Annotated in this window: 218 protein-coding genes, 3 tRNA genes and 3 rRNA genes (2 of these 224 running past the window's edge); 130 read left to right on the forward strand and 94 right to left on the reverse strand. The window is 67.4% G+C overall.

Features of this window, described 5'->3' with window-relative positions:
* Positions 1-842, forward strand: partial view of a hypothetical protein gene (locus ACYQ26_RS00620; RefSeq protein ID WP_459806357.1) — the 3' portion only. 406 nt of this gene lie to the left of the window's left edge; 842 of the gene's 1,248 nt are visible here — the last part of the coding sequence; the start codon falls outside the window, past its left edge; its stop codon occupies positions 840-842.
* A gap of 41 nt (positions 843-883) precedes the next feature.
* Here the strand turns inward: ACYQ26_RS00620 and ACYQ26_RS00625 are convergent, their stop codons facing one another.
* The 6 genes from ACYQ26_RS00625 to ACYQ26_RS00650 form a co-directional block, all read right to left on the reverse strand.
* Positions 884-2,332 (reverse strand): HNH endonuclease, encoded by a 1,449-nt coding sequence (locus ACYQ26_RS00625; protein WP_459806358.1) that lies wholly within the window; start codon positions 2,330-2,332, stop codon positions 884-886.
* Positions 2,333-2,740: 408 nt separating this feature from the next.
* Positions 2,741-3,967 carry an orc1/cdc6 family replication initiation protein gene (locus ACYQ26_RS00630; protein WP_459806359.1) on the reverse strand — a complete coding sequence of 409 codons (1,227 nt, stop codon included), beginning with the start codon at positions 3,965-3,967 and terminating at the stop codon, positions 2,741-2,743.
* A 388-nt stretch (positions 3,968-4,355) separates the two neighbouring features.
* Positions 4,356-5,255 (reverse strand): phosphogluconate dehydrogenase (NAD(+)-dependent, decarboxylating), encoded by a 900-nt coding sequence (gene gnd, locus ACYQ26_RS00635; RefSeq protein WP_459806360.1) that lies wholly within the window; start codon positions 5,253-5,255, stop codon positions 4,356-4,358.
* 224 nt (positions 5,256-5,479) lie between these two features.
* Complete coding sequence (locus tag ACYQ26_RS00640; RefSeq protein WP_459806361.1) at positions 5,480-5,914, reverse strand: hypothetical protein; 435 nt, start codon at positions 5,912-5,914, stop codon at positions 5,480-5,482.
* Between the two features lie 140 nt (positions 5,915-6,054).
* Positions 6,055-6,519 carry a CopD family protein gene (locus ACYQ26_RS00645; protein WP_459806362.1) on the reverse strand — a complete coding sequence of 155 codons (465 nt, stop codon included), beginning with the start codon at positions 6,517-6,519 and terminating at the stop codon, positions 6,055-6,057.
* A 402-nt stretch (positions 6,520-6,921) separates the two neighbouring features.
* Positions 6,922-7,404 carry a deoxyuridine 5'-triphosphate nucleotidohydrolase gene (locus ACYQ26_RS00650; RefSeq protein WP_459806363.1) on the reverse strand — a complete coding sequence of 161 codons (483 nt, stop codon included), beginning with the start codon at positions 7,402-7,404 and terminating at the stop codon, positions 6,922-6,924.
* Between the two features lie 322 nt (positions 7,405-7,726).
* Between ACYQ26_RS00650 and ACYQ26_RS00655 the strand changes: the two genes are divergently transcribed.
* Complete coding sequence (locus ACYQ26_RS00655) at positions 7,727-9,703, forward strand: aconitate hydratase (protein WP_459806364.1); 1,977 nt, start codon at positions 7,727-7,729, stop codon at positions 9,701-9,703.
* A gap of 263 nt (positions 9,704-9,966) precedes the next feature.
* Positions 9,967-10,890 carry a TIGR03571 family LLM class oxidoreductase gene (locus ACYQ26_RS00660; RefSeq protein ID WP_459806720.1) on the forward strand — a complete coding sequence of 308 codons (924 nt, stop codon included), beginning with the start codon at positions 9,967-9,969 and terminating at the stop codon, positions 10,888-10,890.
* A gap of 50 nt (positions 10,891-10,940) precedes the next feature.
* Here the strand turns inward: ACYQ26_RS00660 and ACYQ26_RS00665 are convergent, their stop codons facing one another.
* Together ACYQ26_RS00665 and ACYQ26_RS00670 are read right to left on the reverse strand one after the other, a co-directional pair.
* Positions 10,941-12,041 (reverse strand): hypothetical protein, encoded by a 1,101-nt coding sequence (locus ACYQ26_RS00665; RefSeq protein ID WP_459806365.1) that lies wholly within the window; start codon positions 12,039-12,041, stop codon positions 10,941-10,943.
* A gap of 127 nt (positions 12,042-12,168) precedes the next feature.
* Complete coding sequence (locus ACYQ26_RS00670; RefSeq protein ID WP_459806366.1) at positions 12,169-12,882, reverse strand: DUF7344 domain-containing protein; 714 nt, start codon at positions 12,880-12,882, stop codon at positions 12,169-12,171.
* Positions 12,883-13,450: 568 nt separating this feature from the next.
* On the opposite strand from ACYQ26_RS00670, the gene ACYQ26_RS00675 reads away from it, so the two are divergent.
* The 6 genes from ACYQ26_RS00675 (at position 13,451) to ACYQ26_RS00700 (ending at position 19,872) form a co-directional block, all read left to right on the forward strand.
* On the forward strand, positions 13,451-13,894 hold the full coding sequence (locus ACYQ26_RS00675; RefSeq protein ID WP_459806367.1) for a DUF1102 domain-containing protein: 444 nt from the start codon (positions 13,451-13,453) through the stop codon (positions 13,892-13,894).
* Between the two features lie 2 nt (positions 13,895-13,896).
* The gene (locus ACYQ26_RS00680; protein ID WP_459806368.1) at positions 13,897-14,466 is read left to right on the forward strand and encodes a DUF1102 domain-containing protein; all 570 of its coding nucleotides are present in this window, start codon (positions 13,897-13,899) and stop codon (positions 14,464-14,466) included.
* A 780-nt stretch (positions 14,467-15,246) separates the two neighbouring features.
* A complete protein-coding gene (locus ACYQ26_RS00685; RefSeq protein WP_459806369.1) occupies positions 15,247-15,630 on the forward strand; it encodes a hypothetical protein in 384 nt (127 codons plus the stop codon).
* A 93-nt stretch (positions 15,631-15,723) separates the two neighbouring features.
* The gene (locus tag ACYQ26_RS00690) at positions 15,724-17,064 is read left to right on the forward strand and encodes a hypothetical protein (protein WP_459806370.1); all 1,341 of its coding nucleotides are present in this window, start codon (positions 15,724-15,726) and stop codon (positions 17,062-17,064) included.
* Positions 17,065-17,189: 125 nt separating this feature from the next.
* Positions 17,190-18,368 (forward strand): S26 family signal peptidase, encoded by a 1,179-nt coding sequence (locus ACYQ26_RS00695; protein WP_459806371.1) that lies wholly within the window; start codon positions 17,190-17,192, stop codon positions 18,366-18,368.
* Between the two features lies 1 nt (position 18,369).
* Positions 18,370-19,872: a DUF5305 domain-containing protein gene (locus ACYQ26_RS00700; RefSeq protein WP_459806372.1), complete on the forward strand. Its 1,503-nt coding sequence runs from the start codon at positions 18,370-18,372 to the stop codon at positions 19,870-19,872.
* Between the two features lie 19 nt (positions 19,873-19,891).
* Here ACYQ26_RS00700 and solA read toward each other — a convergent pair whose 3' ends face one another.
* The 8 genes from solA to ACYQ26_RS00740 form a co-directional block, all read right to left on the reverse strand.
* Positions 19,892-21,019 (reverse strand): N-methyl-L-tryptophan oxidase, encoded by a 1,128-nt coding sequence (gene solA / locus ACYQ26_RS00705; RefSeq protein WP_459806373.1) that lies wholly within the window; start codon positions 21,017-21,019, stop codon positions 19,892-19,894.
* Positions 21,020-21,115: 96 nt separating this feature from the next.
* Complete coding sequence (locus ACYQ26_RS00710; protein WP_459806374.1) at positions 21,116-21,565, reverse strand: hypothetical protein; 450 nt, start codon at positions 21,563-21,565, stop codon at positions 21,116-21,118.
* Positions 21,566-21,619: 54 nt separating this feature from the next.
* Complete coding sequence (locus ACYQ26_RS00715; protein ID WP_459806375.1) at positions 21,620-22,858, reverse strand: MBL fold metallo-hydrolase; 1,239 nt, start codon at positions 22,856-22,858, stop codon at positions 21,620-21,622.
* Positions 22,859-22,944: 86 nt separating this feature from the next.
* On the reverse strand, positions 22,945-23,373 hold the full coding sequence (locus ACYQ26_RS00720) for an SHOCT domain-containing protein (RefSeq protein WP_459806376.1): 429 nt from the start codon (positions 23,371-23,373) through the stop codon (positions 22,945-22,947).
* A 141-nt stretch (positions 23,374-23,514) separates the two neighbouring features.
* On the reverse strand, positions 23,515-23,853 hold the full coding sequence (locus ACYQ26_RS00725) for a hypothetical protein (protein ID WP_459806377.1): 339 nt from the start codon (positions 23,851-23,853) through the stop codon (positions 23,515-23,517).
* 6 nt (positions 23,854-23,859) lie between these two features.
* A complete protein-coding gene (locus ACYQ26_RS00730; RefSeq protein WP_459806378.1) occupies positions 23,860-24,969 on the reverse strand; it encodes a hypothetical protein in 1,110 nt (369 codons plus the stop codon).
* 67 nt (positions 24,970-25,036) lie between these two features.
* Positions 25,037-25,777 carry a TetR/AcrR family transcriptional regulator gene (locus tag ACYQ26_RS00735; RefSeq protein ID WP_459806379.1) on the reverse strand — a complete coding sequence of 247 codons (741 nt, stop codon included), beginning with the start codon at positions 25,775-25,777 and terminating at the stop codon, positions 25,037-25,039.
* 53 nt (positions 25,778-25,830) lie between these two features.
* On the reverse strand, positions 25,831-26,109 hold the full coding sequence (locus ACYQ26_RS00740) for a WNWW family protein (RefSeq protein WP_459806380.1): 279 nt from the start codon (positions 26,107-26,109) through the stop codon (positions 25,831-25,833).
* 386 nt (positions 26,110-26,495) lie between these two features.
* On the opposite strand from ACYQ26_RS00740, the gene ACYQ26_RS00745 reads away from it, so the two are divergent.
* Positions 26,496-26,894, forward strand: coding sequence for a 30S ribosomal protein S6e (locus ACYQ26_RS00745; RefSeq protein ID WP_459806381.1), 399 nt, complete (start codon positions 26,496-26,498; stop codon positions 26,892-26,894).
* Between the two features lie 33 nt (positions 26,895-26,927).
* The gene (locus ACYQ26_RS00750; protein WP_459806382.1) at positions 26,928-27,365 is read left to right on the forward strand and encodes a DUF7112 family protein; all 438 of its coding nucleotides are present in this window, start codon (positions 26,928-26,930) and stop codon (positions 27,363-27,365) included.
* Positions 27,366-27,517: 152 nt separating this feature from the next.
* Here ACYQ26_RS00750 and ACYQ26_RS00755 read toward each other — a convergent pair whose 3' ends face one another.
* Complete coding sequence (locus ACYQ26_RS00755; RefSeq protein ID WP_459806383.1) at positions 27,518-28,033, reverse strand: helix-turn-helix transcriptional regulator; 516 nt, start codon at positions 28,031-28,033, stop codon at positions 27,518-27,520.
* A 436-nt stretch (positions 28,034-28,469) separates the two neighbouring features.
* Between ACYQ26_RS00755 and ACYQ26_RS00760 the strand changes: the two genes are divergently transcribed.
* Positions 28,470-28,715, forward strand: a complete 246-nt coding sequence (locus ACYQ26_RS00760; RefSeq protein ID WP_459806384.1) for a DUF7385 family protein — start codon at positions 28,470-28,472, stop codon at positions 28,713-28,715.
* A gap of 112 nt (positions 28,716-28,827) precedes the next feature.
* Here the strand turns inward: ACYQ26_RS00760 and ACYQ26_RS00765 are convergent, their stop codons facing one another.
* Positions 28,828-31,563 carry a CARDB domain-containing protein gene (locus ACYQ26_RS00765; RefSeq protein WP_459806385.1) on the reverse strand — a complete coding sequence of 912 codons (2,736 nt, stop codon included), beginning with the start codon at positions 31,561-31,563 and terminating at the stop codon, positions 28,828-28,830.
* A 328-nt stretch (positions 31,564-31,891) separates the two neighbouring features.
* Between ACYQ26_RS00765 and ACYQ26_RS00770 the strand changes: the two genes are divergently transcribed.
* The 3 genes from ACYQ26_RS00770 to ACYQ26_RS00780 all read left to right on the forward strand — a co-directional run bounded on the left by ACYQ26_RS00770 (position 31,892) and on the right by ACYQ26_RS00780 (position 34,810).
* Positions 31,892-32,533, forward strand: a complete 642-nt coding sequence (locus ACYQ26_RS00770; RefSeq protein WP_459806386.1) for a DUF8159 domain-containing protein — start codon at positions 31,892-31,894, stop codon at positions 32,531-32,533.
* A 154-nt stretch (positions 32,534-32,687) separates the two neighbouring features.
* The gene (locus tag ACYQ26_RS00775) at positions 32,688-33,950 is read left to right on the forward strand and encodes a HEAT repeat domain-containing protein (RefSeq protein WP_459806387.1); all 1,263 of its coding nucleotides are present in this window, start codon (positions 32,688-32,690) and stop codon (positions 33,948-33,950) included.
* Positions 33,947-34,810, forward strand: coding sequence for a CheF family chemotaxis protein (locus ACYQ26_RS00780; RefSeq protein WP_459806388.1), 864 nt, complete (start codon positions 33,947-33,949; stop codon positions 34,808-34,810). Before ACYQ26_RS00775 ends, ACYQ26_RS00780 begins: the two co-directional genes overlap by 4 nt.
* A gap of 183 nt (positions 34,811-34,993) precedes the next feature.
* Here the strand turns inward: ACYQ26_RS00780 and ACYQ26_RS00785 are convergent, their stop codons facing one another.
* Positions 34,994-35,188 (reverse strand): hypothetical protein, encoded by a 195-nt coding sequence (locus ACYQ26_RS00785; protein WP_459806389.1) that lies wholly within the window; start codon positions 35,186-35,188, stop codon positions 34,994-34,996.
* 241 nt (positions 35,189-35,429) lie between these two features.
* Between ACYQ26_RS00785 and ACYQ26_RS00790 the strand changes: the two genes are divergently transcribed.
* From ACYQ26_RS00790 to ACYQ26_RS00820, 7 genes are all read left to right on the forward strand, one after another.
* Entirely contained in the window at positions 35,430-36,029 is a 600-nt protein-coding gene (locus ACYQ26_RS00790) for a flagellin (RefSeq protein ID WP_459806390.1), read from the forward strand.
* A 2-nt stretch (positions 36,030-36,031) separates the two neighbouring features.
* Positions 36,032-36,661, forward strand: a complete 630-nt coding sequence (locus ACYQ26_RS00795; protein WP_459806391.1) for a flagellin — start codon at positions 36,032-36,034, stop codon at positions 36,659-36,661.
* A gap of 183 nt (positions 36,662-36,844) precedes the next feature.
* Entirely contained in the window at positions 36,845-37,345 is a 501-nt protein-coding gene (locus ACYQ26_RS00800) for a flagellin (RefSeq protein ID WP_459806392.1), read from the forward strand.
* Between the two features lie 3 nt (positions 37,346-37,348).
* Positions 37,349-37,810: an archaellum stator protein ArlG gene (gene arlG / locus ACYQ26_RS00805; RefSeq protein ID WP_459806393.1), complete on the forward strand. Its 462-nt coding sequence runs from the start codon at positions 37,349-37,351 to the stop codon at positions 37,808-37,810.
* A 66-nt stretch (positions 37,811-37,876) separates the two neighbouring features.
* Positions 37,877-39,037 (forward strand): FlaD/FlaE family flagellar protein, encoded by a 1,161-nt coding sequence (locus tag ACYQ26_RS00810; RefSeq protein ID WP_459806394.1) that lies wholly within the window; start codon positions 37,877-37,879, stop codon positions 39,035-39,037.
* A gap of 123 nt (positions 39,038-39,160) precedes the next feature.
* The gene (flaJ, locus tag ACYQ26_RS00815) at positions 39,161-40,882 is read left to right on the forward strand and encodes an archaellar assembly protein FlaJ (RefSeq protein WP_459806395.1); all 1,722 of its coding nucleotides are present in this window, start codon (positions 39,161-39,163) and stop codon (positions 40,880-40,882) included.
* Positions 40,879-41,070 carry a hypothetical protein gene (locus tag ACYQ26_RS00820; RefSeq protein ID WP_459806396.1) on the forward strand — a complete coding sequence of 64 codons (192 nt, stop codon included), beginning with the start codon at positions 40,879-40,881 and terminating at the stop codon, positions 41,068-41,070. Before flaJ ends, ACYQ26_RS00820 begins: the two co-directional genes overlap by 4 nt.
* A gap of 39 nt (positions 41,071-41,109) precedes the next feature.
* Here the strand turns inward: ACYQ26_RS00820 and ACYQ26_RS00825 are convergent, their stop codons facing one another.
* Positions 41,110-41,823, reverse strand: a complete 714-nt coding sequence (locus ACYQ26_RS00825; protein ID WP_459806397.1) for a DUF7500 family protein — start codon at positions 41,821-41,823, stop codon at positions 41,110-41,112.
* A 240-nt stretch (positions 41,824-42,063) separates the two neighbouring features.
* Between ACYQ26_RS00825 and ACYQ26_RS00830 the strand changes: the two genes are divergently transcribed.
* The 4 genes from ACYQ26_RS00830 (at position 42,064) to ACYQ26_RS00845 (ending at position 47,879) form a co-directional block, all read left to right on the forward strand.
* Positions 42,064-44,430 (forward strand): FlaD/FlaE family flagellar protein, encoded by a 2,367-nt coding sequence (locus ACYQ26_RS00830; protein WP_459806398.1) that lies wholly within the window; start codon positions 42,064-42,066, stop codon positions 44,428-44,430.
* A 6-nt stretch (positions 44,431-44,436) separates the two neighbouring features.
* Positions 44,437-45,195 carry an archaellum protein ArlH gene (gene arlH / locus ACYQ26_RS00835; protein WP_459806399.1) on the forward strand — a complete coding sequence of 253 codons (759 nt, stop codon included), beginning with the start codon at positions 44,437-44,439 and terminating at the stop codon, positions 45,193-45,195.
* Between the two features lie 15 nt (positions 45,196-45,210).
* On the forward strand, positions 45,211-46,884 hold the full coding sequence (locus tag ACYQ26_RS00840) for a type II/IV secretion system ATPase subunit (RefSeq protein WP_459806400.1): 1,674 nt from the start codon (positions 45,211-45,213) through the stop codon (positions 46,882-46,884).
* Between the two features lie 86 nt (positions 46,885-46,970).
* Positions 46,971-47,879 carry a CheF family chemotaxis protein gene (locus ACYQ26_RS00845; RefSeq protein ID WP_459806401.1) on the forward strand — a complete coding sequence of 303 codons (909 nt, stop codon included), beginning with the start codon at positions 46,971-46,973 and terminating at the stop codon, positions 47,877-47,879.
* Between the two features lie 76 nt (positions 47,880-47,955).
* Here ACYQ26_RS00845 and ACYQ26_RS00850 read toward each other — a convergent pair whose 3' ends face one another.
* The 5 genes from ACYQ26_RS00850 to ACYQ26_RS00870 form a co-directional block, all read right to left on the reverse strand.
* Positions 47,956-49,170, reverse strand: coding sequence for a chemotaxis protein CheC (locus ACYQ26_RS00850; RefSeq protein ID WP_459806402.1), 1,215 nt, complete (start codon positions 49,168-49,170; stop codon positions 47,956-47,958).
* 6 nt (positions 49,171-49,176) lie between these two features.
* A complete protein-coding gene (gene cheY / locus ACYQ26_RS00855) occupies positions 49,177-49,533 on the reverse strand; it encodes a chemotaxis protein CheY (protein WP_459806403.1) in 357 nt (118 codons plus the stop codon).
* 283 nt (positions 49,534-49,816) lie between these two features.
* Positions 49,817-51,838, reverse strand: a complete 2,022-nt coding sequence (gene cheA / locus ACYQ26_RS00860) for a chemotaxis protein CheA (RefSeq protein WP_459806404.1) — start codon at positions 51,836-51,838, stop codon at positions 49,817-49,819.
* Positions 51,826-52,908, reverse strand: coding sequence for a chemotaxis-specific protein-glutamate methyltransferase CheB (gene cheB, locus ACYQ26_RS00865; protein WP_459806405.1), 1,083 nt, complete (start codon positions 52,906-52,908; stop codon positions 51,826-51,828). Before cheB ends, cheA begins: the two co-directional genes overlap by 13 nt.
* Positions 52,908-53,429, reverse strand: a complete 522-nt coding sequence (locus tag ACYQ26_RS00870; protein ID WP_459806406.1) for a hypothetical protein — start codon at positions 53,427-53,429, stop codon at positions 52,908-52,910. Before ACYQ26_RS00870 ends, cheB begins: the two co-directional genes overlap by 1 nt.
* Positions 53,430-53,614: 185 nt before the next feature.
* On the opposite strand from ACYQ26_RS00870, the gene ACYQ26_RS00875 reads away from it, so the two are divergent.
* The 3 genes from ACYQ26_RS00875 (at position 53,615) to ACYQ26_RS00885 (ending at position 57,429) form a co-directional block, all read left to right on the forward strand.
* Positions 53,615-54,409, forward strand: a complete 795-nt coding sequence (locus ACYQ26_RS00875) for a ParA family protein (protein ID WP_459806407.1) — start codon at positions 53,615-53,617, stop codon at positions 54,407-54,409.
* Complete coding sequence (locus ACYQ26_RS00880; RefSeq protein WP_459806408.1) at positions 54,406-55,566, forward strand: chemotaxis protein CheW; 1,161 nt, start codon at positions 54,406-54,408, stop codon at positions 55,564-55,566. Before ACYQ26_RS00875 ends, ACYQ26_RS00880 begins: the two co-directional genes overlap by 4 nt.
* Positions 55,567-55,749: 183 nt before the next feature.
* Complete coding sequence (locus ACYQ26_RS00885; RefSeq protein ID WP_459806409.1) at positions 55,750-57,429, forward strand: methyl-accepting chemotaxis protein; 1,680 nt, start codon at positions 55,750-55,752, stop codon at positions 57,427-57,429.
* A gap of 169 nt (positions 57,430-57,598) precedes the next feature.
* Here the strand turns inward: ACYQ26_RS00885 and ACYQ26_RS00890 are convergent, their stop codons facing one another.
* Entirely contained in the window at positions 57,599-58,054 is a 456-nt protein-coding gene (locus ACYQ26_RS00890) for a chemotaxis protein CheW (protein ID WP_459806410.1), read from the reverse strand.
* Between the two features lie 335 nt (positions 58,055-58,389).
* On the opposite strand from ACYQ26_RS00890, the gene ACYQ26_RS00895 reads away from it, so the two are divergent.
* A complete protein-coding gene (locus ACYQ26_RS00895) occupies positions 58,390-58,851 on the forward strand; it encodes a DUF5807 family protein (protein WP_459806411.1) in 462 nt (153 codons plus the stop codon).
* A 127-nt stretch (positions 58,852-58,978) separates the two neighbouring features.
* Positions 58,979-59,680, forward strand: a complete 702-nt coding sequence (locus tag ACYQ26_RS00900) for a hypothetical protein (protein WP_459806412.1) — start codon at positions 58,979-58,981, stop codon at positions 59,678-59,680.
* A gap of 83 nt (positions 59,681-59,763) precedes the next feature.
* Here the strand turns inward: ACYQ26_RS00900 and ACYQ26_RS00905 are convergent, their stop codons facing one another.
* The 3 genes from ACYQ26_RS00905 to ACYQ26_RS00915 all read right to left on the reverse strand — a co-directional run bounded on the left by ACYQ26_RS00905 (position 59,764) and on the right by ACYQ26_RS00915 (position 62,722).
* Positions 59,764-60,738, reverse strand: coding sequence for a transcription initiation factor IIB (locus tag ACYQ26_RS00905; RefSeq protein ID WP_459806413.1), 975 nt, complete (start codon positions 60,736-60,738; stop codon positions 59,764-59,766).
* A gap of 148 nt (positions 60,739-60,886) precedes the next feature.
* Positions 60,887-62,170 (reverse strand): DHH family phosphoesterase, encoded by a 1,284-nt coding sequence (locus ACYQ26_RS00910; RefSeq protein ID WP_459806414.1) that lies wholly within the window; start codon positions 62,168-62,170, stop codon positions 60,887-60,889.
* A 72-nt stretch (positions 62,171-62,242) separates the two neighbouring features.
* Positions 62,243-62,722: a universal stress protein gene (locus ACYQ26_RS00915; RefSeq protein ID WP_459806415.1), complete on the reverse strand. Its 480-nt coding sequence runs from the start codon at positions 62,720-62,722 to the stop codon at positions 62,243-62,245.
* Positions 62,723-62,903: 181 nt separating this feature from the next.
* Here ACYQ26_RS00915 and ACYQ26_RS00920 point away from each other — a divergent pair, with 181 nt between their 5' ends.
* Positions 62,904-63,371, forward strand: coding sequence for a universal stress protein (locus ACYQ26_RS00920; protein WP_459806416.1), 468 nt, complete (start codon positions 62,904-62,906; stop codon positions 63,369-63,371).
* Positions 63,372-63,387: 16 nt separating this feature from the next.
* Here ACYQ26_RS00920 and ACYQ26_RS00925 read toward each other — a convergent pair whose 3' ends face one another.
* Together ACYQ26_RS00925 and ACYQ26_RS00930 are read right to left on the reverse strand one after the other, a co-directional pair.
* The gene (locus tag ACYQ26_RS00925; RefSeq protein WP_459806417.1) at positions 63,388-63,951 is read right to left on the reverse strand and encodes a GNAT family N-acetyltransferase; all 564 of its coding nucleotides are present in this window, start codon (positions 63,949-63,951) and stop codon (positions 63,388-63,390) included.
* A 2-nt stretch (positions 63,952-63,953) separates the two neighbouring features.
* Positions 63,954-64,322 carry a universal stress protein gene (locus ACYQ26_RS00930; protein WP_459806418.1) on the reverse strand — a complete coding sequence of 123 codons (369 nt, stop codon included), beginning with the start codon at positions 64,320-64,322 and terminating at the stop codon, positions 63,954-63,956.
* A gap of 151 nt (positions 64,323-64,473) precedes the next feature.
* Here ACYQ26_RS00930 and ACYQ26_RS00935 point away from each other — a divergent pair, with 151 nt between their 5' ends.
* The 4 genes from ACYQ26_RS00935 to ACYQ26_RS00950 all read left to right on the forward strand — a co-directional run bounded on the left by ACYQ26_RS00935 (position 64,474) and on the right by ACYQ26_RS00950 (position 67,729).
* Complete coding sequence (locus tag ACYQ26_RS00935; protein WP_459806419.1) at positions 64,474-65,907, forward strand: ATP-binding protein; 1,434 nt, start codon at positions 64,474-64,476, stop codon at positions 65,905-65,907.
* A 161-nt stretch (positions 65,908-66,068) separates the two neighbouring features.
* Positions 66,069-66,428, forward strand: a complete 360-nt coding sequence (locus ACYQ26_RS00940; RefSeq protein WP_459806420.1) for a hypothetical protein — start codon at positions 66,069-66,071, stop codon at positions 66,426-66,428.
* A 36-nt stretch (positions 66,429-66,464) separates the two neighbouring features.
* Complete coding sequence (locus ACYQ26_RS00945; protein WP_459806421.1) at positions 66,465-67,292, forward strand: MBL fold metallo-hydrolase; 828 nt, start codon at positions 66,465-66,467, stop codon at positions 67,290-67,292.
* A gap of 176 nt (positions 67,293-67,468) precedes the next feature.
* Positions 67,469-67,729 carry a glutathione S-transferase N-terminal domain-containing protein gene (locus tag ACYQ26_RS00950; protein WP_459806422.1) on the forward strand — a complete coding sequence of 87 codons (261 nt, stop codon included), beginning with the start codon at positions 67,469-67,471 and terminating at the stop codon, positions 67,727-67,729.
* A gap of 142 nt (positions 67,730-67,871) precedes the next feature.
* Here the strand turns inward: ACYQ26_RS00950 and ACYQ26_RS00955 are convergent, their stop codons facing one another.
* Together ACYQ26_RS00955 and ACYQ26_RS00960 are read right to left on the reverse strand one after the other, a co-directional pair.
* Positions 67,872-68,762 carry a VOC family protein gene (locus ACYQ26_RS00955; protein ID WP_459806423.1) on the reverse strand — a complete coding sequence of 297 codons (891 nt, stop codon included), beginning with the start codon at positions 68,760-68,762 and terminating at the stop codon, positions 67,872-67,874.
* Between the two features lie 92 nt (positions 68,763-68,854).
* On the reverse strand, positions 68,855-69,859 hold the full coding sequence (locus ACYQ26_RS00960) for a DUF5787 family protein (protein ID WP_459806424.1): 1,005 nt from the start codon (positions 69,857-69,859) through the stop codon (positions 68,855-68,857).
* Positions 69,860-70,078: 219 nt separating this feature from the next.
* On the opposite strand from ACYQ26_RS00960, the gene ACYQ26_RS00965 reads away from it, so the two are divergent.
* From ACYQ26_RS00965 to ACYQ26_RS00990, 6 genes are all read left to right on the forward strand, one after another.
* Positions 70,079-71,311 carry a translation initiation factor IF-2 subunit gamma gene (locus ACYQ26_RS00965; protein WP_459806425.1) on the forward strand — a complete coding sequence of 411 codons (1,233 nt, stop codon included), beginning with the start codon at positions 70,079-70,081 and terminating at the stop codon, positions 71,309-71,311.
* A 34-nt stretch (positions 71,312-71,345) separates the two neighbouring features.
* Positions 71,346-71,762 carry a type II toxin-antitoxin system VapC family toxin gene (locus ACYQ26_RS00970; protein ID WP_459806426.1) on the forward strand — a complete coding sequence of 139 codons (417 nt, stop codon included), beginning with the start codon at positions 71,346-71,348 and terminating at the stop codon, positions 71,760-71,762.
* Positions 71,763-72,341 (forward strand): DNA-directed RNA polymerase, encoded by a 579-nt coding sequence (locus ACYQ26_RS00975; protein WP_459806427.1) that lies wholly within the window; start codon positions 71,763-71,765, stop codon positions 72,339-72,341.
* 2 nt (positions 72,342-72,343) lie between these two features.
* Positions 72,344-72,541, forward strand: coding sequence for a transcription elongation factor subunit Spt4 (gene spt4 / locus ACYQ26_RS00980; RefSeq protein ID WP_459806428.1), 198 nt, complete (start codon positions 72,344-72,346; stop codon positions 72,539-72,541).
* 67 nt (positions 72,542-72,608) lie between these two features.
* Positions 72,609-73,211, forward strand: coding sequence for a GTP-dependent dephospho-CoA kinase family protein (locus ACYQ26_RS00985; RefSeq protein ID WP_459806429.1), 603 nt, complete (start codon positions 72,609-72,611; stop codon positions 73,209-73,211).
* A gap of 77 nt (positions 73,212-73,288) precedes the next feature.
* Complete coding sequence (locus tag ACYQ26_RS00990; protein WP_459806430.1) at positions 73,289-74,380, forward strand: geranylgeranyl reductase family protein; 1,092 nt, start codon at positions 73,289-73,291, stop codon at positions 74,378-74,380.
* Positions 74,381-74,427: 47 nt separating this feature from the next.
* Here the strand turns inward: ACYQ26_RS00990 and ACYQ26_RS00995 are convergent, their stop codons facing one another.
* On the reverse strand, positions 74,428-75,909 hold the full coding sequence (locus ACYQ26_RS00995; RefSeq protein WP_459806431.1) for an FAD-binding oxidoreductase: 1,482 nt from the start codon (positions 75,907-75,909) through the stop codon (positions 74,428-74,430).
* A gap of 220 nt (positions 75,910-76,129) precedes the next feature.
* Here ACYQ26_RS00995 and ACYQ26_RS01000 point away from each other — a divergent pair, with 220 nt between their 5' ends.
* Both ACYQ26_RS01000 and ACYQ26_RS01005 read left to right on the forward strand, forming a co-directional pair.
* Positions 76,130-77,527: an FAD-binding oxidoreductase gene (locus ACYQ26_RS01000; protein WP_459806432.1), complete on the forward strand. Its 1,398-nt coding sequence runs from the start codon at positions 76,130-76,132 to the stop codon at positions 77,525-77,527.
* 103 nt (positions 77,528-77,630) lie between these two features.
* A complete protein-coding gene (locus ACYQ26_RS01005; RefSeq protein WP_459806433.1) occupies positions 77,631-77,828 on the forward strand; it encodes a glycine zipper domain-containing protein in 198 nt (65 codons plus the stop codon).
* 17 nt (positions 77,829-77,845) lie between these two features.
* Here ACYQ26_RS01005 and ACYQ26_RS01010 read toward each other — a convergent pair whose 3' ends face one another.
* The 4 genes from ACYQ26_RS01010 to ACYQ26_RS01025 all read right to left on the reverse strand — a co-directional run bounded on the left by ACYQ26_RS01010 (position 77,846) and on the right by ACYQ26_RS01025 (position 81,341).
* Positions 77,846-79,201, reverse strand: a complete 1,356-nt coding sequence (locus ACYQ26_RS01010; RefSeq protein WP_459806434.1) for a TIGR00341 family protein — start codon at positions 79,199-79,201, stop codon at positions 77,846-77,848.
* 144 nt (positions 79,202-79,345) lie between these two features.
* Entirely contained in the window at positions 79,346-79,771 is a 426-nt protein-coding gene (locus tag ACYQ26_RS01015; RefSeq protein ID WP_459806435.1) for a hypothetical protein, read from the reverse strand.
* A 90-nt stretch (positions 79,772-79,861) separates the two neighbouring features.
* Complete coding sequence (gene ygfZ, locus ACYQ26_RS01020) at positions 79,862-80,995, reverse strand: CAF17-like 4Fe-4S cluster assembly/insertion protein YgfZ (RefSeq protein ID WP_459806436.1); 1,134 nt, start codon at positions 80,993-80,995, stop codon at positions 79,862-79,864.
* 46 nt (positions 80,996-81,041) lie between these two features.
* A complete protein-coding gene (locus tag ACYQ26_RS01025; RefSeq protein WP_459806437.1) occupies positions 81,042-81,341 on the reverse strand; it encodes a DUF6432 family protein in 300 nt (99 codons plus the stop codon).
* Between the two features lie 218 nt (positions 81,342-81,559).
* Between ACYQ26_RS01025 and ACYQ26_RS01030 the strand changes: the two genes are divergently transcribed.
* The 3 genes from ACYQ26_RS01030 to ACYQ26_RS01040 all read left to right on the forward strand — a co-directional run bounded on the left by ACYQ26_RS01030 (position 81,560) and on the right by ACYQ26_RS01040 (position 83,366).
* Positions 81,560-82,540: a DUF7093 family protein gene (locus tag ACYQ26_RS01030; RefSeq protein ID WP_459806438.1), complete on the forward strand. Its 981-nt coding sequence runs from the start codon at positions 81,560-81,562 to the stop codon at positions 82,538-82,540.
* An 89-nt stretch (positions 82,541-82,629) separates the two neighbouring features.
* On the forward strand, positions 82,630-83,019 hold the full coding sequence (locus ACYQ26_RS01035) for a DUF5611 family protein (RefSeq protein WP_459806439.1): 390 nt from the start codon (positions 82,630-82,632) through the stop codon (positions 83,017-83,019).
* A 158-nt stretch (positions 83,020-83,177) separates the two neighbouring features.
* Positions 83,178-83,366 (forward strand): hypothetical protein, encoded by a 189-nt coding sequence (locus ACYQ26_RS01040; RefSeq protein ID WP_459806440.1) that lies wholly within the window; start codon positions 83,178-83,180, stop codon positions 83,364-83,366.
* Between the two features lie 60 nt (positions 83,367-83,426).
* On the opposite strand, the gene ACYQ26_RS01045 is transcribed toward ACYQ26_RS01040, so the two are convergent.
* Positions 83,427-84,962: a heme-binding protein gene (locus tag ACYQ26_RS01045; RefSeq protein ID WP_459806441.1), complete on the reverse strand. Its 1,536-nt coding sequence runs from the start codon at positions 84,960-84,962 to the stop codon at positions 83,427-83,429.
* 154 nt (positions 84,963-85,116) lie between these two features.
* Here ACYQ26_RS01045 and ACYQ26_RS01050 point away from each other — a divergent pair, with 154 nt between their 5' ends.
* Entirely contained in the window at positions 85,117-85,641 is a 525-nt protein-coding gene (locus ACYQ26_RS01050) for a PadR family transcriptional regulator (protein ID WP_459806442.1), read from the forward strand.
* A gap of 121 nt (positions 85,642-85,762) precedes the next feature.
* Here the strand turns inward: ACYQ26_RS01050 and ACYQ26_RS01055 are convergent, their stop codons facing one another.
* The 4 genes from ACYQ26_RS01055 to ACYQ26_RS01070 all read right to left on the reverse strand — a co-directional run bounded on the left by ACYQ26_RS01055 (position 85,763) and on the right by ACYQ26_RS01070 (position 91,427).
* A complete protein-coding gene (locus tag ACYQ26_RS01055; RefSeq protein ID WP_459806443.1) occupies positions 85,763-87,610 on the reverse strand; it encodes a site-2 protease family protein in 1,848 nt (615 codons plus the stop codon).
* A 98-nt stretch (positions 87,611-87,708) separates the two neighbouring features.
* Positions 87,709-89,439 (reverse strand): lysine--tRNA ligase, encoded by a 1,731-nt coding sequence (lysS, locus tag ACYQ26_RS01060; protein ID WP_459806444.1) that lies wholly within the window; start codon positions 89,437-89,439, stop codon positions 87,709-87,711.
* Positions 89,436-90,173 (reverse strand): UMP kinase, encoded by a 738-nt coding sequence (pyrH, locus tag ACYQ26_RS01065; protein ID WP_459806445.1) that lies wholly within the window; start codon positions 90,171-90,173, stop codon positions 89,436-89,438. Before pyrH ends, lysS begins: the two co-directional genes overlap by 4 nt.
* Before the next feature lie 126 nt (positions 90,174-90,299).
* Complete coding sequence (locus ACYQ26_RS01070) at positions 90,300-91,427, reverse strand: CapA family protein (RefSeq protein WP_459806446.1); 1,128 nt, start codon at positions 91,425-91,427, stop codon at positions 90,300-90,302.
* Positions 91,428-91,557: 130 nt separating this feature from the next.
* Between ACYQ26_RS01070 and ACYQ26_RS01075 the strand changes: the two genes are divergently transcribed.
* From ACYQ26_RS01075 to ACYQ26_RS01085, 3 genes are all read left to right on the forward strand, one after another.
* Positions 91,558-92,385: a molybdopterin synthase gene (locus ACYQ26_RS01075; protein ID WP_459806447.1), complete on the forward strand. Its 828-nt coding sequence runs from the start codon at positions 91,558-91,560 to the stop codon at positions 92,383-92,385.
* A 250-nt stretch (positions 92,386-92,635) separates the two neighbouring features.
* Positions 92,636-92,881, forward strand: a complete 246-nt coding sequence (locus ACYQ26_RS01080) for a DUF7123 family protein (protein WP_459806448.1) — start codon at positions 92,636-92,638, stop codon at positions 92,879-92,881.
* 307 nt (positions 92,882-93,188) lie between these two features.
* The gene (locus tag ACYQ26_RS01085; RefSeq protein WP_459806449.1) at positions 93,189-94,343 is read left to right on the forward strand and encodes a site-2 protease family protein; all 1,155 of its coding nucleotides are present in this window, start codon (positions 93,189-93,191) and stop codon (positions 94,341-94,343) included.
* Positions 94,344-94,351: 8 nt separating this feature from the next.
* On the opposite strand, the gene thiL is transcribed toward ACYQ26_RS01085, so the two are convergent.
* The gene (gene thiL, locus ACYQ26_RS01090) at positions 94,352-95,254 is read right to left on the reverse strand and encodes a thiamine-phosphate kinase (protein ID WP_459806450.1); all 903 of its coding nucleotides are present in this window, start codon (positions 95,252-95,254) and stop codon (positions 94,352-94,354) included.
* A 120-nt stretch (positions 95,255-95,374) separates the two neighbouring features.
* Between thiL and ACYQ26_RS01095 the strand changes: the two genes are divergently transcribed.
* The 5 genes from ACYQ26_RS01095 (at position 95,375) to ACYQ26_RS01115 (ending at position 99,014) form a co-directional block, all read left to right on the forward strand.
* Positions 95,375-95,830: a 30S ribosomal protein S19e gene (locus tag ACYQ26_RS01095; RefSeq protein WP_459806451.1), complete on the forward strand. Its 456-nt coding sequence runs from the start codon at positions 95,375-95,377 to the stop codon at positions 95,828-95,830.
* A gap of 97 nt (positions 95,831-95,927) precedes the next feature.
* On the forward strand, positions 95,928-96,278 hold the full coding sequence (locus ACYQ26_RS01100) for a DNA-binding protein (protein WP_459806452.1): 351 nt from the start codon (positions 95,928-95,930) through the stop codon (positions 96,276-96,278).
* Positions 96,278-96,877: a DUF7411 family protein gene (locus ACYQ26_RS01105; protein ID WP_459806453.1), complete on the forward strand. Its 600-nt coding sequence runs from the start codon at positions 96,278-96,280 to the stop codon at positions 96,875-96,877. The genes ACYQ26_RS01100 and ACYQ26_RS01105 overlap by 1 nt, the downstream gene beginning before the upstream one ends.
* A gap of 74 nt (positions 96,878-96,951) precedes the next feature.
* Positions 96,952-98,250, forward strand: a complete 1,299-nt coding sequence (gene hisS, locus ACYQ26_RS01110) for a histidine--tRNA ligase (protein WP_459806454.1) — start codon at positions 96,952-96,954, stop codon at positions 98,248-98,250.
* Positions 98,251-98,480: 230 nt separating this feature from the next.
* A complete protein-coding gene (locus ACYQ26_RS01115) occupies positions 98,481-99,014 on the forward strand; it encodes a DoxX family protein (protein ID WP_459806455.1) in 534 nt (177 codons plus the stop codon).
* A gap of 129 nt (positions 99,015-99,143) precedes the next feature.
* Here the strand turns inward: ACYQ26_RS01115 and ACYQ26_RS01120 are convergent, their stop codons facing one another.
* Positions 99,144-99,371: a hypothetical protein gene (locus ACYQ26_RS01120; RefSeq protein ID WP_459806456.1), complete on the reverse strand. Its 228-nt coding sequence runs from the start codon at positions 99,369-99,371 to the stop codon at positions 99,144-99,146.
* A 204-nt stretch (positions 99,372-99,575) separates the two neighbouring features.
* Between ACYQ26_RS01120 and ACYQ26_RS01125 the strand changes: the two genes are divergently transcribed.
* From ACYQ26_RS01125 to ACYQ26_RS01135, 3 genes are all read left to right on the forward strand, one after another.
* Positions 99,576-101,093, forward strand: coding sequence for a sulfatase family protein (locus ACYQ26_RS01125; protein WP_459806457.1), 1,518 nt, complete (start codon positions 99,576-99,578; stop codon positions 101,091-101,093).
* A gap of 133 nt (positions 101,094-101,226) precedes the next feature.
* Positions 101,227-101,745 carry a hypothetical protein gene (locus tag ACYQ26_RS01130; protein ID WP_459806458.1) on the forward strand — a complete coding sequence of 173 codons (519 nt, stop codon included), beginning with the start codon at positions 101,227-101,229 and terminating at the stop codon, positions 101,743-101,745.
* A 119-nt stretch (positions 101,746-101,864) separates the two neighbouring features.
* The gene (locus ACYQ26_RS01135; RefSeq protein ID WP_459806459.1) at positions 101,865-102,071 is read left to right on the forward strand and encodes a hypothetical protein; all 207 of its coding nucleotides are present in this window, start codon (positions 101,865-101,867) and stop codon (positions 102,069-102,071) included.
* 97 nt (positions 102,072-102,168) lie between these two features.
* On the opposite strand, the gene ACYQ26_RS01140 is transcribed toward ACYQ26_RS01135, so the two are convergent.
* The 5 genes from ACYQ26_RS01140 to ACYQ26_RS01160 all read right to left on the reverse strand — a co-directional run bounded on the left by ACYQ26_RS01140 (position 102,169) and on the right by ACYQ26_RS01160 (position 105,648).
* On the reverse strand, positions 102,169-102,675 hold the full coding sequence (locus tag ACYQ26_RS01140; RefSeq protein ID WP_459806721.1) for a desampylase: 507 nt from the start codon (positions 102,673-102,675) through the stop codon (positions 102,169-102,171).
* Between the two features lie 41 nt (positions 102,676-102,716).
* Positions 102,717-103,694, reverse strand: coding sequence for an ABC transporter substrate-binding protein (locus ACYQ26_RS01145; protein WP_459806460.1), 978 nt, complete (start codon positions 103,692-103,694; stop codon positions 102,717-102,719).
* A gap of 178 nt (positions 103,695-103,872) precedes the next feature.
* Entirely contained in the window at positions 103,873-104,067 is a 195-nt protein-coding gene (locus ACYQ26_RS01150) for a cold-shock protein (protein WP_459806461.1), read from the reverse strand.
* A 77-nt stretch (positions 104,068-104,144) separates the two neighbouring features.
* The gene (locus ACYQ26_RS01155) at positions 104,145-104,762 is read right to left on the reverse strand and encodes a hypothetical protein (RefSeq protein WP_459806462.1); all 618 of its coding nucleotides are present in this window, start codon (positions 104,760-104,762) and stop codon (positions 104,145-104,147) included.
* 133 nt (positions 104,763-104,895) lie between these two features.
* Complete coding sequence (locus ACYQ26_RS01160; protein WP_459806463.1) at positions 104,896-105,648, reverse strand: SDR family oxidoreductase; 753 nt, start codon at positions 105,646-105,648, stop codon at positions 104,896-104,898.
* A 118-nt stretch (positions 105,649-105,766) separates the two neighbouring features.
* Here ACYQ26_RS01160 and ACYQ26_RS01165 point away from each other — a divergent pair, with 118 nt between their 5' ends.
* Positions 105,767-106,045 carry a hypothetical protein gene (locus tag ACYQ26_RS01165; RefSeq protein ID WP_459806464.1) on the forward strand — a complete coding sequence of 93 codons (279 nt, stop codon included), beginning with the start codon at positions 105,767-105,769 and terminating at the stop codon, positions 106,043-106,045.
* A gap of 96 nt (positions 106,046-106,141) precedes the next feature.
* Here the strand turns inward: ACYQ26_RS01165 and ACYQ26_RS01170 are convergent, their stop codons facing one another.
* Positions 106,142-107,674 (reverse strand): carboxypeptidase M32, encoded by a 1,533-nt coding sequence (locus ACYQ26_RS01170; RefSeq protein WP_459806465.1) that lies wholly within the window; start codon positions 107,672-107,674, stop codon positions 106,142-106,144.
* A 161-nt stretch (positions 107,675-107,835) separates the two neighbouring features.
* Here ACYQ26_RS01170 and ACYQ26_RS01175 point away from each other — a divergent pair, with 161 nt between their 5' ends.
* Positions 107,836-108,192: a hypothetical protein gene (locus ACYQ26_RS01175; RefSeq protein WP_459806466.1), complete on the forward strand. Its 357-nt coding sequence runs from the start codon at positions 107,836-107,838 to the stop codon at positions 108,190-108,192.
* Between the two features lie 147 nt (positions 108,193-108,339).
* Entirely contained in the window at positions 108,340-108,627 is a 288-nt protein-coding gene (locus tag ACYQ26_RS01180; protein WP_459806467.1) for a zinc ribbon domain-containing protein, read from the forward strand.
* A 15-nt stretch (positions 108,628-108,642) separates the two neighbouring features.
* Here the strand turns inward: ACYQ26_RS01180 and ACYQ26_RS01185 are convergent, their stop codons facing one another.
* Complete coding sequence (locus ACYQ26_RS01185) at positions 108,643-109,722, reverse strand: M20 family metallopeptidase (RefSeq protein ID WP_459806468.1); 1,080 nt, start codon at positions 109,720-109,722, stop codon at positions 108,643-108,645.
* A gap of 575 nt (positions 109,723-110,297) precedes the next feature.
* Between ACYQ26_RS01185 and ACYQ26_RS01190 the strand changes: the two genes are divergently transcribed.
* From ACYQ26_RS01190 to ACYQ26_RS01205, 4 genes are all read left to right on the forward strand, one after another.
* Positions 110,298-111,137 carry a helix-turn-helix transcriptional regulator gene (locus ACYQ26_RS01190; protein ID WP_459806469.1) on the forward strand — a complete coding sequence of 280 codons (840 nt, stop codon included), beginning with the start codon at positions 110,298-110,300 and terminating at the stop codon, positions 111,135-111,137.
* A gap of 66 nt (positions 111,138-111,203) precedes the next feature.
* Positions 111,204-113,081: a PINc/VapC family ATPase gene (locus tag ACYQ26_RS01195; protein WP_459806470.1), complete on the forward strand. Its 1,878-nt coding sequence runs from the start codon at positions 111,204-111,206 to the stop codon at positions 113,079-113,081.
* Positions 113,082-113,217: 136 nt separating this feature from the next.
* A complete protein-coding gene (locus tag ACYQ26_RS01200; protein ID WP_459806471.1) occupies positions 113,218-114,426 on the forward strand; it encodes an aminotransferase class V-fold PLP-dependent enzyme in 1,209 nt (402 codons plus the stop codon).
* A gap of 257 nt (positions 114,427-114,683) precedes the next feature.
* Positions 114,684-115,601: an NAD+ synthase gene (locus ACYQ26_RS01205; protein ID WP_459806472.1), complete on the forward strand. Its 918-nt coding sequence runs from the start codon at positions 114,684-114,686 to the stop codon at positions 115,599-115,601.
* 21 nt (positions 115,602-115,622) lie between these two features.
* Here ACYQ26_RS01205 and ACYQ26_RS01210 read toward each other — a convergent pair whose 3' ends face one another.
* The 3 genes from ACYQ26_RS01210 to ACYQ26_RS01220 form a co-directional block, all read right to left on the reverse strand.
* Positions 115,623-116,030 (reverse strand): hypothetical protein, encoded by a 408-nt coding sequence (locus ACYQ26_RS01210; protein ID WP_459806473.1) that lies wholly within the window; start codon positions 116,028-116,030, stop codon positions 115,623-115,625.
* Positions 116,031-116,101: 71 nt separating this feature from the next.
* On the reverse strand, positions 116,102-116,395 hold the full coding sequence (locus tag ACYQ26_RS01215) for a MarR family transcriptional regulator (protein ID WP_120245155.1): 294 nt from the start codon (positions 116,393-116,395) through the stop codon (positions 116,102-116,104).
* Positions 116,396-116,566: 171 nt separating this feature from the next.
* Positions 116,567-118,174: a long-chain-fatty-acid--CoA ligase gene (locus tag ACYQ26_RS01220; RefSeq protein ID WP_459806474.1), complete on the reverse strand. Its 1,608-nt coding sequence runs from the start codon at positions 118,172-118,174 to the stop codon at positions 116,567-116,569.
* 206 nt (positions 118,175-118,380) lie between these two features.
* On the opposite strand from ACYQ26_RS01220, the gene ACYQ26_RS01225 reads away from it, so the two are divergent.
* Together ACYQ26_RS01225 and ACYQ26_RS01230 are read left to right on the forward strand one after the other, a co-directional pair.
* A complete protein-coding gene (locus ACYQ26_RS01225) occupies positions 118,381-118,704 on the forward strand; it encodes an EMC6-like membrane protein (RefSeq protein WP_459806475.1) in 324 nt (107 codons plus the stop codon).
* 3 nt (positions 118,705-118,707) lie between these two features.
* Complete coding sequence (locus ACYQ26_RS01230) at positions 118,708-120,522, forward strand: ribosome biogenesis/translation initiation ATPase RLI (protein ID WP_459806476.1); 1,815 nt, start codon at positions 118,708-118,710, stop codon at positions 120,520-120,522.
* A gap of 148 nt (positions 120,523-120,670) precedes the next feature.
* Here the strand turns inward: ACYQ26_RS01230 and ACYQ26_RS01235 are convergent, their stop codons facing one another.
* Positions 120,671-121,192 (reverse strand): archaemetzincin family Zn-dependent metalloprotease, encoded by a 522-nt coding sequence (locus ACYQ26_RS01235; RefSeq protein ID WP_120245159.1) that lies wholly within the window; start codon positions 121,190-121,192, stop codon positions 120,671-120,673.
* Between the two features lie 39 nt (positions 121,193-121,231).
* On the opposite strand from ACYQ26_RS01235, the gene ACYQ26_RS01240 reads away from it, so the two are divergent.
* Both ACYQ26_RS01240 and ACYQ26_RS01245 read left to right on the forward strand, forming a co-directional pair.
* Positions 121,232-121,657, forward strand: coding sequence for a UPF0146 family protein (locus ACYQ26_RS01240; protein WP_459806477.1), 426 nt, complete (start codon positions 121,232-121,234; stop codon positions 121,655-121,657).
* 64 nt (positions 121,658-121,721) lie between these two features.
* Positions 121,722-122,597 carry a TIGR01548 family HAD-type hydrolase gene (locus ACYQ26_RS01245; protein WP_459806478.1) on the forward strand — a complete coding sequence of 292 codons (876 nt, stop codon included), beginning with the start codon at positions 121,722-121,724 and terminating at the stop codon, positions 122,595-122,597.
* Positions 122,598-122,606: 9 nt separating this feature from the next.
* Here the strand turns inward: ACYQ26_RS01245 and ACYQ26_RS01250 are convergent, their stop codons facing one another.
* Positions 122,607-123,167 (reverse strand): response regulator, encoded by a 561-nt coding sequence (locus tag ACYQ26_RS01250; RefSeq protein ID WP_459806479.1) that lies wholly within the window; start codon positions 123,165-123,167, stop codon positions 122,607-122,609.
* Positions 123,168-123,327: 160 nt separating this feature from the next.
* Here ACYQ26_RS01250 and ACYQ26_RS01255 point away from each other — a divergent pair, with 160 nt between their 5' ends.
* The gene (locus ACYQ26_RS01255; RefSeq protein WP_459806480.1) at positions 123,328-124,008 is read left to right on the forward strand and encodes a hypothetical protein; all 681 of its coding nucleotides are present in this window, start codon (positions 123,328-123,330) and stop codon (positions 124,006-124,008) included.
* Positions 124,009-124,054: 46 nt separating this feature from the next.
* On the opposite strand, the gene ACYQ26_RS01260 is transcribed toward ACYQ26_RS01255, so the two are convergent.
* The gene (locus tag ACYQ26_RS01260) at positions 124,055-124,894 is read right to left on the reverse strand and encodes a glycerophosphodiester phosphodiesterase (protein WP_459806481.1); all 840 of its coding nucleotides are present in this window, start codon (positions 124,892-124,894) and stop codon (positions 124,055-124,057) included.
* 144 nt (positions 124,895-125,038) lie between these two features.
* Here ACYQ26_RS01260 and ACYQ26_RS01265 point away from each other — a divergent pair, with 144 nt between their 5' ends.
* The 3 genes from ACYQ26_RS01265 (at position 125,039) to npdG (ending at position 127,668) form a co-directional block, all read left to right on the forward strand.
* Positions 125,039-125,296 carry a hypothetical protein gene (locus ACYQ26_RS01265; protein ID WP_459806722.1) on the forward strand — a complete coding sequence of 86 codons (258 nt, stop codon included), beginning with the start codon at positions 125,039-125,041 and terminating at the stop codon, positions 125,294-125,296.
* 197 nt (positions 125,297-125,493) lie between these two features.
* Positions 125,494-126,930 carry a hypothetical protein gene (locus ACYQ26_RS01270; protein WP_459806482.1) on the forward strand — a complete coding sequence of 479 codons (1,437 nt, stop codon included), beginning with the start codon at positions 125,494-125,496 and terminating at the stop codon, positions 126,928-126,930.
* 69 nt (positions 126,931-126,999) lie between these two features.
* Complete coding sequence (gene npdG / locus ACYQ26_RS01275) at positions 127,000-127,668, forward strand: NADPH-dependent F420 reductase (protein WP_459806483.1); 669 nt, start codon at positions 127,000-127,002, stop codon at positions 127,666-127,668.
* Between the two features lie 147 nt (positions 127,669-127,815).
* Here the strand turns inward: npdG and ACYQ26_RS01280 are convergent, their stop codons facing one another.
* A complete protein-coding gene (locus ACYQ26_RS01280; RefSeq protein WP_459806484.1) occupies positions 127,816-128,118 on the reverse strand; it encodes a thioredoxin family protein in 303 nt (100 codons plus the stop codon).
* Positions 128,119-128,257: 139 nt separating this feature from the next.
* Between ACYQ26_RS01280 and ACYQ26_RS01285 the strand changes: the two genes are divergently transcribed.
* From ACYQ26_RS01285 to ACYQ26_RS01305, 5 genes are all read left to right on the forward strand, one after another.
* Complete coding sequence (locus ACYQ26_RS01285; RefSeq protein ID WP_459806485.1) at positions 128,258-128,419, forward strand: preprotein translocase subunit Sec61beta; 162 nt, start codon at positions 128,258-128,260, stop codon at positions 128,417-128,419.
* Positions 128,420-128,602: 183 nt separating this feature from the next.
* The gene (gene pdxT / locus ACYQ26_RS01290) at positions 128,603-129,274 is read left to right on the forward strand and encodes a pyridoxal 5'-phosphate synthase glutaminase subunit PdxT (RefSeq protein ID WP_459806486.1); all 672 of its coding nucleotides are present in this window, start codon (positions 128,603-128,605) and stop codon (positions 129,272-129,274) included.
* A gap of 113 nt (positions 129,275-129,387) precedes the next feature.
* Entirely contained in the window at positions 129,388-129,855 is a 468-nt protein-coding gene (locus ACYQ26_RS01295) for a bifunctional nuclease family protein (RefSeq protein WP_459806487.1), read from the forward strand.
* A complete protein-coding gene (gene hisE / locus ACYQ26_RS01300; RefSeq protein ID WP_459806488.1) occupies positions 129,856-130,140 on the forward strand; it encodes a phosphoribosyl-ATP diphosphatase in 285 nt (94 codons plus the stop codon).
* 152 nt (positions 130,141-130,292) lie between these two features.
* Positions 130,293-130,640 carry a four-helix bundle copper-binding protein gene (locus tag ACYQ26_RS01305; RefSeq protein ID WP_459806489.1) on the forward strand — a complete coding sequence of 116 codons (348 nt, stop codon included), beginning with the start codon at positions 130,293-130,295 and terminating at the stop codon, positions 130,638-130,640.
* A gap of 99 nt (positions 130,641-130,739) precedes the next feature.
* On the opposite strand, the gene ACYQ26_RS01310 is transcribed toward ACYQ26_RS01305, so the two are convergent.
* The gene (locus tag ACYQ26_RS01310; RefSeq protein ID WP_459806490.1) at positions 130,740-130,961 is read right to left on the reverse strand and encodes a DUF7130 family rubredoxin-like protein; all 222 of its coding nucleotides are present in this window, start codon (positions 130,959-130,961) and stop codon (positions 130,740-130,742) included.
* 96 nt (positions 130,962-131,057) lie between these two features.
* Positions 131,058-131,468 (reverse strand): DUF5518 domain-containing protein, encoded by a 411-nt coding sequence (locus ACYQ26_RS01315; protein WP_459806491.1) that lies wholly within the window; start codon positions 131,466-131,468, stop codon positions 131,058-131,060.
* A gap of 82 nt (positions 131,469-131,550) precedes the next feature.
* Here ACYQ26_RS01315 and ACYQ26_RS01320 point away from each other — a divergent pair, with 82 nt between their 5' ends.
* Both ACYQ26_RS01320 and ACYQ26_RS01325 read left to right on the forward strand, forming a co-directional pair.
* Positions 131,551-132,540, forward strand: a complete 990-nt coding sequence (locus ACYQ26_RS01320) for an NOG1 family protein (protein ID WP_459806492.1) — start codon at positions 131,551-131,553, stop codon at positions 132,538-132,540.
* 37 nt (positions 132,541-132,577) lie between these two features.
* Complete coding sequence (locus tag ACYQ26_RS01325) at positions 132,578-132,895, forward strand: DUF7533 family protein (RefSeq protein WP_459806493.1); 318 nt, start codon at positions 132,578-132,580, stop codon at positions 132,893-132,895.
* Between the two features lie 30 nt (positions 132,896-132,925).
* On the opposite strand, the gene ACYQ26_RS01330 is transcribed toward ACYQ26_RS01325, so the two are convergent.
* A complete protein-coding gene (locus tag ACYQ26_RS01330; RefSeq protein WP_459806494.1) occupies positions 132,926-134,218 on the reverse strand; it encodes a TIGR00341 family protein in 1,293 nt (430 codons plus the stop codon).
* A gap of 174 nt (positions 134,219-134,392) precedes the next feature.
* Here ACYQ26_RS01330 and engB point away from each other — a divergent pair, with 174 nt between their 5' ends.
* Together engB and ACYQ26_RS01340 are read left to right on the forward strand one after the other, a co-directional pair.
* Positions 134,393-135,010, forward strand: a complete 618-nt coding sequence (gene engB / locus ACYQ26_RS01335) for a GTP-binding protein EngB (RefSeq protein ID WP_459806495.1) — start codon at positions 134,393-134,395, stop codon at positions 135,008-135,010.
* Between the two features lie 338 nt (positions 135,011-135,348).
* On the forward strand, positions 135,349-135,732 hold the full coding sequence (locus ACYQ26_RS01340; protein WP_459806496.1) for a putative zinc-binding protein: 384 nt from the start codon (positions 135,349-135,351) through the stop codon (positions 135,730-135,732).
* Positions 135,733-135,756: 24 nt separating this feature from the next.
* On the opposite strand, the gene ACYQ26_RS01345 is transcribed toward ACYQ26_RS01340, so the two are convergent.
* The 3 genes from ACYQ26_RS01345 to ACYQ26_RS01355 all read right to left on the reverse strand — a co-directional run bounded on the left by ACYQ26_RS01345 (position 135,757) and on the right by ACYQ26_RS01355 (position 138,879).
* A complete protein-coding gene (locus tag ACYQ26_RS01345) occupies positions 135,757-136,314 on the reverse strand; it encodes a GNAT family N-acetyltransferase (protein ID WP_459806497.1) in 558 nt (185 codons plus the stop codon).
* Positions 136,315-137,250: a D-2-hydroxyacid dehydrogenase gene (gene ddh, locus ACYQ26_RS01350; protein ID WP_459806498.1), complete on the reverse strand. Its 936-nt coding sequence runs from the start codon at positions 137,248-137,250 to the stop codon at positions 136,315-136,317.
* A gap of 195 nt (positions 137,251-137,445) precedes the next feature.
* Positions 137,446-138,879 (reverse strand): eIF2B alpha/beta/delta subunit family protein, encoded by a 1,434-nt coding sequence (locus ACYQ26_RS01355; RefSeq protein ID WP_459806499.1) that lies wholly within the window; start codon positions 138,877-138,879, stop codon positions 137,446-137,448.
* Positions 138,880-138,940: 61 nt separating this feature from the next.
* Between ACYQ26_RS01355 and ACYQ26_RS01360 the strand changes: the two genes are divergently transcribed.
* From ACYQ26_RS01360 to ACYQ26_RS01400, 9 genes are all read left to right on the forward strand, one after another.
* Entirely contained in the window at positions 138,941-139,450 is a 510-nt protein-coding gene (locus ACYQ26_RS01360; RefSeq protein ID WP_459806500.1) for a metallophosphoesterase family protein, read from the forward strand.
* Between the two features lie 144 nt (positions 139,451-139,594).
* On the forward strand, positions 139,595-140,140 hold the full coding sequence (locus ACYQ26_RS01365) for a ribbon-helix-helix protein, CopG family (protein ID WP_459806501.1): 546 nt from the start codon (positions 139,595-139,597) through the stop codon (positions 140,138-140,140).
* Between the two features lie 193 nt (positions 140,141-140,333).
* Positions 140,334-141,539 carry an Nramp family divalent metal transporter gene (locus ACYQ26_RS01370; protein ID WP_459806723.1) on the forward strand — a complete coding sequence of 402 codons (1,206 nt, stop codon included), beginning with the start codon at positions 140,334-140,336 and terminating at the stop codon, positions 141,537-141,539.
* A 7-nt stretch (positions 141,540-141,546) separates the two neighbouring features.
* Positions 141,547-143,655 (forward strand): hydantoinase/oxoprolinase family protein, encoded by a 2,109-nt coding sequence (locus ACYQ26_RS01375; protein WP_459806502.1) that lies wholly within the window; start codon positions 141,547-141,549, stop codon positions 143,653-143,655.
* Positions 143,652-145,307, forward strand: a complete 1,656-nt coding sequence (locus tag ACYQ26_RS01380) for a hydantoinase B/oxoprolinase family protein (RefSeq protein WP_459806503.1) — start codon at positions 143,652-143,654, stop codon at positions 145,305-145,307. The genes ACYQ26_RS01375 and ACYQ26_RS01380 overlap by 4 nt, the downstream gene beginning before the upstream one ends.
* A gap of 4 nt (positions 145,308-145,311) precedes the next feature.
* Positions 145,312-146,094, forward strand: a complete 783-nt coding sequence (locus tag ACYQ26_RS01385) for a maleate cis-trans isomerase family protein (protein ID WP_459806504.1) — start codon at positions 145,312-145,314, stop codon at positions 146,092-146,094.
* 73 nt (positions 146,095-146,167) lie between these two features.
* A complete protein-coding gene (locus ACYQ26_RS01390) occupies positions 146,168-146,944 on the forward strand; it encodes a coenzyme F420-0:L-glutamate ligase (protein ID WP_459806505.1) in 777 nt (258 codons plus the stop codon).
* A 47-nt stretch (positions 146,945-146,991) separates the two neighbouring features.
* Positions 146,992-147,810, forward strand: a complete 819-nt coding sequence (locus ACYQ26_RS01395) for a class I SAM-dependent methyltransferase (protein WP_459806506.1) — start codon at positions 146,992-146,994, stop codon at positions 147,808-147,810.
* A gap of 186 nt (positions 147,811-147,996) precedes the next feature.
* Positions 147,997-149,019, forward strand: a complete 1,023-nt coding sequence (locus tag ACYQ26_RS01400) for a 5,10-methylenetetrahydromethanopterin reductase (protein ID WP_459806507.1) — start codon at positions 147,997-147,999, stop codon at positions 149,017-149,019.
* Between the two features lie 58 nt (positions 149,020-149,077).
* On the opposite strand, the gene ACYQ26_RS01405 is transcribed toward ACYQ26_RS01400, so the two are convergent.
* A complete protein-coding gene (locus ACYQ26_RS01405; RefSeq protein ID WP_459806508.1) occupies positions 149,078-149,278 on the reverse strand; it encodes a DUF8024 family protein in 201 nt (66 codons plus the stop codon).
* Between the two features lie 178 nt (positions 149,279-149,456).
* On the opposite strand from ACYQ26_RS01405, the gene ACYQ26_RS01410 reads away from it, so the two are divergent.
* Positions 149,457-149,738 carry a DUF7573 domain-containing protein gene (locus tag ACYQ26_RS01410; RefSeq protein ID WP_459806509.1) on the forward strand — a complete coding sequence of 94 codons (282 nt, stop codon included), beginning with the start codon at positions 149,457-149,459 and terminating at the stop codon, positions 149,736-149,738.
* Between the two features lie 105 nt (positions 149,739-149,843).
* Here ACYQ26_RS01410 and ACYQ26_RS01415 read toward each other — a convergent pair whose 3' ends face one another.
* A complete protein-coding gene (locus ACYQ26_RS01415; protein WP_459806510.1) occupies positions 149,844-150,815 on the reverse strand; it encodes a mannonate dehydratase in 972 nt (323 codons plus the stop codon).
* 271 nt (positions 150,816-151,086) lie between these two features.
* Between ACYQ26_RS01415 and ACYQ26_RS01420 the strand changes: the two genes are divergently transcribed.
* The 5 genes from ACYQ26_RS01420 to yciH all read left to right on the forward strand — a co-directional run bounded on the left by ACYQ26_RS01420 (position 151,087) and on the right by yciH (position 156,490).
* Positions 151,087-151,281, forward strand: coding sequence for a cold-shock protein (locus tag ACYQ26_RS01420; RefSeq protein WP_459806511.1), 195 nt, complete (start codon positions 151,087-151,089; stop codon positions 151,279-151,281).
* 328 nt (positions 151,282-151,609) lie between these two features.
* A complete protein-coding gene (locus ACYQ26_RS01425) occupies positions 151,610-152,653 on the forward strand; it encodes an AAA family ATPase (protein WP_459806512.1) in 1,044 nt (347 codons plus the stop codon).
* A gap of 20 nt (positions 152,654-152,673) precedes the next feature.
* The gene (locus ACYQ26_RS01430) at positions 152,674-153,726 is read left to right on the forward strand and encodes a DUF58 domain-containing protein (RefSeq protein WP_459806513.1); all 1,053 of its coding nucleotides are present in this window, start codon (positions 152,674-152,676) and stop codon (positions 153,724-153,726) included.
* Complete coding sequence (locus ACYQ26_RS01435) at positions 153,723-156,098, forward strand: transglutaminase TgpA family protein (RefSeq protein ID WP_459806514.1); 2,376 nt, start codon at positions 153,723-153,725, stop codon at positions 156,096-156,098. The genes ACYQ26_RS01430 and ACYQ26_RS01435 overlap by 4 nt, the downstream gene beginning before the upstream one ends.
* Positions 156,099-156,196: 98 nt before the next feature.
* The gene (gene yciH / locus ACYQ26_RS01440) at positions 156,197-156,490 is read left to right on the forward strand and encodes a stress response translation initiation inhibitor YciH (protein WP_049922100.1); all 294 of its coding nucleotides are present in this window, start codon (positions 156,197-156,199) and stop codon (positions 156,488-156,490) included.
* Between the two features lie 184 nt (positions 156,491-156,674).
* On the opposite strand, the gene ACYQ26_RS01445 is transcribed toward yciH, so the two are convergent.
* The 8 genes from ACYQ26_RS01445 to ACYQ26_RS01480 all read right to left on the reverse strand — a co-directional run bounded on the left by ACYQ26_RS01445 (position 156,675) and on the right by ACYQ26_RS01480 (position 161,627).
* Positions 156,675-157,778 carry a glycolaldehyde reductase gene (locus ACYQ26_RS01445; protein ID WP_459806515.1) on the reverse strand — a complete coding sequence of 368 codons (1,104 nt, stop codon included), beginning with the start codon at positions 157,776-157,778 and terminating at the stop codon, positions 156,675-156,677.
* 81 nt (positions 157,779-157,859) lie between these two features.
* Positions 157,860-158,228: a rhodanese-like domain-containing protein gene (locus tag ACYQ26_RS01450; protein ID WP_459806516.1), complete on the reverse strand. Its 369-nt coding sequence runs from the start codon at positions 158,226-158,228 to the stop codon at positions 157,860-157,862.
* Positions 158,229-158,639: 411 nt separating this feature from the next.
* On the reverse strand, positions 158,640-159,251 hold the full coding sequence (locus ACYQ26_RS01455) for an NUDIX hydrolase (RefSeq protein ID WP_459806517.1): 612 nt from the start codon (positions 159,249-159,251) through the stop codon (positions 158,640-158,642).
* Between the two features lie 110 nt (positions 159,252-159,361).
* Positions 159,362-159,784: a DUF5809 family protein gene (locus ACYQ26_RS01460; protein WP_459806518.1), complete on the reverse strand. Its 423-nt coding sequence runs from the start codon at positions 159,782-159,784 to the stop codon at positions 159,362-159,364.
* A 25-nt stretch (positions 159,785-159,809) separates the two neighbouring features.
* Positions 159,810-160,265, reverse strand: coding sequence for a DUF5810 domain-containing protein (locus tag ACYQ26_RS01465; RefSeq protein WP_459806519.1), 456 nt, complete (start codon positions 160,263-160,265; stop codon positions 159,810-159,812).
* A 69-nt stretch (positions 160,266-160,334) separates the two neighbouring features.
* A complete protein-coding gene (gene rimI / locus ACYQ26_RS01470) occupies positions 160,335-160,814 on the reverse strand; it encodes a ribosomal protein S18-alanine N-acetyltransferase (protein ID WP_459806520.1) in 480 nt (159 codons plus the stop codon).
* Between the two features lie 143 nt (positions 160,815-160,957).
* A complete protein-coding gene (locus tag ACYQ26_RS01475) occupies positions 160,958-161,122 on the reverse strand; it encodes a hypothetical protein (RefSeq protein ID WP_459806521.1) in 165 nt (54 codons plus the stop codon).
* Positions 161,123-161,132: 10 nt separating this feature from the next.
* Positions 161,133-161,627, reverse strand: coding sequence for a ferritin-like domain-containing protein (locus tag ACYQ26_RS01480; RefSeq protein ID WP_459806522.1), 495 nt, complete (start codon positions 161,625-161,627; stop codon positions 161,133-161,135).
* 682 nt (positions 161,628-162,309) lie between these two features.
* Here ACYQ26_RS01480 and ACYQ26_RS01485 point away from each other — a divergent pair.
* The 3 genes from ACYQ26_RS01485 to ACYQ26_RS01495 all read left to right on the forward strand — a co-directional run bounded on the left by ACYQ26_RS01485 (position 162,310) and on the right by ACYQ26_RS01495 (position 163,438).
* Entirely contained in the window at positions 162,310-162,468 is a 159-nt protein-coding gene (locus tag ACYQ26_RS01485) for a hypothetical protein (protein WP_459806523.1), read from the forward strand.
* 119 nt (positions 162,469-162,587) lie between these two features.
* Positions 162,588-163,289: a DUF7119 family protein gene (locus tag ACYQ26_RS01490; protein WP_459806524.1), complete on the forward strand. Its 702-nt coding sequence runs from the start codon at positions 162,588-162,590 to the stop codon at positions 163,287-163,289.
* A 75-nt stretch (positions 163,290-163,364) separates the two neighbouring features.
* Positions 163,365-163,438 (forward strand) — tRNA-Lys (locus ACYQ26_RS01495).
* A gap of 360 nt (positions 163,439-163,798) precedes the next feature.
* Here the strand turns inward: ACYQ26_RS01495 and ACYQ26_RS01500 are convergent.
* The 5 genes from ACYQ26_RS01500 to ACYQ26_RS01520 all read right to left on the reverse strand — a co-directional run bounded on the left by ACYQ26_RS01500 (position 163,799) and on the right by ACYQ26_RS01520 (position 169,086).
* Positions 163,799-163,874, reverse strand: a tRNA-Cys gene (locus tag ACYQ26_RS01500).
* A gap of 137 nt (positions 163,875-164,011) precedes the next feature.
* Positions 164,012-164,133: ribosomal RNA gene (rrf, locus tag ACYQ26_RS01505) — 5S ribosomal RNA — on the reverse strand.
* A gap of 130 nt (positions 164,134-164,263) precedes the next feature.
* A 23S ribosomal RNA gene (locus tag ACYQ26_RS01510) occupies positions 164,264-167,183 on the reverse strand.
* Positions 167,184-167,405: 222 nt separating this feature from the next.
* Positions 167,406-167,477, reverse strand: a tRNA-Ala gene (locus ACYQ26_RS01515).
* 139 nt (positions 167,478-167,616) lie between these two features.
* Positions 167,617-169,086: ribosomal RNA gene (locus ACYQ26_RS01520) — 16S ribosomal RNA — on the reverse strand.
* Together the 16S, 23S and 5S rRNA genes with 2 tRNA genes alongside form the textbook arrangement of a ribosomal RNA operon.
* Before the next feature lie 876 nt (positions 169,087-169,962).
* Between ACYQ26_RS01520 and ACYQ26_RS01525 the strand changes: the two genes are divergently transcribed.
* Positions 169,963-170,340, forward strand: a complete 378-nt coding sequence (locus tag ACYQ26_RS01525; protein WP_013878649.1) for a winged helix-turn-helix domain-containing protein — start codon at positions 169,963-169,965, stop codon at positions 170,338-170,340.
* Positions 170,337-170,627, forward strand: a complete 291-nt coding sequence (locus ACYQ26_RS01530; protein WP_459806525.1) for a DUF7521 family protein — start codon at positions 170,337-170,339, stop codon at positions 170,625-170,627. The genes ACYQ26_RS01525 and ACYQ26_RS01530 overlap by 4 nt, the downstream gene beginning before the upstream one ends.
* A gap of 103 nt (positions 170,628-170,730) precedes the next feature.
* Here ACYQ26_RS01530 and lpdA read toward each other — a convergent pair whose 3' ends face one another.
* The 5 genes from lpdA to lipA all read right to left on the reverse strand — a co-directional run bounded on the left by lpdA (position 170,731) and on the right by lipA (position 177,235).
* Positions 170,731-172,215 carry a dihydrolipoyl dehydrogenase gene (gene lpdA, locus ACYQ26_RS01535; protein ID WP_459806526.1) on the reverse strand — a complete coding sequence of 495 codons (1,485 nt, stop codon included), beginning with the start codon at positions 172,213-172,215 and terminating at the stop codon, positions 170,731-170,733.
* A gap of 78 nt (positions 172,216-172,293) precedes the next feature.
* A complete protein-coding gene (locus ACYQ26_RS01540) occupies positions 172,294-173,931 on the reverse strand; it encodes a dihydrolipoamide acetyltransferase family protein (protein ID WP_459806527.1) in 1,638 nt (545 codons plus the stop codon).
* Position 173,932: 1 nt separating this feature from the next.
* Positions 173,933-174,958: an alpha-ketoacid dehydrogenase subunit beta gene (locus tag ACYQ26_RS01545; protein WP_459806528.1), complete on the reverse strand. Its 1,026-nt coding sequence runs from the start codon at positions 174,956-174,958 to the stop codon at positions 173,933-173,935.
* A 1-nt stretch (position 174,959) separates the two neighbouring features.
* A complete protein-coding gene (pdhA, locus tag ACYQ26_RS01550; RefSeq protein ID WP_459806529.1) occupies positions 174,960-176,069 on the reverse strand; it encodes a pyruvate dehydrogenase (acetyl-transferring) E1 component subunit alpha in 1,110 nt (369 codons plus the stop codon).
* 203 nt (positions 176,070-176,272) lie between these two features.
* Positions 176,273-177,235 carry a lipoyl synthase gene (gene lipA, locus ACYQ26_RS01555; RefSeq protein WP_459806530.1) on the reverse strand — a complete coding sequence of 321 codons (963 nt, stop codon included), beginning with the start codon at positions 177,233-177,235 and terminating at the stop codon, positions 176,273-176,275.
* A gap of 213 nt (positions 177,236-177,448) precedes the next feature.
* Between lipA and ACYQ26_RS01560 the strand changes: the two genes are divergently transcribed.
* From ACYQ26_RS01560 to ACYQ26_RS01570, 3 genes are all read left to right on the forward strand, one after another.
* Positions 177,449-178,198, forward strand: a complete 750-nt coding sequence (locus ACYQ26_RS01560) for a class I SAM-dependent methyltransferase (protein ID WP_459806531.1) — start codon at positions 177,449-177,451, stop codon at positions 178,196-178,198.
* Between the two features lie 88 nt (positions 178,199-178,286).
* Positions 178,287-178,820, forward strand: coding sequence for a PH domain-containing protein (locus ACYQ26_RS01565; RefSeq protein WP_459806532.1), 534 nt, complete (start codon positions 178,287-178,289; stop codon positions 178,818-178,820).
* 105 nt (positions 178,821-178,925) lie between these two features.
* Positions 178,926-181,280 (forward strand): DEAD/DEAH box helicase, encoded by a 2,355-nt coding sequence (locus ACYQ26_RS01570; RefSeq protein WP_459806533.1) that lies wholly within the window; start codon positions 178,926-178,928, stop codon positions 181,278-181,280.
* Positions 181,281-181,329: 49 nt separating this feature from the next.
* Here the strand turns inward: ACYQ26_RS01570 and ACYQ26_RS01575 are convergent, their stop codons facing one another.
* Positions 181,330-181,980, reverse strand: coding sequence for an HAD family hydrolase (locus tag ACYQ26_RS01575; RefSeq protein WP_459806724.1), 651 nt, complete (start codon positions 181,978-181,980; stop codon positions 181,330-181,332).
* 116 nt (positions 181,981-182,096) lie between these two features.
* Positions 182,097-182,777: a methyltransferase domain-containing protein gene (locus ACYQ26_RS01580; RefSeq protein ID WP_459806534.1), complete on the reverse strand. Its 681-nt coding sequence runs from the start codon at positions 182,775-182,777 to the stop codon at positions 182,097-182,099.
* Between the two features lie 273 nt (positions 182,778-183,050).
* Between ACYQ26_RS01580 and ACYQ26_RS01585 the strand changes: the two genes are divergently transcribed.
* Positions 183,051-183,245 (forward strand): cold-shock protein, encoded by a 195-nt coding sequence (locus ACYQ26_RS01585; RefSeq protein WP_222913375.1) that lies wholly within the window; start codon positions 183,051-183,053, stop codon positions 183,243-183,245.
* Between the two features lie 139 nt (positions 183,246-183,384).
* Here the strand turns inward: ACYQ26_RS01585 and ACYQ26_RS01590 are convergent, their stop codons facing one another.
* Complete coding sequence (locus ACYQ26_RS01590; protein ID WP_459806535.1) at positions 183,385-183,981, reverse strand: DJ-1/PfpI family protein; 597 nt, start codon at positions 183,979-183,981, stop codon at positions 183,385-183,387.
* 297 nt (positions 183,982-184,278) lie between these two features.
* On the opposite strand from ACYQ26_RS01590, the gene ACYQ26_RS01595 reads away from it, so the two are divergent.
* The 10 genes from ACYQ26_RS01595 to ACYQ26_RS01640 all read left to right on the forward strand — a co-directional run bounded on the left by ACYQ26_RS01595 (position 184,279) and on the right by ACYQ26_RS01640 (position 197,210).
* Positions 184,279-184,794: a hypothetical protein gene (locus tag ACYQ26_RS01595; protein ID WP_459806725.1), complete on the forward strand. Its 516-nt coding sequence runs from the start codon at positions 184,279-184,281 to the stop codon at positions 184,792-184,794.
* Between the two features lie 257 nt (positions 184,795-185,051).
* Positions 185,052-186,251, forward strand: a complete 1,200-nt coding sequence (locus tag ACYQ26_RS01600; protein WP_459806536.1) for a DUF7345 domain-containing protein — start codon at positions 185,052-185,054, stop codon at positions 186,249-186,251.
* 129 nt (positions 186,252-186,380) lie between these two features.
* A complete protein-coding gene (locus ACYQ26_RS01605) occupies positions 186,381-187,118 on the forward strand; it encodes a hypothetical protein (protein WP_459806537.1) in 738 nt (245 codons plus the stop codon).
* 84 nt (positions 187,119-187,202) lie between these two features.
* Complete coding sequence (locus tag ACYQ26_RS01610; protein WP_459806538.1) at positions 187,203-188,015, forward strand: DUF91 domain-containing protein; 813 nt, start codon at positions 187,203-187,205, stop codon at positions 188,013-188,015.
* Positions 188,016-188,078: 63 nt separating this feature from the next.
* Positions 188,079-189,143, forward strand: a complete 1,065-nt coding sequence (gene endA / locus ACYQ26_RS01615) for a tRNA-intron lyase (protein WP_459806539.1) — start codon at positions 188,079-188,081, stop codon at positions 189,141-189,143.
* Positions 189,144-189,273: 130 nt separating this feature from the next.
* On the forward strand, positions 189,274-190,563 hold the full coding sequence (locus ACYQ26_RS01620) for an FtsZ/tubulin family protein (protein ID WP_459806540.1): 1,290 nt from the start codon (positions 189,274-189,276) through the stop codon (positions 190,561-190,563).
* 123 nt (positions 190,564-190,686) lie between these two features.
* Positions 190,687-193,308, forward strand: a complete 2,622-nt coding sequence (locus tag ACYQ26_RS01625) for a DUF4129 domain-containing protein (protein WP_459806541.1) — start codon at positions 190,687-190,689, stop codon at positions 193,306-193,308.
* A complete protein-coding gene (locus tag ACYQ26_RS01630; protein ID WP_459806542.1) occupies positions 193,305-194,099 on the forward strand; it encodes a DUF7269 family protein in 795 nt (264 codons plus the stop codon). The genes ACYQ26_RS01625 and ACYQ26_RS01630 overlap by 4 nt, the downstream gene beginning before the upstream one ends.
* Positions 194,092-195,507 (forward strand): DUF58 domain-containing protein, encoded by a 1,416-nt coding sequence (locus tag ACYQ26_RS01635; protein WP_459806543.1) that lies wholly within the window; start codon positions 194,092-194,094, stop codon positions 195,505-195,507. The genes ACYQ26_RS01630 and ACYQ26_RS01635 overlap by 8 nt, the downstream gene beginning before the upstream one ends.
* Entirely contained in the window at positions 195,507-197,210 is a 1,704-nt protein-coding gene (locus ACYQ26_RS01640) for a DUF7519 family protein (RefSeq protein ID WP_459806544.1), read from the forward strand. Before ACYQ26_RS01635 ends, ACYQ26_RS01640 begins: the two co-directional genes overlap by 1 nt.
* A 28-nt stretch (positions 197,211-197,238) precedes the next feature.
* Here the strand turns inward: ACYQ26_RS01640 and ACYQ26_RS01645 are convergent, their stop codons facing one another.
* The gene (locus ACYQ26_RS01645) at positions 197,239-198,225 is read right to left on the reverse strand and encodes an AAA family ATPase (protein ID WP_459806545.1); all 987 of its coding nucleotides are present in this window, start codon (positions 198,223-198,225) and stop codon (positions 197,239-197,241) included.
* Positions 198,226-198,360: 135 nt separating this feature from the next.
* Between ACYQ26_RS01645 and ACYQ26_RS01650 the strand changes: the two genes are divergently transcribed.
* The 4 genes from ACYQ26_RS01650 (at position 198,361) to pheT (ending at position 205,073) form a co-directional block, all read left to right on the forward strand.
* The gene (locus ACYQ26_RS01650) at positions 198,361-199,956 is read left to right on the forward strand and encodes a tryptophan--tRNA ligase (protein ID WP_459806546.1); all 1,596 of its coding nucleotides are present in this window, start codon (positions 198,361-198,363) and stop codon (positions 199,954-199,956) included.
* Positions 199,957-200,063: 107 nt separating this feature from the next.
* Entirely contained in the window at positions 200,064-201,500 is a 1,437-nt protein-coding gene (locus ACYQ26_RS01655) for a hypothetical protein (protein ID WP_459806547.1), read from the forward strand.
* Between the two features lie 334 nt (positions 201,501-201,834).
* Positions 201,835-203,361: a phenylalanine--tRNA ligase subunit alpha gene (pheS, locus tag ACYQ26_RS01660; protein ID WP_459806548.1), complete on the forward strand. Its 1,527-nt coding sequence runs from the start codon at positions 201,835-201,837 to the stop codon at positions 203,359-203,361.
* Complete coding sequence (gene pheT / locus ACYQ26_RS01665; RefSeq protein WP_459806549.1) at positions 203,361-205,073, forward strand: phenylalanine--tRNA ligase subunit beta; 1,713 nt, start codon at positions 203,361-203,363, stop codon at positions 205,071-205,073. Before pheS ends, pheT begins: the two co-directional genes overlap by 1 nt.
* 254 nt (positions 205,074-205,327) lie before the next feature.
* On the opposite strand, the gene ACYQ26_RS01670 is transcribed toward pheT, so the two are convergent.
* A complete protein-coding gene (locus tag ACYQ26_RS01670; RefSeq protein ID WP_006111025.1) occupies positions 205,328-205,525 on the reverse strand; it encodes a hypothetical protein in 198 nt (65 codons plus the stop codon).
* A gap of 238 nt (positions 205,526-205,763) precedes the next feature.
* Between ACYQ26_RS01670 and ACYQ26_RS01675 the strand changes: the two genes are divergently transcribed.
* Both ACYQ26_RS01675 and ACYQ26_RS01680 read left to right on the forward strand, forming a co-directional pair.
* Positions 205,764-206,072: a non-histone chromosomal MC1 family protein gene (locus ACYQ26_RS01675; RefSeq protein WP_459806550.1), complete on the forward strand. Its 309-nt coding sequence runs from the start codon at positions 205,764-205,766 to the stop codon at positions 206,070-206,072.
* A 380-nt stretch (positions 206,073-206,452) separates the two neighbouring features.
* The gene (locus ACYQ26_RS01680; protein ID WP_459806551.1) at positions 206,453-207,778 is read left to right on the forward strand and encodes an MFS transporter; all 1,326 of its coding nucleotides are present in this window, start codon (positions 206,453-206,455) and stop codon (positions 207,776-207,778) included.
* Between the two features lie 44 nt (positions 207,779-207,822).
* Here ACYQ26_RS01680 and ACYQ26_RS01685 read toward each other — a convergent pair whose 3' ends face one another.
* Positions 207,823-209,517: a sensor histidine kinase gene (locus ACYQ26_RS01685; protein ID WP_459806552.1), complete on the reverse strand. Its 1,695-nt coding sequence runs from the start codon at positions 209,515-209,517 to the stop codon at positions 207,823-207,825.
* A 169-nt stretch (positions 209,518-209,686) separates the two neighbouring features.
* Between ACYQ26_RS01685 and pheA the strand changes: the two genes are divergently transcribed.
* Positions 209,687-210,505, forward strand: a complete 819-nt coding sequence (gene pheA / locus ACYQ26_RS01690) for a prephenate dehydratase (protein ID WP_459806553.1) — start codon at positions 209,687-209,689, stop codon at positions 210,503-210,505.
* A 36-nt stretch (positions 210,506-210,541) separates the two neighbouring features.
* Here the strand turns inward: pheA and ACYQ26_RS01695 are convergent, their stop codons facing one another.
* On the reverse strand, positions 210,542-211,276 hold the full coding sequence (locus tag ACYQ26_RS01695; RefSeq protein ID WP_459806554.1) for a G protein-coupled receptor family protein: 735 nt from the start codon (positions 211,274-211,276) through the stop codon (positions 210,542-210,544).
* Positions 211,276-212,922 (reverse strand): methyl-accepting chemotaxis protein, encoded by a 1,647-nt coding sequence (locus ACYQ26_RS01700; RefSeq protein WP_459806555.1) that lies wholly within the window; start codon positions 212,920-212,922, stop codon positions 211,276-211,278. The genes ACYQ26_RS01695 and ACYQ26_RS01700 overlap by 1 nt, the downstream gene beginning before the upstream one ends.
* Before the next feature lie 256 nt (positions 212,923-213,178).
* Here ACYQ26_RS01700 and ACYQ26_RS01705 point away from each other — a divergent pair, with 256 nt between their 5' ends.
* The 6 genes from ACYQ26_RS01705 (at position 213,179) to ACYQ26_RS01730 (ending at position 219,692) form a co-directional block, all read left to right on the forward strand.
* A complete protein-coding gene (locus ACYQ26_RS01705; RefSeq protein ID WP_459806556.1) occupies positions 213,179-213,634 on the forward strand; it encodes a peroxiredoxin in 456 nt (151 codons plus the stop codon).
* An 86-nt stretch (positions 213,635-213,720) separates the two neighbouring features.
* Positions 213,721-214,140, forward strand: coding sequence for an Hsp20/alpha crystallin family protein (locus ACYQ26_RS01710; protein WP_459806557.1), 420 nt, complete (start codon positions 213,721-213,723; stop codon positions 214,138-214,140).
* A 185-nt stretch (positions 214,141-214,325) separates the two neighbouring features.
* Positions 214,326-215,141, forward strand: a complete 816-nt coding sequence (locus ACYQ26_RS01715; protein WP_459806558.1) for a hypothetical protein — start codon at positions 214,326-214,328, stop codon at positions 215,139-215,141.
* 113 nt (positions 215,142-215,254) lie between these two features.
* The gene (gene leuS, locus ACYQ26_RS01720) at positions 215,255-217,915 is read left to right on the forward strand and encodes a leucine--tRNA ligase (protein WP_459806559.1); all 2,661 of its coding nucleotides are present in this window, start codon (positions 215,255-215,257) and stop codon (positions 217,913-217,915) included.
* 141 nt (positions 217,916-218,056) lie between these two features.
* Positions 218,057-219,247: a sodium:calcium antiporter gene (locus tag ACYQ26_RS01725; RefSeq protein WP_459806560.1), complete on the forward strand. Its 1,191-nt coding sequence runs from the start codon at positions 218,057-218,059 to the stop codon at positions 219,245-219,247.
* Positions 219,248-219,428: 181 nt separating this feature from the next.
* Positions 219,429-219,692: a glutathione S-transferase N-terminal domain-containing protein gene (locus ACYQ26_RS01730; RefSeq protein ID WP_459806561.1), complete on the forward strand. Its 264-nt coding sequence runs from the start codon at positions 219,429-219,431 to the stop codon at positions 219,690-219,692.
* 30 nt (positions 219,693-219,722) lie between these two features.
* Here ACYQ26_RS01730 and ACYQ26_RS01735 read toward each other — a convergent pair whose 3' ends face one another.
* Positions 219,723-220,819: the 3' portion of a heterodisulfide reductase-related iron-sulfur binding cluster gene (locus tag ACYQ26_RS01735; RefSeq protein ID WP_459806562.1), read on the reverse strand. The gene runs 1,090 nt beyond the window's last position; only the last 1,097 of its 2,187 coding nucleotides appear in the window; its start codon lies beyond the right edge, outside the window; the stop codon is at positions 219,723-219,725.

Genomic DNA, 220,819 nt, shown 5'->3' on the forward strand with positions numbered 1-220,819 from the left:
CCGTCGCGGAGACGGACCGCGCGCTCGCGCGGGAACTGAACGTCGGCGTGCTGGGCGTCGACGCGGGCGGCGAGGTCGAGGTGCTCGAGGCCGCGCGGGTGGTCGGCAACCGGACGTCGACCGAGGCGACGGCGCTGCGCTTCCAGGCCGGCGCGCAGGGCGTGGCCGACGCCTCGTTCGGGCTGAACCACCCGAAGAACTACCTCGGCTATCCGCTGGCGCACTACGCCGACGGCGATACGGCGTCGCTGCTGTCGGAGTACAAGGTCGTCGGCGCGGTGGAGGACGCTCGGCGGGGCGCGGCGTTCCTCGGGCTGATCGAGGACGGGCCGCGCGTCGAATTGACCTCACTCGGGCAGGAGGTCGTCCGGTTCGCGACGGCCCGCTGTGGCTCCGTCGAGGCGGCCCTCGCGGAGTTCGAGGACTGGTACCGCTCGCGGAAGCGGTTCGTCGACCTCGCGCCGCAGTGGGGACAGCTCGCTCGGCGCGTCGTGTTCGAGTATCCTGCCACGGAGCTGCTGGTGACGGAACTCCAGCACATGCACGAGGACGGACTCCGAGAGCCGTCGCTCGTGGACGTCGTCGAGTACCTCCACGAGTTGCACCCGACCTTCACGGTCGAGTTGTTCGTCCGCGGCGACGATGACGTCCGGCGCCGCGTGCTAACCGAGGACGGGCGGTTGCGGCGGGCGCCGCTCGAGGACGGTGCAGTCTACCACTCGCCGACGGTGTTCCAGTTGAAGGCGATGCTGTATCACGCCGGCATTCTGACCGAGCGCGGGAAGGAGCCGAGTCGGCTCGAGCCGCTCGAAGACGTGTGGGCGCTTCGGGAGCCGGTGTAGTCCGGTCCGGTTCGGTCCAGCATCCGACGAGAGACCGGCGGCTACTCGAATCCGTGTCGTTCTCGGTGCGCGGCGAGGAACGCTGCGTGCGGACGTTTATCCTCGTCGGCGGGGAGTTGTAGCGGCTCGTCCTCGAGGGCGGCGAACTCCTCGTAGCCCTCGAGGTCCGGCCGGTCAGCGACCAGGACGCGATAGTCGTCCGCAATCGCCAGCCAGCCGGCGTCGAACGCCCAGTGGTGGAGCCGGCAGAGGGCGAGTCCGTTTCGGACGGTGTCGCGGCCATTCTCGCGCTTCGGGTAGATGTGCGCTGCCTCGATATCGCGCGTACCGTCCGGGGCTTCGCGCGACGCGCCGCAGATCGCACAGCGGTGCTCGTACGCGGATTTGACTTCCGTTCGGAAGGCGCTCGAGCGGACGCGCCGTTGAACGGTCGTATAGTCCTCGTCGTCGTCGGTCAGCGCCGGTTCATCGCTATCGTCATCCACTTCTTCGGTGACCGATTCCGCGAGCGTCTCGAACGACGACGGGTGCTCGAGGTCGAGCCGTTCCATCGTGAACTCGTAGACCATGCGGCCGTCTCGAGAGACGTACTTGGTGTCGACGACGTCGACCAGGCCCTCGTATCTGAGTTCGTCGCGGTCCGCCGGATGATAGAAGAAGTAGACGGGGACGGTCGATCGATCGGCCTGCTCGATGAGCGCGTTGTTCGCAGCCGTGCGGCGCTGATCGCCCTTTTCCGGCAGTCCCTCGCCGATGTAGGTGAACCGCTCGTCCGCGAGGTCGTCGCCGTACGGGCCGTCCTCGCGCGCTTTGACGACGATGAACTCGAGGTCGCCGTCTTTGTCCGTTCGGGGATTGATCCCCTTGATGTACGCACCGAAGCTGGTATCCAGTTCCGCCTCGAGTTCGGACTGCGTGTAGAATTCGCCGCGCTCGAGATTCGGAGCGTCGGCCGTGCGACAGCGGGCCAGTTTCTGCCCAGACTCGGTGAGCGAGTTCACGCCGTCGGATCGCTCGACGTAACCGAGGCTCTGTAGCCAGCCCCGATGTTGTGCGGGCCCGGAGGAATCGTTCCAGTCGACCCCGGAATGCTCGGATTCGATCGCGGCGCCCAACTCGGCGTCCGTCTTCGGTCCCTCGAGCAGCGCCTCGAGTATCGTATCGAATCCGCGAACGTGCTCCGCGAGGAGTTCGTAGAGCACCGCCGACTCCGTCTCCGAGAGCCACGCCATGCCGCGCCGGGTGAGTCGAACGCGGTTCGGCTCGGGCTCGGACTCGATCTCGAGCAACCCGATGCGGTCGAGAAAGGAAAGCCGGCGCCGGATTCCGTCGTCGCTCGTGGCTCGGGTGTTTGACTTGAGCCAGTCGACCGCCGCCGCCTCGGACGGGGATTCCGCGAGGACGTACTTGCAGAAGCGCTCGAGGACGTCGGTGTAGTTCCCCGCACCGCCGAAGAATCGAACCGCGATCGTGAGTTTCCCTCCTCCCATCCGTTACTGATACTCGCGCTGTTAGTCTGACGTTCGTATAAAATACGTGGTAGCCAGTAGGACGGGACTAGTTCAAAGTGAGAACCGGTCAAATCACTATCCAACCGTCCGATATCGCCGCTCGCGAGACCCACCACCGTTTCAAGTGAACTGTGAGACACACCACGGGTGCACGTGAAGGCGACACACCACCAGTTCATGTGAACGTCCCACACCACCGATGCACGTGAAGTTCGAGTCGAATCCGCGAGCGGTAACGCGGTCCGTTTGCGAGTCGCCGTCCTCGAGACGATGAAATTCGGTTCATCGAGCCCGCTTCGGGGACACCACTGTTGCAAGTGAAGACCGAAGACAGCGGGGCAGTACGCCCCGTTCACTCGAAAGGGTGGTGTGCCAACGGGGGACGGCTCAGGCGACGCCGTTCATCCGGGCGATGTCGCGGATCGTCTCGATCTCGTCGTCGAGGTAGAGCACGTCCGACATCGCGTCGACGGCGCTCGAGAAGGGGACGTCGAGTTCGTAGCTGTAGTAGTTGCCCCGGGAGCCGCTGCGGTTTTCCTTCGCGGAGAGGATGCCGAGCATCCGGAGGTCCGAGAGGTGGTTGTGCACTGAGCGCTGAGCGAGCGAGTCGGTACCCGAGGACTCGCAGAGCGTCTCGTACTCCTGGTATAGTTCCCGCGTCCGGCAGGGCGTCGACTCCTTGGCCGCCTTCGAGACGACCGCCAGCAGAGCGAGGCGGCCGTGGGTCGTCAGTTCCCGCATCCCCTCCTCGACGCGCTCCTGCTCGAGTTTGGAGCGGGCCTGATCGACGTGGTCCTCGCGGATCGTCTCGTCGTCGTTGTTCTCCGCGACTTCGCCGGCGAGGCGCAGCAGATCCAAGGCCTGCCGCGCACTGCCGCTGTCGCGGGCCGCGAGGGCGGCACAAAGATTGAGGACGCCGGTCTCGCAGGCGTCCTCGGCGATGGCGACCTCGGCTCGAGACTCGAGGATGTTGGTCAGTTCGTCGGCCTCGTACGGTGGAAACTGGAGTTCGCGCTCGCAGAGCGTGTCCTGCACCCGCGGATCGAGCTGTTCGCGGAACTTGAAGTCGTTGCTGATGCCGATGAGACCGACCTTCGTCGACTCGAGGTAGCCGTTCGAGCGGGCGCGGGGGAGTTCATAGAGCAGTTCGTCGCGGTCGCCGATCGAATCGATTTCGTCGAGAACGATGACGACCGTGCCGCCGAGCGCCTCGAGTTCGCTGTAGAGTTTTTTGAAGACGGTCTGTTGGGGATAGCCGGTGGTACTGATTTCGGCGCCGTCGGGGCGGAGGGTGTTGACGAGTTCGATCGCGACCTGGTAGGAAGAGTTCAGGGTCTTGCAGTTGACGCTGAGCACGGAGAGATCGACGTCGTCGTACTCGGTGACGTCTTCCTGCAGGACGTCGAGGAGGTACTCGGTGACGGCGGTCTTGCCGACGCCGGTGTTCCCGTAGAGAAAGATGTTGTTCGGTTCCCAGCCGTCGATGATGGGCTGGAGCGCGTCCATGTAGGCCTCGATCTCCTCGTCCCGTTCTTCGATCCGCTCGGGCTGATACGACTCCCCCAGGGCGTCCTTGTTTCGAAAGATGTTCTGCTTCCGCTCGAACCGAGGCATACCCCTACCAAGAGAGAAGTACTATTTAAAACCACTTTTTCATCTGATGCAAGTGAACTCAGACACACCACTGTTTCACGTGAAGCTAGTATTCTAGGAGGTGCTAGAGAGAACAGTCCACAGTTTCATCTAAAGCGCTGACAATTATCCCGATCGGCTCTATCTATCGAATCTACCGGTCTAAGCCCTCCGAAGCCGATTTAATCGATTTCGAACGATCGCCAGTTTCCCGACGACACTGCTTACCACTCCACCCCCTCCCCCGCCTTTTCCAGCTTCACTTGCAACAGTGGTGTGTCTCTCCCGACGGTCGAGCGCTCGAGCAGCGGTCGCAGAACGGATCGACCAGCGAACGGCACCGAGAACGAATCAATCAGGAACCCGAACCTTACTCCCGCCGCGGGACCTCGTGGCGGCCGAAGCCGTATCGGAGCCGGCTGGCCAGGCGCCGCGAGAACCGACCATCGTCGGCCCGCGAGCCAAACCGCTCGGCGAGGGCGGTGTAGATCAGCGGCAGCGGCACCTCCTGCGCTAAGGCTTCCTGGACGGTCCAGGTGCCGGTCGAGCCGCCCTCGACGCGGTCGGCGACGGTGCCGAGGTCGTTGCCCTCCTCGCGGAACGCCTCCTCGCAGAGCTCCAGCAGCCACGAGCGGATGACCGCGCCGTTGTTCCAGACCGACGCCACGGACTCGAGGTCCAGGTCGTACCGCCCCTCGTGCAGCAGTTCGAACCCTTCGCCGTAGGCCTGCATCAGCGCGTACTCGACGCCGTTGTGGATCATCTTGACGTAGTGACCCGAGCCCGCAGGCCCCATGCGCTCGTGGCCGTCCGGTCCCGTCGCGACGGCGTCGAAGACCGGCTCGAGCTCCTCGTAGGCCCACTCGGGGCCGCCGACCATCAGCGAGAAGCCCAGTTCCGCGCCCGCGGGGCCGCCCGAGGTTCCGCAGTCGAGGTAGGCCGCGGGGCAGGACTCGGCGCGCCGGACGGAATCCTCGAAGTAGGAGTTGCCGCCGTCGACGACCACGTCCTCGGCATCGAGGTGGGGCTCGAGTTCCTCGAGAGTCGCGTCGACGGCCTCGCCGGCGGGGACCATCAGCCAGATGCGCTTGTCCTCGCCCAGTCGGTCCGTGAGGTCCTCGATGGAGTCCGCCGGCTCCGCGCCCGCGTCGGCCGCCGTCGCGACGGCCTCCGCGTCGAGGTCGAAGGCGACGACGTCGTGGCCCGCCTCGAGGGTGCGGTCGACGACGATCTGTCCCATGCGTCCGAGTCCGATTACGCCCAGTTGCATGGGAACGACTCCGCGGGGGTGAGTGGTAGTGGTTGTGATTCCGCGTTCGCGAGTCGCGAGTCGCGACTCACGAGCCGCGAACCGGCGGTCGAGAACCGAACGGGGAGAAGCTACGGACCGAACGGAGAGCGACCGGAGAAAGCGAAAAGCTACGAACGGAAGGCGAACGAATCCACCGAGACGGTCGCCGAACGCGGGCGGCTCCCAAGTATCGGGCTACTGCGCTACTGAAGCGGTTCCTCCAGTCGCGCCCAGCCGATCGCGTCGAGGACGACGATCTGATCCTTGTAGTGAACGTAGACCCCGTTGTACGCGTCGCCGTTCCCGTCGTAGTACGGCAGCGAGCCCCGGATCCTGTCGACGACGGACCAGGCGCCGTCGCGCTCGAGGGTCACGTGCTCCCACTCGTCGGCGGCGTCGTTGCGAACGGCCCGCTGGAGTGCCTGCCGGGCGCCCGGAATCTCGTCGAGTTGGCGGGAGGACGCGTCGACGATGGTTGCGCCGTCGGGAACCTCGCTCGGTCCGACGAGCCGCACGCCGAGGTCGGCCTTCGACCGCGCGGTGCCCGTCTGTGATCGCTCGGACTGGAGCACGTAGCCGGCGACCGCGGCCGTCCCGACCGCGAGCAGCGACAGTGCGATATCTTTGCCCCTGAACATCATGCGAGTACGTTACAGTACCCGACTAAGTATCTTTCGTAAGAATGTCCGACATTGATCGAACAGACCGTGAGGAACTTCCGATCGGGAACTTGTGACGACAGGTGGACGAAGGCGACGGCGGGTCGTCGGGGCGGCGATTAGACGGCTGCCGCGACGCCCGACGTGATCGCGCCCGCGACCACGAGGAGCGCGATTCCGACGACGGCCGCGGCGCGGTAGAGTCCCAGGGCGTTGGCGGCCGGCTCGCGCAGTTTCTTCCCGTTGAGCCCCGACTCGAGGCGCTTGCCGCCGATCTCGACGAGCGCGGTCAGGACCAGCCAGAGGGCGACCATGACGAGCACGAGCCGGCCGTTCGTCGTCCCGAGGAGACTCTCAAACGTGTACCCTCGGCCCGCGAGGTGGCCGCCGGAGAGCAGTAAAGCGAGCGAACTCACGCGCGAGATGGTCGTGAGTTTCCCCGAGATCGCCTCGAGCGGTCGCGTCGTGTTGAACTCGCCGTCGCGGGCGAGTGGCAGCACGACGAACGCGACGTAGAAGACGCTGCCGGCCCAGAGCGCGGCGAACACCAGGTGTGCCGTCCGTGCGAGAAACGTATCGATCATATCGGTGGCTCGAACAGCGATGGTATCAGCGTTCCGACTTGCGCCGACGGCGGTGCCGGCGACGGTCGAGGTGCGTGCGTTGCGCTCTCGGTCCGCTCGAGACCGGAGCTTATTCGAGCCAGTTCCGGTCGGCGGTCCAGTCGACCAGCCGGCGACGAACGAGCGCGTACGCGATCGAGAGGGCGATTCCGACGAGAAGAACGGCGGTCACCAGCCGTCGTAGACGGCGAGCGCGACGAAGACGTGCGTGGTCGCCATCAGAGTCGTACGGTCGGCGGTGAGAATCAAAACGGTACGCACGCGTTCGCCGGCCGCGTGCCGACTCGAGCGGCAGTCGCGATGTCGAGTTGCGGTGCGCGACGGGTATTTCTAATAGCGAAACCGGGGCCGTCGGCGGCTGCGTTACTCGAGGTTCTCGCCCTGATAGCTGCCGTCGTAGACGTCCTCGTGGTCGGCTTCGGCGAACACGAGTTGGGCGATGCGCGCACCGCGCGCGATTTCGATGTCGTGGTGAACCTGCAACAGCCCCTCGCCGCGGCCCTCGTAGCCGGCGTCCCAGACGGCCGTGTTGAGCATGCAGGAGTTACGCATCAGCGACGAGCGCGGGTAGACGAAGCCGACGTGGCCCTCGGGAATCTCGATCCGCTCGCCGTAGCGAGCCACGTAGACCCCCTGCGGGAGGTAGTACGTGTCGGGGTCTTTCTGCTCGAGTTCCTCGAGCGGGCGGGCGACGCGGTCGCCGATCTGCTTGCCGTCGCGACCGATGCGGCCCGGCTCCAACTGCTCGAAGACGATATCGAGCGTGAGATCGACGCCGTTTGGTTGGACTTGCTCGTCGGTCGTCGGCGAGACGTGCTCGGCGACGAACGCACCGGAACGGAACATGCCCGTAGTAGCGGCGAGAGTCTAGAAAAGCGTGTCCGTTCGCGTCGCCCCCGTGAGCGGACGACACGCAGCGTGATGACCAGACACGTATCGGTTGGTACCGGAACGCATCACCAACTCCCGGACCGGAGCGGTAGCCGGCGGAATGACGCGCCCACCGCCGAAAACGGGTCAAATGACGGGACAATAGAATTCGGTTGACGGACGTGCAGCTATGCGGCAATACTTACTCGAAAATTGCCGCGACGCACGGGATTAACACGGTCGTTCCTCATGGAAACACGCTGGATTTATCAGGACGGGCAGCCGAGTTTCGGGTGCTATGGGACAGACTCTCACCGAAAAGGTTCTCGACGACCACCTCGTCGACGGCGAACTCGAGACCGGCGAGGAGATCGGGATCGAGATCGACCAGGTGCTCACTCAGGACACGACCGGCACGATGGTCTGGCTCCAGTTCGAAGCGATGGGACTGGACGAAGTCCAGACCGAAATCGCCGCTCAGTACTGCGACCACCAGACTTACCAGTTCGACTTCAAGAACACCGACGACCACCGCTTCCTGCGCTCTGCGGCCGGCACCTACGGCGCGTACTTCTCTCGCCCCGGTAACGGCATCTGCCACAACGTCCACCGCGAGAACTTCGCGGCGCCCGGCAAGACGCTGCTGGGTTCGGACAGCCACACGCCGACCCCCGGCGGCCTCGGCCAGCTGGCGATCGGCGCCGGCGGGATCGACGTCACCGTCGCCATGGGCGGCGCGCCCTACTACATCGAGATGCCCGAGATCGTCAACGTCCGCCTCGAGGGCGAGCTCCCCGAGTGGGCCACGGCGAAGGACGTCATCCTCGAGCTCCTCCGCCGTCTCAGCGTCAAGGGCGGCGTCGGCAAGATCCTCGAATACACCGGCCCCGGCGTCGAGTCGCTCACCGCGCCCGAGCGCATGACCATCACCAACATGGGCACCGAGCTCGGCGCGACCTCGTCGATCTTCCCGACCGACGAGCAGACCAAAGACTACCTCGAGCGCGTCGGCCGCGCCGACGACTACGAGGAGCTCCAGCCCGACGAGGACGCCGAGTACGACGACGAGATCGTCGTCGACCTCTCGGATCTGGAGCCGCTGATCGCCCAGCCGTCGATGCCCGACAACGTCGTCCCCGTCCGCGAGGTCGCGGGCCAGGATGTCGACCAGGTCATCGTCGGATCCTGTACCAACGGCGGCTACGAGGACATCCTCCCGGCCGCGAAGATGCTCGAGGGCCGCGAGGTCAACTCCACCACGGAGATGATCGTCGCGCCCGGTAGCAAGCAGGCCTCCGAGATGCTCGCCCGCGAGGGCTGGGTCGCGGAGATGATGGCCGCCGGCGTCAACTTCTCCGAGGCCACCTGCGGTGCCTGTATCGGCATCGGTCACGTGCCCGCCTCCGACTCGGTCTCGCTGCGGACCTTCAACCGCAACTTCGAGGGTCGCTCCGGCATCGAGGACGACAACGTCTTCCTCTGCTCGCCGGAGGTCGCCGCCGCCGCGGCGATCAAGGGCGAGATCGTCGACCCCCGAGACCTCGCCGACGAACTCGGCGACCTCGAGGCGCCCGGCATCGAGCTGCCCGACGAGTACGACGGCTCGAAGACGGACCTCATCACGCCCGAGGAGGCCCCCGACGACGAGCTCGTCAAGGGCCCGAACATCGGCGACGTCCCGCTGCGGGACGAGCTCGACGCCGACATCGAGGGTGAGGCCCTCCTGAAGATGGAGGACAACATCACGACCGACCACATCATCCCGGCGACGCAGGACATCCTGATGTATCGGTCGAACATCGAGAAGCTCTCCGAGTTCACCCTCTCCCGCGTCGACGACACCTTCGCCGAGCGCGCCAAGGAGGCCGACGGCGGCTTCCTCGTGGCCGGCGAGAACTACGGGCAGGGCTCCTCGCGCGAGCACGCCGCGATGTGTCCGATGTACCTCGGCATCGAGGCCGTCCTCGCACAGAGCTTCGCGCGCATCCACCGCGCGAACCTCTTTAACTTCGGCATCGTGCCGCTGACGATCGACGAGGACACCTACGAGAACATCGACCAGGGCGACGAGATCGAGATCGTCGACGACGTCTACGACGCCGTCACCTCCGGTCAGGAGGAGTTCACCGTCCGCGTCAACGGCGAGGACGAGTACACGGCGGTTCTCGACGCCTCCGAGCGCGAGCGCGACATCCTCGCGGCCGGCGGCAAGCTCGCCTGGACGAAGGAACAGGCCGAGGACAGCGGCAGCGGCGCCGCGCCGGCCGACGACTAAGCCGTAAGTCGTCCGCTTCCGCGTCGGCGACGCCGGTCGCCGACTCCTGACGACTCAGCCGTCTTTTTTGTGCGTTACCGCCGATCAGCGCGTCCCCTCTCAGAAGGATCCTCGAAGTAGCGGCGTACTCGTCGTTGCGTCGCCGTCTCGAGTAGCGAGGAACTCGAGCTCGCGGTCGCGACGGCGGCGGACGGCGATGGACGACGACGTCGCCGCCACCGTCACGGTCATAGGCGCGGCGTCGATAGCTCGAGTGAATGGGAATGGAAGACGCGCACGCGAACGCCGGCTACCGACGACTGTTCGACGGCGACGGACTGACCTTCGGTGCCGGCTTTCCGATCACGGGCGCGAACCGATCGACGCCGGACGTCGACGCGGAGGTCCACCTCGCGAAACGCGCCGAGGAGTTGGGCTTCGACGGCCTCTGGGCGCGCGACGTCCCCACCTACTGGCCGAAGTTCGGCGACGCGGGCCAGACGTTCGACACGTGGCCGTGGCTCTCCCACGTCGCCGCTCACACCGAGGCGGCGGCGCTTGGCACCGCGAGCATCGTCCTGACGCTTCGCCATCCGATTCACGTCGCGAAGTCGGCTGCGACGGTCGACCGACTCTCGGAGGGCCGACTCGTCCTCGGCGTCGCCTCGGGCGACCGCGACCCCGAGTTCGCCGCGTTCGACGTCGACCGCGAGGAACGCGGCGCGGTGTTCCGCGAGCGCTTCGAGGCCGTCCGAACCCTCTGGCGCGAGGAGTTTCCCGACGTCGAGGGCGAGTGGGGGTCGCTCGACGGGCAACTCGAGGTCGTCCCGAAGCCGACGACCGAGACGATCCCCATGTTACCCACGGGGAACGCCCGCCAGACGCGCGAGTGGATCGCCGAGCGCGGCGACGGCTGGCTGTTCTACCACCTGCCCGAGCGGACGCTCGAGGACTATCTCGAAGACTGGCGGGACAGGGCCGGCGACAAGCCCTACGCGATGGCCGTCCGCGTCGAGTTAGCCGACGATCCCGACGCGCAGCCGCAGCAGTTACACCTCGGGTACCGGGCCGGCGTTGAGTGGTTCCGCGACTACTTCCGGCGCCTCGAGGATCTCGGCGTCGACCACGTCATCGTCGGCCTCGAGAACGAGGACAGCGAGCGGGCGCTCGAGACCTTTGCGAACGACGTCATCGAGCCCCTGTCGTAGGCGTAGGACGGCGGTAGCGGCGGTGACGTCGAAACGTCGGACCGCCGGTCCTACTCACTTCCCTCCTCGTCCCCTCCGGCAACCGAATCGAGCGAGAGGTCGACCGTTTCGACTCGTCTCGAGTCGGACTCCGTGGCGGCGGACGGATCGGGATCGATCTCGACGGCGAAGTCGGACGAGCCGTCGAGATCGGATTCAGTTCCTGATCGGTTGCCGTCACCGGCACCGGTACCGCCACCGGCGGCGGCGCTATCCGCCACCGAGTGCATCCGAGACGTCGACCGGGGCCCCGTCCTCCCGCGATCGACATCGACGGTGATGTCATCCGCGGCGATGACGGTCGGTTCGGTCCCGGTCTTCGATTGCGGGCGTTTCTCGCTTCCGGCTGCCTGCAGACCGGCGGTGGAGCCGCTCGCTTGCGGCGAGCGATCGCTGCAAAGCGATACCTGGAGTTTCGGCGGCGAAAGCGACGTGATATCGTGGAGAACGGTCGACGTCCCGTCCGCGCAGTCGATCCACTCCACGACCAGCGACGGCCCGCCCTCGAGCCGGCGGTTCCTGACGACGACCAGTCCGTCGGGATACCCGCGGGCGGCGCAGCAATCGATCGCGACCCACACGTCGGCGACGAGCGTCAGCGTCCGCTCGGCCTCGATGCTGGTCGCCGCGCCGTCGGCGTCGATCTCGAGCGTCGTCGTGATCGAGTCGAGATCGATCACCGTCGCGCGTTCGGACCGAAGTGCCAGATCGATCGCGACCGTGATCCCGTCGCCGGGCTCGAGATCGGCGTCGAGCCGCTGCCCGTGATCGGCGCCGATCCGGCCGTCGGCGTCCAGCTCGACGAATCGTAGCCGATCGTCCCCGAAGGCAAGCGAGAGCGCGATCGGCTCGGTCAGCTGGTTGACGACCTCGAACGAGGCGGGCGGATAGCGGTCGCCGTTCGCGGTCGCCTCGAACAGGACGCCGCCCGTCTCGACGCCGTCGTCGTTCGAGTCGCGATCGACCAGTCCGAGGTACGCGTTCGCGTCGCTGACGACCTCGACGTCGACGGGACGCTCGGCGCGACCGCTCGAGAAGCCCAACGTGTCGACGGCGAGGAGGCCGCTCGAGCCGGCGATCATCGCCAGCGCGGCGCGGCGCGTCCGCCTCATGGCTGTCGTCGCCGCTCTCGGCGTCGATATCGCGTTGCCATCGGCGCGTCGATCACCCGTCGTCTCGGCTTATCAGTCGCCCACATGCGTTCGCGATTGGACACCCCGACTCAGCGATCTCCCCGACTTATCGATCGGTCCCGTCGTCGGTCGGATCCCGATATTCGAACTCGAGATCCGACGACGGCGGTTCATCGGCGATCCCCAGCCGATTCCGACGAGCGTAGTACCGGTGTGCGACCGCCGAGACGCCGAAGGCCACGACGACGAAGACACCCCACGCCGACTGCGAGACTGCGCTGAACGGACCCAAGCCCGTCGAGACGGCCGCGAGCAACAGGCCGGACAACCCGGTCAGTCCCAGATAGTAATCGCTCCAGGGAATCTCGCGCCCACGCACGATGTCCATGTAGATCTCGACGTCCTCGAGCGCCGGCGTCGGCGACACGGTCCCCCGATCCTGGTTGAAGTCGACGACGCCCGCTTCGTCCATCTTCGGCAGGTGCGACTGGTGCAAGGCGGTGTAGACGCGCTTGCGGTCGCTGCTGGTCACCTCGTGGAGCTCGAGGCCGTCCTCCCAGGCGGCGATCTGCTGGGAGAGCGTCCCGATGTCGAGCGTGTCCTGTTCCCGCATGAGCTCGTGCAGGATGTGGCGCCGCCGTCGGTTCGAGAGGATCTCGAAGAGTTCGTCCTCGGTGAGTACGTGATCGGCTTCGACCGGCTCCGATCGGTCGTCCGGCCCGTCACCCGAGTCCGTACCCAGTTCCGCGTTCGTTTTCACCTTCGCGTTCGCATTCGACGAGTCAGTTCCCCCGGACGGTTTCGCGTGAGTCGCCCCCATTACGGGTAGGCGGTATCATATCCTTAGGTAAAAGTATTGGCCTTCCAATAAGTGATTGAGTCGAACCAATACGGATATTATTGGAATTGCCGCTCGGTTGGAATCCTATTGATTATCTCAATACGTCGAATATCATCTCGGCGCAGCGCTCAACCGACGCTATACCTGTTCATATACGTCCATCAACCGCGGTTGACCGCGGTCAATCGCGAGTATACAGGGGCCACGCAGGCCGCACGAGGCGGTTGACGCGAGTCAACGCCGTCGGGACGGCAGTCTACGATCGGCTGAGAGCACGGGACTCGAGTCAACCGACTGCCCACTCCCGTCCCGGTTCAGTCGAGCGAGGGTTGACTTACTGCCACCGATTCCTGAATTCAACTCCACGAGCGTATTACAATAGCCCTTGCTGAGCACCGATGAGATGCGATCCCCGAAGCGGGGATCGGCGACGAGACGGCGTGCGACGCGACGTGCGGTCGCTTGCGGTAATCAGTCGAACGCAGACAACAACGGAAATCCAGCCATGCAACGGAGAAAATTCGTCATCGCACTGGTAGCACTGTCAATGGCAACGGCTGCGGCCGTCGGCACGGGCGCGTTCGATAGCGTCCAGGCCGACCGAACCGTGCAGGTCTCCACGGCCGGCGACGCCGACGCGTATCTCGGTATCACGGGCGACGGCGAGTACGTGAAGGACGACTCCGCCAATAGCCAGCTCACGATCGACCTCGGCGGTGCGGCGCAGACCAATGCAGGCGGCCAAGGCTTCAACGAGAACGCGGTGACCAACGTCAGTGACGTCGTCACGATCACGAACCAGGGCACCGAGAACGTCACCGTTTCGATCAACGAGAGCGGCGTCCAGAGCGCCGTCGACTTCCAGCTGAGTCACCAGAACACACTCACGCCCGGTGAGTCGGTCAACCTCAGCGTGACGGTCGACGACCTCAACGACAACGTCGACGAGAACGCCAGCGATACCCTCGTCATCGAGGCCAACTCTAACTGACGATGAACCGTCGGAAATTCGTCATCGGCGTCGGTTCCCTCGCCGCCGGTAGCGCCGCTGCGATCGGCACGGGCGCGTTCGACAGCGTCCAAGCCGAACGGACCGTCACCGCCGAGATGGCCGACGACGCCGACGCCTATCTGGCGCTCAAGTCGGGCAGTCCCCACTCGGAACTCCAGAACTCCGGCCAGTTGAAAATCATCGACATCAACGGGATCGGTAACGATGACTACGGCGGTGGCTCCGGCGTCGGCGGCAATTCGGAGTACTACTTCGACGGCGTCTTCCAGGTCACCAACCAGGGCACCGACACGGTGTACTTCTACGTCGACGGTCTCCAGGACGTGTTCGTCGACGGTAACGACGAGCTCGAGGACATCTACGTGTACGCGAACGCCGCCCGCGATACGCGGCTGGACGGTGACGTGGGTGCCCTCGAGATCGGATCTGGAACGACGGAATCCATCGGCGTCTACGTCAAAACGGGCGACGTCGACACCGCTGGCTCCAGTACTAACTCGTACGACGGCACTGCGACGGTCTACGCGGAAGTCGACGATCCGACCAACTAAATAGACCGGGCCATCGGTCGAAAACATTCGATTCGATTTTTCGATAGCTGGTCAGTTTATTCGACGCCGTCGGCATACTATTCTCGCGCTCGATAGGAGGGGACGTACGCTCACCGTCGTCTAATCGAGGGTATTGGTCCTCCTCGAGATCGGAACTGCTCCCGATCACTCGTCGTTTCTGCTGGTCAATAATAGACGGACCGACCTGATGAGCTTGATATCACTCGTTGACTGGCCTTGAGAATACGGTCAATAACCGTATTACAATGACCGTAGCCCCGCACCGCCTATTCGGGTAGCGACGATGTCGAAACACCCGACCCGACCACAGCCTCGAGCGACCAGGGGGATGTCTCGAGGCGGGACCTGCGGAACGGCTGCACCCCCGTTCCGCGGGACGCTCCGATGCACCCGGACACGCACCCGAACCCGAATCCGACTGCACCATCGGCATCGCAGCTACCCCGTACCGTGCACCCCGATCACCAGGGCGGCATCGGCGTCGGTCGCAGGCGGATCGCCGTGTCCGACGGGGGTGGGACGTGGCGAGCCCGAGCCGACGCCGATCGCACGCAGTTCTGACCGCCGCCAGCCGAACGGCGTTCGCGGTTCGCAGTCAGCGCGGGGAGCAACGGCACTGCCACCTGTTTCGATACCGGAACCAGCCGCCGACGCGACCGCACGCGGTCGCCGTCGGGGCGAACGAAACCAACGCGACCGCGTCGCAGACGGCGCACGGTCGTTCGCAGAGTAACGATTTCGCGGGAGGACGATTTCAATATGGGAACACGACAGACCGACGATTCCGAAACCGACGACGAGGATGGCGGTCGCGACCGCGATCCGACGATCGAAGCGACGTACGACCATCTTTCGCTGTACGTCTACGAGGCGGGCACGAACGAACTCCTCGAGGCGGTCTACGAGGCCGACACGCTGGCGATTCCGGCCGTGGGCGACCGGCTTTCGTTTACCGACGCGCGCGCGGAGGGCGACCTCGAGGGCCGGGCCATCAGCTACCAGGAGGAGCGGGAGCCGCCGACGTACGTCGTCGAGGAACGGGAGGTCACCTACCTGCACGTCGACTGCGACATCGACGGCGTCGACGAGGACCGCCGGCTCGTCTCGGAGGTTCGCGTCTGGGTGACCGAACGCGACGGGTGATCGCCGGCCGACCGAGCCGGCGACCGAAAACGGACGACGGGACCGATCGACCATGCGCACGCGGGTACCGCGATCGAACGGGGGAGGAGGTCGATGAGCGGCGCGACGAGCCGGTGGCTCGTTCTCGGATTACTCGCGATCGGCCTCGTCGGGACGGGCGTCGTCGCCACCGACGCAGGACTTCTATCGGCCAACGAACGAACAACTCTCGACGAGCGGCCCGACCACGACGATCTCGGGAACGAAACCGGCGTCGTCGCCGAACCGGCTGACGGGCCGAACGGCGCCTACGCGTACCTCGACGCCGACGGCGAGCTCGTGATCGATCTCACGGTCGACAACGACGCCCTCGAGGGCGACGGCGTCCCCGAGTCGGCGGTGACCGGTATCGGCGACGTGTTCACGCTCACGAACACCGGCGACGAGCGGGCGCGCGTCTGGCTCGAGCACGACGCGGACCACGTCGCCTTCCGAACCGGCGAGGGCGAGTCGATCGAGGGGGCGAACGAGGCCGCCGTCCTCGAGCCGGCGGAATCGATCCGCGTCGGGTTCGTCGTCGACGCCCGCGACCTCGAGAGCGAGGGGGGCGTCGTCGAGTCGCTCCGGTTTCGGACGGCGACCCTCGAGAGCGAGGACGGTCGGGACTCGGCGGATTCTCACGGCGGGACGGACTCGTCGACGGTGGATCCGTCACCGTCGGTGGAAGTCGTCGAACCCGACGCGAAGACCCGAACGATTACCGTCAGCGACGTTCGCGGACGGACGGTTCCGATCGACCTCGGATCGCTCCGGGTCGGCGAGGGGGTCGTCCTCGAGGGGGTGACGATCCGGTTCGACGACGTCGAAGATGCGACATTCGAGGTTCGAGCCGACGGCGGCCGCGAGACGGGAGACGGGCAACCGCAGCCGCTGCCGGCCGGCGTTTCGACCATCGGTGCCGTCGACGTCGAGGACGCGCCGCCAGGTGGGGCGATCGAGTCGGTCGAGTACCGGTTCGCTATCGATCGGAGCCGGATCGAGGGCCGCGAGTCGGCGACTACGGCCGAATCCGAACCCGCGGTCGCGTTCTATCGATCCGCCGGCGACGGGTGGAAGCACCGCCGGCTCAAGCCGGACGACGAGACGGGGATCGCAGGCGGCGACGTGAACGGGGACGACGGATCGACCACTGCAACCCGATACACCGCGACCGTAACGGCCGACTCCCTCGCGAGCGGCATCGTCGGCGCCCCCGGTACGGACGACGGGGCTTCCACTTCCGCTCGCACGGTCCCCGTCGATTCCGACGGTGGCTCCGACGACGGTGCCGCGACCGAAACCGGCGGCGCCGACGCCGATTCCGGATCCGTCGACGGCAGCGGCGGTCCCGTCCCCGCGGCGTTCGTCGGCGTGGTGGTGCTCATGGTGTGGCTCCGCAAACTGACTCGAGGCTAACGTCGATCCATGCGAGACGAGACCGACGCGACGACGGTGACGGGACGGGCGCCGCGAATAGTGGCGAAACTGCTCAGCTACCCTAACGTACAAATAAAACGACAGTATTGGCTCAGGTGCACACGATGATTCGGCGGGGGGTCGTCCGGGGGGCGCAAGCGCTGGTGCTCGTCACCGTCGTCGCGCTGGTCGCCGGCCAGCTGCTCGGGCAGCCGATCCTCCTGGGGTTCGTCGAGACCGGGAGCATGGAGCCGACGATCGAGACGGGCGACGGATTCGTCGCGATCCCGGCGGAACTGACCGGGGAACCGCAGCGTGGCGACGTCGTCGTTTTCGACGCCCAGGAGCTTCACGGCGGCGGCCTGACGACCCACCGGATCGTCGAGGAAACCGACCGGGGGTACATTACGCGGAGCGACGCGAACCCCTTCACCGATCAGGACGGCGACGAGCCGCCGGTACAGGAGGGCCAGATCGTCGCGACCGCCCTGCAGGTAAACGGCGAGGTCGTCACGATTCCGAACCTCGGGACCGCCGTTATGTCGGCCAGCGGCGCCCTCGAGCGGACCCAGCGCTGGCTCGCGGTCACGTTCGGGATCCGCGCGTTCGTCGGTACGAGCGGACTGGCGTACCTGCTGCTGGGCGCCTCGCTCGTCCTCTACGTGATCGAAACGATTCGAGAGCGCCGCGAGGCGCCGGTCAGATCGTCGCTCGAGCGCGCGGACGACGAGGGCGAAGGCGACGAACTCGATCCGCGGCTGATCGCGGGCGCGTTAGCGCTGCTCGTCGTCGCCGCGGCCGTCGCGGCGATGGTCGTCCCGGCCGGCACCCAGTCCTACGACGTCATCAGCGCCGAGTTCGACTCCGAGCGGCCGCTGGTGATCGAGCGGGGAACGACCGACGAGATCACCTACCCGATCGGGAATCGGGGGTTCGTCCCCGTCGTCTCGTACGTCGAACCCGGCAGCGACAGCGTCGCCGTCGACGGTGGGCCCTGGGTCGTCGGCCCACGCGACGAGACGACGGTTACGGTGTCGATCACGGCGCCCGCGGAGACCGGCTACTATCCGGCGTACGTCACCGAGTACCGGTACCTGACCGTCCTCCCGCCGTCGGTCATCGACGCGCTGTACGCCGTCCACCTGTGGGTCCCGTACGCCGCGATCGTCTCGCTGCTCGGCGGCGGGTTCTACGGACTGGGGCGGCTCCTGCTCGGGCCGGGCGATCCGCGCTCGAGGCGGAACCGCGCCCGTCGGCGGGGCGGGCGCGGGCGACTGCGATCGATCGTTCGGAGGTGGTACTGACATGACCGGGCCTACTGACGCGAACGACGGATCGGAAGCGATGGGGGATCGGAAACCGAACGGACCGGAACCGACGGAACGGCGGCTCCGGCTCCGCGCGCTGTTCACGGAGTACGGAACGCTCCTGCTGGTCGGCTTCGTGCTCGTGGCCGCCGTCGGCGGGTGGATGACCTACGGCGCCTACGCCGACTCCGGAACGGAAACCGAACAACGACTCGAGCACCGCTGGATCGCGACGGGCTCGTTCTCCCACGGCGCGACCGTCCACGAGTCGACCGCGATCTACGACGCCGGGACGGTACTCGAGAACGAATCGCTTTACTACACGAGCGTCACGCCGACGGTCGACGGGGAGTTCGTCGGGGGGTACGACGCCGATTCGGGCGAGAACGTCAGCGTCCATCTCACCGCGGACGTCCGCTATCGCGCGGTCGACCCCGACGGTGGGACCGTCTATTGGAGCGAACGGCGGCGCCTCGCGTCGGCGAGCGCGAACCGCGTCGCGCCCGGCGAATCCGTCGCTGCGTCGTTCTCCCTCAACGTCTCCGACGTCGCCGCCCGGATCGACGAGATCGAGTCCGATCTCGGCGCGAGCCCGGGCGAAACCGAAATCGCGATCGAGGTGCGCCGGGAGATCCAAGGGACCATCGACGGCGACCGCCGGACCGCGAGCGATCGGTACCGGATCCCGATCGCGTACGACGGCGCCACGTACCGACTCGAGGCGGCGGGGGCGTATAACGAACGGTACGACACGTACGAGACGATCACCGTATCCGGAGGCGGTTCCGACCCGCCCCTCGCCGGCCTGGGACTCCTCGGACTCGGGCTCGTCGGGACGATCATCGCCGGAATCGCAGCGGTCCGGGTTCCCGAGCCGACGGCCGCCGAACGCGAGTGGCTCGACTACCGCGACGACCGGGCCCAGTTCGAGGAAGTCGTCGCGACGGCCGCGCTCCCCGACTCGGCGCTCGAGGGCGAGCGCGCGCACGTGGAGACGCTCGCGGATCTCGCGGAGTTCGGGATCGACGTCGACGAACCGATCGTCTTCGACCGGCGGACGGGACAGTACGTCGTCCGCCACGACGGGATCGTGTACGCGTTCGAGCCGCCGGCGCTCGAGGGGGAGACGGACGCAGGCGCGGCCGACGGCGACGTCGAATCCGACGCGGAGTTCGTCTTCGATCGGGCGCAAGCGGGGGGAGAGAGCGAAGCCTCGAGCACGGCTTCGACCGCGACCGACGAATCCGGACTGTGGGACGCCATCGCTGCGCGACTCTCCTCGGCGCTCGGCCTCGAGCGAGACGGCCGTCCGCTCGCCGACGGGGACGCCGAACCCGCGCCCGGCTCGGCTTCCGATTCCGCGGTCGGAGGCGGAGCGGACCGCGAATCGGCAGCCGCACCGGCGGCACCGGCGACGGACCGGGCGACTGACCGATCCGACCGAGACTCGAGCGACGAGGAAAACGCAAAGCGGGAGCAGAGCAGGTCGGACGGCGGCTAAAGCAGAGTCGTGATTCCGTTTAGAACCGATCGATCGAGAACGGCCCGATCTCGCGGTCGGTTTCGCCGTCGACGGCGAGGTCGGCCAGAATCTCACCGACGACGGGGGCGAACTCGAACTCGCGACCGGAGAAGCCGGCGCCCACGACGACCCGGGGATGGTCGGGGTGGGTATCGAGGACGAACTGCTCGTCGGGCGTATTCGTAAAGAGACACGTCTGCAGGCGCATCGTCGGGCCGGCGCCGTCGGGGAAGTACCGTTCGGCGAACTCCCGGAGCAACCGTTCGTCCGTCTGGGTCGGTTCGCGCTCGACGGCGTCGGGGTCGACGGCCTCCTCGCGGTGGTGGTACTGGCCGACCTTGAAGCCGGGGACGGCGTGGACGGGACAGCCGTAGAACCGTCCCTCGGGACCCTGCAGGTTCCAGACCGGAAAGCGGTCAGGCTCGAAGCGGGCCGGCTCCTCGGGCCGAAACCACGCGAGCACCTGCCGCTCGGGGACGAGCACGTCCGCGAGCGGCTCGACGAACCGCGCGGTCCACGCGCCCGCGGTGACGACCAGTCGGTCGCCCTCGTAGATATCGCGGTCGGTCTCGACGCGGACGCCGTCCTCGAGCGGCCGCCAGTCGACGACGCGTTCGCGGGCGCGGATCGTCGCCCCGGCGCGGTGGGCCCGGTCGACGTGGGCGACGATACACTCCTCGGGAACGAGGTAGCCGCCGTCGGGCTGGTAGATCGCCTCGTAGTCGTCGGGCAGCCGGTAGCCGGGATACCGTTCCGAGAGCGCCGCGCTCGAGAGCCGTTCGTACTCGAGGTCGTGTTCCTCGCAGGTGCGCGCGGCGCCCTCGACGAGCGGATCGCCCGCCGGCCCGGCGTCGATCGAGCCGGTTCGATAGAACAGTCGCCGGTCGTGGTCGGCTTCCAGCTCCGTCCACAGCTCCTCGGCCCGCCGCAGGAGCGGGACGTACGTCGGATCCTCGGCGGAGGCGAGCCGGAAGCTGCGCGTGAGCCCGCGGGAGGACCCGTAGCCGTGCGGGACGTCGTAGCGCTCGAGGCCGAGGACGTCGACGCCCCGCTCGGCGAGGTGGGCGACGGTCGCGCTGCCCGTCGCGCCGACCCCGAGGACGATGGCGTCGTACCGTTCGCTCATGCCCGATCGTACGAGGAACCCGGCGAAAATACTTCTCACTCGCCGCTTGCCGCTTTCTGCTCGCCGCTCGCCGTAAGGCCGGGCCGAGCCGCGCGACTAGTCCGGCTTGCCGTCCGAGTCCGAGCCGCGAGCCCGGTCCCGCAGCGCGCGTTTCTGCCGCCGTTCCGTCACGTGGTCGATCCCGTCGGCCAACTCCTCCCTGACCGCCCCCTCGAACTCGTCGACGTCCTCAAGGAACTCGGTCGAGAACTCCTCGACGAGTTCGAAGGTCCACTGGTCGCTGATCGCGCCCGCGGGGAGGTGCTCGTCTCGGAGCCGGTCGGCCCACTCGTCGTGGCCGGCCTCGCGCAGGGCGTTTTCGGCGTCGGCCATCCGATCCATGGCGTGACCGAGCTGGTGGTGGAACTCGAGGAGGGTGCCGTAGGCGCGGTGGACGTGTTCGATGCCGAGTTGCAGGTCGTGCAGGGCATCTTCCTCGGCGTCGGTCAGATCGAGGTTCTCGAGGTCGGCGGTGTCGGGTCCGGCGTCGGCGTTCGTATCGGACATGCGCGCCGGGTCGACGGGACGACGGAAAACCGTCCGCGTTGCGGTTGCCGGATCTTAGACTGCAAGGGGCTGGCCGAGTTCGGGCGCGCGGGCGTCGAACCCGTCCGCCCGCAGTTCCTCGGCGAACGCCTCGCAGCGGTCGCCGTGATTGACGAGCACCTCGCTCCCGCGGTAGGACTCGAGGAAGTCGAGCAGTCCCTGCCGGTCGGCGTGGGCCGAGAAGTCGTACTGCTCCGTCTGGGCGCTGACGCGCATCACGCGACCGTCGATCTCGGCGCTGCCGGTCTCGAGCAGTTCGCGGCCGGGGGTACCCTCGACCTGGTAGCCGGTCATGGCGATCTTGTTCGTCGGGTGCGAGCGGACGGCGGGGACGTAGGTCATCGCCGGCCCGCCGTGGAGCATCCCGCTGGTGGTGACGATGACCGTGTTTTGCTCGGCGATGCGACGGCGTTGCCCGTCGCGGCCGTCGACGAACCGAGCGTTGCCCTTGGCGCGGCGCAGGAGGTCGGGATCGCGCAGGAACCCGCGGTTTTCCTCGCACAAAAAGAGCTCCGTGACGCGCTTGCCCATCCCGTCGACGTAACACTCGAGGTCGTATTCCTCGCAGAGACAGAGCACCTCCTGCGTGCGGCCGATCGCGAACGCGGGGACGACGACGGTGCCGCCCTCCCAGATCGTCGTCCGGAGGCTCTCGGCGAACGCGCGTTCGATCTCCTCGCGGGGCGGCCGCGTCGTGTCCGCGTACGTGCTCTCGGCGATCACGACGTCGGCGTCGGGCCGGGCGGTCGTCCCCGAGAGGAGGCGTTGCCCTTCGGTGTGGAAGTCGCCGGTGTAGAGCAGCCGGGTCTCGCCGTCGTCGACCAAGACGTGGGCGCTGCCGGGGACGTGGCCGGCGTCGAAGAACGTGATCTCGTAGCCCGCGGCCTCGAAGGGCTCGCGGTAGCCGTGGGTTTCCGAAACTTGGGTCACGCGGGCGAGCTCCGCCTCCGTGAACGGACAGTCGTAGGTTCCGCCGTGAAGGTCGAGCGTGTCTCGGGCCAGCACCATCGCGAGGTCGTACGTCGGCGGTGTCCAGTGGATCGACGGGCGCGCATCGCCCGACAGCAGCGCGGGGATCGAGCCGACGTGGTCGAGGTGGCCGTGGCTGACGACGACGGCCTCGGGATCGGCGTTGCCGACGGGAAACGACGGCGGATTGCCGGAGTCCATGCCATAGTCGAGCAAGAGCGTTCCGTCGATCAGGACCGCGCTCCGTCCGATCTCGCCGGCCCCGCCGAGAAACTCGACGTCCATGAGAATCGATTACTGCCTCGAGCCGTTTGCGTTCGTCGGTTCCGTGGCGACAGCGCCGTGCGGAACGAGCCGTACGATTTCGGCCGCTATCGCCGCGAGTTCGTCCGGTCGTAGTCCCTCGTCCGCGAGCGATCGGATTCGGACCGCGTTCGACTGCCAGCGGGGCTTCCGTCGTCGGCCTCGAACAGCCGATCGAGTTCTCGTTCGAACTCGGCGTCGCTCAGTTCGCCCGCGACGTAGCGCTCCTGAAGCCGAGATTTCGGATCGCGCGTGCGGGAGGTCGACGGTGTACCGGCGCTCGAGTCGGACGACGCCGACCGGTCGCGAAGCATCGAAAACAGTCCGAGGGCGCCGAGCACGAGCAGTCCGAGCACGGCGACGGAGACGACTAGCGAGACGACCGTCGCGACGACGGAAAGGAGGATCCCCACGATCGTCGCGATCACGCTCAGTGCGACGAACGCGAGGACGAGAACACCGGTCCCTTTCAACAGGAGGGTTCCGAGGCGGCCCATACGAGTTCTTCGACTCGCGACTACAAAAGTGACGCGTCGTGTTACGTGTCTGTCAAATTCGCGCGGATTCGACCGATCGGCGGCGCGGATCGGGCGATCCGACCGGGCGCCGGGGAACGCGCGACCGCGATCGGGAGTCGCTCAGGAATCGTTCGAACGGGACCTCGTCGACGGCCGCGATCCGGTCCGGCGCGCCAGTCCGAGGAGATAGACGTCGAGCAGGCAGACCGAGAGCACCGCCAGCGGAACCGCAACGTCGACGTAGTCGACCGTCTCGAACTGCAACGCCGTCACGACGAACGGATGGCCGGGCTCGAGCGCACCGGAGAGCGTCCGCGCGCTGAGGAACGCGAGCGCGAGCACGTACAGCCCAAACCAGATCGCGCCGCGCTTCCAGTAGCCGAGGTAGCAGTGACCGAGCCCGGCGACGAACGCCGAGAGCGGGTACGCGGGCCAGGTGGGTCGCAAACGGTCGGTCATCGGTTCTCACCTTTCGTTCTCGAACGGAATACGCGTTGCCCGCTCGAGACGGGCGAGCGGGGACGGGGTTGGCGTTTCGGTCTCGTCCTCGGTCTCGTCGGTCCCGGCTTCAGCTTCGGACCGACTCACGAGCGGCGAAAGCGCCTCGCGAGCGCGCTCGACGTGGCGAGCGGCCGCCGGCGAGGAGCGGGTCGCACCGTCCGAACTGGGCGACGCGCGCGCTCGGCCGGACAGCACGCGCGCGGCCGTTTCGCGCGGATCGCCGTCGGTATCGATCGCGTCGGCGGTCATCTTCGACGCCGATCCGGACCCAGGTTCGGATCCGGTCCCGGACCGCGACGCCGATCTCGACTCCACCGTTCGCCACAGCGCCGCCGACAGCGACCGCGCGTAGGCGTTCATCGCCGCTCGCGTCTCGTCGGCGGCGCCGACGGCCGTCGTCCCGAGCGTCGCCGCCGTCTCCGCCAGCACCGTGCAGGGACGGGCGAGTTCGTCGTCCAACTCCGACGGCCGCTCTCGAGGGGCGGATCCGGACGCAGCGCGGTTCTCGGGCGCCACCTCTCTCCCGGTCTCCGTTTCGGCTTCGGCCGGCGTCCGCTCCGCGAATCCCGCCGCCAGCGCAGACGAACCCGCGGCCAGTTGTCGGTACAGCTCGAGGGATCGGCGGTCGGGAACCGGGACGTCGGTGATCGTCGCGTACGCGGCCGCGTGGAGGTGATCACTCGCAAGCACCGCCGCGTCCCGCCGCTCCCGGTCGTCGTAGCGATCCGAGTCGCAGAGATCGGACCGGAGCCGTACGTAGCCCTCGAGGAGGGTGACGGCGTCCGCGACCGAGGTGAGGATCTCGTCGGCGGGCCCCTCGCGCTCGTCGAACGTGAGCGCGGTATTGGGATCGGTATTGCCGTCACCGTCGCCGTCGCCCCCGGTCGCGGTCGGGGGATCGGTTCCGACGGCGGTCGTCGCGGCGACCTCGCCCGCGATCGTACAGAGCGCTGCGGGGAACGATCGGTCGCGAGGCGACACGACCTCGGAAACGATCGCCCGGACCGTCGAGGAGAGGCCCGAAAACGATCGATCGAACGACGTCGGATCGCGCGGGGAGAGATGTTCGCTCATTGTAATTTCGAACTGACGGTGGCTACGAATCCCTTACGGTAGGACGGGTGGCCGACGCGCGGACTGGTTACGCATTGTTCTCGTTCGGCGTCTCGGAGGCATCGTCTCCGTCGGCTCCATCGGCTCCGTCGTCCCCGTCGTCGGGCGGTTCGTCGGCCGTCGGTGCATCCTCGGGAACCGATCCGAACAGTTCCCCCTCGGTTTCGGCCGGAAACGACGCGTCGGCGGCGAGGAGGTCGTCGATGAGCTGCGCGACGACCCCCGACCGGACCTGCCCCAGGTACTCGTCGCGGTCGAACGCCAGCTGTCGGGTGCGTGCCCCGTCGAGCGCGGCCAGCAGCAGCGCGGCCGTCTCCTCGGTGTCGTGGTCGACGAACTCCCCGGCGTCGATCCCGTCCTGCAGGATCTCCTCGAGCGTCGTCCGGAGTTGCTCGTCGCTTCGCTGGAGTTGCTCGCGGTACCGCTCGTTGTGCGGCGCCTGCGTCCGCAACTCGAGCAAGGCCGTGTGGAACGATCGGCGCTCGTCCTCGCCGCTCGAGCCGTAGAGATACCAGTCGATGAACATCGCCAGTCGCACGGTCGGCGCCACCGACCGGGTCGCCTCGATTCCCTCGTCGAACTGCTCGCGGAGGTACGCGAGGAGGTCGGCGACGAGGTCGTCCTTGGAGTCGTAGTGGTAGAACAGCAGCGACTTGCTCTTGTCCGTCCTGTCGGCGATATCCTGCGCGGTCAGATCGGTGTAGCCGTGCTCGCACAGGGCCTCGTAGGTTGCTTCCATGATCGCCTCGCGGACGTCGGGATCGGTCACTACCTGACTACTTGGTCAGGTGAGCGTAAAAGTCGTTTCGTTCGCGGCGACTGTCACTTCCGATACTGTCGGATTCCGAACCGCTCGTACCCGCCGTAGGCGACCTCGAGCGATCCGATCCACCAGTTCCACCGCTCGGACGGGGTCCCGTCGGGCGCGTCGGCGAGTTCCTCGAGGACGGCGTCGGTCGTCAGCGGCGTGCCGATGTCCCCCTCGTACTTCCCGGAGTCGGCGAGATCGACCGCCTGCCGGACGACGACGCGGGATTCGCCCGCCGTGCCGTCGAACTCCTCGCGCAGGCGCGTCTCGAGGCGGTCGGGATCGATGAACACGCGCGGAGTTACGCGAGCGACCCACTTGAGTCTTCGAGCCGAGGCGGTCCGCTCGAGCCGAACAGATTCGGCGATGTGCGAAATCGAACGGCCGGGAGCGCGTTCGCCGCCCTCGGCGAGCGCGTGACCCGGGGGAGGGCAGGCTCTCACACCGCTCCCGACCGCGAGCGACTACAGGGAGCGAGCGGGCCGACGACTGATGTGAGCGAGCGTGCGGCGCCACGCGCCGCAAGCGAGCGAACGGAGGGAGGAGTGCTTTTGATCGACCTTTTACCGAAGGACATCGCGCTCGCGACAGCAATCGCTGTCGCGAGCGCGTCAGACTGCAGGGTAAAAGGTCGGTGTGAAACGATGTTCTTTTGAGCGGCGACCGTCTTCCGTCGGGCATGGCAAGTTTCACTGTCGTCGTCGGCGACCCCGACACCGGGTCGTCCTACCAGCTCGAGGCGGAGGATCAGGACGCGAACCGATTCATCGGCAAGGAGATCGGCGAGGAAGTCGATGGCAGCGCCGTCGGCCTCGACGGCTACACGCTCGAGATCACGGGCGGCTCCGACGACGCGGGTCGACCGCTCAACCCCGACGTATCGGGCGCGAACCTGACGGAGGTCCTGATGGAGGGACGCCAGACCGGCTACAAGCCGTCCCGCGACGGCGAGCGCCGCCGGGTCACCGTCCGCGGCCGCGAGGTCTCCGACGCCGTCGCCCAGATCAACGCCTCGATCGTCGACCGCGGCAGCACGGACGTCGACGAGCTGCTGGGCGAGGGCGAGGACGGCGAATAACGTTCCGACCGCCGCTACTGATCACGTACTTCTATGGCAGATACAGTCTCGAGCGATCACCCGTCGGTGCAGACGGTGCGAGCGACGCGTACCGAAACTGCGACCGGCGCGTACGTTGCGATTCCCGACGACGACAGCGACGCGTTTCCGGTCGGCGAGGTCGTTCGGGTCGTCCTCGACGGCGACGAACTGTTCGCGAAGATCGACCGACCGCTGACCGGAGACGGGGTGTCGATCCCCGGCGTCTACGAGACGCCCGACGGCGCACGCGATCCCGGCAGCGGCACCGACCGGCTCCCGGCGTGGATCGACGACCACGGGATTCCGGCCGGCGGCTCGGTGCTGGTCGACGTCGTCGAACCCGACTTTCTGTACGGCTTCCGCGAACCCGGCGAGACGGCCTACTACGACGCCCACGAACCGCCGAGCGATAGCCTGAGCGAGATCGCGAAGAACCTCGAGGACGGGTAGACTGGTAGCCGGGTAACTGAGCCGCCGGATCGTTCGGCGAGGACGTCGGCGTCGCGAGGCGGTACGCTATAAGTTCGGTTTTCGAAGAGAGGAGAAAGACGGAGAGCGACAGCGAGCGCGGCGACCGACGGAGGGGACGGCGGTCGCCGGCGCTAGTGGCGGGCGAGGAAGGCGTACAGCAGGAGCCCGAACGCCAGATGCTGGCGCATCGTCTGTTCGACGGCCTCGCGGACGTACGCCTCGTCGTCGATCGAGTACTCCTTCGTCCGAACCTTCGTGTGCATCGCCAGCACCTCCTCCTCCTTGAGATCGTGGAGCGCCGGATAGACGGTTCCCGGGCTGAGCGTCGCGTCGAAGAGGTGCGTCAGATCCGAGAGCAGCTCCTTCCCGTGGGTCTCCTCGCGAAGCGCGATGAGCATCAGGAGGATCTCGTCGAGATTCTCCTTGATGAGCGCCTCGTCGAACCGGACGTCGTCGGTCGACAACGCGCCCCGTACCTGCTCGAGCAAGCCGTCGAGTTCGCGTTCGACCGCGTCGCCAGCGTCCGCTCCCGCGGCCGCCTCGCGCGTTCGGTCGTACGATTCTGATTCCGATTCCGACTGCCTGTTCACGGCCGCGTTCGAGAGTTCGTCGAACACGGACCGCGTGTTTGTTGAGTCCTCACGCATTGTTCCGATCACCGAATGGGGGTGTTCGTGGCTGGGACCACCTCACGCACCATCGGCCACACACTGCCGACGCGCACTCGAGTTGCGGTGTCCCTCACGACGACTTAACCGCTGGAACTGGCAGATATTAAACCCACGTGGAAGTGACCGTCACGAAACACGATATTTCAACATCTGCGAAATGATATAATAACGGTGGCGCGTTGCGATCCGTCCGATTACCGGCTCGAGCGCACCGATGAAGCCAGTTTGTCTTCTACGCGCTCCGGTTTCGAATCATCCGTTCGTTTTCGTCGCGCCCCGACGAACGTACAATAAGGTTGCGGCCGGAACGGAGACGATACCGTCACGGCGGGCGCCGGGAGCGATCGCACGCGCCCGTCGTTCGACCCGCGCGGCCGATGGCTATGAAACCCCGCCGGCGAATGCGACTCGTATGGACCGCATCGATCTCGAGGGCGGGTTCAGCATCCACGATTACCGGGCGAAGTTGAAGCTCCTGAACGACACCGGTGAGACGCGGACGCTCGAGAACCGACGGGAGCTGCAGTGTCCCGCGTGCGATCGCGCCTTCGACCGGCTGTTCGTCACCGAGCGGGAGACGGCGACGTTCGAGACGGCGCCGGAGCGGCCGTTCTGTCTCGCGCGGACGGACGAGAAACTGCTCCTTTTGACCCACTAACGGCGTTGCTACGGATCCCGTCGGTCACGGAGACGACAGCCGTCTGAAACCCGGACGAAAACAGGTACAACGCCGGAATCAGACGCAGGTCGGCTCGAGCCGGACGCCGCGCTCACAGCTCCGTGATCGCGATCCCGTCCGGCTGGAGGACGATGCCGACCTCGTCGGTGCCGCGCTGGAACGTCTCCTCGTGGGCCGCGATATCGTCGACGCCGGCCCCGACCTCGAACCGATCGGCGTCGGGCAGACATTCGAGCGTCCGCCGCTCCTCCTCGCCGAGTTCGAAGTCCTCGAGGAAGAGGATCTCCTCGTCCGAGCGGACGCGGACCCGGACGAGCGCCGCACGCGGCAGGTCATTCTGGACGACGACGGACCCGCTGCCGCCGTTGGAGACGAGGTTGCGCGCGTTTTGCGCGGCCCGTTGGAGCTTTCGTGCGGCCGGCTGGAGGGCCGTCATCCCGGTCATCCGGTCCTGCAGTTTCTGGAGGTCGTCCGAATCCGATCGGTACCCGACGACGGCCGCGCCGACCAGCGCGACGCCGAGCAGCGACACTGCGAGCAGCGCCACCGGAGAACCGCCCGGGGAGACGACGTTCAGGGCCGATCCGACGAGTCCGGACTGCGAACTCTCAGTCGGCTCGACCGTCGTCGTGTCCCTGACGGAATCGTCGTCCGTCGTCACGCCGTAGGAGTAGGTCCCCGTTTCCGCCGGCTCGACCGTTTTCGACACCGTCCGTTCCTCGTCGGGTTCGAGGGAGACCGCCTCGGTCGCAATCGGTTCGTCGTCGAAGGTGAGCGTCACGCCCTGCGTTCCGGCTGCGCCGCCCGTATTTCGAATCGTCGCGGTAACGGCGGACTTCGCGCCATCAGTTCCCGCGTCGACCGACACGTTCCGAATCTCGAACCGCGATTCGTTGTCGCGAATCTCGACCGTCCGCACCTCGCGCGCGTGAGTCGTCGACGCCACGAGATCGAGGTTCGGCGGCGCGTCCTCGGTCACGTCGAACGTGATCGTTTCCGTGAATGACTCCGACGGTTCCAACGGCGCCGAAGCGGTGTACGTGCCGTCCGACTCGACGGCGTAGGGGTTCGTGTCGACCGTCAGCGTCTCCTGCCCGGGCGTCTCGCCCCGGTTTTCGACGGTGACTGTTGCCGTCAGCTGTCCGTTTCGCGCGGCGGGATCGGTTACCTCGTCGAAGGTGATGACGGTCTCCTGGTCGAGTCCGACCGGTTCGGCCCCCGCCGGCGTTTCGATGGTCGCGTTCGCGATCGGCGGCGCAGACTCGCTGAGTTCGTGCGTGAACGTCGCGTTCGTCGCCGAGGAGCCGGCGAGCGTGATGTTCCGCCGGTCGACCACCGTTCCGTCGGCCGTGAGATTCGCGGTGAACTGCGTCTCGCCGCCGGGGATCTTGCCGCTGTACCAGAAGATCGCCGACACCTCGAGCGGTTCGGAGAGGGCGCCGACCGTCGTGTCCGTGACCTCCGTCCGAATGTTGTGATCGCGCTCCAACCGGGAGACGACCGGGACGGTCGTCGACGCCGAATCGGTCGGACTCGAGACGCGAACGTCGACCTGCGGAACGTCGTCGCCGTCGGTCTCGTAGGTGAACGTCTCCGTCGCCGTCGCATCGGGGGCGAGCGTGACGACGTTCGTGCGGACGTCGGTGCCGTTGATCGACAGGGTGATCGGATACTCCTGCGTGCCCTCCGGAACGGTTCCGAACCGATCGAGGTGGGCGGTTACCTCCAGGGCGTCCCCCTCGACCGTTCCGGCCGTCTCGAGATCGACGACCGCGGCGCCCGCGGCCCCGACCTCGACGTCCGCGGCGTCCGAGTTACCGTCGATGGCGAGTTCGACCTCGTCGATCGCGTGATCGCCGCGCTTGGTTTCGTACTCGAGGACCTCGCTGATCCGCTCGCCGCCGCCGATGTCGATCGTCCGGGTGACCGTTTCGTGCGGCGCCTCCGCGTCGAGCAATCGGAGGGTCACGTCCCGTTCGCCGCTGCCCCACGCTCGGTTCTCGAAGGCGGCCGCGATTTCGATGGTTTCGCCCTCGTCGGCGTCGGTAACGTTCTGGATCGTCGGGTGGATCTCCGTTTTCCTGTAGTCGGGGTACTTGATCGGCGTCCCGTTGACCACGACGTTCGTCCCACCCGCTTTCGTTTTGACGTAGCCGTCGGACCGGTCGACGACGATCGTGTCCTCGATCGAGCCGCTGTCGCTGAGGACGACGAGGTCCGTCCCGTTGTTGATTCGCGCGATCGGCGGCCCGTCGTCGCCGACGGTCGCGACGGTTCCGTCTGTCGTCTGGACGACCGGATAGTCGTAGTCGCTGTCCTTGCCGACGACGAGTCGCTTCCCCTCGCCCGCGGTCTCGACGTACGGATCCGACGGCATTCGATCCGCGACCGCGGCCGTGACGACGTGATCGTCCTCGAGGCGGACGACGACGTCGTCCTCGTCGGGCGTGTCAGCGTTCGGCTGACTGAAGGCGACGGAAGCGGGCGCCCGCTCCCCGCGCGTATCGAATCTCGAGGACGGCTGGGACGATGACGGGGGCGCGGAGAGTTGCACCGAACCGTCGGCGTCGACGGCGGCGGTACTCGAGAGGGCAGCCGGATCGGAGACGCCGTCGGTTCCGGCACCGCCGCCGGCGACGCCGCAAAGAAGAACGCCGCCGCCGAGCACGAGGGCGACGAGGACGAGCGACGGGACGTGCGGTCCGGACGCGGACGAAGACGGGAGTCGATCGCGAAGGTGCCGACCACGGAGGCGCGGAGCGGGAACACCCAGTTCGGCCAGAAACGAAAGTGAGGAGCCGATCAGCGCGCGGATAATCGAGGTCATGTACATTAGGGCGGCACCAGTCTGTGGGAAGGGTTCGGAGAGGAGCATAATATACTCTCTGGCAGAACTTTCTCCGCCAGCGGAATGTCGCGTCCCCTTTCGCGGACCGTTAGCCGGGACGGCCGACGCGCTTTTCACCTATTGGTGTGACGGTATCGTAAAGATGCCAACGGGTTCCGAGCGTGCGCGTAGTAAGTCGGAAACCGAGCGCCGGTGTCGTCGCGACCGCGGATCGACGACACCGAAGACGGGCGCTCGGTCGGTGCTGAATCGACGACAGGCCCTCGCCGGTATCGGAGCGCTCGCACTCGGTACCACCGCGGGTTGTGTGAGTTCGGCGAAACGTCTCGCGGGTGCTCGCGTCTCCGTCGAACCGGAGGCGCCGGCGAACTGGGACGACGAACGAGGGACGATCGCCGACGCTGGCGATGAGTCGGCCGACCCGTCGGCGACGGCCGGCGAGTTCTATTTCCTGCTCGAGGAGAACGGTATCACCGTCGACGAACTGTACGAGGACACCGGATCGAACGATCTAATTCTGTTCTACGAATCGGACGCCGAAACGCCCGGGGAGTCCGACCAGGAGATCGGGATGATCTATCGGATCTTCAAGGACGGGTTCGTCGCTCGGGGCGGGAATGTCAACTACCTGTACACCGAGATCGTTCCCGAGAGCCGCTTCGACGGACAGGTCGGCGGCTGGGCCGTGAACTCGCAGTGGGCCGAGAAACACGCGGCCGACGAGGCGAGCGCGATCGCGGTGTGGAACAAGATCGCGGACACGAAAGTCTACGAGGACGAAGGGAAGGAGTTCTCGTCGGGGACGAACGCGACCGAACCAAACGATGAGTCCGGAACGGCCGATCGGAACGCGAGCGACGGATCGACATCCGAGGCCGAATCGTCCGGCGGAGACGACGGCGACGGCGGGAGCGACAACGAGAGCGACGGCAGACCTAACGAGGAGTGATATGGCAGGACAATCCCTCGAGACGAGTCGGGGACGAACGAACCGCTACGTATCGACGGCCGAACGGACGGGTGCCGAGTCGGCGAATCGCACGGCCGGGCCGAATCCGACCGCGGCCGGGCGGCGGCCCGCTTCGAACGGGTGATTCAGCACGATGACGTTATTCGAACTCGAGCGCAACGCCGAATTCGAGCAGCTCATTACGCATTTGACCGAGAGCTCGAATCCGAACATTCGGCGTCGGTCCGCAGAGATACTCGGTAGTCTGGAGTCCGAAGCGGGCGGGAATCGGTACCCGCGAGACGAGGTCATCGACGCGCTCGTCGACGTCTCCCAAACCGACGACGCCGACGAGGTCCGGGCGGCGGCCATCGACGCGCTGGACCAGTACGGCCAGGACGCCCTCGAGCAGTTCATCGGGGAGATATCCGGCCAGGACCTCGACGAGATCGCGGAGTGGAAGAAGGCGAAAGTGCTGGCTCGCGGCCTGCAGGCCGACCGGCCCGAGTTGCGGATGGCCGCGGCGACCGGTCTCGGACGGATCGGCGAGGACAACGTGGTCAGGGCGCTGGTCAACCAGTTGGACGATCAGGATCCGCGGGTTCGAAAGCGGGTCGCACGCGCGCTCGGGCGAATCGAATCCCCGGAACCCGTTCCGGCGCTCTCGAAAAAGCTCCACGAGGACCAGTACGGCGTCCGGGTCGAAATCGCGTACGCACTCGCGGACATCGGGACGGACAACGCCCTGCGGGAGCTGATCGACGTCGCCGACGACGAGGACGAGACGGTCCGCCGGATCGCCGTCGACGCGTTAGGTCGGCTCGGCAGCGTCGAGGCGGTCGAGATCATCGCGGGCGCGCTGCGCGACGAATCGGACGCCGTTCGACGGACGGCCATGTTCTCGCTCGTGCAGTTGCTCTCGGAGGCGCCCGCGTCGGCCAGCCACAAGGTCCGCGAGAAGATCGTCGGCGAACTCGAGCAGGCCAACGCCAGCGAGGCGATCGAGCCGCTGATCGAGATCCTCGATCGGAGTTCGGAGACCGCACAGCGGCGCAACGCCGCGTGGCTGCTCGGTCGGATCGCCAACGAGGAGTACCGGCAGGCGGCACAGGACGCGCTGATCGAGACGCTGGCCGACGAGGACGAGATGACCTCCAAGTTCGCCGCCACGAGCCTGTCGCTGCTCGAGGGCGGCGAACTCGAGCAGCGGTTGCTCGAACTGGTCGAGGACGACACCAAGGACGAGGAGATGCGCGTGAAGGCGCTGTTCGTCCTGGGGAAAATCGGCGGCGAGCAGTCCCGAAACCGACTGTCGTCGTTCGTCGACCGCACCGAAAGCGACCGACTCCGGAAACGGGGGTTCTCCGCACTGTCGAAACTGGGCGGTGCGGGCGCGATGAGTGGTGACTTCGCATGAGCCGATCCGAACAGAAACTCGCGGACGTCACCGGCAAGTTCACCCAGGTGATGCGCGACGGGCGCAAAATGTCCGACACCAACTGGTCGAACGGTCGGATCGTCCTCTCGAACAAGCGGCTGGTGATCGCGAGCAACGACGGGAAGACGACGGTACCGCTCTCGGAGATCAAGTCGATCAAGGGCCGCTACGACGTCAACCAGACGGTCGCGAAGGTCTCGGACTACATCAGCATCAACACCGGCGCGGATGTCCACCTGATCTCGATGGCCGAGGTCAACGAGTTCGAACTCCAGATCCAGAAAGCGATTCTGGACGGCGAGATCGTCCTCATCAAGCATCCGGCGGTCAAGGGCGGCGTCGTCCAGGACACCGACTGGAGCAAGGCCCGCGTCAAGGTCGACACCGGCGTCGCGAACTTCGCCGTCGAGAACGGCTCGTTCGTCCAGATCGAGGTCGACGACGTCGGCACGGTCGAAAGCGAGGAGCGGACGATCCTCTCGAAGGAGCGGCCGGTCATCGAAGCCGAACACACCGAGGACGGCTCGAGCGTCCAGACGTACCTCTCGGGCGGCTCGCAGAACTGCGCGGTCCTCAAGTCGGTGCTGGACAAGGGCGCCGAGAAGAACGCCTCGCAGATCGACCTCTCCGGAAAGGAGGAGGAGGTGCTGATGGCGATCTACTCCGGCGTCTCGCCGTTCGAAGTGCCGGAGTTTCTGGACATCGACACGGACGAGGTCGAGGAGATCTACGAGCGACTGATCGAACTCGACGTGCTCGAGGAAGTCCGGGTACGACGGGAGGTCGCGTTGAAACCGCGCGGCCGGAACATCGCGAGCGAAGCGATGAACAGCAAGTAGTGGGTTTCGTTTCCGGCAGTGGTGGTGTCTCGGTTCTCCTACTCTCGAGCGGCCAGCTCGAGCACAGCGATTTCGGTGTGCTCGAGCCGTGTAGGCAGAAACTGTGAAAAGGAAGGCATCGGCCGACCGCTACGCTGAGCGCGTCCGTTTCCGAGATAGATCGATCGGTCGACCGCGCGTACGTTATTCTTCTTTGAGATAGCTGACGTCGCGCTCGAGCTCGTACCCCTGAGGCACGCCGACGGTCTGGAGGCAGTCGTCGCAGAGCGGTTTCGCGTACGATTTGTTGTGGGTCTTGCCGAGGACGTTCGCGTCGTCAAGCGAGATGAGTTCGTCACAGCGGCTGCATTCGACTTTGGTGCCGTCGACGATATTCATGCGGAGAGTATCGTCGGAGGGGGCAGATAAGTATCCCGGCCGACGGTGAGAGGAGAAACCGAACGACGGTCGTTCGGCCAACAAACCTAAATACACGATATCGATATCGGCCACTAAGTTTAAATTGTGTTCTGATCGGCGAGTAGAGTTAAGTAATGTCAATTTCGGCAAGTAGACTTAATAACAGGTAGTCAGAACGTGTCCTCACTGCCCCGGCATCCGCCGGGTGCAAGACCAATACATGTTCGAACACACAGACGGAGACCGCGGTCAAGTGGGGATCGGTACCCTCATCGTGTTCATCGCGATGGTGCTGGTCGCTGCGATCGCCGCAGGCGTCCTTATCAACACGGCCGGCATGCTGCAGACGCAGGCAGAAGCCACCGGTGAAGAATCGACAAGTCAAGTGAGCGATCGACTCGAGATCGTTAGTACGTCAGGGACTGTTACTGATAATAATGTCACTGACATCGAGTTCGTGATGGCAATGGCGCCCGGATCGAACCCGATTGATCTTAATAAGACTACAGTCCAATTTATTGGAGCAGGTGGTGAAGAGAGCCTCGCAACGAAACACGACAAGAATGGCATCAATATATCAAACATTCAGGGTGTGTCGGAGCCTGCAGTTAATCCTGTTCTGACAGACAGCAGTGACCGACTTAAGCTGAATGTTTCCTTAGTGGATGCTGACAGTACTAGGGAAGAGATAGACTATCCTGAATTAGAGGAAGGAGACCGTGTATCGGTCACCTTCACGACGGACTCTGGCGCAACGACGCAGGAGGAAATCCGCGTCCCGACGACGATTACGAACGACGATAGCTCGGTGAGGCTCTAACGATGTTCAGTAACGAACCAACAGATCGAGGTCAGGTCGGTATCGGGACGCTCATCGTGTTCATCGCGATGGTGCTGGTCGCTGCGATCGCCGCAGGCGTGCTGATTAACACTGCCGGCATGCTGCAGACGCAGGCCGAAGCGACGGGTCAAGAAAGTACAGATCTCGTTTCCGAACGAATTGATGTGACCAGTGAGGTCGGTATTGTCAATGACACAGAAGATCCATCCAACCTCTCGTCGATCAATATCACCGTAACCGGTGCGGCCGGTGCTGGCGAGATTGACCTGAACGAAACGATCATTCAAGCCGTCGGTCCAAATGGACAGGAAACACTTACGATGAATCGCTCGGATAGGGCCAACGTAAGTAAGTTGCAGAGCGGTGAGTTTGCAGTTCTTGATGAGGACGGTACCTTTATGTCCTCTGACCAGGCTGTCCTCACCGAAGAGAATGATGACTTTACATTAGTCATGAACCCAGACACGTCACCGTTTGGTGATGGCGATGCGACGTTCGGCGAAGGCGATGAGTCGTCGTTGAGCATCGTTTCGCCATCTGGTGCAACCACGGAGGTCGAACTCCGAGCACCTGATCTGTTCACCGACCGTGGCGGAGCGGTCCAGCTCTAATTCGGCGGCATCGATTAACTATATTTTTCGGATACGATTGACTCGGTAGCCGATTGTTCTCAAAGGGTTCCGTCGAGCAACGGTAGTGGCAACCACTAACTCGACCGGTTCGAACCTCTGATCAGCAACTCTACGGTAAATGGCCAGAGCGCTTTTAAGAATCTGTTACATCAAGAGAATACAATGGGGTTCAGTACGAGCGGCGCTATCATCGTCATACTCATCGGCGTTCTCGTCGCCTTCAGCGCCATCGTCCCCACCGTCTTCGGTATCACCAGTACGACCGGTGATGCGTTTTCGACGAAGAGCGAACACTTTCGCGATCAGACGAACACGGAGATCACCGTCGAGTCGTTCGAGGCGATCAACGAGTCGGGATCGGTGACGGGTGCACTCCTCAACGTTACCAACGACGGTGCGACGTCGTTGTCCGTCGAACGGACCAATATCGTCGTCAACGGCGAGTATTATCCGACCAACGCTTCCGACGCGGAGACGACGATCATCGCCAACGACAGCACTCGCTCGAGCAGTAATATCTGGTCTCCGGGGACAGTATTGCAGGTCGAGATCGACAACGCGAAACTCGAGAGCGACGCCGAAATCACCGGCGACGGGGATCGCGTCAAGATAACGACCGAGCACGGAGTCGCTGCGACGGCCGAGATCAACGGAGGGGCCTGAGAGATGTCGAGCGTCACGGCGACCCACCTGATCATGTTCATCGGGAGCCTCGTGATCGCCTCGGCGGTCGCAGGGACGGTAGTCATGGAGGTCAATCAGGTGAGCGACTCGATCGAGACGCGCGGCTCGGCGGTCGCCGAGGAGATCGAGACCGACATCGCGATCATCAGCGACGAGTCGCAGTCAGACGCGATCGTCAACCAGACGAACGAGACTGCGACGGTCCTGGTGAAGAACATCGGCGACCGGGACGTCCCAGCCCACCCGAGTTACGTCGACGTCCTCGTCGACGGCTCCTACGATCCCGTGACGAGCGTCGAGCGCGTCGACGCCGACAGTAACCGCTGGGCGCCCGGCGGGGTCGTCGAGGTGACCGCATCGTTCGGGGACCAAACCGTCCACAACGATACGGAGATCACCGTCATCGTCAACGGGAACGAGGACAGCATCGACATCTACGTGTAGTGAACTAAATGCACACGAGTACCCTGGCAGCCGCGACGGCGACTCAAACACAGACTGGAGGAGACAATGAGTATACTCGATGACGACGACGAACTAGAGGACGACAGCGCCGACGATGACCTGCTGGGCGGTGCCGACGACGATCTGATGGGCGGCGAAATGGGATTCGCCGACGATAACGAAGGCGGCTCCGACGACGAGGAGCTGTCCTACCGCCTCGACGAGATCGAGAAGGAGATCGACTCCCTCGAGGGGAAGGTCGAGACCGTCCGCGGCGAAAACGAGAAGATCAGCGACTCGATCCAGACGGTCGAGCGGAACGTCGATCGGCTCGTCGATATGTACGAGATCGTCACGCAGGGAATTAACCCCTTCGTGGGTGATCAGGAGATCGGCGACGCGTTCGAGACTGCGACCGGAGACGGCGGCGTCTTCGGGGGCGACGATCCCGCCGACGACATCGACGACGATATCACGGACGCCGAAGCGGAGGATTTCCTCGACGATGACATCGAGGACGACGACGAGGACGACTTCGCGGCCGACGAGTTCGACGACGGCGAAGTGATCGACGACCCGCTCGAGGAGGACGGCGACGGAGACGACGACGGCGACGATGACCCGCTCGAGGACGATCCGTTTGCGGAGGAGTTCGACGAGGGGGACGACGATGACCTCGGGTTCGATGATGACGATGACGACGACGAGACCGAAGCGGACGAGGCCGATGTCGCCGGGCTCGAGGAGCCAGCTGATCCCGAACCCGAGCCGGTAGCGACCGAGGACACGATCGATCAGCCCGCGGACGACCCGGACGCAACCCAGTCAGCATCGGAGACGGTCGCCCCCGGCGAGAACGGTGAGATGGGCGACCCGCCGTATCTGGTGCGCCATCCCTCGCGAACCGACGCGGAACTCGTGACGATCGAGTGGCTGCAGTACCTCATCGAGACCGCCGGGATGGACGGCGCGGCCCGGACGATCGCCTACTACGAGTCGATCGACTGGATCTCCGACCCCGTCGAAACGTACCTCCAGTCGCTGTTGAACGGGTTCAGCGACGGACCCGTTGCGGACGACGAGATCGAACCGCGGTCGGTGCTGACCACCGACGAGCACAAGCGGAGCCTGCAGTACATCGCGAACATCGCGACCCCCGAGAAATCGACGGCGCTGTCCGTCGACTCGCCGAACGACGCCGGCGCGGCCGATCGGTCGTCGGAGTGACGACTGGTCGGGAGGCCAGAAGTTTTGTATGGAGTGCATAAGTACGTAGCGCGTACCCGGCGGTCCGCGTCCGCGGCGAAGAGCCGGCAGCGAAGACCGACGAGAACGGAGATCTAAACCTCTATGGGGATTACCGACCGTACTGCGGGGGCAGCAGACCTCACGAAGTCCATCATTCAGGCGTACGACGAGATGGAGCTTCCGACGAAGGTCTACCTCCCCGCGATCCTGCTGCCCGCGGTACTGATCTTCCTCGGAACGATCGTCGCGGCGGTCGTCGTCGATCTGTTCCTGTTAGCCAGGCTGCTGCTCCCGGTGCTCGGACTGCTGATCGTCCTGGCCGCGATCGGGTATCCGCGACTCGCCGTCGACAGACGCCGCGTCGAGATGGAAAACCGGTTCCACCTCTTCGTGATTCACATGACGGTGCTGTCGACGACCAACATCGACCGGATGGAGGTCCTCCGCCAGCTCGCCAAGGAGGAGGAGTACGGGGAACTGGCGGACGAGATGCAACGCATCGTCGATCTGGTCGACGTCTGGCACCTGAGCCTCGACGACGCGTGTCGCCGGCGGGCGAAGGCGGTTCCGAGCGAATCCGTCGCGGACCTCTTAGAGCGGATGGCCTACACCCTGAGCGCCGGTCAGGAGTTGGCCGAGTTCCTCCAGCAGGAGCAGGACGTCCTCGTCGAGAAGTACTCGACCGTCTATAGACAGTCGCTCAGCAACCTCGACGTCCTGAAGGACCTGTACCTCTCCCTGATCATCTCGACGACGTTCGCGCTGGTGTTCGCGATCGTTCTCCCGCTACTGACCGGCAATAACCCGACGATCACGGTGAGCATCGTCATCGTCATGTTCACGTTCGTCCAGATCGGCTTTTTCTTCGTTATCAAGGCGATCGTCCCGGACGATCCGATCTGGTACCTCGAGGAGGGGTACCGGACGCTGACCAAGAAACTGCTGCTCGGCTCGACGGTCGTCGGCGTCGGGGGGAGCGTCCTGCTGATCGGCGTGCTGGCGTTGATGGTCTTCGGCGTGCTCCCCGGTGCGGGGTTCGTGAAGTCGCTCCCGATGTTGCTGTATATGCCGATCTCGACGACGCCGCTGCTGATTCCGGGCGTCGTCTTCTGGCACGCGGAGCGAAAGACGTTCAACCGCGACCGGGAGTTTCCGAACTTCATCCGGGCGCTGGGGACCAGCGAGAGCGCGAAGCAGAGCACGACGTCGGAGGTGCTGGCGACGCTTCGCGAGCAGGATTTCGGGCCGCTGACGGAGAACGTCGACGACCTGTACCGCCGGTTGAACATGCGCCTGAGCACCGAGAAGTCCTGGCGGTACTTCACCGGCGACGCCCACTCCTTCCTGGTCCAGAAGTTCAGCGAGATGTACCTGATCGGTCGGGAGATGGGCGGCGGCCCCAAGCGACTCGGCGAACTCATCAGCCAGAACATGAGCGCGATCGTCAACCTGCGCGAGGAGCGGAAACAGCAGACGACGACGCTCGTCGGCGTCATCTACGGGATCACGGCGGCGGCGTCGTTCGCCTTCTTCATCGGGCTGGAGCTGGCGGCGATGCTCTCGAGTTTCGATATCGACACGCAGGGACAGGTCATGGCCGGATCGCTGATCCACACCGACCAGTACAACATCTACGTCCTGCGGTATCTCATCATCCTCGTACTGATCTTCAACGCGTTCATCTCGTCGCTGCTGCTCCGGGTGGCCGACGGCGGCCACTTCGGCAACTCCTACATCCACTTCACGGCGCTGCTCTGGATGGGGGCGGTCACCGGCACGATTACGGAACGGCTGATCGACGTGATCATCACCGTCGACCTGTGACGCGGGGCGGCCGCAAGAACGATCAGGCCGCCGGCGGAACGAACGATGCAATGCTCCCCGACCCGCACGCACACGTCAGCCGTGCCCGCGGCATCGAATCGATCCAGAGCGGCCTGTTGCTGTTCGGGTTTACGCTCCTGCTTGCGCTGTTTATGGGAGCCGTGGTCTTCCTGAACGGATCCGGCTGATACCGCGAAAACGCGAAAAAACGAAGCGGCCGCGACGCCTCACTCGAGCGCCTCGAGCAACTCCCCGAGGCTGTTCGACTCGTCGAGTCCGTGTTTGGCCATCGCGGTTCGAACCTGCGCTTCGGTGAGTGCCGGCGTGAAGTCGGACTTCGAGAGCAGCAGCGACGCCGCGCGGTTCGTCGGCGTGTTCCGGGAGACGTGGCGCGCGTACCAGAAGACGAGGCTGTTGAACGTACCGACGACGTCGTCGGAGGTCATCCGGTGTCTGACCGTGTCGTCGCCGAACCGCGAGACGATGTCGATCGCAAAGCGGGTGTCGACGCGCTCGAGTTCGTCCGCGAGCAGCGACCGGGCGGCCTCGGGGCTCCGGACGCCGTCCGCGGGTGCGGAACCGCGGCGGTCGGCCGCCCGAGCGGCGGATTCGTCCGGGCCCGCGTCCGCCGCGGGAGCCGGTTGCTCGCCGCCGTTCGACGGGGACGCGGGGGCCTGGGACTGCGACTGGGATTGGGTCTTGGACTGCGGAAGCGACTGCGACGACGCCTCCCGCTCGTCGGGAACGTTCGGCGGCCGCCGATCGGCGGAGACCACGTATCGCCCGTCGTCGATCTCGTCCACGTACGGGCTCTCGGTGAAGTCGAGATCGTCGGGCGAGAGGGCACCGCTCGCGTCCGCCGACGACTGTCGTTCGTTCGGGAGCACGGGCGGAACGTCGGCCTTCTCTTTTGGATCGCCACCCTCGTTACCTGTTGTCATTGGCTGCCAACTCTAGGCGGCTTTCGCGCCGAACAGAAAGAAACCTTTGTTGGATTCCGACAGCGTCTTCCGTGAACGAAAGTACAGATAGCCATAATTACTTAATAGGTTGGTTCATATAGCTTTCATCGATGACTACTCGTCGCAGCCCGCATCGAGACGGTAATTTCTGGTCTGGAGCGTTCGCCAGCCTCGACGGGCTGCGAGCAAACGAGCGGCGGGGCCGGTGGTGAGTACACCATGTTATTGTCCATAATCGGGAATCTACTCGGCGACGGTGACGAGCAGAGTACCGACGGAAACGACGGCGGTGGAAACGACCTGATGGGCGGCGACCTGTCCGGAAGCACGAGCGACGAAGGGCTGATGCCCGGCGCGAACGACTCGAGTTCGGACGGCGGTGACGACATCCTCGCCGACGGCAGTAACGGCGGAATGGGCGGTATGGACGACATGGACGACATGGGCGGCGACGACGACCTGCTGGGCGACGACGGCGGAATGGGCGGCATGGACGACATGAACGGCGAGATGTCGCTCGACGGGATGGACGGCAGTGGGGGCGATGACGGCCCCTCCAGCGAACTCGAGTCCCGCGTCGAGGAGATCGAAAACGACGTCGGCTCGCTCTCCTCGACGGTCAACACCGTCCAGAGCGAGAACGAGAAGATCAGCGACTCGCTCGAGGAGATCGAGGAGGACATCCGCAAACTCCTCGAGGTCTACGAGATGGTCACCCAGGGCGTGAACCCGTTCGTCGAGGGCGACTCGCTGAGCGACTCCTTCGAGCACGGCAGCGGCGGGGGCGGCGGCGGGGGCGCCCAGGGGTCGGGCAACTTCGGCGGCGAAAGCCTGTTCGACAGTGACGTCGAGGAGGAGGAAGACGAGGAGATCGACGAGGACATCGCGAACGCCGAAGCCGAGGACTTCCTCGACGACGGCATGGACGAGATGGACGACGGCGGAGACGACGTCGAGTTCGACGACGTCGGGATGGACGACGAGTTCGACGAGATGGACGACGGCGGAGACGATCTCGAGTTCGACGCGGCGGAGGAGGACTCGAGTTCGAACTCGAGTTCCGACGCGGCCGAGGGGGACCTCTCCTTCGACGAACTGAAATCCGAGTACGAGTCCGGCGACGCCGACTGGGACGAGGGCGCCGCGAGCGACGACGGTGCCGACGAGTCCGAGGACCCGTTCGCGGAGGCGGACGAAGGTGGCGACGCGCTCGAACTCGACGACGGAGCCGACGAGGAAGGCGAGGACGATCTGTTCGCCGAGGACGCCGCAGCTACCGGCACCGATGCCGGGGATACCGGCGATGCCGAAACGGCCGCGACGATCGACGACCTCGAGGGCGACTCGACCGGCCCCGAACCCGCCGGCGACATCGCCTGGGACGACGGCGGCCGACCGTACCTCGAGTCGATCCCCTCGGAGTACGACACGCAGTTCGTGGTGATGGACTGGCTGGACTACCTCGTGAGCGAAGCGGGGCTCAACGGCGCCGCCCGAACCATCAAGTTCTACGAGTCGATCCGGTGGGTGAGTTCGCCGGTCGAGGAGCACCTCCAGACGACGCTGAACGGGTTCGGCGGCGGGCCGGACGTCGAGGAGCCGGAGCCGCGGTCGGCGCTGGGCGTCAACCACAAGCGGAGCCTCTGGCGGATCAGCCAGATCAAAACGCCGGAGAAGGAGCGGACGCCGTTCGACGAGTGGTTGGCCCAGGAGGGGCTTGACGGCCTCGAAGGAGACGTTGCGGACGCCGACGGAGACGCCGCCGACGAGGACGGCGAACTCTCGATCGACATCGACGGTCCCGAAGACGCTACCGACGACCTCGAGGTCGACGCGGTCGACGACGAGGACGGCGACGAAGACGCCGACGTCGAAGCCGATGCTGATGCGGCCGACATCGCCGACCCCGGTACCGCCTCTGACTCAGTCACTGACACCGACACCGACGGCGGTTCGGGCGAGGAACTCGTCTACACCGCCGTCGACGACGTCGACGGCTCAGGGTCCGACCGAATCGAGACCGAGGCGGATGCGAGCACGGACGCAACCGCGGACGTGCACACGAACGACCCGCAGCGAGCGGCCGACGACGAGTCCGGCGATGCGACCCTCGAGGACGGCGAGGGTGAGACGGAGACGAACGGCGCCCAGAAGATCCTCATCGACGAGTCAGGGTCGGAGTCGACGTCCGAGGGCGACGCCGGCGCGCCCTCGAGCGCCGACGCCGGTCGCGGCCGAGAGACGGCGCCGGAGGCCGTCACCGAGACCGGGACAGGGGCCGGGACCGACGCCGTCTGGACGGACGACACCAATGCGACCGTCCTCCGCGAGAACCGCGCCGTCGACGACGAGTTCAACGCCGACAACGGCCAGATGATCTGGGTCGACTCGGACGTCGTCCTCTCGGAGGCCGGCGCCGACCGCTACAACGCGGGCGGCTACGCTCGCGCGGCGGATGGGGAGACGGCGGACCGAGACGGCGACGACTCCCTCAAACCGCTTTTCATCCCGGACGAGGAGGGGAACCTGACGATCGAACCCCTCCAGTTGCTCCTCGTCCACGACGACGAGACCGAGCGGAACTGATACACTATGAGCAAGATCAACAATATCTTCTCTATCGGATTGGACGACCGCGACCGGCTCAACAAGGAGCTCGGGGGCGGTATTCCGACTGGCAGCATCGTTCTCATGGAAGGCGACTACGGGGCCGGCAAGAGCGCGATCTCCCAGCGGTTCGCCTACGGGCTGTGCGAGACGGGCAAGTCGGTCACGTTCCTCTCGACGGAACTCGAGGTACAGGGCTTTATCGACCAGATGGACTCGCTGAACTACAACGTCGAGGAACACCTCCTGTTCGAGAACATGCTGTTCCTCCACGGCGACTTAGACAGCGGGGGCGTCCTCTCCTCGAACACCGACGAGGACAACCGCCAGGATCTGCTGACAGATCTGATGGAGGAGGAGACGCTGTGGTCGGCCGACATCATCATCATCGACACCTTCGACGCGATCCTCCGTAACGATCCGAAGTTCGAGGCGCTGGTCCGGCAAAACGAGGAGCGCCAGGCCGCCCTCGAGATCATCTCCTTTCTCCGCGACATCATCTCGCAGGGGAAGGTCGTCGTGCTGACGGTCGACCCCTCGACGGTCGGCGAGGAGGCGATCGGGCCGTTCCGATCGATCGCCGACGTGTTCATCGAACTCGAGATGATCGAGGTGGGCAACGACATCCGGCGGCAGCTGTTCATCAAGCGGTTTGCGGGCATGGGCGAACAGGTCGGCGACCGGGTCGGCTACTCGGTCCGGTCGGGAACGGGAATCGTCATCGAGAACCGGAGCGTCGCCTAAGACGGTGGTCGCCGCATGACGGAAATGGGGACGCCGAAGCCGTCCGACGAGCTTCAGGAGATCGCCGCGCGCCGCCCGCACCTCCGCGAGCACCTCAAGAAGTTCCGGCAGATCACCGGCGAGTTCCCGATGTTGATCGACGAGCCGACGGCCGAACACGAGGTCGCGCACCCGAACGTCATCTATCCGGTCGGCGGTCCGATTTTCAGTCACGTCTACGGCGACGTCGGGACGAAGATGCAGTACTTCGCCGTCGAGCCAACGCTCTCCGAGGAGGAACAGGAGGTCTTCGAGAACGTCAAGGACTCCCTGCTTCGCCGCAGTGCGACCAAGAAGGCCCCCGAGAAGGACGCCGAGTACGACGACCGGATCGAGGAACTGCTCCGGGAGACGACCCACATCAAGGGCGAGGAGACGGACAACCTCCTCGAGGAGCTGAAAGTCCGGTTCCACCCCGGCATCGAGGAGGTCCCTCAGGAGACCTACGAGAACATCCGCTACCGCCTGAATAGGGACATCGTCGGCCTGGGCCCGCTCGAGCCGATCATGCGGGACCCGGAGAACGAGGACATTCACGTGATCGGCCCCAACGAGTGTTACGTCGATCACGGCGTGTTCGGGATGGTCGAGACGTCGGTCGATTTCGGGTCCCAGGAGGAGTTCGACCGCTGGCTCTCGAACATGGGCGAGCGGATCGGCAACCCGATGACCGACGCGGAGCCGATCGTCGACTCGACCCTGCCCGACGGGTCGCGTCTGAACGTCATCTACAGCGACGACGTGAGCGTGAAGGGGCCTTCGCTGACGATCCGTCAGGGCGACGAGGTGCCCCTTTCGGTCACTCAGATTACCAACTGGGGGACCCTTTCGCCCGAACTGGCCGCGTACCTCTGGCTCTGTCTCGAGAACGAGCAGACGGTGTTCGTCGTCGGGGAGACGGCGTCGGGGAAGACGACGACGCTGAACTCCATCATGTCGTTCATCCCCCGCGACTCGAAGATCTACACCGCGGAGGACACCGCCGAGGTGCTGCCGCCCCACGACACCTGGCAGCAGCTGTTGACTCGAGAGAGCCAGAGCGAGGACAGCGTCGACGTCGACATGTTCAAACTGGTCGAGGCCGCCCTGCGTTCCCGCCCCGAGTACATCGTCGTGGGTGAGGTTCGTGGCGAGGAGGGTCGGATGGCGTTCCAGGCGGCCCAGACCGGCCACCCGGTCATGCTGACCTTCCACGCGAGCGACATCGTCTCGATGATCCAGCGCTTTACCGGGGACCCGATCAACGTCCCCGAGACGTTCATGGACAACGCCGACGTGGCGCTGTTCCAGAACCGCGTCAAGCAGGGCGACGACGTCCTGCGCCGGGTCACCTCGGTCCAGGAGATCGAGGGCTACTCCGAGCAGATGGACGGTGTCGTCACCCGCCAGGTGTTCTACTGGGACCCCGTCGAGGACGAGATCGTCTTCCAGGGGATGAACAACTCCTACGTGCTCGAGGACCAGATCGCGACGCTGCTGGGGTACGCCGAGACCCGGGACATCTACGACGACCTGCGGTTCCGCGCCGACATCATCGAGCGGATGATCCAAGAGAATATCCTCGAGTACCACGAGGTCAACTCGGCGATCGAGTCGTTCCAGCGCGACGGCGTCGAGGGGCTGCCGTTCCACATCACGCGGCCGGACTAGCGACCTGAACGAGCTCCGACGGACGCGCGGAGACGGGCCGTCGGTAATACCTAAATGCTAAGATAATTCACGAGAGAGGGAAGGGTATGACCGAGGACGTCGTCGCCGATTTCACGGGGCGGTTCTTTTTCAATCGCGGCGGAGGGGGAGACGGGACGCCGTTTAACGGCCGGATCATCACGACCGAAAAGCGAGTCGTGCTCGTGACCGAGGACGAGAAGAAGACGATTCCGCTCTCGCGGGTCGTCGACGTCAACGTCGGCTCCGTCCCGAACCACGTCAGGCAGTTCTTCGACGATACGGTGACGATCGGATACAAGACCGACGAGGGAACCCGCAGCGCGGTCATCGAGAGCCGCGGCGAGTCCGTCGAGGAGTTCGTCTCGCTGCTGTTTCGCTGCCTGCTTGACGGCCGCAAAGCCGCCGTCCGCCATCCGGCCCGCGTCGGCGGCCGCGTCAAGGACACCTCGGTCGTCCCGGGGAAGATCGGCATCGACGACCGCCGGATCGAGGTCCGCTCGAAGGCCGGCACCTTCAGCTTCGACGTCGAGACCGTCATGGAGATCGACCGGACCAATCGGATCGGCGAGAGCGACGACCGCGTGACGCTGGTCGTCAAACACATCGACCGCGACTCGGGGCTGACCCAGACCTCGCTGATCGCCCCCTCGAGGAGCCAGTACGTGAACCTGCTCGCCCGGTTCCTCCGCCTCGAGTTCGACGAACTGCGCGAGGAGGTCGCGGACCTCGAACTCTCGAACCCCGAAAAGCGGGTGCTGGTCGGCGTCCACGCGACCGGCGGCGACATCGACTTCACCAACATGTTGGACGGGGATCCGACCTACGTGACGAACGTCTTGAACTCGGTTCAGAACAAGGGGCTGATCGTCGAGAACGGCAACGAGCTGTCGCTGACGGCGAAGGGGCGGATCATCGTCAGCGAGCGCATCGAGGACGTCAACGCGGGCGGGACGCTCGATCAGCTGGATCGGTAACGTCGCGGTTTCTATATTCTCGCACCGAGCGATACGCGAGTACCGCGCGAATCAGCGGTAGAAAAACGAGGGCCGGCTACCGGTCGAACAGTTCGTCCGGATCGATGCGCGTGTTCTCGGAGTTCTCGACGAGCAGATCCGCGAGCGCCTGCTCGAGTTCGTCCCGCCGCGGCAAGGCGAGCATCTGGCAGGTGAACACCTGGTCGCTGTCGGTCTGGATGCTCGAGTCGAGCATGAACGCGTGATCGTCGGTCTCGGCGATCTTCGAGGTGATCGGGCTCATGATCGACGAGCCGGTGTCGGCGACGAACTCCGGGGGCTGGTGTTTGATCTCGGCGTCTAAGACGTTCGCCCAGCCGTCGATGAAGCCGCTGGTCATGATGTTGCCCAGTTCCTTGAGCGCCTCCTGCTCCATGCTGCCCCACTGTTCGTCGGTCTCCATGGGCACCAGCGAGTCGACGACCGCCCGTCCGGAGGGCTGGTCGAACAGGATGATAAGGAAGCCGCCGAGTTTCCCCTCGAATTCCATGACGTTGCCGACGTAGCGCTTGTTGCCGACCTCGTGGGGGATGTCCTCGATCGGCACGAGCGTCAGCCGACTGACGTTAACGTTCGTGTCGATGCCGGTCATCGAGGTGATGTTCGCTGCGGCCTTCTCGGCCCCCTCCTTGGTCATGTCCGTAAAGACCTCGAGTTTCTCGAAGGAGATGCCGTCCTCGGCGCGGGGCGTGAGCGCGCGCTCGAGGGAGGTCGAGTCCGGTACGAGAAGGATGCGGAAGTCGACGGGTTCGTTGACCGAGCCCTGCGAGGCTTCGACGCGACTGCGGAACACGAGCAGGTGAGTGTCCTCTTCCGTCGCCGACTGGGGCAAGACGTCGACGCCGGTGCCCTCGATGTAGTCCGGCGGCGAGTTCTTGATCTTGGCGTTCAGGTAGTTCGCCCAGCCGTCGACGAACCCGCTGGACATGATGTTGCCGACCTCCTTGATGCTGCTCTTTTTCTTCTCGGGGTCGTCGGCCGGGACGAGTTCGTCGGTGATCGCGCGTCGGCCCCGTTCGTCGAACGCGAGGACGACCTCACCCGCGATTTCGCCGCTCAGATCGATGTTGACGCCGGCGAACTCCGTGCCGATGAACTCGTACTGCAGGTCCGACGCGGACATCAGCGACACGTTTGTCACCTGGACGTTCGTGCTGATTCCCGTCAGCTGCGAGAGGGATTCGGCGGCCGACTGCGCACCGTCGTGGGCGAGCTCCTGAAAGGTCTCGAGTTCTCGAATGTCGATTTCCATGGCGACTTACCCGGCCACGATGCTGTTGAGTTCCTCGAGCACGCTCTCCTTCTGGAAGGGTTTCGTGATGTAGCCCTCGGCGCCGGCCTTGATCGAGTCTTTCATCTGCTCGGCCTGCTCGACGCTGGTGCACATGACGACCTTCGCGTCCGAATCCATGTCCGTGATCTCGTCGGTCGCCTCGATTCCGTCCTTGATCGGCATGACGATGTCCATAAAGACGATGTCCGGCGATTCTTCCTGGTAGAGTTCGACGGCTTCGACGCCGTTCTCGGCTTCCCCGACGATGTTGTGATCCTCCTCGAGGATTTCGCGGAGGAGATCCCGCATGAACCCAGAATCGTCTGTAATCAGCACGTCCATGAACGGTCCAATACACCAAGATGACTTAACAATACTGCCCGAATGAACAACTTCGTTACTGGTACGAGTGCAGAGAAAATAGGGAGTTTCGTGGTTTAGGAGAGGGCGTGTGGCTGGTCGGTCGAGCTGAATTCAAGGAGTTCGCGTACGCGCGTACGAAGGACCATATTTGTATCGGCCGTTAGCCGCCGATCGGCGCTGCGGCCGGACGCAAACCGACGGCTGTCGACCGAGGACGATCCGAGTTCGACTCGAGAAGGATGGAATCGAACGATGACGGAGATTACAACGTTTCGACGTCGAGGACCATCACGACCTCGCCCTCGCCGAGGACGGAGGCGCCGCTGATTCCGGGCGCGCCGCTCAGGAGTCCCTCGAACGGTTTGATGACGACCTCCTCCTGGCCGACGACGTCGGAACACCGGAGGTAGACCTGCCTGACGGTGTCCTTGATCCGGATGACCATATCGTCGTCCGACGGTTCGGCCTCGGGCACGTCGAGGTGATCGCGAAGCGACAGCAGCGGGTAGACGCGCTCGTCGTGGGTGATCGTCGGCCGACCCTCGACGGACTCGACGGTCACGTCCTCGAACTCGGAGATCTCGTCGATGTTCTTGATCGGCACGCCGTACTGCTCGTCGCCGACGGTGACGAACAGCACCCGGACGATGGCGACGCTGACCGGCAGCGTGAGCGTGATGGCCGTGCCCTCGTCGGGTTCGCTCTCGACGTTGATCGAGCCGTCGACGCCGCGGACGACCTGATTGACCACGTCCATCCCGACGCCGCGGCCGCTGACCTCGGTGACCTCCTCGGTGGTCGAGAAGCCCGGGTGGAAGATGAGGTCGTACACCTCGGAGTCGTCCAGCACCTTCACCTCCTCCTCGGTCTTGATGCCCTGCTCGACCGCCTTCTCGCGGATTCGTTCGACGTCGAGCCCGGCGCCGTCGTCCTCGACGGTGATCGAGACGCGGTCGCGCTCGCGCTCCCCGACGAGTTTGATCGATCCCTCGCGGGGTTTGCCCTTCTTCTCGCGCTCCTCGGGCGATTCGATCCCGTGGTCGACCGCGTTCCGGATGAGGTGCATCAGCGGATCGCTCAGTTCGTTGAGGATCGAGCGATCCATCTCGATGTCGACGCCCTCCATCTCGAAGTCGATCTCCTTGCCCTGATCGCGGGAGATGTCCCGGACCACGCGCGGGAAGTTGCCGACGATCTTCTTCAGGGGAACGAGGCGGATCTGCAGCACCGTATCCTGCAGGCTCGAGGTGATCTTGCCGTGTTCCTCGAGTTCGTCCTCGGCCTCGACGAGGTCGTGTTCCTCGATGATCTTCCGGAGCTTGATCCGGCTGGTGACCATCTCCTCGACCTGATTGTAGAGCTGGTCGATCTGCTCGACGTCGACGCGGATGGACTCGACTTCCTGGGTGCCGTGGGAGACGCCGGAGCCGGAACCGGAACTGCCCTCGTCACTGTCGTCGGCGTCCTCGCTCGCCGCGTTGTCCGCATCGGCATCGGCGTCGAGATCATCGGTAAGCTGCCCGACGGCGACGCCGTCGACGTACCGGTTCTCGTCGTAGAAGCCGGCGATGTCGTCGCTCCCGACCGCATCGCCCGTGCGCAGGTACGCGTCGAACACGCCGCCGAACTCCTCGGACTCGAGCACGTCGTCGTCGGGGACGATCCGGACGACGTCGTACTCGTCTTCGGTCGCGTCGAGGACGAACATCGCGTCGACGTGGGGCGCGTCGTCGTTGTCGATGCTGACGGACGCCCGGTAGAGGTCCTCGTCGTCCGCGAGGTCGACGGCGTCGGCCAGGTCCTCCAGCGGAACGTCGTGGACCGCAGCCAGGTCCGAACTCGAGTCGGTACCGTCGTCGCTCGCGCTTTCCACCTCGTCTCCGCTCGCGTCCGCTTGCTCGCCGTCTTCGAGCGACGCGCGAATCTCCTCGATCGTCGCCTCCGGGTTCGTGTGGGTCTCCCCGTCGTCGGAGATCTCGTTGACCATCGCCTCGAGGTGGTCGACGCCCTCGAAGATGAGGTCCATCCGTTCGGGGGTGACCGCGAGTTCGCCGTCCCGGATGCAGTCGAGCAGGTCCTCGATCGCGTGGGCCATGTTGCTCGCCTTGGTGTAGCCCATCACGCCGAAGTTGCCCTTGAGGTTGTGCGCGACCCGGAACACCGTCTCGATGGCGTCGGCGCTCTCCGGGTCGTCCTCGAGATCCAGCAGGGCGTTGTTCAACTTCCGGATGTCCTCCTGGCTCTCTTGGACGAAGGTGCTGGTCGCGTCGCTCACGCGGACCACCCCCGGAAGGCGTTGACGACGCCTTCAGCGAGCCGCTCCTTGGGGAGGACCATGTCGACGTCGACCCGGTCGGCGGCGACCTTCGGCATCCCGTAGACGCGGGAGGTCGCCTCGTCCTGGACGATCGCCTTGCCGCCGGCCGCCTTGATCGCGGCCAGTCCCTCGGCGCCGTCGGCGCCCATGCCGGTCATGATGACGCCCGCGAGGTTGCCACGTACCGTCTCGGCCGCGGTCTCCATGGTGACGTCGATGGCCGGCTTGACGTTGTGGCGCTCGGGGCCGTCGTCGTGTTCGACGGTGAGCCGGCCGTTGCGCCAGCCGGTGACGGCCATGTGCTTGCCGCCTTTCGCCAGTACGGCCTCGCCGGGCCCGATCGTGTCGCTCCCGGTCGCTTCTCGAATGTCGTACGCTGTTCGGTCATTGAGGCGTTTCGCAAAACGCTCCGTGTAGTGATCTGCCATATGTTGGACTACCAGAATTCGTAACCCTGCTCGCTCGGGAAGTTCGGAGAGGACCCGCTCGACGACGCGCGGGCCGCCGGTCGATGCGCCGATGACCAGCGTCGGGTCGTTCGGAAACTCCGCGGCGACGTCGATCGTCGACCCGGCGGTGCCAGCGCTGGCGCCGCCGCCGGAGCCGGTACTCGGGTCGCGGTTCGACGCCGTCGATTTCGACACGTCCGCGCTCGCAACCGCTTCGACCTGTTCGATGATCTCGTCCTGCTTCGACCAGATGTCGACCGAGTTGTCGCCCGACGGCTTCGCGATGAAGTCGACCGCACCGGCCTCGAGCGCATCGAACGTCGCGTCGGCGTTTTTCGTCGTCTGCGAGCTGATGACCAGCATCGGCGTCGGGTTCTCGGCCATCACCCGCTCGATCACCTCGTGGCCCGTCAGCCCGGGCATCTGAATGTCGATCGTCGCCACGTCGGGCTCGAGACGATCGATCATCGCGACCGCCTCGGTGCCGTTCTTGGCGCGGCCGACGACCTCGACGCCGCCGTCCTCGAGGATCTTCCCGAGGGTTTCGCGCATGACCGCGGAGTCGTCGGCGATGACGGCTCGGACCATCAGTGGGCGAAACTGTGGCTCGGTCGGCGGGTCGCGGTCGTCCCTGCCCCGTCCCCGGTCGCGGTTTCGGTCTCGGTATCGGTCCCGGTCACGGCCACGGCCAGCGTCGACGCGCCACCGTCAGCCCCGGGGGCCGTAGTACTGCCGCCAGTCCCGTCGTGGGCTGCGGTGTCGCTGGTGGTGTGGGTAGTACTGCTGGTGTCGGTGCCGGCGCCGGTAGCCGTCGCGGCGCCGACCGCGAGTAGCGGTCGATCCTGCCGTGAGACGCTGGGGGAAAAAGCGGTTATCATAGCTGGTCGTCGGGAGCGGTTGCCCATCCTGGCAGCTGGATCGACGCCGTCGACGGCCCGATCGTGCTCGAGCGTGGAGCGGCGATCGGACCCGGAATCGAACCCGATCTCGTCCTCGTCCGCGAGCCCGACGGTCTCCAAACCGCCGGCACGGACGCCGTCGGAACCGTCCGCTCGAGCGTCCACGCACGCGCGTGTGGTATTGTCGACGGTCGATACGTTCACTGCCATGGAACTGGGTTGTGATGTTCGCCGCATAAAGAATTCGGCCGATCGAGGTTATTTTCCGGAGAGATTCGGGCCTCGGAATCCGAGCGAATCGTCTGGAGTCCGTTTCCGAACAGTCTCCGAACGCTGACAGGTCGGTCGAGTTGGCCGTGTAAGTTATGTAGGCAGCGTTGAAACGACCCAAGCGAATGGCGGGATCCGCTCGGCTGTGTGTGACAAATCAGAAAGGAGGCGTCGGAAAGACGACCGTTGCGATCAACCTCGCCGGTGCGTTGAACGAACGCGGACGAGACGTGCTCTTCGTCGATCTCGATCCGCAGGGCAACGCGACCGAGGGGCTGGGACTGCTCGACGCCTACGACGCCGAGCCGCCGACGCTGCTCGACGCGCTCGTGGACCCGTCCGGCGTCCCGCTCGAGGAGATCGTCTACGAGCACGCCGAGATGGACGTGCTCGCGAGCAACGTCGACATGAACGCGGCCCAGTCGACGCTGGCCGAGCAGCCGGACGGCGACGGCCGACTCGACGCGTTGCTGACCGCCCTCGAGCGCGAGGGCGACTACGACGTCGTCGTCGTCGACTGCCCGCCGCAGCTCGGACTGATCACCGACAACGCCCTCTGTGCGACCGAGAACCTCGTGATTCCGGCGCTGGCCGAATCGACGAGCAAGCGCTCGCTCGAGTTGCTGTTCGACTACGTCGGCTCCCTCGAGATGGACTACGACGTCGAGATCGAGCCGCGCGCGCTGGTCGCGAACCGCGTCGAGTACACGAACCAGGCCGACGAGATGCTCGAGTGGTTCGACGAGGCGCTGCCGGACGTGCCGCTGTTCGAGGTGCGCAAGCGCGTGGCGCTCCAGCGGGCGTTCGAGGCCGGCACCTCGATCTTCGAGGTCGAGGAGGAGGTCGACATGGAGTCGGTGTTCGAGTCGATGGCCGAGACGCTCGACGAGCGGGTCGCCCGCCGGGAGGTGTCGGCATGACCGACGACAGAGCGCGGCGGATTCGGGACATTCGTAATCGGTCGAAGGGTGAGTCGGACGAATCGGACGAGAACGCGGCTACGGACGACGCCGAGAGCGAGGTCGAGGCCGAGACAGGGACCGAGACCGACGCGGCGTCGGCGACCGAATCGTCGTCCGATTCCGAAGTCGACGAGTCGTCCGCAGGGACGGAAGGGGACGAGCGGAACGGAGCGGACGGAGAGGAACGGGAACAGGGACGGAATGGGAGCGACACGGAGCAGCCGACGGCGGAGTCGGCAACCGACGATGCCGACGGGGAGACGCTCTCCTACGACGAAACCGAAATCTCGGGGACCGCGGACTCGCTCGCCGAAGCAGCCGCGGAGCGGACCGAACCGGAACCGGCGACCGACGCCGGCGACGCCCCGATCGCGAATCAGAACGCAGCGACGACGACAGGGACCGGCGCCGGAACAGGGACCGGCGCCGAGACGACCGACGGCGTGAGCGAAGCGTCGCTGCAGGGAGCGATCGCAGGGATGTCCGACACGATGACCGTCGACGAGCGCGTCGGCGAGGCGACCGTCGACTCGACGGCCGTCATGGAGGCCGACACGTACGGCGAAGCGGCCGGCCGCGAGGAGGTGTTCGACCGGGGCGACTCGCTGATCGCGTCGACGCACAACGAGGCGGACACCGTCCAGATGCTCGAGTTCTACCTCAACGACAACCGGTACGCGATCGAGATCGGACGGGTCAGCGCGATCGTCGAGATGAAAGACATCACTCGGTTCCCCCGCGGACCGGAGGCGATCGACGGCGTCACCGACCTCCGCGGCGAGATCACTGGCGTCCTCGATCCGACCGTCATGCTCGATGTCGACCGCAACGAGCCCTCCGAGGACCACTACATCGTCGTCCTCGAGCGCGAGGGGGACGCGCAGAAACTCGGCATCCGCGTGACGGACGTCTCGCAGGCGGTCACCTACCGCGAATCTCAGATCGACGAGACGGGCGCGGTGATGGCCGCCGCGGACGCCCAACACGAGTTCGTCGAGGGAATCATCAAGAAGAACGTCGACGACGAAACGACGCTGGTCGCGTGGCTCGACATCGACGCCCTCATCGAGACCACGGAGGCGGAGTACACGCCGAGCGAGTTCGTCCGGAACTGACCGGCTGTCGATTTCATACCGCATTCGATATTTTCACTTTGAGTCGCCGAGGCGCCGGTAGCGGAGCCGCTCGAGTCGAAAGCCGCCGAGCGAGTCGATCCGCCGGGAACGTGAACGGAGAAGTGACAGTACGTCTGCCATTTATTTTAAATAGTGAAGGTTCGACCGTGAGAGTAGTGAACAATGGACCGAAAGGGTAGTGACGACCGATCCGAACCGCGGGAGCGAATCGACGCCGCCGAGAGGGGGAGCGACGATCGCGACGCTCGTTCGACCGACCGACGACGGACCGACGGCGGCAATCGACCGGCGACGACGACCGCGGCCGACCGATCGGCGGCGGTCGAGAGGGAGGAAGACGTCGACGCGGCCGGCGCGATCGACGCCGATGCCGACAGCGCCGACGCGGCCGGCGGCGAGAACGCGACGCTTCTGCGCGCCGGCTACCAGCAACTGTTCGACGGCACCGGCGTCCCGACGTTCGTGCTGGACGCCGACGGCACCATCGTCGAGTGGAACGCGGCCCTGGCCGAACTGACCGGCGTCGATCGGAGCGAAGCAGTCGGCCACGAGCACGCCTCGGAGCACTTCTATCCGGACGGCCGGCGCGCCGACACGCTCGCCGACAAGGTATTGCAGGCGCCCGAGCGCGCCCACCGCGAGTTCGGCGTCGAACGCCGCGATCCCGAGCGCAACCGGTTCGGCGACACCAGCACGATGGTCGACCGCCACGGCGAGGAGAAGCACATCGACTTCTCGGCGACGCCGCTGTACGACGACGACGGCGACGAGCTGATCGGCGTCATCGAGGTCGTCATCGACCGCACCGACATCGTCAACGAGCGGGACGCGACGGTCGATCTGGTCCAGGAGATCCGCACGACGGCCAACGAGATCAGCAGCGGGGACCTCACCGCCCGCGCCGAACGCAGCGACGACTTCGACGCGCTCGACGACGACCTGGTCGACGTCGTCGACGCCGTCAACGAGATGGCCGACAACTTAGAGACGCTCACCGGGCGGGTCACCGAGCAGGCCACGGAAATGCGCTCGGCCGTCGACGAGGCCAACGAGGCGGCCGACGAGATCGCCGGCAACGTCACCGAGCAGCACGGCCTGCTCGAGGACTCGGTCGACGAGATGCAGTCGTTCGCGGCGGGCATGGAGGAGGTCGCGGCCCAGGCCGACGAGGTCGACTCCGCGGCGCGGACGGCCCGAGAAGCCGTCGAACAGGGGCTGGACGCGGGCGAGGACGCGCGTCAGGCGACCGAGGACGTCGTCGCGATCGGGGACGAACTCGCCGAGAGCGTCGACGCTCTGGCCGAGAAGATGAACGAGATCGGCGACGTCGTCGAGGTCATCTCCGACGTCGCCGATCAGACGAACCTGTTGGCGCTGAACGCGAACATCGAAGCGGCGCGGGCCGGCGAGAGCGGCAACGGGTTCGCCGTCGTCGCCGACCAGGTCAAGAAACTCGCCGACGAGACCCAGGAGCACACCGAGGAGATCACCAAGAGCCTCGACGAGTTGCAGGCCCAGTCGGAAGACACGACCGAGGCCGTCGAGCGCTCCCACGAGCGGATCGAACACGCCGACGAGCAGATCGAGGCCGTGCTCACCTCGCTCGAGGACATCGCCGACTCGGTCGACGAGGCGGCCAACGGCATCTCGGAGGTCGCGCGGGTGATCGACGACCAGACGGCCAGCATCGAGGAGCTCACGTCGACGATGGAGACGGTCCGCGACCGCTCGGACGAGAGCGAGGCGGCCGCCGAGCGGATCGTCGCGGCGACCGACCACCAGAATCAGACGATCGAGACGCTCATGGATCGGGTCGACGAGTTACAGACCGAAGACGTCTGAGACGGGCGCTCGCGGTCTGTTTTCCGTTCTCGTACTACGTGCGCGCTTCTGCGACGGTATCGAACCGAACGACCGCTCGCCGTCGGAAGCGCATCGAGTCCGCTCGAGAAGCTACGGCGGCGGCGAAAATACCCAAAATCGCTCCAGACCCCGGTCCGCCCAAGCCGAATCAGATTCGGACGCTGGTCGGATCGATCCAGAACACGAACTCGTCGTTCCGTCGGATGACGCCGGCGATCCCTTCCCCGTCGACCGACGTGTCGACCGCGTCCGTCCAGACCTCCTGCACCTGATAGACCTCGTCGGCGAGCCAGCCGACGCGCTCGTCGGAGCCGCGCTTGCGTTTGAAGACGATGATCCGGTTGCCGATCACGGAATCGTCGTCGGTCTCGCCGAAGATCCGCCGGAGATTGACGATCTTCGTCGTCTCGCCGCGCAGATCCATGACGCCCTCGACGTGGTCCGGCGTGTTCGGCACCGCCGTCAGCTGGTCGGTGTCGACGATCTCCGCGACGTAGCCGATGTCGACGCAGTAGCGGTTCTCGCCCAGGCTAAACTCGAGCACGTGGGTGCTCGTTCTGTCCTCCTCGTCCGCAGTCGGTCGGTTCGATTTCGTCGTTGACATGTCGTTCACTTCCGGTCGATCCGGGGTCGCGTCCGTCCCCGTCGCGCCGACGGTCCGCTCGCGACCGCTCCCGGTATCGGCCCGAATCCGGTCGCCCGCGCGTTCGATGTCGTCGGTTCGTCTCGGAATTTCTCGGCGGGGTTCTTGACTTCACCGGCCACCCGTCGCCGTCCTCCCGGGGTCGCGGCCTCGATCGAGGCGGGACTTGCCGGCCGATCTAGACACAGCGATAACAGTGACTGTCGGGAAGATAAGTGTTGTTGCAGATCGAACGGGTTCGGACGCCGTATCGCCGGTGCGCGACTTTTATCCGCGTCCGGTGCCGATTTCGGGGCATGAGTGACCCACGGACGGAGTTTCTGGCCGGCGAACGGCCGGACGACGTCGCGCTCTACCTGGCCGATTCGTTCGTCGACGACGACCGCCTCGAGGAGTTCGGCGAGCGCGTCGACGGCGGCACGCTGATCGTCGTCGACGGCGAGCGCGGCCGCAGCGCGTTCCAGGCGGCGACCGGCATGGGGGCGATGCAGTTCGCCAAGACGGCGATGGAGCACGAGGGCATCGTCGACGCCGACCTCACCGGCGGCACCTGCCCGGAGACGCCCGGCGACAGCGAGGGCGACCACGAACCGGAGTTCGTCTTCGCCTTCGCGGAGGAGCGAAACGAGGACGTCGGCGGTATCTACGCCGAGGGCGACGTCATCCACGCGTACGTCCAGTGCGAGTGCGGCACCGCCTACTCCGACAAGTGGAACCCCGAACCCGAACGCGATCCGGCCGAACTCGAGGAGCTGTAAGGCCGCCGCGACCAGTTTTCGGCCGCATTCTCGAACTCGAGCGACCGCCGCCGGCTGGCGAGACCGCCGCCGACGGCAAGGTCGATTCTTTTCCGCGTCGACGCCGTAGCTACTAACACGAACCACCATGAGCTCCGTCGACACGGCCGGGCGAACCGAGCGCGGCTTCGGCCTCTCGAGTCGCGACGGCCGCGTGATCGGCGGCGCGAGCCTGCTGATGGCGATCAACGTGGCGGTGATGTACGCCTTCGTAGGGACGCCGCTGGCGGCGATCAACGACTTCCTGTTCGGGACCGCGCCGATCCTCGGCGTGATCGTCTACGGCGCAGCGATCATGGGCGGCCAGTTACTCGCCGAGCGCGGCGTCACGGGCGGCGACATGGGGATCGCCTTCGTCGGCGTCGTCGTGCTGCAACTCGCGTTCGGGATCTTCGGTGCGGGCGTCCTGCGGTTCGCCCCGCCCGAGAGCTACGTGACGATCCTCGGCGTGACGGCGATCGTCACCGCCCTCCTGACGGCGCTGATCGCCGGCTACGTCTACGCGCGGTCGACGACGTTCGAGCACTGGGGGAAGTTCGCCAACTTCGCGTTCCTCGGCGGGATCGCCGTCATCGCCGTCGGCTCGTTCGTCCTCTCGGAGTTGCTGCTCGTCGGCTTCGTGCTCGTCTTCCTCGGGTTCTTGCTGCGGCTGGGCTACGAAATCTGGCAGGTTCGGGACAACCGCAACGCCTCGGTCGGTCTCCAGACGATCGGCGTCTACGTCGCCGTCGCCGGCGTCTTCGTCCACGTGCTGCAACTGGTGATGCGGTACGTCCTCTCGAGGGAGTGAGCGAGTCGCCGGCGACGGATGATCGAGCGGCTATACGGATAGAAACGGCGACCGCCGAACGGCCGCAACGGCGGAAGCGGCGGTCAGTGAATGCCCATCGCTTCGATCTGCTCCTGATACCGGTTCCGGATGGTGACCTCCGTCACCTGGGCGACCTCCGCGACCTCGCGCTGGGTCTTCTTCTCGTTGCACAGCAGCGACGCGGCGTAGATCGCGGCGGCGGCGTACCCCGTCGGCGACTTCCCGGAGAGGAGGCCCTGCTCGGCGGTCACCTGGATGATTTCCCGGGTTTTCGCCGTGACTTCCTCGCTCAGATCGAGCTCCGAGCAGAACCGCGGCACGTACTCCTGGGGATCGACCGGCTTCAGTTCCAGACTTAGTTCCTGGGCGACGTACCGGTACGTGCGGCCGATCTCCTTGCGCTCGACGCGGGACACTTCGGCGACCTCCTCTAAGCTCCGCGGGATCCCCTCCTGGCGGCAGGCGGCGTAGAGACAGCCGGTGGCGACGCCCTCGATCGAGCGCCCGCGGATCAGGTCCTCGGCGAGCGCCCGCCGGTAGACGACACTTGCGACCTCGCGGACCGATCGCGGGATGCCAAGCGCGCTCGACATGCGGTCGATCTCGCTCAGCGCGGACTGGAGGTTCCGCTCCCCGGCGTCTTTCGTGCGGATGCGCTCCTGCCACTTGCGGAGTCGGCGCATCTGGTTGCGCTTGTCCGCCGACAGCGAGCGCCCGTAGGCGTCCGTGTTCTTCCAGTCGATCTGGGTGGTCAGCCCCTTGTCGTGCATCGCCTGGGTGGTCGGCGCGCCGACCCGGGACTTGCTCTGTCGCTCGGAGTGGTTGAACGCGCGCCACTCCGGCCCGCGGTCGATGTTGGACTCCTCGACGACCAGCCCGCAGTCCTCGCAGACGAGCTCTCGCTGGTCCCCGCTCCTGACGAGATTGTCCGAGTTACACTCTGAGCACACCCGTTCGTCCCCCGCCTGCTCCTGCTGTGCCTCGCGATCCTGCGTCGTTTCGGAGTCGTGCGTGCGCTGCCGGGTGAGCCTATCCATTACCCGATACAACCGGCCCAGTGGCTTAAGGGACGTGCTATGACAACTGGCTGTTAATAGTCGGCGATCGCGTTAGTTCTCGAGTGAGAACTGCCCCAATGAGGCCCAGTAAATCCGAAATTCGCGTTTCAACGCTCTCGAGGATGACTTACGCTGCTGGTTCGTCGCCGTCTGCGTCCGCTGCAGTCTCGTCTGCGTCTTCGTCCGCGACGACCTCGCGGAACGCGTCGAGGATGACCTGCTTCGTTACCGCTCCACGGGAAGTCCAGTGGTTCGCGAAGTCCAGCATGTCGTCGTAGATGTCGGGCTTGCAGCCCGCTGCTTTGGGGTGACCGCCGCCGTTGACCTTCCCTGCGACCTCGTGGCAGCGGTCGAACTCATCGGTCCCCCGGATGGAGGCGGAGCCGGCGGGCTTGACGATCACCGAGGCGTCGGCGCCCTCCTCGCGCATGGCTTCGGCGACCTCGTTTTGCGAGCAGCGGCCGTAGGTGACGCCGACGGTGTAGCCGCCGATCTCGCGGTACTCGGCGCGGGCGATCGCCCGGTCGATCAGCGCCTCCTTCTCGACGCGCCGCTTCTCGATGTACTCCTGCACCCAGTCGGGGAGGTCGACGCCGTACTCGCGGACGACCTCGACGTACTCCGCGGGGTCGGTCCAGTAGGCGTAGTCCGCCAAGTCGTCGCTGCGGGGATCCTCGCGCAGCCAGAGGTCGTGGTCGCGGGTGACTGCGGCCAGCTCTTCGTACATCGGCGAGAAGTCGTACTCGAGCGAGCGGTAGACGACGTCGGCCGAACACTCCTCGTCGGAATCGCCGATCACGAGGTCGACGCCGGCGTCCCGAACCGCCTGTGCAACGTCGTCGTCCCACTGGTGGTGGTCGTACCACGCGACCGAGGACGCGGTCTCCAGGGCCGCGTCGAGTTCTTCCTCGACGTATTCGTACTTATCGGGTGCGAGGTCGCAGACGAAGATGTCGATCCCGTCATCGCCGTACTCGGCGACGCGGGCCAGCGCGTCCTCGACGTCGTGCGGGCTCGCGGGGATCAGCGCGACCTCGTGAGGCGTCGGCTCGGGTTCCTCGAGCGGGCTCTCGACCTCGTCGCCCGCGAGGCCGACGGCCGTCTCCGCGGCGTCGTCGACGGCGTCGGCCGCGTCCGCGGCTTCCGTGGGTGCGTCGTCGTCTCCATCCTCGTCGTCCGGTTCGGGGACGTTCCGCACGTCGTCGTAGGCCTCCCGAATCAGGGCCACGCAGGCCAGCCCGTCGGCGTCGGGGTCGGCGACGACCGCGACCTCGGCGCCCTCGAGGGCGGCGGCCGTCTGCTCCTCCTCTAAGTCCTCCTCGACCGCGTCGGGCAGGAAGAAGCCGGTTCCCGGGAGAACGGACTTGCGGGCGAGCGGCAGATCGCCGCTGTCGATGAGTTCGTCGTACATGTTCCCCCCTGGGAGGCGGGCGGGGAAGTGCGTTCCCCTCTGCTATCGTCGCGGCGGCTCGAGAACGGTCGACTACGCGTCCGCGGCCGTCTCGGCGACCGCGTCGGTCTCGGTCCCCTCGTCGCCCGCCGGCTCGAGCTGGCGCACCGTCAGCACGGGGACCGGCGAGGTCCGGACGACGCGCTCGGCGACGCTGCCCAGTAGCAGCCGGTTCTCGCCGTGGCGCCCGCGGGTGCCGGTCGCGACCAGGTCGGCATCGATCTCGCGGGCGTACTCGCAGATCTCGGCCGCGGGGCGGCCTTCCCGGATCGCCGTTTTCACCTCCCGGTCGGCGCGGTCCTCGACGGTACCAAGCGCGGCGTCCGCGTGGGTCTCGAGGGCGGTCCGGAGTTCCTCGCGGAGCTGTTCGGGCGAGGCGTCGACCTCGCTGACGTCGACGACCGACAGCGCGTGGACCTCGGCGTCGAACCGCTCGGCGAGATCGAGCGCGACGTCGACGGCCCGCTTGACGCTCTCGGAGCCGTCGGTGGCGACCACGACCGTATCGAACATGCGCGTGGGTTCTGCCTCCGGTGGCTTAAACTCCCCTGCTCGCTGCCGTTCGGTCGCGACGCGTCGCGGGCCGATCGCGCCGTCCCCGGAGCCCCGCGCTCGAACACCTGCACTCGAACGCCTAGCCGGCGCCGAGGTCGGCGGGGGGACCTTTTTGGCATCGGCGCACACACTGGCGCGTATGGACGACAGCAAGCCGTTTTCCGTCGACACCGTTCTCGCGCCCGTCGACGGAAGCGACGAGTCCGCCACCGCCGTCGAGTACGCCGTCGCCGTCGCGGATCGGTACGACGCGTCCGTTCACGCGCTGTTCGTGCTCGGACAGGGCGTCGTCCACGGCATGGACGCCGGCACCGTCGACGAGGACGCCGTCGCCGAGGACACGCAGAACTTCCTCGAGGACGTCGGCACCATCGCCGACGAGGCCGACGTCCCCCTGTCGACGTCGATCGACGACGGGTTCTCCCAGACCCGCAAGACCCGCCACCCGGGCAACGTCGTCCTCGACACGGCCGACGAGATCGACGCCGACTTCATCGTTCTGCCGCGAGAGCCCGTCACGGATGCGGCGACCGCGGAAGTGGAAGTGCTCGAGAAGGCGGCCGAGTACGTGCTGTCGTACGCGAGTCAGCCGGTGCTGTCGGTCTAACGCGAAGCGCGACGACTCACTCCAGCAGAATCGCCATCTCCTGCTCGAAGCTCTCCGTGCCCGTCGCCTCGAAGCCGACCCGCTCGTAGAGGGCGATCGCCGGCTGGTTCCAGCGCTCGACGGTCAGCCACACATTCTCGATGCCGACATCGCTGGCGTGGCCCAGCAGGTGCTCGAGCAACTGCGTCCCGATGCCGGCCCGCTGGTAGGCCTGGAGAACGAAGATCGCCAGTTCCCACTCGACGTCGCCGCGATCCTCGATCGCGCCCGGATCGTCCGTGTCGGGAACGAGCACTGCGTGGCCGATCACGTCGCCGTCGTGGCGCGCGACGACGTTGACGCTCTCGTCGGCGATCGACTCGAGCCAGTTGCGGATGCGCTCCTCGCCGGTCGGGGGAATCCCCTGCGCACGGTCGGACGGGTCGAACTTGTCGTACATCGCGACGACGTCGTCGACGACGGCCTCGAAGTCCGTGGCGGCTCGGACCTCGATCGATCGGCCGTCGCCGTCCTCGAACGTCGCCGGCGGCGACGGGAACGGTCCGGCCCGCTCGTCCGGATACGATCGCGTCCCTGCCATCGTTATCGCACGAGCTTGACGGTCGTCGGGGCGTTCAACAGGACGAACTCGGTGATCGGGCCGAGCTGGATCTTCCCCATCGGGGAGAGCGTGCCGCCCCCGATCACCAGCTGGTCGAACTCGCCCTGCTCGGCGTAGTCGACCAGCGCGCTGCCCGGATCGCCCTCGAGGCGGACGATCTCGGCGTCGATGCCGGCCTCCTCGAGCCGGTCCTCGGCTTCCGTCGCCATCTCGTCCTGCGATCGCTTCGACTCGGGTTTGTCGAGGACGGCGACGGTGAGTTCGTCGCCGGCCTCCTGCGTCCGATCGATGGTCTGCCGGAGCGCTTTCACCGATTCGTCGCTGCCCCCGAGACCCAGTAAGACGTTCATACACGTGAGTGTGACCGCCCGGACGAAAACCGTTATGCCGGGCGGGGGGGGGGGGGGCGCCGCGGTCGTGGCTCCGCGGACCGCTGGGACCGACTGGCACACGGCTCGCGTGACGACGCTGTTAAGACCGTGTGGCGTGTACGGTGACCGAATGAGTGACGCGGCGCTCGATGTCGTGGAGTTCCTGCTCACGACGAGCGTGTATTCGGACGACAGGACGCTGGACGAGAACGATCTCCCGCCGTCGTTCCGCCGAGTTTTCTGGACCGGGGGCTCGAACGCCGGCGCCGACGGGGACGGTGACGACGAGGGTGGACCCCGGCGCCACGCCGGCATCAGTCGTCCGCTCTCGGCCACGAACAGCACGGCCCGCGAGGCGACGGGGGTCGATCAGCCCTGGGCGGCCGTCTCGGACCTGATGTTCACCGAGCGCGACGAGTTCTCCGGCACCATCACCCTCACCCAGCAGGGGATGGCCGAGCGGTGGTTCGCCGAGCGCGCCACCGACCAGCGGCTGCTCGAGAACCCGACCCTCGCCAAGCACTTCGAGGAGCACGACGAGTACGGTGACGAGTTCGACGTCACCCACGAGGAAGCCCGCGAGCGAAACCGGCCGATCCGCGCGGACCGGGTCTGGATCGACGGCCTGCTCGAGGAGTACTTCGACGACGAGGAGGACGAGGACATGCTCGACCTCGTCGAGGTGCGCGCGCCCGAGGAGGTCGACATCACGCTCGACGACCTGGTTCTCACCGAGGATCAGGAGGCCGAGATCGACAAGATCGCGAAGGCGATCGAACACCGCGACTACCTCTCGGAGATCGGCCTGCGCGAGATCGGGAAACTGCTGTTCGTCGGGCCGCCCGGCACGGGGAAAACGTCGACCGCGCAGGCGCTGGCCCGGGACATGGATCTTCCCTTCGTCGAGGTCAAGCTCTCGATGATTACCTCCCAGTACCTGGGTGAAACGGCGAAAAACGTCGACAAGACCTTCGAGGTCGCCAAGCGACTGTCGCCCTGCATCCTCTTTATCGACGAGTTCGACTTCGTCGCCAAGACGCGGCGCAGCGACGAGCACGCCGCCTTAAAGCGTGCCGTGAACACCCTGCTCAAGAGCATCGACAACATCTCGCTGATCGAGGACGACGTCCTGCTGATCGGCGCGACCAACCACCCCGACCAGCTCGACGACGCCGCCTGGCGCCGCTTCGACGAGATCATCAACTTCCCCAAGCCCGACTACAACATGCGGGCCGACATCCTCCAGGTCATCACCCGCCAGATGAAAATCGAGGAGTTCGATCCGCAACTCATCGCCGAGGCCACCGAGGGACTGACCGGCAGCGACCTCCGGATGGTGCTCCGGGAGGCGGTCCTCGAGGCGCTGACGGAGGACCGGACCACCCTCACGCAGGAGGACCTGCTCAACGCCGTCGAGGAGTTCGAGGAGCGGGACAACCTGAAGAACATGGACATGATCGAGGGCGACCACGACGCCCTGGTCGCCGGCGGCGATATCGAGGGGGCCGCGAGCGACGGTGGTCACGATCACGATCACGACCACGACCACGATCACGATCACTAACGCGACTCGGCCACCGAGCGGCGACACGCGCGGTCGAACACGGATTCTTCTGCGGACGGCGACCGAACTCGAGTGTTCGAGAGCGGTCGAGAGTGGCTCGAGAGCGGGTCGACTCGAGCGTCGATGACACCCTTTATGCAACGGGATCCAATCACACGCCCATGAGAGAGCGCGCGTCACACGGAGCGGCAGTGCCCGGGACCGACGGCGATAGCGTCGACGCTGCGGACGCGTTCGCCGAGCGGGTGCGGGCCGAACACGGGGACGCGATCCGCGACCTCGTCGTCTTCGGCGACGCCGTCCGAAGCGATCGCGACGTCCACGCCGAGGCCGAGGTCTTGATCGTCCTCGAGGAAGGCGACGAGGAGCGCGAACGCAACCTCGAGCAACTGGCCGAGACCGTCGGCGCCGAGTACGGCATCGTCTTCTCGCCGTACGTCCTCCCCGCCGAGCGAGTCGAAGACCAAGCGGATCACCCGCTGCTTCAACGAGCGTTCGCGGAAGGGCGATCCTATGTGTGACCGCACGCGCGAACGCGCCGGAGGCCCGCGGTGACGATGCGCGTCACGCTGCTGGGTACCGGCGACACGACCGGTACGCCGACCGTCGGCTGCGACTGCGAAACCTGCGAGACGGCGCGGGAACGAGATCTCGAGCGAACGCGGTTCTCGGTCCATGTCGAAAACGAGCGCACCGACGAGTCGCTGCTGATCGATTTCAGCCCCGACTTTCGCTACCAGTTCCTCCGGGACGAGGTCCCCCTCCCCGACGCGGCCGTCGTCACGCACATCCACTTCGACCACCTCGACGGGCTGGGCAACGTCTTTCGCGTCCTCGATTCCCTCGAGGTCTACGCGGCCGACGAGACCGACCCGCAAACGGGCAAGAGCGTCGCCGAGACGGTCCGCGACGACTACCACTACCTCGATCCGCTCGAGGTCCACCCGACGACGCCGCTCGAGCCGGTCCGGGTCTGCGGGTTCGACGTAACGCTGGTGCCAGTCGAACACCCGCCGCTGCTGTGTTACGGGCTCGCGATCGAGGACCCCAAGACGGGCGCGAAGCTCTCGCTCTCGGGCGATACGAGCTACGGGATTCCGGCGGAATCGCGCGAGGTGCTCGCCGAGCCCGACCTCCTGCTGGCCGACGCCATCGTCCCTGCGCGGTTCTGCGAGCACCACCCCGTCGGCGGCCGCCACGAGGGGCCCGACGGCACTCCGCGAACGTTCGGCACGAAACACATGACTCGAGAGGGCGCGCTCGCGCTGGCGGAGGACCTCGCGGCGGAGCAGACGCGGCTAGTACATCTGGCCCACTACTACCCGGCCGACGAGGCCTTCGAGGAGCCGCTGGCGGTCGACGGCGAGCGGTACGTGCTCGAGTGAGCCGCGTCCGTTCGCGACGATCACGTGGCGGCTCGAAGGGCTGGCGCGACCGGCGTCGCGATCCGCGACCGCACGTGACGCCGACCGTGCGGACGGCGGCGGCTCGGAGACGAGGACGCCGGGTTACCGGCGGCGAGGGCTTTTAGTGTAGTTGCCCGTTCCCGTCTAGTGTACCGATGCTGGAACTCTACCAGTCAGAGGGCTGTCCGCACTGCGCGAAGGTTCGCGAGAAACTCTCGGAGCTCGGCGTCTCGTACGTCGCTCACAATCCGCGCCTTCCCGGCGGCGAGGGCGGTGACGTGACCAACGAGGCCACCTACGACGAGCTCACGGCCGGCGGCGAGGACCAGATTCCGTACCTCGTCGACACCGACCGCGGCGTCACGATGTACGAGAGCGACGAGATCGTCGACTACCTCGAGGAGCACTACGCGTAGGCCGCGCTCTGCGCTCTCCGCCGCGACCGATCGGTGAGAGCGGGAGCGAAAGCGAGCGGGAGAGTACGGAAAACGAGAACCGTCCGTCCGCAACCGACAACGGACGCTGGTTTTCACGATACCGGAACGCGTCGGCGCGAAGCTACGCCGACGCGGCGCGGAGTCGAACCTCGATTCCGTTCGGCGCGGAGATCGCCAGCCCACCCGCCGTCTCGGCGACCGAAACGTCGCGCCCCGCGAGTCGCTCTCGAATCGCCTCGAGCGCGTCCGCGTCCGGAACGACGACCTCGAACCACGAGAGGCCGCGGCTTCCGTCCGCGACCGGTTCCGTGCGACCGTTCCAGGTGTTCGCCCCGACGTGGTGGTGGTAGCCGCCAGCGGAGACGAACGTCGCGCCGGGCACTTCGGCCTGCACCTCGAACCCGAGCGCGTCCACGTAGACCTCCCGGAACGTCTCGAGCGAGGACACCTCGAGATGGACGTGGCCGACGTCAGTGCCGGCGGGAGCGCGGTCGTCCCCCGTGGCGGCGTCGGCGACGGCCTCGAGATCCAGCGGATCGGTGGCCATCCGAACCCGGCCGTCGTCGGTCCGGGGCCACTCCTCGCGTGGGTAGTCGCAGTAGATTTCGACGCCGTTCCCTTCGGGATCCGAGAGGTAGAGCGCCTCGCTCACGCGGTGGTCGGACGCCCCGTCGAGTCGCCACTGCTCCCGGACTCGCCGGAGCGCATCACCCAGCGCCGCGCGGGTCGGCACCCTGAACGCGGTGTGGTAGAGGCCGGTCTCCGACCGTCGTCGTTCCGGCGCGGCCGAGTCGGCCTCGAGGACGAGCAGCGGCGTTCCGCCGGCGCCGAGGATCACTTGCGACTCGTAGTCGTCCGCGGACTCCGCCTCGGAGCAACGAAGCTCCCGGAGTCCGACGACGTCGCGGTAGAACGCGGTCGTCGCCTCGAGATCGGCGACCCGAAGCGCAGTTCGGCCGAGGTGCGTCTCCGCCGGCAGTCCGTCGTCTTCGCCGTCCGCTGTCGTGGGCATACGGGGTATCGACGGCCGATCGTGATAGGCCTTCGCGGACGTCGGTCCGACCAGGTGACGCCGACGTTACCTCGGACGCGGTTCGACGTCGCTCAGCCGAACCGATCGAGTCCCGATTGGCGGCGCCGCTTGCCCGCGGGATCGGCCCGCCAGGGCGTTCGTCGGTCGCGTTCGGCCTCGAGGTCGACGTCCGGCGCCGCGGCCGGGTCGTACCCCGGACACGACGGGCCACACTCCGCGCCCGGATTGACGACGCGGTCGGCCCACTCGCAGTAGGGCAGGGTCGCCCCAAGCTCGTCCGGATCGGTCGGCTCGCAGGCGCGACAGGCCGGCAGTTCGTAGGTCCGCCACCCCTTGCCGTAGGCCCGCTCGGCGATCCGACGCCGCGCTCGCGCTTTCTCCGCGGGCGGGACGACGGCGATATCGGTCCGGCCGGGCAGCGCCTCGAGGGGTTCGATCCCCGGTTGGTCGACCGGAAGGGGCGTCGGCTCGCGGAGTACCTCGATCTCGGGCGCTCGATCGGAGTCTCCGTTCCGGTGGACCCGCCAGACGCCCACCGCCTCGGGAATCCGGTTCAGGTGGGCCCGCGTGACGTAGCTCTCGGTCGCGAGGATCGCCTCGTCGACGACGGCGAGGCTGACGTCCGTTCGCAACTGGGCCTCGAGGTCGCCCGGACGTCCCAGGTCGGGTTTGTTCTCGATACCGACGAGGGGGCCGTACCAGTCGGGGTAACGGGCGACCTGCCGGACGTACTCCCGTCCCTTCTGGCGCTCGCGTTCGAAGAAACCGATCTCGCAGGCCCGCTCGAGCGCTCGGCGCGCTCGCTCGGGGTGGCAGTCGTCCGGGACGGCGTCCTTCCAGTACCGCGCTCGCCCGGGGCCGACGTCGGACTCGATGGCCGCGTCGGGGATCGTCTCGCTCGTGATCGCGAGTCGGTCCTCGAACGCCGGGCCGGGCTCGACGCAGACGACGTCGAGGATCCGGCCGCCGGGATCGGCGACGCTCGCGCCGAGTTGTCGGGCCACGATCCCCTCCCGCCGGCTCTCGAGGCGGGCACACAACTCGAGTTCGAACGCGAACTCGCTGGCGGTCGACACGCTCGAGGAGAGGGAGCGAGGGGGCAAAAGGAGTCGGATCGACGGGCTGTCCGGCCGGCGGCCACCGGACGCGCTCGGACCGAGAGCCCTCGGCTGCGTGACCACTTCGATCGGCTGAACCCCACGGCGTCGTGTAGGTTCCGGGCGGGAGACCGCTATCAGAACAGTAGGTTTATCAGGCGCACGGCGGAAGCCATACCTAAGATTACTCATCGTCTTATGGCAGGAAATCAACAACCGGAGGTGAACATCGGGCTCGTCGGTCACGTCGACCACGGCAAGACCACGCTGGTCCAGGCCCTCAGCGGCTCGTGGACCGACCAGCACAGCGAGGAGATGAAGCGTGGCATCTCCATCAGGCTCGGCTACGCGGACGCGACGTTCCGCCACTGTCCCGGCCTGGACGAACCCGAGTGTTACACCGTCGAGGAGGAGTGTCCGGACGGCTCGGCAAGCGAGCCGCTGCGGACCGTTTCGTTCGTCGACGCCCCGGGGCACGAGACCCTGATGGCGACGATGCTCTCCGGCGCGTCGCTGATGGACGGCGCCGTGTTGGTCGTCAGCGCCAACGAGCCCGTGCCACAGCCCCAGACGGAAGAGCACCTGATGGCGCTGGACATCATCGGGATCGACAACATCGTCATCGCCCAGAACAAGGTCGACCTCGTCAGCAGCGATCAGGCCCGGCAGAACTACGAGGAGATCCAGGAGTTCGTCGAGGGCACCGTCGCCGAGGACGCCCCCGTCGTCCCGGTTTCGGCCGGCCAGGAGGTCAACCTCGACCTGCTGATCCAGGCCATCGAGGAGGAGATTCCGACGCCGGAGCGCGATCCGGACGCCGACCCGCGGATGCACGTCGCCCGGAGCTTCGACATCAACAAGCCCGGCACGGCCGCGGAGGACCTCGCCGGCGGCGTCCTCGGAGGCAGCCTCGTGCAGGGCGAACTCGAGGTCGGCGACGAGATCGAGATCCGCCCCGGCCGCGAGGTCGAGCGGGGCGGCCAGACCGAGTACGTCCCGATCGAGACGACGATCCGCTCGCTGCAGGCCGGCGGCGAGACCGTCGACACGGCCACGCCGGGCGGCCTGCTCGGCGTCGGCACCGGCCTCGATCCGTCGCTGACGAAAGGCGACGCGCTCGCGGGTCGGCTGGCCGGCCCGTCGGGCTCGCTCCCGCCGACGTGGCAGCGCTTTACGATGGACGTCGACCTGCTCGACCGCGTCGTCGGCGCCGAGAGCGGCGAGACCGTCGACGAGATCAGCACGGGCGAACCCCTGATGATGACCGTCGGAACGGCGACGACCGTCGGCGCGGTCACCAGCGCCCGCAGCGGCGAGTGCGAGGTCAACCTCAAGCGTCCCGTCGCGGCCGAGCCGGGCGCGAAGATCGCGATCAACCGCCGCATCGGCGCTCGCTGGCGGCTGATCGGACTCGGGACGCTCAAAGAGTAAGGAGTAACACTACGGCCATCGACGACGGACCAGGATGAGTACGGGGACGCCGAACGAGAATCGGAACGGAGCGCGGGTCGCACTCGACACGAGCGCGCTCATGATGCCGGTCGAACTCGACGTGCGCCTGTTCGACGAACTCGATCGGTTGCTCGAGGAGTTCGAGCCGACCGCGCCCCAGGCCGTGGTGGAAGAACTCCGCCGCCTCGCCGAGAAGGGCGGCACGGAGGGGACGGCCGCCAACGTCGGCCACGATCTGGCGACCGAACGCTGTCTCGTCGTCGACACGGAGGCATCGTACGCGGACGACGCCCTGGTCGAACTCGCCCGCGAGGGCAACGTCGACTACGTCGTCACGAACGACCGCCCGCTGCGCGACCGGGTGCTCGAGGCGAGCGTACCGGTAATTGCATTACGCGGGAGAAACAAGTTAGCGATCACTCAACCATAGATGTACAAACGGGTCAGACTGAAGGACACGGTGGAAGTACCGCCGGAGGAGCTCGGCGACGTCTCGCCGGACCTCGTGAAGCGACTGCTGCAGGACAAGCTCGAAGGACGGATGGACGAGGAGGTGGGGAGCATCGTCTCCGTCACCGAAGTCCACGACATCGGCGAGGGGACGGTGCTGCCCAACGAGCCGGGCGTCTACTACGAGGCCGACTTCGACGCCGTCACCTTCGATCCCCAGATGCAGGAGGTCGTCGACGGGACGGTCGTCGAGGTCGTCGAGTTCGGCGCCTTCGTCGGGATCGGCCCCGTCGACGGGCTGCTCCACGTCTCCCAGATCAGCGACGAGTACCTCGCGTTCGACGGCGAGAACCAGCGGCTGTCCTCGAACGAGTCCGACCGCGCGCTCGGCGTCGACGACGCCATCCGTACCCGCATCGTCACCAAGAGCATCGACGAGCGCAATCCGCGCGACTCGAAGATCGGCCTCACCGCGAAGCAGCCGGGCCTGGGCAAGCACGGCTGGCTCGAGGAGGAGCACGAAAAGCGCGAAGCGACCACCGCGACCGAGGGTGAGTAATCATGGCATCCGATCGCCTCGTCTGCCGGGAGTGTCACCGCGTGAACGATCCGGACAACGACACCTGCGACGCCTGTAACTCCTCCTCGCTGACCGAGGACTGGGCGGGGTACGTCGTCATCGCCCACCCCGAAGACAGCGAGATCGCCAGCGAGATGCAGATCACGGAACCGGGCGCGTACGCGCTGAAGGTCCGCTGATCACGGTTCCGAGGAACTCGAGGACGAGCCACCGAGCCACGAAACGCCTCTTTCTACACGCACACTCGTGACTGACGATACTGACACAGACACTGACACCGACGCCGACGAGAACGAGGACGCCGACTACGAGCGCCTGCTCACTCTCCCCGACGATCTCCGCGCGGAGCTCAAGGAACCGATCGGCCCCGTCGAGACCGACGCCGAGCGGCTGCTTTCCGACGTCGACGGCGCGCTCATCGCCGTCGGCGACGTCGTCACCTACCACCTGCTCGAGGCCGGCCGCGCGCCCGACGTCGCGCTCGTCGACGAGCGGACCGAGCGCGAGGCGGTCGACGAGGAGGTCCGCGAGACGATCGCCGCCGAGACCCACCTCGAGGCGGTGAACCCGCCGGCCGAAATTTCCGCGGAAGTGATCGAGGCGCTGCTCGAGGCGCTGGCTCGCGACGAGCCGACGACGATCCTCGTCGAGGGCGAGGAGGATCTGGTCGTCCTGCCGGCGATCGTCGCCGCGCCGGAGGGCGCGAGCGTCGTCTACGGCCAGCCCGGTGAGGGGATGGTCCACGTGCGGGTGACCGACGACCACCGCGAGCGGATGCGGGCGCTGCTCGAGCGCTTCGAGGGCGACGCGGAGCGGTTGTGGCGGTTGCTCGAGGACCGCGAGGCCTAATCGGGTGCCGGCGCGGTCGCGGCGACGCCGCTTTCCCTTCGACAGGATATTTACCGGCCGACGTGAACGTGACCGACATGTTCGATTTCGTCGTCGTCGGCGTCGGTCCCGCCGGTGCGCGCTTCGCGCGGCGGGCCGCCGAGAAGGGCTACGACGTGCTGGCGTTAGAGCAGGGGACGATCGGCACCCCGCTGGCCTGTTCGGGCCACGTCAGCACGGACATTTGGGACTTCACCGGCCGCGGCGCCCGCGATGACCTCTTTCAGAACGAGATCTACGGCGCGCGCTTTCACGTCGGCGGCCCGCGCAGCGACGCCTACCCCTTCTACAAGCGCGAGGTCGCCTCGAACGTCATCGACCGCGTCGGCCTGGATCGCCACCTCGCGGACCTCGCCCGCGAGGCCGGCGCAGACGTCCGCGAGGAACACACCGTCACCGACGTCCGCGAGCGCCACGACCGCGTCGAGGTCGTCGCGAACGGCCCCGACGGCGTCGTCACCCACGAGGCGCGGATGGTCGCCGGCTGCGACGGCCCGCGCTCGAGGGTCCGGGACGAACTCGGACTCCCCGAACCCGACGAACTGCTCCACGGGGTGCTCGCCTTCTCGGACGAGGCGGACGACCAGGACTTCGTCGACGTCCACCTCACCCCGCCGACGTTCTTCGCGTGGCGCATCCCGCGCGGCGACGCCGGCGTCGAGTACGGGCTGGCGGCGCCGCCGGGCGTGCACGTGACCAAGCACTTCGAGGAACTGATCGACGGCTACGAGGTCGACGTCTCCCACCGCTGTTCCGGCGCGATCCCGATCGGCCCGCCGGATCGCGTCACCTCGAGACGCGGCTTTCTGCTCGGGGACGCGGCCGCCCAGACCAAGCCGTTCACCGGCGGCGGCATCCTCTACGGCATGACCTGCGCCGACCACGCCGCGCGGGAGATCGATCCAGAGCGCCCGACGACGCTGGCGGCTTACGAGCGCGCCTGGCGCGACGATCTCGAGCGCGAGCAGGAACTGGCCCACTGGATCCGGCGGGCCTACTCGCTGCCCGAGCCGGTCCAGCGGCTCGGACTGGGCGCGCTGTCGGGCGAAATCGGCGTCCACATGGACCGGCCGACCTCGCTGCTCTCGGCGGACCACCTCCGCGCGATGCTCGCGCGGGTGTGGCGCTAAGTCCGATATCGACCGTCCTCGAGGTCGGCGGTTGGGGTAGCTCAGGCTCAGGCGGTCCGCGGCGGAACGGACGCCCGCGTCCGGAACAGGTTCTCGGGGTCGTACTCGGTTTTGACGTCGACCAACCGCTCGTAGTTGTCGCCGAACGTCGCCCGCGCGGGGTCGTCCTCCTCGTTCAGGCCCGGGAAGTTCCCGTACCGGCCGGCCGCGACCGACAGCGCTCGGACGTCGGCGATCGCGTCCCGCGCCCAGGCGACGTTCGCGTCGTCGTCGGCCGGCTCCTCCCAGTTGGCCTCGACGGTGAGCATGTACGGCTTGTCGCGGTGCCAGAACGCGGTCGCGTCCTGTGGCACCTCGGCGACCGCTCCGTCGAGGTGCCAGAGGTCGATCGTCGAGAGCGGCGACGGGGCGGCCTCGTTGGCCCGGACCATCAGGTCGCGGACGTCCTCGGTGACCGCCTCGAGGTAGATCGACTTCCAGTAGTAGCGCAGCCCGTCGGGGTAGTCCTCGTCGAGCATCGACTGCAGGTCGACGAACGGCATCGGGCCGCTGAAGTCGGCGATCGGCGTCGCGGCCGTCAGCAGCGGCTCGAAGACCCCCTCGGCGTCCGCTGGGTCGCCACGGTACGAGCCGAGCATGGCGACGGCCGGTTCTCCCCACCGCTCCTCGGGGAACTCCTCGAGAGGGGGCACGTGGGCGGTGAACGCGAGGACGCCGGCATCGCGCGGGGCGTCGGCGGTCCACTCGAGGTAGCGCTCGAAGACCTCGTCCGTGTCAGCAGCGTGGAACCACGCGAAGAGCACCGCCACCTCGGGGCCGACCTCGTAGCAGTCGAACTCGAAGCTGGTGACGATCCCGAGCGCGCCGCCGCTACCGCGGATCCCCCAGAACAGCTCCGGGCTCTCGTCCTCGCTGGCGGTTCGAACCCGACCGTCCGCGGTCACCACGTCGACCGAGCGGAGGTTGTCGAGCGACAGCCCGTACTCGCGGCTCAGGTGGCCGTAGCCGCCGTTGAGCGTCAGCCCGGCGACGCCGGTCTGCGAGACGGCGCCCAGCGGCGTCGCGAGCCCGAACAGCTGGGTCTCGCGGTCGACGTCGCCCAGCGGCGTCGCGAGCCCGAACAGCTGGGTCTCGCGGTCGACGTCGCCCAGCGTCGCCCCGCCCTCGACCCGGACCGTCCGCTCGTCGGGGTCGACGCGAACGCCGTTCATCGGCTCGAGGTCGACGACGAGGGCGCCGTCGCGGACGGCCGTCCCCGCGACGTTGTGGCCGCCGCCTCGAACCGTCAGCGCGAGTCCCTGTTCGCGGGCGAAAGTCACCGCCGCGACGACGTCGGCGGCGCCGGTACAGCGGGCGACGATCGCGGGATACTCGTCGATCATGCCGTTCCAGACTCGACGCGCCTCGTCGTACGCCGGATCCGACGGACGGATCACGTCGCCGGCGAACTCGGCCTCGAACGACCGAATCGCGCTTCCCGGAACGTTTTCGAACGCTTCCTCACCGGGTGTTTTGTGTACTGTTCCCATACAACACGATACGCGACCGGCGACGATAAACTAGTTTGCTCGCCAACACGACGATCTCCCACCCGGATATGACGGCCGAGCGGCGGGCTGAAACTCGGCGCCGGCGCTCCCGGACGGATCGATCGACGCTGCGTTCGAGAGCGTTCCGGCCGCGATCATATATTAATTATTAATTATGTAATCTATATCGCCGCCGGCGACCTATACCTAGCGAGGGACAATGGCAGTAACTACCACACCCGTGGACGACGGCGTACTGGACGGATTCGGCGAGGGCCTGCACGGCGACTTGCTTCGACCGGAGAGTCCGAACTACGACGAGGCGCGGTCCATCTGGAACGGGATGATCGATCGACGCCCGACGGCGATCGTCCGCGCGAGGGGCGTCTCGGACGTGATCGCGACGGTGGACTTCGCCCGCGAACACGATCTGTTGCTGGCGATCCGCGGCGGCGGACACCACATCGCCGGGAACGCAGTCTGCGACGACGGACTGATGCTCGATTGCTCCGCGATGCGGTCGGTGCAGGTCGATCCGGAGCGCCGGACGGCCCGCGTCGAACCGGGCGCGACGCTCGCCGATATGGACCACGAGACGCAGGCGTTCGGCCTGGCGACGCCGCTGGGGATCAACTCGACGACCGGCGTCGCCGGGCTGACGCTGGGCGGCGGCTTCGGCTGGCTCACTCGCAAGTACGGGATGACCGTCGACAACCTCCGCGCGGTCGATATCGTCACCGCTAACGGCGAACTGCGCCGCGCGAGCGAGGACGAGAACCCGGAGCTGTTCTGGGGAGTCCGCGGCGGCGGCGGTAACTTCGGGGTGGTGACCTCGTTCGAGTTCGACCTTCACGAGGTGGGACCGGAGGTGCTCGCGGGGCCGATCGTCTACCGGGGAGAGGACGCGCCGGACGTCCTCCGACACGTCCGCGATTTCAACGAGGACGCGCCCGACGAGTCGACGGTCTGGATGGTCCTCCGAAAGGCGCCGCCGCTCCCGTTCCTCCCGGAGGACGTCCACGGCGTCGGCGTCGTCATCGTCGTCGCGTTCTACGCCGGCGATACGGAGGAGGGCGAGGACGTGCTGGCTCCGCTCCGGGAGTTCGGCGATCCGATCGCCGACGGCGTCGGGCCGCAATCCTACGCCGAGTTCCAGCAGTCGTTCGACCCGCTGCTCACCGAGGGCGCCCGCAACTACTGGAAGTCCCACCTCTTCGAGGACCTCTCCGACGACGCCATCGACACGGCCGTCGAGTACGCGGAGACGCTTCCGTCGCCGCTCTCGGAGATCTTCTTCGGGCAAGTCGGCGGCGCGATGGCGCGCGTTCCGGCCGACGCGACCGCCTACCCCCACCGCGACGCCGAGTACGGGATGAACGTCCACACGCGCTGGGAGGACCCGGCCGACGACGACCGCTGTATCGCGTGGGCCAGGGAGTTCTTCGACGCCATGGCACCGCACGCGACCGGCGACGTCTACGTGAACTTCGTCAGCGAGCGGACGGGCGAGGAGTCCGTCGCCTACGGCGAGAACTACGAGCGACTGGCCGAACTGAAGGCGACGTACGATCCGGAGAACCTGTTCCGGATGAACCAGAACGTCGAACCGGCCGCGTAACCGGCGCGGCACGGTTGCAGTTCGGATGACAGCACGTCGCAGCGGGCGAGAAAGTCGCCCGCTCGAGAGTGACGATTATCCCGCCGGCGGACGATCGGACCGTATGAGCGACCCAATGGCACCGGCGGACGACGAGAACGGGGACGACGACACTGGCGGGGCCACCCTCGGCGCCGGTATCGCGGTCGGCACCGCGATCGGCGTCGCCATCGGCACGGCGACCGACGACCTGGCGCTGTGGCTGTCGATCGGCGTTGCCCTCGGCGTCGCGATCGGCGCGGGCTGGGACGCACGCGAGTGAGCGACCGAGCGAGTGAGTTACGATCCGCCGGCGTTTCGGCCGCTCACCTGCTGACTTTCGTCCTCGGCCGCCGTCCCGTCGCCGCGTTTCTGGGCCACGACGTACTGCACCTCGACGACCAGCGACTCGTCGCCGTGGGGCCGGATCTCCTCGTAGAGCCGATCGGCCAGCCCCGGCTCCGGCCCGGGCTCGTTACTCGAGACCGTGACGACGACCCGATCGACCGACTGGATCGGGTACTCGCCGTCGAGTTCGACCGCGACGTCCTCGAGTTCGTACGCCTTGTACTGCGAATTTGCGAGCACCGCCTGTGCCTCCTCCTCGGCCGCCGACTCGAGTTCGGTCGTCTGGAAGTCGACCAGCGTCACCCCCGCCAGCGGCGCGGCCAGCGCCAGCAGCGCGACGCCGAAGATCGTCGCGTAGACGTAGGTCGGCCGGCGGGTGGGCGAGACCTCGAACAGTCCCTGCGGGCGGTAGCCGGCGACCCACAGCGTGCCCAGCGCGGCGAGGTTGATCGAGAGCAGGTTGACGATCACGAGCGCGGCGGCGCCGATCGCCGCGCCGTACATCCCCCAGGCGACGGTGATGCCGACCGCAGCGGAGGGCGGGATCAGCGCCGCGGCGATCATGACGCCGACGATCGCCTCCGAGAAGCCCCGCGTCAGGCTCAGGATGCCGGCGATACCGGCGCCGAGCGCGACCGCGAGCGAGAACAGGTTCGGAGCGACCCGCTCCTCGAGTTCGGTCGCGGCGACGATGTCGACCCCCGCCGGCTCGAGGCCGGCCGCGCGAGCGAGCATGGCGAGGCCGATCGACGCGACGACGACCGCCGTGACGCCGATGACCTGGTAGACGAAGCCCGTGCGCTTGAGTCGGTCGTCGCCGGTGACGATACCGACGTTGGCGGCCAGCGCCGGACCGAGCAACGGCGCGATGACCATCGCCCCGATCACGACCGCGGGCGAGTCCGAAAGTAGACCGGCTGTGGCGACGACGGCGCTGATGAGCAGCATGACGGCGTAGATTAGGAAGGGCGGCGTGAGTTCGTCGGCCTTCGTCCGCAGCACCTGCCGCGAGGTGCGCGCCCCCTTCTTGCCGCCGCGGCTGTACTGATCGCGGAGCGTCGTGAACTCCCCGGAGATGACCGTCTCGGCATTGATCACCACGACGCTGGCCTCGTCACCGATGCCGGCCCGCCGGAGCCGATCGAGCACCGGCTCGACGGCCCGCGTCGGCAGCGGGAAGCGGACGACCGCGGCGTACCCTCTGCCGCTGGTCTCGTCGCTGACGACGTAGTCGATCCCTTCGTCCTCGAGGACGTCGAGCACGGCCCGGCGCTTCCCCTCCGGAACCGTGATCTCGAGATAGCGCATACCGGGGGATCCACGGAGTCGCGGATAGTAGTGCGGTCGGCAGTGGACGGGGAGAAATCGGCGACGGCTCGGCGCTCGTTCCCGTCCCCGTCGAGATCGGACCGCGAGTAGAAGGCGAACTGAGGAGACCGAAAACGACCGCCGTCAGTGATCGGTGCCGACGATGCCGCACGCGATCGCGTCGGGGTCGCGGATCTCCTCGCCGTCGACCGCGTCCGGGTCCAGCACCAGCACCGTGTCGTCCGGCATCTCGTCCTCGATCTGGACCGCACACCCCAGCGCGTCCGCGAGTTCGTCGACGTCCTCGAGATCGAAATCGCGCTCGAGGAGGAGTTCAGCGTTGGCCCGCGAGAGGACGATTACGAGTTCGCCCGGCGCGGTGCCCTCGCTCTCCTCGGCTTCGCGCAGCGTCGCCAGCGAGTCGGCGCTTACCGCCTCGAGCGAGCGGATCGTCACGCGCTCGGTGTCGGAGCCGGGCGCCTCGGCCGACTGCGTGCGCAGCCGCGCGGCTAGTTCCTCGAAGTCGGTTCCCGTATCGATCGGCGGATCGCCGCTCGTACTCGAGCCCATACCGGGCGTCCGCGGTCGCCGTCCTTGACCGTGGGGCCGGCCAGTTCCGGCCGGTCCGCTCGTCCGGCCGCCGTCGAGGAGACGGGTTCGCTACCGGTACTCCGGCAGCCGATCCGACCGATCCGATCCCTCGTAGAACGGGAGTTCGGTCCGGGTCGCGGGCACCTCCTCCCCGCCGACCCGAACCGTCAGCGCGTCGCTCTCGAGCCCGTAGTCGACGAGCGCGAGCGCGATGACGTCCTCGAGCAGCGGGCTCTCGCCGGCGCGGGTGACCTCGCCGACGGAGGCGTCGCCGTCGAAGACCGCGGCGCCGGAGTCCGGAACCTGCGGGTCGTCAGCATCGCCGCCGTCCCCGTCGTCGCTCATAGCCGCGTCCTCGAGCGTCAGCCCGATCAGCCGCCGGCTCGGCTGGCCCTGATTCTCGACCCGGGAGACGACCTCCTGGCCGACGTAACAGCCCTTCTCGAAGTCGAGGGCGTTCCGGAGACCGAGCACGTTCGGCACCGTCCCCTCGAGTTCGGTCGCGAACAGGGGCGAACCGGCCTCGAGGGTGAGCGAGTCCCAGGTCCGGTAGCCGAAGGGGGCGGCGTTCAGCCCCTGCGTGAGGAGGATGTCGTAGACGGCCTCGGCCTCCTCGGCCGCGCAGATGACCTCGTAGCTCTCCTCGCCGGTGAGCGCGTCGGTTCGAATGACGGTGACGCCAGCGTCGCCCATCGTCCCGCGGACGAACGAGTAGCGCTCGTCTGGCGAGGGCGCGCCGTTGAGCACGCTGGCGATCTTCTCGGTCGCGTGCGGGCCGTGAATCCCGAAGACGGCGTAGTCGTCGGTCGCGAGCCGGATGTCGACGTCCTGGATGAAGACCTTCTCGGACCAGTCCTCGACCAGCGGCTCGGCCTTCGTCGGCGGCGTAAAGAGCAGGAGTCGCTTGCCGGCGTTGTAGACGTACAGCTCGACCTTGATACCGCCCTGCGGGTCGAGCACGAGCGCGTAACAGCCCTGCCCGTCCTCGGCGGGAACCCGGTTCGAGACGACGTTGTCGACGTACTCGAGGCGGTCCTCGCCCTCGACGACCACGACGCCGTAGGCCATCTCGAGCAGGCCGACGCCGTTGCGGACGGCCCGGTGGGTGCGCTCCGGGCGGCCGAAGTGCTCGACGATCGTTCGGCCGTCCCGCTCGCCGAATACGGCCCCGTGATCGGCGTGGACGGATTCGATGACGGTCATAGCTACTAGCTGGGGCCTGTACCCCACAGGCGTTTCGATTCGATACTCAAAACGGGAACCGATCGCGGAGCCAGTCGCCGATCGACTGGTCGTCGTTCTCGTCCGTCGGCGCGTCGGGAACCACCCGCTCGTCGGGTTTGATCACCGTCTCGCCGGCGTTTTTCTCGACGACGATCAGGTCGTCGTCCTTCAGCGTCGAGAGGGCCTCCTCGAGGTCGTCGATGTCGGTTTCGACGGCGGCGCGGAGTTCGAACACGGTCATGCCGTCGTCGGCGCGGTCGACGAGTTCGTCGAGGACCGCGACCTCCGTCCCCTCCCGGTCCCGGAACTCCCGCTTTGCTCTCATCCGTCTGGATGTTCGACGACCTGGGATTTGACGTTTGTCGTTCTCACAGACGATCGGACCGATTCCGTGCACGGCCGTTCGGCGGCCGACCGGACGCGGACGAAAGCACCCGACGGCAGAGAGACGCGTCGCCGAGGCTCGTTTTGGCGGAGAAGTGACAGGAGACCGGATATTCCGGGCGGTATGTTTTTTATGGCCTGGGTCGGAACGGTGGGACAATGGTCCTGCGATGTTCGCTGCTCGGACACGACTACGGCGACGCCGAAGTCGAACGCGAGCGCGAAGAACGGGGCAGCGAGGTCGTCGTTACCGTCCAGGAGTACGAGGAGTGTACTCGCTGCGGCGAGCGGCACGTCATCAGCGAGAACACCGAGGTCACGAGCCTCTCGGCTGGTGCGAGCGGCGACTCACTGCCCGACGATTCCGAACCGGCAGCCGGTTCCGACGTACCGTCTCAATCAGAACGCACAGCGTCAGCGTCCCCATCGGACGCCGATCCCGCCTCCGAGGACGCCGCCGAGCCGGCGGCCGGCGAGGACGTCGAGTTCATCGACGCCGCTGCCGGTGACGGCGACGCCGCACCGGCGGCGTCGACGGCGGACGCACCCAGCGCGGACGCGAACGCGGACGCCGAGTCCGACGCGCCCCCAGCGGCCGACGTCGACCCCGACCACCCAACCGACGAGAACGGCGATCCCGTCACCGACGACGGCGAGATCATCGAGGACACCCTCGAGGAGGCGGCCGATCGCGACCGCGGCCGCGGCGAGTGGCCCGACACCGACGACGTCGGCCCGCCGGTCGGCGCCGACGACGAACCGACCGCGTGGCCCGATGACGGGATCAGCGACGACCCCACGGAGGACGACGCGGTCGTCCTCGAGCACGACTCGACCTCGTCGGTCGCCGGATCGACCGTGAGCGACGTCGCGGGTGCGAACGTCGGACCCGCTACCGACGTCGACGCCGACGCCGAAACGGCGACCGAAACCGACGCCGAACCCGACACCGGCATCGAACGCGCCGGCGCGGCGCCGACGCCCGCCGAGGACACGGGGCCAGACGAGGACGGCGTTCCGACCGAGTTCTACTGCCCGCGCTGTGACTTCGTCGCGGCCGACGACCGCGCCTCCCTGCGCGCCGGCGACATCTGTCCCGACTGCCGGAAGGGGTACCTCGGCGAACGACCCCGCCGATAAGTATCCGGCGGTTTCGCTCTCGTTCGGGGGAACGTCGCCCACGACGGCTATGAAAAGAGGTAAACAGTCCGCCGTGTATCTACCAATCCATGAAGGAGTACAAGATGCGTCGCGGTGAGTACCTCGAGGAACGGATCCCCGACATGGAGTCGACGGTCGAGGAGTACTTCGGACCCATCACGGACACCGAGGAGTACAAGGGCAGCGATCTGTTCGTCATCGAGGAGCCCGACAACCCCGTCTTCGAGAAGATCGTCGTCGGCGCCGTCGAATACTCCGGCAAGAAGGACAAGCTCGGCGTCGAGTTCCACGAGCGCGACCCGACGGAACTCGGCCCCGACGAGCTCGAGGCCGCCGGCGAGGCCGTCGATCTCAAGAACGACTTCCTACTCGAGGCGACCGGCCGCGACGCGAAGGCCCGTCGTGACTCGATGAAGCGGGCCGTCGAGGACGAACCGGATCACGACGTGGAGACGTAACGGCTCGGATCGGACGCGACCGCTCTGCCTGTATTCTTCGCGCCGGGAGCGACGGCTCTGCGCTGATCGAGCCCGCGTCGGATCCGAATCGACGCCCGCACTGACGTCTCGAGTCGGCTTCGAAACCGCTATTGTCGCGCCGCGAGACGTCGTCGGTGATGGATATCGCCGCGTTCCTGGTCGCGACGCTGGCCGCGCACGTCGGGTTCGCGATCCTCGTGGCCGGACACGCGTTTCTGACGGATCGAGACGCCGGTTACTGGCCGTACGTCACGCTCGCGCTCGGACTCGCGGGCGTCGCGGGCTACTTCTTCTACGATCGGACGACGGGATCGGGTCGGATTTGAGGTTGGAGACCGACCGATCGCGGGTTCGACGGAGCGGGTTGAAAAAGAGAACCGGACGGGTCAGGCCAGGAAGACGTGGCGCGGCCGGTCCGCGAGGACGTCGCGGCCCCACTCGACGGTCTCGGAGAACTCGTCGCTGCGGAAGAACGCCATCGCGTCCTCGCGGGAGTCCCACCGGCTGGCGATGAACATGTCGTTCTCGTCCTCGCGGTTCACGAGGAGGTCGGTCTTGCGGTGGCCCTCCATGTCCTCGAGGACGGCGCCGACGTCGTCGAAGGTGCCGACGAAGTCGGCGCGGTGCTCGGGCTTGACGGTGTAGAACATGCCCATCGTGCCCCAGGAGTCCGCGTCGTCGTCGCCGGCCTGACGGACGACGTCGGGTAGATCGGCGAGGAAGCCGGCGGCCGTGTCCGCGGCGCGCTCGGTCTCCCAGAGGCTGACGACCGCCGCTTCGTCGCCCTCGTCGTGGGGCTCGTAGACCGCGGTCTTGACGTGGGTGTCGTAGTGGTCGAAGTTCTTGCGGAGCCCCTCGACCTCCTCGAAGAGGTCGTCGGTGTCGGCTTCCGAGTAGAGGACGACCGCGTGGACGTCCTCGCCGTGGGGTTGGCCGGCGTAGACGCCGGCCTCCTCGAGTTCGTCGCGGACGTCGTCGCCGTCACCGTGGTGGCCGTCGCCGCTGCCGTGATCGTGACCGTGACCATCGGAATCGCCGTGCGGATGGCCGCTCGAGTCGCCGTGTCCGTGGCCGTGGCCGCCGGACTCACCGTGGGCGTGGGAATGACCGCCGTGGTCGTGACCGCCGGCACCCTCCTGGGGAACCGGCTCGCCGGCGAGGAACGCGCCGAGGTTCTCCGGCGGGAACTGCCGTGCCGAGATGAACTGGCCGAACTCGGCGTAGCGGGAGGTCGACGGATCGAACCGCATCTCGTAGAGCAGGTCCTTGACGTCCGTCGGATCGTCGCCGAACAGCGTCACGCCCCACTCGAAGTCGTCGAGGCCGATGCTGCCGGAGATGATCTGCGTGACGCGACCGGCGTACTGCTTGCCGATCTCGCCGTGGCTCGCGAGGTGCTCCGCGCGCTCGTCGAAGGGCAGATCGTACCAGTTGTCCTGCTCGCCGCGGCGCTTGTCCATCGGGTAGAAGCTCAGGAACTCGGTGTCGGGGATCGAGGGCTTGATGCGAGTTTCGATGTACCGCTTCATGCCCTGATCCTCGACCTCCTCGCCTTCCTCGAAGTACTCCTGGGACATGTAGCCCGAGACCTCGGTCACCGAGAGGTAGGAGTCGGCGCGCTCGGTGAACTCGGCCAGCGCCGTGTGTTCGAACGAGCGCTCGAGGGCGTCGATGTCGGCGAGCGTCGGCCGCAGGTGCAGGAGCAGCAGGTCGGCCTTGTGCCCGAGCACCGAAAACGTCGCTGAGTCTCCCTCCTCGGCGTCGTCGACGCGCTCGGCCGACGCGAGGAAGTCGATCCCCTCGTCGATCGCCAGTTCGCGGCGATGCTCGGGGGCGTCGCGCCACGCGTCCCAGTCGATCGACCGGAAGTCGTGCAGGACGTACCAGCCCTCCTCGGTCTGCGGGGGTTCTCGTCGTTCCATGTCGGCGGATTGGGACGGGAGCGCTAAGAAGGGCCGGGTTTCGGACGGACTCGCAGGAATCGAGACCGGCTCGTCGGCCGCTGCGGCGACCGCGTACCGGACGAATCGCACCGACCGAAACCCTTTACGTACGCCCGTTTAAATGGCCGCGTACATGCGGAAAAGTGGGCCCCCGAAAGGACTCATCGCCTATCTCGTGCTCGAGCTACTCGAGGAGAAGCCCCGCTACGGCTACGAGATCTTAAAGGAGATCCGCGAGATCAGCGGTGGGCACTGGGAGCCCTCCTACGGATCGGTGTACCCGATCCTCTACAAGTTCGAGGAGAAGGGCTGGGCCGAGCGCATCGAGCGTGCGGACGAGCCCGACCGGAAGTACTTCGAACTCACCGACGACGGTCGGGACGAACTCGCAGAGCGCCGCGAGGGCGGCGCCGAGAAGGCGAAGGACTTCGCCGACGTCATCCTGGGCTTTTTCCACGTCTACGCGGCCTTCTCGACCGACGATCGGTTCGAGATCCCCGAGCAGGAGGGGGAGTGGCGGTTCGACGAGGAGTTCAGCCGGTGGGTCGTTGAACAGGTGGTACGCCACCACGAACACTACTTCGAGACGGACTTCGAGCGGATCGACGAGACGCCCGAGGAGTTCTACGAGCGCCACGGGATCGACCGCGAGGAGTAGCCGGGCTCGAGCAGCCCCGAAGCGCTTCTACCGACGTTTTGTCGACGTCGTCTCGAGAGTGAATAGAAGCGGGCTCGAGGAATGGATCGGTACCGCGGCTGAACTCGGCGTCGAACTGGCTTCAACCCGCGAGCAACTGCGGGCCGAAGATCATCGCCAGAAAGCTGACGAGCATCGTGAGGCCGACCGACGTCGTCACCACGCGGACCATCCCGCGAGTCGCGTCGATCGGCAGCCGCGAGAAGACCGCCTCCGTGCTCGTCCGAAGGATGTGGCCGCCGTCGAGCGGGAACGCCGGGATGCAGTTGAAGAAGCCGAGCTGGACGTTGATCCAGCCGGTCCAGAACAGGGCGTTTGCGAGTGCGAAGACCGGCCAGTCGCCGAGCACGGCGAGGGGGCCCTGCGCCTGATAGAAGTTCTGGATCCCGCCGGCGAAGCCCGCGAAGTTGTACGGCAGCACGTCGATGACGCTGGCGATCGGCAGCATGAGGGCGAAGCCGATCTTCCCGAGGAACGAGCCGCCGAGCGCACCGAAGGACTCGCCAGTTCCGCCGCCGAGGGCCGCGAGGTACGCCTCGGCCGGATAGAGCTGGATGCCGAGCGCTTGCGTCGAGACCCCGGAGATTCCCGATCCGGGGTAGACGAGGTAGCCGACGGTACCGCCGCCGGTCGTTTCACTCCGCTCGCCGAGCGTCACTTCGTACTCGACGCGCTCGCCGTCGAGGTAGCCGGCCACGGTCACCCGATCGCCGGGATCGGTCTGCCCGACCAGTTCGTTGAGTTCCGACTGCGTGGCCGCCCGCTGGCCGTCGAAGCTGGTCACGACGAGGTTAGCGCCGGCCGGCGCGCCGGCCTCGGCGAGCGGCCCGTCCTCGGCGACCGTCACGAGCGCGCCGATCGGCACCTCGCGCTCCTCGCGGCCGTCCCCGGTAGCGACCGTCAGCGTCGCGATCTCGTCGTCGCCGACGGCCTCGAGGAACTCGGTCTCGGTCGCCACCTCTTGACCGTTGACGGCGACGATCGAATCGCCGGTCTCGAGGCCGGTGACGCTGCTATCGGCCGTGGCGGTGACCAGCAGCGAGCGCTCGACCTCGACGGTGCGCTCGCCGTTGAGTTCGACCGTGAGCGGGTTTCCGGACGCGGTTTCGACCCGCTCGCGGAACTCGTCGTTCCCCTCGATCGGCTCGCCGTTGATCGCGGTGATCCGGTCGTCCGGCTGGATGTCGGCCGCGGCGGCCGGCGAGCCGGGGGCGACGCCGCCGACGGCGGCGCCGGGCGCGACGCCGATCGAGGCCACGATGGGGCCGAACAGGAGCGCGAAGGCGACGATCGTGATCGCGAAGTTGTTCGTCACGCCGGCCGCGAACATCCGCGTTCGGCCGCCCCTCGAGGCGGATTTGCTGCTCTCCTGATCGGGTTCGACGAACGCCCCCATCGGGATGATCGCGAGCATCACGATCCCCATCGAGTCGATGTCGATGTCCTCGACGCGACAGAGCAGACCGTGGCCGCCCTCGTGGACGACCAGGCCGACGAGCAACCCGACGACGATGCCGGGCGCCGCCGACAGCGGCAGGAAGTCGTTGACGCCGGGGATGACGAGGACGTTCCGGGGCTGCTGGATGGCCGAACTCGGCTGCGGCGAGGAGAGCGCACCGATCGCCGCGATCAGCAGGAAGACGAACATCGCCACCATCACGACGAGGGCGATTCCGATGCCGAGGTTCGCCCACGCTCGCCAGAACCGCTTGGGGCGCGCGAGCCGGTCGAGCAGCACCCGGCCGCGCTTGGTGTGGAAGGTCAGCATCGGCCCCTGCGTGCCGATAAACTCCGGCAGCAGGTCCGCCCGCTCGAGTGCGATTACGACGGCCCAGTAGAGCAGGAGTCCGGCGACGATCCACGTCAGGAGTTCGGAGCCGTAGAGCTCGGGGACCGAAACTGCGACGAACGAGGGGGAGCCGTAATCCATCTATCTCTACCGTAACTGAGGGAGGCGGTCTCAAATGGCTTTTGTCTGTACTCGAACACCCGCTAACGACCGGAAACCGACGGCTGAAACGCCGCCGCTTACCGCTCGCGCCGGAGCCGCGCGACGACGAACTCCCGATCGAGCTTCGCGAGGAAGGGGCCGAGCTTCGGGCCCTGCTCCTCGTCGAAGAACAGCCGGTAACCCGCGCCGAAGAAGTCGCCGATGTCGACGTCGTGGCGCTTTGCCGTCTCGTAGATCTCGCCCTGCAGGTCCTCGGGGTCGACGCCGTCGCCGGAGTCGACGAAGTCGGCGAGGTCGTCGAGCGCGTCCTCGGTCGTCGCGTCGAACTCGTGGTCGGGAATCTCGCTGCGCTTGAGTTCGTAGTCGAACTCGTTGCCGGTCCGTCGCGCCCAGTTGCGAGCCTTCTCGACGCGCGCGAGCGCGCCCTCGACGGCCCAGTCGGGCGCGTCCTCGGGGATGTGGCCCTCCTTGCGGGCGACCTCCTCGCGCAGGTCGGGGTCGTCGAACATCCCGAGGACGGCGGCGAAGGTGTAGGGCAGGCGGATGCGCTCCTCGCGGGGCTCCTCGACCAGCAGCGGGTAGACCCGCTCGGCGAACGCCCGCTCGTCCTCGTCGGCCTCGATCTCGTCGAAGTAGATCGCCTCGAGGCGGTCGAACTCGTCGACCAGCTGGTCGAGCCGCTCGATGCTGAAGTCCCGCGCCTTCGAGGGGTCCTTCGCGAAGAAGTAACGCAGCACCTCGGGCTCGAGCAACTCGAGCACGTCGGAGACGAGGATCACGTTGCCCTCGGAGGAGGAGAACGGCTCACCCTCGAGGGTGAACCACTCGTAGACCATCGGAACCGGGGGTTCGATCTCGAGGACGTTGCGCGCGACGTCCTGGCCGCTGGGCCACGATCCTTCGGCGTGGTCCTTGCCGAAGGGCTCGAAGTCGACGCCGAGTTCCTTCCACTGGGCGGGCCACTCGAAGCGCCAGGGGAGCTTGCCCTCGCGCAGGGTGGCGGTGCCCTCGTGGCCGCAGCCCTCGATGGTGCGGTCGCCGGCGTCCATGTCCGTACAGCGGTAGTCGACCGTCGCCGGCTCGCTCTCCAAGTCGACGCTCGTCACCGTCTCCGTGATCTTGCCGCACTCCTCGCAGATCGGGTTGAAGGGGACGTACTCGTCGTCGACCTTGTCCTGATACTTCGAGAGGACCTCGCGTGCGCGATCCTGGTGTTCGAGGACGAACTCCGTGACGTCCTCGAGGTCGCCGCTCTCGTACAGGTCGGTGTTCGAGACGAGATCGATCGGCACGTCCAGCGCGTCGGCGCTGTCCTGGATGATCGTCGCGAAGTGGTCGCCGTAGGAGTCGCAGCAGCCGAACGGGTCCGGAATGTCGGTGTAGGGCGCCCCAAGGTTGCGCCCGAGCGCGCCAGCGTCGACCTCGCCGAGATCGACGAGGTCGCCCTCGAGGTCACAGAGGGTGCGGGGTAGCTTCCGCAGCGGGTCGCGGTCGTCGGCGGTGAACACCTGCCGGACCTCGTGGCCGCGCTCGCGGAGGACCTCGGCGACGTAGAACCCGCGCATGATCTCGTTGACGTTCCCGAGGTGGGGCACGCCCGACGGCGAGATGCCGCCCTTGATGACGATCGGCTCGTCGGGCGCTCGCGCTTCTACGCGATCCGCGACCGTATCCGCCCAGAAGGCGTGGCGCGCGTCGTCGCCGTCCTCGCGCTGGAGCGTGTAGGGGCTGTACTCGTCGGGTACCGCGGAGTCGAGGTCGGCGTCGGCGCCGTCGTCGGGGTCAGGGCCAGGATCGTCCGCGCTCATCGTTCGCCTTCGTCTTCGTCGCTCGCCCAGTACGTCGGTTCCTCGCCGGCCCCCTCCGGCACGACGTCGGTCCCGTCGTGTTCGCCGTGGCGGACGGCGCGAGCGATGCGGTCCGGATCGGTGCCGTCGAGGACGATCGTCCGCATCCCCGAGCGCTCGATGATCTTCGCCGCCAGCAGGTCGACCGGGGCCGACGCGCCGGCGTTCATCTCGAGGCCGGCGATGACGTCCACGAGGTCGGTCGCGGAGAGGGAGTCGTACTTGGTCGCGTCGTCGTCCTCGTTCGGATCGGCGCTGTAGACGCCGGGGACGCTGGTGGCGTAGACGAGCAGGTCGGCGTCGATGTACTCCGCGAGCGCGGCGCCGACGGCGTCGGTCGTCTGGGCCGGCGCGACCCCGCCCATGATGCAGACGTCGTCGCGGCGCAGCGCCTCGCTGGCCTCCTCGTAGTCCTTCGCCGGCGCCGCCACCGCCTCCGAGCCAAGCGCGGCGATGAGCAGGCGCGCGTTGAGCCGCGTGACGTCGATCCCCAGTTGATCGAGTTCGATCTCGTTCGCCCCCAGATCGCGAGCGGCGCCGATGTACTCGCGCGCGACGCCGCCGCCCCCGACGACGGCGCCGACGCGACAGCCGTCCGCGACGAGGTCCTCGATGACGGCCGCGTGCTCGGCCACCCGATCCGCGCCCGGCTCGGGTACCAGCACGCTACCGCCGATAGAGACGACCACTTTCATACTACCCCGGTGTAGCGGGGTTGCTATCTTAAGGGTTGCCAACTGCGCACTCGAGCGTTGGCGCGCACCACGGCACGCGCTCACGGCCGGGGTTCCGAATTCGGTAGCTGCGCCGGTCCGAACCGTCTACGACTCGAGCGGGCACACGAGCGCCTCGCCGTCGCGGTCGAACGCCGTGCCGTACGGTTCGGACAGTTCGCGCATCCGCTCTCGGGACCACGCGGCCGCCTCGGGGCCCGCCTCGTGGACGGCGCAGCCGTCGATCTCCGTGGGGTAGAGGCGCAGCTCCGTCGGTTCTCCGTCCGGCGTCACCGACAGCACGAACAGGAAGCTCCGATCGTTCCGGAGCTCGTCGTCGACCGCGTAGTCGTCGACGAAGTCGCCCGTATCGTACAGGATCGGCCGGCCGTCGTGCACCTCAATCCCCTGGAAGACGTGCGCGCTGTGCCCGTGGACGACGTCGACGCCGCGCTCGACCAGCCAGCGCCCGAACTCGCGAAACGCCGCCGGGGGCTCCGCGACCATGTTCGGCCCCAGGTGCAGCGACGCGACGAGCACGTCGGGATCCGTCTCGCGTGCACGCTCGAGCGCCGTTCGGACGCACTCGCGGCTCTCCTCGTCGGCGAGGACGTCGACGGACGGCGATCGAACGCTCGCGTCGCGCGATTCGTCGATGTCGATCCGCGCGGTTCCTGGCGAGTCCTCGTCGGCGGCGTACTCGGGCGTGTTGTCGGTCAGCGAGACGACTGCAAGGGAGAGCGCGTCCTCGTTCTCGTCCTCGGCCTCGCCCCCGGTATCAGTATCGGGACCCCCGCCGACGCGCCGCACCGCCGGCTCGAGCGCCTCGTCGATCGTCTCCCCGGCCCCCGTGCGGGCGATCCCGGCCTCGTCCAAGCGCTCGAGCGTGTCCCGCAGCGCGACTTCCTCGTAGTCGAGCACGTGGTTGTTCGCGAGCGCACAGACGTCGACGCCGGCCGCCTCGAGGGCGGGCACCGCCCAGTTCGGATCGGCGCGGAAGTGAAACGGTCTGCGCGTGCGGGTCCACGGTCGGCCGCGCGTCGAGAGGACGCACTCGAGGTTGATCACGAGCGCGTCGAGGCCGTGCAGCCGCTCGCGGACGGTTCCCCACACCGCGTCGACCGAGCGGTTGCGCTGCCGATCGTCGACGAGCCGCCCGAGCATCACGTCGCCGGCGAATCCGATTCGGCGGGTGCGGTCGGGTTCGGATTCCTGTTCGCGTTCGCCGTCGACCATATCGAGCGTTCGCGAACCGCCCGCAAAACGGTCGGGGTCCGTTTCGCGTCGCGCGCTCGGTTCGGCCGACGGGCCCAAAAATCGGCCGGTCAGCGACAGCTACAAACCCCGACCCGTCCATATTTCGGGTATGCACGTACTCGGCATTCTCGACCGCGGGGCGAGCGGTGATACCCTCGAGCGGGTCGTCGATCGGGTCGTCGATCGCCTCTCCGCGCGGGGGCGGGTCGGCGTCGTCAGATACGACGCGACGATCGCCGACGGCACGCACGCCGCGCGGGAGACGGCGATCGGCGGGGACGTCACGTACGACCTCGGCGCCGACGGCGACTGGACCGCGACCGGAACGGGACTGTCAGTGCAGGACGCGCTCGACAGCCTGGCGACCGACTGCGAGTACGCCGTCGTCGTCGGGATCTCGGACCTCCGGTACCCGGCGCTGGTCGTCGGCGACGAGACGGACGACCCCGACGCCGACGTTGTTGCAACCGTCGACTTGCCCGCGGACGTCGACGACGGCCTCGTCGACGCCCTCGAGGCCGCCGAACCCCACCGCACCCTCGAGTCGATCGTCGCCGACGTGAAGCGCTCCCCGAAGGCCGACCGCTCGGGGGCGATCGCGACGTTCACCGGCCGCGTCCGGGCGAAAGACGACGCGGACGACGCACGCACTCAGTACCTCGAGTTCGAGAAGTACGAAGGCGTCGCCGACGAGCGGATGGCCGCCATCGAGTCGGAACTCGAGGAACGCGACGGCGTCCTCGAGGTCGAACTTTACCACCGCACGGGCGTCGTGGAGGACGGCGAGGACATCGTCTACGTCGTCGTACTCGCGGGCCACCGCGAGGAGGCGTTCCGGACCGTCGAGGACGGCATCAACCGGCTGAAAGACGAGGTGCCGCTGTTCAAGAAGGAGGTTACGGTCGAGGACGAATTCTGGGTTCACGACCGCTCGTAAGACTATATATTCCCGAAAATTAATTCAGAAAATAACGAATGACGCCGGAAGGCGACTCTTAATAGATCGATAACGAGCTCGCAGCGATAATGAATTAGAATCGGTTATAAAATTTCTCGAGCGATCTAAGCCGGCGGTAAAACGTATCGTAAATGGGAATAAAACGTTGCTTACACCCCAGATCGCTGAAGGCAATCGAAAACTCGCTAATCATCCGCCCTTTATAACATGTTCCCCCCACAAGGCGTTGATGTCGATGAGCACGACAGCCCAACCCTCCACGGAAAGCAAAGAACGCCGCCTGAAACGCTATCTGCGCGAACGCGCAGAAGACGGTGAGCTGTACTTCAAAGGCAAGTTCATCGCAGACGAAGTCGGCATGTCCCCGAAGGAGATCGGCGCGCTGATGGTCAAGCTCTCGGAATCAGCCAGCGACCTCGAGGTCGAGAAGTGGTCGTACACGAGCGCGACGACCTGGCGCGTCGAGACGGCCTAATGCCATCGACGATACGAAACGCATACAGACGTCTCCCGTCCCCGACACGTCCCGTCCCCTGACCGACCTCACGCACGTGGATTCTGCGCCACAGCATCCACACCACACACGCCATACACTCCGCGTGCCGGCGCGTCTCCGACGCCATCCGGCACGCCCGCTCTGATCGAGCCCCGCTCGATCGGTTCCCGCGACTCGTTTTTTGCGGTCGATTCGATCCGCCAGTGCGAGGTGGCCCCCGCCGGTCGAATCCGAGCAAACGCCCCGAGGCAGTCGATTTATACGAACCGATAACGAATCGCGAGTGATGGACGACGGCGACGCGTCCGGGTTGGGGTCGACCGAGGCGACCGGATCGCTCGAGGACAGACCACCGCGCGATCGAATCGAGTCGGTGTTCGCGGTCTACGAGACGCGGATCGAGGGCGAGCAGTTGATCTACTACGGCGATCCGCTGAAACCGCCCGAACAGCTCGTCCGAGAGCTGTGGCCGGTGTTTCGGGATTCGGGCTACGACCTCGAGCTGACGACGCGACACGGCGAGTACGCGCTCGTCGCCGAGCCGACGAACGTCGGCATCGACGGGGTTCCCTGGACGAATCTCGTCCTCCTCGGCCTGACGGTTATCTCGACGCTGTTCGCCGGGTCGATGTGGTACCACATCGATCCGATCGCGAACCCGACCGGCATCTGGCGGGCCTGGCCGTTCACCGTCTCGATCCTCGGCGTGTTGGGGTTCCACGAGATGGGCCACTACGTGATCGGGCGCCGCCACAACGTCGACGTGTCGCTGCCCTACTTCATTCCGATTCCGACGCTCATCGGGACGATGGGCGCCGTCATCAGGATAAAAGGCCGAATCCCGGACCGGAAGGCGCTGTTCGACATCGGCGTCGCGGGCCCGCTCGCCGGGCTGGTCGCGACGGTGATCGTCACCGTGATCGGGCTGCACTTACCGCCAGTGACCGCCCCCGAGACGGTCGTACAGGACCCCAACGCCATCCAGATCCGACTGGGCTATCCGGCGCTGCTCGAGTGGCTCGCCGCGGCGTTCGACCAGCCGCTGTACCGGGATGACCCGGCGACGGCGGTGAACCCCGTCGTCATCGGGGGCTGGGTGGGGATGTTCGTCACGTTCCTCAACCTGATCCCAGTCGGCCAACTCGACGGCGGCCACCTCCTCCGGGCGATGGCCGGCGAGTTCCAGGAATCGATCGCGGCGCTCGTGCCCGGCGTCCTCTTCGGCCTCGCGGCCTACCTCTACTACGTGCTCGACTACAGCGGGAACTCGGTCGCGATCTGGGCGTTCTGGGGCATCATTACTGCGTGGCTCGCGTCGGTCGGCCCTGCGCGGCCGATCCGCGACGAGTCGCTGGGACTCGGGCGGTTCGCGCTCGGACTCGTGACGTTCGGGCTCGGACTGCTATGTTTCATGGCGGTGCCGATCGCCATCGTCGAGTAACGGCGGCGCTACTCGCCGTGCGTGTAGCCCCGATCCGCGAGCGGGTCGCCGTCGAGGGTCACTCCGTCCTCGGCGTCGACGACCGACCCGATCGTCGAAATCGCGACGTCCGTCTCCGAACGGACCGCCGCGAGCGCGTCCTCGGGAACCGTCGCGACGAGTTCGAAGTCCTCGCCGAATGTCGTCGCGTACTCGAGCGCGGCCGCCTCGTCCTCGGCGACCTCCCGAACCGCGTCGGCGATCGGAACCGCGTCCGACTCGATCGCGAAGCCGCAGTCGCTGGCCGCCGCGAGCTGGTGGAGCGAGCGGGCGAGCCCGTCGCTCGAGTCCATCATCGCGGTCGCGTGCGGGGCCAACGCGCGGCCGGCCCGGACGCGGGGCTCGAATCGAAACAGCTCGTTCGCGCGGTCGCGCAGGGCTGGGTCGGCCTCACGGTCGGCGCGGCGGAACAGCTCGAGGCCGGCGGCGCTGCGGCCGAACGAGCCGGTCACGCAGACGAGATCACCGGGCTCGGCGCCGCTTCGTTCGACCGGGTCGTCCGTCCGGCCGACGGCGGTCGTCGCGACGGTAAACTCCGCGTGCTCGTCGAGGTCGCCGCCGACGTACTCCGCGTCGACCCGCTCGCAGACGTCCCGCGCGCCGCGCACGAACGCGAGCAGGTCCGATCGGTCGAACTCCGGGACGGCGTAGGCGGCGACGGCGGCCGTCGCGTCGGCGCCCATCGCCGCGACGTCCGACAGCGAGGCGCCGACGGCCCGCCAGCCGGCCGTATACCGAGTGGTGCCGTCGGGGAAGTCCGTCCGCTCGTGGAGCATGTCCGTCGTCACGACCAGCCCGTCGATCGCCGCCGCGTCGTCTCCCGCGGCCGCGAGTTCGCCCTCCAGCAGCGCCAGTGCGGCGCGTTCGTCCATACCCCTCGTTCATACTCGAGGACGAAAAACGGTCCGGGACGCGGTGACACTGTACGCGATTGGGGCGCCGAGCGCCGCGATACGATGGTCTTAAATGCCGCGGAAGGAAAGCACACGCCAATGGCTACGATGTACGACGTTCCGGCGGACGCCCTCATCGAGGCGCTCGCCGAGGACCTCGAGGAACGGCTCGACGAACCCGACTGGGCGCAGTTCGCCAAGACCGGTGTCGACCGCGAACTGCCTCCCGAACAGGAGGACTTCTGGGCGACCCGCGCGGCCAGCCTCCTGCGCAAGGTCGCCGACCGCGGTCCGGTCGGCGTCGAACGGCTCGCAACCGAGTACGGCGGCGGCAAGCCCGGCTCGAACCGCTACCGCGTCGCGCCGGACAAGCGCGCCGACGGCTCGCGGAACCTGATCCGAACGATCCTCCAGCAGCTCGAGGACGAAGGGCTCGTCGAGACCGCTGAAGGCGAGGGTCGCCGCATCACGCCCGAGGGACAGAGCCTGCTCGACGACACCGCCGGCGACGTTCTCGAGGACCTCGACCGACCGGAACTCGAGCGCTACGCGTAAGCCGATCGCCGACTTTTCGCGCGAGCTACCCGCTCAGCCGCGGCTCTGGCGGCCGGCGTCCGTAATCATTTTCCCGCCTGCAACGTAACGTACGGCCATGAGCGAACGCCCAGACGACGAGCGGCTCGAGGAGCTGCGAGAGCAGAAGATGGAGGAGCTGCAGGAGCGGGCTGAGGCCCAGCAGGGCGGGGAGGCCCAGGAGGCCGCCCAGCAGCAGGCCGAAGCCCAGAAGAAGGCGGTGCTCCGCCAGCACCTGACCGACGACGCCCGCAAGCGGCTCAACACCGTCAAGATGAGCAAGCCGCAGTTCGGCGAGCAGGTCGAGCGCCAGGTCATCACGCTCGCCCGCAGCGGCCGCATCCAGGGCAAGATCGACGACGACAAGATGAAACAGCTACTGAAGGAGCTGAAACCCGACTCCAAGAGCTTCGACATCCAGCGACGCTGATGGAGCTCGGACTGCTCTACAGCGCGGGCAAGGACTCGACGCTCGCGGCGCTTCTCCTCGAGGAGTTTTACGACGTCACCCTCGTAACGGGCCACTTCGGCATCAGCGACGACTGGCGACACGCCCGCGAGACCGCCGATTCGCTCGGCTTCGAGTTCCGGCGGCTCGAACTCGACCCCGACGTCGCCCGCGAGGCCGTCGACGTCATGCTCGAGGACGGGTTCCCGCGAAACGGCATCCAGCGCGTCCACGAACACGCGCTCGAACGACTCGCCGCCGCGGAGCCCGGATTCGACGCCGTCGCCGACGGCACCCGCCGCGACGACCGCGTGCCGACGGTCTCTCGCGCGCAGGCCCAGAGCCTCGAGGACCGCCACGGCGTCGACTACGTCTCGCCGCTGTCGGGGTTCGGCCGGGGCGCGGTCGACCGGCTCGTCGACGCCCACCTCGAGGTGACGGTCGGCCCGAGCGAGGAGATCAGCCGGGCCGACTACGAGGCCGAACTGCGGACGCTCATCGCCGACCGGGAAGGGCCGGCGGCGGTCGGCGACGTCTTCCCGGAGCACGAGCAGACGTACGTGACCGGCGTCCGCCGGTGACCTGTTGGCGACGGTGGCTCGACCGCCGTCCGCCGATGAAAGGATAGAAGTTCGGCGTCGGCGAATCCCCTCTCATGTACGACGGGATCAAGGGCTTTCGCGATTTCTACCCCGGCGAGATGGCTGCCCGCCGGCAGACCATCGACACGCTGGAGGACACCGCCCGGCGGTACGGCTTCCGGGAGATCGGGACGCCCGCCTTAGAGCGCGCCGAGATGTGGACAGACAAGAGCGGCGACGACATCGTCGACGAGTTGTACTCGTTCGAGGACCAGGGCGGTCGCCACGTGACGCTGACCCCCGAACTCACGCCGACGGTCGCCCGGATGGTCGTCGCCAAGCAACAGGAACTGTCGAAGCCGATCAAGTGGTTCTCGACGCGGCCGTTCTGGCGCTACGAACAGGTGCAACAGGGCCGCCAGCGCGAGTTCTACCAGACCAACGTCGACATCTTCGGCTCCGCGGAGCCCGAAGCCGACGCCGAGATCCTCTCGTGGGCCGCTGACGCCCTGACGAACCTCGGGCTCACCGGCGACCACTTCGAGTTCCGCGTCTCTCACCGCGACATCCTCGGGGGCGTCCTCGAGACCTACGAGGCCGACGTGGACGTCGACGACGCCATCCGCGCGGTCGACAAGTCGGACAAACTCTCGACCGTCGAGTACCACGACCTGCTCGTCGAGGCCGGCCTCGACTACGAGCAGGCCGAGGAGTTCGCCGATCTCATCGCCGGCGGCGACCTCGAGGAGGTCAAGGCCTTCGCCGACACCGAGCGCGTCACCGCGGCCGTCGACAACCTCCAGAACGTCCTCGAGGCGGCCGAGGACTTCGGCGCCCGCGACTACTGTTCGATCTCGCTCGAGACGGCTCGCGGCCTGGACTACTACACGGGCGTCGTCTTCGAGTGCTTCGACTCCACGGGCGAGGTCTCGCGGTCGATCTTCGGCGGCGGCCGTTACGACGACCTGATCGAAAGCTTCGGCGGCCAGCCGACGCCCGCGGTCGGGGTCGCGGTGGGTACCGCGACGCTGCCGCTGTTGATGCAGCGGGCCGGCGTCTGGCCCGAGGAGGAAGTGACGACGGACTACTACGTCCTCCAGATCGGCGACACTCGCTCGGAAGCGGCGCGGATCACTCGGGACCTCCGCGAGCGCGGCCACGTCGTCGAGACCGACGTCGCCGGCCGCTCGTTCGGCTCGCAGCTGAACTACGCCGACTCGATCAACGCCGAGACGGTCGTCATCGCCGGCGAGCAGGATCTGGAGAACGACGAGGTGACGATCAAGGACATGGAATCGGGCGACCAGACGCAGGTGCCGGTCGACGAGTTCCCCGGCGATCTCGAGCGGCCGACGTACGACGATTTCGCATAAGCCGGCTCCAACGACCGCGACCGGCGAGGGCCCGAGCCGCGGGCGCGGGATCGAAGACCGGTCAGCCGCCCGATCGTCGTCTCGAATGCGGCGTTCTCGAACCGAGATGCTACCCGGTACTTAAACTCCCTCTATTGCTCGGGTAAAATTCCGCCCGTTCCTGCGAAACGGGAACTACGAGCGCTCTTAACCCCGATTAGCGCCAACGTGCTACTGTGAGGTGAACCCCAATGGCAGCTAACGAAGCCACCGTCAAGTGGTTCGGCAGGCGGCAGGAGTTCGAGTACGCCGACGGCGCGGCCGGATACGCGCTGGTGTTGATCCGACTCGTGGTCGGCTACTGGTTCCTCCACGCCGGGTGGACGAAGTTCGCGTTCGTCGCAGGTGAGCCGTTCGACGCGGCAGGCTACCTCGCGAACGCCGAAACGCCGATCGCGCCGCTGTTCGAGTTCGTCGTCGGCACGCCGTGGCTGCTCGAGTTCACCAACGTGATGATCCCCGTCGGCGAGTTCCTCATCGGGCTGGGGCTCGTCCTCGGGGCGCTCGTGCGCCTGGCCGCCTTCTTCGGCGGCGTCCTGATGACGTTGTTCTACCTGGGCAACGCCGACTGGGCGCACGGCTACGTCAACGGGGACCTGCTCGGGCTCCTCATGTTCGTGCTCGTCGGCGTCTTCGCCGCGGGTCGGCTCCTCGGCGTCGACGCCTACCTCGAGGAGACCGAGTTCGTGAAACGGCGGCCGTGGCTGCGCTACCTCCTCGGCTGATCGGCCGAGGAGGGGCGTATCGAAGCTGATCGGGCGGCCGCGGCCGATAACCAACCGGCAGCCGCCTGATAACCAACGGCCGGCCGCGGCGAATCGGCCGTCGCGACCGGCGGCGATGCGGAGCCGATTTCAGCGATTTCGTTTTCGTTCCGTCGCGCGCTCGCGACGCTCGTCGGTGCCGTTCTCTCGCTGGGTCCGCTCTGGTTCGTCCGCGGGACGAGCGGTCGCGTCCTCGGCCGCGACCGAGTGACCGGTCTCGGCGTGGTGCTCGATCATCGCGCGGTCGAGCACCGCCCGATCCTCGCGATCGTCGATCTCGTGCGACCAGTCGCAGGTTTCGCAGTAGGCGCGGGTCATGATACGCGACCGTCGTTTCGGGACGACTATCACCGATCGGATGGATATATAGCCGATTAATAGTTCCGAAATCCGACATCGACGCGGCGTCGACGTTACTCGCATGCGAAGACCGGGCCGACGATCACCGCGTGATCGGCCGACCGCCGACGCGAGGGCGTCGCAGGGCCTACGGTTAACTTCGGCGGCGGTGTACCCCGCCCGATGGCCGACGGCGACACCGGAACTCGTCCGAACGTGCTGTTCGTCCTCACCGATCAGGAGCGGTACGACTGCAGCGCCCCCGACGGTCCGCCGGTCGAGACGCCGACGATGGATCGGCTCTCGAGCGAGGGGATGCGCTTCGAGCGGGCGACGACGCCGATCAGCATCTGCACGAGCGCGCGGGCGTCGCTCATGACCGGCCGGTTCCCGCACGGCCACGGGATGCTCAACAACAGCCACGAGGCCGACGCGATTCGGCCGAACCTGCCGTCCGAGATGACGACCTTCTCCGAGCTGCTCGCGGAGAACGGGTACGAACTCAGCTACACCGGCAAGTGGCACGTCGGCCGCGATCAGACCCCCGAGGACTTCGGCTTCTCGTATCTCGGCGGCAGCGACAAACACCACGACGACATCGACGGCGCGTTCCGCGAGTACCGCGAGGAACGGGGCGTCCCGCTGGGCGAGGTCGATCTCGAGGAGGAACTCTACACCGGCTCGGACCCCCGTGATAGCACCGAGGGGACGTTCGTCGCCGCGAAAACGCCGGTCGACGTCGAGGAGACTCGCGCGTACTTCCTCGCGGAGCGGACGATCGACGCGATCGAGCGCCACGCCGAAAGCGAGGGCGAGGACGAGGACGACCGCGACGGTCCCTTCTTCCACCGCGCGGACTTCTACGGCCCCCACCACCCCTACGTCGTCCCCGAACCGTACGCCTCGATGTACGATCCCGACGAGATCGACCCGCCCGAAAGCTACGCCGAGACCTTCGACGGGAAACCGCAGGTCCACGAGAACTACCTCTACTACCGGGGCGCGGACGGCCTCGAGTGGGACCACTGGGCCGAGGCGACCGCGAAGTACTGGGGGTTCGTCTCGCTGATCGACGACCAGCTCGAGCGAATCCTCACGGCCCTCGAGGAGCACGGTCTCGCCGACGAAACGGTCGTCGTCCACACCGCGGACCACGGGGACTTCGTCGGCAACCACCGCCAGTTCAACAAGGGGCCGCTGATGTACGACGACACCTACCGGATTCCGCTGCAGGTTCGGTGGCCCGGCGTCGCGGAGCCGGGGTCGGTCTGCGAGGCGCCCGTCCACCTGCACGATCTGGCCGCAACTTTCCTCGAGACGGGCGGCGTCGAGGTTCCCGAGGAGTTCGACGCGCGGAGCCTCGTCCCGCTGCTCGAGAACGGCGGCGATCCCAACGAGGCGTCCGTCGACTGGCCCGACTCGACGTTCGCCGAGTACCACGGCGACGAGTTCGGGCTCTACACCCAGCGGATGGTCCGGACCGAGCGGTACAAGTACGTCTACAACGGGCCCGATATCGACGAGCTGTACGATCTCGAGGGCGATCCGGCGGAACTGCAGAACCTGATCGACCACCCAGCGTACGCGGACGTGCGCCGAGAGATGCGCGACCGGCTCATCGGCTGGATGGAGCGGACGGACGATCCGAATCGGGGCTGGGTGCCGAACGTGCTCGAGCGCGCGTCGGCGAGCGACGGGTGAGTGCGACCCGGCCCGAGGGACGCCCCGGCCGTCGACGCGCGACGCGGAAGCGTACGTTTACGGTGTCCAAGCGGGTACCACCGAACATGATCCACATCGACGCCGCCGCACTCGAGCGGACGGGGGATGCGCAATGAGCGGGACCGGACCGCGTCGCGGCTCGAACGCGGAGCCCGATCCCGAGGAACTCCGCGAGGAGGCCGCGGAGTACGAAACGATCGCCGCGGCGCTCGAGGACCTCGTCGCGGAGCTGCGGGACGAGCCGCTCAGGGAGACGCGCCTCGAGGGGCTGTTCGACGAGGCGACGACGAGCAATCCGAACATCTGGAACACCGTCACCGCCTTCATCGACGTCGAGGACGGCGAGGCGGTCGTCACCGACGAGAGCAAGCTCGCGGAAGGCAGTTGGGCGCCCGAGATCGTCGAGGGCTGCGACGCGATGGTCACGATCGATATCCAGCGCGGGCTGATGCCGGACGACTTCACGTACCTCGTCGGGAAGAAGCTCCAGGACGAGATCGACGAGTTCCGCGAGCGGGCGGCGAAGGCCCGACAGCGCGCGGCCGACCTCGAGAGCGAGGACGGAACCGAGAACGAGGACGGAGACGGTGTGAACGGCGGTGCTGACGGGGAACTGAACGACGACGCGTAACCGCCGCTCGATCGAGGTCGACGGTCGTCGGCCGACTCGGTGACGGCGAGCCGATCGCGCCGTCAGTACCTCGTCATTTTGGAGCTACGTTCATGCGGTGAAACGGCGAACGGTGTCCTATGTCCGGCGACGAACCGGCACTCGAGCGGGACGAGAACGCGACGGCGCAGTTCCTCGTGCAGTGCGAGTCCTGCTCGTTCGAGCGGTCGACCGACGGACGGGAGGAGGCGACGCGGCTCGGGAACGTCCACCACCGGGAGACGGGACACGAGATCGTCGCCGTCCAGATGCCGCCGTCGGTCGAGCCCGACCTCGACTCCGAGTGACGGCGCGTTCGACGCGTCCGTCAGCGGGGAGCGCGAGCCGTCGCTGAGGCGTTCATCGCCGCGGCCGGTCAGCGGTTCCGTCCCGATACCTCGTCGCTCACTCGTCGACGATCCGCACTCGCTCCCGTTCGAACCGTCCGTCGGCGCCGATGCTCGAGCCCGGTTCGGCGTCGCCGACGTTCGACCCGTCAGTTTCGTCGCTCGCCTGCTCCCCCGAGCGCCAGCGCCACGAGCCGACGGCGAACGGCTCGAGCGAGACGATCAGGTACGACCGGTCGGGCCAGGTCGCCTGTGCGGCGTCGGTCGCGCTGGGTCGCGGCGGCCCGCGGGGGTGGGAGTGGTAGAAGCCGACGATCTCCTCGCCGCGGTCCTCGAGGCGCTCGAAGATCGCGAGTTGTTCCTCGGGATCGATCCGGTACCGCGTCCGAGGCGTCTCGGCGGCGTTCTCGGCGGGGTACTGCGAACGGACGTGGCTCCGCTGCGAGTCGAAGTCGCCGCCGAAGACGCCGCAGATTTCGTCAGGTTGGCCGTCGCGAGCGCGCTCGAGGACGGCGTCGCGAACGGCTTCGGGGATGACCAGTTCGGGACTGGAATCGGCGGTCACGGTGTCGTCGGTGCCGTCCGGCGCGGCGTCGGGATCGGCGGTCACGGCTCCACCCGAGCGTCGGCGTCGGAATCGGCGTCGGCGTACGCCTCGAGTTCGTCGAACGGGACGGCCATCCGCTCGCCGTCGGACGGCGCGACCGACCGATCGAACAGGTCGGGTTGGACGATCGGCGCGAGCGTCTCGAGCGTGTCCACGAGCGGCGGACCCGGACGGTTGAGGTAGTGGTGGCCGTCCATCGCCCAGACGCGGCCCTCCTCGACGGCCGTCAGGTCCGCCCAGCCGTCGCGCTCGGTGAGGTCGGTCCGGTTGGCGGCGGTCTGCTCGAGGTCGAACCCACAGGGGGCGACGACGATCAGTTCGGGATCGTACTCCCGAATCTCGGTCCATTCGCGAGGTCGCGATCGCTCCCCGGCGTCTGCCAGCCCGTACTCGCCGCCGGCCCACTCGACCAGTTCGGCCGTCCAGTGGCCCGCGATCATGACGGGGTCGGTCCAGTCGAAGATCGCCACTCGAGGCCGATCCTCGGGTGCGAGGTCGGCGGTCCGCTCCCGAACGCGGTCGATCCTCGCCTCGAGGTCGGCGCGAACGTCGCGGGCGCGCTCCTCGCGGCCGATCGCACGGCCGATCCGCTCGACGTCCTCGAGGACGTCGGCGACGCTGTGGGGGTCGGTGGTGAGGATCTCGGGATCGGCCGAAATCTGTTCGACGGCGTCGGCGACGACCACTTCGTCGACCGCGCAGACGTCACAGATTCCCTGGGTGACGATCAGGTCTGGCTCGAGTTCCTCGAGCGTCTCGACATCGACGTCGTAGACGCCGTCGCTCTCGTCGACGGCCTCGAGCACCTGGTCGTCGATCTCGCCGCTCGAGCCGTCGGCGTCGACTCGCGAGCGGGTGACGGCGGGCGCCGACGCGGCGTCGGGCGGGTAGTCGCACTCGTGGGAGACCCCGACGGGCTCGCAACCGAGCGCGGCGACGATCTCGGTCGCCGAGGGGAGCGTCGTGACGATTCGCATGGGATCGACTACGCGGCGCGCGGTGAAAAACGACTGGCTCGGCTCGAGCGGAACGGTCGCTCCGGGGCGTCGGTTCGACCTCCGCATCGGTAGCGCGTGCCGCCGACTCGAGCGGATAGTGTACGGAAAAAGCCTCGTTCAGCAGTGCCGGATTCCGGCAGCCGAAATCGAAGCCGGATTAGTTGCGGACGACGTTCGTCGCGCGGGGGCCCTTGGGGGCCTGTTCGATGTCGAATTCGAGTTCCTGTCCTTCCTCGAGGTCAGCGCCGCCGACGTCTTCCATGTGGAAGAACACGTCATCGTCCGCGTCCTCAGTCGAGATGAAACCGTAACCGCCTGTGTGGTTGAAGAAATCAACCTTACCGTTTGCCATTACAAACAAACGTAGTGGCGATGCACGGATAAGGGTTGCGAGGGTCGCGGTACCACGACTGTCGCCGACGCCGCGGGCTACAGTTCGTCGCCGGTATCGTAGCCGTTCGAGTCCGACTCGTCGGCATCGGCAGCGTCGGTCGAGTCGTCCGATTCGTCGAACTCCACCGTGGTCTCTCCGGCGCCGAACTCGTCCGTCGACGTCCTCGATTCGGGATCGAACGCGTCCTCCTCGGACTGGTCGTCAATGTCGAACTCGTCCGTCTCGAGTTCCTCCCCGCCGACGTTGACGGCGCCGTCCTGAATCTCGATGATTACTCCCTCGTCGTCCGGCGAGGCGCCGAGCATCCGATTGGCCGCCGATTCCACCTCGCGGTTGACCTCCCAGACGAACCGGAGGACGGTCTCGAGTTCGGTCCCGGCGGTCCGGAGTCCCTGTTGGGTTCTGGGGACGCCCTCGGGGGAGAGCCCGCTCAGACTGCGGGCGCCCTCCGGGTGCAGGTACTGGAGGGGGTGGTCGTTCGGCACCTCCTGCAGGTCGACCTCGAACGACCAGAGGTACGGCAGCGCCTGGAGGGCGTACCCCTTCGGCTTCGGTGCTTTGCGGCCCGCGACGGAGAAGACAGTCGTCAGCGCCGTCGTTCCCGCGTCGGTGTCGTAGTAGACGCCCGGCAGTCCCGGTACTGAAACGCGCATGCTCGAGCCGAGGGACTCGTCGGGCGTGAGTGTCTCGCCGGCAGTCGCCAGCCGGCAGTTATACGCTCGAGCGCCACCGTCACGGCCGCCAGGTCGGCGCCGACGGTCTCGGCGGTCGACGGCCGCGTGCCGCTCAGAAGCTATCCGCGAACTTGTCCCGTCGGTTGATGTCGATCTCGCTGATGCTCGAGTGATCCTGGCTCGCGGCGAAGCGGATGGCCTCCGCCACTTCCGCAGGGTCGCTGGCCTCGTCCTCGTCGAACACCTCCGCGAACGTCGAGCCGTCGGTCGTCTCGAACTCCGAGCGAACCTCGGCGGGGTTGACGACCGTGACCCCGACGCCCTCGTCGCCGACCTGCGCCGCGACGCTCTTGGCGAACCCGCGAACCCACCACTTCGAGGCTGCGTAGACCGGGTTGAACGAGCGCGGGTACTGGCCCGCGAAGCTCCCGACGAAGATCAGGTGACCGTTTCGCTCGCGGACGTGGGGGATCGCCGCCCGCGTCGCGTAGAAGACGCCGTCGACGTTGGTCTCCTGCATCGTCTCGTACTCCGCGGTCGTCATCTCGGCGACGTCGCTGCCCCGCGAGAGCCCCGCGTTGTTCACCAGCACGTCGATCCCGCCGAACGCGTCGACCGTCTCGTCGATCAGCGCGTCGACCTCGTCCTCCTCGCGGACGTTCGTCGGGACGACCAGCGTCTCGACGCCGTGGTCGGCCTCGAGGTCGTCCGCGATCTCGCGCAGCGGTTCCTCGCTTCTGGACGCGAGAACGACGTCGGCGCCGGCGGCCGCGAACGCGCGGCAGGTCGCCTCGCCGATGCCGGAACTCGCGCCGGTGACGATCGTTACGTCGCCCTCGAGTCGGTCGGTGTGTGCGTGTCCCATAGAAGATCCCTCACCCTCGAGGACGTTCGGTGTTTCCCCGGCTTCCGCCGTCCCGCTCGCGGCCGCAGCCATCCGTTGCCACCCCCGGGCTATTACGTCCGTACGGTCTACCGAGCGTATGGCCAATCCCGACCCCGATACCGACGCCGACGCTAACGCCGACGACGGATCGACCCGTTCGTGCCACCGACGCGGCTGCGACGAACCGGCGGCGTTCGTCGCGCTCGAGCGATACCAGGAAGAGACCGGGAAGGGCGCGGTCGAGGCCGAGGCGGCGCTCTGTCGCGACCACGCCGCCGAGGAGCATCCGACGAACCTCGACGGCGCGTACCCGGACTACGTCTTTCGCGTCGAACCGCTTCCGAAGTCGGAGTTGGAGGCCGACGACGCCTCGTGAACTGCCCGAATCAGGAAGCCACCACCGAGGACGCGCTCGAAAATCGGTTCCGGTTCCGCACCCACATCCGGTATCGTCGTCGGACTCGCGGTCCGATCAGTAGCCCTCGAGGTCGTACAGTTCGCCGTACTTGTCCTCGACGTACTCGAGGAAGTGGTCGGCCGTGAGCTCCTCGCCGGTCGCCTGCCGGATCAGCTCCTGCGTCTTGTACTGTTTGCCGTACTGGTGGACGTTCTCGCGGAGCCAGCCGTTGAGCGCGTCGAAGTCGGCCTCGCGGATGTCGTCGTCGAGGTCGCCGAGTTCGTCCTCGGCGGCCGCGTAGAGTTGGGCAGCAAGCACCGACCCCAGCGAGTAGGTCGGGAAGTAGCCAAAGGAGCCGTGCGACCAGTGGATGTCCTGCAGGCAGCCCTCGGCGTCGGTCTCAGGGCGAACGCCCAGGTACTCCTTGTACTTGTCGTTCCAGACCTCGGGGACGTCCTCGACCTCGAGATCGCCCGAAATGAGATCGCGCTCGATCTCGAACCGAATGACGATGTGGAGGTGATAGGTGAGTTCGTCCGCCTCGACGCGGATGAGGTTGTCGTCGTAGACCTGATTGGCGGCCTCGTAGGCTTCCTCGGGCGTGACGTCCTCGAGTTCGGGGAATCGTTCGCGGGCGATCGGCAGGAAGTGCTCCCAGAAGGGCCGCGAGCGGCCGACGTGGTTCTCCCAGAGCCGGGACTGGGACTCGTGGACCGAGAGGTCGCGGGCCTCGCCCAGCGGCGTGCCGTAGCCCTCGTCGGGGAGCCCGAGCGTGTAGTTCGCGTGGCCGAACTCGTGGATCGTCGAGGTGATCGACCCCAGCAGGTCGTCCTCCTCGAAGCGGGTGGTCACACGAGCGTCGAACTGCGTGCCCGAGGAGAACGGGTGTGGCGCGGTGTCGAGGCGGCCGCGGTCCCAGTCGTAGCCCAGCGAGTCGAGCACGTCCCGCGCCAGCGCCTCCTGATCGTCGTCGTCGAACTCGCCGGCGAAGGCGTCGGTCGCGAGTTCGACGTCGCTGTCTTCGACGTCCTCGATCAGCGGGACGAGTTCGTCGCGCAGGTTCTCGAGCACCCGTTCCGCGGTCTCGAGGTCGATGTAGGGCTCGTACTCGGCGAACAGGACCTCGTAGGGGTCGGCGTCGGGATCGACGTGTTCCGCGTACTCGCGCTTGAGGTCGACCAGCTTCTCGAGGACCGGCGCGAACGTCTCGAAGTCGTCTTCCTCCTTGGCCTGCTTCCACTTGGGGTGGGCGTTGGCCGTCGTCTCGGAGATCTCCTCGACCAACTCCTGGGGGACGCTCGTCTCGCGGTCGTACTGGCGGCGGATCTCGCGGACGACCGCCGCCCGTTCCTCCGAGAGCTCCGTCGACTCGAGTTCCTCGAGCAACCGGCCGGTCTCGTCGGCGGTCAGCAGTTCGTGGCTGATCGAGGACAGCGTCGAGAGCTGCTGTGCGCGGGCCGGCGTCCCCTCGTCGGGCATGACGACTTCCTGGTCCCAGCGCAGGATGCCGGCGGCGTTGCCGACGTTGGAGATGCGCTGGACTCGCGACTCGAACTCGTCGTATGCGTCAGTCCCCTCGCTCTCGCTCCGGGCCTGATCGGTTGCCATGGGCGGTGGTACACGAGGAACCGGTATCAACCTCGTGGTTCCGGTAGTTCGGCGGCTTTCAGCCGCCCGCGTTTCCGCGCGACCGCGGCGGCCGTAAAATCACTGTAGAATGTGCAAGCCGTGACCTGTTCGGCCACACCGACCGATACCTACGCGTACGCATGGTCCTGGCATCGGTCGTCGTCTTCCTCGCCAGCCTCTGTATCGGCGCGCTCGGGATCTACGTCGGCGCCCGGGTCGTCGTCGGCGCGGCGGGTTACGGCCGCGCGATCGTCACCGCGCTGATCGGGGCGATCGTCTGGGCGCTCGTCGGCTTCTTCATCGGCTGGGTGCCGCTGCTGGGGCCGATCCTGGCGCTGCTCGCGTACGTCGCAGTGATCTACGGTCGGTACCCCGGCGGCTGGACCGCCGCGGGGATGATCGGCCTCGTCGGGTGGGTGACCGTCCTGGTCGTCCTGCACGTCCTCGCGGGGTTCGGTATCACGGGGTTCAACGCGGTCGGCGTCCCTGGCATCTAGCGGGACGGGCAAAGCCGGCCGCGCAGTCCCGATCGGCATCGGCATCGCCACCGCCATCGACGGCGACTCGCCGCGTCCGGCGGCGCGACTCGCGGTCGCGGGCGGATCAAGAGTTATCCGACGCGACCGAGACGTCCGACACGATCGATGGGATTCTTCGAGAATCTGGGCCGGAAGGTCGGGGAGTTTACGCACGAGGCGAAACGGGCGGCCGACCAGGACGCGGCCTACGCCTGTACGGACTGCGGCGAACGCTTCCACGCGGCGCAGGAGGAGTGTCCGGCATGCGGCAGCGACGCGATCACCGAGCGGCAGCCGAGTTCGGCGGACGAGGGTCCCGGCCCTGACCCCAACTCAAGCACGGAGTCGGACGCCGAACCGTCCGCGGTCGACGGCCAGGAGGGCGTGGACGGAGACGGACGGACGACCGAGTGACGCCGCGATGACGAACTACGGCCAGGCCTCCGCCACCCGCCGGTAGGTCTCCTCGCACCGCTCGAGCACCTCGATCGAGACGCTCTCGTCCGCGGTGTGGGCCTCGCCGGGTTCGGCCGCGCCGCAGACCACGCACTCCGTGCCGGCGTCGGAGAGCCACCCCGCGTCGGTCGCGTGGGGTTTCGTGACGAGCTCCGGCGAGCCCGATTGGGCCGCGTCGGCCGCCTCGAGTACGGTTTCGGCGAACTCGCGGTCGTCGCAGCGCATCGGCGGCAGGTCTTGATCGACGGTCCACTCGACGCCGTCGACGTCTTCGACGCGCTCGAGGGCGGCCCGTTCGCCGGGAACCGTCCGCTCGTCGACCGTCACCTCGCAGCGGTCGGGAACGACGTTCCACGCGGTGCCGCCCTCGATCTCGGTGACGACGACGCTGCCCGCGAGCCGCTCGCCCGCGACGTCGACGGCCGGCGGCTCGAGGTCGCGGACGACGTCGACGGCGTCGGTCGCGCGGTAGACGGCGTTCTCGCCCGCGTCGGCCTCGCTCGCGTGGGCCGCCGTGCCGCGGGCGGTGATCGTGCTGGCCCGGCGCCCCTTGTGGGCGAGGGCGACATCCGTGACGCCCGGGCTCGAGTAGCCGGTCGAGCCTTCCCCGACGACGGCGAAGTCGGGCGCGAACCCTTCCTCGATGGCGTGGCGCGCGCCGACGCCGCCGACCTCCTCGCCGACGAAGCTCGCGAAGACGAGTTCGCCGGCGGGGTCGGCATCGCGGAAGGCGAGCATGGCTGCCGCGACGGCTCCCTTCATGTCGGCCGTGCCGCGGCCGTAGAGGCGGCCGTCCCGTTCCTCGACGACGTACCCGCCGTCGTCGGCGAGCTGCGAGTCGTCGGGCTCGACGACGTCGTGGTGGCCGACCAGCGCGAGCGACCGGTCGCCCGTCCCCTTGCGGGCGATCACGTTGCCGGCCTCGTCTCGGGTGACGTCGGCCGCGGTCTCGCGGCGGAGCCACGCCTCGATCTCGTCGCCGACGGCGGTTTCGTCCTCGTGGCTCGGCACGGCGACCAGCTCGCGGGTCAGTTCGGCGACCGTCGTTGTCATGGTCTCGCGGGGCTACTCGCCCCGAACCCGTGAGTGCGTCGGTGCGGCGGATCGACGGGACCGCGACGTGGATCGAGCGCGAGGGCGAGGGTCGGCGAGACGGGACGGGGTCGGCGGACGCGAACCGGTGGCACCGCTTCGAGTGCATCGGCGCGTCGAAAACGGAGCCCTCGAGCGTCGGCGGATCGTTTCGAACGGGCGATCTCGCGGATCTCGTCGCTCTCGTGTCGGGGCTCGAGGGGGGCGTTCGAGCCGGGCAGTCTCGAACGCCCGGCACTGTCAGAGGCACACGACAACCACTGGCGCGGGGTCACTGACCGCCGCTTGTGGCGTTGACGAGTGGCGCCTATCGCGGCGCACTTGGAGGTTGTCCGAACACTACCCTTACCTTATCGAATGAACGGTCGTTCAACCCGTGAATATCGGTCGGGAATCGAACATGGCCCGAACTCGGTACGCACGTCGACGGCCGCGGTGACGCGGTGCGTATCGACCGGCGCGCGAGCTGCCACCATTAGTTAGTTCGACGACACCAACAGAAGTAATAATGCCCCGCGTGAACCAGACGATAGCCAATGGGTTACGATTGGGGGAAACAACTGTTCTCGTCGCCGCACCGGCTCGAGGTGCTCCGAGAACTGCGGTCGGCCCCCGCGGACACGCAGACGCTCACCGACGCGCTCTCGATCTCCCGAGTGACCGTCCAGCGCCACCTGAACCGGTGTTGCGAACTCGGGTGGATCCGGAAAGTCGAGGGGCGCTACGAACTCACGCCGCTGGGCGAGCGCGTCTGCGAGGCGACGACGACGTACCTCGACCGGCTCGCCGTCCTCGAGTCCCACGCGGACGTCATCGACGGGCTGGCGGCCATCGACGACGGGTTCGATCCGCTCTTGCTGACCGACGCGACCGTCTCGGTCGCCGAATCGAACAATCCCCACGAGCCGATCAGCCACTACCGGCGCGCGATAAGCGGGGCGACGACCGACGAGATTCGCGGGATTCTGCCCGTGTTCAGCGAACTGCTCGTCGAGGTCCACCGCGACCTCCTCGAGGCGGGCGTCGAGACGGAACTGGTGACGCCGCGATCGGTGCTCGAGGCGGCGCCGCCGCCGGACGGGCCGATGGACGGCGCAGAGTTCACCCTCTACGTCCTCGACCGGCCCCTCGAGTTCGGCGTGACGCTGACCGACGAGCGCGCGTTCGTCGGCCTCTACGACGAGGGCGCGTTCGTCGCGTGCATCGAGAGCGACGAGGAGGCGTTCCGTGAGTGGGTCGCCGACGTCTACGAGACGCACCGCGAGGCAGCGACGCGACTGTCGCTCGAGGCGAACGGGGGGAGAGCCGACGGCGACCTCGATGCTGGCTCCGACGACGGCGCCAACGACGACGCTGCCGACGCCGACGACCCGTGAGGACCCGTGACGGCCCGTGAAGACGCGTCCCGCACCCTTTTACCTGCGAAGGGCGAACCGTACGACATGAACGTCGTGCCGGACACGAGCGTGGTCATCGACGGCCGCGTCTCGGCGACGATTGAAGACGGGCAGTTCGAGGGAGCGACGATTTCGGTACCCGAAGCCGTCGTCGCGGAACTCGAGGCGCAGGCCAACGACGGCATCGAGACCGGCTGGGACGGTCTCGAGGAGCTCCAGCGGCTCGCCGACTTAGCCGACGAGGGCGTCATCGAACTCGAGTACGTCGGCGAGCGGCCCAACGCCATCGAGCGGGGCCACGCCTCCGAGGGCGAGATCGACGCCCTGATCCGCGACCTCGCGGAGGACCTGGGCGCGACCTTCCTCACCAGCGACATCGTCCAGGCGGAGGTCGCGAAGGCGAAGGGTCTCGACGTCGAGCACGTCTCCCCCGAGGTTCGGGAGGTTGACGTCGGGACGCTCACCGTCGAGAACTACTTCGACGACCAGACGATGAGCGTCCACCTCCGGGCGGGCGCCGTCCCGAAGGCCAAGCGGGGCGAACTCGGCGAGATGCGGTACGAACCCATCGCCGACGAGCCCTTGGACGAGGAGACGATGGACGAGTACGCCCGGGAGGTCGTCGACGCCGCGAAGGAGTCCTCCGAGGGCTTCCTCGAGCTCTCCCAGCCCGGGATGAAGATCGTCCAGTTCCGGGACTACCGGATCGCGGTCGGTCGCCCGCCCTTTTCCGACGGCATCGAGATCACCGCCGTCCGACCGATCGCCCAGACCGACATCGAGGACTACGAGAACGCCGCGGAGCTCAAGGAACGGCTGCTCGAGCGCCAGCGCGGCGTCCTGATCTCGGGTGCGCCGGGTGCCGGGAAGTCGACCTTCGCCCAGGCGGTCGCCCGCTTCATCTCCGATCACGACTACGCGGTCAAGACGATGGAGAAACCGCGGGACCTGCAGGTCGGCCCGGAGATCACCCAGTACACGGAACTGGGCGGCGAGATGGCCAACACGGCCGACGCCCTGCTGATGGTCCGTCCCGATTACACCATCTACGACGAGGTCCGCAAGACCGACGACTTCGAGGTCTTCGCGGACATGCGCCTGGCCGGCGTCGGCATGATCGGCGTCGTCCACGCGACCCGGCCGATCGACGCCCTGCAGCGGCTCGTCGGTCGCGTCGAACTCGGGATGATCCCCCAGGTCGTCGACACCGTGGTCTACATCGAGGCCGGGGAGGTCGACACCGTCTACGACGTCAAGACGGAGGTCAAGGTCCCCGCGGGCCTCACCGAGGAGGACCTCGCTCGCCCGGTCATTCAGGTCACCAACTTCGAGACCGGCGAGCCCGAGTACGAGATCTACACGTTCAACCGCCAGGTCGTCACCGTCCCCCTCAAGGACGAGGAGGGCGGCCCCGGCAGCGAGTCCGGCGTCGACCGCATCGCCAAGCAGGAGATCGAACGGGAGATCCGCTCGGTCGCGCGGGGCTACGTCGACGTCCAGTTGAAAAGCCAGGACCGCGCGGTCGTCTACGTCGAGGAGGACGACATCTCGAGCGTCATCGGCAAGGGCGGCGGGCGGATCACCGACATCGAGAACCGCCTGGGGATCGACATCGACGTCCGCACCCACGACGAGAATCCCACCTACGGCGCGGGCGCCGGCGGTGCCAACGCGAGCAGCGACGGCGGTGGCGGTCAGACTGCGGGTCAGATGGTCACGCCCGAAGTCACCTCCCGCCACATCGTCATCCCCGTCGATGGCAACCACGGCGAGACCGTCGAAGTCCAGGCCGGCGGCGACTACCTCTTTACCGCCACGGTGAGCCGCGGCGGGGAGATTCAGGTGTCTCGAGGGAGCGCGATCGCGGACGAGTTAGAGCAAGCGATCGACCGGAAGGACCCGATTACGGTCGTTCCGTCGTAAACGGGTAGCGGTTTCCACCCCCTCGTTTTCGCCGCCGTTCGGTCGGTCTATCGGACGCTGTCTCGAGCGCCACACTCGGCGCCGCGAACCGGACGACATCGCGTACCCTTTTCCCCGCACCGACGGACGGGACCGTATGCACGAGAATTCGGTCTACGACGAGCTCGGCGTGCCGACCGTGATCAACGCGGCGGGCACGAAGACCCGCATCGGCGGCAGTCGCATCCGCGAGGAAGCCCTCGAGGCGATGGCCGACGCGGCGGATTCGTTCGTCAGGCTCTCGGACCTGCAGGCGGCCGCCAGCGAGCGCATCGCCGAGGCGACCGGCGCGGAGGCGGGCTACGCGACCAACGGCGCGGCCGGCGCGCTCGTGCTGGCCACGGCGGCGTGTATCGCCGGCACCGATCCCGGCGTTATGGCCAGGCTTCCCGACACCGAGGGGGTCGCGGACGAGATCATCATGCCGCGAACCCACCGGACGGGGTACGACCACGCCCTTCGGACGGCGGGGGCAACCATCGTCGACGTCGGGACGAACGACCGCCGTCTCGGCACCGGCGCTCGTGACGTCGAGCCGTGGGAGTACGCCGACGCCATCGGCGAGGACACGGTCGCGATCGCCCACGTCTACAAGGCCTACGGGACGCCGCCGCTGGCCGAGGTCTGCGAGATCGCCCACGAGCACGACCTCCCGGTGATCGTCGACGCCGCCGCGGAACTGCCGCCCGTCGAGAACCTCTCGTGGTTCACCGAGCAGGGCGCTGATCTGGTCGCGTTCAGCGGCGGCAAGGGGATCCGCGGCCCGCAGACGACCGGCATCCTCGCCGGCCGAGCGGACCTGATCGAATCCGTCGCCTTCCAGCACCTCGACACCCACGCCGCCGCCGACGTCTGGGAGCCCCCGCGGGAACTCCTCGACGCGGACGCGATCGACGGCGTCCCGAAACAGGGGATCGGCCGCCCGCTGAAGGTCGGCAAGGAGGAACTCGTCGGCCTGCTCGCGGCGCTCGAGGCGTTCCAAGAGGAGGATCACGACGCCGTGCGGCGCGAGTGGCGCGAGCGCGTCGATCGCATCGCCGCATCACTCGAAACGGTGGACGGGCTTTCGCCGTCGATCGACGACTCGGAGGCGTCCGTCGCCCCCGAAGTCGAGGTGCACGTCGACGAGGCGACCGCAGGGTGTTCCGCGACCGAACTCGTCGGTGCGCTCCGCCGCGAGGAGCCCCGAGTGTTCGTCGGCGCGGACGCGCTGCCCGCGGACCGGTTCACCGTCAACCCGATGTGTCTCACCGACGAGGAGGCCGACTACGTGCTCGAGCGGATCGACGCGATTTTCGAGTCCTGACAGCCAGTATGGCGACTCGGCACTGAGAGCGGGAACGGTGGCCGCTCGGCAGGGAGAGCCCTCTCGAGGACGAGACCGGAGATACTTCGGACGCTAAAACGTGGGCGGATTCGTAGGTTTACGAACTCGCATCGTTTAGAAGATACGACGACCGTTCGATCGTCCACTCCATATTTCCCTACTAGCTGTTTAAGGATTAGCCATAAGTACGGGACGAATGTTTGGGGAAAGTAGGCAGAACGAAGTGATCCGACCCAATGAGTACTGAAACGAAGACGTTCGTCTATTCGGATGCAGAAAGCGAGAACGAGCCGTTTATCACCGGTCCGGCGGGTCTCGAGGCGGCCCACGACCGGATCGTCGGCGAGATTCGGACGACCGTCGACGACGCGGGTGCCGAGGGCGTCGTGGTGGCGATGAGCGGCGGGATCGACTCTACGGTCACGGCGGCGCTGGCCGTCGAAGCGCTGGGCAGCGAGCGCGTCCTCGGGCTCGGGCTGCCCTGTCACAAGAGCGAGCGGACCGGCGTCAGCGAAGCCCGAACCATCGCGGAAGGTCTTGGCATCGACTTCCGTGAAATCCAGTTGCGGCCGCTGCTCGAGGCCTTCGAGGAGACGGCGACGCCGGTGCTCGAGCCCGACGCAGACGGTGACCGCCCCGCCGAACGGAACCGCGCACTCAGCAACGCGATCGCTCGACTGCGGATGGTCTGTGCGTACTACGCGGCCAACCGCCGCTCGAAGCTCGTGCTGGGCACCGCGAACCGCTCGGAGCTGTTGCTGGGCTACTTCACGAAGCACGGCGACGGCGCCGCAGACGCCTACCCGCTGGGGGACCTCTACAAAACCGAAGTGCGAGCCCTCGCAGGTCGGATCGGGATTCCGCGCCGGATCGTCGCCAAGGAACCCACGGCCGGATTCTGGGCCGGCCAGACCGACGCCGACGAACTCGGCGCACCGTACGACGACCTCGATCCGTTCCTGACCCGGCTCGTCGACGAGGGACGGTCGATCGCCGACGCGGCGTCGGGGCTGGGAATCGACCGCGAGACGGCGCGCTCGATCGCGCAACTCTGCGCCGAGACGGCCCACAAGCGAACGACGCCGCCGACGCCGGGCGTCGGTGACCGAACCGAGTCGCTGCCCGCGTTCGGCGACGGGTCGACGGACTCCTGACGGACGGCCTCGAGCGGCGACTTACTCGGCCTCGAGCCGGTACAGGTCGGGGTTTCGCCACCAGAACAGCAACCAGGCGACGAGGAAGCCGCCGCCCATCGCGAGGATGTCCTGCAAGAATCGCGAAATGCCGAACCCGGAGAGTACCGCGATCACGGTCGTCGCACCGATGATCGCCCCCAGCAGGACGAAGACGATATCGCCGACGATCCGCGCGCTCGAGTGCTCCCAGTAGTGTTGGCGGTGGTCGTCGTACCAGACGCCGACGTAGATCAGTATGGGCGCCATGGTCGCGATGACCGTGACGACCTGGTACTCGTCGGCGAGGCCCGCTTGGTCGAGAAAGACGTTGCACAACTGCGCGACGATCGACGCCGCGAAAAGGCCGATCACCAACCAGCCCCACCGGGGAACCCGCTCCTTGTCCATGCGGGGGAACGGTCACCGGACGGAAATAATCCTTGTCGTTCGATCGGTGGCGCGGTGACGCGTGAACGCAGTTACTCCGCGCAGCAGGCGTCCTTTTTCGGGGACTCGTCGACGCCGTTCCCGTCGGCCGCCATCGGTTCCTCGAGGCGGTAGAGGCTCTGTCGGGCGTCGGCGAAGTAGATGTCCTCGTCGACGATGCCGATCTCCTCGAGGCGCTCGAGCGCGTAGCGGACCGTCCGGGCCGAAAGCATCGACTCCTCGACGATCTGTTTCTGGGTCAGCGGGCCGTCGTACTCGAGAACCTTGAAAACGAGTTTGGCGCTCGGTGGCAAGTCTTCGATCTCCTCCCCGTCGGTCTCTGCCATATTACGAATCGAAAACTCCCAGCAGTATAAAAGTTGAGCCTTACGACCGGCCGTCGCAGATAATTTCCTTCTCTTTGTAGAAGTAATATGTATTTGTGGCCCTCGAAGCGCCGGAATACCGTATTTGACTGGCCAGTCAGGATGTTCGCCGTCGGCGGCCGCCGGGCGACCCTATCCTTCGCCGATCGCCCGATCCTCGTCGGCCCACTCCTGCTGGCGCAGCTCGTACTTCTGGATCTTCCCGGTCGCCGTCTTCGGCAACTCCTCGACGTACTCGATCCGGCGGACGACCTTGTAGCTCGCCAGCCGGTCGCGGGTGAACTGGGTCAGCTCGTCGGCCGACACCGGCGGATCGTCCGGATCGCCGTTCGACGGCACGACGAACGCCTTCGGCGTCTCGCCCCACTCCTCGCTTGGTGCCGGGATCACCGCCGCGTCCGCGACCGCGTCGTGGTCGAACAGCGTGTCCTCGAGTTCGATGCTCGAGATGTTCTCGCCGCCGGAGATGATGATGTCCTTCTTCCGGTCTCGGATGGCGATCAGCCCGTGCTCGTCGACCGTCGCGAGATCGCCCGTGTGGTAGTAGCCCTCGCGGCGCTCCGAGAAGGCCTCCTCGGTGGCCTCGGGCTTGTTCCAGTAGCGGTCCATCACCTGATTGCCGCGGACGACGACCTCGCCGAGCGTCTCGTCGTCGCGGGGCACGTCCTCGCCGTCCTCGTCGACGACGCGGACGTCGGTGCCGAGCACGCCCATCCCCTGGCGCTTCTTCAGCGAGAAGCGGGTGTCCTCCTCGAGGAGGCGTTCGGGCGAGATGGTGATCAGCGGGCCGGTCTCGGTCGCGCCGTAGAGGTGTTTGAGCCGCCAGCCGAACTCCTCCTCGACGGCGCGGATGGTGGCCTCGGGCGGGGCGCTGCCGGCGGTGGTCACGCGCACGTCGTTGTCGCCGGTCATCTCGGGTTCGCCTTCCTGCTCGTAGTAGTCGATGAGCTGGTTGAGCACCGTCGGCGCCGCACAGAGGAACGAGACGTCCTCCTCGCGGATCCGCTCGACGACCTCGTCGGCGTTGACGCCGCGGGTGCAGACGTGTTTCGCGCCCAGCCCCGTCACGGCGTAGATGTGTCCCCAGCCGTTGACGTGGAACATCGGCAGCGTCCACAGGTAGACGTCGTCGTCGGTGAGCTCGTGGTAGATCGACAGCAGGTAGGCGTGGATCGTCTCCGTCCGGTGGGTGCGACAGACGCCCTTCGGATCGCCGGTCGTGCCTGAGGTGTAGTTGATCGTGATGATCTCGTCCTCGGCCATCTCGGGCCGCTCGTAGTCGGGTTCGGCCTCGGACAGCAGCGTATCGAAGTCCTCCCAGTCGCCCTCGACGGCGTCGGCGTCGTTCGTTACGAACGTCTCGGTGGGCACCTCGTCCCGGATCGCTTCGATCTTCTCGGCGTACTCGTAGTCGGCGTAGACGGCGTCCATCTCGGCGTCGGCGAGCATGTACGCGTAGTCGTCGGGCGTCAGCCGGTAATTTAGCGGCGCGTGGATCGCCCCGATCGACATCGCGCCGTAGGCCGCCTCGAGGTGGTAGTGGGTGTTCGGGTCGAGCACCGCCACGCGGTCGCCCTTCCCGATCCCCCTGTCCTGCAGCGCTCGAGCGAACCGATCGACGCGGTCGCCGAACTCGTCGTAGGTGAACCGCTCGCCGTCGGTGCCGACGATCGCCTCCTGATCGCCGTAGTGGCGCCGGGCCTGCTCGAGGAAGTCGGTCACGAGGAGTGGCGTCTCCATACCAAATACATAATGAACGACCATGTAATAGATTGCGGTCGCTCGACCGAGCGCGGCGAGCCGCGACCGGCCGCCGCGAACGGACCGACGCAGACCGGCGGGGACCGGCGCAGACTGGCGCGTGTCGACAGCGCTCGAGATGCGGGGTCGCGCCGTCCGGTCCCCAATGCGAACGGCTTTTTAGCACCGCCCCCGGAGTTGCGTCCATGTCGACCGAATCGATCAGCGACCGACGCGAGCACATCCGCTCGGTCGGCGTCACCGCGCTGGCCGCGCTGCTCGGAGTCGCCGCGGCGCTGGCCTCCGCGGCCGTCACCGGCGATCTCCCGGCGAGGGAAGCGGCCGGCCAGACGCTGCCGCAGGCGTTCGTCGTCGTGGCGATTCTCGTCCAGCTCGTCCTCCTCAACATCACGAGTATCTACGACTCGGACGAGTTCGGCATGAAGCACAACCTGTACGTCGCCTTCATGACGTTCGCGTTCTGGTTCATCACCTGGGGAATCCTGCTGACCTCGGAGGCCACGGCGTAACCCATGGCAGACGATAGCATCGCCGTCGTCGACCTCGATCGGTGCCAGCCCGACCGGTGCAGCTACGAGTGCAAGAACTACTGCCCGCCCAACCGCACCGGTAAGGAGTGCATCACGCTCCGCGGCGAGGAGGCCGACGAAGGACAGCCCGAACAGGTCCGGATCTCCGAGGAGATCTGCCTCGGCGAGAGCTGCGGCATCTGCGTCGAGAAGTGCCCCTTCGACGCCATCGAGATCATCAACCTGCCTCAGGAACTGCAGGACGATCCGGCCCACCGCTACGGCGAGAACGCCTTCTCGCTGTACGGCCTCCCCGCCCCGCAAGAGGGGAAAGTCACCGGGATCCTCGGGCCGAACGGGATCGGGAAGACCACCGCCGTCCGCATCCTCGCCGGCGAACTCGAGCCGAACCTCGGTCGCCACGAGGAGGAAATCGACTGGGACGACGTCCTCGAGGCGTACCGCGGCACGGAACTGCAGGACTACATCGCGGATGTCCGCGACGGCGACGTGACCGTCGCCCGCAAGCCCCAGTACGTCGACCAGATTCCCGAGACGTTCGACGGCAACACCCGCGAACTGCTCGAGCGGACGAACGAACGGGGCGCGCTCGACCAGCTGGTCGAGCGGCTCTCGATCGAGCCCGTCATGGAGCAGTCGATCGACGACCTCTCGGGCGGGGAGCTCCAGCGGGTGGCGCTTGCTGCGACGCTGGCGCGGGACACGGACTTCTACTTCCTCGACGAGATTACGCCGTATCTGGACATCGGCCAGCGGGTCACCGCCGCGCGCTTGATCCGCGAACTCGCCGAGGAAGAGAACAAGTCGATGCTCGTCGTCGAGCACGACCTCGCAATCCTCGACCTGCTGGCGGACACGCTTCACGTCGCCTACGGTGAGCCCGGCGCGTACGGTGTCGTCACCCCGCCCAAATCCGTTCGGAATGGTATCAACGAGTACCTCTCGGGCTACCTCGAGAACGAGAACATGCGGATCCGGCCGGACCCCATCCAGTTCGAGGAGCACGCGCCTCGGACCGCGACCCACGGGGACGTGCTCGTCGACTACCCCGACCTCACCAAGAGCTACGGGGACGGTGAGTTCACTCTCGAGGTCGAGGGCGGCGAGATTCACGAGAACGAGGTGCTTGGCATCGTCGGCCCGAACGGGATCGGGAAGTCCACCTTCGCGAAGCTCCTGACGGGCAACTTAGAGCCCGACGAGGGCGACGCGGACCTCGATCTGGACATCTCGTACAAACCGCAGTACGTGACCATCGACCAGCACATGCGGGTCGACGCGTTCCTCTCCTCGATCACGGACCAGTTCGGCTCCTCGTACTGGAACACCGAGATCGCTCAGCCGCTCCAGCTCGAGCGGATCATGGAGCAGAACCTCTCGGACCTCTCCGGTGGGGAGCGCCAGCGCGTCGCCATCGCCGCGTGTCTCTCCGACTCCGCGGACCTGTACCTGCTGGACGAGCCCTCGGCGCACCTGGACGTCGAACAGCGCGTCCAGGCCACCAGCGCCATCCGGCGCTACGCCGAACAGCAGGACGCGACCGTGATGGTCATCGACCACGACATCTACATGATCGACCTGCTCGCGGATCGCCTGATGGTCTTCGACGGCGAACCGGCCGTCCACGGCCACGCGGGCCAGCCCCAGTCGATGCGCGACGGCATGAACGAGTTCCTCGCGAACCTCGAGGTCACGTTCCGCCGCGACGAGCGCACGTCCCGGCCGCGGATCAACAAGCCCGACTCGCAACTCGACAAGGAACAGAAGAGCGAGGGCGAGTACTACTACGCGCCCTGAGTCGGCCCCTCAGCGGTCGCCGGACGGTCGTCGGTTTTCAGTTCTCGTCGCAGTCGCTCGGACCGGTTCGAATCGGAGACTCGGTAACTCGGAGAATCGAACGAGCAGTGATCGCTCCCGACCTCGAAACGCGAGCCGCGAGCCGAAGTCAGCTAATCAGTCGCTGACAACTGCCGCAGAGGTTCTCCTCCTTGATGTCGACCTCGCGAACCGTCGGCGAGAAGTTCATCACGCAGCGATTGTTGTCGCAGTGCTCGAGGCCGTAGGTGTGGCCGATCTCGTGGACGATCTCCTTGCGGACGCGGTCCTCGAAGATTTCCTCGGCGCTCTGGTTCGAGAAGCCGCCGTCGCTCGAGGTCTGCAGGCGGTAGGTCGAGACGACGCTGCCGCTGCCGTCGAGGTAGGCCAGTCCGAAGACGTAGTTTCGCCGGCGGTAGAAGAGGTCGTGGGGCGTGATGGCGATGTTTTTGTCTCCGCGGCCGACTCGTTCGGCCAGTTGGATGAAGGATTCGGCAGAGTACTGGTTCCGGCCGGAGTCGTACGCGCCGTTCGGAACCGACTGCGAGTCGTTGATCGAGACCTCGCAGTCGTATACCGATCGCAACGCCGAGGAGGCGGCCCGCTTGACCTCCGCGGGGACGTTGCCGACCGGCACGATGTCGACGAGCATGGCAACCGCTATGGGCGCAGAGGCCATAAACGTCCCGCCGTGCCCCACTCTCGCCGCCGGCCGGACGCAATGATCGATTACCTCAGCGAGCACGACCAGGTAGTCGAGATCGGGATCGGCCGCCGGACCGACTTGGCGGCCGCGCTCGCGAAAGCGGGTGTTTCCGTGACGGCAACGGACATCTACCGGCGCGAGGTTCCCGAGGGCGTCCGCTTCGTGCAGGACGACATCGTCGATCCGGACCCGTCGATCTACGCCGACGCGGACGCGATCTACGCGCGGAACCTGCCGCCCGAACTCCACCGGCCGGCGCTCGAGGTCGCCCGCGAGGCCGACGCCGACTTCTACTTCACGACGCTGGGCGGGGACCAACCGGCGGTGCCGGTCGAGCGGAGGACGATCGAGACGGGGACGCTGTACGTGGCTCGCACCGCCGGACCCGGAGCCGGAGCCGCCAGCGAGTGAGACCGCGCCTCGAGCGGGCGGCGAAACCGACCGTCTTTATTCCGACCGGCCCGTTCGAGGGCGTATGAACGCAGACGCCGTCGTCCTCGACATCGACGGAGTGCTCGTCGACGTCGCCGACTCCTACCGGCGCGCGATCGTCGAGTCCGTCGACCACGTCTACGACCGTACGATCCGCAAGGAAGACATTCAGGAGTTCAAGGACGCGGGCGGGTTCAACAACGACTGGGAACTCACCTACGCCGCCGCCCTCTACGTGCTCGCGACGGGGGAGGGGTACGACGAGTCGATCGCGGAGTACACCGATCGGATCGCCGACGCGGGGGGCGGCCTCGAGGCCGCCGAGGCCGTCGTCCGCGACCGGATCGGCGCCCGAGCCACCCAGCGCGTCAAAGAGCGCTGGGATCGCGAGCGACTGCGCGACGTCTTCCAGCAGCTCTACCTCGGCGCGGAGCTGTATCGGGGGCTCGAGGGCGGCGAGCCCGACGTCGAGACCGAGGGATTCATCCACGACGAGCCGGTGCTGCTCGAGGCCGACGCCCGCGACGCGTTGCTCGCCGAGTACGACGTCGGCGTCCTGACCGGTCGCCCCGAAGCCGAGGCCGAGATCGCCCTCGAACGGGTCGGACTCGAGGACGCCGTGGACCTCGAGCACCGGTTCACGATGGACGACTGGGAAGAAGGGAAGCCTCACCCGCGGGCGCTGACGACGCTGGCCGAGCGGTTCGACGCTGACGCCGTCGTCTTCGCCGGCGACACGTTAGACGACGTGCGGACGGCGACCAACGCCGCCGAGGCCGATCCGGATCGGGAGTACTACGGCGTCGGCGTGCTCACCGGCGGGCTCACCGGCGAGGAGGGCCGACGGAAGTACGAGGCCGAAGACGCGGCGGCGGTGCTCGAGTCGGTCAACGAGTTGCCGGACCTGCTTGCCGAGTAAGGCCGGTCGCTATTCATCGCCGGCCTCGGTGGCCTCGCCGGCCTCACAGAGCTCGTCCGGTTCCCCGGCTTCGCCCGCTCCGCTCGCCTCGCCCGCTTCCCCCGTCTCCCTTGTCTCCCCCATCTCGTCCGAGGAGAACCGCACGAACGTCAGCCAGAAGTCCTCGAACGAGCGGACGAGCGCGACGAACTCGTCGGGTTCGACCGGCTTCTGGACGTAGGCGTTCGCGTGGAGGTCGTAGGACCGGGCGATGTCCTCCTCGGCGTCCGAGCTGGTCATGACGATGACCGGCGTCCGGCGAAACGCGGGATCGGATTTGAGCGCGGTCAGGACGTCTTCACCGCTGACGCCCGGCAAGTGGAAATCGAGCAGGACGAGGTCCGGTCGCGGCCGGTCGGCGTGGTCGTTCCGCCGGTGGACGAAATCGAGCGCGCTCTCGCCGTCGGAGACGGTGTGGACGTCGCACGCGATGTTCGCGTCGGCGAACGACTCGTCGAACAGCCTGGCGTCCCCCGGGTTCGGCTCGACGAGCAGAATCGTCATCGCATCCTCGGTCAGCGGCCCTGCCATAGCCGGGGTTGGTCGGGGAGACTCAAGAGCTTCGCGGTGCTCGAGGTCGCTCCGGCCGGTCCTCGCGATCGAGCGGCTCGTCGCTCGAGGTGCCGGTCGCGGGGCGGAGTTATTTATTTCATGCGACAATATCAAAGCGATAACTGATGGGGCGACGCGCATGACCAGGACGATCCGACGGCTCCGCGCGACGGGACGAGCGGTGCTCGTCGAACTCGGCGCGGCGGTGGGTACCTTCGTCGGGCTGGCCTGGGCCGCGACGAACGCGGTGATGGCGATCGACGGCGAGTTCGGCGGCTCGATCGGCGCGCGCTCCGTCGCCGTCGTGCCGGAGGTCGCCGTCTGGGCCGGCGTCTTCGGCGTCGCCGTCGGCGGCACGCTCTGGCTCGAGCGCGGGGGCTACCGTCGCCTGGGCGCGAACGCGACCGGCGGGATCGACTTCGCCTGGCTCTCGGTCGTCGCCCTGCCCGCAACCTTCCTCCCCGGCGCCTACGCGCTCTCGCTGTTCGCCGACCTGCCCGCCGGAACCGCGAACCTGTACCCGCTCGGCTGCGCGCTGGTCGGCGCCCGACTCGCGTTCTACGGCGGCCTCGAGCGGCTCCGGTTCGACCGGATCGGCCCCGGCCGGTCCGGGGTCGCCGTGGCGGTCGCAGCGCTGGCCGTTGTCGCCGTCGCGGCGCTGGCGCCGGTCGCGGCCGTTATCGACCCGCTCGGAGCGGAGCGGGTGACCGAGTCGTCGCTCCGCGTCGCCGTCGCCTGCCTCGGGCAGGTGCTGGTGGTGCGTCTCGGGATCGGCGAGGGGAGCGCGGTCGTCCCGAACTGGCTAACCCGGCGCGCGTAGACGATCGGTCGCCCGAGAACGATACCAGTCTACCGCCGAGAACGAATCACGTCCCGAAGCCGGGATAGTCCGCGATGATCCCGTCGACGCCGGCCGCGGCGAGTTGCTCGAACTGGCCCCACGTCTCGACCGTCCAGACGTTGACCGCGCGGCCGTCGGCGTGGGCCCGCTCGAGTACGTCGATCGCCGGCTCGGCGGCCGGGAGGCCGGCGTACACCGTCGTCGCCAGCGGCACGCCGGCGACGGCGTTGCGCGGCGGGTGGATCGCCTCGCAGTCGTACCGGTCGGCGATCGTCAGGCCGGCCTCGAGGTCGTCCCAGATTAGCGGCGCGGCGGCGTACTCGGGCGCGGCCTCGCGGAGCGCGGCGAGCGCGCCCTCGCAGAACGACGAGAACAGGAGGTCGCCGTCGAAGGCGCGACACTCGGCGACGACGCGCTCGACGAACGGCGCCCAGACCGCGCGCCGCGCGTCGCGCTCGTCGGGCGCGAGTGTCTCGCCGAACCGCAGGTCGGTCGCCCCGGGGTTCTTCAGTTCGACGTTGACGCCGACCGCTTCGGGGACGGCCTCGAGCAGGGCGGCCAGCGTCGGCACCGTCTCGTCGGTGCCGAGGACTCGCGCGTCTCGTACCCCCTCGAGTGGCATCTCCCAGACGAACCCCTCGGCGTCGGTGAGCGGCCGGCCGTCGCGGAGGCGAGTGCCCTCGAGGCGCTCGTCGTGGACGACGACCGGCGTCCCGCAGGCGGCCGGCTGGACGTCGATCTCGATCATCGTCGTTTCGTCGCGGTCGGCGGCCCGAACGGCCGCGCCGACGGTGTTCTCGGGGGCGACGCCGGCGTAGCCGCGGTGGGCGATGACGGCGGGCCGGGAGCGCGTGCGGCTGGACATACCGGCGCAACGACAGGACGGGTAATGGAACCTGCGTTCGGATCGTCGAACGTCGACGGAACGGACGGCGGAATCGTCGGGCCGAGAGGTCGGGTGGCGTCTCCCGGCCACCCCTTCAACACCCTGCCCGTGGTCGTCGCTTCCGTGACCGATCTCACCCTCGCGGACGTCGAGCGGCAGTTGGATCGCGCAACCGATCTCGAGACCGAAGAAGCCGTTTCCGTCCTCCGGACGGCCCGCGAGGACCTGCGGGCGCTCGGCGACGATCCCGACGTGGACGAGGAGCGACGGCGGGCGCTCGAGGAGCGACTCGAGCAACGGATCCGCGAGGTGCGGAACCGGGACGCCTACGGCAGCGGGTTGGGCGCGTCGATGAATCCGGAGGAGGACGACGCCCCCTGACGGCCCCGTCGACGATTCGAACCCTAACAACCCTCGTAATCCCCGCCTACAAGCGGCGAGGGAGCGCGTTGTCCGGTTCTGCTCGAGTAGTCCGACCCAACGCCGCGAGCGGCGGCCCGCCGCCGCACCCGAAACGGCGGGTTGCGAAGTGAAACGGTAGGCCGTACTTTCGGTCCGCTTCGCGCTACCGACCCGGTATGCGGGGACCGACTCGACGGCGGGTGCTGCGAGGGATCACGACCGGGACCGTCGCGCTCGGTGCGACGGGCTGGGCGCGGGGAACCGACCGCGGCGAGGCCCGGGCCGCGACCGGAACGCGGGACACGACCGGGGGCGGGAACGGGACGGCGAACCTCGAGGTCGAAATCGTCGAGACGAACGCGCCGGTGCACGCGGGCGAGTACCTCGAGGTGACGACCGCGATCGCGAACCGCGGCTCGGCGGCCATGCGGACGACCGTCGAACTCATCGTGGGACACGATCCCAAGCGGTTGGGGCGCCGAGAGGTGCCGATCGACCCCGGCGAGACGCGCACGGTCGAGCAAGGCTTTTTCACCTATCCAGTGCCGTCGTACAGCGAGTTTCCGGTTCGGATCGAAACCGACGGCGGAGCCGACGAACAGACCGTCTCCGTGACCGGTGCGTCGGCGCTGTCGACCGCGCGGCCCGGCTCCGACGTGACGATCGAACCGGGGACCGAGGTGCTGTTCGAGGCCGGCGCGGTCGATCCGAACGAGTCCCAGTGGACCGTCTGGTGGCTCGACGGCGAGCAGGTCGCCGGGGGTCCCGGCGGCCCGTGGCAGTCGACCTACTACGGCGTCGCCGAGGCCCACTACTGGCGGGAGACGTTCGACTCGCCGGGTACATACGACATCGCGGCGGCCGTCCTCCCGCGGGAACGAGACGGATCGTACGCGGCCCGCTGGCGAGTCGAGGTGACCGGCGGCGGCCACCGCTCGCCGACGATCGAGCCGATTCGACCCGATTCGGGGGCCGTCCCGGTGACGAACGACGAACCGGTGACGTTCGAGCTCGAGGCGACCGATCCCGACGGCGGCCTCGATCGGGTCGTCTGGTGGCTCACCCAGGCCGATACGATCCTCGAGGTGACCGACCTCGAGGGGCGGACGGACACGGCGCGGCTGACGACGGACGCGGGCTGTCACACCTGTAGTATCATCCCGTGGGTGATCTGCGAGGACGGGACGGTCGCATCGCTGGACTCGTACTGGCAGTTCGGGGAGCTCGACGACGGTGGCGATGGCAACGATGGCGGTGACGAAGACGGCGACGGTGACGATGGGGCCGACGGCGACGACGGATCCGGCGACGGCGCGACGCTCGAGCTCTCGATCCGCACCACGAACTCGCCGGTCGACGCGGGCGAGTACCTCGAGGTGATCGTCGACATCACGAACACCGGGACGGAGACCGGCCGGCAGACGCTCGAACTGATCGTCGGCCACGATCCGAAGAAGCTCGACACGCAGGAGGTGGTCGTCGAACCCGGCGAGACGGGCGCGGCGACGCTGGGCTTCGAGACGTATCCGACCAAGCAGAACGAGCAGTTCCCGGTTCGCGTTCGCGGCGAGGACGACGCCGACGCGGTGTCGGTGCAGGTCTTCGCCAAGTGACGATCATCACGCTGCCGACGGACGGGCCGATCACCCGGTTTTATTCCGATTTCGGTCCCAGAGGCGCGTATGCGAATCGCACTGCTCGGCGGCACCGGCGACATCGGCGAGGGGCTCGCGCTCCGGTTCGGACGAGACACCGACCACGAGGTGCTCGTCGGCTCCCGCGATCCCGAACGGGCCCGGGACGCGGTCGCCGACTACGAGGAAACCCTCGCGGCCCACGGCGCCGAAGCGACCGTCAAGGGGTTCGTCAACGAGATGGTCACCGACCGCGCCGACGTCGCGGTGCTCGCGGTCCCGCCGTACCACGTCGGCGATACGATCGAGTCGGTCGAAGACGCGCTCGACGACGACACGATCCTCGTCACGCCCGCGGTCGCCATGCAACGCGACGAGGGCGGGATGCAGTTCCACCCGCCCGCGGCCGGCAGCACGACCGAGCTCGTCGCCCGGCGAGCGCCCGACGGGGTCCCCGTCGTCGGCGCGTACCACAACCTCCCGGCCGGCCGACTCGCGGACCTCGAGGCGGACATCGACTACGACACGCCCGTCGTCGGAACCGATCGCGACGCCGTTCGGACCGTCGTCGACCTGACCAACGAGATCGAGGGACTCCGCGCGCTCGAGGCGGGGCCGCTGTCGAACGCGGCGGCGATCGAGAGCCTCACGGCGCTGACGATCACGCTCACGATGTACAACGACGTCCACGACTTGGGCGTCAAGTGGCAGGAGTGACGCGACTGCCGACTCGAGTGCAACCCGGACCGGGCGATACCGGTCGCTACGGGGCGGTGAAACGGAGAGAAACGAACGAGACGGCCGTCCGCGGACCTGCCGTCTCGCGATGTCTCGGTGTCGCGACCCGGTAGTCGGTGCTGCGGTCTACGCGCCGGCGGACTCGAGGGCGTCCTCGAGGTCCTCGCGCTGGGTGACGCCGACGAAGCGCTCGACGATGCCGTCGTCGTTTTCGATGATCAGCGTCGGCAGCGAGCGGACCTGGTACTCGTTGGCCAGGTCCTGTTGTTCGTCGACGTTTACCTTCTCGACTTCGAAGCGACCCTCCCAGTCCTCCTCGAGTTCCTCGAGGATCGGATCCTGGGTTTTGCAGGGGCCACACCAGTCCGCGTAGAAGTCCTTGAGCGTGACAGTCATGCGGTTCAGCGCTAGTTGCCACGCGCCGCGCATAAGGGTTTCCCAGTCGCGCGCGCTTGCCGCAATCTCGGTGCGAACGGCCTGGGACGGCGTCGCCGGCGAACAGCCGGCTGACTGCCGGCGGCGGTCCGCCGGACGAAAGATTTAGTTCCGGGCGACCGTATGACCGCACATGGATAGTGGCCAAAACTCCGGCGGATTGATGTCCAGTGCCGGACTCGTCCGGTACTTCGACTCCGAGGACTCGAACGCGATCCTGATCAACCCCAAGACGGTCATCGCGACCGGCGTGCTGCTCGGCGTTCTCGTCCAGTTGCTGACCTTCGTCGCGTAATCGATTCGTTCGCTTCTCGCTCTCGATCGGTCACACCGGCAGCGACCGCGACGGTAACGGTGCATCGACGACCGTGGCCTCCAGTCGTCGCGGTCGCCGCTCGAGCGGCGACTGAACGGGGACGAAACGGCGGTCGCCGACGCGGACGCGGCCTTTTTGACCCCGCCATCCCTACGGGCGCGCATGTCACTGACCGCTGGCGTCGTCGCCGTTCAGGGCGACGTCGAAGAGCACGCCGACGCCATCGAGCGGGCAGCACGGGCCCGCGGCCACGAGGTCACCGTCCACGAGATCCGCGAGTCGGGGATCGTCCCCGACTGTGACCTGCTCGCGATGCCCGGCGGCGAGTCGACGACCATCTCCCGGCTCGTCCACGGCGAGGGGATCGCGCCCGAGATTCGGGACCACGTCGCTGCGGGAAAGCCGCTGCTCGCCACCTGCGCCGGCCTGATCGTCGCCTCGAGCGATCCGAACGACGACCGCGTCGACGAGCTCGGCCTGCTCGACGTCGCGGTCGAGCGCAACGCCTTCGGCCGACAGAAGGACAGCTTCGAGGCGCCGCTCGCTGTCGACGGACTGGCCGACGACGACCCGTATCCGGCGGTGTTCATCCGCGCGCCGGCGATCGCTGACGTCGGCGTCGACGCGGATGGCAAACAGGGCGATGCCGACCCCGAGATCCTCGCGACGTGGGACGGCCGCCCGGTCGCGGTCCGACAGGGCCCCGTCGTCGGAACCGCCTTCCACCCCGAACTGACCCCTGACAGTCGTATTCACGGGCTGGCCTTCTTCGAGAACGAGGCGGCGTCGGTGCCGACCCTCGAGGACGACGCAGCGGCGACGGAGTCGACCTGACGCGGCCCGCGCGACAGTCGCGATCGGTGCGGTCGCCGCACCGTCACGCGGCGCGTCGCGTGCATGCATTCGCGACCGGACATGTTTTCTCCCTCGCACGCGACGGTTGCGGTATGCAAGCATCCATCGACGCGGTCCGCGTCGCGGGAACCCAGCAGGGGCCGGTGCCGGTCGTCGTCTTGAGCGTCGACGACGAGGACGACGTCGTCCCCATCTTCATCGGGTTCGACGAGGCGACCAGCATCGCCCGCGGCCTCGAGGCCGAGGACATCGGCCGCCCCCTCACCCACGACCTCCTGCTGGACGTGATCGAGGAACTGGGCGGTCGGATCGACCGCGTCGTCGTCAGCGAGATCGAGGAGCGCGACGGCGGCCGCGGCGGCACCTACATCGCGGATCTCCACCTCGAGACGCCCCGCGGCGGAACGGTGATCGACGCGCGGCCGAGCGATTCGCTGGCGCTTGCCGCCCGGACGAACGCCGCGATCGAGGTCACCGAGGAGGTCTTCGAGAACGGCCGAGACGACAGCGACAAGTTCGACCAACTGGAAGACATCCGCAACGTCGCCGGTGAGATGTAGATGGACGACACGCTCGAAGCCCTGTTCGCCGTGATCGAGGATCGCAAGGAAACGCTGCCGGAGGACTCCTACACCGCCTCGCTGTTCACCCACGAGAAAGGCGAGAACGCGGTCCTCGAGAAGCTCGGCGAGGAGACGACGGAACTCGTCCTCGCCGCGAAGGACGACGACGAGGAGGAGATCGCCTACGAGGCCGCCGACATCGTCTACCACCTGCTCGTGTTGCTCTCGATGAAGGACATGGACCTCGCGGACCTCGAGGCCGAACTCGAGTCGCGACGCTAGCTCGCACCGAAGCGAGGGCGGTCGCCGGGACCGCCGCCGGAGCCGCCGATTCGACCGACATCGGGTCCGACGCTACCGCGTGAAATACCGAGTGCTCTCCTTGCAGTCGCCCGTGTTACGTTGATTACCGCGAGCGGTGACGGTAGTCCGCGATGGCGCTCCAACAACTCGAGCATGCGGACGACCAGATGCAGGAGTGTATCGACAACTGCCTCGAGGCGGTCCAGGTCTGCGAGTGGTGCGCGGACGAGTCCGCCGACCACGGCGAGGGGATGGCCCGCTGCATCCGGCTCTGCCGGGACGTGGCCGACGTCGCCGCGCTGCACGCCCGGTTCATGGCCCGGAACTCGGGCTACCACCAAGAGCTAGGTGAACTCTGTGCGGACCTCTGCGAGGAGTGCGCTGAGGAGTGCAGCCAGCACGACCACGACCACTGCCAGGCCTGCGCCGAGATCCTCCCGAAGTGCGCCGAGAGCTGTCGGGAGATGGCCTCGAGCTGAAGGGACGGCGTCGGAGCCGCGGGCGGTGCGGCCGCTTTCTCCGCGGTCACGTCCAACGCTCGAGCGGGCATCGTCGGTTCCGAAATCGAACGGGCGGCCCTAGTCTTCGTCCCGGTAGTACACCTCCGCGCTCGGGTCCGCACACCCCGGACAGCTCGTCGGCAGCCGATCCCGCAGCCGTCCCGTCTCTCCGCACGCTCCGCACCGCCACGTCAGGTGGACCTGATCGGCCGGATCCCGCGGCCTGCCGATCGGGCGTTCGGTCTCCGCTTTGCTCCGGAGTTCGCCGTCGGTGGACGCGTAGCTGGTTGCGGATCGCATCACGGCACCGACTACGCCCTGAAGTGTGTTAAACAATACCGTAGTATTCTGAACCGAGCGCTCGAGGATCGAACGTTCCAATTAAAAATGCGAGCCTCAGTACCGCTGTCCGCCGGTCGCGCGATCGGCATCGGTCCCCGAGTTGAGCGCGCCGCCGACGGCGCCGGCGATCGCGCTCTCGACGGCCATGACCAGCGAGACGGCGACCGCGAACGCGAAGATACCGAGGCCGACGGTGCCGGAGATCGCGCCGCCGACGGGACCGAGCGCGAGCCCGGCGATCCCGACGGCGACCCCGATGAGCAGGCCGCCGATGATCCCGCCGAGCGCGCCGGCGAGCAGGCCGTGCCAGAAGCCGCTCCCGATGCCGCCGCCGGCCATGTAACCGGCCACGAAGCCGCCGATCAGTCCCGCCGCGAGCTGGCCGACCCCCGGTAGGGCCAGCCCCAAGATTCCGAGAACGGTCGCGACGAGGAATCCGACGAAGACCGCACGCCAGTTTGTCATACTCGTCCGTAGGGCGCCGGGAGGGATAAGCTGACGGCGGCCAACGGACGCCCTTTTATGGGCGCGGGTCATAGCAGCGGGCATGATTTTCGAAGACCTTCCGACGACGCCCACGTCGGAAGAGTTGATCGACAAGGCGTTTTCGCGGGCGGCGCGGGCCGGCAAGGCCAAGGGCGGCCTCGAGGCCCAGCAGTCGATGCTGCAGACGGCGGCGAACATCATCTCCGACAACCTCGAGAACGTCGTCACGGCCTGGCCGGACTTCGAGTACGACGCCCACCCGTTCTACTACGAACTGGCGGACGCGATCGTCGACGTCGACAAGCTGCGACAGAGCCTCTCGGAAGTGATGTGGGCCAGCCGCAAGGCCCGCGAGATCCACGAGGAGTACCAGCCCCGCCTGCGCAAGACCGACGTGGACACCGCGCGCAAGCACCGCAAACAGGCCTTCGCCCGACTGGCGGACATCGTCGAACAGATCGACGACCACCTGCTGTACATCAACGAGGCGCGCAACGACCTCCGGGATCTGCCCGACATCGATCCCGACGAGCCGACGATCGTCGTCGCCGGCTACCCCAACGTCGGGAAGTCGTCATTCGTCAACGGCGTCACGAGCGCCCGCGGCGAGACCGCTTCGTATCCGTTTACCACGAAGGGGATCGGCGTCGGCCACTTCGAGCGCGACCACATCCGCTACCAGATCGTCGACACGCCGGGGCTGCTCGACCGGCCCCCGGAAGAGCGCAACGAGATCGAATCGCAGGCCGTCAGCGCCATCGAGCACCTCGCGGACTGTATGCTCGTGATGCTCGACCCCAGCGGCGAGTGCGGCTACCCGCTGGCCTCGCAACTCGAGTTGCGCGATTCGATCGCGGCCCGGTTCGAGGAGATCCCGGTCCTCACGATCGCGAACAAGGCCGATCGACGGGAGGTCTGGGACGACGACCTGCTCGACGAGATGGCCGCGGACTACACGATGAGCGTCGAAACCGGCGAGAACGTCGAAACGGTACTGGACGCGGCGGTCGACGCGGTCGACTACGAACCCGAGCTGCCGTTCGACGAATGAGCGCCCGCAGACGGGACCCGAACGGGGAGGCGAGACCGTGAAACGGCTCGGCCTGTTCGACATGCTCCAGTACGCCGCGGGGCTCTCGATGGCCGGGCCGATGTTCGTCGTCGGGTTCGAGTTCCTCCGCGCCGGCCGACTCGTCGGCGGCGTCGGCTTCCTCGCGCTCGGCGCCGTCGCGCTGTACTTCCCGACGTACCTCGTCAACCGGATCGGCGGCCCGCGAACGTGGCTCCGCCGGCGACTCGAGCGAGTTCGGCGCGGCGACTCGAGCGCGAACGAGGCGGCGGCTGACGGGGATGCCGGTTCGGATGCGAGCGCAGATACGAGCCTCCGCGAGCGGATCCGCCGGTGACGTGACAACGGGCCGCGCTCGAGCGATCCGCTACCGCTCGATGACGTTCACGTACCGGATTTCGACGCCGACCGGCTCGTCGGTGTGGCGGTTGATCCGCTCGTAGAGGACGTCGGCCAGTTCGGGCGGCGACGCGTCGGGCGGGCCGCCGATCGTCACGATCACCTGTTGGGGGCCGAGGAACGGGTAGTTCTCGTCCATCACGACCTCGAACTCGAGCAGCTGGTACTGTTCGAACTCCTCGGAGGAGAGGACCTGCTCGACCTCCTCGCGGGCGTTCTCCTCGAAGGTCGCGGTGGCGAAGGAGGAGTAGGTGATCGCGCCGAGAAAGACGGCGAAAACGAGGACGATGAGGCCCAACCCGACGATTCGGCGCCGGAGGCGCTGCTCGGTCTCGCCGAGCGAGAACAGGCTGTCGGGCCGGTAGCCGGCGTACCACAGCGTCACCAGCCCGGCGAGGTTGACCGAGAGCACGTTGACCAGGACGAGTACCGTCGCACCGATCGCGGCGTCCGGTTGGCCCCACGCGATCGCGACCCCGGCGGCCGCGGCGGGCGGGATCAACGCCGCCGCGATCATGACGCCGACCAGCGCGACCGACGTACCCGTCGCGATGCTGATGACTCCCGCGACGCCGGCGCCGAGCGCGATCACCAGCGAGAGCAGATCCGGCCGGAGGCGCTCTGAAATCTCGCCGACCGTATTGATCTCGAGCCCCGGCGGGACGACGTTCGTCGTCCGGACCGTCCACGCGAAGACGGCCGCGGCGCCGATCGCGAGCGCGACACCGGCGATCTGGTAGAGGGCGCTTTCCTTGAACAGTTCCTCGTCGTCGATCACCGTCCCGACGCTGGCGCCGAGCGCCGGCCCGATCAGCGGCGCGATCACCATCGAGCCGACGACGACCGCCGGCGAGTCCAACAGGAGGCCGGCGGTGGCGACGAGCGCGCTAATGATCGTCATGATCGCGTAGATCCTGAAGGTCGGCGTCAGATCGTCCGCCTCGGACCGGAGCTCCTGTCGCGAGATGCGGTCCGTTTCGACGTCGCCGTTCTCGTACTCGTCACGCAACTCCTCGAAGCGCCGGGAGACGACCGTCTCCGCGTCGACGACGACCGTGTAAGCGTCCTCGTCAACGCCGACGCGCTGGAGTTCGTCGAGGACGGGCTCGACGGCCGGATCCGGCAGCGGGAAGTAGACGACCGCCGCGTACTCGCGGTTGCTGTCCTCGTCGGTCAGGACGTAATCGACCCCCCGCTCGTCGAGCGTCTCGAGGATCGTCTCCCGCTTACCCGTCGGAACCGTCAACTGTACGAGCCGCACGTGGATGGGTGAGACAGGCAGGGGTCATAATTCCGGGGGCATTCGGTCGCCTGCCCGGCGGTCGGTCGCCCCGTCTCGGAGCTTCCGCGGATCCGACGGCCGCGAGCGCCTCGCGGCCGTCGCGACCGAGTACAGTACAACGCGTATATAGGCCCGACGCGCCTACGGTGGCGCATGTTCGATTCCCGTCCCGATCGCGAGGCCGAGGTGGCGCTGGTCGGCCGCTCGAACGTGGGCAAGTCCACGCTCATGCGCGAGCTGACCGGCCACACGTTCGACACCGGCGGCAAGCCCGGCGTCACCCGCCAGCCGAACCACTACGACTGGGCCCCAGAGGACTTCGTCATCACCGACCTGCCCGGCTTCGGGTTCATGAGCGGCGTCGACGAGGAGTACCGCGAACAGATCAAGACGAACATCGTCCATTATCTGGAGGAGTACGCCGAGAACATCCTCGTCGGGATCCTCGTCGTCGACGGCAAGAGCGTCATCGACATCATCGACCGCCACTCCGGACCGGACGAGATCCCATACGACGTGGAGATGTTCCACTTCCTGCGCGACCTCGGAATCCCCGTCGTCGTCGCCGTCAACAAGATGGACAAGGTCGACGACAAGGACGAGCGCCTGAACGAACTCTGCGACCGCCTCGGGCTCTACCCGCCGTGGAAGCAGTGGCGAGAGACCATCGCGCCGATCACCGCCAAGAAAGGCCGGATCGAACCGCTCAACGAGGCCGTCCGCGAGCACCTCCACGAGCAACAGCGGGACGACCTGTTCAAATTCTTCTAACCAACCTTTTACGCTGCGGTCTGCTGCGCTGACGGCAGCATAGCTGCCGCACAGCGCACTGTCCCTCGGTAAAAGGTTGATCAAAAGCACTCCTCCCTCCGTTCGCTCGTTCGCGTCGGTCACTCGCTCACATCGGTCGTCGGCCCGCTCGCTTCGCTCGCGGCCGGTAGCGGTGTGATCGCCTGCCCTTCCCCGGGTTGCACGACTCTCGTGATACTCGAGTCGTGCGCCCGGCCAAGTGACGTGGTGCCGCTGTCGCTCGTGGAGCGCTATTCGCCTGTTTTTCGGTACATGTTCGGGGGTACGACTATCGAACGACAGCGAGAGAAGCCGTACACATGACCGACGAGTACGACGATCTGCCGCTAGTTTACTCCTGTTCGGGCTGCTCGAGCGCCGCCCAGATGGCGAACGACCTCGCGGTATCGCTCGACCGCGAGCAGGTCGCCGAGATGTCGTGTATCGCCGGCGTCGGCGGCGACGTCGCGCCGCTGGTCGACACCGCGACGTCCGGGCGACCGGTCGTCGCCATCGACGGCTGCCCGCTCGAGTGCGCCCGGCAGTGTCTCGAGCAACACGACGTCGAACCCGACCTGCACTACATGCTGGCCGCGGAGGGGGTCCCGAAGGAGTACCACACCGACTACGACGAGGAGCAGGCCGACGAACTGTTCGACGAGTTAGCGGCGGATATCGAGGGCCTCGAGGCGGTCGAGGCGTAACGGCCCGCGAAACGAGGCGGGTACCTAGGCGAGTCGCTTTCGCATCCGCAACGCCGGCAGCGTCACGCCGTCGCCCATCTCGAGGGTGCGCGTGTCGACGCCTTCGTACCCCTGGCGCTCGTAGAAGCCGATCGCGTTTTTTGACGCCGTGAGGGCGAGTTGCTCGAGGGCGGCCTCGCTCGCGGCGGCCTCGAGTCGCTCGAGCAGCGCCGTGCCGATCCCCGTTCGGGCGACGTCTGGCCGGACGTAGATCGACTTGATCCGACCGGTTGCCGACCCGTAGGCGCTCGGTTCGAGGTCGAGCAGTCCGAAGCCGACGAGAGCGCCGCGGTCGGTTTCGGCGACGAGCACGCGGAACCCGGCTTCGTCGATCGGATACCGTTCGGGGTGAGCGTTCGCGAGCCAGGCCTCGAGCTGTCGCTCGTCGTAGGAACCGCCGGCGAGTTCGCGGATCGCAGCCGCGTGGACCTCGGCCATCGCGGGGGCGTCGCCGGCAGTCGCCTCGCGAACCCGAACGGCCGCGGCCATCTCCGAAGCGACGTCGACTGCCGGGTCGTCGCCGTCCGACGGCGGCCCGTCCACTCACACCACCCGGTTGTGGAACGGCTCGTCGTCCGCGAGTCGGTCGACGTTCTCCCGGACGATGTCGCCGACCGCGCGGAAGTAGTCCGCCGTGAACGCGGCACAGTGGGGCGTGACGATCACCTCGTCCATGTCCCACAGCGGCGACTCCTCCGGCAGGGGTTCGGTTTCGAAGACGTCCAGGGCCGCACCGGCGATGCCGTCGGTCTCGAGGGCGTCGATCAGCGCCGGCTCGTCGACGACCGGCCCGCGGCCGACGTTGACGAAGTAGGCGTCCTCTCGCATCGCCTCGAAGACGTCGGCGTCGACGAGGTGGCGCGTCTCGTCGGTCAGCGGCAGCGTGACGATCACGAAGTCGGCGTCGGCGACGGCCTCGAGCAGGTCATCGGTCGCGTAGACCTCCTCGAAGCCGGGGACGGGCTCGGCGGAGCGGCGAACGCCGGTCACGCGGACGCCGAGCGCGCCCAGCACCTCGGCGACGCCGCTGCCGAGGGTGCCGGTGCCGAGGACGCAGGCCGTCGTGCCGGGCAGCGTGAACCCCTCGTCCCAGGCGGGCTGCTCCCAGTTGCGGTCCTGCTGGTTGGCGACGTGGACGTGGAGCCGCCGGGCGAACGAGAGCAGGTAGCCCGCGACCGTCTCGCCGACCCAGCGGTCGTGGATCCCGGTGCTGTTCGTAAGGACGACCCCCTCGGCCTCGAACTCGTCGAACGGGAACCGATCGACGCCAGCCTGGATCGAGTGGACCCAGTCGACCTCGAGGAAGGCGTCGCGGTGCTCGAAGGTGACGACGGCGTCGCAGGCGGCGATCTCGTCGGGGTCGTCGCCGATCACCGACACTGCGGCGGGAAGGTCGGCGAGATACTCGGCAAGCTCAGACGGGGGAAAGACCGTTTCGACCGACTCGTGGACGCCGATTCGCTCGAGTTCGAACTGCATGCGCGGCGGTACGCACGACTGGTGGTTCAAAGTTTGCACGAACGCGCGACAGTAGCGGGGCTGTCCGGCGGATCTCAGAAGCGGCGGCTCGGAGAAAAACCCTCGTCACAAGGGGCTCGGAGGGGGTAACTCTTCGTCACGGCCGCCACCCGAATTTCGGCTCGAGGGGGTTTCGGTCTGTCGCTTCCCGTTCCGTCACCGCTCGCGCCACGACTCGAGCCCGCGCAACTCCTCGACCACGGACTCGAGGTCGTCGGGCGCGAGCGCGCCGCGCTCGGTGGCGAACTCCGTCACGCAGTCGGCCGGTGTCACGTCGAAGGTCGGGTTCAGCACGTCGACCGCGGCCTCGCCGTCGTAGACCGCCGCGCGGTCGCCGGACTCGAGGTTTACCTCCTCGCGGGTCGAGACCTTGTCCGTCGCGGCGACGACGGTCACCGGGACGCCCTCGCGGGCGGCCGCGATCGCGACCGCTCGCGTGCCGGTCTTGTTCACGACGGCGCCGTCGGGGCGGATCGTGTCGGCGCCGACCACCACCCGATCGACGTCTTCGCTCGCGAGGACGTGCGCCGCGGCCGCGTCGGTGTGGACCGTGACCGGGCACTCGAGGGCGTCGTCAGCGGCCAGCTCCTCGGCGACGGCGATCCCCTCTCGAGCGGGCCGGGACTCGGCGACGAACACCCGCGCGGGTTCGCCGCGGCGCAGCGCCTCGCGGACGGTGCCGGACCGCGAGAGCGTCAGCACCGCGCCGTCGATCGAGTCGCCTGCGGTGGCGGCGGCCTCCGCGTCGGCCGCGAGCGCGCGGTCGACGCCCGCGAGGGCGGCCTCGAGGACGGCGGGCGCGCCGCCGTCGGCGGATTCCGCGTCGGCGTCCGTCTCCGTGGCTGCGGCCATCACTCGGTTGACTCGATTCCGGAGGACAGCCATCGACGGCCGGGCCTCGAGCAGGCGGCGCGCGAGTTCGGCGAGTTCCTCCCGCTCGCCGTCGGGATCGGCCCCGTACTCGTCGCGCTCGGCGACCAGCAAGCCAGCGCGGTCCCGAAGCACCTCGAGCGCGCGAATCGACAGCGAGGCTGCGCCGTGCTCGTCGTCGGCAGCGATCGAACGGACCGTCGGCGCGACGCGCTCGTAGGCGGTCCAGAGTTCGGGGACCGTCTCGAGGCCGTCGCGATCGCCGTCGGCCGTCTCCGTTTCTGCGAACCCCGGGGCGACGATCTCGGTCGGCGGTAACCACGCGAAGGCGTCGTGTTCCTCGCTGAGCTCGATTTCCGGTTCGTCGGCGTCGACGGTCACCTCGAACAAGTACGGGTGGACGACCCACTCGCGCTCGCTGCCGTCCGCGAGGTCGTCGCGGAATCGGACCGGCCGCCCCGAACGGACGAGCGAGACGTCGTCGTCCTCGAGGCCCGTTTCCTCGCGGATCTCGACGCGAACCTGCGAATCGGGATCGCCTTCGGCGAAGCCGGAGACGCCGCCCCATTGGCCACGGTAGGTGCCGACGGCGTCGCTGCGGCGCAACAGCAGCACCCTCCCGCGGTGGCGGAGGAAGGCCGTGACGACGTGGCGCTCGTCGGCGTCGCCGTCGCTGCCCCCGTCCGAACGCAACGCCGGCGGCTCGGATGGATCGCTCATGGCCGATCGAATGACCGCCCGGGGGGAATCGCTTTCGGGATTTGACGCCGTACGCCCGCACATGACTCGCGTCGCGATCGTGAGCGACACGCACGTGCCGTCTCGAGCGACCGAGATCCCCGAGTGGGTCGCCGACGAACTCCGGGCGGCCGACCGCGCGATCCACGCGGGCGATTTCGATTCGCGGGCAGCCTACGAGCGAGTCTTGGAACTCGCGGACGGAAACCTGACCTGCGCCCGCGGGAACATGGATCCCTCGGGGCTCGAGTTGCCGGCGACCGATACGCTCGTCGTTGACGACGTCACCTTCGTCGTCACCCACGGGACCGGCTCCCCCGGCGACTGGCACCGGCGCGTGACCGACACCGCGCGCGATGAAGTCGGGGCGAACGCCACCCCGGTCGCCGTCGCGGGTCACACCCACGAAGTCGTCGATACGGTCGTCGACGGGACGCGCGTGCTCAACCCCGGCAGCGCGACCGCCGCCCGGCCTGCGACCCACGAGACGATGCTGGTCGCGACCGTCGAGAACGGGGAGCTAACGGTCGATCTCCGGACCGGTTCCGACTGACGGTCGCGGGCTGCGACGGCGTTCGGCGACGGCGCTGCGGCGGCGAAGACGGGCCAGCGACGAGCACGACTGCGATCCGCGTTCCGTTCTCGCTACCGTCCCGAGTGCGTGAACTATACCCGTCTCGGGTACGCTCGTCACACCATGACACAGCGCGTGACGGTATCGCTCGACGACGACTCGGCCGCAGCCCTCGAGACCCTCGTCGCCGAGACGGACGAGGGCCAGAGCGAGGTCGTTCGCCGCGCCCTGACCTTCTACGCGGCGAACTTCGAAGCGGCCAGCGGACGACCCAGCGACAACCTCGAACAGTACTACCAGATGCTCTCGTCGGGGGAACACGTCCTCCTCGACGTGGACTTCCTGCATGCGTTCCTCGAGTACTGCTACGACGGCGGCGATCCCGACCCCGAATTCGTCGAGGCGGCCGACCGGGTGTCGGACTACCACGCCCGCGAGTACGCGACCCGGTTCGACGAGGTCGGCGACCTGCTCGAGTGGCTCTCCTTCTGCGGCTTCCTGGAGGTCCGCCGCGAGGACGACCGCGTCTACCACCTGGTCTTCCCGTCGGAGGCGGTCCGGTGGTTCATGACCCGCTTTATCGAGCGCAGCACGGTCGATCTGCCGACGGAGATCGAGATCGAGCAGGGCGTCTCGAAGGTGATCATCACGGAGCGGCCGGCCGAGTGAGGCCGCTCGAGCGGCGACCGATCGCCCGACCGCGAGCGTCGCGTCCGAGATCGAGACCGCTGTCTCGAATTCATACGGATTCACACTATTTCATACCGTCATCGAGTTCGATACCGGCAGTGATGCGACCGTATGTCCGACTCTCAACAATCTTTTTGACGGAATCGTGCCGTGGTACATGCGAATACGTACCATGGGCATCATTGACCGACTCAAAGCGATCGGTCCGGGAGCGCTCGTCGCCGCGGCGTTCGTCGGACCGGGAACCGTCACCACCGCCAGCGTAATCGGCGCGGAGTACGCCTACCTGCTGGTGTGGACGATCGCCTTCTCGATCCTCGCGACGATCGTCCTACAGGAGATGAGCGCGCGCCTCGGGTTGATCACCCAGGAGGGTCTGGGCGAGGCGTTCCGAGACGAGTTCGACAACCAGATCGCGCAGGCGATCACCGTCGTGCTCGTCGTGAGCGCGATCGGCATCGGGACCGCAGCGTACCAGACCGGCAACATCGTCGGCGGCGCCGCCGGCCTCTCGACGATCACCGGTATCAGCGAGAACGTCTGGGGACCGATCATCGGCCTCGTCGCCGCCGGACTGCTGTGGACGGGGAATTACAAGCTGATCGAACGGGTCTTCGTCGCGCTCGTCGCGGTCATGGGCGCGGCCTTCCTGATAAACGCCGTCGTGGTCCGACCGGACGTCGGCGCGCTGGCGGGCGGGCTCGTCCCGACGATCCCCGAGGGGTCGGCGTACCTCATCGCCGGACTCGTCGGGACCACCGTCGTCGGCTACAACCTGTTCCTCCACGCGAGTACCGTCCAAGAACGGTGGGACGGTTCCGAGGACCTCGCCGAGTGTCGCGCGGACACGATCGGAATGGTCGTCGTCGGCGGCCTCATCACGACGGCGATCGTCGTCACGGCTGCGGCGGTGTTCCCCGAGGGGACCCAGATCGAAGACGTCGGCGAGATGGCCGACCAGCTCGAGCCGGTCTTCGGCGGCTACGCCATGACGCTGTTCGCGATCGGCCTGTTCGCGGCCGGGTTCACCAGCGCGATGAGCGCGCCGCTGGCCGGCGCCTACGCCACCGCCGGCGCGCTCGGCTGGGAGCGCGACCTCCAGTCGACCAAGTTCCGCGCGATCTGGCTGACGATCATCGGCGTTGGCATCGTCTTCTCGGCGCTGGACTACAGCCCCGTGCAGGTGATCGTCTTCGCGCAGGTCGCCAACGGCCTCCTGCTGCCGCTGCTTGCCGTCTTCCTCATCTACGCGATGAACAACGACGACCTGCTGGGACGGTACACGAACACCACCCTCCAGAACGTCCTCGGCGGGCTCGTCACGCTCGTCGTCGTCGGTATCGGCCTCCGAACGCTCTACGACGTCTTGCTCGTCTGACGATTCAATGAACGATTCAAACGTCTCCGACCCGAACACGGACGCGACGAACGCCCCTATGAACAGCGACGACTCGACCGCCGCCGGCGACGCCGACGGCGACACCCGAATCGGCGTCGACGTCGGCGGCACCTTCACCGACGTCGCCCTCTCGGTCGACGACCGCTTAGTCACCGCGAAGGTGCCGACCACCGACCCCCAGCACGTCGGCGTCCTCGAGGGGATCGAGAAGGCCTGCGACGACGCGGGCATCGACCCCGCCGCAATCGACGGGTTCGCCCACGCGATGACCGTCTCGGTCAACGCCCTGCTCGAGCGCGGCGGCGCGCGGACGGCGCTCGTCACCACCGAGGGCTTTCGCGACGTCCTCGAGATCGGCCGCCAGGACCGGCCCGACCTCTACGATCTCGAGGCCGAGAAGCCCGCGCCCCTAGTCGACCGCGACCTGCGCTTCGAGGTCGACGAGCGGACGACCGCCGAGGGCGTCGAGCGACCGGTCGACGAGGACGAGGTGCGTGACCTCGCGGCGACGCTGCGCGAGCGCGACGTCGAGGCCGTCGCGGTCTGCCTGCTCCACGCCTACGCCGACCCCGAAAACGAGACGGTCGTCGCCGAGACGCTGCGCGAGGAACTCGAGGTGCCGGTGTCGGCCTCCCACGAGGTGCTCGCCGAGTTCCGCGAGTTCGAGCGCACCTCGACGACCGCGGTCGACGCCTACGTCCGACCCGCGATCGACCGCTACGTCGGCCGCCTGGTCGATCAGGCGTCGGACGCGGGCATTCCGACCCCGCGGATCATGCAGGCAAACGGCGGGATCGCCGACCCCGAGACGGTCCGCGAGCACGCGGTGACGACGACGCTGTCGGGTCCCGCCGCGGGCGTCGTCGGGGCCGCGGCGACCGTCGACGACGAGGACGTCGCAGGGCTGGTCACCTTCGACATGGGCGGCACCTCGAGCGACGTGAGCCTCGTCCGCGACGGCCGCGCGGAGCGGACGACCGACGCGGAGATCGACGGGCTGCCGATCCGGACGCCGATGGTCGACGTGAACACCGTCGGCGCGGGCGGGGGCTCGATCGCCTGGGTCGACGCCGGCGGCGCGCTCCGGGTCGGACCGGAGTCGGCGGGCGCTGAGCCCGGCCCGGCTTGCTACGGCCGCGGCGGCACAGAGCCGACGGTCACCGATGCCAACGTCGTCCTCGGATACATCGGCCCCGAGACGGCGCTGGGCGGCGAGATGACCCTCGACGTCGAGGCCGCCCGCGAGGCCCTTGAACGACTGGCGGACGAGGCCGGACTGGACGGGCCGCTCGAGGCGGCCCGCGGGGTCTACCGCGTGGCGAACGCGACGATGACGCGAACGATCCGGTCGGTGACCGTCGAGCGGGGTCACGACCCCCGCGAGTTCGCGCTGGTGGCCTTCGGCGGCGCGGGGCCGATGCACGCCGCGGCGCTGGCCGACTCGCTGTCGGTCGACCGGGTCGTCGTCCCGCGGCCGGGCGGGGTCCTCTCAGCGTTCGGGCTGCTCGCGGCCGACGAGAGCTACGACGCCGTCCGGACCGTCGGGGTCGATCTCGAGGCCGCGGAGTCCGACGACCTCGAGACCGTTTACGACGACCTGGTGGCCGACGTGCTCGCCGACGCGTCCGATCCGGACGCGGCGCGGATCGAGCGGGCCGCGGACTGCCGGTACGCCGGTCAGAGCTTCGAACTCACCGTTCCGGTCGACGAGAGGTTCGACGCCCGGGCGGTGGCGGAGCGCTTCCACGAGGCCCACGAGCGGGCCTACGGCTACGCGATGGACGAATCGATCGAGGTCGTCAACCTCCGCGCGACGGCGACGATTCCCGGCGACGAGCCGACGATCCGCCACGAGGGCGCGGGCGACGCCGTCGTCGGCACTCGCGAGGCCCATTTCCCCGGCGCCGAGACCGGCGCCCGCGAGACGACCGTCTACGAGCGAGACCGGCTCGCGCCGGGCGCGACCGTCGACGGGCCGGCGATCCTCGAGCAGGCCGAGAGCACGACCGTCGTCCCGCCCGCGTGGTCGGGGGACGTGCTCGCTGACGGCACCCTGGTGCTGACCAAAACGAACGACACGGAGGCAAACCGATGACGTCGAACACGGACACCGCAACGGACGACACCGAACGCGACGGAAACGACATCGATCCGGTCACCCTCGAGGTGCTGCGCAACCAGCTGGAAAGCGTCGCCGAGGAGATGGGCCAGACCCTCATTCGGGGCGCCTACTCGCCGAACATCAAGGAGCGTCGGGACTGCTCGACGGCGCTGTTCGACGCCGACGGGCGGATGATCGCTCAGGCCGAGCACATCCCGGTCCACCTCGGCGCGATGCCCGCCGCGGTGGCAGCCGTCCGCGAGCGCGATCCCCAGCCCGGCGACGTGTTCGTGCTCAACGACCCGTTCACGGGCGGGACGCACCTGCCGGACGTGACGATGGTTTCGCCGATCGCGCCCGGCCACGACGGCGGGGGCGACGACGGCGATGGAGCCGACGATGGCGACGAAATCGTCGGCTACGCCGTCTCCCGCGCCCACCACGCCGACGTCGGCGGGATGACCCCCGGCAGCATGCCCGCCGGCGCGCAGGAGATCTATCAGGAGGGCCTGCGGCTCCCCCCGACCAGGCTCGTCGAGGGCGGCGAGCCGCGGGAGGACGTGCGTTCGCTCGTGCTCGCGAACGTCCGCAATCCGGGCGAGCGGCGAGCCGACCTCCGAGCCCAGCAGGCGGCCAACGAGCGCGCCGAGGAGCGGCTCGAGTCGCTGTTCGCGGAGCACGGCCGCGAGACCGTCCTCGAGGGCTTTTCCGCGGTGATCGACTACTCCCGCGAGCGGATCACCGAGGAGATCGCGGCGCTGCCGGACGGCACCTACGAGGCGACCGACGTCCTTGAGGGCGACGGCGTCACCGACGAGGACGTCGAGATCAGCGTCGCGGTGACGGTCGACGGCGACCGGATCGACGTTGACTTCGCGGGGACCGCCGAGCAGGTCGCGGGGAACCTGAACGCGCCGCTTTCGGTCGCGACGAGCGCGGTCTACTTCGTCGTGCGCTGTATCACCGACCCGGAGATCCCGCCGAACCACGGCTGCTACGAACCCGTCAGCGTCAGCGCGCCCGAGGGGACGCTCCTGAACCCGGAGCCGCCGGCCGCCGTGGTCGGCGGCAACGTCGAGACCAGCCAGCGTGTGACGGACGTGGTCTTCGCCGCGCTCGCGCAGGCCGCGCCGGATCGCGTGCCCGCGCAGGGCCAGGGCACGATGAACAACCTGACCATCGGCGCGCGGGACGGCTCCTTCACCTACTACGAGACGATCGGCGGCGGCTTCGGCGCGCGCCCCGACCGCGACGGCATGGACGGCGTTCAGGTCGGCATGACCAACACGCTGAACACGCCCGTCGAATCCCTCGAGACCGAGTACCCGCTGCGGGTCGAGCGCTACGCGCTCCGGGACGGCAGCGGCGGTCGCGGCCGGTACCGCGGCGGCCTGGGGCTCGAGCGTACCGTCACCGTCGAGCAGCCGGCGACGGTCTCGCTGCTGACCGAGCGCCGTCGCCACGCACCGAAGGGCGTCGCCGGCGGCGGGGACGGCGCGACCGGCGAGAACCTGATCGACGGCGAACCGGTGCCCGCGAAGACGACGGTCGACGTCGAGGCGGGGACGACCGTCACTGTGCGGACGCCCGGCGGCGGCGGCCACGGCGATCCAGACGAGCGAGACGAACGGGACGAGGGAGCCTAGACCGATGGCCGCCGATCGACCCGCCGACCGCGATCGCGGCGATCGACGCGGTCGGCTCGGCCTGATCGTCCCCTCGTCGAACACGACCGCCGAACCCGAGTTCCGGGCGCACCTCCCGGACTCGATCACCGTCCACGGCGCGCGGATGGCCCTCGAGTCGGTCACGGTCGACGAACTGGACGCGATGAGCGACGACGCGGCCCGCGCGGCCGAGCTCCTGGGTCACGCCGACGTCGACGCGGTCGCCTACGCCTGCACGACCGGCAGCCTGATCCACGGCCCCGGCTTCGACGCCGAACTCGAGGACCGCCTCGAGCGGGCGGCCGGCGTCCCCGCGGTCGCGACCGCCAGGTCGGTCGTCCGTGCGCTCGAGGCGCTCGAGGCCGAGCGGATCGCCGTCGCGACGCCGTACACCGACGACCTCGACGAGCGGGAACGGGAGTTCCTCGAGGCCGCGGGGCTCGAGGTCGCGGTGCTCGACGGGCGCGGGCTGGCGGCCAACACGGCGATTGGCGAACTGCGGCCGGCCGAAGCGCGGCAGCAGGTGATCGATCTGGTCGACAGCGATAGCGACGCTCTCGAGTCCCCCGATGCCCTCGACGCAGTCTTCGTCTCCTGTACGAACTACCGCTCGCTCGATGCGGTAGAGGGGCTCGAGGGCGAACTCGGCCTCCCGGTTGTCACGAGCAACGGCGCGACGCTGTGGGACGTCTGCAACGCGGCCGGGTTCGACGTCAACGCGCCGGGCGCGCTGTTCGAGGTCGAGAGCGAGGCCGATCGGCGGTAACCGCCGGCGGATCTCGGTCACGTTCGTTCGCCGGTGACGGTGCGTTTTTGACGCCACTCGCCCACCCACCGGTATGGAACTGACACCAGTGGCGGACCTCCCCGAGATCCGTCCCGGCGACGACATCGCCGCGCTCGTGGCGGAGCGGGTCGGCGACGATCTCGAGCCCGGCGACGTGCTCACCGTCGCGAGCACGATCGTCTCGAAAGCGGAGGGGCGGACGGCGGACCTCGAGGAGTATCAGGTCAGCGGCCGCGCGCAGGAGATCGCAGACAGGATCGGCGAGCTGACCGACGAGGAGAAGGACCCGCGGTTCGCGCAGGCCGTCCTCGAGGAGAGCACCGAGGTGCTGATCGATTGCCCGTTCCTGCTCACGGAGACGCGGTTCGGTCACATCTGCGTCAACGCGGGGATCGACCGGTCGAACGTACCGGGACACGACCTCCTCCTGCTGCCGAAGCGGCCCAGCGAGAGCGCCGAGCGAATTCGTCAGGGCCTCGAGGACCGCGGCGTCGAGGACGTCGCGGTGATCGTCACCGACACCTGCGGCCGCCCGTTCCGCCACGGCCAGCGCGGCGTCGCGATCGGCTGGGCGGGGATGCCCGCGAGCCGCGACTGGCGGGGCGAGCGGGACCGGGACGGCCACGAACTCGAGGTCACGGTCCAGTCGGTCGTCGACGAACTCGCCGCCGCCGCGAACCTCGTCACCGGCGAGGGCGCCGGCGGGACGCCCGCCGTGGTCGTCAGCGACTGGGACTTTGGCGACCTCGAGGGCAGCGACGAACTGTTCCGGTCGGTCGAGGACGATCTCGTCCGCCAGGCGCTTCGCGAGTGGGAGTTCGAGGGCTGACTCGAGGGGAACGAGAACTAAGGCTGCGGCGGTGGGAGGGAACGACGATGGACGCAACTGCGATCGAGCCGGCGTACGCCTGCGGACGCTGCGGACGGCGATTGTCCCGCCGGAAGTCCCCCGGCCCCGACGAGGGCGACGCCCTCGTCTGCCCCAACGGCGACGCGACGGTCCCGATCGTCGACGGCATCCCCCGCTTTCCAGTTCCCGATACCGCCCACGAGACGCTGTTCGACCGGTTGGCGCCGATCTACGAGTCCGCCTTCTGGTTTGACCCGCTGTACCGGTTCGTCGGCGGTCCCGCCGCACCACGGGACGACCGCGAAACGGTCGTGGAGCTGCTCGAGCTCGACGATGCCGGCACCGGCGACGGAGACGCGCCGACCGTCCTCGACGTCGCGTGCGGTACGGGGCGAATCGCCCGCGCCGTCGGCGCCGCCGGTGTCGAGGCGACCGTCGTCGGCATCGACGTCTCCGCGGGGATGCTCGAGCGGGCGACGCGGTACGCGTCCCGAGACGGCGTCGACGTCGCGTTCGCACGGATGAGCGCCGACGACCTGTGGGTTGACGCGGACGCGTTCGACCGCGCGACCTGCTGCTGGGCGCTGCACCTCCTGCCGGACCCGGACGCGGTGCTCGAGGAAATCGCCCGTGTGCTGCGGCCCGGCGGCCTGTTCGTCGGGACGACGCTGGTCGAGGACTACGTGCTCGACCTGCTGCCCGTTCGAGCGACCGCGAAAGGCGTTCTCGACGTCGAACCGTTCGACGCGACGGAGCTCCGGCGGCGACTCCGAGAGGCGGGGTTCTCGAGCGTCGAATTCGATCGTCGCGGCGCGGCGCTGTTCTTTCGGGCTCGCCGCGAGTGAGCGCGAGCGTTCGGACCGAACTCGAGTCTCGAGGCAGGTCCGGATCGAAACGGCGACGACGGCCACCGTCGCCGGTGACGGTGGGCTTTTTACCGCGGTCGCCGACCCTCCGGACATGAGTCGACAGGCGGTTTCGGCTCGCCGCTCGAGCGGCGAACCGACGGGACGAACGGGGAGGAGAGACGGATGAACGGCGAGTCGGACTCCGGACCCGATTCGAGCACGGGCCCGACCTGGGGAATCGAACTCACGCCCGAACACCCGCCGGATCGGATCGCCGACCTGGCGGCCCTCGCGGAGGACGAGGGGTTCGATCTGGCGCTCTCGAGCAGCCACTACTTCAACCGCGATCCGTTCGTCGTGCTCTCGCGGATGGCCGCGGCGACCGACGACATTCGGTTGGGACCGGGCGTCGTCAACCCCTACGAGACCCACCCGGTGAAACTCGCCGCGCAGACGGCGACGATCGACGAGGTCAGCGACGGGCGCGCCGTCCTCGGGGTCGGCGCGGGCGATCGCTCCGCGCTGGCGAACCTCGGCGTCGACCGTGATCGCCCGCTGCGGCGCGTCCTCGAGACCTTCGACGTGGCGCGGGACCTCTGGGCCGGCAAGACGGTGACCCACGAGGGCACCTTCACCGCGCGGGACGCGTCGCTCAACCTCGACGAACGGGAGATTCCGGTCTACGTCGGCGCGCAGGGCCCGCACATGCTCCGGATGAGCGCCAAGCACGCCGACGGCGTGCTGGTAAACGCCGCCCACCCGCGGGACCTCGAGTGGGCCGCCGGCGAGCTCGAGCAGGGGCTGGCGGAACGATCGAGTGACGCGGGGGAGTTCGAGTCGCTGGCGTTCGCGAGCGTCAGCGTCGCCGCGGATGCGGACGACGCGCGCGAGGCGGCCCGGCCGCCGGTCGCCTTCATCGTCGGCGGCGCGGCGGAGCCGGTCCTCGAGCGCCACGACATCGATCGCGACGCGGCGAGCGCGGTCAGCGAGGCCCTGGAGCAGGGCGAGCTCGGCGAGGCCTTCGGCCGCGTGACGCCGGCGATGATCGACGCGTTCTGTATCGCGGGGACGACCGAGACGGTCGCCGAGCGGTTCGAGGCCGCCCTCGAGCACGTCGACGGGATCGTCGTCGGCTCGCCGCTGGGCCCGGACCTCGAAGACGCGATCGAACGGGCGAGCGAGGCGCTGGCGCTCGCGACGGACTGACGGCTGTCGACCGCGAGAGTGGATCGGCGGACTCGCCGAAGCGGAATCGGCGAGCCGGTTAGCTGGACGACGAGGAGAAGAGGCTGCCGATCGCGCCGAGGGTCAGGACGCCGAAGACCGCGAGCGAGAAGACGACCAGAATCGTCCCGGCGAGCACCAGCAGCGGCGCGAGTCCCGCGCCCATGGCGACCTCGGTAAAGAGACCGATCATCTCCGTGACGTTGTCGACGATCACGTTCAGCGGTGTGGCGGTATCCATGCGTGGGGGTTGTCAGCGATGGTACTTGGCCGTGCCGGTCCGCGTCGCGGTTCGGACGGGAACGGGCGACGCGGAGTGGCCGAGGCGACGGAGGGCATCGGCACCGACGCGGGAGCCGCCACGGCCGACCGAGCGCGGAGTCGGAGCCACTAAGCCGACACCGACTCTACCACGGACCGTGACCGACGACGCGACCCTCTCGGACTTCGGCGTCGACGCGACCGCCGACGGGAACGGCTCGAGCGCCGGCGAGAACGCAGGTGACGAGCGCACGGCCGACGATCGGGATCGGGACGCCGCCCCGACGGAGCGCGACGACGGGCGGGACCGAACCGCACTGAACCCGTCGCTCGCGACGTACGCGTGCGGTGACTACGTCTGTGCTCGGTGCGGGACGGAGAGCGACCGCGTCTGGCGGGACGGCGACGAGTTCGTCTGTCCCGACTGCAAGGAGTGGTGAGCGGCGGCCGTCCCGCCGAACGCTCGAGGAGCGCTCGAGCGGCGTGACGGCGAGACGCGTCGGGAAGCCCGAACGCGACCGAGACGGGCGGCAAGACCAGAGCGGTTACGCGCCGGATCGACAGTCCTCGAGCAGTCCGCGCATGTAGCCGATCGCGAACAGGCGGCCGTTCGTGTGGTAGCCGGGGTTCGAGTTGTCCTCGCCGGCCGTCGTCGGAACGTGGTCCGGGCGCATCGGCACGTCGTCGTCGACGCACTCCTCGTAGGCCCGCATGGCGGCGAGCATGTCCGTCGGACCGTTATCGTGCCAGGTTTCGACGAACCGGTCCGCGTCGCCCTCGACGTCGCGGAAGTGAACGAAGTTGATCCGGTCGCCGAACTCGCGGATCGCCTCGGGGACGTCGACGCCCATCGCCGCGAAGTTCCCCTGGCAGAAGGTGATCCCGTTGTGTTCGCTGTCGGCGATATCGAGCACGCGCCGGTAGGCCTCGGGACCGTTGACGATCCGCGGCATGTCCCCGACCGATTCACGGGGCGGATCGTCCGGGTGCAGACCGAGTTTGACGCCCGCCGCCTCGGCGACCGGCGTCACCTCCTCGAGGAAGTACTCGAGCGCCTCCCACAGCCGGTCGGCGGTGACGTCCGTTTCTTGCCCGCGCTGGCGACGGGACCGCAGCTTCTCGTCGTTGTAGCCGGTCACGTAAGAGCCGCCGCGGGCCTCGAGGTGCGCTTCGGTTCGTGCCCAGCGGACGCCGGCCATCCAGTCGTAACAGACGACGGGGATGCCGACGTCGCCGCAGTCCCGAAGGAACCGCTTGAACGCCGCGATGTCCTCGTCTCGCCCCTCCCGCCCGAGCCGAACGCGGTCGGTAAGGGGGACGCTGCCCTCGATGACGTCGACGGACAGCCCCGCGTCGCGAAACCAGTTGCACATCGCTTCCAGCTCCTCGTACTCCCAGTTGCACTTCCCGTCGCCGATCTCGAGGGGGTGGACGACGGCGCTGGTGACGCCCATCTGTTTGGCGAGTCGCCATCGGTCGTCCGGTCGTCGGGGTAGAACGAGCGATAGTTCGACCATAGCTGGCGATCCGGAGCCGGCCGTATATACGTTACTGAGCGCGAGGTCGCGATCCGATCGGCCGTCGCCGCGTCGCCGTCGGTCAGCGGTCGATCCGCGGTACGGGCCGGACTGAGCGTCGTGGGCCTCGCCGCTGCTCCGCGGGGAAATCACGGGACTGCGGCGGTTCGTCGGCGCCGTCGACGGCGGGTCGCGTTCGCCGCCCCGGTACAAAGACCACTACAACGCGCCCCGAACATTTATGTCTCAGTCGTGGTTTTGTAGAGGTGCAATGGCGAAAGGTACGGTCGCATTCTTCAACGACACTGGCGGCTACGGGTTCATCGAGACTGAGGATTCGGACGAGGACGTGTTCTTCCACATGGAAGACGTCGGCGGCCCTGACCTCGAGGAGGGGCAGGAGGTCGAATTCGACATCGAGCAGGCCGAAAAGGGCCCGCGAGCGACCAACGTCGAGCGACTTTAAACTGACCGGCAAGTGGTATCGTTTTCTGATCGTTACCCGGGTAGCGGCGGCGCTCTCGTTCAGACGGTGGCTCCGTCGAACCGGTTTTCGATCGCCGTCACGGATCCGGGGCGGCGGGACCGTCGTCGGCGACTGCGACGCGGGCGTCGCCGGTGACGGTGCGGTGACGGCGTCGTTTCGCTCGCTACCGGGCGGAACACGTACGCTCGCCGACACAAGGCATATATTCTGGAACGCCCGATGACGGAGCAACAGCGATGCGCTACTTGTCTCCCCGCTATCGACCGCCGACTGCCCCCGTCGACCGACGCCGGAGCGACGACCGACGATGACCGACGCCGATCCGACGCCGACGGCGGAGTCGCGCGACGCGAGCGGTGAGCCGCTCCCGGTTTCGACGGTCACGGAGCTCTGCGAGGACATCGCGGCGAACGTCTCGCAGGTCATCGTCGGCCACGACGACGTGATCGATCACGTCGTCATCGCGCTGCTGGCGCGCGGGCACGTCATCCTCGACGACGTCCCCGGCGTGGGCAAGACGATGCTCGCGCGGTCGATCGCGACCTCTGTCGACTGCGAGTTCCGCCGGATCCAGTTCACGCCCGACCTGCTTCCGGCCGACGTGACCGGCGTCAACGTCTTCAACCAGAAGACCCGCGAGTTCGAGTTCCAGCCCGGCCCCGTCTTCGGGAACATCGCGCTCGCCGACGAGATCAACCGCGCGCCCCCCAAGACCCAGTCCGCGCTGCTGGAAGCGATGGAGGAAGAGCAGGTGACCGTCGACGGCGAGACCCGCGCGCTCCCGGACCCGTTCACCGTGATCGCGACGCAAAACGCCGTCGAGCCGAACCAGACGTACGAACTGCCCCTGGCCGAGCTCGACCGGTTCATGATGAAGCTCCACCTCGGCTACCCCACGCCCGAGGAGGAAACCGAGTTGCTCGGCCGCACCGTCGGCCATCACCCCATCGAGTCGCTCGAGCCGGTGACCGACCGCGAGACGATCGTCCGCGCCCGGGAGACGGTCGCCGGCGTTCGCGTCGAGGAACCGGTCAGGTCGTACGCGGCGCGGCTCGCCGACTACACCCGCGAGAACGCCCGCATCGGCGTCAGCCCGCGCGGGACGATCGCCCTGCTGCGCGCGGCGCAGGCCCGCGCCGTCGCCGACGGCCGGGAGTACGTGCTCCCGGACGACGTCCAGACGGAGGCCCGTGCCGTCATGCGCCACCGGATTCAGACGGACGATCGGAACCGCGACCGCGACGGCGCCGCCGTCGTCGAGGACGCGCTCGAGCGGGTCCCGGTCGAGGGCGAGGGATCGCGGCGGGACGACACTAACGGCGTTCCGGCAGGGACGCGCGACCGACCGTAGGGGGACCGGAAACCGAAGCGATGAGACTCACACGACGCGGCTGGCTGGTGCTCGCGATCGTCGCCGCCTCGCTGGCGATGAGCTGGCGGTACGGACCGCGGTCCCTGAACGCCGTCGTCACGCCGCTCGCGGTCACGCTCGTCGCCGGAGTCGCCGCGACCGCGCGGATCGGTCGGCCGGTCGTCCGCCGACGCCCCGTCGAGGCGGGGCCCGTCGGCGAGACGCGAACGGTCGCGGCGACGATCGAAACCGACGGCGCGATCGCGGCGACGGTCGCCGATACCGTCGGCGACGGCCTCGAGGCCGTCGGTACCGACGGCGATCCGGTCGTCGCGACGACCGTCGACGGCGAGGCGGAGATCGCGTACGACGTGACGCTGACGGAGCGCGGCGAACGCGTCGTCGGGCCGCTGTTGATCACCGTCAGCGACGTTCTCGGCCTCGTCGAGCGCACGTTCGAGTACGACGAGACGGTCGCGGTCCTCGCCTATCCGCCCGTCCGCGACCTCTGCGGGTCGGCCGAGACGCTCCGGGCGCTCGCGGCCGAGGGGGCGGCGCCGGACCGGGAGGAGTTCGACCGCCTCCGCGAGTACCAACGCGGCGACTCGCTGCGGAACGTCCACTGGAAATCCGCCGCCAAACGCCCCGGCGACGACCTCGTCGTGGCGGAGTACGCCGACGGCGGGGAGGAGGGTGCGCTCTCGATCGCCGCCGAGTGCGAGCCGGGCCGGAGCGACGAGCTCGTGGCGGCCGTCGCGAGCCTCGCGACGCACTTCCTCGAGCGCGATCGGCCGGTCGGCGTGACCGTCGGCGACGCGGCGGTGGCGCCGGGCACCGGGCGCCGGCACCGGCGGGCCCTGCTGGAGTTGCTGGCCACGGTCGATGCCGGCGCGCTCGACGATCGGACCCGAGACGAGGCGGACGTTCTCGTCGCGGCAGATAGCGAGGGGGTACGGGTCACGGTCGGCGATCGCTCGGTGCCGTTCGACCGGCTCGTCGCGGACGGCGGCGGACCGGGGCAGACGGACGATCGAAACGCCGAAGCGGGGGCAGGAGCGGGGGTGGCCGCATGAGCGCGGACTCGCGTTCGCCAGCGGCGTCGGACTCGCGCACCGCCGAGAAGACGGGACCGGTCGGCGTCGGCGCCGGTAGCCGCATTGATACCGGCCCCTTCCGCCCGCTTGCACTCGGCTGCGTGGTGCTCCTGACGGCGTCGTATCTGTCCGTCCTCTACGAGGTGACCCGCATCGTCGGCGGCACCCGATCGCTGTTGCTGCTCGTCGCGACGATGCTGGTCGCGGCGACGGCGCTCGCGCGGGCGATCCGCCCCCGGACCGCGACGGCGACCGCGCTCGTCGCGGCCGGCCTCGGGTTCGCGTACTACCTCGAGACCAGCGGCGTCGGCGTCGCCGTCGTGACGACGGCGACCGACGCCATCCTCGCGGACGTGATCACGCTCGCGACCGGCCTCGAGCTGCTCCAGATGGTCGAGGCGGGTGTCTGGACGCTGGGGTTCGCGCCCGGCCCCGTCTTCCTGTCGTGGTACCTCGCCGTCCGCGGCCGGTACGGTCTGAGCGTGCTTCCCGGCGGCTTCGCGCTGTTTTTCCTCGTGCTGACCGGCGACGCCGGCACGGCGGTGACGCTGCTGGGAACGGTCGCCGCGCTCGGCGCGGTCGGCTTCGGGGAACTCGAGCGCCGAGGCGGCTCGGGCGCGGTCGCGCAGATCGACCTGCTCGCGGTGACGATCGCCGCGATCGTCGTCCTCTCGCTGTCGGTGACGGTCGTCCCCGGCGAACCGGCTCGTCCGGCGACGTCCGGGCTCGAGACCGGCGCCCCAGGGACGCTCGAGGGGGCGATCGACTCGGCCGGGGATCGCTCGCGGATCGCCGGCACGGTCGAGCTCTCCCCGGACGTCAGGTTTCGGGTGGAATCCGAGCGGCCGTCCTACTGGCGAACGGGCGTCTACGATCGCTACACCGGCGACGGGTGGATTCGAACGGGACAGACCCAGGCCCTCGAGGGCTCCTCGCTAGATCCGCCGCCGGGGCAGTACGACACGGTGACGCAGGTCGTCACGGCGGAGACCGAGCTCGGCGTGATGCCCGCTGCCCCGCACCCAGTGGGGATCGACGGCGAGGCCGCCGAGGACGCGACGGTCTCCATCCACGGCCAGGTGCGACCGCGGACGACGCTGCTCGAGGGCGACAGTTACACCGTCGAGAGCGCGGTCCCCACCCCCGCACCGGGCGAACTCAACGCGGCAGGGACGGACTACCCGGCCGAGATCGAGGAGTACTACCTGCAGACGCCGGAGAGCCTGTCCCCGGCGTTCGAGGAGCGGACGGCCGAAATCACGGCCTCCGCCGACACCCCCTACGAAACGGCCCGCGTCGTCGAGCGCCACCTGCGGTCGTCCAAGTCGTACTCGCTCGAGGTCGACCGGCCGGAGGGCGACGTCGCCGAAGCGTTCCTGCTCGAGATGGACGAGGGGTACTGCGTCTACTTCGCGACGACGATGACCCAGATGCTGCGAAGCGAGGGGATCCCGGCGCGGTACGTCACCGGCTACACGACCGGCGAGCAGGTCGGCGACGACGAGTACGTCGTCCGCGGCGTCAACGCCCACGCCTGGGTCGAGGTCTACTTCCCGGGACAGGGCTGGGTCCCGTTCGACCCCACGCCGCCGAACGAGCGCGAAACCGCCCACCAGGCACACCTCGCGGACGCCGGCGGCGCGCTCGCACCAGGGGCGGACGACCCCGGCGAGTCCGCGTCGCCCGAGGACAACGGCTCGCAGCCCGACGAACCGGACGGGGCGGACGACGACCCGAGCGAGGACGAACCGGACGCCGATCCGGCGACCGGCAACGAGTCCGCGTCACAGTCCGAAAACGGCTCCGACGCGCGATCGGACGCCGGTGCGGACGGCTCCGACGGGGAACCCGACGCGGCGAACGGGACTGACGGGGACGCAGGCGGTGCCGTCCCGTCCGCCCTCCGCGACGTCGTTACGGTGACCCGCGAGACGGCCCTCCTCGCGGCCGTCGCGCTGGTCGGCGTCGCCGCGGCCGTCCGCCGAACCGACGCGACGGCGCGCGCCCGCCGCACCGTCGGCCTGTACTGGCAGGGCCGCCGCGGCGATCCGGACCGCGACGCCGAACGCGCGTTCCGCCGCCTCGAGCGACTGCTCGCGCGCACGTACCGACCGCGGCGTCGCTCGGAATCCCCGCGGCAGTACCTCACGGCGTTGGCGGCGGCCGCGGAGCGGGAAGCGGCGGCCGATTCGAACCCGCTCCCGCTCGACGACCGAGCGGAACGGGTGCTCGAGTGCTACGAGCGGGCCGTCTACGGTGGCGGCGTCGATCGGGAGGCGGCCGACGAAGCGATCGCACACGTCGACGAACTGGTGCGCGAGCGGCTGCCGATAATCGGTCGCGACCGCTGACGCTCCCGTTTTTGACGGTCGTTCGTTCAAAAAAGATCGCTGGAGGGCATACGGGTCCCGATAGTGTTTAATATGGCCATTTCGTAGCAAGGAACGTAATGTCGGAAGTCTGCTCGACGTGCGGGCTCCCCGAGGAACTCTGCGTCTGCGAGGACGTGGCCAAGGGGCAACAGCAACTCAATATCCGCATTGACGAGCGCAGATACGGTAAAGAGGTAACGATCATCGAAGGATTCGATCCGAAGGACGTCGACTTAGACAGCCTTTCGTCGGATCTCAAGTCCAAGTTCGCCTGTGGCGGCACCGTCGAGGACAGCCACATCGAACTGCAGGGCAACCACTCCGGCCGCGTCGAAGAATTCCTTCGGGACCGCGGCTTCAACGTCGCATGACTGAGCCCGCGATGATCTGAGACGACTTCCGAACGAACGGCCGCCGGCCGAATCGGCTTTTTCACCGTTTCGACGTTTCCCGTAGCCGAGGCGTCGACGATCGCTCGAGTCGACTGAACTGGATAAACTGACACAACGGAGCGCCGCGAGCGGGTAGCTCGTCGGCCGCTACAGTCGCCAGCGATTACTCGCGGGACGCTTTCATCCGCCGACCGATCGCGTCGGCGGTCCGGATCGCGTCTCGAACCGCCGCCGGATCGACGTCGAACGGTTCGTTGTGAATCGTCTCGTCGTCGGCGCAGGCCGCCTCGGCGACCGTCTCGAGTTGGTCGGGATCGGGGTCTTCGAGACCGATCTCCGCGAGCGTTACCGGCAGGCCGACATCGAGCGAGAAGTCGACGAACTCCTCGACGAACGCCCCCTCGCGGCCCTCGAGGACGAGTTGGCTGAGCGTGCCGATATTGACCTTCTCGCCGTGGGTCGCGTCGTGGGTCGCCTCGAGCTGGGTCAGCCCGTTGTGGATCGAGTGGGCCGCCGCGAGCCCGCCGCTCTCGAAGCCGAGGCCGCTCAAGAGGGTGTTGGCCTCGACGACCGACTCGACGCCGTCGGTGACCGCGTCGACCTCGACCGCCTCGACGGCCGGCCGGGCCTGCTCGCGGAGCGTATCGTAGGCCAGGCGCGCGAGCTCGAGCGCGGCGTCGGTCGGCTCGCCGCCGATCACGTTCGCCGCGTCGGCGCGATCGACCGCGCTCGCTTCGAACCACGTCGCCAGCGCGTCGGCGATCCCCGAGCGGAACAGTCGCGTCGGCGCCCCGGCGATGATCCCCGTGTCGACGATGACGGCGTCGGGATGCCGGTCGTAGAATCGGTACTCCTCGAACTCGCCGTCCTCGGTGTAGACGACCGAGAGGGCGCTGGTCGGCGCGTCGGTCGACGCGATCGTCGGGAGCGACACCGCCGCGCCGCCGGCGATCTGGCGGGCGGCTTTCGCCGTATCGAGGGCTTTCCCCCCGCCGGCGCCGACGATCACGTCTGCGTCCGCGTCGCGACAGACATTCGCGACGCGGTCGATCTCCTCGGGCGACGCCTCGCCGCCGAACTCCTCGACTACGACGTCGACACCGGCGCGCCCGAGGCTCTCGGTGGCCCGTTCTTCGACGATGTCGAGGACGATATCGTCGGCGAGCAATACTGCGCGGTCGCCCAGCGGCGACACGTGCTCGCCGAGTTCGTCGAGGACGTCGCGACCCTGAACGTAGTGCGGCGGTGCAGCGAACTGTCTTGCCATGAACGATCCCGCGTGAAGTGACGGGCCGCAAGCAAATAGGAATGTACCGCGCGTATCAACGCACCCGTCGTCCGACCGCGATTAAAACGGCGATTCGGCGGGCTCCGATTCCTCGTCTTCGTCCCCGTCCTCGCGTACCAGTCCGTACTTCATGCCGTACTTCTCGAGGCCGCCTTCCATGCTCTCGACGGTGGCGTCGGCGGTCCCCTCGTAGGTGCCGATCAACTGCGCCGCCTGAACGCTGGCCTTCCCGTGGGGACAGACCGTGACGATGCGGTCCGCGTCCTCGAGCTCGTCGATGCGGTCGGTGAGTTCGTGGAACGGGACGTTCTCGCTGCCGGGAATGTGGCTGTGCTCGAAGCTGTTCTCGTCGCGGATATCGACGATCCGAACGTCGGCGTCCGACTCGAGAAGGTCCTTGACGTCGTCGGGAGAGATTTCGCCGTCCATCGTCGGCGTCTTCGTACGCGGCGCGAATAAGGGTACGGGTCGCGATCGGCGGTGGAGAACCGTCGGCGCCGGCGACTCGCTCGAGCGGTGTTCGGATTCGGGTTCGGATCGGTCGACCCGGTCGCCGAGCGGTCGAACACAGACGATGCCGGCCGACGGCCGGCGAAGAGCCCCGCGATGATCGGCGCCGCGGCAGTGAGTCGATTGGCCGGCGGCTCACGCGTCCGCCGGCCGCGGCGAGGAACCGGTCTCGCGTCGAATGGGATTCAGGCAACGACAGCGGACCCCCATCCCTCGCCATCGGCACTTCCCGCCGTGCCGGATTAAAATTGTCGGCCGAACGGCTGATATCGACCGGTAAACGCCGTCCAGAACGTCTCGAGCGGTCCGACAGCCGCCGGCGAACCGAGCCTAGAGCAGTCCGTCCTCGGACGCGAGCAACAGCGCCGAGATCGTCGAGTCGTTGGCCGGCCGCTCGCGAGCGCGCTCGAGCGCGTCCGAGACCGGCACGGTCGTCACCTCGAGGAACTCGTTGTTGTCTAAGTCCCGCCGGCCAGGCTCGAGCCCCTCGGCGTAGACGACCCCGCGGTCGTGCCGGAGCACCCCCGTCGCGACGGCGTACTCCTGGAGGAGCGCCGTACTCGTCGGCCGAAAGCCGGTTTCCTCCTCGAGTTCGCGCTCGGCGGCCGCCGTGAACGACTCGCCGTCCTCGACGATGCCGGCCGGAAGCTCGAGGTGGGTTTCGCGGATCGTCGGCCGGAATTGCTCGACGAAGAGGAGCCGATCCTCGGGCTCGTCGCCCGCGGTAGTTCGACCGTCCGTCCCGTCGTCGATGCCGTCGACGGTCGCCGCGACCGCGCCGTCGATCCGCGCCACGACCACGACCGCGTCCGGGAGCTCGGCCCAATAGTATCGCTTTTCGGTCCCGTCCGGTTGCTCGTAACGGTCGTAGCCGCCGTCGTACCAGGGCGTCTCGTACTCGATGGTTTCCTCGCGCAGCGTCCAGTCGTCGGGTACGGGCATGGTCGGTCGTGGGACCTCGAGCGGTGAATAGGTGCCGCTTCGCCACCCTGTCGGATCGGCGCGGCGGCCGATCGAGAACGAGATCGGGAGCGAGAGCAAGAGCGAGAGACTCAGGCGTCGGGCTTCACCAGTCCGCGGTAGAGCCGCCCGAACGCTTGCCGGCGCAGCGTCGCGATCGCCGCGTCCTCCTCCTCCTGGAAGGTAGCAGCGACGGCTTCATCCGACGGCCCGACGTGCCAGACGACGCGGTCGACGTTCTCGTGGCCCGCCGTCGTCACGTCGCCGTCGTACGAATCGCGCCAGTCGTCGAACTCCTCGCGGCTTCCGACCTGAACCTCGAGCAGGCTCGCGAACAGGGCGTCGCGGGCCGTCTCCACGACCTCGCCGGTAACGCGGTCGTCGTACTCCTCGCGGTCGAACGCCATGGCCTTGGCGACCTCCCGGACGACCGTCTGGGCCGCCGGACCGATCTCCTCGTAGCGCCGTCTCGCTTCGTCGGCCGACGCCGGCGCGAACGTCCCCACAGTGTGCATGTCCGAACGATCGATCGACGGGCAGTTACGCGTTTTCGTTTCCGGGTTCGTCCGCACCCGCCTCGTCGCCGTCAGTGCCCGCGGACTCGTCGCCCCCGTCGTCGGTCTCGTACATCTTGCGAGTCAGCTCTCGGGCCTCCTCGAGGACGCCCTCGGCCTCCGCGGTCAGCGACCCGCGACCGGGTTGGCGACTCTGACGCGCGAGTTCGTTCTCGAGGGAGGGGCGGCCGGGCTGGTGGTGTTCGTGATCGTGATCATGCCCCCGCGGTCCCCCCTCGAACTCCGGCGTGTCGATCTCGGGAGCGTACTGACTGACGATCTCCCCCAGCTCCTCGGGGCTCCGGTCGGCCCAGTCGGGCGCGTGCTCCTCGAGCCACTCCTCGTGTTCCCGGCGGCCCAGCGAGGCCGTGATAGCGAGGTGGTTCGCGAGGTGCTTCGCGTCGGCCTCCTCGGCGTCGCAGACCGGACAGGCGTATCCCATACGCGCGAGTAGGAACGGCGGCGGTAAAAGATCGTCACTCGTAACTCGTCACGCGGTATACGGGCCCCGTCACTCGAGTTTCCGAATCATGATGATCGCGTCCTCGTCGTCCTCGTAGTAGTCGGGCACCCGTCGCAGCGGCTCGAAGCCGAACTCCCGGTAGAGCCGCTTCGCCCCGTCGTTGGTCCGCCGGACCTCGAGTTTGATCGAGTCGGCCCCGTGGGCCGCGAGGACGGCGATCGACCGCGAGAGCAGCGCGGACCCGATCCCGTCGCCGCGCCGTTCCGGACGGACGGCGATGTCCTTGACGTGGCCGAGCTCCCGTCCGTAGGTCGACGACACGTCGGAAACGACGTAGCCCGCGACCTCGGTGCCGTCCCTGACGGCCACGAGGAAGCCGGGTTCGCCGAGAAAGCGCTCGAAGGCGTCGTAGGGCCAGGGCTGGGAGAACGAGGCGTTCTCGATGCGGACGACCGCGAGCAGGTCCGCGCGTTCCGCGGGGCGGATCGAGAGCGCGTCGTCGCCGTGGTCCGGAATCGAGGTTGTCACACGCCCGCATAGGCGCTGGAACGGTAAAAGCGGTCGCAATGTAGCGTGACGAGCCGGCGCCGCGCGAGGCGCTCGATCGCCGCGCCGAACCGGCCGTCGAAGTAGGGAGTGGACCGCAGGACGATCCCGCGGCCTGCGGGCGATTACTCCTCGTCGCCGTCTTCGCCGTCTTCGCCGTCTTCGCCGTCTTCGCCGTCTTCGTCGTCGATCGTCGTCGTCGGCTCCTCGTCCTGAGTGCCACCGTACTGGGTCTGGTCGTCCTCGTCCTCTTCTTCGCTACCGCCGTCGTCCGTCGGTTCGTCGGTCACGGAAATCACCTCATTCGGCGGGGATCGCGTCCATTTCGTACTGTTCGGTCAGTTCCTTCAGCTTCTCGAGGGCCTCCTGCTCCTCGCGGAGGTTCTGCTCGAGCAGGTCGGCGGCCTCGTCCATGCCGAGCTGATCCGCCAGCGGGATCAGGTTCCCGTAAGCGGCGATCTCGTAGTGCTCGGTCTTCTCGGCGGCGGCCATGTTGTGGTAGTCCATCACCTCCTGCGAGGGATCCATCGAGGTGAACTCCTCGTACTCCTCGATCAGCCCCTCGACGCCTTCGCACTCCTCCTTCTCCGGCGGCTCGCCGAACGTCTCGAACACCTCCTCGAGGCGGTCGATCTGCCCCTGCGTCTCCTCGCGGTGCTCCGCGAACGCGTTCGCGATCTCCTCGTGCTCAGTGTTCTCCTCGAGGTCCTCGAGGGCGTCGAGCAGCTGGTGTTCGGCGTGATAGATGTCCTCGAGGCCGTGTTCGAACAGGTCCTGAATCGTGTCCATGCTCATGATGTCTCCGAACGGGCGTACAGCGAGCGGGTGAAAAAGTCGAAACCCTGCGACGGCAGGCGGCGGCTCGCAGGCTGGTAATGCCGTTTTTCGTCTCTTTCGCTCGAGCGACCGGCCGTTCGACGTCCGCGGCGACGACCCGCCGTCGCCGATCCGGTCGACCCGCGACGCCGATAGGTTCACAAGTCCGTGTTTGGATTGTATGGGATGATCGATCGTGATTATTATCCGGGACATTGGCGCCTCATTTACCGGCCGTTTTTGCAGCCTCGAGATAGACCGTCGAAACCGCGATCCGTGGCCGGCACCTGAGTCGGCCATCGCGTCGGCGACGCGGTCGACGAGATAGAGTCCGTTCTGCACCGGAACGGCGGCGCTGTCGCTCGACGGGACTCCTGCGGCCGGCGTGCCGACTCGCGATCGCTATCGAACGGCGATCGGTGAACGCGATCGACGCGTCGTGAACATACGTCGATACCTTCACCGTCCTTCGCGAAACCGATCGCTAATCGGTCCGAAAAACGGTAATCCGATGTCGTATCATCGAAATTACGGCTAGAGGCGCAATCTGAACCGCCGTAGAAACGTCCGAGATACCGGAAAATATCCCCTGTACGGCAGAGCACGGGTATCGCTTGCGGTTGAGACGATATTTATGGGGATAGGGACTATACGAAGACCCATGACAGACGCGGCTGAACGAAAGCCAGAGACGGGACCGCAGGAAACCAATCCGGACCGCGACGACTCACATCTCGACGATATCGAAGAAGGCGCCGGCTGTACGGAAATCTGGGAGCACCTCGCCGAGAAGCGCGACGAGGACGCCCCCCAGAACTGACCGTCTCCGCAGCTCGACACCTCCGTCTGGAGTTCCCGCACCACCGTTCGTTCTCGCGGCCCGCTCCGCCCGAGATGAAGGAGGCGGCTTTTTTGATATCGCAGCCCGTATCGGGATTTATGAGTAACAATCGGCCCGGTAATCGTTCGAACGAGGGCGACGACGCTGAGCGGCGATCAATTCCGACCGACCGGGAGTCGCCCGTCGGCGCGCCGGTCATTCGGGGCGACGAGTCGGTTACCGGCAGCCGAGCTCGCGAGGCCGTCCAGTTCGATCCGGACGATCCCGAGAGCCTCGAGGAAGCGGCCGAAACCGTCCGTCAGTTCGCGAGCGGTATGAGCGACGACGATCACCTCTTCATGCTGCGCGGCGCCGCCGCCTGCGCCGCCCTCGTCCGCGGCGAAGGCTCCTACAAGGCGGCCGCCGAACGAGCGGGCGACGACGCGACCGTCTCGTTTATCCGCAAGTGGGCCCGCGTCCACGACCTCCCGCGGTCGGTTCGTAAACAGGTCGCACTCGGGGCGATCGCGCCGACCGCCGCCAAACACATCGCTCGCGTCGCCGGCGAAGCCCGCCTCCTCCTCGCCTGGGCGACCATCGACGGCGATCTGACCGTCCGCGAAGTCCGCAGCGTCGCTAGCACGGTCAACGATGGCACTCCCATCGACCAGGCGCTGGCCGATCACGACGTCACGCTCGGCCAGCTCGAACTCACCCTCTCTCCCTCCTCCTATCTGGATCTCCGCCGTCGCGCCTCGATCGACGACGTCACCCCCGGCGACATCGTTACCGACGCGCTCGAGCAGTACTTCGACGAGTGATCGACACCGACTGGGGAGTACTGCGGACGACGAAAGAAAACGTTTAACCGCTACTCGCCGAAAGTAGCATCCACAGGGCCGGTAGCTCAGTCTGGCAGAGCGTCTGGCTTTTAACCAGACGGTCGCGTGTTCAAATCGCGCCCGGCCCGCTTCTGCGACGAACAATTCCGAGAGGAGCGAAGCGGCTATTGCGATTTGAACGCAGGGAGGTCGCGCGCAACGGAGCGAGCACGTCCGACCGTGTGTTCAACTCGCGCCCGGCCCGCTTTCCTGCGTGAACAACTCCGCGAACGCTCTGAGCGTTCGTCGGAGAAGTTGAGACCAACGCAGCGTTTCGCCGACGGTACGATCCTTCACGCTCGACACCGGCAGCAGTTGGTTCACCAATTGTGATAGGAATCCTAATGATCCGTTATAGGACACAGAATACTGACTGACGACGGAAAATCAGGAATACGATCATAGCTGTAACTATCTGGACAGTCGCTCAGAAAGAACGTGATGAAGTAAGCCAAGGGCCGGATTTGAACCGGCGGTAGGCGGCTCTGCAGGCCGCTGCGTTCGGCCGGACTCTGCCACCTTGGCGCGCATCGTAGCATAGCAACTGCGATTGTTTAAGCGTAGCGGTCCGGAACAGCGACTGTCTCTATGAAAGACGAAAAGCCCCGCCGGGCGACAACCAACGGTGGCTATCGCTCGACGGGGCTTAGGATGAAGTATGAGTGGGGCGGCGAATCGACGTTCCCAGAGGGTCGCCCACTCCAGTAGTTGCCGATACGCAGGCGAGCTTATCTTCCGTGTTCGGGATGGGTACGGGAGGAACCTCGCCGCTGTGGCCGCCTAACGCCGATCGACGGAATCGAACCGCCGTCATACCAATATCGGTGTGGTTGACCGTGTGTATGTGTAGTCCAGTTAGCGCCTGGACCCGTTCATGGGTCACAGTGCAGATCCAAATGCGTGTCTCAGTTATGAGTGTGTGGCTTGGCCGGTTAGTGCTCGCGGGCTCAACGCCTCGTTGCCTTGGCGCGTACACCCCGAGTCTATCGACCTCCTCTTGTAGGAGTGGCCTTGGTGGTTCCTCGTTTCCAGGTGGGTTTCCGGCTTAGATGCGTTCAGCCGTTACCCCGTGGTGCGTAGCTGCCCGGCGCGTGCTCTTTCGAACAGCCGGTACACTAGTGGCACCCATTCGTAGTTCCTCTCGTACTATACGAACGTTCCCGTCAGGAACCGTAACACCCCCAATAGATAGCAGCCGACCTGTCTCACGACGGTCTAAACCCAGCTCACGACCTCCTTTAATAGGCGAACAACCTCACCCTTGCCCGCTTCTGCACGGGCAGGATGGAGGGAACCGACATCGAGGTAGCAAGCCACCCGGTCGATATGTGCTCTTGCGGGTGACGACTCTGTTATCCCTAAGGTAGCTTTTCTGTCAGCAATTGGCCGCATCAAGCAGCCTAATTGGTTCGCTAGACCACGCTTTCGCGTCAGCGTCCGTCGTTAGGCCGGACACTGTCAGACTTCCGTTTGCTCTTGCGCTCTTCCTCGGGTCTCCGACCCGAGTGAGGAAATCTTGGGGCGCGCTCGATATCTTTTCAAGCGCGTACCGCCCCAGTCAAACTGCCCGGCTACCAGTGTCCTCCGCCAGGAGTGAGAGTCGCAGTCACCATCGGGTAGTATTTCAGTGTTGGCTCGGTGGCCCGCTAGCGCGGGTACCTGTGTAACGCCTCCTACCTATGCTGCACAATGGCGACCACGTCTCAGTGACAGCCTGCAGTAAAGCTCTATAGGGTCTTCGCTTCCCCTTGGGGGTCTCCAGACTCCGCACTGGAACGTACAGTTCACCGGGCCCAACGTTGGGACAGTGACGCTCTCATTGATCCATTCATGCAAGCCGCTACTGAAGCGGCAAGGTACTACGCTACCTTAAGAGGGTCATAGTTACCCCCGCCGTTAACGGGTCCTTCGTCCCATTGTACTGGGTGTTCAGATACCCGCACTGGGCAGGATTCAGTGACCGTACGAGTCCTTGCGGATTTGCGGTCACCTATGTTGTTACTAGACAGTTGGAGCGTCCGAGTCACTGCGACCTGCCTCTTTCCGAGGCAGGCATCCCTTATTGCGAACGTACGGGACTAACTTGCCGAATTCCCTAACGTCGGTTATTCCCGACAGGCCTTGGCTTTCGCCGCCACGAGTACCTGTGTCGGATCTCGGTACGGACAGTGTGCTCGCCTTTTCACGGGCTCTGGGTTGACCTGACTTGCGCTATCCTGCCATTCGATCGCTTCGTGCCATTACGGCTTCCACGATCTTCGACAGTTCGACTGGGCGAAAGCCCAGCTCAGGCGGCCCCAAAGCGTCGGCTTTGAGTGCACACTGGCACAGGAATATTAACCTGTTTCCCTGTTGTCTGCTGCGAGTTACGAGCAGACTTAGGACCGGCTAACCCTCAGCTGATCAGCATTGCTGAGGAACCCTTACTCGTTCGGCCGTCGGGGTTCTAACCCGACTAACGCTGCTACTATGACCAGGATTTTCGTTACTGAACGGTCCACACGAGCTCTCGCCCGTGCTTCCACCCGAACAGAACGCCGACCTACGCGATCACCCTGTGAGGGGTGCGGCCAGGTCTCGGTGGTGGATTTGAGCCCCGATCATTTTGGGCGCCCCGAACCTCGGCCGGTAAGCTGTTACGCTTTTCTTAGAGGGTAGCTGCTTCTAAGCTCACCTCCCGGCTGTCTAGGGCTCGGGACCACCTTCGATCGCACTTAATCCACACTTGGGGACCTTAACCCGGCGCTGGGTTGTCTCCCTTATGGTACACAGGCTTACCCCGTGCACCGGACTCCCTGCGTCAAACGACGTTCGTAGGTTCGGAGTTGGACAGGGGGGCGCACTCCTCTCGGAGTGCGGTCCCCCAATCCGTCGCTCTACCCCACGAACTATCTCGGCAGAGGTCATGCTTCGACATGTTTCGGTCGGAACCAGCTGTTTCCGGATTCGATGGGCCTTTCACCCCTAGACGTAGGTCACGCGAGGGTATTGTAGGACACCAACGCTAACAGACCTCCACGTGCCTTTCGGCACGCTTCGTCTTGCCCACGCCTAGATCATCCGGTTTCGGGTCGTGTCCGATTGACTCCCCGCGCTTGAACACGGCGGCCCTCGTCGTAAGACTGCGGCCATGTCGGTTTCCCTTCGCCTTCCCCGATGATCGGGTTAGACTCGCCAATCAGACACACTCCCTGGTTCGTTTTTCAAAACGCACGACGGAACATCGGCTTCCTCTACTTCCTACTGGTAGCTCGCGCTACGGTCGTTGTGTAGAGGACCTTGTATGCCCCGTCGTTCGATCGCCAACTGATTTCACGCCCTATTGCACCTCCCTTCGTGGGGTGCTTTTCAGCGTTCGCTCACGCTACTTGTTCGCTATCGGTCTTGAGGAGTGTTTAGTCTTCCCAGTCGATGCCTGGGAGATTCACGAGGGATATCCAACCCCCGCTACTCTGGAGCTGACGCGTCCGGTACTCATCTACAATACGGGACTGTCACCCTGTTTCGTGCTCCGTTCCAGGAGACTTCCTGTAGATTTTCGCGGAGTGAGAGTCAGTCCGAACACCACATTGCCCGAAGGCTTCGGTTTGGACTGTGTCGCGTTCACTCGCCGTTACTAACGACATCACGATTCCGTTTTCTCTTCCTGCCGATACTAAGATGTTTCAGTTCTCGGCGTTCCCCATTGCGCGAAGCAATTGCGGTGGGGATTCCCATTCGGAAATCCTCAGTTCTTCCCCTCCGTGCGGGTCCCTGAGGCTTATCGCAGCTTGGCACGTCCTTCTTCAGCTCTCAAGCCGAGCGATCCACCAGCTGGCACAGTAGCCACGTTCATCGGATCTGCGCTGCACAAGGCAGCATAGTGACCCGGGAACGGGTCCAGTGGACGCCTGGACTACACGTACACACGGTCGCATCTGCAGGCCAGTAGACGGCTGGCTGCATTGACCCTTCCCACCCACGTTTGCACGGGGTGGTGCATCGGTTTGCGTTCGGATTGAATCGAACGAGTCGTTCCCACTTAAGGGGAACGATTCGCCGATCCGCTCCGAGACATGGACCCACTGGGATTCGAACCCAGGGCATCCTCCTTGCAAAGGAGGCACTCTCCCACTGAGCTATGGGCCCACCCTCACCACAAGGGTGAGGAACTAGGTGTGAGCCTTGGTAGTTCAAAGGTGCCCGATCGGCCCGAACGAGTGGGTGACGATCGCGACGAAATGGACCGCTGAAAGTGAGCCAGGCGCGACGGCCTGGTCTCGGTCTGTGGAGGTGATCCAGCCGCAGATTCCCCTACGGCTACCTTGTTACGACTTAAGCCCCCTTGCGAAGCCCAGATTCGACCTGGTGGCCAGGCCTCATCCGGACCTCACTCGGGTGCTTTGACGGGCGGTGTGTGCAAGGAGCAGGGACGTATTCACCGCGCCCTTCTGAGGCGCGATTACTACCGAATCCAGCTTCATGCGGGTGAGTTTCAACCCGCAATCCGAACTACGACCGAGTTTCGGAGATTAGCGTCGCCTTTCGGCGTTGCGTCCCACTGTCTCGGCCATTGTAGCCCGCGTGTCGCCCAGCACATTCGGGGCATACTGACCTACCGTTGCCCGTTCCTTCCTCCAGTTTGGCACTGGCAGTCCTCCTAATGTACCCAACCACCACGAGGGTGTTGCTGGCAATTAGGAGTGCGGGTCTCGCTCGTTGCCTGACTTAACAGGACGCCTCACGGTACGAGCTGACGGCGGCCATGCACCTCCTCTCAGCAGGTCTAGTAAGGTCATCAACCTGACTGTCACTCCTGCTGTCGATGCTGGTGAGATGTCCGGCGTTGAGTCCAATTAAACCGCAGGCTCCTCCGGTTGTAGTGCTCCCCCGCCAATTCCTTTAAGTTTCATCCTTGCGGACGTACTTCCCAGGCGGTCTGCTTCACGGCTTCCCTACGGCACAGCACAGGCTCGTAGCCTGTGCCACACCTAGCAGACATCGTTTACAGCTCGGACTACCCGGGTATCTAATCCGGTTCGTGACCCGAGCTTTCGTCCCTCACCGTCGGATCCGTCTTCCTGAGGCGCTTTCGCCACCGGTGGTCCGTCCAGGATTACGGGATTTCACTCCTACCCCGGACGTACCCCTCAGGTCTTCCGGTCCCAAGCCAAGCAGGTTCCACCGGACGCCCGCGTGTTGGGCACGCGGATTTCCCGATGGACTTGCCTGGCCAGCTACGGACGCTTTAGGCCCAATAATAGCGGTCATCACTTGGGCTGCCGGTATTACCGCGGCGGCTGGCACCGGTCTTGCCCAGCCCTTATTCCTGCACCACCTTACGGTGCAGAAAAGCGAGGACGATATGCCCTCGCAGATGGAGTCCCCTTATCGCACTGGCGTGCAGTGTAAAGGTTTCGCGCCTGCTGCGCCCCGTAGGGCCCGGTATCTTGTCTCAGATACCGTCTCCGGGCTCTTGCTCTCACAACCCGTACCGATTACTGGCACGGTGGGCCGTTACCCCACCGTCTACCTAATCGGCCGCAGCCACATCCTCTGGCGCCGGAGCATTTCACGTTCTCCCCACTCCAGGGTGAGAACGCTATTCAGGATTAGCCTCAGTTTCCCGAGGTTGTCCTGATCCAGAGGGTAGTTTGGCCACGTGTTACTGAGCTATCTGCTGCGGGTCTAACCCGCGCAACTAGCATGGCTAAATCGGACTCCACTAGCAATGACCTCCGGCAGGATCAACCGGAATGTCTCCCCTCACAAGGAGGGGGGTTGGCGGTGAATGTAGGTACACACTCACACTATGGGTCCAGTTCGGCGCGCTCGTCGGCCCACGGCGTGGACCGGTCGGGCGTCACCGAACTACCAAGGCTCACATCAGATCCCATCTGTACGGAAGACCGCAGGGGTGGAATCCTCATCTCCTTCGGACCTACTCGTAAGCCGTCAGGGGTACTTAACCCCTTCGGACCGCGAGTCATCCGAGATGACGGCCCGAGTTGAACGGCCCGTCGATCACTTCTGCTTTGCAATCCATCCGAATCCCCGTATACACTTAAGGGCAACGGATCGCCGCCACGCCGAAAACCGCAGCCGGCGAGGTAGTGTGCGACCGTCTCGAGTCGCCCGGTGATAGATAAGGGAACCGGATGGGTGCCTACCTCCGTGCCAGGTTTCGGCCGGAGGGAACGCGGCGCGGTGCGCCACGTCGTTCGCATTAGTACGAAATAGCGGATACATACATAAGACCGTCGAACCGATGTCGTCTCGGAACCCGCTACCATGCGACGGTTTTCCACCGGGCGGTAACCGAACGGATACTCATAAGTAACCGACTTCGAGTAGCCGTCGCAGAATATCACGCGGGCGGAGGCCGGCCGGTCATCCCGTCCTCGTAGACGCGGTCGAACCGGATGATACCCGCGCGGTCGCACTCGAGCGCGTACGCGCAAGAAAGTTCGGATCCTACCGTTCGGATCTCGCCGCCCACACGGTCGGCGTTGCTCGGCGCGCGAGGGCGGGTGAGGCGGGAGTACGAACACGTTCGGAAATCGGAGCGCTGCCGGTCCGGGACGGCGATGCGCATCGATGCGAATAAACCACGTGCGTCGTAAGGGTCGTACGAATGGTCCGGGACCCGATCGCCTCGGAGTCGACGCCGTCGGCGGAGGAAATCTGCGCTGCCCTCGACGATCCCGACTGCCGGGAAATCATCCGAAACCTCGAGGAGCCGATGACGGCGTCGGAGCTCACTGATCGGTGCGAAATCCCGCAATCGACTCTGTATCGGAAACTCGAGTTGTTGACCGAGTCGACGCTGCTCGAGGAATCGACGGAGATCAGACGCGACGGGCACCACGCGAGCAAGTACTCGATCGCATTCGAGGAGATCACGCTCTCGCTGGACGAGGAGCGCCGGCTCACGGTGCAGATCGATCGGCCGGCGCGCACGGCGGACGAACGGCTCGCCGAGCTGTGGTCGGAGGTGCGAAAGGAGACATGACAGGACAGTCGACGTTAGAGATCGCGGTCGCACTGACAGTCGTCAAGACGCTCGTCCTCATCGTCGGGGGACTCATCACCTACTTCGCGTTCAAGGCGTATCGGCGGACGAGACAGCGCGCGCTCGGGTTCCTCGCGGCCGGTTTCGGGCTCGTGACGCTCGGATTAGTTCTGGCGGGAACGCTCTACGAGGTCCTCGGCGTCGAACTGGTGACCGGGGTGTTGCTCGAGAGTCTGCTCGTGCTCGCTGGCTTTCTGGTGATCGCGTACTCGTTGTACGTTCAGTAAGCGGTCGACGGTATCAAGATCGCCGTCGACGTCCCTCCTCGAGACGCGTTCGGAACGAGCGCGAAGAAATGCGGAGTAAGGGGACCGAGCCGTCGCCGGGCGGTCACCGATTCAGCGTGTGAATCGCGCGACCGAGCGCGTTTTCCGCGGCTTCCATCACCGACTCGGACAGCGTCGGGTGGGCGTGGACCGTCGAGGCGACGTCCTCGAGCGTCGCGCCGAGCTCGATCGCGAGCCCGAGTTCGCCGACGAGTTCGGAGGCTTCGGGACCGACGATGGACGCCCCGAGCAGGTATTCCTCCTCGGCGTCGGCGACGACCTTGACGAAGCCGTCGGTCTCGCCGGTCGTCAGCGCGCGGCCGCTGGCGCGGAAGGGGAAGACGCCGGTGACGGTTTCGAAGCCGGCGTCCTCGGCCTCGGTTTCGGTCATGCCGACGGTCGCGATCTCGGGATCGGTGAAGACGACGGCGGGCATCGCCTGGTGGTCGATCGCCGCGGGTTCGCCGGCGATGACCGCGGCGGCGACCTGTCCCTCCGCGCTGCCCTTGTGGGCGAGCATCGGTTCGCCGGCGACGTCGCCGACGGCGAAGATGTGGTCGACGTTCGTCCGCGCCTGTGAGTCCGTCTCGATGAAGCCGCGGTCGTCGGTCTCGACGCCCGCTTCGGCGAGGTCGAGCGTGTCGGAGACGGGTTGCCGGCCGACTGCGACGAGTACTTTTTCGGCGTCGAGTTCGAGAGGTTCGGCTTCGGCCTCCGCGTCCGCCTCGCCGGCTGCGGCGCCGCCGTCCGCGGCGGCTCGATCGGCCGGTTCGGCGACGACGCTGATCCCCTCACCGTCGTCTCGCTCTTGCCACTCCGAAGCGGTGTAGCCGAACTCGAACTCGATGCCAAGCTCCTCGGCCCGCTGTTTGACCGGCCGCTTGAGGTCGTCGTCGTAGCCGGGGAGGATCGACTCGAGCATCTCGATGACGGTGACGTCAGTCCCGAGCTTGGCGAAGACGCTGGCCAGTTCCATCCCGATGTAGCCGGCGCCGACGACGACCAGCGAGTCCGGAACCGACTCGAGGGCCAGCGCCTGCCTCGAGTTCAGCACGGGCTCGTCGCCGTACTCGAAGTTCGGAATCTCGATGGGGCGCGAGCCCGTTGCGACGATCGCGTGTTCGAACTCGAGGGCCTCCGAGCCCTGACCGTCGCCGCTGTGGGAGACCCGAACCGTGTTCTCGTCGACGAAGGTGGCGGTGCCCTCGAGCAGGTTGACGCCGTTGGCCTTGCAGAGCTTCTCGACGCCGCCGGTGAGCTGGTCGACGACGTCGTCCTTCCAGCCGACCATGCCGGCGAGGTCGACGGCGGGGTCGGCGTGGATCCCCATCTCCTCGGCGTGGCGGGCCTCGTGGGCGATGTCGGTCGCGGTGATCAGCGCCTTCGAGGGGATGCAGCCGTAGTTCAGGCAGGTGCCGCCGTAGGCGTCCTTCTCGACGAGCGTGACGTCCAGATCCAGTTGGCCGGCCCGGATCGCGGCCACGTAGCCCGCCGGGCCGGCGCCGATTACCAGTACGTCAGTTCCGGTAGTGACGTCTCCGACGACCATCAGTGCGATCCTCCGTGCGGTTCGAGCGTTGGTTCGGTGGTAGCGGTGACTTGTGTCATGCGATATCGTCTCGTACGATCACTCGAGCAATAGTAGCTGGGGATTCTCGAGGTACTCCATGACGGCGTTCGTAAACCGCGCGGCGATCGCGCCGTCGATCAGTCGGTGGTCGAACGACAGCGACAGCGTCAGCACGGACCGGGGTTCGATCGACTCCTGCCCGTCTCGTTCGACGACGCGGGGTCGGCGCTTGATCTCGCCGATCGCGAGGATGCCCGCCTCGGGGTAGTTGATGATCGGCGTGGCGTACTCGCCGCCGATCGCGCCGACGTTGGTGATCGTGAACGTCGAGCCCCGCAGTTCGCCGGGGCTGATCGACCGTTCGCGGGCCTTCTGGACCAACTCGTTCATCTCCGAGGAGAGTTGCAGCAGGCCCTTCTCGTCGGCGTCCTCGAGGACGGGGACCATCAGGCCGACGTCGGTCGCCGTGGCGACGCCGATGTTGTAGTAGTCCCGGTAGACGATCTCGTCGTTCTCCTCGTCGATGACGGCGTTCATCTCGGGGTACTCCTGCAGGGCCGCGACGACCGCCTTCGTGATGAACGGCATGTAGGTCAGCCGGATGCCCCGCTCCTCGGCGCGGGGTTTGAGTTCCTCGCGGACCTCGACGAGTTCGGTCACGTCGACCTCGTCGTGGTGGGTCACGTGGGGCGCGCTGTACTTCGACTCGACCATCGCCTCGGCGATGCGCTTGCGGACGCCGCGGAACGGCTCGCGGCGTTCGCGCTCGCCTTCGGCGAACTGGGTGCCTTTCGCGCCGGCGGTCCCTTCGGCGCCGGTCTCGACGGCCTCCCGATCCGCCTCCTGTGCTCGCCGCTGGGCCTCGGCGTACTCGCGGACGGCCTCGGGCGTGACGAACGCCTCGCCGTCCCGCTCCTCGACCGCGGGGACGGCGTCGATGTCGACGCCTTCTTCCTCAGCGATCCGTCGGGTTGCAGGGGCCGCGAGCGTCCGATCGCGGTCGGCCGACTCGACCGTCGACGGCGTCCCGGAAGTCGCGCCGCTCGAGGCTGCGCTCGCTTCGGCGGTCGCTGTCGCGGATTCCGTCTCGGCTGCGCCGCCCGCGTCCGTCGTCTCCGCTTCGGCGGCCGGCTCCGTCGATTCGACCTGCGCAGCGCCCTCGAGCGAGCCGCCGCGGACGGCGGCTTCGACGTCGGCTGCCGTGATCCGACCGCCGGGCCCGCTGCCCTCGAGCCGCGAGAGGTCGATCCCTTCCTCGCGGGCCAGCCGGCGGATCCGCGGCGGGGCGAAGATGCGGTCTTCGGGCGTGGCTGGCGTCTCGGCCTCGTCGATTTCGGCGGGCTCGGCGCCGGGGCTGCCGGACGCCGCTTCGGTTTCGGCGTCGCCGCCGGCTGCCGCTTCGTCCGCCGTCGATTCGGGCTCGGGTTCGGCGGCTTCGGGCTCTTCCGCCGCCTCGCCCTCGACGTCGAATGAGATGATCACCGTCCCGACGTCGACGACCTCGCCCTCCTCGACGTGTAGCTCTCGTACCGTACCGTTGACCGGCGAGGGAACCTCGACGAGCGCCTTGTCCGTCTCGACCTCGGCGACCGGTTGGTCCTCGCTGACCTCGTCGCCTTTCTCGACCAACCACGAGACCAGTTCGCCCTCCGCGACTCCCTCGCCGACGTCCGGAAGTTGGAATTCGCGTACCATGTTAGAACTCCACCGCGTTCCGAATCCCGTCCTCGATGCGCGCCGCCTCGGGGAGGTAGTAGTCCTCGAGGGCGTACAGCGGGAACGGGGTATCGAAGCCCGTGATGCGTTCCACCGGCGCCTCCTGATACAGTAATGCTTCCTCCTGCAGGGTCGCGGCGATCTCGGCGCCCAGGCCGCCCGTCTTCGGGGCCTCGTGGACGACCGCAGCGCGGCCGGTCTTCTCGAAGGAGTCGACGATGGTCTCCTCGTCCAGCGGGGAAAGCGACCGCAGGTCGACCACCTCGACGTCGATCTCGCCCGCGAGGTTCTCGGCGGCCTCGAGCGTCGGCCGGGTCATCGCCCCCCACGTGTAGACCGAGATGTCCGACCCCTCGCGCCGGACGGCCGCCTCGCCGAGCGGCACCTCGTAGGAGTCGGTCGGAACCTCCTCGCGGAAGGCCCGGTAGATGAGTTTCGGCTCGAGGAAGATCACCGGATCCGGTGAGCGGATCGCGCTCGTCAGCATCCCTTTCGCGTCGTAGGGCGTGGAGGGCATCGCGACCTTCAGACCGGGCTGGTGGACGAACATCGCCTCCGTGGACTCGGAGTGGTGCTCCGGCGCGCGGATACCGCCGCCGTAGGGGGCGCGGACGACGAGGGGACACGTGTATCGCCCGCGCGAGCGCGTCCGCAGACGCGCGGCGTGAGAGACGATCTGGTCGAACGCAGGGTAGATGAATCCCATGAACTGGATCTCGGGGACCGGCCGCATCCCGTAGGTGGCCATCCCGATCGCCGCGCCGACGATGCCCGACTCCGCGAGCGGCGTGTCGATCACCCGGTTCTCGCCGAACTCGTCGTACAGCCCCTCCGTCGCCCGGAAGACGCCGCCGTTCTTCCCGACGTCCTCGCCCATGACGACGACGTCCTCGTCGCGTGCCATCTCGGTGGCCAGACCGTCGCGAACCGCCTGGACGAGGGTGAGGTTCTCCGTCTCCGATCGGTCCGTTGCTGCCGTCGAATCTGATTCCTGATGCGTCGCCATGTTACCCCTCTAGCAGCGCGTCGTCGCCGTGTCGGTCGCGGATCGATTCGAGGTACTCGAGTTGCCGCTGCAAGCGCTTGGGCATGCCCTCGTAGACGTGCGCGAAGATCTCCTCCGGGTCGGGTCGCTCGACCGACTCCGCCGACTCGATGGCGTCGGCCACCTCCTCGCGGATCCGCTCGTCGATCGCGTCGACGCGCTCGTCGTCGAGCAGGCCGTTGTTCCGGAGGAACGTCTCCAGCCGCGGGATCGGGTCCTTCCGCTTCCAGCGCTCGACCTCGTCGGCCTCGCGGTAGACCGAGGGGTCGTCGGCGGTGGTGTGAGCGCCGAAGCGGTACTGGACCGCCTCGATGAGCGTCGGCCGCAGTTCGTCCTCGTCGGGATCCTTCGTCTTCTCGACGGCGTCGCGGGTGACCTTGTAGACCGCGAGCGGGTCCATTCCGTCGACCTGGACGCCCTCGAAGCCGTAGGCCGTCGCCTTCTGCGCTAACGTGTCGCTGGCGGTCTGGCGCTCCCGCGGCACCGAAATCGCCCACTGGTTGTTGTTACAGAAGAAGACGGTCGGCGTGTCGAAGACGCCGGCGAAGTTAAGTCCCTCGTGGAAGTCGCCCTCGGAGGTCGCGCCGTCGCCGAAGTAACAGATGAACGTCTTTTCCTCGCCCTTGAGCTTCGAGGCCCACGCGGCGCCGGTCGCGTGGGGAATCTGCGTCGCGATCGGGACGGCGACCGAGAACATGTTGACGTCCTCCGGGACGTAGTTGCCCTGCTCGTGGCCCATCCAGTACAGCAAGGTCCGCTCGAGCGTGAGACCGCGAACCAGGCCGACGGCGTGCTCCCGATAGCTGGGGAACACCCAGTCCTCGTCGTCCAGCGCGTGGGCGCTGCCCACCTGGGCGCCCTCCTGGCCCGACAGCGGCGGATAGGTTCCCATCCGGCCCTGTCGCTGCAGGCTCACCGCCCGCTCGTCGAAGTGGCGGGCCAGCCGCATCTGCTCGTACATCTCGAGGAGTTCGTCGTCGTCGAGATCGGGGACCTCGGCACCCTCGCGGACCCGCCCGTCCTCGTCGAGGACCTGTACTCGATCGCGGGCGTCGCGTTGGATCGTACTCACGGGTGAACCCACCTGTGCATACCCTAATGAACTATCGCTCGGGATAAAGGAGTTTCCCAAAATATCTTACTATCGGTGAGATTCTTGCCACCCACTGCGGAGAGAACTGGACATAGCTGCACAGCGATGCGCACGAGTGGCGGACTCGAGCCGAGAGGGAGGCGAACGCAGCAGCGCGAACGCCCTCCCCGCCGGCGGTCGCGTCACTCGGCCGTCGTGCCGCCGGCACCGGATCGCGCGTCGCGTCGAGCGTCCTCGACGCTCTTGCCCTCGCGGAGGACGGCGTCGACGAACAGTTCGCCCGCCTTGTACGACGAGCGCACCATCGGGCCGCTGGCGCAGTAGAGGAATCCCAGTTCCTCCTCGGCGACGCGGCGCCACGTCTCGTACTTGTGCGGGTGGTCGTAGCGCTGCACCTCGAGGTGGTTCCGCGAGGGCCGGAGGTACTGCCCCAGGGTGACGATGTCGACGCCGCGCTCCCGGCAGTCAGCAAGGGTTCGGTAGACCTCGTGGTCGTACTCGCCGTGGCCGAGCATGATCGACGTTTTCGTGTAGATGTCCGACTCGCGGTTGGCCTGCTCCAAGACCGACAGCGACTGCTCGTACCCCGCGCGTCGGTCGCGGACGGGATACTGCAGGCGCTTGACGGTCTCGACGTTGTGCGCGATGACGTCCGGATCGGCGTCGATGATCTTCCGGACGAGGCGCTCCTCGCCCTGGAAGTCGGGGATGAGGACCTCGACGAGGATGCCCGGGTGGCGCTCCTTGATCTCGCGGATCGTTTCGGCGAAGTGGCCCGCACCCTGATCCGGCAGGTCGTCCCGGTCGACGGAGGTGAGCACGACGTAGTCGAGTCCGATTTCGGCGACCGCCTCGGCGACGTTTTCAGGTTCGTCGGGATCGAGCGACTCCATTCCGCCGGTCTCGACGTCGCAGAAGTTGCAGGCGCGCGAGCAGCGGTCGCCCATCAGCATGAACGTCGCGGTGCCGCCCTCGCCGTCGCCCGTTCCCGCGCCGCCGGACCAGCATTCGCCGAGGTTCGGACAGTTCGCCTCCTCGCAGACGGTGTGGAGGTTTCGGTCGCGCAGCGTCTCCCGGATGTCGGTGAACTCCCGGCCCGACGGCGGACGCATCTTCAACCAGTCGGGCTTTCGAGCGCTGCTCATGCTCACATCGACGGCGTCGGGAGGGAAAAGTCATTGTGGTGGTCGGCCCCTCGAGACGGTTTCCTCCCCGACGCCGTCGCAGTACCCGCTCAGCCGGCTGCCGATCGCGGCCGAGGCGGTACATTGACGGCGACCGCGCGAGAGTTCGGGACCGAGACCGGCGCTCGAGCCGGCGCTTTCCCTCGAGCGGACCGGAAGATCGGAGGCCACACCGTGACGCGATCGGATCGAACCGACGGCCGCGGCGGGAGCAGCGATAGTAACGGCGACAGCGACAGCGACGCCGGCGTCAAGGCGCTCGTCAGCCGCCACTGGAACGGGCGCGCGGCGACGTTCGACGACGCGAGCCACCACGGGATCCACGACGACGAGCAGCGCGAGCGGTGGCTGTCGGTGCTCCGCGAGTGGACCCGCGCAGGCGGCGACATCGACGGCGACTCGAGCGGCTGCCGCGCGCTCGACCTCGGCTGCGGAACCGGCGTCGTCTCGCTGTTGCTCGCCGAACTGGGCCACGACGTCACCGGCGTCGACGTCGCCCCCGAGATGCTCGAGCGCGCCCGAGCGAAGGCCCGCGCGGCCGACCGTCCGATCGCGTTCTGTCGCGGGGACGCGGAGGCGCTTCCGTTCGCCGACGACGCCTTCGAGCTGGCGACGGCTCGCCACCTCGTCTGGACGCTCCCGAACCCGCAGGCGGCGCTCGCGGAGTGGCGACGCGTCCTCGAGCCCGGCGGCCGCCTCGCGTTGCTCGAGGGGTACTGGGACCACGACGAGCCGTGGGACGAGTACGAAACGATCCACGAGGCCCTGCCGCTGTACGACGGCCGACCGGCCGACAACCTCCGCGAGGAACTCGAGCGAGCCGGATTCCGGGCGATCGAGCACGAGCCGCTTCGGGACCCGGCGCTGTGGGGACGGGAGCCGCGTCACGAGTACTACGTTATTGCGGGAACGGTTCCCGAGTGAGATGCTGTCGGTCGTGGGTGCAGACTGGCGAGAATGGACTCCCTACCGCGACAGCTTTACGGCGGAGAGCGGAATACGACGGCTCGAAATGGTCCGCTCGACGCCGGACTGGCTCCACCTGACGGCCGACGAAACCGTCGTCTGGGAGAGCCGGCCCCACCCGATCACGATGGGCGCCAGGGTTCCGATCGCCGTACTGGCCGCTCTCGTCGGGATCGCACTCGTCATCGTCGACGTCACCGGTACCGACGGCGCCGGACTCACGGCGCTGCTCGGCGCCCTCCTCGTTCTGGCCGGGACCGGCGTGGCGCTCGTCCGGTATGCCGTCTGGACGAACACCCGCTACGTGATCACCTCCGAGGAACTGTACAAGAAGTCCGGGATCGTCTCGCGGGACGTCACCCAGTTTCGGATCGACCGCATCCAGAACACGACTCTCAAGCAGGACATGCTCGGACGCCTGCTGGGGTACGGCGACCTGACGATCTACACGGCAGGCTCGGGCGACCCCGAACTCACATTCGAGCGAACGCCCCGGCCCGAACGGGCCAACGGCGCGCTCAACGACCAACTCGGCGAGTTAGTCGAGCGAAACCGGACCCAGCGGGATCAGCCGGCCTGAATCGGACGGAGGCGGATAAAACCGGACCGAGCGACGCGTCGTCCGGCGGCCGTTCGCGGCCCGGGAAGGAAACGCCTTTGACCCGACGCTCCCCGTATCCGTGTGATGGAGGTCGCCGAGGTTCTCCCCGAATTCGCCGACGCTTTCGCCTTCGAGGAGTTCAACCGGATGCAACGCGAGGCGCTGCCCGCACTGCTCGAGCGCGAGGAAAACGTGGTCGCGAGCGCGCCGACGGCGTCGGGGAAGACCGCCCTCGCGGAACTGGCGATCTGTAAGGCCCTGGCCGACGGCGGCACTGCGCTCTTTATCGCGCCGCTGCGGGCCCTGACCAACGAGAAGGAGGACGACTGGGACCGCTTCGAGGACCTCGGCTATTCGGTCTACGTCGTCACGGGGGAACGCGATCTGAACCCGCGGCGGGCGCGCCGCGCCGACATCCTCGTGATGACCCCCGAGAAACTCGACTCGGCGACCCGCAAACACGACTCGCGGCGCTACGACTTCGTCACCGACGTCGACGTCTGCGTCATCGACGAGGTCCACCTGCTGGACGCCGACCGGCGGGGCTCGGTGCTCGAGGTGACGATCTCCCGGCTCCGGCGTCTCTGTGACCCCCGTATCGTCGCGCTGTCGGCGACGATGCCCAACGTGGACGACGTAGCGGCGTGGCTGGACGCGCCCGACGAAACGACGTTCGAGTTCGGCGAGGAGTACCGCCCCGTCGAACTCAACGCCGGCGTCAAGACCTACACGCACGGCGAGAACTCCTTCGCGGACAAGTACCGCCGACTCTATCGCGCCCTCGATTTAGCCGAACCGCACCTCCGCGAGGACGGCCAGGCGCTCGTGTTCGTCTCCTCCCGGCAGGACACCGTCCGCGCGGCCGAGAAGGCCCGCGACGAGATCGCCGAGCGCGACGTCCCGATCGGCGCTCGCGGCGACTACGATTTCCACACCGAATCGAAGGAACTCGAGAACGACAGCCTCCGAAAGTCGGTCTTAGACGGCGTGGCGTTCCACCACGCCGGGCTCTCGAAGAACGATCGGGACCTCGTCGAGGAGTGGTTCAAGGAGGGCCACGTCGAACTCCTCTTTTCGACGTCGACGCTGGCCTGGGGCGTGAACCTCCCCGCCCGCTGCGTCGTCATCCGCGACACGAAGCTCCACGACCCCCTCGAGGGCGAAGTCGACATGAGTCCGCTGGACGTGCTCCAGATGCTCGGCCGCGCGGGGCGGCCGGGGTACGACGACGTCGGCTACGGCTGGGTCGTCTGCGACACCGCCGACGCGGACAAGTACCGGCGGCTGTTGCGCGACGGCAAGGAGATCGAATCGCGGCTCGCGGAGAGCCTCGAAACGCATCTCAACGCCGAGATCGCGATGGGGACGATCACCGATCTCGACGACGTGATGGACTGGCTCGAGACGACCTTCTACTACGTGCGCGGCCAGTCCAAACCCGAGGCCTACGACTTCCCGAACCTCCGCGAGCGCGTGCGGGACTGCCTCGAGGAGTTGGTCGACCGCGGGTTCGTCGAGACCGGCGAAGACCTCTCGATCGAGGCGACGCCGCGGGGCGTCTTAGCGTCCAAGTACTACCTGCGCCTCGAGACGGCCGCGAAGTTCGCGGACCTCTGTGATCGGGTCGAGGCGGGGCACGAACTCGAGACCGACGACGTCCTCGAGGCGGTCGCGACCGCCGGCGAGTTCGAGTCGGTCTCGGCCCGCCAGGACGAGCGCGACGCGATCGACGCGGTGCTCGTGGGCCAGGAGTACGGCGACCTCGAGGCCGGCCAGCGGAAGGTGCTGGCGATCCTCCGGAGCGCGGCAAGCGGGACGACGCCCGCGGAACTGGCCAGCGACGCCTGGGTCATCCGGCGCAACGCGACGCGGCTCGTCTCGGCGCTGGGCGCCTTCCTCGATCGGTTCGTCGGCCCCCACGCCGCCAACCTCGCGCGCCGGGCCGAGGCCCGCATCGAGAACGGCGTCGCCGCGGACGCCGTGGGGCTGACCGCCATCGACGGCGTCGGCGCCGGCCGCGCGAGCAAGCTGGCCAAGGAAGGGCTGTCGACCCCCGGCGACGTCGTCGACGCCGGGATCGACGGGCTGATCGAGGCCGGCCTCTCGGAGGGCGTCGCCGAGCGCGTCTACGAGGGCGCCCAGTCGCTGCCCTCGATCGAGATCGACTGGGGCGACTTCCCCGAAACCGTCGCGTCGGGCGAGAACGAGGTTTGCGAGGTGACCGTCCGGAACGTCGGCGAACCCGCGCGGGCCGGCATCCGAGTGACCGTCAACGGCCGTGAGATGACCAGCGCGAACTCCTACCTGCGCGACGCCGACACCGTCCCCGTCGGCGTCTTCGGCGCCGACACGGACGAACTCGAGTACACCGTCAGCGTCGCCTTCCCGGAGGAGCCACTGCTGCCGATCGAGGAGACGCGCACGGTCCGCGTCGAGTAGGCCCGTTAGGTTTAGATTCGACAGCGCGAGAGCAGAGAACCGAACGAGCTTATTCCGTCAACTCGAGCACGGTCTCCCGCAACTCGGCGGGCGAATCGACGACCTCGTCGGCCGGCGAGAGGTCGAGGTCGCCGTGGGCGTCGATCCGGTAGGCGACGACCGCTGCCCCGGCGCGCGCCCCGGCTTCGACGCCGTTTTCGGAGTCCTCGGCGACGATACACTCCTCGGCGGGCACCCCGACCTCGCTCGCGGCGTACTCGAAGACGTCGGGTTCCGGCTTCCCCGCCGCGTCGATATCCTCGGCGCTGATGACGTGATCGAACGAGTCCTCGAGATCGAACCGCTCGAGGACGATGTCGATCCACTCGTGCGGTGAGGAGGAGACCAGCGCTCGCTCGACGCCGCGCTCGCCGAGTTCGTCGAGCAGCTCGTGAAGGCCGTCGAGGGCCTCGGCGTGCTCGCGGTAGATCTCGCGGGCGGTCTCCTCGAAGCGGGTCTCGAACTCCTCGCGGGAGACGGCGGTTCCGTACTCGGCCTCGAGGTAGTCGTAGGTCTCGCGATAGTTCATGCCGGTCACTTCGGCGACGTCGACGTCCGCTTCGGGGACGGCGGCGGGGAGGATATCATCGGCCTGGAATTCGGTCCAGTAGTCTTCGCTGTTGACGAGCACGCCGTCCATGTCGAATAACACTGCCTGCATGTCGGTCACGTGGGTCGGGTTACCCGACGAATCCGTATAGCCGTTTGGCCGGCGTCCGGCACCTGGGACCTGGCCCCGGCGGTCGACTGTCGGCGGTTAGCGGCCCCCAAGGCCGATCAGTTCGAGGGCGTCCGGAACGCCCGGATCGTATCCCGTCGGCCCGTCGTCGCGTCGATCTCGGTACAGCCGCGGTCGGTGAAGACCGCGTTCCAGTCGCGGTAGTAGAGCGGAAACTCGTCGTTGACGTAGCTCACGTCGGGATCCGCGGGCCGGTCCCGACTCGAGTCGAAATCCGACGCCGAGGACTCGGGCCCCGAATCGGGATCGGAACCGTCGTCGCCCTCGTTTTCCGCCGTAATCAGTAGCTCGCCGGCGATCCGCGACAGTTCGTCGAAGACCCAGGCCGCGTCCGGGTGAAGGTGCTGGAGCGTCTCCACGGAGTAGACCGCGTCGAACTGGTCGTCCGCGAAGTCGTCGACGGCCTCCTCGATCGCGTCCAGATAGAAGGTGCCGTCCGCCGCGAGGTCGGGGTACGCCTCGGCCATCACGTCGAACGCGTCCGCGTTCACCTCGAGGCCGGCGAGGTTCTCGAACCCGTGCTCGTAGAGATGCGAGAGGTGCCGACCGGAGCTGCAGCCGAGCTCGAGCACGGACGCGGTCGTCTCGTCTTCGAGGGACTCCTCGAGGATCCCGCGAACGGCCTCGCTCGTCTCGTCGGGGCCGTAGTAGGCGTAGTACTCCGGCGAAAATTCTCCGGAGCGGTGTTTCCACTGCCGTTGGACCTCGTTAGAATCCATACGTACTAGCCGGGACCAAGACGTAAAGCTCCGTTGCAGACCGTCTTATGCTGCAACAAACGGGAGTGCGGTCGGCTATCGGCGTCGAAACTCGCAGTTCCGCGGAAGTAGTCCGTCGTTTCGACGGATCGGACGCTATCTGCGCAATAACCGACTGTATGTGGATATTCATCTAATAGAGTGGATGTACCCAATACGTTCGAACACTGATCACGGATTTCGAAATACGAATGCGGAACACTTATCCGTGTATCGTGATTTCGTTTAGTCGCAATGGCAAACGGAACGGTCGACTTCTTTAACGACACAGGCGGCTACGGTTTCATCGCGACTGAGGACTCCGACGACGACGTATTCTTCCACATGGAAGACGTTGGCGGCGAGGACCTGACGGAAGGAACCGAGATCGAATTCGACATCGAACAGGCCCCCAAGGGCCCCCGCGCGACGAACGTCGTTCGCGCGTAATACGGTTCACGGCGTCGTCGGAAGACGATAGCGTGTAACTCGTTTCTACTATTGACTGCTGACTGGAGAGTTGCAACCTCGAGCGAGAGCGAGACGAGGAGTGCGACGTGACAAAATCACCGAGTAGCGACGCTACAAGTTAGCCGAAGACCGATCCGCGGCGCTCGTGGTTCATCTCCGCGGCCACGTCCGCGGCGATCTCCTCGCCGAACTCCCGCTCGACGAGCCACAGCGCCAGATCGATCCCCGACGTCACCCCGCCGGCGGTCAGCACGTCGCCGTCGTCGACGACCCGCTCGTCGACCACGTTCGCCGCCGATTCCTCGAGGTCCGCGACTGCGTCCTGATGCGTGGTGGCGGGTCGGCCCTCGAGCAGCCCCGCCTCGGCCAAGATCATCGCGCCGGTACAGACCGAGGCGACGGTCGCGCCCGCTGCGTAGCGGTCGTCGACGGCGTCCGGGAACACGCCGTCCTCGACGACCGCTCGAACGCCCTCGTTGGCCGTCGTCCAGCCGCCGCCGGGGACGATCAGCAGGTCCGGTTCGCCCAGCGTGCCGTCCGGTTCGACCCGGAGGTCGTGGCTGGCCGTGACGAGGTCGGTCTCCTCGAGCGTTACCAACTGAACGTCCAGCGACGCACCGGCGTGTGCGGCGTTCTCGAGAACTTCGTAGGGGCCGATCGCGTCGAGTTCGTCGAAGCCGTCGAAGAGGACGATTTCGGCTGTGATGTCGACCATATCGGCGGGTCGACCGCAGACGGGAAAGCGGTTTCCCCGGCCGTCCCGCTCGACCACACCCTCGAGCGTACGGACCGGCAGGGAGGGATACCCGACCCGCACGTCGGTCGCGGGCGAGCGCGGCGCCGGCCGCGGAGACGCGACGGTCCGTCGCGATCGAGGACCGGCCGTTCAATCCGCGTTAAACGGAATACAAAACGCCGAAAAAGTCGTTCAAACCGGCCCAAAACCCCGAAAACCGCGTCGGCGGTGTTCCACCTTCATATCGGTCCGGCCCTCGAGGATCGGATGCGAGCTATGAACCGAACGACGCTCATCGCAGCCGCGTTCGCGGTGCTGATTGCAACGACCGGCCTCGCCGCCGCCGTTCCGGGGAACGCACCCGCGTCCCCGGCCGACGGCGCAGGCGCGGACGCGAACGCAAATGCGAACGAAAACGGAAGCAACGGTGCCGCAAACGCAAACGACGCCGCCGACTCGGCGAACGGAACCGCGAGCGCCAACGGCGCCGACCGAGCCGGCGACGGACAGGGGCCGCCGGTCGACCTCCCCGACCAGGTCCCGGACCACGTCTCCGCGATCCACGAGCGGATCTCGTCGTTCCTGAGCGGCGACCTCGAGAGCCCGCTCGGCGACGCGATCAGCGACGTGACGCCGGGCGACGACGCTGAGGATGAGGCCGAAGACGACGATGCCGCTGCCGAAAACGGCGACGCCGAGAGCGACGAAACCGAAACCGACGCCGACGGCGGATCCGCCGACGACACTGACGGCACCGACGACGAGTCGGCGGACAACGAAACCGACGCCTAACGCCGTTACTCCACGCCGCGCAGTCGGTTGAACCGACCGCCGACGGCCGCTGACGGCTTCGGCCCTCCCCCGCTGACGGACCGTCCGTCCCGTCCGCTGGCGGGTCTGAATTCCCTGTCCCCCGTTCCCCGACGACCCGCCGCCGTGGCGGCGACCGATCGGTCGCCAGTCGCCGGCGGGTCGCCCCTGTTGACACGGAGCTATCACGAGATCACGATTTCCGTTTCCTTTAAGCGATGGTACGAGCATCCAGCGGTATGAACGGTCGCGTCGGCGTGGCGGTCGTAGTCGTCGCGGCACTGCTCCTTGGTCCCGGTCTCGGGACGGCTGCGGCCGATTCGACGAGCGGCGAGCCGGCGCACGCGCTCTCGAGCGCCGGCGTGCAGGCCGATTCCGAGACGACGTGGGGACTCGCGCAGAACCAGACTCAGAGTCACATCGACGCGGACGAGGTTCGGATGGACGTCGCGATCCAGCCGAACGGCACCGCCGAGTGGACCCTCGAGTTCTGGATCCGCCTGAACGACGAGGAGAGCAGGACGGCGTTCGACTCCCTGCAGTCGGACATCCGGGACGACCCGGACAACTACACGCGCTCGTTCGCCAACCGGATGCGGACGACGGTCGCCACCGCGAGCGACGCGACCGGCCGCGAGATGCGCGCCGAGGACTTTGCCGTCGAGACGGAGCGGCGCTCGTTCGCCCGCGAGTACGGCGTCGTCAGGTACACGTTCCGCTGGCACGGGTTCGCCGCCGTCGAAGATGGCGGCGAGGTCCTCCGGGCGGGCGACGCCATCGAGGGGCTGTTCCTCGACGACGGCACCCGGCTGCTCATCGAGTGGCCGGCGGGGTACGAACTCGAGTCCGCGACGCCCGACCCGGACGAGCGCCGCGAGCAGGCCGTCCTCTGGCGGGGCGGCGAGACGGATTTCATCGGCGGCGAGCCGGCGGTCGTGGTGACGGCCGGCGGACCCAGCACGGCGCTCGTCGCCGCGCTCGCGGCCGTCGCGGTCGCGATCGGCGTCGTCGGCGCGTGGCGGTACCGCGACCGGCTCCCGACGAGCGGTGGTCCCACGTCCGCCGGCGGCGAGTCCGACGCCGGCTCGTCGGCAGTGACACCACCGAGCGACGCCGAGACGTCGGACTCGAGCGAACCCGAAACGCCGGATTCGGAGCCGGCGTCGGACGCCATCCCCGCGAGCGACGTCGATCCCGAACTCCTCAGCAACGAGGAGCAGGTCCTCCGGCTCGTCCGCGACCACGGCGGCCGGGTGAAACAGCAGACGGTCGTCGAGGAACTCGGCTGGACCGACGCGAAGACCAGCAAGGTCGTCAGCGGGCTGCGCGAGGAGGGGGACCTCGAGTCGTTCCGGCTCGGCCGCGAGAACGTCCTCGCGCTGCCCGAGGCGGTCGATCCCGCGACCGTGGACGGAGGTGACGGCGACGATGAGACGTAGCCGACTGCGACGGCGAGCGGACCAGGACGCTGTGGTCGAAATCATCGGTACAGCGTCGAAACCGGCGGCAAACAGCACGAATCGTCTCGACGACCGATCCCAAACCGACTCCCGTATCCACCCACATCCATGACCGGACTACCGAACCGACTCACGACGATCACGCTCGCGACGATCCTCGTCGTCGCGATCCTCGCGGCGCCGCTCGGCGGCGCGACGACCTCGAGCGGCGTCCAGGAGAGCGAGAGCGACGCCGACGGCTCGGCCACCGACTCGATCCAGCCCGGCGCGCAGTTCGCCGGCGTCGTCGGCGTCCAGCAGGCCGAGATCAACGGCAGCGTCTCGGAGCGCGCCTACGTCGCCGAACTCGCGACCGCGGAGAGCAACGCGTCGAAGGCCGCGATCATCGACCAGCGTATCGCGACGACCGAACGCCGACTCGCCGACCTCGAGGCGCGCCTCGCGGAACTGAACGAATCGCGCGAGGCCGGCGAGCTGAACGACGGTCGCTACCGGGCGAAAGTCGCGGCGACCGTCGCCGAGATCCGGAGCCTCGAGCGAGAACTGGAAACCGTCGAGTCCTCCGCGGCCGACGTTCCCGACCGCGTCCTCGCCGAACAGGGCGTCGACCGCGACGCGATTCGAACGCTGCGCGAGCGGGCCGCCGAACTCGACGGCCCGGAGACGGCGGCGGTCGCGCGCTCGATCGCCGGCGACGGTGCCGGCCGGGCGTTCGGTCCCGAGCGACCGCCCGGACCGCCGGTCGACGTCGGTAACCCGCGAGACGGCCAGTACCCCGGTAACGACAGCGGGGTGCCGGGTCGCGGACCCGGCGGCTCGGGCCCGGCGAACGCGAGCGCGCCGTAATCAGTCACCGTCGGACGAGGAGACGGGCCGAGCGCCGACCCGACCGTCCGCGAGTTTAAGTACGAACCCGCGGCCAACGTCGCCATGATCGACGACGCGATCCGCGTGCTCGCGGGCGACTGCACCGTCATCACGGAAGGCACCGACCGCGAGGAGTACCGCGGCCGCATGACGACGGTCGTCAAGCCCGACAACACCGTCCTCGTCCACGACAGCGACGGCTACCAGCCCGTCGCGTGGCTCACCCGCGCCGACAGCGTCTCGAGCGACCGCTCGGACGGGTTCACGCTCCTCGCGAAGAAGGACACCCAGACGCTGCGCATCGCGGCCCACGAGCAGGACGGGTTCGCCCACTACCCGGTCTCCGCGGCGGGGCCGCGGATCGGGACCTGCCCGGACTGTTCGGGCGCGCTCGTCCGCTCGCGGGGGGTCCACTGCGTCGACTGCGGCGCGCGGTACGGCGTGCCGTCGGACGCGACGATCCAGCGCGACGGGCACAACTGCGACTGCGGTCTCCCGCGGATGCGCGTCGAGCGCGGCCTCGCCTTCAACGTCTGTCTCGACCGGGACTGCGAGTCGCTGGACGACGCGGTGTCGGAGGCGTTCGACCGCGAGTGGGACTGCCCCGAATCCGACTGTGACGGCGACCTCCGCATTCTCCGCCGGGGCGGGCTCATCGCCGGCTGCGAGCACTACCCCGACTGCGACACCGGCTTCGCGATGCCGACCGGCGTCGTCGACGGCGAGTGCGCCTGCGGACTCCCGACCTTCGAAACGCAGAGCGGCACCCGGTGTCTCGACGCGACCTGCGACCGAGCGCGGGCGCGGGCGCTCGAGGGTGAAGGCGAAGGCAAGAGCGAGGGTGACGAGATTCCCGAACCCGCCAGCGACGACTGAGACGGCGGTTCGCGGCGGCGCGGGATCCGCAGCCACTTAGTGCCCCGCGGCCAAGCCACGCGTATGTCACTCGAGGGGCGGTTCGACGCCGAGGCGGGCCTCGTCTACGTCGGCGGCGACGCGCGACAGCGCTACCACGACTCCCGGGGGTACGGCTATCCGATCTCGAGCAACGAAATCGCGCTCTCGCCCGTCGAGGCGGCCCATCTCCTCTACCGGGGCGACCTCGAAGCGGTGGTCGACGACGCGGACGGCACCCGACTGGACTTTCAGTCGTTCGTCGCCCGCGAACCCGGCGAGAGCTTCGGCGTTCGCTTTCTCGTCTACGCGGATCTGCGCTCGCGGGGCTTTTACCTCTCGCCGGCCGACGAATCGTGGGTCGAGGACCCGCCGACCGGCGAGGCCGACTTCGCGGTCTTCCCCCGCGGGAAGGGGCCCGGCGACGGCGAAATCGCCTACGCCCTGCGGATCATCGGCGAACGAACCGACGTGCCGGCCGGCGAACTCGCCGAGGGCGTCCTCGCGGTCGTCGACGAGGAGAGCGAGATCACCTACTTCGAGGTAAACCGGGAGGAGCCGACGGGCGAGTCGAACCCCGACGCGAGCCTCCCCGACGGCTGCGAGGCCGACCTGCTGGCCGACCGCGTCGTCGTCTGGGACCCGCCGCTCGAGCTCTACGAGCGCCTGTTCTACGGCCAGCCGCTCGAGGGCCGGGAGTACGACCGGCCGACGCTGCAGTGTTCGCTGCTCGAGGCGGCCTACCTCGCCGAGCGGGGCGCGATCGAGCTCGATCCGGCGACGGTCCGGGAGCGCGGCCGCGAGGTCGAAGGCGACCGGTTCGAGCGGCGCCTGGCCGTCTACACGGACCTGCGCGAGCGCGACGTGGTTCCCAAGACCGGCTACAAGTTCGGCGCGGACTTCCGGACCTACGCCGCGGTCGACTCCGTCGAGGAACTGGATCACTCCGAACTGCTGGTCCGAGTGCATCCGGCCGACTACGTCTTCGAACCGCGTGATCTGGCGCTGGACGTGCGCCTCGCCCACGGCGTCCGCAAGACGATGGTGTTCGCGCTCGTCGACGACGACGGCGGCATCGAGTGGTGGTCGCTCGAGCGGTTGACGCCCTGATCGTAACGCGGGCTCGAGGGTGAGCGCGGGCGCCGCGTGGTGTCGAGGAGGGGCGCGTGGTGCAGGAGTGTCAGCCGACCAAGCGATCGGAACGGAAACGTGAAAGCCCGGTCGTCCGAAAGGTTTCGCTATGCAACTCGAGGTGATCGGCGTCGGCGGCGCGGGGTGTCGGATCGCCGATGCGATCCGCGCGGCGGACGACGGGACGGCGGCGCCGTCGTTCGTCGCAGACGCGTTCGCGTTCGACACCGACGTCGACGGGCTGACCGATCTCGGGGCGATCCCCGACACGCATCGACACCGGTACGGCGAGACGATCGACCACGGGCTCAACGGGAACCTCGGCCGAGGATTCGACGTCGGCGAGGAGTACGTCGACGAACTCAGCCGACAGCTGGATCAGGGCCAACCCTCGCTCGCGGACGCCTTCCTGGTCGTCGTCGGCCTCGGCGGGGCGACCGGCGGCGGCACCGCCCCGCATCTCGTCGCGAACTTACAGACGCTGTACGACGAGCCGGTGTACGTCCTCGCGACGCTGCCGGCGAAATCCGAACTCGAGGACCGGCCGGCCGACGGTGTCGACGACCGAGCACCGGTCGCCGAACCGGCCACGGATGTACCAGCGGACGACACCGCAGCGGCAACCGAGACGGCCGCCGATTCCGAGACGGAGGCGACTCCCGGAGCCGAAACGCGCCCCCTCGCGGAAGCGAACGCCGTCGAGACCCTCGAGCGACTCGACGGTCTCGCGAACGCGATCGTCTGCTTCGACAACGAGCTGTGGCTTCGACCGCGTGAGGGGCTGGACGACAGCCGCGAGCGACTCAATCGAGAACTCGCGACCCGCGTCGGCGCGTTCTTCGCGTCGACGGCGGATACGAGCGGCCTCGAGGACGGAGACGGACGCACTCGCGACCGCGGTCGGCACGCCGAGTCGGGCGCCGAGACCGTCATCGACGCGAACGACGTCGGCCGCATCTTGGGGACCGAAAGCGACGTCGTGAGCCTCGGCTACGGCACGCAACGCGTCGAGACCGACGACGACGGCGGCGGCTCGCTGTTCGGGCTCGATATCGACCTCGGGCTGGGCCTCTTCGGTTCGGATCCGGACGTCGACACGGGCGCCGCGTTCAGCGCCGTGGAAACGACGATCCGAAAGGCGCTGCGGGGGAAGCTCACCCTCGAGTGCGAGCCCGAAAACGCCGAGCGGGCGATGCTGATCGTCGGCGGACCGCCCGCGTGGCTCAACCGGCGGGCGATCTCGGAGGGCCGCGAGACGCTCGAGTCGACGACCGGTTCGGTCGAGATCCTCGGCGGCGACGCGCCACGGCCGGACGGCGACGAGGTCTTCGCGGTCGCGGTCCTCGCGGGAGTGGATCCGGTCGAGCGGCTCGAAACGATGCGGGCGGAGAACGGATGAGCGCGGTCGGATCGGTTCGAACGGTCGAAGCCGCTACCTAAGCGTTGTGGCCGGCAGAGGCCCTATCGCTGCATATTTTTATGGGTATCGGGGAATTAGGTGGGTTCGATACGGGAGTTTCGGATGGGATCAGGATCGACGGAGGCGAGCGACGAGTCAGTCGACGCGAGCGCCGCATCCGCGACCGGTCCCGATTGGGGGCAGGTCGCGCTCGTTCTCGTCGCTGCGGCGATTCTGGCGCTCGCGGCGGTCACGATACCGCCGCTCGGGGGCGTCGGGCTTCAGGGACAGGGCCAAGGACAGGGACCGGCGCAGCCGGCCGACGAAGCGGGCTCGAGCGGGTTACTACAACTCGGCAGCGGCGGTGGCGGTACCGGCACCGGTGACGGTGACCAACAGCCGAGTTCCGGCGGATCTGGTACTGGAGGGAATGTCGACGGCGGCGAGACGACAGGATCGGCCGACGGCGGCGCCGATTCGCTCGAGGACGGATCCGGCTCCGGAGCGGGCGGCGAGCAGCCGGGGGAGACGGGTGACGGCTCCGGAGCGTCAGGTGCCGATTCCAGTTCTGGCTCCAGTTCCGGTTCTGAACCCGGCGACGCCGGCACCGGCCAACGGGACGGAACGGCCGGTGGCCAACCCGGATCCGGTTCGGAAACCGGCTCCGCGGGCGGAGACGGATCCAGCGAGCCGACCCAGGGAGAGTTCGGCGCCGGATCCGGCGACGGAACGGCCGAAGAGCCCGGCGGTCGATCCGACGGAACGTCGACCGACGGTCAGGGGTCGGCCGGCGACGGGACGACGTCGGGTGACGGCTCCAGCGGCTCGAGCGGCGACGGGACAAACGGAAACTCCGAAACAGGCGACGGCGACGGAAGCGGCGAGTCCACCGGCGACGGTAGCGCGGACGGGGACGAAAGCACCACCGGAGACGGTGACTCGTCTTCTCCGTCGCAAGAGGGGAGTGGGGACGGCGATACGAACGGCGACGACTCGAGCGAGAGCGGGAGTGAGAGTGATGGACTGGAGTCGGGCGACGCTGACGAAAGCGAAGACAGCGAAGACGGCGAAGACGCGGACGAGACTAGCGACGACGAAACCGGTGACGAGGACGGAACGTCGTACGACATCTCGTTCGACGAACAGCCGACCCCCGGCTCGACCGTCGAGGTCACCGTCACCGGAGACGGCGACCCGGTCGAGGGAGCCACGGTCTACTTCAACGACGAGCGGGTCGGGACGACCGGCGCGGACGGGACGGTCACCGGCGAAGTGCCGTACACGGAAACGCTCGAGGTGCGGGCCGAGGTGTCCCCGACGGAAACGGAGACGACGACGGCCCGCGGATCCGCCTCGATTTCGGGGCCGGCGCTGCCGGGACTCGGCTCGTCGCGGCAGTTCCACGGTTCCGTGGCGATGCCGCTCTCGGTGGCGCAGGACTCCCCAGCCGGGAACGAGACCGGCAGCGGAGCGCAAACGACGGTCGAGATGAACCCCGAGACGGAGCTGGCGATCGACGGGAAACCGATCGCCGGAACGAACGTCACCGTCGTCGCGACCGTCGACGGCAACCCGATCCCGCAGGGGACCGTCTCGATCGACGGCGAGGCGTACGGCACGACCGGCGACGACGGCGCGGCGACGGTTCCCGTTCCCGAGACGCCGGGGAACGCGACGATCGCCGTCGAGCGCGGCGAGATCCGGGCCGAGCGGACGGTCTCGGTCGCGGCGCTCTCGCTGACGGTCGAGGACCGCTTCCCGCTGCCCGGTCGGCCGGTCGACGCGCGACTCGAGTACGGGAACGGATCGGTCGCGAACGCGACGGTACTGGTCGACGGCACCGCTGCGGCGACGACCGGCGCGGACGGGACCGCGACCGTCGGATTGCCGCTCGCGGACGAGGCGACGCTCGCCGCGGAGTACGGGGGCGCACGCGCGACGACGACCGTCGACGGGCTCTACCGAAACGCCGCGCTGCTGTTGCTGGCCATCGTCGGCGGCGTAGCGCTCCTCTGGCGACTCTCCGCACGGTACGGTGTGGGCGACCGCGTCCGCTCGCTGCGTTCGCCGGCGAGCCTGCTCCGGCGGCTCGGCGACGCCCTCCGGACGCTCGGCCGACGAACCGTCGACGCCGTCGTCCGGCTCGCCCGCGCTCTCGAGTCGCTTAGCTACTGGATCGCCGGTCGCGCCCGCGCGGTCGCTCGAGCGCTCGAGCGGGCCGGCCGCTGGCTCGTCGCCCTGCCCGGCGAACTCGCCACGAAGGGGGTGGCTGCGCTCGCGGCGCTCCACCCGGCGCGGCTGTACCGATACCTTCGCGACGCGATTCGGTCCCTGTTGCGCTCCTCGAGGGAGCGGGTCGGCGACGTGACGGGGTCCGTTACCGACACCGGCGGCGCGACCGACGGCGACGACCAGGGAAAGGACGAGGACGTTCGGACGCTCCGCGAACTCTGGGCGGAGTTCGTGCGGTTGGTGCGCCCGCCCCGCCTCCGAACGAAGACGCCCGGCGAAATCGGCCGGTACGCGGTCGAGAAAGGATTCCCCGAGCCGCCGGTTCGGACCGTCGTCGACGCCTTTCGGGACAGCGAGTACGGGAAGACCGCGCCGTCCGACGAGCGGCTCGAGCGGGTGCGATCCGCGGTGCGGTCGGTGACGGGCGGCGACGATGCTAACGCCGACGGAACCGAGGACGGGAGCGGGAACGATGGCGGAAACGAAATCGAATCCGACGGTGACCATCGATGAGCGGATCCGGCTACTCCAAGACGAACGTCCTCCTCGTCCTCGTGACCCTTTCAGCCCTGGGTATCGGCGCCGTCCTGGCGACCGCGCCGTCGGTACTGCCGCCCGAGGCACTCGAGGCCGTCGCGACGGTCGAGGCGGCCGTCGATCGGCAGCACGTGCTGATCGGGGCCGCGGCCGCGATCGGGTTGTTCGGCCTCTGGCGCTCGTACTTCTCCGGCGCGACGGACGTCCGGGCCGCCGATCCCGACGCGTCGGCGGTAGCGACGGCCGCCGCCGACGAGGGCGACGGGAGCGTCGGCGCTGCCGTCGACGTCGTCGGCGAACCCGCGACCGAGCGCGTCGACCGGACGATCGACGCGCTCAAGCGGGGGAACCGGGCCAACACGAACGCGGTCGTCGCGGACCTGCGCGAGTCGCTCCGGGCCGTCGAGACCGCGAAGGGCTACTCGAGCGACGCCGCCGACGAGCGGATCCGATGCGGCGAGTGGACCGACGACCGGATCGCCGCGGTCTTCCTCGGCGACGAGTCCGCCGGGACGCTCTCGCTCCGTCACCGACTGCGGCGGTGGCTGTTCCCCGGCCGAACGTTCCGGCGACGGCTCGAGCGGACGCTCGCCGAGATGGAACGGTACGCGGCGGAGGGCGAGTTCAGCGCGGAGCGGTCGAGGGACGGAACCGACGCGAGTTCGGCGACGATGAATCCGGAAACACGGCGGGACGGCGAGAGTGGTACCGATAGTGAAACCGGCGCTACGGCCGCCAAGGCGGACGCGGAGGGCGACGATGCGTAAGCAGCGCCCGACCGTCCGTCGCGTCACGCGGTGGCACTCCGGGGTCGTCGCCTCGCTCGTCCTCGCGGCCGCCGGCGCCGTACTCGGCTCGGCGTCGCTGTTGGTCGCCGCGGTCGTTCCGGTGACTTACCTGGGCTACGCGGCGCTTTCCTCGGCGCCCGATCCGTCAGCCGCGATCGCCCTCGAGCGCGACTGCACGCCGCGGACGCCGCTGCCCGGCGAGCGCGTCGCGGTCACGCTGACGGTTCGAAACGAATCGGATCGGACGCTGCCCGACGTCAGAATCGCCGACGGCGTGCCGGAGAACGTAGACGTCATCGACGGGGACGCGCGCGGCGCGACGACGCTCCGGGCCGGCGAGGAGATCGACCTCGAGTACGCGATCCAGCCGCGGCGCGGCACCTACGTCTTCGATTCGGCCTGGGTCCGCCTGCGGAGCCTGAGCGCGACGGCCGTCGCAACCGCCGAACTCCCCGCCGACGGCGACGCCGAACTCGAGTGTACGATCCCGCTGGACGGCCTGCCGCTCCACCGGGAGACGATCGCCGTCACGGGCGCCGTCGCCAGCGACAGCGGCGGCGCGGGCTACGAGTTCCACTCGACCCGGGACTACCAGCAGGGCGACCCGCTGAGCCGCATCGACTGGCGCCGCTACGCCCGCACCGGCGAACTCGGGACCGTGCTCTACCGCGAGCAGGAGGCGACGAACGTCGTCGTCGTCGTCGACGGCCGCGACGTTTCGGGGGTTGCACCGGCCCGCGGACGGCCCGACGGCATCACGCTCGCCGCCTACGCCGGCGTCGTGACCGCCAGTGCGCTGCTCGAGGTAGGCCACAACGTCGGGATCGTCGGTCTCGGCGTTCGCGGCCGCACGCCCGGCGTCTACACCGGCCCGCCGGCGTACGTGAAGCCCGGTAACGGCGTCGACGTCGGCGGTCGGGTCGCGCGGGTCTGCGACGCCGTCGCCGCTCGCGGCAGCGGTGCCGACCGGCCGACCGAGGAATCAGCATCGACCGGGGCCGACCCGGCGGCACAGTCGAAACCGACCGGCGCCGACTCGAGCGCGGCGCGCGCTGATGGGGGCAACGGCGGCCACGACGGTGTCGCGGCCGACGTCGACCACCTCGAGGCGCTGCTGCCCGCCACCGCTCAGCTCGTGGTCTGTACGCCCGCCGTCGACGACGAGATCGTCGATCTCACGGCCGAGTTCCGCCGCCGAGGGTACAGTGCGGCGGTGATCTCGCCGGCCGTCACCGACGCCGACGCGGTCGGGGCGCGGCTGGCCGCGATCCGGCGGCAGGCCCGCCTCGAGCGCCTGCGCCGGCTCGACGTGCCGATCGCGGACTGGGATCCGGAGACGCCGCTGGCCGGCGCCCTCGGGCGCGGCTTCGGGGAGGTGATCCGCTGATGGCGAGCGATATCGGCGAGCCGCCGGAGCCGACCGCGCGGACGCGCCGAGACTCGCCCTCCACCCCCGAAACGACCAGCGCGCCGGTGACGGCGCTGACGACGATCCTCGCGACGCTGGCCGGCGCGCTCGCGCTCGCGTTCGGTATCGACGCCCTCGTACCGGCCGTCGCCGCCGTCGCAGCCGGCTGTCTCCTGACGGCCACGGTGACGGCGACGAAGCGGCGGACGCCCGGCGGCCGCGCCCTCGGGAGCTGCCTCGTCGTGTTCGCCGCGCTCGGAATCGCGGCTGCGGCCGGACTCGAGACGGCAACCAGCGTCGGCGCCGGCGCGGGCCCGAGCGAACTCGCGACCCGAATCGGCGTCGTCGTCGCGATCGGGCTGGCGGCGTTCGGCGCGACGGCGACCGTCACGGGCGCCATCGGCGACGGTGCGGTTCGGTCGGCGATCCCCGTCGCCGTCGCCACGACGCTCCCGCTCGCGGTCGTCGGCGGCTTCCACCTCCCGCCGGTTCGAAGACGGGTACGCGAGATCGTTCCGCTCGCCGGTGCCAGCGGGTCAGAGACGGGGACCGGCGCGGCCGCGACCGACGGCGGTCTCGAGTTCGCACGCCTGTTCGCACCCGAGAGCACGGCAGTGGGCGTCGCAACCTTCGTCGCCCTCCTCGTCGCCCTGCTCTGGACCCTGTACTTCGTCCTGCCGCGACTGCCGATCCCGGAGTTGGTGCCCCGCGATCGCCGGGCGGACGTCCGCCGGCGGATCCGACGGTTCGCGTCACGGGCCGGCTGGGGCGGCTGGACCGTCCTGCTGGGCAGCAGTGCGCTAACGATCGCTGCCGCGCTCTCGCGGGCGACCGACGAACCGTCCCTCCGGGCGGTGTACCCGCTGCTCGAGTCGACCGCGGTTCCGCTCGCGATGGCGACGGGACCGCGCGTCGCGTTCGTCGGCGGCATCGGCGTTCTGATCGGGGGGCTCCTGCTCTCGCGGCTGCCCGGCCTCTACCGACTTCGATACCATCCCGCCGTCAGGTGGCTGCCGGTGCTTTCCGGCGGGACGCTCGTCTCGCTGCTCGTGTCGGTCGGCTATCCGCGCGCCTTCGACGGGTTGCTCCGGCCGGAACTCGAGGCGATCGCGGCCGACGGGGGAACGCTTCCCCTGCCGATGCTCGGGGCGATACCGCTGCAGGAACTCTCGGGGCTGCTCGCGCCGCCTGCAGGAATCGCGATCGTAACCATCGCGGTCGCGGGCGTCGTCGGCACCGTCGGCACGCTTTTCGTCGCGATCTGGCTGGTCGGCGCCCTCAGACTGCTGCCGGACCGGGGCGCGCCGGGGTCGCTGGCGGCCGGCGCGCTCGTCGGCGGGGCGATCGCCGCGGCGGTCGCCGGCGCGTCGACGCTGATCGTCAGCGGCGTCGTCGCGTGTGCGATCGTCGCCTGGGACAGCGCGGTCTACGGCGTCTCGATCACCGAGGAACTGGGCCGCGATCCGACCGTCCGCCGGCCGGCGGTCGCGCACGCGACCGGCGCCGTCGTCGTCGGGATCGTCGGCATCGCGCTCGCGCTCGGGTTCACCGCCGTCCTCGAGCGCGCGACGGTCCGCACCGGCGCGACGATCGTCATCTGTCTCACCGTCGCGCTGCTCGCGGCGCTGATCGTGCTCAAGCGGCGGGCGACGGCGGCTGCAGCGGCGGCGGACGAGGACTAACTTCTCCGGCGCTCGAGAAGAAAAACGACTACCGCGACGGCTCGACGGCCGGCACCTCGACCTGCTCGAGCACGTCCCTGACGACGGTCGCGCCGTCGACGCCCTCGATCTGCGCGTCGGTCGTCAGCACGAGCCGGTGTTGCATGACCGGAACGGCGATCCGCTTGACGTCGTCCGGGGCGACGTACTCGCGTCCCTCGATCGCCGCGCGCGCTCGGGCCGCCTCGTAGTAGCGCTGGATTCCGCGCGGCGAGATGCCGATATCGACCCGGTCGTCCGCCCGGGTCGCCCGCGCGAGGTCGACGAGGTACTCGCGGACCTCGCGGGCCATCGTGATCCGCTCGGGGACGGTCTGCAATCGACGGACGCCCTGTGTCTCGAGGACCGGCTCGACGGAGGGCATCTTGGTTTCGCGACGGCTCCGGCGCTCGATCAACTCGAGTTCGCCCTCGCGCTCGGGGTAGCCGATCGAACTCTTGACCATGAAGCGGTCGCGCTGGGCCTCGGGGAGTTCGAACGTCCCTTCCTGCTCGACGGGGTTTTGCGTCGCGATCACGAGGAACGGGTCCGGCAGGTCCCGGGTCGTCCCGTCGACGGTGACCTGACCTTCGTCCATCGCCTCGAGCAGGGCAGCCTGGGTTTTCGGCGGCGCGCGGTTGATCTCGTCCGCGAGGACGACGTTCGCGAAGACCGGGCCCTCAGTGAACTCGAACTCGCCGGTCGCCTCGTTGAACACGTGCGAGCCGGTGATGTCGCTGGGCAGCAGATCCGGCGTGAACTGGATCCGGGAGAACTCGAGGCCAAGCGCCTGCGCGACCGTGAGCGCGGTCAGGGTCTTCCCGGTTCCGGGGACATCCTCAAGGAGGACGTGGCCGCGCGCGAGCGCGGCGGTCAGGACGGTTTCGAGGAATTCGTGGTCCGTGATCACCGCGTCGCCGATCCGGTCGATCACTTCGGTGCAGGCGTCGCTGGCGGCGGCGACCGAGCGGCCCGGGTCCGGGTCTGCGTCTGCCATCGATCGTCGTTGTCGGCGCCGTCACATGAAGATACTGGCGATCCGACCGGTCGGCGGCCGGCCCGTCCCCGCCGAGCGCGAATCGAGCGGCGAGAAGCGAAGGCTTTTGCGCACCCGAGCGCCAAAACGACGATAATGACCGGAGACGATCCACTCGAGGAGTCGGCTGACTCCGAGTCCGAGTCAGGAGAACCGCTGACGGACGGAGGGGCTGCAGGCGCGGACGACGTCGCGCTCGACCCGTGGGGCTCCTCGAGCGTCTCCGACTACCGCAAGCTCTTCGAGGAGTTCGGCATCGAGGAGTTCGACGAAGTATTGGACGAGGTCCCCCACCCGCACTACCTAATGCGCCGCGGGGTCATCTTCGGCCACCGCGACTACCGCCCCGTCGCCGAGGCGCTGCGAAACGACGAGCCCGCGGCGGTGCTGTCGGGATTCATGCCGACCGGCGACCCCCACATCGGCCACAAGCTCGTCTTCGACGAGATCATCTGGCACCAGCAGCAGGGCGCCGACGCCTACGCCCTGATCGCCGACCTCGAGGCCAATTCGGCCCGCGGCATGTCCTGGGAAGAGATCGATGAGCACGCCCGGGACTACCTCCTCTCCCTGCTCGCGCTGGGCTTCGACCCCGAGGAGGGGACGCTCTACCGCCAGTCGACCAATCGCGAACTGCAGGATCTGGCCTTCGAGTTGGGCGCCGACGCCAACTTCTCCGAGTTCCAGTCGATCTACGGCTTCGACGGCGAAACCGACATCTCGCACATGCAGTCGGTCGTCACCCAGATGGCCGACATCCTCTACCCGCAACTCGAGGAGCCCAAGCCGACGGTCATCCCGGTCGGCCCCGACCAGGACCCCCACGTCCGGCTGGCCCGCGACCTCGCCGAGCGGATGCGCTTCTTCAAGGTGAGCGAAGCGTACGCCAGCTTCGAACTCGAAGACGACGAACGGGAACTTGTCGCCGACTTCTACGAGCGGCTCGACCCCGCGGACTTCGACGACGACATGCTCCGGTGTACCCACGTCGCCGAAGAACTCGAGGAGACGCCCCTCTCCGACCTCGAGGTCGACGCGAGCACTCTCGACTCCGTGCTGACGAAACTCGAGGAGGGCGGCATGGAGCCGCTTCGTCCGCGAATCCGCTTTTTCGATCGCCGCGCGACCGACGAGGCGTTCGAGGCGCTGATCGACGCGATCGACGGCGAGAAGCGCGTCTACGAAAACCACGTCGACGCCTTCGACCTCGAGCGCGACGAGGCCGAGGAACTGGCCCGCGAGATCGAGGTCGAAAACGGCGGCTACGGTTTCCAGCCGCCCTCGTCGATCTACCACCGATTCATGACCGGACTCACGGGCGGCAAGATGTCCTCCTCGATTCCCGCCTCGCACATCTCCCTGCTGGACGACCCCGAGGACGGCTACGACAAGGTCAAGGCCGCGACCACCGGCGGCCGCGAGACGGCGGAGGAACAGCGCGAGAAGGGCGGCCGCGCCGACGAGTGTCCCGTCTACGAACTCTACGCCTACCTGCTGGCCGGCGACGACGACGAGTTCGCCAAGCGCGTCTACGACGAGTGCGTCGGCGGCGAACGGCTCTGTGGCGACTGTAAGGAGCAGGCCGCCCAGCTCATGCGGGAGTTCCTCGAGGAACACCAGGAGAAACGCGAGGAGGTCAAGGAACTGCTCGAGGAAGCGGACATCGAACTCAAGTCGCCGCGGCGCCGGTAACGGCGGCGATCGGCACGCTCTCGGACTCGTTTCGCGTCTTCGTTCCTAACTTACAGGTCGTCGTCTGACGTAGTTATATAGGCCCGTTCGTGAAACCACTCGGACGAATGGCCCGCCCTCCTCGCGATTCGGACGCCCTCCTCGTCTGCGCGGACGTGCTCGGCGCGTTCGGCGTGACGGCGTCGGATATCGACCGCCGACGGAGCGGTCGGAGCGACCGAAGCGACGACCCGCTCGAGGATGCACTCGCCAATATCCTCTCCGACGGCCGGAACCGAACGGCCGTCCTCCGACAGACCGTCGCCCGGAGCGACCGCGGACTCAACTGCGCCGCGCGCTATTCGCGAGCGTCGCTCGAGCGCGAGCTAACGGCCGTCTTCGAGGCGATCGGCTGGTCGTTCGCGCTTCCGCGCGAGGGCCGCGCAAGGGGTGCGTCCCAGCGGCTGCGCCTCGAGGCGACCGACCACGGCGGCCGGCGGCGCGAGACGATGTTCGAGTACCCCGACACGCCGCTGGGCACCGACAACCTGCCCGCGGTGCTGCACGCGATCAACGAGGCGCTCCTCCCCGGGACGGACGCCCGATTCGTCCTCCTCTCCTCGGGCGTCGACCGGTGGCGGGCCGCGCTGGTCGACGAGCGCGAACTCGAGCGGCTGCGGGATCGATACGGCCCGCGGATTACGGCGGTCGAGCAGCCGTTACTGCCGGAGTACGACCTCAAGGCGTACGTGCCGGCCGACTCGGAACCGTCAGCGGCCGGTGACGACGAGCCGTGGCCTGCATGGGCGCACGACCGCGAACGTGACAGCAGATACGACGCCGACGATGAATCGACGGCGCTCGAGGGCGGGGACGACGGGATCGGTTCGCTCATCGAAGAAGCCGAAGCCGGAACCGAAACCGAGTCGGCGAGCGAGCGGAGCGACGCGACCGAAGCTCCGCCGGCCGCCGCCGGCTCCGCGTCCGAAACTCGGCAGCGAGAACCCGACACGGCGGACCCGACGACGTCCCCGCCCTCGAGGGAAGCCGACGGGTTCGAACTACGCGGATCGCCGACCGTCTCGAGAGTCAGCGACGGCGAGAATTCGTCGCGGACGACTGCTGAAACCGCCGAACGAGAGTCCGACGGCGCTCGAGCGGGCAGCACTGACGAGTCGGGATCAGCGTCGGCACCGGAGCCAGAGTCGAAATCGGAATCGGACGACGACGATGACGGCTTCGGCACGCTCTCGGGAACGACCACCACGACCCGCGTCTCGAACGATTCGTTCGGCTCCGACGTCGAGTGGGAAACCGAGAACGAACGCTACCGGGCGCTCGGCGCCGCGCTCGGCGCCGGCGGCGACGTCTCCGTCGAGGGGTTGCTCGAGGACGACGACTTCCTGCCGGAGCTGCCGGCCGTCGAACCCGAGCAACGCCGGATCGAGTTCGACGATCCGTTCGACCCCGACGCGGTTCGGGAGGCGAAGGCCGCCGCCGAGCAGTCGGGGTTCGTCTGGGTCGACTCGGGGACGCTCGAGCGGACGCGGCTCTCGAACGGCTGACCGGCCGAGGGACCGGCGCCTGCTACCAACCCGCAACGTTTTTGCTTTCCCTCTCGCATCGAACGCATATGGCATCCGAATCCCACGCCGGAGGCGTCGTCAATCAGCCCCAGCGGCCGCGATCGGGATTCGGCTTCTTCTTCCGCGCGTAGCGCGGGTCGGCGGACCCGCGGGCGTCCACACCGGTCGCCCGCGGCGAAACCGACCGTCTGCCGTCGATCGGTTCGATCGACGGTCATCGGTGTCGGATCGGAAGGCCGGCTCCGCCTGCCTCGAGACGCCGATCCGAGTCGGAACCGCTAACTGACCGCCCGTCAGCCATCCAAACAAGCGAATGCAACTTCCAGAATCACAGGTCGCGGTCCTCGAGGCCGCGAGCGCGGACGAGGCAACGTCCGTCGACGCCCTCGCCGAGGCGACCGATCTGCCCCCGGAGACCGTCACCGGCGCGGTCTTCGAACTCGAGGACGAGGGGCTGGTCGCCGTCGACGAGCGGGTCGACGAAACGATCCAACTGACCGAGGAAGGTCGAGAGTACGCCACCGACGAACTCCCCGAAGTGCGACTGTACGAGGCCGCCCTCGAGGCCGGCGCCGATTCCGAACCCGTCCAGATGGGGCAGGTCATCGGCGCGTCGGGACTCGAGGGACCGCAGGTCGACATTGCGCTCTCGAACTACGCGCGCAAGGGGTACGGGACGATCGACAGTGGCGAGATCACCGCCGATCCCGACGCCGATCCCGACGCGGACGCGGAGGCGAACGCGCTCGCGGCGCTCGAGGGAGCGGACGAGACGCCCGTGGACGCCGTGGACATCGACGGCGACACGCTCGAGCAACTCGACCGGCGCGGACTGGTCGAGATCTCCGAGACGACCGTCCGCGAGGCGACCCTGACCGAGCGAGCCGTCACCGAACTGATGGCCGGCATCGAGACCGCCGAGACGGTCGGGCAGGTCACGTCCGAACTGCTCACCAGCGGCGAGTGGGAGGACGTCGAGTTCGCCGACTACAACGTCGAGGCCGACGCCGAGCGCTTTGAGGGCGGGAACGTCCACATCCTGCGCCAGACCGCCGAGCGCGTGAAGGACGTCCTCGTGGGCATGGGCTTCCAGGAGATGCAGGGCCCGCACGTCGACGCGGACTTCTGGATCAACGACTGCCTGTTCATGCCCCAGGACCACCCCGCTCGCACGCACTGGGACCGGTTCGCCCTCGAGCAGCCGACCCACATCGACGACCTCCCCGAGAATCTCGTCGAGCGCGTCGAACGCGCCCACAAGGAGGGCGTCGGCGAGGACGGCGAGGGCTACCACTCGCCGTGGGACGAGGACTTCGCGCGGGCGCTCGCGCTGCGCGGGCACACGACGTCCCTTTCCACGCGCTATCTGTCGGGCGAGCAGATCGGCGACATCGAGCCGCCCGCCCGCTTCTTCAGCGTCGAGAAGGTCTACCGCAACGACACCCTCGACCCGACGCACCTGCTCGAGTTCTTCCAGATCGAGGGCTGGGTGATGGCCGAGGACCTCTCGGTGCGGGACCTGATGGGCACCTTCGAGGAGTTCTACGCCCAGTTCGGCATCGAGGACATCCGATTCAAGCCCCACTACAACCCGTACACGGAGCCGTCGTTCGAACTGTTCGGCACCCACCCGACCACCGGCGAACTCGTCGAGATCGGCAACTCGGGTATCTTCCGCGAGGAGATGCTCGAGCCGCTGGGCGTGGAGTGCGACGTCATGGCCTGGGGGCTCGCGCTCGAGCGCCTGCTGATGCTGATGTACGGCTTCGAGGACATCCGGGACATCCACGGCACGCTGTGTGACCTGGAACTGCTGCGCAACACGGAGGTGACCTACTGATGCCCACGGTCGACATCGACCCCGACGAACTGCGGGACCTGACCGGTCGCGAGGAGAAAGACGACGAGGAACTCAAGGAGGACCTGTTCGGGCTCGGCCTCGAGTTCGAGGGCCGCACCGAGGACGGCGAATTCGAACTCGAGTTCGCGCCCGACCGGCTCGACCGACTCTCCGTCGAGGGCGTCGCGCGCTCGCTGCGCTACCAGTACGGCGACGCCCGCGGGGTGCACGTCCCCTCGACGAACGACGCCGACTGGACCATCGAGGTCGACGAGTCGGTGCCGGACGAACGGCCCTACGTGACGGGCGCCGTGATCCGCGACGTCGACCTCGACGAGGAGGCCCTCGAGTCGCTCATCCAACTGCAGGAGAAGCTCCACGCGACGATGGGCCGCAAGCGCGCGAAGGGCGCGATCGGCATCCACGACCTGACGATGCTGAAGGGCAGCCCCGCGACGGAGGGCAACCCGACGATCGAGTACGTCGGCCTCGAGCCCGACGAGGACACGTTCGTCCCGCTGGACTCGGATCAGGAGATGACCCCCGCGGACGTCCTCGAGGAACACCAAACTGGGCAGACCTACGCTGACCTCGTCAGCGAGTACGAGCGCTATCCGGCGATCTACGACGACCTCGGGCTATTCTCGTTCCCGCCGGTCATCAACGGCCGCCGCACGGAGGTCTCGACGGACTCGCGGGACCTGTTCGTCGAGATGACCGGCACCGACCAGTGGACGATCGACAAGATGCTGAACATCGTCTGCTACGCGCTGGCGGGCCGCGGCGCGACGCTCGAGGAGGTCAAAGTCGAGTATCCGGACCACGAGATCGTCCGCCCGGACCTCTCGACGAAGACGAAGACGGTCGCCCACGACCGCATCGAGACGATTCTGGGCATCGACCTCGATCCCGAGGAAGTGATCGACCTCGCGGAGCGCTCCGGACTCGAGGCAGAAACGGACGAAAGCGAAGACGGCGATCTCGTCTACGAGGTGACGGTCCCACCCTACCGCGTCGACGTCCTCCACCCGCTCGATGTCATCGACGACCTCGGACGCGCCTACGGCTTCAACGACCTCGAGCCCCGCTACCCCGACGTCGGCACCGTCGGCGGCCGCCACGAGCGCTCCCGGCTCGAGCGCTCGGTCCGCGAACAGCTCGTCGGCCTAGGCTTCGAGGACCTGCTGAACTTCCATATGATCAACGAGGCGGAGAACTACGAGCGCCTCGAGATCGCTCCCGACGACGACGTCTACGGCGCCGCCGAGCCCGCGACGATCAAGGAGCCCTACAGCGAGGACTTCACCATGCTGCGGACGTGGGTCACGCCCTCGCTGTTGATGGTCTTAGAGCGTAACACCCACCGCGCGTACCCGCAGGACCTCGCGGAGATCGGCTTCACCGCCGAAGTCGACGAGAGCGAGAACACCGGCGTCGCCGAGCGGCGCCGCGTCGGTGCGGTCCTCGCGAGCCACGAGGCCGGCTACGAGGACGCCAAGGCCCGCCTGCAGGCGCTCTGTCGCCGCTTCGACGTCGATCTCGAGACGCCGCCGACCGAGCACCCCACCTTCATTTCGGGTCGAACTGCCAGCGTCGTCATCGACGGCGAGGAAGTGGGGGTCATCGGCGAGGTGCATCCGAAGGTACTCGTCGAGCACGACCTCGAGGTGCCCGTCGCCGGCTTCGAGTTCGATCTCGCAGCGCTGCGCTGATCAGTCTCGAGCAACGCGCTCGCCCCGTTTTGCTGTGGGTGCCGTCAGGTCTCGCGAGCGAGTGAAACGAGCGAGCGGGCCGACGACTGACCCGTAGGGGAAGGAGGAGTGCTTTTCATCGAAGCTAAGCGAAATCTTTGATTCCGCGAGGTCCGAGAGAGCTCCGCTCTCTCGAGATTTTGCCGAGCGACGACGCGCCGTGCGGCAGCTACGCTGCCGTCGGCGCGGAACGAGCGCAGCGCAAAAGTTCGGTTCTAGAACTCGTGCTCGACGTCCTCCTCGTCGGCTTTCTGGATGATGATCTTGCCGTCTCGAACACGGACGAAGACCTCGTCGCCGATATCCATGCCCGCGACTGCGAGTTCATCCTCGTGGAGGTTGAGGTGGACGTTGTGGTAGTTGCCGTCTTCGTCTTTCGCACCACTCGGACTCAGCTTCTTTTTCCGTACCATCGCGGGATTCTATGCCGAACTTCGCCGTAGGATATACTTAAGTGTTTTCGACGCTTCGACGAATGACCTTGTTACACACCGGTTCGAGAGGAAAGTGGACAAAGCGACGCCGACGCGGGCGGTTGATGCTGCGGGGACGATGCGCGCCCGTTGCACTTAAAGATACCGCCGCAGTCGGTCGATTTTGGGGGATATCTTTATGTCAGGTCGTGTGCTGAATTGACACGGAGGCGAAACCATGGTACGTGACGACGGCAAACGGAACTTTGCACTGCGTGAATCGGACGGCGAGGAGACGAGCGTCTTCTCGGGGAACACCCCGCGACAGGCGGCGCTCAAGGCGGCCCGACGGCTCGAGCCGGGCTCGAGCGAGGACGAGGCCGACCGCGTCGAACTACGGCTTCGAGAGAAGGGTACGGACAAGGTCCACATCTACGAGGGGTGGGCCTGGGAGGAGACGGCCCCCGACGACAAGCCAGACTGGATGCCCGACGAGATCACGGAGGCGAACGTCTCGAAACAGGGGATCGAACACCTCGAGGAGTGACTGCAGCCGGCGATATTTTCTCAGGAGCATCATAGTCAGAGTGCCGACCGGACAGATCGTGTCGTTTGATTCGTTAGTTTCGACGCCGTATTTCCCGACGCGTGTGCTTCGAACCTCCCCTTCAGCCGGCAAATCCCAACCTCCTAAAGGAGATTATATCCCTTAGAGCGTACGGGGGAGCGACTGTATTGTTGTATTCATCTAAGAACTAAGCTTATACGGACTCGAGCGTCCAGTGTTGATCGAGATATGAACTCGATCGTCCACCGTAGTCGCGATATAGGGCCAGATTATCCTTCAAGCACGGTGCGCGGCGAACGCGCCCAGTTCGAACTCGAGCCGGCGAAGACGGAGCCCGAGCCGGAAGCGGAGGTGGTGGCATGATCCCCGGCAAGTGGAAGAACCTGCTCCTCGCGACGGTGATGTTCAACCTCGGCTTCGTCATCTGGTTCTCCTTCGCCCCCTTCACGGGCGAGATCGCCGAGGAGTTCGGGCTCTCGGTCGCGCAACTCGGCGTCGTCTCGAGCGCGGCCGTCATCGCGGTTCCGCTCGGTCGCATCGTCATCGGGCCGCTGACCGACAAGTTCGGCGCGCCGGTGACCGCAGGCGGGACGATGGTGATCGTGGGCGCGTTCGCGATCGTCAGCGCCTTCGCACAGACCTATGAGGTGTTCACGGCCTCGCGGATCGTCGCGTCGCTGGCGGGCATCACGTTCGTCATCGGCATCCAGCACGTCTCCGAGTGGTTCGAGGAGGAGGAACTCGGGACGGCCGAAGGGATCTTCGCCGGCATCGGCAACGCCGGTGCGGGGCTGGGCGCGTACTTCACGCTGCCGCGGCTCTTCGGCGAGGGGTACGTCGGCCCGCTGTTCTCGGCGAACTGGCGCGCCGCGTTCTTCTACACCGGCGCGCTGGCCGTCGTCGTCGGCGTGTGCTACTTCGTCTTCGGGGACGCCGCCAAGAGCGAGCACAAGCGCCAGGCGACCAAAGCGAGCGTGAGCGTGAAGCAGTGGCTGTACATCGCGACCCGCTACGGCGCGGTCGTGCTCTCGGTCGCCTACGTCATGACCTTCGGCCTCGAGCTGGCGATGAACGGCTGGCTCGGCACCTACTACCGCGAGGCGTTCGGCCAGAGCGACATCGTCATCGCGGCGACGTTCGCGGCGACGTTCTCGATCGCGGCCGGCCTGCTGCGTCCGATCGGCGGCTACGTCAGCGACCTCGTCGCCCGCAAGGAGAAAGACCTCCTCCCCTGGTTCGAGGGCCGCTACCGCGAGCAGTGGACGTTCGCGACGCTCGTGTTCGTGATGTGTGCGATGTTCGGGATGACCGCGGCCGGCCTGACGGGGAACATCTACGCAGCCGTCGTCGCCGGATTTTTCGTCGGCCTGGGCTGTGCGTTCGCCGAGGGCGCGATCTTCGCGCAGGTGCCGGCGATGTTCCCCGACAGTTCTGGCAGCGTCGCCGGCGTCGTCGGCGGTATCGGCTCCTCCGGCGGGTCGATCTACCCGCTGATCTTCGCCGCGCCGTTCCTGCCGAACCTCCACCTCGGTTACGCGGTCGTCGCCGCAACGATGCTCCCGATCATCGCGCTGTCCGCGTGGGTGTTCCAGCCTCGCATCGCCGAGCAGGCGACCGAAAGCGGCTGGCTCGTCGCCGACGACGCGGCCGCCGGCAGTCCTCAAGTGGCGCCCGGAGACGACTGACGCGGATTCGGGCCGACAAGAATCCGAACGGACGGACGATCCGATCACTCCGTCGCGACCTCGAACCGAGCGCCGCCCCGTCGGCCGTCGGTTACCGAGACGTCCCAGCCGTGGGCCGACACGACCGTCTCGACGATCGACAGTCCGAGTCCGGTGCCGTTCGCGCCGGAGTACCCCTCCTCGAAGATGTGTTCGCGACGATCCGACGGCACCCCATCGCCATCGTCTTCAAACGCGAACCCGTCGTCGGTCCCTTCGACAAGGATTGTAACGCCCGCGTCGTTGTGCTCGACGGCGTTGCGCACGAGGTTCTCGAGCGCCTGCCGAAGGCGGCCCGGGTCCGCCGCGACGGTCGGCAGATCGCGCGTCTCGAGCGTCGCGTCCATCGTCTCGACGCTGCACCACGCGTCGGTCACGACCGACTCGAGGGAGACGTCGTCGACGGTACCCAGTTTCGCGCCGTCGCGGGCCAGCAGCAGGAGGTCGTCGATCATCGACTCCATGCGGTCGGCCGAGGCGGTGATGTGATCGAGCCGGCTCAGATCTTCGGTTTCGGCAACCAGATCGGCGGTACCCGCGATCACGTTCAGCGGGTTCCGGAGGTCGTGGCTGACGACGGACGCGAACCGCTCGAGGTGCTCGTTCTTCCGGACGAGTTCGCGTCGACGGTGCTTGCGCTCGATCGTGTGGCCGATCAGTTCGCCGAGCATCCGGAGCTGGCGGCACAGTTGGTCCGGCCACGACCGGCGGTGGTCCTGTCCGACGACGAGCACGCCCCGCAGCTCCCAGTCGATGACGATCGGTACTGCGAGCAGCGCCTCGAGGCCGCGCCGCTCGAGGTAGGGGTGGGTATCGCCGCCCTCGCTGCCCTCGTTCGGACCGAGATCGCCGATGAATCCGTCGGGAACGTCGATCTCGGGATGATCGGTCGTCGGCGGAATCGCGTGCGCGTCGTACTCCTGGAGTGAGTCCTCGAAGCCGGGGAACGCCGACGAGTCGATCGGCTCGACATCTGAAGCGTCCGCGGACAGAGTGCTATCCATATCAGGGACGGTATCCGAAGCAGTCGGCGCCGACTCGAGCGAATCGGTGCCCGACCGGGCGGCGTCCCAGCCGTGCGTCGGCTCGAGACGCTCCGCGCGGTCGTCGTACTCGAAGACGAGACAGCGCTCGGCGTTGAGCCGGGTGCCGATCGAGCCGAGCGCCCACTCGATCTCGACGTCGACCTCGTCCGGCGCGGCGCCCATCAGCGAGCGCGCGATCTCGAGGACGGTCTCGCCGACGTCCGAAATCGAGGCGTCGTAGACGTCGTCGATCCGGGCTCGAAGCCGCGCCGCCGGATCGGACTCCGACGCGGGTCCCGGGGCCGACGAGTCCGATCGATCGGCGCGGCAGACGACGTCGGCGACGTCGGCCCGCACCAGCGATCGAACCCGCTCGGGCTCGAGCGACGGGACGACGGGAACGACCGGCAGCGACGGCCGCGCGGCGGACACGGACTCGAGCGAGTCGGCCCACGAGCGGCCGTCGATCCGCTCGCGAAACGCGTCGGTCACGACCAGACAGTCGACGTCGGAATCGACCGCCCCGCGGAGCGCGTCGCCGTCGATCTCGGCCGCGTCGACCTCGGTGACCCGATACGGCGGCTCGAGCGCCGAGGAGAGGCGCTCGGGGCCGCTATCGACGTCGGCGTAGCGGACGTGAAACGAGCGACGACGATCCCTGTCTACTCCTGCCACTATCTCTCGACCTGCGGTTTCCGAACTATTCGCCAGAGTTCGAATATAGCTTGTGGCGGATTCGGTCTCGTGCGGGACGCGACGATCGTCACCGCGGGTCGAGCGACGCCGTGGGGCGGCGCGGTCGGTCCCGACGTTCTTTTCACCCCGTCCACACTACGGAACGCCAATGAACGCAGTGACGCTCGGACCGGAAGGGACCTACTCACATCGAGCCACGACCGCCGTCGCCGACGACGGCGCGATCGACTTCCGCCAATCGGTGACGGCGATCGTCGACGCCGTCGCCAGCGGCGAGTACGACCGCGGCGTCATCCCGATCGAGAACAGCATCGAGGGCAGCGTCACCGAGAGCCTCGACGCCCTCGCGGAGTACGACGTCGCCGTCGTCCGCGAGATCGTCACCCCGATCCGCCACGCCCTGCTCGCGCAGGGGCCGGAGTTCGACACCGTCGCCAGCCACTCCCAGGCGCTGGCCCAGTGTCGCTCCTACCTCGAGCGCGAGTACCCCGACGCCACCCTCGAGGCCGTCGCGAGCACGGCCCAGGGCGTCGAGTTCGCCCGCGAGGACCCCTCGGTCGCCGGCATCGGCCACCCCGCGAACGCCGACGGCGGGAACGGCCTCGAGGTGCTGGCCGAGGACATCCAGGACCGGGACTCGAACGCGACGCGATTCTTCGCGATCGCGCCGGCCGACGAGCGCGCCGACGGCGGCGGCAAGACCTCGCTCGTCGTCTACCCGGACGTCGACTACCCCGGCCTGCTGCTGGAACTGCTCGAGCCCTTCGCCGAGCGCGATATCAACCTCGTCCGCCTCGAGTCGCGCCCGAGCGGCCAGCGGCTGGGCGATTACGTCTTCCACATCGACATCGAGGCGGGACTGTACGAGCGCCGGACGACGGAGGCCCTCGCGGAGATCGAGGAGCTCGCGGAAGACGGCTGGGTGCGCCGGCTTGGCTCGTACGATACAGAACACGTAGTCGAATAGGACACCGCAGATCGCATAAAACGCGTTTGTACTTCCTCAGTCGCCGGGTTCCCGGTTTTCGACCGGGTCGAACGCATCGGCGGCGTCGGCACCGAACGAGAGCAGCCCGGTCGCCGACGCGTCCTCGAGTGCCTCGACGTTCCGGAGGACGAGCGCGCCGAAGCCGACCACGAGGACCACCTCGACGTAGAGGAGCACGATCAGCCCGACGAACTCGTCGACCAGTTGGAAGGCGACGATGAGCCCGTTCGCGACGAGTCCGATCCATGCGAGGGCGATCAAGTGCTTGAGTTTGTTGTACAGCAGCGACCGCTCCGGCGATCGGTCCGCCGCCGTCCGCGCGAACGGGCCGTACAACAGCGCGATGCCGACCACGAGCAGCGCGAACGGAACGAGCGTCGCGAGCGTCATGGCGATTCCGTCGAGGAAGCCGGCGAAGTACGTGACCCACACGCGCGCCAGGACGACGCCGAGCAGGCCCAGCGTCAGCCGTCGGTCGGAGCCGGCGATCGAGCCGATAACGAGCACGATCGGGACCCACATCGCCGTATAGCCCAGAAACCGGATCGGGTCCTGACCGATCCCGAGGGCCTGCTGGAGCGGGCCCGTCCCCAGGTAGACGACGGCCATCGCGCCGGCCGCCGCAGCGGCCGCGTACCCGTACCGCCGACACGCGACCGGGAGGGTGCGCGCCCAGCCGACGAATCCCAGGGTGAGCAGTCCGAGGAGGACGCCGGCGAGTTGCATCGAGTTCGCGTAGAGGAAGTCCATCACGCGCGACCACCTCCGCTCCCGTCGGCCGCCATCGGACGGGACTGCCGTTCGACCTCGAGGGCGAACTCGTCGATCAGCCCCAGCAGATCTTCGGCGCTGTCCCCGAGATCCGTCGCCGTCTGCGTGACCGAGTCGATCGTCGCACTCGTCTCCTCGGAGGCCGCGGCGGCCTGCTGGGATTTGGTGCTGGTTTCGTCGGCGACCTCGGCGACGTCGTCGACGATGATCGACAGCTCCTGGGCCGAGTCGGCCTGATCGTCGGTCGTCTCCGCGATCTGCTGGATGCTCCCGTCGACCTGCTCGATCTCGGTCGAAACCGTCTCGAGGCGCGACTCGAGGTCGTCGACGAGCGTCGCCGTCGTCTGCATGTTCGAGTCGACCGCGGAGATCTCGTCGGCCGTCGTCTGCGTGCGGTCTCTGATCGACTCGAGGGTCCCCTCGATGTCGTCGACGGCGGCCATCGTTTCCTCGGCGAGCGATTTGATCTCGTCGGCGACGACCGCGAAGCCGCTGCCGGCCTCGCCCGCCGTCGCGGCCTCGATCGACGCGTTCAGCGCGAGCAAGTTCGTCTGATCCGCGATGTCGTCGATCAGGGCGATGATCTCCTCGATCTGTTCGGTCTCCCGGGTGAGTTCCTCGGCCGTGTCGACGACCGTCTCCGTGTTCGCGGCGAGTTCGTCGATGTTCGTCGCCACTTCGGCCGCGACCTCGCGCCCCTCGTCGGTCAGCGTCGACACCTGTTCGGACTGCTCGGCGATCTCGTTGGTCGTCGACGCGACCTCCTCCGTGGCGGCGGACAGTTCGCTGACCTCGCCCGCGGCGTCGTCTAAGTCCGTCGACTGGTCGGCCGCCCCCTCGGCGATCTCCTGAACCGACTCGGCGACTTCCTGACTCGCCGTCCGAATCTGGCGACTCGAGTCGTCGAGTTCGACCGACATGGTCTCGACGGCCTCGGCTGAACGCTGTACTTCGGCGATGGTGTCGCTCATCCGGTCGAGCATCTCGTTGAACGAGGTCGCGATCGCTTCGATCGCCTCGTTATCGACCTCCGGCTCGAGCCGCCGGGTCAGGTCGCCGTCCGCACAGGCGTCCATCACCTCGGAGAAGCGCTCGGCCTCCGCGACCAACCGTTCGTTCTGCCGTTCGACTTCCGCCCGCGTCTCCTGAACCCGGGTCCGTTCTGCCTCGAGTTCCTCGGCGCGCTCTTCGGCTTCGGTCCGCGCTCGTTCGGCCCGCTTCTGTTCCTCCTCGAGCGTCTCGAGGGATTCCTCCAGGGAATCGCGCATCTGCTCGACCGACCGGTACAGCGATCCGATTTCGTCGACGCGCTCGGTCTCGAGGTCGACGTCGAACTCCCCGTCACCGATCTGCTCGGTCTTACCGGCCAGACGGCGAAGCGCCAGCGAGACGTTCCCGCCCAGCACGATGCCGAGGAGGCCGAGGTTCACGCTGAACACGACCGTGAGTCCCGTCAGCGCGGCGATCGCGCGCGTCGTCGCTTCGTCCGCCGGACCGGTAACGACGTGTCGACCGAAGAGAACCGCGAACGCGAGCGTGACGGCCAGCACGCAGCCGACTATCACGGCTATTTTCAAACTATACTGCTTCCGAATTCGATCGGGAACGAGCGTGTCGAATACCATTATATTTCCTGCCCGAACGCACCCACATCGGTGACGACGGGTTTCTGCTGTGACAAAACTGTACGGAAGGCAGATAATTGTTATCGCCGATTGGTTCGAACCCTCGAGTGGCTTCTCGGAGGATTTCAAGTCCGAACGAACATGTACTCGTTTCGAGGGCGATGTATGCGCCGACAGAAATGTAAAAACCATGTCTGTTTGGCCTCGAGACCTCGAGTACCGCAAACGGTTTTTCGAGGCCGGCCGGAGTTCGCGTATGCCCCTCGACGACGGCGACGACGCCCCGACCGTGCGCGCACCGAATCAGGACGGCGACGAGATCGCGCTCGAGTTCGACGAGCCCACGGTGCTGTACTTCTACCCGTGTGACGACACGCCCAGCTGTACGATCGAGGCGAACCAGTTCCAGCGCGAGTACGATACCTACCGAGACGCCGGCGTCGACGTCTACGGCGTCTCGACCGACGACATCGACTCCCACCGCTCGTTTTGCGAGGCCAAGGGCCTCGAGTTCGACTTGCTCGCAGACCCCGACGGCGAGATCGCAGCGGCCTTTGACGTCGACGTACAGGGTGGTGCGGCCGCACGGACGACGTTCGTCCTCGCGGACGGCGAGGTGCAGGCGGTCTACGAGCGCGTCGATCCGAACGGGCACGCGCGAGACGTTCTGCAGGACGCCCTCGAAGACGGGCTTGTGACGCTGCCGGAGTAGTCGGAGCGTCGCACGCTTCCCTATCCGCTCGTTTTGTCCTCGCAGCGCAGGCAGAATTTATCCCCCTTGAAAGCGTAGCTTCGCGTATGCGACGAAACCCGTTCGACGAACTCGAGGAGATGCTCGACCGCGTCAGCCGCCAGGTCGAGGAGGGAATGGCCAGCGGCGGACTCCAGGTGCCGGGCACCGTCCCCGTCGACGTCGCCGACACCGGCGACGAGTACGTCGTCACCGCCGACCTTCCGGGGTACGAGACCGAGGACATCGATCTGACGCTCTCGGAGGGGACCCTGCGGCTCGAGGCCAACCGCGAGAACGAACGGGAGTACGCCGAGGGCGAGTATCTGCGCCGCGAGCGGACCCGGAAGACGGCCAACCGCCGGATCCGCCTGCCGGAGCCGGTCGAGGAGGACGCCGTTTCGGCGGGCTACGAGGACGGCGTGCTGACCGTCCGGCTCCCGAAGGTCGGCGGCGGCGACGAGTCGAAGGAGATCGACATCGAATAGTCGTCGACCGCTCGACGCCGGAACTGGATCGATCGGTGACTACCCGCTGGCCACAGACCTCGGGCTAACATCGCTCGCGGAGCCCCTTGGACGCGGTGTTCCGATCGACAAAGCAGCCGCGCGTTCGTACCGCTCTCGAAACGTCACCGCTACGACTATTGTTCTCGGGTGACAGCTATTCGGTCATGGTCGAAACGAATGCGCTCGTCGTCGCAGGTGTTTGTGTCTTGATCGGCGGATTCGTCCTGTCGCAGGCCCGCTCGACCCGCAAGCGGTACGCGACGATCGACGAGGTCGACACCACGGACGACGAGCGCCTCGAGGCAGGCGGCGAAGTGACGATTCAAGGACCGGTTCGCGTCGCCGAGGCCGCGGCGCCGGCTCGGACCGGCCCGGAGCTCACAGTCGACGGCGACCCGCCAGCTCTCTGGGCGTGGCGCGTCCGTCGAAAGGGCGGCAGGGGATCGGAAGGAAGCACCCGCTGGCGGACCGTCGAGAACGGACTGGCGGTCGGCGAGTTCGCCGTCGACCGCGGCTGGGACCGCGTCCGCGTCGACGCCTCGACGCTGCCGTCCCGGCGCGACGACGCGATCGACCCGTTCGACTCGCCGCAGTTATTCCTCGACGACCCGGAGGAAGAAACCTACCTCGGCGAGCTCGACCCGATCAATCGCTTCTTCGAACGGACGGGACTGGCCAGCGAGGACGGCGCCTTGAGCGACCTCGAGTTCTCGATCAGCGTCGGCGGGAAGACCAACTGGCCCGACAAGTACCAGGCCACCGTGATCCGCGAGGGAGACGAACTGGTGGTGCGGGGCGAACTCGCCGAAACGGCCGACGGCTACGTCGTCCGGGGGACCGAGGAGACGCCGCTGGTGCTCGGCTCCGGGGACGTCGGCGAGCAGCGCGAGCAGTTGCGCTCGAAGCTTCGCCTCCAGCGGGCGGTCGGGGGCGGGTTACTCGCGCTCGGCGCGATCGTCGCAGCGATCGGCATCGTCTGAGCCCGACTACGGAGCGGTGTTACGAGCGCGTCTTCGCGGCGCGACCCTCGAGCGCTCGCTGTTGTCGGATGGAAAGCTATAGGGCGGCGACGCGCCCACACGTATATAAGCAAATGAGTGACGCGGGATACGACCACGCGGCAGTCGAACGGCGCTGGCAAGAGGCGTGGGACGAGGCGGACGTCTACCGGACGCCCGACGACGTCGACGACCCGACGTACGTCCTCGGGATGTACCCGTACCCCTCCGGCAAGCTCCACATGGGCCACGTCCGAAACTACACGATCACGGACGCGTACGCCCGCTTCCGCCGGATGCAGGGCGACGACGTCCTCCACCCGATGGGATGGGACGCCTTCGGCCTCCCCGCCGAGAACGCGGCCAAGGAACGGGACACCAACCCCCGGGACTGGACCTTCGACTGCATCGACACGATGCGCGACCAGATGGACGCGATGGGCTTCGGCTACGACTGGTCTCGTGAGGTCACCACCTGCACGCCGGAGTACTATCAGTGGAACCAGTGGCTCTTCGAACGGTTCTACGAGGAGGACCTCGTCGAGCGCCGCGACGCCGAGGTCAACTGGTGTCCCCACTGCGAGACCGTGCTGGCCGACGAGCAGGTCGAGGGCGAGGCCGAACTCTGCTGGCGCTGCGACACGCCCGTCGAGACGCGCGAACTCGAGCAGTGGTTCCTGAAGATCACCGAGTACGCGGACGAACTGCTCGAGGCGATCGACGACCTCGAGGGGTGGCCCAACTCGGTCCGGCAGATGCAGCGCAACTGGATCGGCCGCCAGTACGGGGCGGAGGTCGACTTCGAGATCGAGGGCCACGGCCCCGTCACGGCCTTCACGACCCGTCTCGACACCATCTACGGCGCGACCTTCTTCGCGCTCGCGCCGGACCACCCGATCAGCGAGGAACTCGCCGAGGACGACGAGGACGTTCGGCGGTTCATCGAGGAGGAGGCCGACCCCGACGGCGACGAGCCTAACGGCGTCGAGACGGGCCTGACCGCGACCAACCCCGTCACCGGCGACGAGATCCCGGTCTTCGTCGCGGACTTCGTCCTCTCGGACGTCGGGACCGGCGCGCTGATGGCCGTCCCCGGCCACGACGAGCGCGACCACGCGTTCGCGGAGAAACACGACCTGGACATCGTCCCGGTCATCGCGCCCGAGCCCGAGGACGGCGAGGAGCCCGAAGCCCCCGACGTCGACGAGGAAGCGTTCACCGAGGACGGCGTCCTGATCAACTCCGGCGACTACTCCGGGCTGGACAGCGAAACCGCCCGCGAGCGCCTGACCGAGGACATCGAGAGCGCCGAGGAGGCCAAGCAGTACCAGCTGCGCGACTGGGGGATCTCCCGCCAGCGCTACTGGGGGACCCCGATCCCGGTCGTCCACTGCGACGACTGCGGCCCCGTCCTCGTGCCTGAGGAGGACCTGCCCGTCGAACTGCCGGAGTTCATCAACACCACCGGCAACCCGCTGGACGCCGCCGAGGAGTGGAAGGAGACCACGTGTCCCGGGTGCGGCGGAGAGGCGACCCGCGAGACTGACACGATGGACACCTTCGTCGACTCCTCGTGGTACTTCCTACGGTACGTCTCGCCCGGCCTCGAGGACGCCCCCTTCGACCGCGAGCGGGCCAACGACTGGATGCCGGTCGACCAGTACGTCGGCGGCATCGAGCACGCCGTGATGCACCTGCTGTACTCGCGGTTCTTCACGAAGGTGCTGGCCGACTACGAGGGCTTAGAGCACCGCGAGCCCTTCGAGAACCTGCTGGCCCAGGGGATGGTCCAGCTGGAGGGCGAGAAGATGTCCAAGTCGAAGGGGAACGTCGTCTCGCCCCAGCGGATCGTCGAGGAGTACGGCGCCGACACGGCGCGGCTGTTCATGATGCAGGCCGCCCAGCCCGAGCGCGACTTCGACTGGAGCGAGGAGGGCGTCCGCTCGACGAACGCCTTCTTGGGTCGCCTGAAGGAGATGGTCGAAGAGTACGCGTCCGAGGAACCCGACGGCGAGTACGACGCCGTCGCGCGCTACGTCGAGAACGAGATCGAGGCGACGATCGCCATCGCGACCGACGAGTACGACGACCTGACCTTCAACAAGGCGCTGCGCGAGACCCAGGATCTGACTCGGACGCTGCGGCAGTACGCGAATCACGCCGAGCCCCACGCCGAGACCTACGAGCGCGGCCTCTCGGCGGTCGTCCGGCTGCTCGCGCCAGTTACGCCGCACCTCGCCGAAGAACTGTACGAGACGCTGGGCCACGACGACTTCGTCGCCAACGCCGAGTGGCCGACCGCGACCGTCGACCGCGGCCGCGTCGAGAAGCGCCGTCGCCTGGTCGAGAACACCCGCGAGGACGTCCGCGACATCATCGAGGTCGCCGGCATCGAGGACCCGCAGGGCATCGACGTCGTCGTCGCGCCCGACTGGAAGTACGACGCCCTCGAGATCGCGATCGAGAGCGACGCCGACAACCTAATCGGCGAACTGATGCAGGAGAGCCACATCCGCGAGCAGGGCGACGCCGCCGCGGACTACGGCCAGAACCTGCAGGCCGAGCGCGAGGCCCTCGAGCGGAGCCTCGAGCCCGACGAGGAACACGAGGCTCTCGAGGCCGCCGCGTGGCTGCTCGAGCGCGAGTTCGACGCGCCGGTTCGGGTGCTCCGGGCCGACGAGGCCGACGAGAGCGTCCTGAAAAACGCCGAGCCGGGTCGGCCGGCGATCGAGATCGAGGACGGAAACGAGGACTGATCGGCTCGCTGCCGCATCGCCGCTGGTACCGGTTCATCGCCGGCCGGTCGCGGACGGTCGCCCGTTCCGTGTATACTTTTCCAAGGGAATTCGGTACCTGAGAGCGTAGTTTCATTTCGGACGACGTTGGGAATCACCCGCATGGATAGGACGGGCGTTCTCACCGTCGTCTTGGTCGTACTGCTGGCCGTCTCCCTGGCGATTACGCCGGCCCTCGCTCAGGAAGGCGTGCAGGGCGGCGAGGACGGAGCAGACGACGAGGGCGGGATCGAGGGCGCGATCAAAGGAGTCGCGGAAGCGCAGGGGGCGATGGGTGCGGTACTCGTCCTCGCCGCGGGCGCGATCCTGTTGACGGTCTGCGTCGAGAAGCTGATCGATTACCTCACGCGAGCGGCCTTGGGGTTGCGGATATCGCTGTTCGCGCTCGCGATCGTCTTCACGGGGTTCGAGTTCGACGATACGATCCTCGCGCTCGTGCTCTCCGACGGCGGCCTCGAGGGGGCGGCGCTGGGGACGGCGCTTGGAACCGGGCTGGCGATCGTCGGCGTCACGCTCGCGCTCGCCGCGATCGTTGAGCCGTTTCCGGTCGACCTGCCGACGGACTACGTCGCCCTCTTCGCGCTGGCGCCGGCGCTGCTGGTGCCGTTCGTCCTCGCGGGAACGCTGACGGTCGTTCACGGCCTCCTGCTCGTCGGCGCGTTCGTCTCGATATTCGGGTACGTCATCGCGCGCGAGTACCGACGCGACACGCCCGTCTTCCGGAACACCGAGCTCGGCGAGGAGCTCCAAGCCGACGGCGGGATCGCCCTCCCCGGCTCGATCTCGGAGATCCCCGAGGATCGCCTCGTCGCGGGCCGGTCCGCCGCCGGCTGGCTCTGGCTCGGCTTCGCCGTGCTCGCGCTCGGCGGCGTCGTCTTCGCGTCGATGCTGCTCGAGGCCGGATCGGAGGTCGCCGTCGACGGGTTCGGCGTCGAGGGAACCGTCTTCGGCGCGACCGTCCTGACTGCGATCCTCACCTTCGAAGACGTCATGCTGACGATCGAACCGGTCCGGCGGGGCGTTCCCGAGATCGGCGTCGGCAACGTCATCGGCAGCGTCCTCTTCTCGGTGACGGGGAACGTCGGCGTGATCATGTTGCTGAGCGAACTCACCGTCTCCGGGCCCGTCCTGACGTTTCACCTGCCGGCGGTGATCGTCGTGACGGCCCTCGCCGCGTACTTCCTCCACGAGGGACGGGTGAAGCGGTGGCACGGGGCCCTGCTCGGCGCGCTCTACGTCGCCTACTGGATCGTTGCGCTCGTCGTCTTCGGTGGCGTTCCGATCGGCGGCTGATCCGTTTCCGGACAAGTGCGCGATTCCCTACCCCCGCGCTTGTCTTTCACCGTCCGCGGTACTCGTCCGTCCCGCCGTCGCGGCGTCCGTCGTTTTCTCGGCGTCGCGGCCGACGCCGCGCAGCGGCCGGCTGCGAGTGCCGGACCATCGTTTACGGATCGCCGGCGCGTACCGCATCGGGATGCTCGAACTCTATCAGGCGGAGGGCTGCCCGCACAGCGAGACGGTCCGCGAAACGCTGACCGACCTCGGCGTCTCGTACGTGATCCACAACCCGCGCCGGCCCGGCCACGAGGGCGGCGACGTGCTCAACGAACAGGCGCTCGACGCGATGACGGCGATCGGCGGTGAGGACATGATTCCGTTCCTCGTCGACACCGACCGCGGGGAGACGCTCTACGAGAGCGAAGACATCGTGGAGTACCTCGAGGAGCACTACGCGTAGCGCGACGCCCGAGTCCGAGGGCGAACGCAGTCAGTCCGCAGCGACCTCGAGTCGCGCCTCCCGTTCCTTCCCGATCGCCTCGACGAGCAGTTCCGCGACGTCGACGATCTCGATCTCGTCCTCGAAATCGCCGGTCTTGCGGCCGTCCTCGTACATCGTCATGCACATCGGGCAGGCGACGACGAACTTCTCGACGGCCGCGCCGGCGGCGGTGTCCTCGAGCGCTTCCCGAAGCCGTTCCTCGCTCGGCTTGGGATCCTCCTCGAAGTCCATCCAGAGGCCGCCACCGCCGCCGCCACAGCAGAACGAATCGGCGCGGTTGCGGGGCATCTCCGCGAGTTCGCAGCCCGTCGCCCGAATGAGTTCGCGCGGCGCCTCGTACTCGTCGTTGTACCGGCCGAGGTGACAGGGGTCATGGTAGGTGACGGTGTACTCGAGTTCGTCGCCGTTCAGATTCAGTTTCCCGTCCTGAACGAGCTCCTCGACGGCCTGCGTCCAGTGGTAGACCTCGATCTCGCCGTCGGCGTTCCAGTCGTCGGTGTAGTCGAACGGCATCATCGGGTCGTCGGCGAACTCCTCGAAGTCGACCTCGGGATACTCGTTTTTGAACGTGTTGTAGGAGTGAGGATCGGTGCAGACGATTTTGTCGAACTCGCAGTCCTCCCACGTCTCGACGTGGTGCCCCGCTAACTCGACGTAGAGGAACTCCTCGCCGATCCGGCGGACATCGTTGCCGTCGTACTTCTCGTCCTCGAAGAGGATGCCGAAGCTCACGTCCGCTTCCTGCAGAATGGTCGCCAGCGACCGGGCGACCCGCTTGTTGCGCTCGTCGTAGCTCGGGTAGTCGCCGACGTACCAGAGGTAGTCGACTTTCTCCTCGCGGGCGTCCGAGATATCGAACTCGAGGTCGTCGGCCCAGTCGGCCCGATTCCGCTGCGAATCGCCGAACGTGTTGCCGTTCTGCATCACGTTCTGGAAGACGTCCTGGACGGTCGCGGGGACGTCGCCCTGATCGGTCATCTGGCGCTGCAGGCGCGTGAACGACTGGAGGTGCTCGATCTCGACCGGACAGGCGTCCATGCAGGCCATACAGGCCATGCAGGACTCCATCGTCTCGGTGTCGATGA

It is taken from the genome of Halopiger thermotolerans, assembly GCF_054654555.1.

Excerpts from the sequence above, each read along its gene's own strand:
- ACYQ26_RS00625 (WP_459806358.1), bottom strand. The coding sequence starts at position 2,332 with ATGGGAGGAGGGAAACTCACGATCGCGGTTCGATTCTTCGGCGGTGCG.
- ACYQ26_RS00630 (WP_459806359.1), bottom strand. The coding sequence starts at position 3,967 with ATGCCTCGGTTCGAGCGGAAGCAGAACATCTTTCGAAACAAGGACGCC.
- gnd (WP_459806360.1), bottom strand. The coding sequence starts at position 5,255 with ATGCAACTGGGCGTAATCGGACTCGGACGCATGGGACAGATCGTCGTC.
- ACYQ26_RS00640 (WP_459806361.1), bottom strand. The coding sequence starts at position 5,914 with ATGTTCAGGGGCAAAGATATCGCACTGTCGCTGCTCGCGGTCGGGACG.
- ACYQ26_RS00645 (WP_459806362.1), bottom strand. The coding sequence starts at position 6,519 with ATGATCGATACGTTTCTCGCACGGACGGCACACCTGGTGTTCGCCGCG.
- ACYQ26_RS00650 (WP_459806363.1), bottom strand. The coding sequence starts at position 7,404 with ATGTTCCGTTCCGGTGCGTTCGTCGCCGAGCACGTCTCGCCGACGACC.
- ACYQ26_RS00655 (WP_459806364.1), top strand. The coding sequence starts at position 7,727 with ATGGGACAGACTCTCACCGAAAAGGTTCTCGACGACCACCTCGTCGAC.
- ACYQ26_RS00660 (WP_459806720.1), top strand. The coding sequence starts at position 9,967 with ATGGAAGACGCGCACGCGAACGCCGGCTACCGACGACTGTTCGACGGC.
- ACYQ26_RS00665 (WP_459806365.1), bottom strand. The coding sequence starts at position 12,041 with ATGAGGCGGACGCGCCGCGCCGCGCTGGCGATGATCGCCGGCTCGAGC.
- ACYQ26_RS00670 (WP_459806366.1), bottom strand. The coding sequence starts at position 12,882 with ATGGGGGCGACTCACGCGAAACCGTCCGGGGGAACTGACTCGTCGAAT.
- ACYQ26_RS00675 (WP_459806367.1), top strand. The coding sequence starts at position 13,451 with ATGGCAACGGCTGCGGCCGTCGGCACGGGCGCGTTCGATAGCGTCCAG.
- ACYQ26_RS00680 (WP_459806368.1), top strand. The coding sequence starts at position 13,897 with ATGAACCGTCGGAAATTCGTCATCGGCGTCGGTTCCCTCGCCGCCGGT.
- ACYQ26_RS00685 (WP_459806369.1), top strand. The coding sequence starts at position 15,247 with ATGGGAACACGACAGACCGACGATTCCGAAACCGACGACGAGGATGGC.
- ACYQ26_RS00690 (WP_459806370.1), top strand. The coding sequence starts at position 15,724 with ATGAGCGGCGCGACGAGCCGGTGGCTCGTTCTCGGATTACTCGCGATC.
- ACYQ26_RS00695 (WP_459806371.1), top strand. The coding sequence starts at position 17,190 with ATGATTCGGCGGGGGGTCGTCCGGGGGGCGCAAGCGCTGGTGCTCGTC.
- ACYQ26_RS00700 (WP_459806372.1), top strand. The coding sequence starts at position 18,370 with ATGACCGGGCCTACTGACGCGAACGACGGATCGGAAGCGATGGGGGAT.
- solA (WP_459806373.1), bottom strand. The coding sequence starts at position 21,019 with ATGAGCGAACGGTACGACGCCATCGTCCTCGGGGTCGGCGCGACGGGC.
- ACYQ26_RS00710 (WP_459806374.1), bottom strand. The coding sequence starts at position 21,565 with ATGTCCGATACGAACGCCGACGCCGGACCCGACACCGCCGACCTCGAG.
- ACYQ26_RS00715 (WP_459806375.1), bottom strand. The coding sequence starts at position 22,858 with ATGGACGTCGAGTTTCTCGGCGGGGCCGGCGAGATCGGACGGAGCGCG.
- ACYQ26_RS00720 (WP_459806376.1), bottom strand. The coding sequence starts at position 23,373 with ATGGGCCGCCTCGGAACCCTCCTGTTGAAAGGGACCGGTGTTCTCGTC.
- ACYQ26_RS00725 (WP_459806377.1), bottom strand. The coding sequence starts at position 23,853 with ATGACCGACCGTTTGCGACCCACCTGGCCCGCGTACCCGCTCTCGGCG.
- ACYQ26_RS00730 (WP_459806378.1), bottom strand. The coding sequence starts at position 24,969 with ATGAGCGAACATCTCTCCCCGCGCGATCCGACGTCGTTCGATCGATCG.
- ACYQ26_RS00745 (WP_459806381.1), top strand. The coding sequence starts at position 26,496 with ATGGCAAGTTTCACTGTCGTCGTCGGCGACCCCGACACCGGGTCGTCC.
- ACYQ26_RS00750 (WP_459806382.1), top strand. The coding sequence starts at position 26,928 with ATGGCAGATACAGTCTCGAGCGATCACCCGTCGGTGCAGACGGTGCGA.
- ACYQ26_RS00755 (WP_459806383.1), bottom strand. The coding sequence starts at position 28,033 with ATGCGTGAGGACTCAACAAACACGCGGTCCGTGTTCGACGAACTCTCG.
- ACYQ26_RS00760 (WP_459806384.1), top strand. The coding sequence starts at position 28,470 with ATGGACCGCATCGATCTCGAGGGCGGGTTCAGCATCCACGATTACCGG.
- ACYQ26_RS00765 (WP_459806385.1), bottom strand. The coding sequence starts at position 31,563 with ATGACCTCGATTATCCGCGCGCTGATCGGCTCCTCACTTTCGTTTCTG.
- ACYQ26_RS00775 (WP_459806387.1), top strand. The coding sequence starts at position 32,688 with ATGACGTTATTCGAACTCGAGCGCAACGCCGAATTCGAGCAGCTCATT.
- ACYQ26_RS00780 (WP_459806388.1), top strand. The coding sequence starts at position 33,947 with ATGAGCCGATCCGAACAGAAACTCGCGGACGTCACCGGCAAGTTCACC.
- ACYQ26_RS00785 (WP_459806389.1), bottom strand. The coding sequence starts at position 35,188 with ATGAATATCGTCGACGGCACCAAAGTCGAATGCAGCCGCTGTGACGAA.
- ACYQ26_RS00790 (WP_459806390.1), top strand. The coding sequence starts at position 35,430 with ATGTTCGAACACACAGACGGAGACCGCGGTCAAGTGGGGATCGGTACC.
- ACYQ26_RS00795 (WP_459806391.1), top strand. The coding sequence starts at position 36,032 with ATGTTCAGTAACGAACCAACAGATCGAGGTCAGGTCGGTATCGGGACG.
- ACYQ26_RS00800 (WP_459806392.1), top strand. The coding sequence starts at position 36,845 with ATGGGGTTCAGTACGAGCGGCGCTATCATCGTCATACTCATCGGCGTT.
- arlG (WP_459806393.1), top strand. The coding sequence starts at position 37,349 with ATGTCGAGCGTCACGGCGACCCACCTGATCATGTTCATCGGGAGCCTC.
- ACYQ26_RS00810 (WP_459806394.1), top strand. The coding sequence starts at position 37,877 with ATGAGTATACTCGATGACGACGACGAACTAGAGGACGACAGCGCCGAC.
- flaJ (WP_459806395.1), top strand. The coding sequence starts at position 39,161 with ATGGGGATTACCGACCGTACTGCGGGGGCAGCAGACCTCACGAAGTCC.
- ACYQ26_RS00825 (WP_459806397.1), bottom strand. The coding sequence starts at position 41,823 with ATGACAACAGGTAACGAGGGTGGCGATCCAAAAGAGAAGGCCGACGTT.
- ACYQ26_RS00830 (WP_459806398.1), top strand. The coding sequence starts at position 42,064 with ATGTTATTGTCCATAATCGGGAATCTACTCGGCGACGGTGACGAGCAG.
- arlH (WP_459806399.1), top strand. The coding sequence starts at position 44,437 with ATGAGCAAGATCAACAATATCTTCTCTATCGGATTGGACGACCGCGAC.
- ACYQ26_RS00840 (WP_459806400.1), top strand. The coding sequence starts at position 45,211 with ATGACGGAAATGGGGACGCCGAAGCCGTCCGACGAGCTTCAGGAGATC.
- ACYQ26_RS00845 (WP_459806401.1), top strand. The coding sequence starts at position 46,971 with ATGACCGAGGACGTCGTCGCCGATTTCACGGGGCGGTTCTTTTTCAAT.
- ACYQ26_RS00850 (WP_459806402.1), bottom strand. The coding sequence starts at position 49,170 with ATGGAAATCGACATTCGAGAACTCGAGACCTTTCAGGAGCTCGCCCAC.
- cheY (WP_459806403.1), bottom strand. The coding sequence starts at position 49,533 with ATGGACGTGCTGATTACAGACGATTCTGGGTTCATGCGGGATCTCCTC.
- cheB (WP_459806405.1), bottom strand. The coding sequence starts at position 52,908 with ATGGTCCGAGCCGTCATCGCCGACGACTCCGCGGTCATGCGCGAAACC.
- ACYQ26_RS00870 (WP_459806406.1), bottom strand. The coding sequence starts at position 53,429 with ATGGCAGTGAACGTATCGACCGTCGACAATACCACACGCGCGTGCGTG.
- ACYQ26_RS00875 (WP_459806407.1), top strand. The coding sequence starts at position 53,615 with ATGGCGGGATCCGCTCGGCTGTGTGTGACAAATCAGAAAGGAGGCGTC.
- ACYQ26_RS00880 (WP_459806408.1), top strand. The coding sequence starts at position 54,406 with ATGACCGACGACAGAGCGCGGCGGATTCGGGACATTCGTAATCGGTCG.
- ACYQ26_RS00885 (WP_459806409.1), top strand. The coding sequence starts at position 55,750 with ATGGACCGAAAGGGTAGTGACGACCGATCCGAACCGCGGGAGCGAATC.
- ACYQ26_RS00890 (WP_459806410.1), bottom strand. The coding sequence starts at position 58,054 with ATGTCAACGACGAAATCGAACCGACCGACTGCGGACGAGGAGGACAGA.
- ACYQ26_RS00895 (WP_459806411.1), top strand. The coding sequence starts at position 58,390 with ATGAGTGACCCACGGACGGAGTTTCTGGCCGGCGAACGGCCGGACGAC.
- ACYQ26_RS00900 (WP_459806412.1), top strand. The coding sequence starts at position 58,979 with ATGAGCTCCGTCGACACGGCCGGGCGAACCGAGCGCGGCTTCGGCCTC.
- ACYQ26_RS00905 (WP_459806413.1), bottom strand. The coding sequence starts at position 60,738 with ATGGATAGGCTCACCCGGCAGCGCACGCACGACTCCGAAACGACGCAG.
- ACYQ26_RS00910 (WP_459806414.1), bottom strand. The coding sequence starts at position 62,170 with ATGTACGACGAACTCATCGACAGCGGCGATCTGCCGCTCGCCCGCAAG.
- ACYQ26_RS00915 (WP_459806415.1), bottom strand. The coding sequence starts at position 62,722 with ATGTTCGATACGGTCGTGGTCGCCACCGACGGCTCCGAGAGCGTCAAG.
- ACYQ26_RS00920 (WP_459806416.1), top strand. The coding sequence starts at position 62,904 with ATGGACGACAGCAAGCCGTTTTCCGTCGACACCGTTCTCGCGCCCGTC.
- ACYQ26_RS00925 (WP_459806417.1), bottom strand. The coding sequence starts at position 63,951 with ATGGCAGGGACGCGATCGTATCCGGACGAGCGGGCCGGACCGTTCCCG.
- ACYQ26_RS00930 (WP_459806418.1), bottom strand. The coding sequence starts at position 64,322 with ATGAACGTCTTACTGGGTCTCGGGGGCAGCGACGAATCGGTGAAAGCG.
- ACYQ26_RS00935 (WP_459806419.1), top strand. The coding sequence starts at position 64,474 with ATGAGTGACGCGGCGCTCGATGTCGTGGAGTTCCTGCTCACGACGAGC.
- ACYQ26_RS00940 (WP_459806420.1), top strand. The coding sequence starts at position 66,069 with ATGAGAGAGCGCGCGTCACACGGAGCGGCAGTGCCCGGGACCGACGGC.
- ACYQ26_RS00945 (WP_459806421.1), top strand. The coding sequence starts at position 66,465 with ATGCGCGTCACGCTGCTGGGTACCGGCGACACGACCGGTACGCCGACC.
- ACYQ26_RS00950 (WP_459806422.1), top strand. The coding sequence starts at position 67,469 with ATGCTGGAACTCTACCAGTCAGAGGGCTGTCCGCACTGCGCGAAGGTT.
- ACYQ26_RS00955 (WP_459806423.1), bottom strand. The coding sequence starts at position 68,762 with ATGCCCACGACAGCGGACGGCGAAGACGACGGACTGCCGGCGGAGACG.
- ACYQ26_RS00965 (WP_459806425.1), top strand. The coding sequence starts at position 70,079 with ATGGCAGGAAATCAACAACCGGAGGTGAACATCGGGCTCGTCGGTCAC.
- ACYQ26_RS00970 (WP_459806426.1), top strand. The coding sequence starts at position 71,346 with ATGAGTACGGGGACGCCGAACGAGAATCGGAACGGAGCGCGGGTCGCA.
- ACYQ26_RS00975 (WP_459806427.1), top strand. The coding sequence starts at position 71,763 with ATGTACAAACGGGTCAGACTGAAGGACACGGTGGAAGTACCGCCGGAG.
- spt4 (WP_459806428.1), top strand. The coding sequence starts at position 72,344 with ATGGCATCCGATCGCCTCGTCTGCCGGGAGTGTCACCGCGTGAACGAT.
- ACYQ26_RS00990 (WP_459806430.1), top strand. The coding sequence starts at position 73,289 with ATGTTCGATTTCGTCGTCGTCGGCGTCGGTCCCGCCGGTGCGCGCTTC.
- ACYQ26_RS00995 (WP_459806431.1), bottom strand. The coding sequence starts at position 75,909 with ATGGGAACAGTACACAAAACACCCGGTGAGGAAGCGTTCGAAAACGTT.
- ACYQ26_RS01000 (WP_459806432.1), top strand. The coding sequence starts at position 76,130 with ATGGCAGTAACTACCACACCCGTGGACGACGGCGTACTGGACGGATTC.
- ACYQ26_RS01005 (WP_459806433.1), top strand. The coding sequence starts at position 77,631 with ATGAGCGACCCAATGGCACCGGCGGACGACGAGAACGGGGACGACGAC.
- ACYQ26_RS01010 (WP_459806434.1), bottom strand. The coding sequence starts at position 79,201 with ATGCGCTATCTCGAGATCACGGTTCCGGAGGGGAAGCGCCGGGCCGTG.
- ACYQ26_RS01015 (WP_459806435.1), bottom strand. The coding sequence starts at position 79,771 with ATGGGCTCGAGTACGAGCGGCGATCCGCCGATCGATACGGGAACCGAC.
- ygfZ (WP_459806436.1), bottom strand. The coding sequence starts at position 80,995 with ATGACCGTCATCGAATCCGTCCACGCCGATCACGGGGCCGTATTCGGC.
- ACYQ26_RS01025 (WP_459806437.1), bottom strand. The coding sequence starts at position 81,341 with ATGAGAGCAAAGCGGGAGTTCCGGGACCGGGAGGGGACGGAGGTCGCG.
- ACYQ26_RS01030 (WP_459806438.1), top strand. The coding sequence starts at position 81,560 with ATGGTCCTGCGATGTTCGCTGCTCGGACACGACTACGGCGACGCCGAA.
- ACYQ26_RS01035 (WP_459806439.1), top strand. The coding sequence starts at position 82,630 with ATGAAGGAGTACAAGATGCGTCGCGGTGAGTACCTCGAGGAACGGATC.
- ACYQ26_RS01040 (WP_459806440.1), top strand. The coding sequence starts at position 83,178 with ATGGATATCGCCGCGTTCCTGGTCGCGACGCTGGCCGCGCACGTCGGG.
- ACYQ26_RS01045 (WP_459806441.1), bottom strand. The coding sequence starts at position 84,962 with ATGGAACGACGAGAACCCCCGCAGACCGAGGAGGGCTGGTACGTCCTG.
- ACYQ26_RS01050 (WP_459806442.1), top strand. The coding sequence starts at position 85,117 with ATGCGGAAAAGTGGGCCCCCGAAAGGACTCATCGCCTATCTCGTGCTC.
- ACYQ26_RS01055 (WP_459806443.1), bottom strand. The coding sequence starts at position 87,610 with ATGGATTACGGCTCCCCCTCGTTCGTCGCAGTTTCGGTCCCCGAGCTC.
- lysS (WP_459806444.1), bottom strand. The coding sequence starts at position 89,439 with ATGAGCGCGGACGATCCTGGCCCTGACCCCGACGACGGCGCCGACGCC.
- pyrH (WP_459806445.1), bottom strand. The coding sequence starts at position 90,173 with ATGAAAGTGGTCGTCTCTATCGGCGGTAGCGTGCTGGTACCCGAGCCG.
- ACYQ26_RS01070 (WP_459806446.1), bottom strand. The coding sequence starts at position 91,427 with ATGGTCGACGGCGAACGCGAACAGGAATCCGAACCCGACCGCACCCGC.
- ACYQ26_RS01075 (WP_459806447.1), top strand. The coding sequence starts at position 91,558 with ATGCACGTACTCGGCATTCTCGACCGCGGGGCGAGCGGTGATACCCTC.
- ACYQ26_RS01080 (WP_459806448.1), top strand. The coding sequence starts at position 92,636 with ATGTCGATGAGCACGACAGCCCAACCCTCCACGGAAAGCAAAGAACGC.
- ACYQ26_RS01085 (WP_459806449.1), top strand. The coding sequence starts at position 93,189 with ATGGACGACGGCGACGCGTCCGGGTTGGGGTCGACCGAGGCGACCGGA.
- thiL (WP_459806450.1), bottom strand. The coding sequence starts at position 95,254 with ATGGACGAACGCGCCGCACTGGCGCTGCTGGAGGGCGAACTCGCGGCC.
- ACYQ26_RS01095 (WP_459806451.1), top strand. The coding sequence starts at position 95,375 with ATGGCTACGATGTACGACGTTCCGGCGGACGCCCTCATCGAGGCGCTC.
- ACYQ26_RS01100 (WP_459806452.1), top strand. The coding sequence starts at position 95,928 with ATGAGCGAACGCCCAGACGACGAGCGGCTCGAGGAGCTGCGAGAGCAG.
- ACYQ26_RS01105 (WP_459806453.1), top strand. The coding sequence starts at position 96,278 with ATGGAGCTCGGACTGCTCTACAGCGCGGGCAAGGACTCGACGCTCGCG.
- hisS (WP_459806454.1), top strand. The coding sequence starts at position 96,952 with ATGTACGACGGGATCAAGGGCTTTCGCGATTTCTACCCCGGCGAGATG.
- ACYQ26_RS01115 (WP_459806455.1), top strand. The coding sequence starts at position 98,481 with ATGGCAGCTAACGAAGCCACCGTCAAGTGGTTCGGCAGGCGGCAGGAG.
- ACYQ26_RS01120 (WP_459806456.1), bottom strand. The coding sequence starts at position 99,371 with ATGACCCGCGCCTACTGCGAAACCTGCGACTGGTCGCACGAGATCGAC.
- ACYQ26_RS01125 (WP_459806457.1), top strand. The coding sequence starts at position 99,576 with ATGGCCGACGGCGACACCGGAACTCGTCCGAACGTGCTGTTCGTCCTC.
- ACYQ26_RS01130 (WP_459806458.1), top strand. The coding sequence starts at position 101,227 with ATGAGCGGGACCGGACCGCGTCGCGGCTCGAACGCGGAGCCCGATCCC.
- ACYQ26_RS01135 (WP_459806459.1), top strand. The coding sequence starts at position 101,865 with ATGTCCGGCGACGAACCGGCACTCGAGCGGGACGAGAACGCGACGGCG.
- ACYQ26_RS01145 (WP_459806460.1), bottom strand. The coding sequence starts at position 103,694 with ATGCGAATCGTCACGACGCTCCCCTCGGCGACCGAGATCGTCGCCGCG.
- ACYQ26_RS01150 (WP_459806461.1), bottom strand. The coding sequence starts at position 104,067 with ATGGCAAACGGTAAGGTTGATTTCTTCAACCACACAGGCGGTTACGGT.
- ACYQ26_RS01155 (WP_459806462.1), bottom strand. The coding sequence starts at position 104,762 with ATGCGCGTTTCAGTACCGGGACTGCCGGGCGTCTACTACGACACCGAC.
- ACYQ26_RS01160 (WP_459806463.1), bottom strand. The coding sequence starts at position 105,648 with ATGGGACACGCACACACCGACCGACTCGAGGGCGACGTAACGATCGTC.
- ACYQ26_RS01165 (WP_459806464.1), top strand. The coding sequence starts at position 105,767 with ATGGCCAATCCCGACCCCGATACCGACGCCGACGCTAACGCCGACGAC.
- ACYQ26_RS01170 (WP_459806465.1), bottom strand. The coding sequence starts at position 107,674 with ATGGCAACCGATCAGGCCCGGAGCGAGAGCGAGGGGACTGACGCATAC.
- ACYQ26_RS01175 (WP_459806466.1), top strand. The coding sequence starts at position 107,836 with ATGGTCCTGGCATCGGTCGTCGTCTTCCTCGCCAGCCTCTGTATCGGC.
- ACYQ26_RS01180 (WP_459806467.1), top strand. The coding sequence starts at position 108,340 with ATGGGATTCTTCGAGAATCTGGGCCGGAAGGTCGGGGAGTTTACGCAC.
- ACYQ26_RS01185 (WP_459806468.1), bottom strand. The coding sequence starts at position 109,722 with ATGACAACGACGGTCGCCGAACTGACCCGCGAGCTGGTCGCCGTGCCG.
- ACYQ26_RS01190 (WP_459806469.1), top strand. The coding sequence starts at position 110,298 with ATGGGTTACGATTGGGGGAAACAACTGTTCTCGTCGCCGCACCGGCTC.
- ACYQ26_RS01195 (WP_459806470.1), top strand. The coding sequence starts at position 111,204 with ATGAACGTCGTGCCGGACACGAGCGTGGTCATCGACGGCCGCGTCTCG.
- ACYQ26_RS01200 (WP_459806471.1), top strand. The coding sequence starts at position 113,218 with ATGCACGAGAATTCGGTCTACGACGAGCTCGGCGTGCCGACCGTGATC.
- ACYQ26_RS01205 (WP_459806472.1), top strand. The coding sequence starts at position 114,684 with ATGAGTACTGAAACGAAGACGTTCGTCTATTCGGATGCAGAAAGCGAG.
- ACYQ26_RS01210 (WP_459806473.1), bottom strand. The coding sequence starts at position 116,030 with ATGGACAAGGAGCGGGTTCCCCGGTGGGGCTGGTTGGTGATCGGCCTT.
- ACYQ26_RS01215 (WP_120245155.1), bottom strand. The coding sequence starts at position 116,395 with ATGGCAGAGACCGACGGGGAGGAGATCGAAGACTTGCCACCGAGCGCC.
- ACYQ26_RS01220 (WP_459806474.1), bottom strand. The coding sequence starts at position 118,174 with ATGGAGACGCCACTCCTCGTGACCGACTTCCTCGAGCAGGCCCGGCGC.
- ACYQ26_RS01225 (WP_459806475.1), top strand. The coding sequence starts at position 118,381 with ATGTCGACCGAATCGATCAGCGACCGACGCGAGCACATCCGCTCGGTC.
- ACYQ26_RS01230 (WP_459806476.1), top strand. The coding sequence starts at position 118,708 with ATGGCAGACGATAGCATCGCCGTCGTCGACCTCGATCGGTGCCAGCCC.
- ACYQ26_RS01235 (WP_120245159.1), bottom strand. The coding sequence starts at position 121,192 with ATGCTCGTCGACATCGTGCCGGTCGGCAACGTCCCCGCGGAGGTCAAG.
- ACYQ26_RS01245 (WP_459806478.1), top strand. The coding sequence starts at position 121,722 with ATGAACGCAGACGCCGTCGTCCTCGACATCGACGGAGTGCTCGTCGAC.
- ACYQ26_RS01250 (WP_459806479.1), bottom strand. The coding sequence starts at position 123,167 with ATGGCAGGGCCGCTGACCGAGGATGCGATGACGATTCTGCTCGTCGAG.
- ACYQ26_RS01255 (WP_459806480.1), top strand. The coding sequence starts at position 123,328 with ATGACCAGGACGATCCGACGGCTCCGCGCGACGGGACGAGCGGTGCTC.
- ACYQ26_RS01260 (WP_459806481.1), bottom strand. The coding sequence starts at position 124,894 with ATGTCCAGCCGCACGCGCTCCCGGCCCGCCGTCATCGCCCACCGCGGC.
- ACYQ26_RS01270 (WP_459806482.1), top strand. The coding sequence starts at position 125,494 with ATGCGGGGACCGACTCGACGGCGGGTGCTGCGAGGGATCACGACCGGG.
- npdG (WP_459806483.1), top strand. The coding sequence starts at position 127,000 with ATGCGAATCGCACTGCTCGGCGGCACCGGCGACATCGGCGAGGGGCTC.
- ACYQ26_RS01280 (WP_459806484.1), bottom strand. The coding sequence starts at position 128,118 with ATGCGCGGCGCGTGGCAACTAGCGCTGAACCGCATGACTGTCACGCTC.
- ACYQ26_RS01285 (WP_459806485.1), top strand. The coding sequence starts at position 128,258 with ATGGATAGTGGCCAAAACTCCGGCGGATTGATGTCCAGTGCCGGACTC.
- pdxT (WP_459806486.1), top strand. The coding sequence starts at position 128,603 with ATGTCACTGACCGCTGGCGTCGTCGCCGTTCAGGGCGACGTCGAAGAG.
- ACYQ26_RS01295 (WP_459806487.1), top strand. The coding sequence starts at position 129,388 with ATGCAAGCATCCATCGACGCGGTCCGCGTCGCGGGAACCCAGCAGGGG.
- hisE (WP_459806488.1), top strand. The coding sequence starts at position 129,856 with ATGGACGACACGCTCGAAGCCCTGTTCGCCGTGATCGAGGATCGCAAG.
- ACYQ26_RS01305 (WP_459806489.1), top strand. The coding sequence starts at position 130,293 with ATGGCGCTCCAACAACTCGAGCATGCGGACGACCAGATGCAGGAGTGT.
- ACYQ26_RS01310 (WP_459806490.1), bottom strand. The coding sequence starts at position 130,961 with ATGCGATCCGCAACCAGCTACGCGTCCACCGACGGCGAACTCCGGAGC.
- ACYQ26_RS01315 (WP_459806491.1), bottom strand. The coding sequence starts at position 131,468 with ATGACAAACTGGCGTGCGGTCTTCGTCGGATTCCTCGTCGCGACCGTT.
- ACYQ26_RS01320 (WP_459806492.1), top strand. The coding sequence starts at position 131,551 with ATGATTTTCGAAGACCTTCCGACGACGCCCACGTCGGAAGAGTTGATC.
- engB (WP_459806495.1), top strand. The coding sequence starts at position 134,393 with ATGTTCGATTCCCGTCCCGATCGCGAGGCCGAGGTGGCGCTGGTCGGC.
- ACYQ26_RS01340 (WP_459806496.1), top strand. The coding sequence starts at position 135,349 with ATGACCGACGAGTACGACGATCTGCCGCTAGTTTACTCCTGTTCGGGC.
- ddh (WP_459806498.1), bottom strand. The coding sequence starts at position 137,250 with ATGCAGTTCGAACTCGAGCGAATCGGCGTCCACGAGTCGGTCGAAACG.
- ACYQ26_RS01355 (WP_459806499.1), bottom strand. The coding sequence starts at position 138,879 with ATGAGCGATCCATCCGAGCCGCCGGCGTTGCGTTCGGACGGGGGCAGC.
- ACYQ26_RS01360 (WP_459806500.1), top strand. The coding sequence starts at position 138,941 with ATGACTCGCGTCGCGATCGTGAGCGACACGCACGTGCCGTCTCGAGCG.
- ACYQ26_RS01365 (WP_459806501.1), top strand. The coding sequence starts at position 139,595 with ATGACACAGCGCGTGACGGTATCGCTCGACGACGACTCGGCCGCAGCC.
- ACYQ26_RS01370 (WP_459806723.1), top strand. The coding sequence starts at position 140,334 with ATGGGCATCATTGACCGACTCAAAGCGATCGGTCCGGGAGCGCTCGTC.
- ACYQ26_RS01375 (WP_459806502.1), top strand. The coding sequence starts at position 141,547 with ATGAACGATTCAAACGTCTCCGACCCGAACACGGACGCGACGAACGCC.
- ACYQ26_RS01380 (WP_459806503.1), top strand. The coding sequence starts at position 143,652 with ATGACGTCGAACACGGACACCGCAACGGACGACACCGAACGCGACGGA.
- ACYQ26_RS01385 (WP_459806504.1), top strand. The coding sequence starts at position 145,312 with ATGGCCGCCGATCGACCCGCCGACCGCGATCGCGGCGATCGACGCGGT.
- ACYQ26_RS01390 (WP_459806505.1), top strand. The coding sequence starts at position 146,168 with ATGGAACTGACACCAGTGGCGGACCTCCCCGAGATCCGTCCCGGCGAC.
- ACYQ26_RS01395 (WP_459806506.1), top strand. The coding sequence starts at position 146,992 with ATGGACGCAACTGCGATCGAGCCGGCGTACGCCTGCGGACGCTGCGGA.
- ACYQ26_RS01400 (WP_459806507.1), top strand. The coding sequence starts at position 147,997 with ATGAACGGCGAGTCGGACTCCGGACCCGATTCGAGCACGGGCCCGACC.
- ACYQ26_RS01405 (WP_459806508.1), bottom strand. The coding sequence starts at position 149,278 with ATGGATACCGCCACACCGCTGAACGTGATCGTCGACAACGTCACGGAG.
- ACYQ26_RS01415 (WP_459806510.1), bottom strand. The coding sequence starts at position 150,815 with ATGGTCGAACTATCGCTCGTTCTACCCCGACGACCGGACGACCGATGG.
- ACYQ26_RS01420 (WP_459806511.1), top strand. The coding sequence starts at position 151,087 with ATGGCGAAAGGTACGGTCGCATTCTTCAACGACACTGGCGGCTACGGG.
- ACYQ26_RS01425 (WP_459806512.1), top strand. The coding sequence starts at position 151,610 with ATGACCGACGCCGATCCGACGCCGACGGCGGAGTCGCGCGACGCGAGC.
- ACYQ26_RS01430 (WP_459806513.1), top strand. The coding sequence starts at position 152,674 with ATGAGACTCACACGACGCGGCTGGCTGGTGCTCGCGATCGTCGCCGCC.
- ACYQ26_RS01435 (WP_459806514.1), top strand. The coding sequence starts at position 153,723 with ATGAGCGCGGACTCGCGTTCGCCAGCGGCGTCGGACTCGCGCACCGCC.
- yciH (WP_049922100.1), top strand. The coding sequence starts at position 156,197 with ATGTCGGAAGTCTGCTCGACGTGCGGGCTCCCCGAGGAACTCTGCGTC.
- ACYQ26_RS01445 (WP_459806515.1), bottom strand. The coding sequence starts at position 157,778 with ATGGCAAGACAGTTCGCTGCACCGCCGCACTACGTTCAGGGTCGCGAC.
- ACYQ26_RS01450 (WP_459806516.1), bottom strand. The coding sequence starts at position 158,228 with ATGGACGGCGAAATCTCTCCCGACGACGTCAAGGACCTTCTCGAGTCG.
- ACYQ26_RS01455 (WP_459806517.1), bottom strand. The coding sequence starts at position 159,251 with ATGCCCGTACCCGACGACTGGACGCTGCGCGAGGAAACCATCGAGTAC.
- ACYQ26_RS01460 (WP_459806518.1), bottom strand. The coding sequence starts at position 159,784 with ATGCACACTGTGGGGACGTTCGCGCCGGCGTCGGCCGACGAAGCGAGA.
- ACYQ26_RS01465 (WP_459806519.1), bottom strand. The coding sequence starts at position 160,265 with ATGGGATACGCCTGTCCGGTCTGCGACGCCGAGGAGGCCGACGCGAAG.
- ACYQ26_RS01480 (WP_459806522.1), bottom strand. The coding sequence starts at position 161,627 with ATGAGCATGGACACGATTCAGGACCTGTTCGAACACGGCCTCGAGGAC.
- ACYQ26_RS01485 (WP_459806523.1), top strand. The coding sequence starts at position 162,310 with ATGACAGACGCGGCTGAACGAAAGCCAGAGACGGGACCGCAGGAAACC.
- ACYQ26_RS01490 (WP_459806524.1), top strand. The coding sequence starts at position 162,588 with ATGAGTAACAATCGGCCCGGTAATCGTTCGAACGAGGGCGACGACGCT.
- ACYQ26_RS01525 (WP_013878649.1), top strand. The coding sequence starts at position 169,963 with ATGGTCCGGGACCCGATCGCCTCGGAGTCGACGCCGTCGGCGGAGGAA.
- ACYQ26_RS01530 (WP_459806525.1), top strand. The coding sequence starts at position 170,337 with ATGACAGGACAGTCGACGTTAGAGATCGCGGTCGCACTGACAGTCGTC.
- lpdA (WP_459806526.1), bottom strand. The coding sequence starts at position 172,215 with ATGGTCGTCGGAGACGTCACTACCGGAACTGACGTACTGGTAATCGGC.
- ACYQ26_RS01540 (WP_459806527.1), bottom strand. The coding sequence starts at position 173,931 with ATGGTACGCGAATTCCAACTTCCGGACGTCGGCGAGGGAGTCGCGGAG.
- ACYQ26_RS01545 (WP_459806528.1), bottom strand. The coding sequence starts at position 174,958 with ATGGCGACGCATCAGGAATCAGATTCGACGGCAGCAACGGACCGATCG.
- lipA (WP_459806530.1), bottom strand. The coding sequence starts at position 177,235 with ATGAGCAGCGCTCGAAAGCCCGACTGGTTGAAGATGCGTCCGCCGTCG.
- ACYQ26_RS01565 (WP_459806532.1), top strand. The coding sequence starts at position 178,287 with ATGGTCCGCTCGACGCCGGACTGGCTCCACCTGACGGCCGACGAAACC.
- ACYQ26_RS01570 (WP_459806533.1), top strand. The coding sequence starts at position 178,926 with ATGGAGGTCGCCGAGGTTCTCCCCGAATTCGCCGACGCTTTCGCCTTC.
- ACYQ26_RS01575 (WP_459806724.1), bottom strand. The coding sequence starts at position 181,980 with ATGCAGGCAGTGTTATTCGACATGGACGGCGTGCTCGTCAACAGCGAA.
- ACYQ26_RS01580 (WP_459806534.1), bottom strand. The coding sequence starts at position 182,777 with ATGGATTCTAACGAGGTCCAACGGCAGTGGAAACACCGCTCCGGAGAA.
- ACYQ26_RS01585 (WP_222913375.1), top strand. The coding sequence starts at position 183,051 with ATGGCAAACGGAACGGTCGACTTCTTTAACGACACAGGCGGCTACGGT.
- ACYQ26_RS01590 (WP_459806535.1), bottom strand. The coding sequence starts at position 183,981 with ATGGTCGACATCACAGCCGAAATCGTCCTCTTCGACGGCTTCGACGAA.
- ACYQ26_RS01595 (WP_459806725.1), top strand. The coding sequence starts at position 184,279 with ATGAACCGAACGACGCTCATCGCAGCCGCGTTCGCGGTGCTGATTGCA.
- ACYQ26_RS01600 (WP_459806536.1), top strand. The coding sequence starts at position 185,052 with ATGAACGGTCGCGTCGGCGTGGCGGTCGTAGTCGTCGCGGCACTGCTC.
- ACYQ26_RS01605 (WP_459806537.1), top strand. The coding sequence starts at position 186,381 with ATGACCGGACTACCGAACCGACTCACGACGATCACGCTCGCGACGATC.
- ACYQ26_RS01610 (WP_459806538.1), top strand. The coding sequence starts at position 187,203 with ATGATCGACGACGCGATCCGCGTGCTCGCGGGCGACTGCACCGTCATC.
- endA (WP_459806539.1), top strand. The coding sequence starts at position 188,079 with ATGTCACTCGAGGGGCGGTTCGACGCCGAGGCGGGCCTCGTCTACGTC.
- ACYQ26_RS01620 (WP_459806540.1), top strand. The coding sequence starts at position 189,274 with ATGCAACTCGAGGTGATCGGCGTCGGCGGCGCGGGGTGTCGGATCGCC.
- ACYQ26_RS01625 (WP_459806541.1), top strand. The coding sequence starts at position 190,687 with ATGGGATCAGGATCGACGGAGGCGAGCGACGAGTCAGTCGACGCGAGC.
- ACYQ26_RS01630 (WP_459806542.1), top strand. The coding sequence starts at position 193,305 with ATGAGCGGATCCGGCTACTCCAAGACGAACGTCCTCCTCGTCCTCGTG.
- ACYQ26_RS01635 (WP_459806543.1), top strand. The coding sequence starts at position 194,092 with ATGCGTAAGCAGCGCCCGACCGTCCGTCGCGTCACGCGGTGGCACTCC.
- ACYQ26_RS01640 (WP_459806544.1), top strand. The coding sequence starts at position 195,507 with ATGGCGAGCGATATCGGCGAGCCGCCGGAGCCGACCGCGCGGACGCGC.
- ACYQ26_RS01645 (WP_459806545.1), bottom strand. The coding sequence starts at position 198,225 with ATGGCAGACGCAGACCCGGACCCGGGCCGCTCGGTCGCCGCCGCCAGC.
- ACYQ26_RS01650 (WP_459806546.1), top strand. The coding sequence starts at position 198,361 with ATGACCGGAGACGATCCACTCGAGGAGTCGGCTGACTCCGAGTCCGAG.
- ACYQ26_RS01655 (WP_459806547.1), top strand. The coding sequence starts at position 200,064 with ATGGCCCGCCCTCCTCGCGATTCGGACGCCCTCCTCGTCTGCGCGGAC.
- pheS (WP_459806548.1), top strand. The coding sequence starts at position 201,835 with ATGCAACTTCCAGAATCACAGGTCGCGGTCCTCGAGGCCGCGAGCGCG.
- pheT (WP_459806549.1), top strand. The coding sequence starts at position 203,361 with ATGCCCACGGTCGACATCGACCCCGACGAACTGCGGGACCTGACCGGT.
- ACYQ26_RS01670 (WP_006111025.1), bottom strand. The coding sequence starts at position 205,525 with ATGGTACGGAAAAAGAAGCTGAGTCCGAGTGGTGCGAAAGACGAAGAC.
- ACYQ26_RS01675 (WP_459806550.1), top strand. The coding sequence starts at position 205,764 with ATGGTACGTGACGACGGCAAACGGAACTTTGCACTGCGTGAATCGGAC.
- ACYQ26_RS01680 (WP_459806551.1), top strand. The coding sequence starts at position 206,453 with ATGATCCCCGGCAAGTGGAAGAACCTGCTCCTCGCGACGGTGATGTTC.
- pheA (WP_459806553.1), top strand. The coding sequence starts at position 209,687 with ATGAACGCAGTGACGCTCGGACCGGAAGGGACCTACTCACATCGAGCC.
- ACYQ26_RS01695 (WP_459806554.1), bottom strand. The coding sequence starts at position 211,276 with ATGGACTTCCTCTACGCGAACTCGATGCAACTCGCCGGCGTCCTCCTC.
- ACYQ26_RS01700 (WP_459806555.1), bottom strand. The coding sequence starts at position 212,922 with ATGGTATTCGACACGCTCGTTCCCGATCGAATTCGGAAGCAGTATAGT.
- ACYQ26_RS01705 (WP_459806556.1), top strand. The coding sequence starts at position 213,179 with ATGCCCCTCGACGACGGCGACGACGCCCCGACCGTGCGCGCACCGAAT.
- ACYQ26_RS01710 (WP_459806557.1), top strand. The coding sequence starts at position 213,721 with ATGCGACGAAACCCGTTCGACGAACTCGAGGAGATGCTCGACCGCGTC.
- ACYQ26_RS01715 (WP_459806558.1), top strand. The coding sequence starts at position 214,326 with ATGGTCGAAACGAATGCGCTCGTCGTCGCAGGTGTTTGTGTCTTGATC.
- leuS (WP_459806559.1), top strand. The coding sequence starts at position 215,255 with ATGAGTGACGCGGGATACGACCACGCGGCAGTCGAACGGCGCTGGCAA.
- ACYQ26_RS01725 (WP_459806560.1), top strand. The coding sequence starts at position 218,057 with ATGGATAGGACGGGCGTTCTCACCGTCGTCTTGGTCGTACTGCTGGCC.
- ACYQ26_RS01730 (WP_459806561.1), top strand. The coding sequence starts at position 219,429 with ATGCTCGAACTCTATCAGGCGGAGGGCTGCCCGCACAGCGAGACGGTC.